Annotated in this window: 182 protein-coding genes and 2 tRNA genes (2 of these 184 only partly in view); 127 read left to right on the top strand and 57 right to left on the bottom strand. The window is 39.6% G+C overall.

Annotated elements, in window-relative coordinates; translation table 11 throughout:
• The 7 genes from BUB08_RS03220 to BUB08_RS03185 all read right to left on the bottom strand — a co-directional run.
• Positions 1-220, bottom strand: partial view of a glycoside hydrolase 5 family protein gene (locus BUB08_RS03220; protein ID WP_217651539.1) — the beginning only. It extends 878 nt beyond the left edge of the window; the window shows 220 of its 1,098 coding nt (coding positions 1-220); its start codon is at positions 218-220; its stop codon lies beyond the left edge, outside the window.
• Positions 221-278: 58 nt separating this feature from the next.
• On the bottom strand, positions 279-1,256 hold the full coding sequence (locus tag BUB08_RS03215) for a glycoside hydrolase family 43 protein (protein WP_072998794.1): 978 nt from the start codon (positions 1,254-1,256) through the stop codon (positions 279-281).
• A 20-nt stretch (positions 1,257-1,276) separates the two neighbouring features.
• Positions 1,277-2,434, bottom strand: a complete 1,158-nt coding sequence (locus BUB08_RS03210; protein WP_217651538.1) for a sialidase family protein — start codon at positions 2,432-2,434, stop codon at positions 1,277-1,279.
• Between the two features lie 39 nt (positions 2,435-2,473).
• Positions 2,474-4,216 carry an arylsulfatase gene (locus tag BUB08_RS03205; RefSeq protein WP_262493936.1) on the bottom strand — a complete coding sequence of 581 codons (1,743 nt, stop codon included), beginning with the start codon at positions 4,214-4,216 and terminating at the stop codon, positions 2,474-2,476.
• A gap of 447 nt (positions 4,217-4,663) precedes the next feature.
• Positions 4,664-6,322 carry a RagB/SusD family nutrient uptake outer membrane protein gene (locus tag BUB08_RS03195; RefSeq protein ID WP_083570545.1) on the bottom strand — a complete coding sequence of 553 codons (1,659 nt, stop codon included), beginning with the start codon at positions 6,320-6,322 and terminating at the stop codon, positions 4,664-4,666.
• 11 nt (positions 6,323-6,333) lie between these two features.
• Positions 6,334-9,435, bottom strand: a complete 3,102-nt coding sequence (locus tag BUB08_RS03190) for a SusC/RagA family TonB-linked outer membrane protein (RefSeq protein ID WP_083570544.1) — start codon at positions 9,433-9,435, stop codon at positions 6,334-6,336.
• 829 nt (positions 9,436-10,264) lie between these two features.
• On the bottom strand, positions 10,265-14,326 hold the full coding sequence (locus BUB08_RS03185) for a hybrid sensor histidine kinase/response regulator transcription factor (RefSeq protein ID WP_072998782.1): 4,062 nt from the start codon (positions 14,324-14,326) through the stop codon (positions 10,265-10,267).
• Positions 14,327-14,615: 289 nt separating this feature from the next.
• On the opposite strand from BUB08_RS03185, the gene BUB08_RS03180 reads away from it, so the two are divergent.
• The 32 genes from BUB08_RS03180 to BUB08_RS03025 all read left to right on the top strand — a co-directional run bounded on the left by BUB08_RS03180 (position 14,616) and on the right by BUB08_RS03025 (position 59,638).
• A complete protein-coding gene (locus BUB08_RS03180; protein ID WP_072998780.1) occupies positions 14,616-16,253 on the top strand; it encodes an ISL3 family transposase in 1,638 nt (545 codons plus the stop codon).
• 10 nt (positions 16,254-16,263) lie between these two features.
• Entirely contained in the window at positions 16,264-17,163 is a 900-nt protein-coding gene (locus BUB08_RS03175) for a relaxase/mobilization nuclease domain-containing protein (protein ID WP_072998778.1), read from the top strand.
• Positions 17,164-17,301: 138 nt separating this feature from the next.
• Entirely contained in the window at positions 17,302-17,886 is a 585-nt protein-coding gene (locus BUB08_RS03170; RefSeq protein WP_083570541.1) for an RNA polymerase sigma factor, read from the top strand.
• 139 nt (positions 17,887-18,025) lie between these two features.
• Complete coding sequence (locus BUB08_RS03165; protein ID WP_072998777.1) at positions 18,026-19,084, top strand: FecR family protein; 1,059 nt, start codon at positions 18,026-18,028, stop codon at positions 19,082-19,084.
• Between the two features lie 156 nt (positions 19,085-19,240).
• Positions 19,241-22,588, top strand: a complete 3,348-nt coding sequence (locus BUB08_RS03160; RefSeq protein ID WP_072998775.1) for a TonB-dependent receptor — start codon at positions 19,241-19,243, stop codon at positions 22,586-22,588.
• A 5-nt stretch (positions 22,589-22,593) separates the two neighbouring features.
• On the top strand, positions 22,594-24,132 hold the full coding sequence (locus BUB08_RS03155) for a RagB/SusD family nutrient uptake outer membrane protein (protein ID WP_083570540.1): 1,539 nt from the start codon (positions 22,594-22,596) through the stop codon (positions 24,130-24,132).
• Positions 24,133-24,436: 304 nt separating this feature from the next.
• Positions 24,437-24,634 (top strand): uroporphyrinogen decarboxylase family protein, encoded by a 198-nt coding sequence (locus BUB08_RS20755; RefSeq protein WP_072998773.1) that lies wholly within the window; start codon positions 24,437-24,439, stop codon positions 24,632-24,634.
• Between the two features lie 110 nt (positions 24,635-24,744).
• Positions 24,745-25,899, top strand: coding sequence for a sialidase family protein (locus BUB08_RS03145; RefSeq protein ID WP_217651536.1), 1,155 nt, complete (start codon positions 24,745-24,747; stop codon positions 25,897-25,899).
• 7 nt (positions 25,900-25,906) lie between these two features.
• A complete protein-coding gene (locus BUB08_RS20490; protein WP_217651535.1) occupies positions 25,907-26,278 on the top strand; it encodes a dihydrodipicolinate synthase family protein in 372 nt (123 codons plus the stop codon).
• Positions 26,227-26,847 (top strand): beta/alpha barrel domain-containing protein, encoded by a 621-nt coding sequence (locus tag BUB08_RS03140; protein WP_217651534.1) that lies wholly within the window; start codon positions 26,227-26,229, stop codon positions 26,845-26,847. The genes BUB08_RS20490 and BUB08_RS03140 overlap by 52 nt, the downstream gene beginning before the upstream one ends.
• 213 nt (positions 26,848-27,060) lie before the next feature.
• Positions 27,061-30,525, top strand: coding sequence for a family 78 glycoside hydrolase catalytic domain (locus BUB08_RS03135; RefSeq protein ID WP_175549932.1), 3,465 nt, complete (start codon positions 27,061-27,063; stop codon positions 30,523-30,525).
• A 36-nt stretch (positions 30,526-30,561) separates the two neighbouring features.
• The gene (locus BUB08_RS03130) at positions 30,562-31,323 is read left to right on the top strand and encodes a 3-keto-disaccharide hydrolase (RefSeq protein WP_072998769.1); all 762 of its coding nucleotides are present in this window, start codon (positions 30,562-30,564) and stop codon (positions 31,321-31,323) included.
• A gap of 52 nt (positions 31,324-31,375) precedes the next feature.
• Positions 31,376-31,723: a hypothetical protein gene (locus BUB08_RS03125; protein ID WP_072998767.1), complete on the top strand. Its 348-nt coding sequence runs from the start codon at positions 31,376-31,378 to the stop codon at positions 31,721-31,723.
• Positions 31,720-32,118 carry a hypothetical protein gene (locus tag BUB08_RS03120; protein WP_072998765.1) on the top strand — a complete coding sequence of 133 codons (399 nt, stop codon included), beginning with the start codon at positions 31,720-31,722 and terminating at the stop codon, positions 32,116-32,118. Before BUB08_RS03125 ends, BUB08_RS03120 begins: the two co-directional genes overlap by 4 nt.
• A gap of 11 nt (positions 32,119-32,129) precedes the next feature.
• On the top strand, positions 32,130-32,834 hold the full coding sequence (locus BUB08_RS03115; protein ID WP_072998763.1) for a 3-keto-disaccharide hydrolase: 705 nt from the start codon (positions 32,130-32,132) through the stop codon (positions 32,832-32,834).
• A 166-nt stretch (positions 32,835-33,000) separates the two neighbouring features.
• Positions 33,001-34,791, top strand: coding sequence for an MGH1-like glycoside hydrolase domain-containing protein (locus BUB08_RS03110; protein WP_175549931.1), 1,791 nt, complete (start codon positions 33,001-33,003; stop codon positions 34,789-34,791).
• A 13-nt stretch (positions 34,792-34,804) separates the two neighbouring features.
• Positions 34,805-36,403 carry a glycoside hydrolase gene (locus BUB08_RS03105; protein WP_072998759.1) on the top strand — a complete coding sequence of 533 codons (1,599 nt, stop codon included), beginning with the start codon at positions 34,805-34,807 and terminating at the stop codon, positions 36,401-36,403.
• Positions 36,404-36,851: 448 nt separating this feature from the next.
• On the top strand, positions 36,852-38,336 hold the full coding sequence (locus BUB08_RS03100; RefSeq protein WP_072998758.1) for a Gfo/Idh/MocA family oxidoreductase: 1,485 nt from the start codon (positions 36,852-36,854) through the stop codon (positions 38,334-38,336).
• A 186-nt stretch (positions 38,337-38,522) separates the two neighbouring features.
• A complete protein-coding gene (locus BUB08_RS03095) occupies positions 38,523-39,254 on the top strand; it encodes a 3-keto-disaccharide hydrolase (protein WP_072998756.1) in 732 nt (243 codons plus the stop codon).
• A 100-nt stretch (positions 39,255-39,354) separates the two neighbouring features.
• Positions 39,355-40,827 (top strand): Gfo/Idh/MocA family protein, encoded by a 1,473-nt coding sequence (locus BUB08_RS03090; RefSeq protein ID WP_072998755.1) that lies wholly within the window; start codon positions 39,355-39,357, stop codon positions 40,825-40,827.
• Positions 40,828-40,931: 104 nt separating this feature from the next.
• Entirely contained in the window at positions 40,932-44,198 is a 3,267-nt protein-coding gene (locus BUB08_RS03085) for a beta-galactosidase, LacZ type (RefSeq protein WP_072998753.1), read from the top strand.
• 255 nt (positions 44,199-44,453) lie between these two features.
• Positions 44,454-45,833, top strand: coding sequence for a Gfo/Idh/MocA family protein (locus BUB08_RS03075; protein ID WP_072998750.1), 1,380 nt, complete (start codon positions 44,454-44,456; stop codon positions 45,831-45,833).
• Complete coding sequence (locus tag BUB08_RS03070; protein ID WP_139249595.1) at positions 45,823-46,101, top strand: hypothetical protein; 279 nt, start codon at positions 45,823-45,825, stop codon at positions 46,099-46,101. Before BUB08_RS03075 ends, BUB08_RS03070 begins: the two co-directional genes overlap by 11 nt.
• Before the next feature lie 451 nt (positions 46,102-46,552).
• Positions 46,553-46,909, top strand: coding sequence for a Gfo/Idh/MocA family oxidoreductase (locus BUB08_RS03065; protein ID WP_072998745.1), 357 nt, complete (start codon positions 46,553-46,555; stop codon positions 46,907-46,909).
• Between the two features lie 20 nt (positions 46,910-46,929).
• Positions 46,930-48,177 (top strand): glucuronyl esterase domain-containing protein, encoded by a 1,248-nt coding sequence (locus BUB08_RS03060; RefSeq protein ID WP_072998744.1) that lies wholly within the window; start codon positions 46,930-46,932, stop codon positions 48,175-48,177.
• A 3-nt stretch (positions 48,178-48,180) separates the two neighbouring features.
• Entirely contained in the window at positions 48,181-49,527 is a 1,347-nt protein-coding gene (locus tag BUB08_RS03055) for a glucuronyl esterase domain-containing protein (protein ID WP_072998742.1), read from the top strand.
• 60 nt (positions 49,528-49,587) lie between these two features.
• The gene (locus BUB08_RS03050; protein ID WP_083570538.1) at positions 49,588-51,411 is read left to right on the top strand and encodes a hypothetical protein; all 1,824 of its coding nucleotides are present in this window, start codon (positions 49,588-49,590) and stop codon (positions 51,409-51,411) included.
• A gap of 17 nt (positions 51,412-51,428) precedes the next feature.
• Positions 51,429-52,673 (top strand): glucuronyl esterase domain-containing protein, encoded by a 1,245-nt coding sequence (locus tag BUB08_RS03045; RefSeq protein ID WP_072998740.1) that lies wholly within the window; start codon positions 51,429-51,431, stop codon positions 52,671-52,673.
• 6 nt (positions 52,674-52,679) lie between these two features.
• The gene (locus BUB08_RS03040) at positions 52,680-54,017 is read left to right on the top strand and encodes a glucuronyl esterase domain-containing protein (RefSeq protein ID WP_072998738.1); all 1,338 of its coding nucleotides are present in this window, start codon (positions 52,680-52,682) and stop codon (positions 54,015-54,017) included.
• Between the two features lie 148 nt (positions 54,018-54,165).
• A complete protein-coding gene (locus tag BUB08_RS03035) occupies positions 54,166-56,505 on the top strand; it encodes a GH92 family glycosyl hydrolase (RefSeq protein WP_072998737.1) in 2,340 nt (779 codons plus the stop codon).
• A gap of 237 nt (positions 56,506-56,742) precedes the next feature.
• Positions 56,743-59,187, top strand: coding sequence for a TonB-dependent receptor (locus BUB08_RS03030; RefSeq protein WP_072998735.1), 2,445 nt, complete (start codon positions 56,743-56,745; stop codon positions 59,185-59,187).
• Positions 59,188-59,308: 121 nt separating this feature from the next.
• Positions 59,309-59,638, top strand: a complete 330-nt coding sequence (locus BUB08_RS03025; RefSeq protein ID WP_072998733.1) for a hypothetical protein — start codon at positions 59,309-59,311, stop codon at positions 59,636-59,638.
• Here BUB08_RS03025 and BUB08_RS03020 read toward each other — a convergent pair.
• Both BUB08_RS03020 and BUB08_RS03015 read right to left on the bottom strand, forming a co-directional pair.
• On the bottom strand, positions 59,630-60,727 hold the full coding sequence (locus tag BUB08_RS03020; RefSeq protein WP_072998731.1) for a transposase: 1,098 nt from the start codon (positions 60,725-60,727) through the stop codon (positions 59,630-59,632). The genes BUB08_RS03025 and BUB08_RS03020 overlap by 9 nt on opposite strands.
• The gene (locus BUB08_RS03015) at positions 60,697-61,266 is read right to left on the bottom strand and encodes a transposase family protein (RefSeq protein ID WP_072998730.1); all 570 of its coding nucleotides are present in this window, start codon (positions 61,264-61,266) and stop codon (positions 60,697-60,699) included. The genes BUB08_RS03020 and BUB08_RS03015 overlap by 31 nt, the downstream gene beginning before the upstream one ends.
• A gap of 436 nt (positions 61,267-61,702) precedes the next feature.
• Here BUB08_RS03015 and BUB08_RS03010 point away from each other — a divergent pair, with 436 nt between their 5' ends.
• The 7 genes from BUB08_RS03010 to BUB08_RS02980 all read left to right on the top strand — a co-directional run bounded on the left by BUB08_RS03010 (position 61,703) and on the right by BUB08_RS02980 (position 71,409).
• Positions 61,703-62,410, top strand: a complete 708-nt coding sequence (locus BUB08_RS03010) for a FadR/GntR family transcriptional regulator (protein ID WP_072998728.1) — start codon at positions 61,703-61,705, stop codon at positions 62,408-62,410.
• Between the two features lie 10 nt (positions 62,411-62,420).
• Complete coding sequence (locus tag BUB08_RS03005) at positions 62,421-63,335, top strand: dihydrodipicolinate synthase family protein (RefSeq protein ID WP_072998726.1); 915 nt, start codon at positions 62,421-62,423, stop codon at positions 63,333-63,335.
• A gap of 104 nt (positions 63,336-63,439) precedes the next feature.
• The gene (locus BUB08_RS03000; protein ID WP_083570537.1) at positions 63,440-66,757 is read left to right on the top strand and encodes a SusC/RagA family TonB-linked outer membrane protein; all 3,318 of its coding nucleotides are present in this window, start codon (positions 63,440-63,442) and stop codon (positions 66,755-66,757) included.
• 12 nt (positions 66,758-66,769) lie between these two features.
• Positions 66,770-68,020, top strand: a complete 1,251-nt coding sequence (locus tag BUB08_RS02995; protein WP_072998724.1) for a RagB/SusD family nutrient uptake outer membrane protein — start codon at positions 66,770-66,772, stop codon at positions 68,018-68,020.
• Between the two features lie 441 nt (positions 68,021-68,461).
• A complete protein-coding gene (locus BUB08_RS02990; RefSeq protein ID WP_175549930.1) occupies positions 68,462-69,688 on the top strand; it encodes a site-specific integrase in 1,227 nt (408 codons plus the stop codon).
• Positions 69,689-69,843: 155 nt separating this feature from the next.
• Positions 69,844-69,917: transfer RNA gene (locus tag BUB08_RS02985), tRNA-Asn, on the top strand.
• Between the two features lie 268 nt (positions 69,918-70,185).
• A complete protein-coding gene (locus BUB08_RS02980; protein WP_175549929.1) occupies positions 70,186-71,409 on the top strand; it encodes a site-specific integrase in 1,224 nt (407 codons plus the stop codon).
• A gap of 461 nt (positions 71,410-71,870) precedes the next feature.
• On the opposite strand, the gene BUB08_RS02975 is transcribed toward BUB08_RS02980, so the two are convergent.
• A complete protein-coding gene (locus BUB08_RS02975; protein WP_083570536.1) occupies positions 71,871-74,831 on the bottom strand; it encodes a triple tyrosine motif-containing protein in 2,961 nt (986 codons plus the stop codon).
• Positions 74,832-75,099: 268 nt separating this feature from the next.
• Between BUB08_RS02975 and BUB08_RS02970 the strand changes: the two genes are divergently transcribed.
• The 24 genes from BUB08_RS02970 (at position 75,100) to BUB08_RS02835 (ending at position 113,806) form a co-directional block, all read left to right on the top strand.
• The gene (locus BUB08_RS02970; RefSeq protein WP_083570535.1) at positions 75,100-78,168 is read left to right on the top strand and encodes a SusC/RagA family TonB-linked outer membrane protein; all 3,069 of its coding nucleotides are present in this window, start codon (positions 75,100-75,102) and stop codon (positions 78,166-78,168) included.
• A 27-nt stretch (positions 78,169-78,195) separates the two neighbouring features.
• Complete coding sequence (locus BUB08_RS02965; RefSeq protein ID WP_083570534.1) at positions 78,196-79,719, top strand: RagB/SusD family nutrient uptake outer membrane protein; 1,524 nt, start codon at positions 78,196-78,198, stop codon at positions 79,717-79,719.
• 31 nt (positions 79,720-79,750) lie between these two features.
• On the top strand, positions 79,751-81,130 hold the full coding sequence (locus BUB08_RS02960) for a hypothetical protein (protein ID WP_072998713.1): 1,380 nt from the start codon (positions 79,751-79,753) through the stop codon (positions 81,128-81,130).
• A 217-nt stretch (positions 81,131-81,347) separates the two neighbouring features.
• Positions 81,348-83,210 carry a right-handed parallel beta-helix repeat-containing protein gene (locus tag BUB08_RS02955; RefSeq protein ID WP_083570533.1) on the top strand — a complete coding sequence of 621 codons (1,863 nt, stop codon included), beginning with the start codon at positions 81,348-81,350 and terminating at the stop codon, positions 83,208-83,210.
• A gap of 14 nt (positions 83,211-83,224) precedes the next feature.
• A complete protein-coding gene (locus BUB08_RS02950; protein WP_217651533.1) occupies positions 83,225-84,322 on the top strand; it encodes a glycoside hydrolase family 26 protein in 1,098 nt (365 codons plus the stop codon).
• A 162-nt stretch (positions 84,323-84,484) separates the two neighbouring features.
• Positions 84,485-86,074 carry an MFS transporter gene (locus BUB08_RS02945; RefSeq protein WP_072998708.1) on the top strand — a complete coding sequence of 530 codons (1,590 nt, stop codon included), beginning with the start codon at positions 84,485-84,487 and terminating at the stop codon, positions 86,072-86,074.
• Between the two features lie 186 nt (positions 86,075-86,260).
• Positions 86,261-87,853 (top strand): glycoside hydrolase family 43 protein, encoded by a 1,593-nt coding sequence (locus tag BUB08_RS02940; RefSeq protein WP_072998706.1) that lies wholly within the window; start codon positions 86,261-86,263, stop codon positions 87,851-87,853.
• Positions 87,850-88,716: an SDR family oxidoreductase gene (locus tag BUB08_RS02935; RefSeq protein WP_072998704.1), complete on the top strand. Its 867-nt coding sequence runs from the start codon at positions 87,850-87,852 to the stop codon at positions 88,714-88,716. The genes BUB08_RS02940 and BUB08_RS02935 overlap by 4 nt, the downstream gene beginning before the upstream one ends.
• A gap of 18 nt (positions 88,717-88,734) precedes the next feature.
• A complete protein-coding gene (locus BUB08_RS02930) occupies positions 88,735-89,820 on the top strand; it encodes a glycoside hydrolase family 26 protein (protein WP_072998702.1) in 1,086 nt (361 codons plus the stop codon).
• A 391-nt stretch (positions 89,821-90,211) separates the two neighbouring features.
• Entirely contained in the window at positions 90,212-91,225 is a 1,014-nt protein-coding gene (locus tag BUB08_RS02925; RefSeq protein ID WP_072998701.1) for a LacI family DNA-binding transcriptional regulator, read from the top strand.
• Between the two features lie 177 nt (positions 91,226-91,402).
• Positions 91,403-93,073, top strand: coding sequence for a sodium:solute symporter family protein (locus tag BUB08_RS02920; protein WP_072998699.1), 1,671 nt, complete (start codon positions 91,403-91,405; stop codon positions 93,071-93,073).
• A gap of 20 nt (positions 93,074-93,093) precedes the next feature.
• Positions 93,094-95,364, top strand: a complete 2,271-nt coding sequence (locus BUB08_RS02915) for an FAD-dependent oxidoreductase (protein ID WP_217651532.1) — start codon at positions 93,094-93,096, stop codon at positions 95,362-95,364.
• 13 nt (positions 95,365-95,377) lie between these two features.
• Positions 95,378-98,419, top strand: coding sequence for a SusC/RagA family TonB-linked outer membrane protein (locus tag BUB08_RS02910; RefSeq protein WP_072998696.1), 3,042 nt, complete (start codon positions 95,378-95,380; stop codon positions 98,417-98,419).
• A gap of 18 nt (positions 98,420-98,437) precedes the next feature.
• Positions 98,438-100,168, top strand: coding sequence for a RagB/SusD family nutrient uptake outer membrane protein (locus BUB08_RS02905; protein WP_083570532.1), 1,731 nt, complete (start codon positions 98,438-98,440; stop codon positions 100,166-100,168).
• A gap of 81 nt (positions 100,169-100,249) precedes the next feature.
• Complete coding sequence (locus tag BUB08_RS02900) at positions 100,250-102,364, top strand: early set domain-containing protein (protein WP_072998692.1); 2,115 nt, start codon at positions 100,250-100,252, stop codon at positions 102,362-102,364.
• A gap of 693 nt (positions 102,365-103,057) precedes the next feature.
• Positions 103,058-103,642 carry a DUF4372 domain-containing protein gene (locus BUB08_RS02885; protein ID WP_072998687.1) on the top strand — a complete coding sequence of 195 codons (585 nt, stop codon included), beginning with the start codon at positions 103,058-103,060 and terminating at the stop codon, positions 103,640-103,642.
• A 239-nt stretch (positions 103,643-103,881) separates the two neighbouring features.
• Positions 103,882-104,562: an NUDIX hydrolase gene (locus BUB08_RS02880; protein ID WP_072998685.1), complete on the top strand. Its 681-nt coding sequence runs from the start codon at positions 103,882-103,884 to the stop codon at positions 104,560-104,562.
• Positions 104,563-104,619: 57 nt separating this feature from the next.
• Complete coding sequence (gene araA / locus BUB08_RS02875; RefSeq protein WP_072998918.1) at positions 104,620-106,128, top strand: L-arabinose isomerase; 1,509 nt, start codon at positions 104,620-104,622, stop codon at positions 106,126-106,128.
• 25 nt (positions 106,129-106,153) lie between these two features.
• On the top strand, positions 106,154-107,833 hold the full coding sequence (locus BUB08_RS02870; protein ID WP_072998684.1) for a sodium:solute symporter: 1,680 nt from the start codon (positions 106,154-106,156) through the stop codon (positions 107,831-107,833).
• 12 nt (positions 107,834-107,845) lie between these two features.
• Complete coding sequence (araD, locus tag BUB08_RS02865; RefSeq protein WP_072998682.1) at positions 107,846-108,532, top strand: L-ribulose-5-phosphate 4-epimerase; 687 nt, start codon at positions 107,846-107,848, stop codon at positions 108,530-108,532.
• Positions 108,533-108,562: 30 nt separating this feature from the next.
• Positions 108,563-110,230 carry a ribulokinase gene (locus BUB08_RS02860; RefSeq protein WP_072998680.1) on the top strand — a complete coding sequence of 556 codons (1,668 nt, stop codon included), beginning with the start codon at positions 108,563-108,565 and terminating at the stop codon, positions 110,228-110,230.
• Between the two features lie 78 nt (positions 110,231-110,308).
• On the top strand, positions 110,309-111,427 hold the full coding sequence (locus BUB08_RS02855; protein WP_072998679.1) for an aldose epimerase family protein: 1,119 nt from the start codon (positions 110,309-110,311) through the stop codon (positions 111,425-111,427).
• Positions 111,428-113,196: 1,769 nt separating this feature from the next.
• On the top strand, positions 113,197-113,598 hold the full coding sequence (locus tag BUB08_RS02840; protein ID WP_139249593.1) for a hypothetical protein: 402 nt from the start codon (positions 113,197-113,199) through the stop codon (positions 113,596-113,598).
• The gene (locus BUB08_RS02835) at positions 113,582-113,806 is read left to right on the top strand and encodes a hypothetical protein (RefSeq protein ID WP_072998673.1); all 225 of its coding nucleotides are present in this window, start codon (positions 113,582-113,584) and stop codon (positions 113,804-113,806) included. The genes BUB08_RS02840 and BUB08_RS02835 overlap by 17 nt, the downstream gene beginning before the upstream one ends.
• A 79-nt stretch (positions 113,807-113,885) precedes the next feature.
• On the opposite strand, the gene traN (BUB08_RS02830) is transcribed toward BUB08_RS02835, so the two are convergent.
• From traN (BUB08_RS02830) to BUB08_RS02780, 11 genes are all read right to left on the bottom strand, one after another.
• Positions 113,886-114,767 carry a conjugative transposon protein TraN gene (traN, locus tag BUB08_RS02830; RefSeq protein ID WP_072998671.1) on the bottom strand — a complete coding sequence of 294 codons (882 nt, stop codon included), beginning with the start codon at positions 114,765-114,767 and terminating at the stop codon, positions 113,886-113,888.
• 30 nt (positions 114,768-114,797) lie between these two features.
• On the bottom strand, positions 114,798-116,081 hold the full coding sequence (gene traM, locus BUB08_RS02825) for a conjugative transposon protein TraM (protein WP_072998669.1): 1,284 nt from the start codon (positions 116,079-116,081) through the stop codon (positions 114,798-114,800).
• Positions 116,065-116,331: a TraL conjugative transposon family protein gene (locus tag BUB08_RS02820; RefSeq protein WP_072998668.1), complete on the bottom strand. Its 267-nt coding sequence runs from the start codon at positions 116,329-116,331 to the stop codon at positions 116,065-116,067. Before BUB08_RS02820 ends, traM (BUB08_RS02825) begins: the two co-directional genes overlap by 17 nt.
• Positions 116,332-116,334: 3 nt before the next feature.
• On the bottom strand, positions 116,335-116,958 hold the full coding sequence (traK, locus tag BUB08_RS02815) for a conjugative transposon protein TraK (protein ID WP_072998667.1): 624 nt from the start codon (positions 116,956-116,958) through the stop codon (positions 116,335-116,337).
• An 11-nt stretch (positions 116,959-116,969) separates the two neighbouring features.
• On the bottom strand, positions 116,970-117,968 hold the full coding sequence (traJ, locus tag BUB08_RS02810) for a conjugative transposon protein TraJ (RefSeq protein ID WP_072998666.1): 999 nt from the start codon (positions 117,966-117,968) through the stop codon (positions 116,970-116,972).
• Positions 117,968-118,504, bottom strand: a complete 537-nt coding sequence (locus BUB08_RS02805) for a conjugal transfer protein TraI (protein ID WP_072998665.1) — start codon at positions 118,502-118,504, stop codon at positions 117,968-117,970. The genes traJ (BUB08_RS02810) and BUB08_RS02805 overlap by 1 nt, the downstream gene beginning before the upstream one ends.
• Entirely contained in the window at positions 118,497-120,302 is a 1,806-nt protein-coding gene (locus BUB08_RS02800) for a reverse transcriptase/maturase family protein (protein WP_072998916.1), read from the bottom strand. Before BUB08_RS02800 ends, BUB08_RS02805 begins: the two co-directional genes overlap by 8 nt.
• Before the next feature lie 555 nt (positions 120,303-120,857).
• The gene (locus tag BUB08_RS02795) at positions 120,858-121,085 is read right to left on the bottom strand and encodes a DUF4141 domain-containing protein (RefSeq protein WP_072998664.1); all 228 of its coding nucleotides are present in this window, start codon (positions 121,083-121,085) and stop codon (positions 120,858-120,860) included.
• A 21-nt stretch (positions 121,086-121,106) separates the two neighbouring features.
• Positions 121,107-123,605 carry a TraG family conjugative transposon ATPase gene (locus tag BUB08_RS02790; protein WP_072998663.1) on the bottom strand — a complete coding sequence of 833 codons (2,499 nt, stop codon included), beginning with the start codon at positions 123,603-123,605 and terminating at the stop codon, positions 121,107-121,109.
• A complete protein-coding gene (locus BUB08_RS02785; RefSeq protein ID WP_072998662.1) occupies positions 123,602-123,934 on the bottom strand; it encodes a DUF4133 domain-containing protein in 333 nt (110 codons plus the stop codon). Before BUB08_RS02785 ends, BUB08_RS02790 begins: the two co-directional genes overlap by 4 nt.
• 3 nt (positions 123,935-123,937) lie before the next feature.
• Positions 123,938-124,246 carry a DUF4134 domain-containing protein gene (locus BUB08_RS02780; protein ID WP_072998661.1) on the bottom strand — a complete coding sequence of 103 codons (309 nt, stop codon included), beginning with the start codon at positions 124,244-124,246 and terminating at the stop codon, positions 123,938-123,940.
• Between the two features lie 437 nt (positions 124,247-124,683).
• On the opposite strand from BUB08_RS02780, the gene BUB08_RS02775 reads away from it, so the two are divergent.
• From BUB08_RS02775 to BUB08_RS02755, 5 genes are read left to right on the top strand one after another with little or no spacing between them, the layout of a single operon-like run.
• On the top strand, positions 124,684-125,652 hold the full coding sequence (locus tag BUB08_RS02775) for an ABC-three component system protein (protein ID WP_072998659.1): 969 nt from the start codon (positions 124,684-124,686) through the stop codon (positions 125,650-125,652).
• Positions 125,649-125,891, top strand: a complete 243-nt coding sequence (locus BUB08_RS02770; RefSeq protein WP_072998657.1) for an ABC-three component system middle component 8 — start codon at positions 125,649-125,651, stop codon at positions 125,889-125,891. Before BUB08_RS02775 ends, BUB08_RS02770 begins: the two co-directional genes overlap by 4 nt.
• Entirely contained in the window at positions 125,878-127,440 is a 1,563-nt protein-coding gene (locus tag BUB08_RS02765) for a hypothetical protein (protein ID WP_072998656.1), read from the top strand. The genes BUB08_RS02770 and BUB08_RS02765 overlap by 14 nt, the downstream gene beginning before the upstream one ends.
• A 60-nt stretch (positions 127,441-127,500) precedes the next feature.
• A complete protein-coding gene (locus BUB08_RS02760; RefSeq protein ID WP_072998654.1) occupies positions 127,501-128,697 on the top strand; it encodes an IS256 family transposase in 1,197 nt (398 codons plus the stop codon).
• Between the two features lie 47 nt (positions 128,698-128,744).
• Positions 128,745-129,035: a DUF2326 domain-containing protein gene (locus BUB08_RS02755; protein ID WP_072998652.1), complete on the top strand. Its 291-nt coding sequence runs from the start codon at positions 128,745-128,747 to the stop codon at positions 129,033-129,035.
• Positions 129,036-129,246: 211 nt separating this feature from the next.
• Here the strand turns inward: BUB08_RS02755 and BUB08_RS02750 are convergent, their stop codons facing one another.
• The 3 genes from BUB08_RS02750 to BUB08_RS02740 are packed head-to-tail and all read right to left on the bottom strand — an operon-like array spanning position 129,247 to position 130,949.
• On the bottom strand, positions 129,247-129,792 hold the full coding sequence (locus BUB08_RS02750) for a hypothetical protein (protein WP_139249592.1): 546 nt from the start codon (positions 129,790-129,792) through the stop codon (positions 129,247-129,249).
• Positions 129,793-129,808: 16 nt separating this feature from the next.
• Complete coding sequence (locus tag BUB08_RS02745; protein WP_072998648.1) at positions 129,809-130,183, bottom strand: DUF3408 domain-containing protein; 375 nt, start codon at positions 130,181-130,183, stop codon at positions 129,809-129,811.
• 1 nt (position 130,184) lies between these two features.
• Positions 130,185-130,949: a ParA family protein gene (locus tag BUB08_RS02740; RefSeq protein ID WP_072998915.1), complete on the bottom strand. Its 765-nt coding sequence runs from the start codon at positions 130,947-130,949 to the stop codon at positions 130,185-130,187.
• Positions 130,950-131,595: 646 nt separating this feature from the next.
• On the opposite strand from BUB08_RS02740, the gene mobA (BUB08_RS02735) reads away from it, so the two are divergent.
• The 4 genes from mobA (BUB08_RS02735) to mobC (BUB08_RS02720) are packed head-to-tail and all read left to right on the top strand — an operon-like array spanning position 131,596 to position 136,118.
• On the top strand, positions 131,596-132,027 hold the full coding sequence (gene mobA / locus BUB08_RS02735; RefSeq protein WP_072998646.1) for a conjugal transfer protein MobA: 432 nt from the start codon (positions 131,596-131,598) through the stop codon (positions 132,025-132,027).
• A complete protein-coding gene (gene mobB / locus BUB08_RS02730; RefSeq protein ID WP_072998645.1) occupies positions 132,012-133,232 on the top strand; it encodes a conjugal transfer protein MobB in 1,221 nt (406 codons plus the stop codon). Before mobA (BUB08_RS02735) ends, mobB (BUB08_RS02730) begins: the two co-directional genes overlap by 16 nt.
• A gap of 6 nt (positions 133,233-133,238) precedes the next feature.
• Entirely contained in the window at positions 133,239-134,105 is an 867-nt protein-coding gene (locus tag BUB08_RS02725; protein ID WP_072998643.1) for a DNA adenine methylase, read from the top strand.
• Between the two features lie 3 nt (positions 134,106-134,108).
• Entirely contained in the window at positions 134,109-136,118 is a 2,010-nt protein-coding gene (gene mobC, locus BUB08_RS02720; protein ID WP_072998641.1) for a conjugal transfer protein MobC, read from the top strand.
• Between the two features lie 34 nt (positions 136,119-136,152).
• On the opposite strand, the gene BUB08_RS02715 is transcribed toward mobC (BUB08_RS02720), so the two are convergent.
• Positions 136,153-136,758, bottom strand: a complete 606-nt coding sequence (locus BUB08_RS02715) for an RteC domain-containing protein (RefSeq protein WP_083570530.1) — start codon at positions 136,756-136,758, stop codon at positions 136,153-136,155.
• Between the two features lie 413 nt (positions 136,759-137,171).
• Between BUB08_RS02715 and BUB08_RS02710 the strand changes: the two genes are divergently transcribed.
• The 3 genes from BUB08_RS02710 to BUB08_RS02700 all read left to right on the top strand — a co-directional run bounded on the left by BUB08_RS02710 (position 137,172) and on the right by BUB08_RS02700 (position 144,291).
• Positions 137,172-138,548: a DUF3945 domain-containing protein gene (locus tag BUB08_RS02710; protein ID WP_072998639.1), complete on the top strand. Its 1,377-nt coding sequence runs from the start codon at positions 137,172-137,174 to the stop codon at positions 138,546-138,548.
• Positions 138,549-138,644: 96 nt separating this feature from the next.
• A complete protein-coding gene (locus BUB08_RS02705) occupies positions 138,645-139,079 on the top strand; it encodes a DUF1896 family protein (protein ID WP_072998638.1) in 435 nt (144 codons plus the stop codon).
• Positions 139,069-144,291 (top strand): Eco57I restriction-modification methylase domain-containing protein, encoded by a 5,223-nt coding sequence (locus BUB08_RS02700; RefSeq protein ID WP_072998636.1) that lies wholly within the window; start codon positions 139,069-139,071, stop codon positions 144,289-144,291. The genes BUB08_RS02705 and BUB08_RS02700 overlap by 11 nt, the downstream gene beginning before the upstream one ends.
• A gap of 12 nt (positions 144,292-144,303) precedes the next feature.
• Here BUB08_RS02700 and BUB08_RS02695 read toward each other — a convergent pair whose 3' ends face one another.
• Positions 144,304-144,606: a helix-turn-helix domain-containing protein gene (locus BUB08_RS02695; RefSeq protein ID WP_245820161.1), complete on the bottom strand. Its 303-nt coding sequence runs from the start codon at positions 144,604-144,606 to the stop codon at positions 144,304-144,306.
• Positions 144,607-144,617: 11 nt separating this feature from the next.
• Positions 144,618-144,956 carry a helix-turn-helix domain-containing protein gene (locus BUB08_RS02690; RefSeq protein WP_072998634.1) on the bottom strand — a complete coding sequence of 113 codons (339 nt, stop codon included), beginning with the start codon at positions 144,954-144,956 and terminating at the stop codon, positions 144,618-144,620.
• A 391-nt stretch (positions 144,957-145,347) separates the two neighbouring features.
• Between BUB08_RS02690 and BUB08_RS20200 the strand changes: the two genes are divergently transcribed.
• From BUB08_RS20200 to BUB08_RS02630, 11 genes are all read left to right on the top strand, one after another.
• Positions 145,348-145,602 carry a RagB/SusD family nutrient uptake outer membrane protein gene (locus tag BUB08_RS20200; RefSeq protein WP_139249591.1) on the top strand — a complete coding sequence of 85 codons (255 nt, stop codon included), beginning with the start codon at positions 145,348-145,350 and terminating at the stop codon, positions 145,600-145,602.
• 53 nt (positions 145,603-145,655) lie between these two features.
• On the top strand, positions 145,656-146,789 hold the full coding sequence (locus tag BUB08_RS02675) for a sialidase family protein (RefSeq protein ID WP_175549928.1): 1,134 nt from the start codon (positions 145,656-145,658) through the stop codon (positions 146,787-146,789).
• 24 nt (positions 146,790-146,813) lie between these two features.
• The gene (locus BUB08_RS02670) at positions 146,814-148,325 is read left to right on the top strand and encodes a PKD domain-containing protein (protein ID WP_072998631.1); all 1,512 of its coding nucleotides are present in this window, start codon (positions 146,814-146,816) and stop codon (positions 148,323-148,325) included.
• 72 nt (positions 148,326-148,397) lie between these two features.
• A complete protein-coding gene (locus BUB08_RS02665; protein WP_072998630.1) occupies positions 148,398-150,041 on the top strand; it encodes a sialidase family protein in 1,644 nt (547 codons plus the stop codon).
• A 62-nt stretch (positions 150,042-150,103) separates the two neighbouring features.
• Positions 150,104-150,796, top strand: a complete 693-nt coding sequence (locus BUB08_RS02660) for a GDSL-type esterase/lipase family protein (RefSeq protein ID WP_139249590.1) — start codon at positions 150,104-150,106, stop codon at positions 150,794-150,796.
• Between the two features lie 26 nt (positions 150,797-150,822).
• Positions 150,823-151,725, top strand: a complete 903-nt coding sequence (locus tag BUB08_RS02655; protein WP_072998629.1) for an alpha/beta hydrolase — start codon at positions 150,823-150,825, stop codon at positions 151,723-151,725.
• A 99-nt stretch (positions 151,726-151,824) separates the two neighbouring features.
• Entirely contained in the window at positions 151,825-153,015 is a 1,191-nt protein-coding gene (locus tag BUB08_RS02650) for a sialidase family protein (protein ID WP_072998906.1), read from the top strand.
• Positions 153,012-153,953: a dihydrodipicolinate synthase family protein gene (locus tag BUB08_RS02645; protein WP_072998628.1), complete on the top strand. Its 942-nt coding sequence runs from the start codon at positions 153,012-153,014 to the stop codon at positions 153,951-153,953. Before BUB08_RS02650 ends, BUB08_RS02645 begins: the two co-directional genes overlap by 4 nt.
• Before the next feature lie 17 nt (positions 153,954-153,970).
• On the top strand, positions 153,971-156,601 hold the full coding sequence (locus BUB08_RS02640) for a sodium:solute symporter family protein (RefSeq protein WP_072998627.1): 2,631 nt from the start codon (positions 153,971-153,973) through the stop codon (positions 156,599-156,601).
• A gap of 108 nt (positions 156,602-156,709) precedes the next feature.
• A complete protein-coding gene (locus tag BUB08_RS02635) occupies positions 156,710-157,543 on the top strand; it encodes an RteC domain-containing protein (protein WP_072998626.1) in 834 nt (277 codons plus the stop codon).
• A 167-nt stretch (positions 157,544-157,710) separates the two neighbouring features.
• Positions 157,711-158,025 (top strand): helix-turn-helix domain-containing protein, encoded by a 315-nt coding sequence (locus tag BUB08_RS02630; protein WP_072998625.1) that lies wholly within the window; start codon positions 157,711-157,713, stop codon positions 158,023-158,025.
• A 105-nt stretch (positions 158,026-158,130) separates the two neighbouring features.
• On the opposite strand, the gene BUB08_RS02625 is transcribed toward BUB08_RS02630, so the two are convergent.
• From BUB08_RS02625 to mobC (BUB08_RS02605), 6 genes are all read right to left on the bottom strand, one after another.
• Positions 158,131-163,602 (bottom strand): helicase-related protein, encoded by a 5,472-nt coding sequence (locus tag BUB08_RS02625; protein WP_072998624.1) that lies wholly within the window; start codon positions 163,600-163,602, stop codon positions 158,131-158,133.
• A complete protein-coding gene (locus BUB08_RS02620; protein WP_072998623.1) occupies positions 163,589-164,035 on the bottom strand; it encodes a DUF1896 family protein in 447 nt (148 codons plus the stop codon). The genes BUB08_RS02625 and BUB08_RS02620 overlap by 14 nt, the downstream gene beginning before the upstream one ends.
• Positions 164,036-164,073: 38 nt before the next feature.
• A complete protein-coding gene (locus tag BUB08_RS20315; protein WP_175549927.1) occupies positions 164,074-164,235 on the bottom strand; it encodes a hypothetical protein in 162 nt (53 codons plus the stop codon).
• A 22-nt stretch (positions 164,236-164,257) separates the two neighbouring features.
• A complete protein-coding gene (locus tag BUB08_RS02615; RefSeq protein WP_072998622.1) occupies positions 164,258-165,718 on the bottom strand; it encodes a DUF3945 domain-containing protein in 1,461 nt (486 codons plus the stop codon).
• Between the two features lie 175 nt (positions 165,719-165,893).
• Complete coding sequence (locus tag BUB08_RS02610) at positions 165,894-166,175, bottom strand: hypothetical protein (RefSeq protein ID WP_072998621.1); 282 nt, start codon at positions 166,173-166,175, stop codon at positions 165,894-165,896.
• A 94-nt stretch (positions 166,176-166,269) separates the two neighbouring features.
• Positions 166,270-168,282, bottom strand: a complete 2,013-nt coding sequence (mobC, locus tag BUB08_RS02605) for a conjugal transfer protein MobC (RefSeq protein WP_072998619.1) — start codon at positions 168,280-168,282, stop codon at positions 166,270-166,272.
• Positions 168,283-168,503: 221 nt separating this feature from the next.
• Between mobC (BUB08_RS02605) and BUB08_RS02600 the strand changes: the two genes are divergently transcribed.
• Positions 168,504-169,799, top strand: coding sequence for an ATP-binding protein (locus BUB08_RS02600; protein ID WP_072998618.1), 1,296 nt, complete (start codon positions 168,504-168,506; stop codon positions 169,797-169,799).
• Positions 169,800-169,921: 122 nt separating this feature from the next.
• On the opposite strand, the gene mobB (BUB08_RS02595) is transcribed toward BUB08_RS02600, so the two are convergent.
• On the bottom strand, positions 169,922-171,184 hold the full coding sequence (mobB, locus tag BUB08_RS02595; protein WP_072998616.1) for a conjugal transfer protein MobB: 1,263 nt from the start codon (positions 171,182-171,184) through the stop codon (positions 169,922-169,924).
• A 5-nt stretch (positions 171,185-171,189) separates the two neighbouring features.
• Entirely contained in the window at positions 171,190-171,624 is a 435-nt protein-coding gene (gene mobA, locus BUB08_RS02590) for a conjugal transfer protein MobA (protein WP_072998614.1), read from the bottom strand.
• Positions 171,625-172,349: 725 nt separating this feature from the next.
• On the opposite strand from mobA (BUB08_RS02590), the gene BUB08_RS02585 reads away from it, so the two are divergent.
• The 17 genes from BUB08_RS02585 to BUB08_RS02505 all read left to right on the top strand — a co-directional run bounded on the left by BUB08_RS02585 (position 172,350) and on the right by BUB08_RS02505 (position 185,560).
• A complete protein-coding gene (locus tag BUB08_RS02585; protein WP_072998612.1) occupies positions 172,350-173,102 on the top strand; it encodes a ParA family protein in 753 nt (250 codons plus the stop codon).
• 8 nt (positions 173,103-173,110) lie between these two features.
• A complete protein-coding gene (locus BUB08_RS02580) occupies positions 173,111-173,548 on the top strand; it encodes a DUF3408 domain-containing protein (protein ID WP_072998610.1) in 438 nt (145 codons plus the stop codon).
• Positions 173,549-173,581: 33 nt separating this feature from the next.
• Positions 173,582-174,328, top strand: a complete 747-nt coding sequence (locus BUB08_RS02575) for a hypothetical protein (RefSeq protein WP_217651531.1) — start codon at positions 173,582-173,584, stop codon at positions 174,326-174,328.
• Between the two features lie 136 nt (positions 174,329-174,464).
• Positions 174,465-174,767, top strand: a complete 303-nt coding sequence (locus BUB08_RS02570) for a DUF4134 domain-containing protein (protein ID WP_139249589.1) — start codon at positions 174,465-174,467, stop codon at positions 174,765-174,767.
• A 20-nt stretch (positions 174,768-174,787) separates the two neighbouring features.
• Complete coding sequence (locus tag BUB08_RS02565; RefSeq protein WP_072998606.1) at positions 174,788-175,117, top strand: DUF4133 domain-containing protein; 330 nt, start codon at positions 174,788-174,790, stop codon at positions 175,115-175,117.
• On the top strand, positions 175,114-177,609 hold the full coding sequence (locus BUB08_RS02560; RefSeq protein ID WP_072998604.1) for a TraG family conjugative transposon ATPase: 2,496 nt from the start codon (positions 175,114-175,116) through the stop codon (positions 177,607-177,609). Before BUB08_RS02565 ends, BUB08_RS02560 begins: the two co-directional genes overlap by 4 nt.
• Before the next feature lie 13 nt (positions 177,610-177,622).
• Positions 177,623-177,934: a DUF3876 domain-containing protein gene (locus BUB08_RS02555; protein WP_072998902.1), complete on the top strand. Its 312-nt coding sequence runs from the start codon at positions 177,623-177,625 to the stop codon at positions 177,932-177,934.
• Positions 177,935-177,996: 62 nt separating this feature from the next.
• Positions 177,997-178,617 carry a DUF4141 domain-containing protein gene (locus tag BUB08_RS02550; RefSeq protein WP_072998901.1) on the top strand — a complete coding sequence of 207 codons (621 nt, stop codon included), beginning with the start codon at positions 177,997-177,999 and terminating at the stop codon, positions 178,615-178,617.
• A gap of 19 nt (positions 178,618-178,636) precedes the next feature.
• Positions 178,637-179,623, top strand: a complete 987-nt coding sequence (gene traJ, locus BUB08_RS02545; protein ID WP_072998602.1) for a conjugative transposon protein TraJ — start codon at positions 178,637-178,639, stop codon at positions 179,621-179,623.
• Positions 179,624-179,650: 27 nt separating this feature from the next.
• A complete protein-coding gene (gene traK, locus BUB08_RS02540) occupies positions 179,651-180,274 on the top strand; it encodes a conjugative transposon protein TraK (protein WP_072998600.1) in 624 nt (207 codons plus the stop codon).
• Between the two features lie 6 nt (positions 180,275-180,280).
• Positions 180,281-180,583: a TraL conjugative transposon family protein gene (locus tag BUB08_RS02535; RefSeq protein WP_072998598.1), complete on the top strand. Its 303-nt coding sequence runs from the start codon at positions 180,281-180,283 to the stop codon at positions 180,581-180,583.
• Positions 180,564-181,910: a conjugative transposon protein TraM gene (gene traM, locus BUB08_RS02530; RefSeq protein ID WP_072998596.1), complete on the top strand. Its 1,347-nt coding sequence runs from the start codon at positions 180,564-180,566 to the stop codon at positions 181,908-181,910. Before BUB08_RS02535 ends, traM (BUB08_RS02530) begins: the two co-directional genes overlap by 20 nt.
• 60 nt (positions 181,911-181,970) lie before the next feature.
• Positions 181,971-182,891 (top strand): conjugative transposon protein TraN, encoded by a 921-nt coding sequence (traN, locus tag BUB08_RS02525; protein WP_072998594.1) that lies wholly within the window; start codon positions 181,971-181,973, stop codon positions 182,889-182,891.
• Positions 182,891-183,475: a conjugal transfer protein TraO gene (locus BUB08_RS02520; protein WP_072998592.1), complete on the top strand. Its 585-nt coding sequence runs from the start codon at positions 182,891-182,893 to the stop codon at positions 183,473-183,475. Before traN (BUB08_RS02525) ends, BUB08_RS02520 begins: the two co-directional genes overlap by 1 nt.
• Before the next feature lie 4 nt (positions 183,476-183,479).
• Complete coding sequence (locus tag BUB08_RS02515) at positions 183,480-183,941, top strand: DNA N-6-adenine-methyltransferase (RefSeq protein WP_072998590.1); 462 nt, start codon at positions 183,480-183,482, stop codon at positions 183,939-183,941.
• Positions 183,942-183,951: 10 nt separating this feature from the next.
• Entirely contained in the window at positions 183,952-184,395 is a 444-nt protein-coding gene (locus BUB08_RS02510; protein WP_072998588.1) for a DUF3872 domain-containing protein, read from the top strand.
• Between the two features lie 220 nt (positions 184,396-184,615).
• On the top strand, positions 184,616-185,560 hold the full coding sequence (locus tag BUB08_RS02505; RefSeq protein WP_072998586.1) for a PstS family phosphate ABC transporter substrate-binding protein: 945 nt from the start codon (positions 184,616-184,618) through the stop codon (positions 185,558-185,560).
• Positions 185,561-185,739: 179 nt separating this feature from the next.
• Here the strand turns inward: BUB08_RS02505 and BUB08_RS20750 are convergent, their stop codons facing one another.
• Positions 185,740-185,850 (bottom strand): JAB domain-containing protein, encoded by a 111-nt coding sequence (locus BUB08_RS20750; protein WP_394332726.1) that lies wholly within the window; start codon positions 185,848-185,850, stop codon positions 185,740-185,742.
• A 430-nt stretch (positions 185,851-186,280) separates the two neighbouring features.
• Here BUB08_RS20750 and BUB08_RS20195 point away from each other — a divergent pair, with 430 nt between their 5' ends.
• Together BUB08_RS20195 and BUB08_RS02495 are read left to right on the top strand one after the other, a co-directional pair.
• Positions 186,281-186,535: a patatin-like phospholipase domain-containing protein gene (locus BUB08_RS20195; RefSeq protein WP_139249588.1), complete on the top strand. Its 255-nt coding sequence runs from the start codon at positions 186,281-186,283 to the stop codon at positions 186,533-186,535.
• Between the two features lie 374 nt (positions 186,536-186,909).
• On the top strand, positions 186,910-190,188 hold the full coding sequence (locus BUB08_RS02495) for a PAS domain S-box protein (RefSeq protein ID WP_072998585.1): 3,279 nt from the start codon (positions 186,910-186,912) through the stop codon (positions 190,186-190,188).
• 404 nt (positions 190,189-190,592) lie between these two features.
• Here the strand turns inward: BUB08_RS02495 and BUB08_RS02490 are convergent, their stop codons facing one another.
• On the bottom strand, positions 190,593-191,045 hold the full coding sequence (locus tag BUB08_RS02490) for a JAB domain-containing protein (protein ID WP_072998583.1): 453 nt from the start codon (positions 191,043-191,045) through the stop codon (positions 190,593-190,595).
• Between the two features lie 417 nt (positions 191,046-191,462).
• Here BUB08_RS02490 and BUB08_RS02485 point away from each other — a divergent pair, with 417 nt between their 5' ends.
• Complete coding sequence (locus tag BUB08_RS02485) at positions 191,463-193,211, top strand: hypothetical protein (protein ID WP_175549925.1); 1,749 nt, start codon at positions 191,463-191,465, stop codon at positions 193,209-193,211.
• A 200-nt stretch (positions 193,212-193,411) separates the two neighbouring features.
• Here the strand turns inward: BUB08_RS02485 and BUB08_RS02480 are convergent, their stop codons facing one another.
• Genes BUB08_RS02480 through BUB08_RS02460 form a run of 5 tightly spaced genes read right to left on the bottom strand, consistent with a single transcriptional unit; the run spans position 193,412 to position 195,742 of the window.
• Positions 193,412-193,582, bottom strand: a complete 171-nt coding sequence (locus tag BUB08_RS02480; protein ID WP_072998898.1) for an NADH-quinone oxidoreductase subunit F — start codon at positions 193,580-193,582, stop codon at positions 193,412-193,414.
• Between the two features lie 4 nt (positions 193,583-193,586).
• Positions 193,587-193,952 (bottom strand): DUF3873 family protein, encoded by a 366-nt coding sequence (locus tag BUB08_RS20745; RefSeq protein ID WP_083570527.1) that lies wholly within the window; start codon positions 193,950-193,952, stop codon positions 193,587-193,589.
• A 13-nt stretch (positions 193,953-193,965) separates the two neighbouring features.
• Positions 193,966-194,442 carry a DUF7258 domain-containing protein gene (locus BUB08_RS02470; RefSeq protein ID WP_072998579.1) on the bottom strand — a complete coding sequence of 159 codons (477 nt, stop codon included), beginning with the start codon at positions 194,440-194,442 and terminating at the stop codon, positions 193,966-193,968.
• A 50-nt stretch (positions 194,443-194,492) separates the two neighbouring features.
• A complete protein-coding gene (locus BUB08_RS02465) occupies positions 194,493-195,494 on the bottom strand; it encodes a fusion protein (RefSeq protein WP_072998577.1) in 1,002 nt (333 codons plus the stop codon).
• Positions 195,495-195,505: 11 nt separating this feature from the next.
• Positions 195,506-195,742 carry a hypothetical protein gene (locus BUB08_RS02460; protein ID WP_072998576.1) on the bottom strand — a complete coding sequence of 79 codons (237 nt, stop codon included), beginning with the start codon at positions 195,740-195,742 and terminating at the stop codon, positions 195,506-195,508.
• 478 nt (positions 195,743-196,220) lie between these two features.
• Here BUB08_RS02460 and BUB08_RS20310 point away from each other — a divergent pair, with 478 nt between their 5' ends.
• Both BUB08_RS20310 and BUB08_RS02450 read left to right on the top strand, forming a co-directional pair.
• A complete protein-coding gene (locus BUB08_RS20310; protein WP_175549881.1) occupies positions 196,221-196,385 on the top strand; it encodes a hypothetical protein in 165 nt (54 codons plus the stop codon).
• A 36-nt stretch (positions 196,386-196,421) separates the two neighbouring features.
• A complete protein-coding gene (locus tag BUB08_RS02450) occupies positions 196,422-197,969 on the top strand; it encodes a recombinase family protein (protein ID WP_072998896.1) in 1,548 nt (515 codons plus the stop codon).
• Here the strand turns inward: BUB08_RS02450 and BUB08_RS02445 are convergent.
• The 3 genes from BUB08_RS02445 to BUB08_RS02435 all read right to left on the bottom strand — a co-directional run bounded on the left by BUB08_RS02445 (position 197,935) and on the right by BUB08_RS02435 (position 199,118).
• Positions 197,935-198,007: transfer RNA gene (locus BUB08_RS02445), tRNA-Arg, on the bottom strand. The two genes, BUB08_RS02450 and BUB08_RS02445, sit on opposite strands and share 35 nt — an antisense overlap.
• Before the next feature lie 72 nt (positions 198,008-198,079).
• The gene (locus BUB08_RS02440) at positions 198,080-198,382 is read right to left on the bottom strand and encodes a thiamine-binding protein (protein WP_072998572.1); all 303 of its coding nucleotides are present in this window, start codon (positions 198,380-198,382) and stop codon (positions 198,080-198,082) included.
• Positions 198,363-199,118, bottom strand: a complete 756-nt coding sequence (locus BUB08_RS02435) for a hypothetical protein (RefSeq protein ID WP_072998570.1) — start codon at positions 199,116-199,118, stop codon at positions 198,363-198,365. The genes BUB08_RS02440 and BUB08_RS02435 overlap by 20 nt, the downstream gene beginning before the upstream one ends.
• Positions 199,119-199,265: 147 nt before the next feature.
• Here BUB08_RS02435 and feoB point away from each other — a divergent pair, with 147 nt between their 5' ends.
• Positions 199,266-201,731: a ferrous iron transport protein B gene (gene feoB / locus BUB08_RS02430; protein ID WP_072998569.1), complete on the top strand. Its 2,466-nt coding sequence runs from the start codon at positions 199,266-199,268 to the stop codon at positions 201,729-201,731.
• 4 nt (positions 201,732-201,735) lie between these two features.
• Positions 201,736-201,984, top strand: a complete 249-nt coding sequence (locus BUB08_RS02425; protein WP_072998567.1) for a hypothetical protein — start codon at positions 201,736-201,738, stop codon at positions 201,982-201,984.
• On the opposite strand, the gene rpe is transcribed toward BUB08_RS02425, so the two are convergent.
• The 9 genes from rpe to BUB08_RS02380 all read right to left on the bottom strand — a co-directional run bounded on the left by rpe (position 201,971) and on the right by BUB08_RS02380 (position 211,017).
• Positions 201,971-202,624, bottom strand: a complete 654-nt coding sequence (gene rpe, locus BUB08_RS02420) for a ribulose-phosphate 3-epimerase (RefSeq protein WP_072998566.1) — start codon at positions 202,622-202,624, stop codon at positions 201,971-201,973. The genes BUB08_RS02425 and rpe overlap by 14 nt on opposite strands.
• Positions 202,625-202,636: 12 nt before the next feature.
• On the bottom strand, positions 202,637-203,503 hold the full coding sequence (locus BUB08_RS02415; RefSeq protein WP_072998564.1) for a sigma-70 family RNA polymerase sigma factor: 867 nt from the start codon (positions 203,501-203,503) through the stop codon (positions 202,637-202,639).
• 158 nt (positions 203,504-203,661) lie between these two features.
• Positions 203,662-204,972 (bottom strand): threonine synthase, encoded by a 1,311-nt coding sequence (gene thrC / locus BUB08_RS02410; protein WP_072998562.1) that lies wholly within the window; start codon positions 204,970-204,972, stop codon positions 203,662-203,664.
• 236 nt (positions 204,973-205,208) lie between these two features.
• A complete protein-coding gene (locus tag BUB08_RS02405; protein WP_245820159.1) occupies positions 205,209-206,858 on the bottom strand; it encodes a sodium ion-translocating decarboxylase subunit beta in 1,650 nt (549 codons plus the stop codon).
• Between the two features lie 18 nt (positions 206,859-206,876).
• Positions 206,877-207,302, bottom strand: a complete 426-nt coding sequence (locus tag BUB08_RS02400; RefSeq protein WP_072998561.1) for a biotin/lipoyl-containing protein — start codon at positions 207,300-207,302, stop codon at positions 206,877-206,879.
• Between the two features lie 12 nt (positions 207,303-207,314).
• Positions 207,315-207,680 carry an OadG family protein gene (locus BUB08_RS02395; protein WP_083570526.1) on the bottom strand — a complete coding sequence of 122 codons (366 nt, stop codon included), beginning with the start codon at positions 207,678-207,680 and terminating at the stop codon, positions 207,315-207,317.
• Between the two features lie 12 nt (positions 207,681-207,692).
• Positions 207,693-209,252: an acyl-CoA carboxylase subunit beta gene (locus tag BUB08_RS02390; protein ID WP_072998558.1), complete on the bottom strand. Its 1,560-nt coding sequence runs from the start codon at positions 209,250-209,252 to the stop codon at positions 207,693-207,695.
• A gap of 34 nt (positions 209,253-209,286) precedes the next feature.
• Complete coding sequence (gene mce, locus BUB08_RS02385; RefSeq protein ID WP_072998556.1) at positions 209,287-209,688, bottom strand: methylmalonyl-CoA epimerase; 402 nt, start codon at positions 209,686-209,688, stop codon at positions 209,287-209,289.
• Between the two features lie 12 nt (positions 209,689-209,700).
• The gene (locus BUB08_RS02380) at positions 209,701-211,017 is read right to left on the bottom strand and encodes an acetyl-CoA hydrolase/transferase family protein (protein WP_072998554.1); all 1,317 of its coding nucleotides are present in this window, start codon (positions 211,015-211,017) and stop codon (positions 209,701-209,703) included.
• Between the two features lie 543 nt (positions 211,018-211,560).
• On the opposite strand from BUB08_RS02380, the gene BUB08_RS02375 reads away from it, so the two are divergent.
• The 6 genes from BUB08_RS02375 to BUB08_RS02345 all read left to right on the top strand — a co-directional run bounded on the left by BUB08_RS02375 (position 211,561) and on the right by BUB08_RS02345 (position 219,224).
• A complete protein-coding gene (locus BUB08_RS02375; RefSeq protein WP_072998553.1) occupies positions 211,561-212,082 on the top strand; it encodes a ferritin in 522 nt (173 codons plus the stop codon).
• 60 nt (positions 212,083-212,142) lie between these two features.
• Positions 212,143-214,335 carry a RelA/SpoT family protein gene (locus BUB08_RS02370; RefSeq protein ID WP_072998551.1) on the top strand — a complete coding sequence of 731 codons (2,193 nt, stop codon included), beginning with the start codon at positions 212,143-212,145 and terminating at the stop codon, positions 214,333-214,335.
• A complete protein-coding gene (locus BUB08_RS02365) occupies positions 214,332-215,456 on the top strand; it encodes a glycerate kinase (protein ID WP_083570525.1) in 1,125 nt (374 codons plus the stop codon). The genes BUB08_RS02370 and BUB08_RS02365 overlap by 4 nt, the downstream gene beginning before the upstream one ends.
• Positions 215,457-215,705: 249 nt before the next feature.
• Complete coding sequence (locus BUB08_RS02360; protein WP_072998549.1) at positions 215,706-216,560, top strand: tetratricopeptide repeat protein; 855 nt, start codon at positions 215,706-215,708, stop codon at positions 216,558-216,560.
• A gap of 260 nt (positions 216,561-216,820) precedes the next feature.
• Complete coding sequence (locus BUB08_RS02355) at positions 216,821-217,276, top strand: Hsp20/alpha crystallin family protein (protein ID WP_072998890.1); 456 nt, start codon at positions 216,821-216,823, stop codon at positions 217,274-217,276.
• 280 nt (positions 217,277-217,556) lie between these two features.
• The gene (locus tag BUB08_RS02345; RefSeq protein ID WP_072998545.1) at positions 217,557-219,224 is read left to right on the top strand and encodes a ribulokinase; all 1,668 of its coding nucleotides are present in this window, start codon (positions 217,557-217,559) and stop codon (positions 219,222-219,224) included.
• A gap of 285 nt (positions 219,225-219,509) precedes the next feature.
• Here the strand turns inward: BUB08_RS02345 and BUB08_RS02340 are convergent, their stop codons facing one another.
• Both BUB08_RS02340 and BUB08_RS02335 read right to left on the bottom strand, forming a co-directional pair.
• Positions 219,510-220,709 (bottom strand): SpoIIE family protein phosphatase, encoded by a 1,200-nt coding sequence (locus BUB08_RS02340; protein ID WP_072998542.1) that lies wholly within the window; start codon positions 220,707-220,709, stop codon positions 219,510-219,512.
• Entirely contained in the window at positions 220,693-221,619 is a 927-nt protein-coding gene (locus BUB08_RS02335; protein WP_072998540.1) for a PAS domain-containing protein, read from the bottom strand. The genes BUB08_RS02340 and BUB08_RS02335 overlap by 17 nt, the downstream gene beginning before the upstream one ends.
• Before the next feature lie 173 nt (positions 221,620-221,792).
• Here BUB08_RS02335 and BUB08_RS02330 point away from each other — a divergent pair, with 173 nt between their 5' ends.
• The 10 genes from BUB08_RS02330 (at position 221,793) to BUB08_RS02285 (ending at position 230,134) form a co-directional block, all read left to right on the top strand.
• Positions 221,793-222,137: a hypothetical protein gene (locus tag BUB08_RS02330; protein WP_072998537.1), complete on the top strand. Its 345-nt coding sequence runs from the start codon at positions 221,793-221,795 to the stop codon at positions 222,135-222,137.
• The gene (locus BUB08_RS02325; RefSeq protein WP_072998535.1) at positions 222,137-222,553 is read left to right on the top strand and encodes an ATP-binding protein; all 417 of its coding nucleotides are present in this window, start codon (positions 222,137-222,139) and stop codon (positions 222,551-222,553) included. Before BUB08_RS02330 ends, BUB08_RS02325 begins: the two co-directional genes overlap by 1 nt.
• A gap of 32 nt (positions 222,554-222,585) precedes the next feature.
• The gene (locus BUB08_RS02320; protein WP_175549924.1) at positions 222,586-223,920 is read left to right on the top strand and encodes a [Fe-Fe] hydrogenase large subunit C-terminal domain-containing protein; all 1,335 of its coding nucleotides are present in this window, start codon (positions 222,586-222,588) and stop codon (positions 223,918-223,920) included.
• On the top strand, positions 223,907-224,245 hold the full coding sequence (locus BUB08_RS02315; protein ID WP_072998532.1) for a DRTGG domain-containing protein: 339 nt from the start codon (positions 223,907-223,909) through the stop codon (positions 224,243-224,245). Before BUB08_RS02320 ends, BUB08_RS02315 begins: the two co-directional genes overlap by 14 nt.
• A gap of 74 nt (positions 224,246-224,319) precedes the next feature.
• Entirely contained in the window at positions 224,320-225,060 is a 741-nt protein-coding gene (locus tag BUB08_RS02310) for a PHP domain-containing protein (protein WP_072998531.1), read from the top strand.
• Positions 225,057-225,605: an ATP-binding protein gene (locus BUB08_RS02305; protein WP_083570523.1), complete on the top strand. Its 549-nt coding sequence runs from the start codon at positions 225,057-225,059 to the stop codon at positions 225,603-225,605. The genes BUB08_RS02310 and BUB08_RS02305 overlap by 4 nt, the downstream gene beginning before the upstream one ends.
• 24 nt (positions 225,606-225,629) lie before the next feature.
• Complete coding sequence (locus tag BUB08_RS02300) at positions 225,630-226,025, top strand: (2Fe-2S) ferredoxin domain-containing protein (protein ID WP_072998527.1); 396 nt, start codon at positions 225,630-225,632, stop codon at positions 226,023-226,025.
• A gap of 21 nt (positions 226,026-226,046) precedes the next feature.
• A complete protein-coding gene (locus BUB08_RS02295; protein ID WP_072998526.1) occupies positions 226,047-227,840 on the top strand; it encodes an NADH-quinone oxidoreductase subunit NuoF in 1,794 nt (597 codons plus the stop codon).
• A gap of 18 nt (positions 227,841-227,858) precedes the next feature.
• Positions 227,859-229,610, top strand: coding sequence for an NADH-dependent [FeFe] hydrogenase, group A6 (locus BUB08_RS02290; RefSeq protein WP_072998524.1), 1,752 nt, complete (start codon positions 227,859-227,861; stop codon positions 229,608-229,610).
• A gap of 11 nt (positions 229,611-229,621) precedes the next feature.
• Positions 229,622-230,134 (top strand): NADH-quinone oxidoreductase subunit NuoE family protein, encoded by a 513-nt coding sequence (locus BUB08_RS02285; protein ID WP_072998522.1) that lies wholly within the window; start codon positions 229,622-229,624, stop codon positions 230,132-230,134.
• A 136-nt stretch (positions 230,135-230,270) separates the two neighbouring features.
• Here the strand turns inward: BUB08_RS02285 and msrA are convergent, their stop codons facing one another.
• Positions 230,271-230,686, bottom strand: the 3' portion of a protein-coding gene (gene msrA, locus BUB08_RS02280) for a peptide-methionine (S)-S-oxide reductase MsrA (protein ID WP_072998521.1). 184 nt of this gene lie beyond the right edge of the window; only the last 416 of its 600 coding nucleotides appear in the window; its start codon lies beyond the right edge, outside the window; its stop codon occupies positions 230,271-230,273.

The raw sequence follows: 230,686 nt of genomic DNA, 5'->3' as shown, positions 1-230,686 counted from the left end.
CAGCTTGCCATGTTTCTAATTGATTAATGGCTGTACTTGGATTAAAATTAGCTCCTCTTAGCCATGGTTGCTTTTCGCCCCATTGCTGAGCCTTTTCCACACTCCATCGTTCCTGAAGCGATTCCTTCTTTTCTTTTTCTTGTGTTGGCTTTGAATTTGAACATGCGAATACAGATAGTGTTAGTATCAATAATGCTAAAAAGTATATTCTTCTGGTCATGTTATTTTCTTTTTATGGTTTTTTAATTTCAGCATGTAGGCTCTTAATCATTATGGTATTATTGCGCTGGTTTTATTATCTTTTTTGCATCAACTGTAATATCATAAAGATTACTTTCTTCATTCCATTGTAAAATAAGCGGTACAATACGAGTTCGTCGGGGTACTACCTTATTTTCTGAATAGTGCACATGATAGACGTAATACCATTGACCGTCTTTCCCTTCAAATACATCACCGTGCCCTGAACCGTTTTCACCTACAATTGAGCGATGAATAATTGGACTATTCTGGTGTTTTATCCATGGACCGTAAGGAGAATCTGCTGTAGCGTATCCCATAGCATAATCAATATTCTTGAAATGATTGGCGGAATAAAACAAATAGTATTTACTTTTCATTTTCACTACAGTCGGACCTTCTAAAATAGGATTAGATGGGTAATTTGGAGTTGCTTCCCAATCCTCTGTCTGATCGAAACATTTTTTAAGTGTTTCTTCTTTTATTTTCCCTTTCTCGATATCAAATTCAGCCACCCATAGATAATTTCCTTTATTAAACCGAACATGATAGAGGTAATATTTCTCATCCTCATCTTGAAAAATGTAGGAGTCAATATTTTTTTCCGATCCATCAATGGGCTCAATTTTATCTTGGCGATATGGTCCCAGAATTGACTTAGATTTGGCCAGTACTGTTTGCTCATTAGCTGTATAAGTATATAAGTAATCGTTATCAATCTTTAAAATCTGAGGTGCCCAAAAACCTTTTGAACCATAAGTCCCATCATGTTTGCTTAGTATCATTGTTCGCGGCTTACCTTTTGGAGATTTCCAATCTTGAAGATTGTCAGATTCTAAAATGGCAAAACCAAAAGGTTCTCGATTTCTCGTTCCAGTCAGGTAGTATTTATCATTTTCAACGTAAATGGTTGGATCTGCAAAGAAAATCTCTTCCCTGGTTTCACTTTTTTCTTTTACTGCACAAGAGGTAAGTACAGTACAAACAAATAATGTAAGAATATGAATTGTCTTCATTTTTATAAAAATTAATTAATCTATTTAGAATTATTAACTACCTCACCTATTACCATATAAATTCCTTTGCCGTATGCATTCGTACTGGTAACTGCAATGACTTCACCGCTACTGAGCACGCAAAGCGAATTCCATTTGGCACTATTCGATTTTGAAATCGCAAATGGCTCACTTTCATGATCGAATGGTTCAATTACACTTTCACCAACAAGTACTTTCATCGTTTCAAAATTCTTTTCTCGCTCATTTCTATCCTGAAAAGAAAGAATCAGTTCACCGCTATTAAGTTTTGCAAGGTAAGGGGCTCCTGCATAGCGAGTCCTTGAAAAATCAGGAACAGCATGAAACCTTCTGCTGTCATTAGAACCAACCAAACCATTTTTCCAATTGCTTGAAACCGGTTCTTTTATTATTGTTGGTTGCAGCACGTGATTGTTGCTGTTATCTTCAATTGCAAGCAAGATGTTATCACCATCCAATATTGGAACAGGCATTCCGTCTCTTGCACCTTGGGCAAAAGTTGCTGTTTCAATTTCAGCAGTCCAGCTCTCTCCATTATCAAAAGACCTCAATAACGAAATTTCCTGCTCGTTTGTATTTGGGTATGGATATTCGTTGGCAAAATAGCATTGGAGTTCACCATCCGGCAACTGTAAAAATGCCGGTTCCCAACAGCCAATATCACCAGAGTTCCCTGCATTGTAAATAAGTTGTGGTTCTGACCATGTTTGCCCATAATCATCACTTGAAACAATCATTATTCCGTAGGTATAATCACTTCCCCATCTTTCATCTTTTACCCTTCGGTTCAAACCAACAACGATAGATTTGTTGGCAAGTTGAATAGCTTCAGCATTAGTCATGATGTAATTTGCATCACCTTCAGCCAACAACTGTTCATTCTCCCATGTACTCCCCTGATCATCACTGTATTTAATGTAAATGTGATTGCTTCGAGAGTAAACGGCAATCAATTGCTGATTATCCAATTCCCGAATCCGGGCATAATTCCCATCGGTAATTTTTCTCAGAGAAGACGAATCCCAAATAATATGAGTGCCTTCTACTACAACTTCATTAGGTTTCTCTTCAACAACAGGTTCATCTTCCGTTCCACAAGCTGTATTAAAAATCATAGATAGAATTAAAAATCCCGCCAACAGCCATCCAATCATCATGTTTTTTAAAAAAGTCATCCTTATTTAATATTATTTCTATTAATTTTCTTTTTTAGATTCGGTCCAAGGATTTGGGAAAACATTGATTCTTTCAGCATATTCATCCCATATCGTTGCCAGTTCTTTCAACTTTTCAGGATGAGTATCTGCTAAATCATTAAGTTCGCTTCTGTCTTCAGCAATATTGTACAATTCCCATTCACCTAATTTGGAGTTAGTCCAACGAGCGTATGGTCCATCAAGCAGTTCGCCTTTTGAAACTAGTTTCCAATCGCCTAAACGCACTGCACGGTTCATTTCATGCTCCCAGCAAATAGCTCCATCGCGACTAATCTCTTCACCTTTAAATAAAGGCACCAAACTAATCCCTTCCATTGGGTGAATTTTATTGCCGTCCTTCTCTTCAGGATAATTTGCTCCCATGAGTTCGGTCAGGGTAGGCATGATATCAATAATATGGCTTGGGAAAGAATTAAGGCTATTTGCTTCCTTAATCAAATTCGGATAGTGTGCAATTAGCGGAGTAGATATACCTCCTTCGTGAATCCAGTGTTTATACTCCTTAAAAGGTGTATTGGAGACGTTAGCCCAAGGCTGCCCATAAGCTACGTAAGTTGTATCCGGACCACCGGCTACTCCTTCACCTTTCAAAATCGCCTTCCCTTCTCTTGTAACCCTTGGGATAACATCATACTCAATTTCATCTATCTTTAATGGAACAAGTTCCTCGGCTGTTGTTGCCCATGACCCGGTTTCACCTTTTGTGCCAATCTCCTCAGCACAACCACCATTATCTTGTAAAAACAAAATCAGGGTATTTTCATAAATTCCTTCACCTTTTAGGGTTTCAATAACTCTCCCAATTCCCTGATCCATAACATCAATCATTGCTGCATAAATTTCCATTCTTTCTGCCTGTACGTCTTTGTTCTTTGCTTCAGTCCATGGGTATGTGTCAAGTGGTGATAATTCTGTATCAGATGAAATCAAACCCAATTCTTTCATTTTAACTATCCGATTTTTGCGTATTTCTTCCCATCCGGCATCGTAAACCCCATCGTACTTTTTAATATCTTCTGGCTTGGCATGCATAGGCCAGTGTGCCGCAGTGTATGGCATATACAAAAAGAAAGGAGATTCTTTGTCTCGCTCTTTTATAAACCTTGCTGCTTCATCTGAAATGGCATCGGTATAGTAATAATCTTCTGAAGGATATTCTTCATCGATAAAAGGATTGATAAGCGTGTTGTCACGACAAAGCGTAGCCGGGTCGTAAAAATTACCAGCTCCGTTAATGGTTCCATAAAAGCGGTCGAATCCGCGTTGCAAAGGCCAGTTATGTTTAGGACCATCTTCATTGCAATTTTTGCTGACATGCCATTTCCCAGTCATAAAAGTTGAATAACCTGCGGTTTTGGCAACCTCAGCCAATGTTACACAATTCGAATTCAGGTCTCCCTGGTACGCCGGATTTTCAGCTTCAATACCGGTCATCCATCCCATACCTGCCTGGTGTGGATATAAACCAGTCAATAATGTGGCTCTGGTTGGACAACAACGAGCACCATTGTAAAACTGGGTGAAACGAATTCCGTTTTGAGCCAAGTTGTCAAGGTTTGGAGTTTGAATCTCTCCACCGTAACAACCAATATCAGAAAAACCCATATCATCTGACATGATTAAAATGATATTTGGACGAGATTCTGAATTCTGTGCCTCTTGTTTTATCTTTGCCTGACAACCTGAAAATTGGATTGTTATTACGATTATCAGATTTAACATTTTATGTTTCATGATATATTTATTTATTTTAACGACTATATACCAGTAAATGCTGCACATATCTCAAGCAATATTAACAGTACCGGAAATTGGTTCAACATACCACATTTATCAAATTCAAACAATTAGGCTTTGAGCGGCATAACTAATTATTCAAAATTCTGAGTTGATTGTTATTCTCTATATGAGTTGAATTGGGATTTACATAAGAAACCCCAAATTGGTTTTTTTGTAATGAAAATCCGTCAATAGTTGAATAGTCTGCCGAAATATTATACGTTTGCGACAAACTTTGCTGAATAATAAATAAGACGATTAATAATAAAGCCGGATACTTCATTTTTGATACAGAAAAAGTTCTAAAAGCTTAATCTTAAATTGAATAGTTTTATTATATACTTTAAGCCGACAGGGGAAATTCCCTGTCAGCTTAATAAACTTATCTTACTACCAACCTGGATTTTGAACCAAATTTGGGTTGATTGCTATTTCGGTGGAAGGAATTGGAATTAACTCATATTTAATATTATATGGAGCAATATTAGTGGCTTCTGTTAAACCCGTTGTCCAAGCCCCATCTACCCATTTAGGCAAACCTTGCGGTAACCCTGGTAAATACTCGTCGAACTGATATTCCAACATGGTACGTGTATTATCTTTGTAGCGCATTCGTCTTAAGTCAAAATACCTGCTGTATTCCCCTATAAATTCCAAACCTCGTTCATCAAAAATTTTCATACGAAAGTCTTCTTTTGAAAGGCCTGGAGTCAAATCTGCCGGTGTAGCCCTGGAAGTACCATCAGCCAAACGTGCACGTTCCCTTACTTTATTAAATGCAGTATAAGCTGCAGCTGTTGGGCCATTCAGTTCATTTTCAGCTTCTGCCTTCATCAGATAAATGTCTGACAGACGTATGAGATAAAAATCATTCTCATTTGAGAAAGTAGCAAGTCCACCAGCATCCACGTACTTCTTAATATAGGGTTGTGATTCCCATTCTTCAGTTGGAGTATTCGGCCAGGTGGTCCTGTTCTTTCCTGTTCTCCAATTTGTCCATGAAAAACGAAAGGTCTTTTCAACCCGGTAGTCGCCAACATATTCACCCTGAAGGTATCTATCTATAAACCATGGTTGTACTTTATAATGGCTGGTACCTCCACCATCTGGTCTTCCTGAAACACCTGTAATTGTATTTGGGTTAAAAAACTGAACCATAAAACCACCTTCTCCCTGATTTCCAGGATTAGCGGCATCACGTGTATTGATTACGGCAAACAGAATCTCCCGGGCACTTACAGTTTCCTGATTAACATCCCACAATGTAGCATAATCAGACACAAGTTGATATTCTCCGGAATTGAGAATTTCATCGGCATATTGAATTGCTTTTTGATAATACTGGCCGGATTCACTACTTCTTCCGTTTAAATCGAGGTAATTTGCGTAGTGCAAACAGGCTTTAACCATGTACGCCTGAGCACTTTGTTTAGTAGCTCTTCCTTTTTCGCCACTGGGTTGAGCCGAACGGCTTGGAAGATAAGCAATGGCATCCTCTAAATCTAAAAATATCTGGGTGTAAACCTCGTCAACACTGTTTCTTGAAACATTAAATTCCTGACTGGCATCTACGCTTTTGAGTATTAAAGGAACACCGCCATATAGATTTACCAGATTAAAGTAAAAAAATCCCCTTAGAAATTTGGCTTCACTTACAGCCTTATTTTCAAAAGACTCTGGAAGATCTAATTGTTCAACATAATCAAGCACACCATTACTATTACTAATCCCTTCATAAATTTCCCACCATAGATGAATGTAATGATAATGTGAGGAATTAAGTGTAATTCTTCTTGCAAGAACCCCCGGTTCATTTCCTGCCGTCGAAGACAGATCATCTGCACTACTATGTGTTACCCACATGGCAGAGCGTCCAAAAAAATCAATTGCATTTATTGACGCATAAGCACCAATTATTGCATTATCAACATCTGAAACACTTTTAATTGCACTTTCAGGAGTAGCTAAATCATAAATCGTTTCCTCAAGGGAACATGAAAAACCCAAGAGTGTTATTAATAATACTATACAAAATTTTATATTCTTCATGTCGTTAAATGTTAGAATTTGATATTTAAACCTGTTGAAACAGTGATTGATTGAGGATAAGTCCCATTATCAACCCCAGGAGTTAACCCTGTACCATAGTTTGCACTTACTTCCGGATCGTAACCTTTATATTTTGATATTGTTAACAGGTTGGAAGCGCTTGCAAAAACAGTAATTGATTTTATCCAGTTTGCCTTTACATCTATATTATACGACAGATTAACATTTTTTAATCGTATATAAGAACCATCCTCAACAATAAAATCGGTGAAACGCTGATCGAAATAATTATAATATGAACTTGCTCTTGGATAATAATTACTGGTTCCTTCACCTGTCCACCTGTTATCATAAGCTTCCTGTCGTACGTTACTAATGGCACCCGTTAGCGGATCCATCCTGTATCGGTTTAAGTTAGCAATATCATTCCCTACTACTCCAAGAATTAAAAAGGACAGGTTAAAGTTTTTATATTCGAAATTATTTGTTAACCCGAAAGTGAAGTCCGGGTGCGGGTTTCCTATAATGATCCGGTCGTCCCCATTTATTTTATCATCATCATTCTGATCAACTATTCTGATATCTCCCGGTTTCGCAGAAGTAGCTTGAGGACCTTCTGCAACTTCCTGTGCATTTTGATAAATACCATCGGTTCTATATCCATAAAATGAACCAACCGGGCTGCCAACAATTGCAACATGAATTGGCTGACCCAGTAAATTTCCAGCATTTAAAAAATTAGGGCCAAAAATAATTCCATCATCACCCAATTCTCCAAGGCTCAACATTTTATTACGGTTGAATGAAATATTACCTCCGGCACTCCACCTAAAAGGACTTTCGATAATTTGTGCTCTTAGGTCAATGTCCAATCCTTTGTTTTCAACAGAACCCGCATTTGAAGGAAGCCTTCTGAAACCCGTAGTTGTTGGAATTGGCAAATTTATTAACAGGTCTTCCGTTTTCTTTTTGTATAAATTAACCTCCAATTGTATCCTCTCATTCCACAATCCAAGGTCCATCCCAACATTGTACTGAGCAGTTGTTTCCCAACCTAAAGTAGTATTGGCCATATTATTTTTAATCAATCCTTTAACAATGCCTCCATTCACCACATAGGCATCGCTACCTAATAACACTTTAGTAGAACCAACACCGATACTCTGGTTACCCGAGGTTCCATAACTTGCCCTTAATTTCAAGGTATTAATTATCTCGGCATCTGCCATAAATGATTCATTATGTAATTTCCAGGCAGCAGCAACAGAAGGGAACAAAGCCCATTTGTTTCCTTCAGCTAATCTGGTTGAACCATCATAACGAGCAGTAGCAGTTAAAAGATATCGATTCATATAGGAATAATTAATCCTTCCAAGGAAAGAAGATAAAGCCCATTCACGATGTTGAGTATAGGCGGTCCCTGGTGCATTCCCCGACTGAAAACTCTCATAAGTCAGATTATCATTAGAGAAATCGGTGGCAGAAACCCCTATTGATCTTCTGTTCCATTGTTGCCAACTATAACCAGCGACAGCATTAATAGAATGGTCACCAAAATCTTTCACAAAATTTAGGGTGTTTTCAGACAAAAAGTTAAAAACGGTGGATTGATTCCGGTACGCATATCCTTTATAATTATCTCCTGTGAAAGTTCCACGCGGGTAATAAGATTGTCTGATTCCATCGTTGTTGTTAACACCAATATTCGAAACTAATGTTAGGTCATTGGTAAGTTTTAGGTCAATCTGAGTATTGGCAATTATTAAGGTGTTCTCCTGTAGGTCTTTTGTTAATTCGAGCAATGTAAGGGGATTTTCTGTAGTAGTTTGGTCTATTTCACCAGAATCATTGTACCCTTTTTGAAAAGGCAGTGCTAAAAGGGCACTGGTTACCAGATTTGCAGATGATAATCCTTCTGTTCCTGAATTTAAGCTGATATTGGACTTTGATTTAGAGGTAAATACATTCAGTTTTATATTCAAATTATCAAACACTTTCCTGTCGTAATTAAAACGCAATCCTCCTCTTGTAAAGTCTGAATTTTTTATTGTTCCCTGCTGATCCAAATAACTTCCTATAATCGAGTAATTGCTTCGGTCATCTCCTCCCGAGAATCTCAATTGATAATCGTGTGTAATTGCTGTTCTATAAATCTCATCCTGCCAGTTATAATTGACAGAAGATATGGTATCAATTGCTGCCTGATCATAAATTGGGTCAACCCCGTCATTTAAAGCACCCTCGTTTGCATAGTTTATAAAATCCGGAGTGTTCAGAACATCTATTTTATTGCTCATTTGAGCTACATCCATTCTGTAATTGAATTCAACCTGATCGCGTCCTTTTTTACCTCTTTTGGTGGTAATTAAAACAACACCATTTGCACCCCGGGAACCATATATAGCTGTTGATGAGGCATCTTTTAATATTTCAATTGTCTCAATTTCATTCGGGTTAATATTTGCTAAAGGATTATTTTGCGGCTGTTGGTTAACTGAATAATCGCCACCCAAAGAATTACCCCCAGAATTAGCATCAATTGGGTAACCGTCTAAAACTATTAATGGTTGGTTTGATCCCAGTGAATTACCCCCACGAATTTGAAACCCCATTCCTGCACCCGGAGCACCTGAACTTTGAATAACCTGAACTCCCGACACTTTACCCTGTAATAGTTGGTCGGCCGATGTTATGGGTTTCGTGTTCTGATCTGTGAAAGTAACCTGAGCGACAGATCCGGTAAGGTCACTTTTTCTAACCACACCATATCCAATGGCAACTACTTCCTCGATTCCAATAGCATCAGCTACCAATGTTACATTAATTGTAGTTTCATTGCCAACCTGAATTTCCTGCGTTGTCATCCCCACAAAAGAAAATTGCAGCGTGCCACCTTCGGGGATATTTGAAATACTGTACGTACCATCCATGCCAGTAACTGTTCCCTGTGTAGTTCCTTTTATTACTATGGTTACTCCGGGGAGTGGTTCACTACTCGCGTCGGTAACCTTTCCGGAAATGGATTTTTGCTGAGCCCAACTGAATGAAACCATTAGAATGGCTATTAGTAAAAGGCTCAACTTACGAAATAGAATTTGATTCTTTCTTTTCATGAAATTTAGTTTTGATTATTAAAAAAAATAAAATTTTTCATTTATAAGCTCGATTTAAACTATTGGATAACTAAAGAATTGATTGGAAAAAGAATCCTGCATCAATCATTGTATGATGCAAACATCGTTTATATTCTCTTCTTCAAACTGGAATTTGAACTAAAGTAAGGGTAATGTCAGCCAAAGTGCTTATCTGTTTTGCTCGAAACACAAGTCTGCGAATAGTGACACTCAGCTTTAAAAATTCATTTACTATTTCTCTTGAGGAATTCTTTTGGGAAAAAAGTTGGAGAATAACTGTGTCAAGATTCAGAACCAAGACTTACGAATAAAACAGAACAATTATTGAATTTAAATTGAAACAATAAGTAAAGTAATAATTAGTAAAAAAAGAACTGCAAATAGTACATACAATCCTACAAGCATAATAATATTTTTTGATTTGTTTTTCATTTGGTTCTTTAATGAGCTTTGATACATGTATGGGCTGTCTTTTAAAAGATCAGCCCAATACATTTATTAACTAACTAAACTATTTAACTATACTACTCAAACTATTTTATATAGAAACGTACAAGTCTATGATTAAGGGATTATACCTTTTTTGCTAAATTCTTTTCCATTACTTACAAACTTGATTTTAATAAGCCAATTGCTTAATAATGTATTGAATACAGATTCCATTCTTGTACAATAATTGATACAAGTATCGGTTTTATTCTGTTTTTAAAACTGGAATTTGAAGTAAATTAAGGGTAATAATAGCTAATGTACTTATGTGACCAACCGAAATATAAGAACCCGCTGAATGACACCAGATTCTTTAAGTTTATTTACTAATCCGATTGAGTAGTTCTTTACGGAAATCAGAAGGTGTTTTTTTATGGGCCTTTTTGAAAGCTTTACTGAAATAATTGGGATCGGAGAAACCAACTTCATAGGAAATGTCGGCAATGTTTAAATTGGAATCGGCCATTAATTCAATGGCCTTTTTAAAACGCAAGGATTGAATATAATCGGAACCCGACATGTTAAGTAACTTTTTAAGTTTTAAGTACACCAAAGACTTACTCATTCCCAGAAGTTTTGCGAGTTCTTCATTATTCAAGGATTCATTTTCAATGTTTTCGTTAATGATTGTTGAAACCTTTTCGATAAATTCTTTGTCTTTATCCTGGAATTTTAGATTTTCTAGATTAAGGCTCCTTCCTGTTATTATCCTCTCTTTCAGCTTTTTACGCACTTCTATAAAATTTCGCACGTGCAAATCCAATTCATTCAAATCGAATGGTTTATAAACATAGGCTTCGGCTCCGGCTTGTAGCCCGGCAATTTTATCTTCGTGTGTTGTTTTTGCAGTAAGAAGAATAATGGCAATATGACTGGTAGCTTCGTCCTGTTTAATCCTTTTACAGAACTCAATGCCATCCATTTCAGGCATCATCACATCGCTAATAATAATGTCTGGTTCTTCGTCTTTTACAATATTAAGCGCTTCAATGCCATTTTGTGCAAACTTAACACTGAAACTTTTTGAATAATGTGCAATCAGAACTTCAGCAAGGTCGAGTGTATCTTCTGCAATCAAAAGTTTAAATTCTTTATCTTCTTTTGTGGGTAAGTATTCATTTAAGGATTGTTTCGAAAAACCTGCCAGACTATCCAAATCTATATTACGGCTAATGGTTTCGTTGGTGTTTTCGAGCTTAATATTCGAAATTCCTTTGTAGTCGAGCGGCAACTGAATTTTGAATTTTGTTCCTTCATTCGGGCTGCTAATTACATCAATTGTACCATGAAGGTATTCCACCAAACTTTTCACCAAAGTTAACCCAATACCAGAACCGCTTTTCTGCTCGTTACTTTGATACATTATGTAAAAAGGGGTAAACAAGTTTTTTTGTTCTTCTTTCGAAATCCCTTTTCCATTGTCCGAAATACAAATATTTATCCGCTTCTGTTCCTCGCCTACTATTTCATCGTTAATTTCTATTTCGCAAACGATAAGTCCATGAATTGGTGAATGTTTTAGTGCATTGGAAAGAAGATTGGCAATTATTTTCTCAATTTTATCCGGATCAAACCAGTGCTCATAGGTTTCACGATTGGTTTTAAACTCAAAGTTGACACGTTGCTGGTCAAACAATGGAGAAAACACAATACATGTTTCCCTTAAAAAGTCAATCATATCGCCTTTCTGCAACACCAATTTAGCATGTTTACTTTGAATTTTGCGGAAATCCATCAGTTGTGTAAATAAGAACGATAGCCTTTTAGAACTTCTTTTTATTCGTTGAAGACTATTTTTCGAGTCGTTTGAGACTTTACTATCAGAAAAAAACTGGTCGATGCTTGAAATAATAATCGAAAGAGGTGTTTTAAACTCATGTGAGATATAGGTGTAAAAATTTAGTCGTTGAAGGTTCGCCTCTTTTATCTTTTCTTTTTCCATTCTTTCCAATTTCAATGCTGTTTTTTCCTTTTCTTTATCAATGGTTATTTTCCGGTACAAAAAGAATATAAAAGCCAATACTGCGAAATAGATAATATATGCCCAGACAGTTAAATAAAAAGGTGGACGAATACGTATTTGAAGTGTTTTTGTATTGGCACTTTCAACTCCATCGTTGTTCACAGCTTTTAAATGAAATGTATATTTACCGGGCAATAAATTTGAATAGCTTGCACTGGTTTTATTGCCTGCCTCAATCCAATCCTCTTCAAAACCATCCAGATAAAAATAAAATTTATTGTTCCCTACCGAAATATAGTTTATAGCCACGAAATTGATGGTAAAAGATCTTTGGGAATAGCTTAAAGTTATATTTTGTGTTTGATTAATAGGTTGCGTAAGAATCCCTTTATTTTTAACCGGAATACTTTCATTTGCCAATTTGAAATCTGTAAAAAAAAGCTGTGGCTTTATAGTATTATCTCTAATTTCATCTGGCTTAAAGTAGGTTAATCCATTTACGTGCCCAAAATAAAGCATACCATCGGAATCTTTAAAACAGGAGCCATAATTAAACTGCATTTGCGCCAACCCGTCGTTCCGGTTATAATTTCTGAATATTCGGGTTTTCGTATTATACATCGATATTCCTTGATTAGTACTTAACCAGATGTTACCACTATCATCTTCCAAAATGCCATAGATGGTATTATTGGGCAAGCCGTCTTCCATACCCAAATGCTCAAATGAATCTGTTTCCGGAGTATATATATTAACACCGCCATCAATGCTGCCAAACAAGATTTTACCGGCACTGTCTTCCATAGCTGCGATTATTCTATTTGTTGATAAGCCATTTCCAATGTTATATCGCCGGATTTCATCGGTAACAGGATTGTAGGATGCTATTCCATCAGCATATAAACAGAACCATATTTTCCCATTTCTATCTTCAATAATATTATAGATAAAAATAGTACCAAACTCCTCTTCTTTAAAAGGAACAACTTTTTCTTTCTCCCAATCATAACGGTATATACCATTTAACGATCCAATCCAGATTTGTCCTTTCGAATCTTTGAAATTGCAGAAAACGGAATTCTCGTTTATACTATATTTCACGTTGGGGCGTAAGGATATATTCTTAAACACACCGGAAGTTGGGCTATAAACATCAATCCCCGTCATAAAACAACCAAACCAAATATTCCTGCTATTATCTTCACAAATTGCATGTATATTGTTTGAACTAATGCTGTTGCTACTACCGTGCTGGAAATAATCAATTATTTGTTTCGTTTTTGTATTGAAAGAGCATACCCCCCCATCTTCGGTTGCAATCCATAAAGTACCTCTCGTATCTTTAAATAGTTTGCTCACCGCTTTCCCACGAAGATTATTCTTACTATCGCCCGGATGGATATTATAAAACCCTTTGGAATCGCCCAGGTTGGTGTAGTTTACTCCACCAAAATAGGTTCCAATCCACATAATATTCTCTTTGCTCCGAAACAAACAGTAAATTGCTTTATCGTTTAAATGATATTCCGATGGTTCGAGTGAATGCTGAATATTTATTGTTTTTCGGGATTTAACGTCAAAAATAAATATTCCCTGCTCGCCACCAATCCAGATATTTCCATCCAAATCTTCTTCAATAACACGTACCACTTTGGTTTCTGGCTGCTCTATACCGGAGATCGTAACTTTTTTAAATGTTTTTTCCTCCTTATTAAAAATGAACAATCCGTTGTTGTTTGTTCCAATCCAGCAAGTACCTGTACGATCAATGTATGAACATTGAAAAAAACTTGAAGGGATGTCAGGGGTATTGGTTTTGTTATAGTAGTCTAGCAATACCCCATCGGGATTAAGAAAATATATACCTGAAAAAGTGGTAACCAATATAACATCGGATTCATATTCATTGATTGAAGTAATAGCTTCGTTGCGCAAAGAAACAAAATGTACCATTGTTTCTTCCGTAGGATTGTAGGCATATATTCCGTTAAAAGTTCCAATCAAGACAGTTCCATTGCTCCGTTCAAACAATGTTCTTACGTGGGGAAGTTTCGTATTACTATACAATACTGAATTAAACTTGTCAAACCGTCTGTCATATACAATCAGTCCCTCCTGAGTTCCAACAAAAAGACGGTTATCCTTATTTATCAATAAGGAAGTGATATTATTCGACGGGATACCAACATTATCTTCTTTGTAATAGCGTTTAATATTGTAACTGTCATATTTGTTCAGGCCCTGATAGGTGGCAAACCACATTATTCCGGATTCTTCCTGAACAATGCTGTGCACCGAATTAAAAGACAAACCATTGTCATTATTCAGTTTTTTGAATAAATAACGAGAATTTATCCCTTTTGCAGAAATTGCAAAAATAATAAACAACAGAAACAAATATGCAGTGGTTTTCCTCATCTTAAGGTTCAAAATTACAATTATAATAATATATGTTGTCGAATTGTACAATTCTTTTCTTTACTTAATTTCAGCAGCCTCAATCACAATTAACTTCGTAAAGTTCACTCAAAATCTATTTATCCAATAAAACAGGAGTTAAATAATCGGTTCTTCGTCAATTTTGGGGAACGAAATTTCATCGTCAAGCCCATTGTTAATCAACTGATAATCAATAAGTAAGGGTTTTGTTTTTATCATTTTCCAGATGTCGTTTTTGTGTCTTTATGTAGTTGATAATCAATTATATATGAATATTAAACGCCGTATTGACATCCCAAAAATTATAGTGTCAAATATTGAATTTAAACCACCAATAATACACATTTATGCCTCGTTGTCCGGGAAGCGGGCAAAATGCCCTGAATGTAAAAAATACAGCCATTCTGTACATGACCGTTATGAAAGAAGAATAACAGACTTGCCTGTATTTCAATATCATTCCAGAATAATTCTTACGATCCGTAAATTTAAGTGCCGCAATGATAGGTGCAAGAGGAAAGTATTTACTGAGCAAAATGACAATATACTTCCTTATGCCAGAAGAACAGAGCGGGTTACACGATTATTATCAGATATTGCAATTGATATGCCAACCGGCTCAGGGCATGTATTATCGGAAAAACTGCAGATAAAAGTTAGCCGCTCCACTCTTACACGGCTTGCTCATCAGCAACCACTCCCGGATATAAATACACTAAAAGTTGTAGGAGTTGATGATTGGGCTTTCCGAAAAGGTGTTAACTACGGAACGATCTTAGTGGATATGGAAACATCAAAGCCAATCGACATGTTGCCTACCCGAGATAGCGAGGATTTAAAGGCGTGGTTACGAGACCATCCGGGAATTGAAATAATCACAAGGGACAGGGCTAGTTCATATTCAACAGCAATAGATTCCATTAGCCCTAATACAGTCCAGGTTGCAGACCGGTTCCATCTGTTAATGAACTTGTCTGATGCTTTAGATACTTTTTTTAAAAGCATATCTCCGAAGATAAGTAAACTCATTAAAGCTAAAACCTGCGAGATGCTTCGCGATGCAGAAGCTGAGTCCAAGCAGGATTCCGTTACTAAAAAGGAGTTTGTAGAGATACCTGCCCCCGTTCAAAAACCAGATTCCAGGCAGGAGGTTTTCGATATGGTAAAGAAACTACAAGCCAAAGGCTTACCAAGGAAGAAAATTGGGAGAGAGCTTGGCATTAGCAAAAACACAGTAAAGCGATATTTTCAGCAAGACATTTTAGTACCCAGATCACATCCCAAACGAGCAAATATTGAGATATTCACAAATTATATTTTATCCAAAATGGAAATAAATGGTTATACCAATATGGAAATCATAAATGATATTCGAAAAATGGGATATACTGGCGGGAACACCCAAGCCAACCAATATATTTCTTTCCTTAAACAAACAAATGAGGTAACATCATTAAATTATAATGAGTTGCAAAGCCAACCAATTCCCTACATCAAACGATTGAGCTCCAGAAAGCTTGCAAAATACGTAGGGCAATCTCTCAATCATATTGAGAATATTGATCACAGAAGTTATATGCAATTACTTTTTGAGAACATGCCCATATTAATACGGGTTCGCAGGCTTGTTAAGCGATTCAAGAAGATGCTAAAAACAGGTGAAGGACAGATTCACGAATGGATCAAATCAATCCAGGAATCCAAAGATAAACTACCAGGATTAAAGACTTTTGCGAAAGGACTAAAACGTGATATTAAAGCAGTTCAGAACGCAATACAATTGAGATGGAGCAATGGCCCCGTTGAAGGCCATGTTAACAGAATTAAAAGCATTAAACGACAAATGTACGGGAGGGCAAGCTTTGAACTACTTCGCCGGAAGGTCTTATTGTCCCAGTCAGGATGATTCCCCAAAATTGACGAAGAACCCACTTTGGCCGGTTTTTCCAGTAGAGCAGAAAAAGGCACATTTCTATAAAAGTGACAATACGCCAACCATTAATCCATTTGCAGGGACAAAATACGACCGGCTGAATATTCTGAAAGAGATTGAGGAAAGGAATACCCGGGTGAAAAAGAAAGGCTTACATATTTCTGTGAATCCAACGGTAACGGATTTGGTAAAACTGGGAGACAAGGGAATCCGAACTGAAATAGGAAACCTTATGGAACATATGGGTTATGGAAATCAGCCTTACTTTGTGTATAAGCACTCAGATCTTGATCGGACACACTTTCATATTGTTTCTACCCGGATTGATAACCAAACAGGTAAAAAGATTAAAGACAATTACGAGAAAGAAAAAGTACAACGCTTCATCAAATCGCTGGAGCAAAAGTATGATTTCACCAAAGAACAAAGCCAGGTACAATCCAATTTGAAATTTTCTGCAGGTAGCAGAAACCTGAAACAGAACCTGGAGAGTTTATTTTATCAGCTAAATCATATTGAATCCATATCGACAAAACAACTTTACGATAAATCGTTGGAGCTATTTAATGTTGAGGTGCGGAGATCGGGAAGAGGGCACGTAGTTTTTATCACGGATGAAATCGGAAATCCGATTCGGTATCCGATCAGGGGTTCAGCGTTTCAGGAAAGACCTAGGTTTAATTTAACGGCCAAAGCTGAACAGGAAATCCAAATTCCGACACAGGTGATTGATCAATTTCAGTTAGCACAATGGGCGAGGGATATTAATCGGATGATTGAAAGAAGTAACAGGCGTAGGAAAGAACCAAGTATGAAATATAAAGTAAAAAACAGAGGTCGGGGAATGTGTCGCCAATATCTTTTTTTTTGCAATTTGAATTAAATTGATTTTTGGGTGTTTACGATTTGGGGTGATGACCGCTATTTGGCAAAATCGGTCATTTTATGGAACCTACTCAGACCATTCATTTTAGTTCTATTATTTTTTTTACATTTGTCCCGCTAACAATTTAACTACTTCTTGAATATTAACAAATCAAATACTGAATTATTAAAGCTCCTGAAAGACGGCGATATGTCGGCGTTTGATATTATCTATAAAAAATATTCCAGGAGACTATATGGCTTTGTTTTTCGGTATACCAAGCAGGAAGCAGATACCGAAGAAATAGTACAGGAAGTGTTTATAAAAATTTGGCAAAGCCGCGATAAAATTAATATTTACTCATCTTTCGAATCTTTTCTGTTCACCATCGCCCACAATGCAACTGTAAACCTGCTTAAAAAACGGGCAACCGAACATAAATATGTAGAACATGTAAAATCGCTTCAACATATTGATGAGACCTACGAACTTACCGATGAAATTCATTATAAAGAATTAAAGCAGAAGTTTCAGGGGTTGTTGAATGAATTATCGCCCCGCCAGAAAGAGATTTTTCAACTAAGCCGCGAAGAGGGATTAAGTCATAAAGAAATAGCAGAAAAATTAGGTATTTCCGCGAATACAGTAAAAAACCATCTGGTAACTACACTTTCTTTTTTAAAAAGCAAGCTTGATAATGGCTTGTTAATTAGTGGATTATTCATTAGTTTATTCCTTTAGTCAAAAAAAAATCATTTTTTATTAGTCCTTGTTGTTTCCCGAATTGTATAACTTGTAAAACTTATCGTTTCGCGATAGTTTAGTTTGGTTAGTTAGTCGGGGCCTCATTAATTTTGAGGCTCCGTTTAGAAAAAGGGAAATGACAAAAGAATTACTTGAAAAATATTTAAACAACCGTTGTACTTCACAGGAAGTTGAGGAAGTTATTCAATGGATGAAGCAACAATTCTTCTTCTCTGAAAGCCAAAAACTTGGAAAGGTTGACTGGCAGCAATTTAAAGAAGAAGACAGTATTGTTTCAGACGAAAAACTGGATACCCTCCTTGATAAAATCCACCATAAATTAAATATTGAAGAGCCCCGTACGATTCAACTAAGGAATAACAGATTAATTAGCTTGTTATCGAAAGCTGCTGCTATCATTTTAATTCCGGTTTTGGCCTTTATGTTTTATACAATTTCTGAAAATAACTGGTTAACAAATCAAATTACAACTGTATCTGTCGATTCTTTGGAAGTGATAGCACCAGTTGGTTCGCGAACTGTTGTTGAACTGTCGGACGGGACAGTGGTTCATCTTAATTATGGTAGCCGGATAAAATATCCACAGAATTTTTGGGGAGAGACCCGCGGTATAGCTCTAACCGGTGAAGGTTATTTTGAGGTTGCTCACAATCCGGATAAACCTTTTGTGGTTAATGCAGGTCGAATTGACGTTAAAGCGTTGGGTACGGTATTTAACGTTAATGCATACCCTGAAAATAATAGCATTGCTACTACACTTGTAGAAGGGAAAGTGTTAATAGAGAAAATGAAAAACAACGGAAATGTTGAAACCATAAAAGAACTGATACCCGGTCAGCATGTAATATACGAAAAGAATACAGGCCTTGTAAAGTCAAGCCTGGAGCGGGTTGAGAAATACATCGCCTGGAAAGATGATGGAAAACTTATTTTGGACAATGAACCGATAGACCAGGTTGCCCAAAGGTTAAGCCGAATGTTTAATGTTGAAATACAGGTTGACAAGGAGATGGAGAAATACCGATATACAGTAACCTTTGTTGATGAACCGCTTTTCCAAATACTTGATTTATTATCGGCTGCAACACCAATTAATTACAGGGCATTACCACGCACTAAGAATCCTGATGGAACATTCTCGAAGCAGAGAATAATCATTGAGAAAAAAGAATAAAGTCTAATTAAATTGAATTAAAATTAAATTGCCTATGTAAAAGCTAACTGATTATAAAACAACAGGGAAATGCTACCAACATTTCCCCGAAGATTGTAAAAATTACCCTGTACGCTTCACTTTACAGGGCATTTCTAAATTTAACAATACAAAAGTATGAAAAAAAAATTCTGTTTTGACCGGGAGAAGAAATTTTCCGGGCTAATTAAACTATTAAAAGTAATGAAACTAACGGTTTTTATATTATTGGTTTCGGTCGCGAGTGTTTTTGCAAATAAAAGCTATTCGCAAAGCAAAATGCTTAACTTAAATATGCGTGAAGCTACTGTTAAGGAGGTTTTAAACAGTATTGAAAAACAAAGTGAGTTTTGTTTTTTGTATAGCCAAAATCTTATCGATGTAGAACGAAAAGTTAATGTAACCATTGAAAACAAAAAAATTGAACAAGTCCTGAATTTGGTTTTTAAAGGTACTGACGTTGATTATTCTATACGCGACCGCTTTATCGTGTTAACAACACCAGAAGTACCAGCAGGAGAAATAGGAGTATTACAACAACAAAATTCCATCTCCGGGAAAGTTACTGACGAAGCCGGCGATCCACTTCCGGGTGTAACAGTGCTTATTAAAGGAACAACAAACGGTACCGTTACAAATGTTGACGGAGAATATTCTTTGAAAGGTATTACTGCTGAAACAACACTTCACTTTTCTTTTATAGGAATGAAATCGCAAGAGGTTGTGGTCGGCTCGCAAAATAGTATCGATATTGTTATGGCAACAGATGCTGTAGGAATTGAAGAAGTAATTGCAATTGGTTATGGTACACAAATTAAGGAAGCCATAACTGGATCCATTCAACAGGTTGACTTTTCAGAATTGAGTGAGGTACAGGGGGCGCAATTTACCCAAAAACTTCAGGGGAAGTTGGCTGGTGTACAGATTTCGCAAACAACCGGAAAACCGGGACAAGGAATGGTGATGCGTATCCGTGGGCAGGCATCAGTTTCTGCTGGTTTTAGCCCACTATATGTAGTTGATGGTCTTCCAATTACCGGAGATTTGAACTCCATTAACCCAAATGAGATTGAAAGTATTTCGGTATTAAAAGATGCTTCATCTACTTCGTTATACGGATCGCGTGCTGCAAACGGTGTTGTATTAATTACAACGAAAAAAGGAAAAGTAGGGGAAACATCTGTAAATGTTAGTTCTTATCTTGGTGTTCAGAGTGTTCCGGAAAAAGGACGTCCTGATATGATGAATGCTAGGGAGTTTGCACAGTTCAAAAAAGAGTATGCCTTTGAAAACGGACAATCGGTTGATCCTGTCTACCAGAATCCTGAACAATATGGAGAAGGAACTGACTGGTATGATGTTTTGCTGAGAGATGCACGTATACAGGATCACAATATTACACTTACATCGCGTAACGAACGAATGGGAGTTACAGCTGTTGCCGGATTTTTCGAGCAGGAAGGTGTTATGCTTAACACAAAATTTAACAGGTATTCGTTAAGGATAAATACCGATTTTACCATTAATGAATATGCGAAAATAGGATTAAATGTTGCTCCTAATTACGTGAGTGACAATGATGTAAATACGGATGGCTCGCTTTGGGGACGAGGAATCTTACAGAATGCCCTTTTAACAACTCCATTGGCTCCACACATTAATGAAGACGGAACAATTCCTTTAACTGCTACCGGTCCTGGCTTATTCCCAAACCCAAACTGGTACAATGTGTTGAAGCAATTGGATGCTAAAAGAAACCGCTTATCGGTTCTGACAAATGCCTATGTTGAGTTATATCCGGTAAAAGGTTTAACCTGGAAATCGACAATTAATGCTGATTTGGGACGAGAAACGAAAAACAGCTTTAGTAATTCACAAATGGGAGGACTTTCTGCTCCTCCACCTAATACACCTTTTGCAAGCCAAAGCCACGATAATAATACCTCGTGGCTAACAGAACATACTGCCACTTACAAAAAATCGTTTGAAAGACACAATTTAGAAGCTTTGCTTGGATTTTCTGCCCAGGAATGGCAAGGACGAGGATTACGCTCAAAGGCGAATAATTACCCTGATGACTTAATTGAAGATTTTTCAGCAGCTCCTGCCGATAAAAGGGAAACAGATAATTACTTTAACGAGTGGTCCTTGATTTCATATATAGGTCGTGTGAATTATAACTATGCAAACAAGTATTTCTTATCAGCAGCTATTCGTCACGACGGTTCATCTCGTTTTGGAGAGGATAATCGATGGGGTAATTTTCCATCAGCATCGCTAGGATGGATTGTAACAAAAGAAAAGTTTATGCCGGAAAGCGACGTGCTTAACTTTTTGAAATTAAGAGCGAGTTATGGTGTTACAGGGAATAACAACATTGGAAATTACTCACATCGCGGACTCGTTGGAACTTATAATGCGGTTTTTAACGAAAATGTAGAAAGTGGAAGAACCGTGTCAAGTATTGGAAACATAAACCTTGGCTGGGAAAAAACCAAACAGTTGGATTTAGGTGTTGATATGGGATTCCTAAATAACCGGATTAGTTTCTCGTACGATTATTACAAGAAGAATACAACAGATATGTTGTTTAATGTTCCAATTCCTCAAGCATCAGGTTATAACAATATACTAACCAATCTTGGAGAATTTGAGTTTTGGGGACATGAATTTGTTCTTTCTTCAAGAGTATTGGAAGGTACCTTTAAGCTTGATGTTGATTTGAATTACAGTTATGGCGATAATAAAGTTATTGCGTTGGATACTCCGGATGGAGAGTTGAAATCTCGTACACATATATCGAGGATTGGAGAGCGCATTGGCCAGTTTTACTTATTGGAACAAGAAGGAGTTTATGTAAATCAGGCAGATTTTGATGCTTCTCCTAAATATGATGGTGCGATGGTAGGAACAATAAAGTTTAAAGATGTTGACGGCGATGGAAAGATTGACCGGAATAAAGACCGGACTGTTGTGGGAAATTCTGTACCCACAAGTTTGTTTGGAATTACAGTAAATGCTCAATATAAGCGTTTTGACTTGAATATTATTGGTTCCGGTGCAGCAGGGTATTACGTGTTAAATGCGTTTAGAGAAGCTACCGGTAACCTTGACGGTGTATTTAATGTGAATAAAGATGTTATGAATCGTTGGAAATCAGAAAATGATCCGGGTGATGGCCTTTACGGGCGTACATTGTCCGGGACTACAAACAAGGAGCGTGAATGGTGGCATACTGGTTTTATGTCGAAGGCGAATAATCTGATTATCAGAAATATAACATTAGGTTATTCTTTGCCTCTCGGTGGTCGATTTATAAATAGTGCCCGAGTATACGGTTCTGTACAGAATCCGTTCGTTTTCACTTCTTATGATGGGGCAAACCCTGAAGTAAGTGAAAAAGGCAGTCCCCTTGAACAAGGGATTGATAATACAGCGTATCCCGTTCCAAGAACATTTTCAATGGGTATTAACTTAAACTTCTAAATCTTATGAAATACAATATAATGCAAACAAATAAAAAATCAGGAATAAAACTTATCGTTTTACTATTCTGTGTCATGGCATTTTTTAGTTCGTGTAATGATGACTTTCTTGAGAAACTTCCAACTGACGCAATTGCTACGGATGCTTTCTTTAAAACGCAATCCGACTTTGAACAAGGCGTAACGGCTATTTATTCGTCTTTAAGAGATGTTTACGGTGATGCTTGGATAGTAGGCGAAATGCGATCTGATAATACTCATTTTGTTTTTGATCCTTCAGATAGGGGGGCAGAGAATTATGAGAGATATGCAGATTTCATTGATATTAGTACAGATGGGGCTACCCGTAACAAATATAAGAGTAATTATCAGGTTATAAATCGGGCAAATCAGGTTTTATATCGAATTGAAGATGTAGAATTTGATAGTAGTGTGAAAAATTCACTTATAGGGCAGGCATTGTTTCTAAGGGCGTTTGCCTACTTCGATCTTGTTAAGAATTACGGTGGAGTACCTATGTTCTTAGCACCTGTTCAAACTTATGTTGATGCTTTTTTAACAAGGGCATCAGCTGAAGAAGTTTATAGTAGGATTATTTCGGATACTCAAGAGGCAATAAACTTATTACCCGCTAAGAGTAATGAAAACATGGGTAGAGTTTCAAAAGGGGCTGCACAAACATTGCTTGGTGATGTATATATGAACCTGAAGCGTTATGCTGACGCTGAAACAGTTTTAAAACAAATAAGCGGGTATCAGCTATTGAATAATTATGCCGATGTTTTTAGCATTACCAATAAGAATAATGCAGAGTCTATTTTTGAGATTCAATATAAACAAGGAGCATCGGAAGGTTTTTCGAACAGCTTTTTTTACACCTTTTTACCACGTATTAAGAATACTGCTGTGATAACAGGAGTTGATGGACAACCTAATGGAGGATGGAAAGGTAATGCAGCAACACCGGATTTAATTAATTGTTTCGAGGAAAACGATCCAAGATTGGAAGTTAATATTGGATATGTTAGTACAACAGAGCTTTATTTTCCTTTTTCTTATGAAGTTGACTCTTTACCATATTGTAATAAGTATAATGCGCCTCACACTACTTTTAAAGATGTGGGGACAAACTGGCCAGTTTACCGTTATGCCGAAGTGCTTTTGTTTTTAGCTGAAATTTCAAATGAATTGAATAAGCCGGCTGAAGCTTTACAATATTTAAACCAGGTTAGAACTAGGGTTGGGCTTTCTAATGTTACTGAAACAGAGCAGGGGGCACTTCGTGAAATAATAGCTAAGGAACGCAGAACAGAACTTGCGTTTGAAAATAAGAGATGGGACGACTTGGTTAGAACAGGAAAAGCCATAGAAACAATGAATGCTTATGGTCAACGAATAAAAGATAATCCCGGAGTATATTATTATCCTGAAGGAGTTGCTCCGTTAGAAACTGCATACAACGTAACAGAACATCGCCTGTTATTGCCTATTCCTCAGTCGGAAATAGACATTAATTCAGAGTTGGTACAGAATCCGGGATATTAATTAAAAATCAAGTATAAGAATAATCTATAGTATAATGTTAACTGCCACTAAAAATTATAGTGGCAGTTTCATTTCTTTTTGTTTAATAATTCAGATTAAAGATTAAAGCAGATAATCTGGTTTTTTAAGAAAGAGCCAGGCATTAAAAGTTTTGGTCAAACCAAAAACCTTAAATTTTTCGGGTCACAATAACTTTCTTATTTATAGAATAGGAATGTGCCCAAAATGACGATTATGTCTTAATCTTGAATGAATTCTCCTAATAAACTTAAATCTTCAGATATACTTTTGTATAAGAGTTTGTTTGCACGGTGGAATAGATACCCAACAATTTTTACCTAATGCTACTTCGGAAGAAGTAAAACTTAAAATTCGTGAAACCATTGATTATTTCAAAGATAAATCAGGGTACATATTATCAACCTCACATGTGCTTGAGGGCGATGTCTCGGTTGAAAATATTCTGGCAATGTTCAGTGAGGCACATCTGTATCAAAATTAATGATCATCTCAAGAGGCAAATAAAATACATAATAACTGGACTATCCTGCTCCTTTTTTAACCGCATTTATTCAAAAAAAATTGTTGGATAGTTCTTTTAACAAACAAAAGATGAGTATAAATAAAATATTAGGAATTTTTCTGCTGACTACCTTATTGTCTTGTATGCAAGACGAAAATCCATATTGGAGCAAAGGTCAGTCTCTTTTTGAAGTACAAGAAATATTTAATAACGAACGTTTACCAAATATTGTAACCGCAAAAGACGGAACGTTAATCGCAGTTTGGGGTTGGAATAATGTTAGGGTGCGCCGAAGCGAAGATGGTGGTAAAACCTGGGGCTCTGAAATCCCAATCGGCCCTGGATTAAACACTGGCGGGGCTATTGTTGATGAAGCATCAGGCGATATCCTCATTTTTACAGAAGACACACATCCTCCAGCACCTCTGCACATGTTCCGCAGTAAGGACAACGGGAAAACCTGGATGGAGGAAGAGATAACCATTCACAGCGACAGCAAGGGCAACATCCCTTCTATGTGTATGAATGAACATGGAATAACTTTACAACACGGTGATTTCAAAGGTCGTTTAATCCGGCCCAGCAGGGTATATGCAGGTGGAAACGGAACTGAATTCTGGCATCTTCACTATACTAATGCCATTTACAGCGACGATGGTGGTAAAACCTGGCAGCCCAGCGAACCTTTTCCTATTTACGGAACAGGAGAAGCTGCTATTGAAGAACTTTCAGATGGTACATTGTATTATAATTCGCGCAGGCATAAATCAACTGACGGTCAAAGTCCGCTTTGGAGATACACTGCAATGAGTAAGGATGGTGGGCATACTTGGGAAAATCCAAAAATTAGCGATGTATTGCCTGATGGAAACCAGCACAGCTTTTATGGCTTAATGGGGGGCTTGGTAAGATTGTCCGTTGAAGGACATGACATACTTCTTTTTAGTAATATAGATATGCCTAAAAAAGAAGGAGTAGCGGATTTCGAGTTTCAAAAAAGATGGTCGGAGAGAAAGCGTGGCACAATCTGGGTCAGTTTTGATGGTGGAAAAACCTGGCCTTTAAAAAAACTGGTTGATGAGGGTAGTTTTGCCTATTCATCGCTGGCAGCAGGTCGCAAAGGTACTCCTTCTGAAGGAATGATTTACCTTCTTTATGAGTGTGATGGTGGAGGTAAAATTGCCTGCTTTAACCTTAATTGGTTAACTGAAGGAAAACATTGGAAAGAATTTCTCAGAGATTAGCTTTTATATGAAAACATTGAAAAACAAAGAAATTTATGGCAATTGGGCAACCCTGCTTCTTGCTACCAATAATGATGGTTCTGTTGATTATAAAAGATTAAATGATGAAATAGATATTTTGATTGCTTCCAGTCCTAACGGTATTTATTCCAATGGGACAGCAGGTGAGTTTTATTCGCAATCGGAACAAGAGTTTCTTAAAGTGAATGAATTATTAGCACTGAAGTGTGAAAAAGCGGGTGTCCCTTTTCAGGTTGGGGTAAGCCACATGAGTCCTCAAATTTCGTTAGAAAGGTTAAAGTTGATTAGACATTTAAGGCCGGGGCAGTGCAAGTTATTTTACCCGACTGGTTTCCGGTTACACTGGAAGAAAGTTTAATTTTTCTGCAAACAATGGAAGAGGAAGCATTTGGAATTCCCTTGGTTTTATACAATCCTCCTCATGCAAAAAAACAACTCTTTCCGAAAGACTGGGCGTATATAAAAAAATACGTTCCGTCACTTGTAGGGCTTAAAGTTTTTGATGCCAACGGGGATGATAAATGGTATTCGGAAATGAGAATATACGGCGAAGGACTTTCGGTTTTTATCCCGGGGCATAGGCTGGTAACAGGCATAAAAAACGGTGCCAACGGGGCATATTCAAACGTAGCATGTCTCAATCCCTTTGCCGCACAAAAATGGTTCAACCTGATAAATGAAGATTTAGTGGCTGCTTTGGAACTTGAGAAAAGAATAAACATATTTATGAAAGAGCTTATCGAACCGTTTATTCTGAAACATGATTATCCGAACCATTCCTGCGACAGGTTTATGGCTATTGTAGGCGGTTGGGCTGATGTGGGATCGAAATTACGCTGGCCTTATAAATCAATTCCTGAAGATTTGGCTGAACCTATCCGGGTAAAGGCAAAAAATATTATCCCTGAATTTTTTATTAATAATTAGTTACAAAAGTTTATTCAATGAGACTTCTATTATCCTTCATTTTGCTGATCGTTTTTAGCCATAACGGACTCGCAAATAATGATTATTTTCAGTTTTCATCACTCCCGGATTTGCTACCTAATTCAGGCTATAGTGTTCAACCAGGATTGGCAGGACCATAGATACTCGCTAAAAAAAGATGAACGTATAACGTTTCAAAATATCAATTTTAACATGAAAATACTAAATCTACTAATTGGCTGCATTATACTTTTTGCAGTCAATACTCAATCAGGAAAACAGGGGATTACCCCTAAGTTCCTTCGTTGTGAGCTTAGAGTCAATCCTTTTGGTATAGATAACCAGAATCCTCGTTTGAGTTGGTATTCCGAATCGGAGCAAAGGGAGCAGGTACAGACCGCCTACCAGATAATTGTATCCAGTTCTTTGTCGAACCTGGAGGCAGACAAGGCTGACTTATGGAATTCAGGTAAAGTAATGTCTGAAAATTCCAGCAACATCCCCTATGAAGGAATTACCTTAACTTCCGGTGCGCAGGCTTTCTGGAAGATAAAATTATGGGACAGAGACGGCAAAGAGTCGGGGTGGAGCGAACCGGCAAGCTGGACAATGGGGATAACAAGTAAAGAAGACTGGAAAGCTCAATGGATAAAATATCCATCTACAAAAAACGGGTTTGGAAAAACAGGACTACCTATTTTCCGCAAAAGTTTTCCGCTCAATAAACCGGTAAAACGTGCATTAATCCACGTTACTGGTTTGGGACAATACGAGTTGTTTGTGAATGGCACAAAAACCGGTGACCATTTTCTTGACCCGGCCTGGTCGACCTACGAAAAAAAAGTTTACTACAATACTTTCGATGTAACTTCTACTTTAGAACAAGGAGAAAATGTATTGGGAATGATGCTTGGGAAAGGCTTTTATAATACCCATGGCGACCGCCGTATACATGGTGTGGATGTTAACGCGCCCCTGAAATTAATTCTACAGGCAGAGATTGAATATTCGGATGGTTCTTCTGAAACAATTATTTCTGACGAATCGTGGAAAGTTACCGACGGCCCTATAACGCATTGTGCAATTTTAGGTGGAAGCGATTACGATGCACGTAAACTCCCCGAAGGTTGGGCAAAAAAGGCTTATAGAGATTCTGGCTGGTTGAATGCTGCTCAAACAAAAGGCCCGGGAGGGAAACTAAGGGCAAGTATGTCTCCTCCAATAAAGGTTATGGAAGTATTTGAACAGGTAAAGATTGATGAGCCCGAGCCGGGCGTGTTTGTATACGACTTCGGACAAAATGCTTCGAGCATTCCAAAGTTGAGAATAAGCGGAAAATCCGGCAAAGTGGTAAAACTGAAACCGGCGGAACAACGTTTTGGCAACAGCCCGCAGACCAATGATGGTGATGGCAGGGTAAACCAGGCAGGTGTGGGAAGCCCAAATTATTGGGAGTACACTTTAAAAGGTGGTGAGACTGAGGAATGGATGCCCCAGTTTACCTATACCGGTTTTCATTACATGGAGGTAAGCGGTGCAGTCCCGCAAGGATACCCAAACCCTAAAGGTCTGCCCGTTGTGGAATCCTTAGTTTCATGCCATGTGCGTAGCAATGTTGAAACTGTGGGGACTTTTAGCTGTTCCGACCCATCAATCAATGCCATTGAAAAAATAATCGATTGGTCGGTAAAAAGCAATATGGGACATGTACTGACCGATTGCCCACATCGTGAAAAACTGGGGTGGCTTGAACAGACTTACCTCATGGAACCCGCCATTGGTTTTAAATACGATATACTCAGTTTTTACAATAAGGTTACCGATGATATAAATGATGCCCGGGATGAAAATGGGGCAATATATACGGTTGCACCCAACTTTGCCAACTGGAAAGAAGTCGGTTTTGGTTATACCCCTGAGTGGGGAGCCGCAGGAGTTATTGTTCCATGGCAGGTTTACATGCGATATGGAGATGATGGCATCTTAAAGGATAATTATAACATGATGAGAAGTTTTGTTGATTATATGCATGAGACTTCTAATGACTTGATTCCTATCGCAGGATTGGGAGATTGGTGTGATTATGGACACGGGCATAAAGGATGGTATTCCCGCTATACCCCTTTTGAACTGTCGGCAATGGCCACATTTTACATCTGTACCGATATTGTGTCAAAAACTGCAAGAGTAATTAAAAACCAAGATGACAAAGCAAAATATGAAAAGCTTGCTGAGAAGATTAAACTGAAATTCAATGAAACTTACTTTAACGGTACAGATTGTTATACGAATTATGGAAGCCCGCAAACTGCCAATTCAATGGCCTTGGTTAGCGGTATGGTTCCTGAAGGTAAGGAACAAAATGTATTAGAGATAATTATTAAGGATATTAAGGAAAGGGGCAATCAGCAAACTGCCGGTGATGTAGGGTTTACTTACCTGGTACAAGCTCTTTCGGGCATGGGGCGCCATGATGTTTTGAATGATATTATCAAAAGAAAAGATTTGGGAAGTTATGGGTTTTTTGTGGAACGTGGTTGGACTTCACTTCCCGAAAATTGGGATGCACATCAAAGGGTATCCATGAACCACTTGATGCTTGGACACATTCAACAATGGTTGTACAATGATTTGGCCGGTATTCGCCCTGAACCCGGAACAACAGGATATAAGAAAATAATATTAAATCCAAAACTGGTAGAAGGGCTTAATTCAGCAAAAGGTACTTACAAATCGATGTATGGCACTATTGTTAGTGATTGGAAAATAAATGGAGATAAGTTTAGCTGGAACTTTTCAGTTCCGGTAAATACTACGGCCCGGGTTTATATTCCGGCAGCAAGCAAGCGTGCTATTACCGAAAGTGGAGTTCGTGCCACAAAGGCAGCAGGGATGAAGTTTGTACGAATGACTACAGAAGGGGCATTGTTTGAAGTTGGTTCGGGAGATTACCATATCGAGGCAACAGCTTGTAAAGACCATGTAATAAAAAGCCAAATAATACCGGTTACAAAAATTACTCCTTTAAATACAAATGTTGAATGTAACTCAAAAGTAAGTATAGAGTCGCCTAATGAAGGTGCCAAAATTTACTATACACTAGATGGAACAGAACCAGATGAAAATTTAACACCATATACCGGACCATTCCAGGTAGAGGAATCGTGTGTAGTAAAAGCACGGTCGTATGTGGAAGGAGAAAAGCCCGGGTATTTAGCCAGCAGTAAACTCAATGTATATAAATCCGAAACAAACCACTTTAATTACGAATATTACCACGGTAACTGGAAACTATTGCCCGATTTTGATGCGCTAACACCCGTAAAAATAGGCAAAATAACCGTGCCTGATATTGAAAAAATAGCAAGCCGTGAGCACAACTTTGCCATTCGTTTTAAGGGCTTGCTGGATATTACACAATTCGGAGAATATACTTTCTTTCTGAAAGTAGATGACGGTGGTAAATTGTACTTGGATGGTAAACTGCTGGTGAATAATGATGGACTACATGGATCTGTGGAAAAACATGGAAAAATCAAGTTAGAGCCCGGAAAGCATTCAATTATTATCGAATATATGCAGGCAGGTGCTGGAAAAGAGTTTGAATTAAGATGGGAAGGTCCGGGGTTCGGTAAAGAGCTAATCGATTTGTCCAGGATTTACCCTGATATAAAATAGAGTTAAACACTAAATAAAATACAAACAATTTAACATATGAAACGAGTATGCACATTATTATTGGCAGCTACATCTGTTTTTGCCATTTCGTGTAAAAGTATAAAAATAGGTGGAGGTTCAGCAGAACCAAATACTTTAACAAAAGCAGAAAAGGAAGAAGGTTGGGTGTTGTTGTTTGACGGAAAATCCAGCAATGGCTGGAAAGGAAACAACAAAGACCACTTCCCGGAGAGATGGCAAATCGTTGATGGAACACTTCATTTTACCGGTTCAGGACAGGGGGAAGCTGTGTCGAAAGATGGAGGAGACATTATTACAACCAGAGAATTTTCAAATTTCCGTTTAAAACTGGAATGGAAAATCTCTAAAGGGGGAAACTCGGGTATTTTTTATTTGGGAAAAGAAACCCCGGGCTGGCCAATATATAAAACCGCCCCTGAAATGCAGGTATTGGATAATGTAAAGCATCCTGATGCACGTGCCGGAAAGGACGGAAACCGCCAGGCTGGTTCCTTGTACGATTTGGTACCGGCAGTACCTCAAAATGCGCGACCTGTGGGTGAATGGAACCAAGTTGAAATAGAGGTTTATAAAGGCAGCGTTTGGCATCGACAAAATGGTAAAACAGTTGTTGAATACCACTTATGGACTGACGATTGGAAAGACATGGTGACGGATTCAAAATTTCCGGGTTTAAATCCCGATTGGGTGAATGTACCGAAAAAAGGTGTTATCGGATTGCAGGATCATGGCGACGATGTTTGGTTTCGCAATATTAAAATTCTGGAACATAATTAAGTTGTGAGGAAAAGATTTTTCCCGAGAAAAATGAATAAACAAAAAAAGACAGATGAAAAAAGTTTTAAAAACGGTAATGCTTCTTGCAGTTACATTACTTTGGAGTTTAATCTCTGTTGCCAATACAGAAAAAGCAGAATCTTCAAAAGTTAACGGTGTTCAGTTGGGGACAATTACCTATAGTTTTCGTGATATGCCTGCTCAAAGCCTGGAAAGTATATTGGATTATGTGGTTGCCAGTGGTGTTAGTTCTGTTGAACTAATGGGATATACCATAGAGGAATATTTTGGGGCGCCAACGAGTGAGAAGGACCGTGCCGAAGGGAGATTAAGAGCCTGGCGTGCTAACTTTTCAATCAATATCATATTGAAGCAGAATTTGCAGAAGGCTTTAAAATGATTGTTTCTTCTAATGTGGATCATAACGGCGTTCGCTTTGAAGGAGAAGACGGCTGTTGGGCCCAGGTGAATCGTGGAACCCTAAAACTCTCTGATAAACTGAAGGGTGTGAAGCTGGATGATAGTGATATCCGTTTGTATAAAAGTGATAATCACTATCGTAATTTCATTGATTGTGTTATATCCGGTAAAGAACCTATTGCTCCTGCTGAGGTAGGGCATCGTTCCATTACTATTGCCCACCTTGGTAATATTTCCATGATACTTAACAAGGAACTGAAGTGGGATCCCAAGACAGAACGTATTATTAATGACACTTTGGCAAATACCATGCTTGATAGGCCTAAGCGTGAACCATGGGATAAAATATACAAGGATTTGATAGCAGAATTATAAATTAAAATGTAATGATATATAAGATATTTATTTCAGCAATATTGCTGATGGGATTATTTGTAAATAGTGGTTATTCGCAGAATAACCCAAAGGGGTTTGATGATTTTAAAAATCCAAAGGGAGATTGGTTTGAGGCAGGTGATGCAAAATTAAATCCGGATAACGAAAGAGAACTTCTTGCTGTTGAGGGAGAAGGTGTTTTTGTTAATGGGACGAAAGGTGTGACAAAGCATTTGTTTACCAAACAACCTCATGGTGACATAATTCTGGAGTTGGAGTTTATGCTGTCTAAAGGCTCCAATTCAGGTGTGTATTTGCAGGGAAGGTATGAGGTACAAGTGTTCGATAGCTCGGGCAAAGAAAAGGTTGGTTCCGGAGATTGCGGAGGTATTTATGAAAGATGGGATGAAAAGAGGGAAGGAAAAAAAGGTTATGACGGTATACCTCCGTTGATTAATGCCTGCAAGAATCCAGGTGAATGGCAAACTTATTATATTCATTTTAAGGCTCCCCGATTTAATAAAAAAGGAGAAAAGAAACGAAATGCCAGGTTTAAAAAGGTTGTTTTAAACGGTGAGGTAGTGCATAAAAATGTTGAAGCTACCGGACCAACACGTTCTTCACTGGATAACCTGGAAGAGCCAACCGGATTATTGATGCTGCAGGGTGATCATGGTCCTGTGGCTTACCGGAATATCAGGATTAGGAAGCGATAAAAAATAGTAACAGCTCCTCTAAAAAAGTGGCTTAAAAACTTGTAATTTATTAGAGTTTATGAAACGAATAACTTTATTTTTTGTGATATATAGTATATGTCTTACCGGTTTCTCGCAAGGTAACAATTTTAAGGCTTCTGAAAATTACCGGAACTTACAGCATACTATGGCTAAAGGGTGGAATACCTGGAATGTACACAATGTTTTGTCTCATGTACATTTGCCCGATGGCCTTGCTATCAATCTGGTACTAAAGGATGAGAATTCTGGTGAATACCTCAAAAAGGCTTTGTTGGAACGAGGTTCAGATTTAAAGATTGAGTTATTATCTCATTCCTATGATGGTTCATATACCGAATTGAATATTCAATGGAAGGGGGTAAACATTAAAGTTCAGAGTGCTACGGTGGAGGACGACCAGCTAATTATGGTTGCACCACTTGATGAGCAAACAAAGTATAGTAAACTCATTGTAGATCCGGAAATTTTGTGGGGAAAGAATGGAATGTTGAACCGCAATTATGGCTTTTATGCAGGTAAATTGCCCCAGCGTAAATTATATGCCTATTTCTCTGATAAAAGGATAACCATAAACACACGGGGAAAAATGCAGCTTGATAGCTATTCCAGGAATAATGAGGACTGTATGGTTTACGCCCTTGAATCACCGGTTTACGTTTCCACCGGTAAAGATCGTGAGGAAGCAGAGATTCAATCAATCATTGAAAATGCGAAACAGAAATCTCTTGCCTCCATCAAAGGTAATCCTGAATTGAAAGAGGTAAAGAGCGCACTTCAGGCAGTAATTAACTGGAATTTGATATACGACCCCGCCAACGATCGCTTAATTTCACCGGTAAGCCGTATCTGGAGTTCTAAAGACAGGGGAGGCTACGTATTGTTTTGTTGGGATAACTACTTTGCTGCCCACATGTATTCAGTAGGTTCAAAAGAACTGGCGTATATAAATATAATAGAGAACACCAAAGCCATTGCCGAGCTTGGTTTTGTTCCCAACCATTATGCAGGGAACGATGTAAGTCGCGACCGTTCGCAACCACCGGTTGGCTCCATTATTACAATGGAAGTGTATAATAAATACCAAGAGAAATGGTTGTTGGAAGAAACATTTGATTTGTTGCTGCAGTGGAACCGCTGGTGGGAACAAAAAAGGGACAAGGACGGATACTTGTGCTGGGGCTCCAACAAATATCCGGGCATGGAACGTACGATTTACGCCACCAACGGCCACCAACAGGCCATGTGGGAATCGGGTCTTGATAATTCACCCATGTATGATGGTATTCCCTACGATGAGAATACAGAACTGATTAATCTGGCTGATGTGGGGCTAATGAGTCTTTATGTTGCAGATTGCAAGGCATTGGTTAAAATGGCTGACATTTTAGGAAGGAAGAAAGAGAAAAGAGAATTAGAGAAGCGAACAGAAAAGTATGCCGAAAGCCTGAAAACCCTATGGAACGAAGAAGAGGGAATTTTTATGAATAAAAGAACCGATACCAAAGAGTTCAGTAAACGCTTGAGCCCTACAAATTTTTATCCCCTGCTTGCAGGTGTTGCAACACAGGAACAGGCCGAAAGAATGATTAAAGACCATTTTTATAATCCGGATGAGTTTTGGGGAGAATGGATTATCCCATCCATTGCAAGGAACGACCCTGCATTTCCTGATAATACTTACTGGCGCGGACGCATATGGGCTCCAATGAATTACTTGCTGTACTGGGGCGTACGAAATTATGATCTCCCAGATGCCAAAAGGGATATTATTGAAAAATCGGAAGCCCTTTTGTTAAAAAGCTGGACCAAAGACAAGCATATTTTTGAGAACTATAATTCTACAACCGGGGTAGGTGATGATGTTGGCGACAGTGATAACTTCTATCATTGGGGAGCTCTACTCGGCATGATAAAGATTATGGAATTAGATAAATAAAAAAATAAAATAAATGAAACAGATAAATTATACCCAATATCTAGTGTTTCTTTTGATGTTTATATCAGGAAACCTTACTTATGGTCAAGACGAAATAAGAATTAACATCACAACAAATCCTAAAGTGGAATACCAGGAAATTGATGGATTTGGGGCTTCAGATGCCTGGCGTGCTCAGTTTGTAGGAAAGAACTGGCCAATTGAAAAGCGAAATTATATAGCGGATTTGCTGTTCAGCCAGGAGTTTGATGAGCGGGGAAACCCCAAAGGAATAGGCTTGTCTCTCTGGCGTTTTTACCTTTCTGCTGGTTCTGCGGAACAAGGTGATTCAAGCCTTATCGGGAGTAAAGAAAATCCATGGCGCAGGGGAGAATGCTTTTTGAGCGAAGATGGATCGTATGATTGGAGCAAGCACGAGGGGCAGCGTTGGTTTTTGAATGCGGCGAAAGCCCGTGGGGTTGAGAAACTGCTTGCTTTTACCAACTCGCCACCTGTATTCTATACTAAAAACGGACAGGGATTTGCACCCAAAGGAGAGATTCATTTGAACCTGAAGCCAGGGCGAATGGATGATTACGTAAAGTATATGGCCGATGTAATGGATCATTTTAATAGCAAAGGGATATTTTTTGATTACCTGAGTCCAATTAACGAACCTCAATGGAATTGGGATGGCAACAGCCAGGAAGGTACACCGGCTTTAAACGAGGAGATGCATGCCTTGGTATTGTACCTATCAAAAGAATTGTCTTCGCGAAATTTAGAAACACAAATCGTTATTGGAGAGGCAGGAACCATTGGACATGCAAGCATTGATATGGAGACCCTGGGTATGCCTTTGCATGGTCGCGACAATCAGGCGGCGTTTTTCTTTGGGAAAGAATCACCCTTTTACATTGGCAACTTACCCAATGTAGAAAAAACGATTTCTGCACACAGTTACCAATCTGTTTGGCCTATCGATTATCAGGTGGAAAGCAGAAGCCTTGTTAATAGTGCATTGAAACAAGCCAATCCTGATTTGGGCTACTGGATGAGTGAATATTGCATTCTACAGAAGAATGATGAAATTACAAGTGGTGGTAAACGTGACCTGACTATGGAGACAGCCTTATATGTGGCAAGGATTATGCATCACGATATGGTACTAACCAATGCCAAATCATGGCAGTGGTGGACCGCAATAACCCAAGTGGATTTTAAAGATGGGCTGGTTTACCTGGATGACGGTTCGGAAGGCGAAACCGGCAAAATGGGAGGCCATGTAGAAAGCCTTCGATATGATGGAGTAGTACGTGAAAGCAAATTGCTGTGGGCGATAGGAAATTATTCACGATTTATACGCCCGGGTATGGTTCGGGTAAAATGCGAATTGTCGGAAGAACAGTCAGCGGTTAACGGATTGCTTGCATCGGCATATAAAAATTCGGGAAATGGCGACTTGGTATACGTCCTCACAAATTTGTCAGAAAAAGAAATAACATTGGATTTTGGCGAGAATAGAAAGGCACATACTTATACTACAGATAAACAGCAAAATATGGGATTCACTTCGCAAAAGCTCAATAAGCTGCGACTACCTGCACGTTCGGTAGTTACTGTCTTGAAGTAAGAGAATGCCAATTCAGAGTGATTATAAAATAATAATCTATAGTAATGTTAACTGCCACTAAAACTATTAGTGGCAGTTTCATTTCCAACAGATAATGTAGCTTTTACAAAAGAGTTAAGCATTAAAAGTTTTGGAGAAACCAAACCAACATTATTTTTTTAGGGTCACAACAACTTTCTTATTTATTGAATACGAGTGTACCCGAAGCACGATTATGTTTTAATCTTAAAAGAACTTTTCTAACAAATCTTAAGAACTCTGTTGGCCTGAATTTAGAAAAAGTATTGTTAGTCAATGACGACTTTATAAGCTTCAAAACAAACATTTTTAATTAGTCCTATCAGCTTCCTTAATTGTATACCTTTTAAAGTGATTAAATTCTGCTTTATGAAGATATATTGACTAAAATATACATACGAAATTTTATAGCATAAATAATTTTAATACAATGAAAGTTAAAAACAATAAAAGCAACGGGATTGATAATTCCCGTAGAAAATTTATTAAAGAAAGTGCTTTAACCATAGGGGCAATTACCATTGTTCCCAGTCATTTTCTTTTTGCAAAAAAAGAAATAAAAGATAATAAAGGACAACTTATTCAAAAAGCAGTAGTTGCTCCCAGCGATAAGGTAAATGTGGCTTGTGTTGGAATCGGACACCGTGGTGGCGAACTAATGGGGGATATTTACAAAACCGGCCATGCAAATTTTGTTGCCCTATGCGATGTTGACATGGGGGGACCTCAAACTCTTAAAAAGCTGAAAGAATTCCCTAAACTTCCACGATTTAAGGATTTCAGGGAGATGTTTGACAAGATGGATAAGGAGATTGATGCGGTTACCGTTGGAACTCCTGATTTTTCGCATTTCCCGATTACCATATTAGCCATGTCGATGGGAAAACATGTATATGTTGAAAAACCATTGACAAGAACTTTCCATGAATCGGAATTACTGATAAAGGCAGCTAAGAAGTTTAAGGTGGCTACACAGATGGGTAACCAGGGGCACTGCAAGGATAACTACTACCAGTTTAAAGCCTGGGTAGAAGCTGGTATTATAAAAGATGTAACCAGGATTACAGCTAATATGAATGGTAAACGCCGCTGGCACGGCTGGGATACGAGCATAACTAAATTTCCGAAAGGGCAGCCCATACCTGAAACAATGGATTGGGATACCTGGCTGATGACAGCAGAGCATCATGACTACCACAAAGATTTAGTGAACGGGCAGTGGCGTTGTTGGTACGACTTTGGTAATGGCGCGTTAGGCGACTGGGGTGCACATATCTGGGATGGTTTTCATCAATTCCTTGAGCTGGGATTACCCTATGAAGTTGACCCAGTTAAAATAGTTGGGCATAACCCATTGTTCTATCCACAGGCTTCTACCATTGATTTTAAATTTCCGAAACGTGGCAAAAAACCGCCGGTAACTGTAACTTGGTACGATGGTCAGGATAATTATCCTCCGGTTCCGGAAGGTTATGGCGATGGTGTACAGGCCAGCTCGAACATACCTACCATAAATGGACAGAAAGCGCAGGTAAGCAAAATAGGTGCAGGAAAGATTATTTATGGAAAAGACCTGACCTTTAAAGGGGCAACGCACGATAGTACATTATCGATTATTCCTGAGGATAAAGCCCGTGATATGGCTTCGAAGTTGCCTGAATACCATAAGAGTACAACCAACCATGCCACTAACTTTTTATTGGCTTGTAAAGGTGAAGAGGAGTGCCTTTCTCCATTTGAGGTCGCAGGGCCACTTAGTCAGGTTTTCACCCTTGGAACAATGGCACAAAGGCTTAATACGAAATTGATTTTTGATAGGAAGAAGAAAAAAATAACCAACAACAAGCTGGCCAATGAGCTACTTATGGGAACTCCTCCAAGAAAAGGATGGGAGGAGTTCTATAAGTTGGCATAGATAGTTATTCAATCAATCGGTAATAAATTATACAATATTGAAACAGCTATGATTCAAGAATTTTAGTAAGAATGGATTTTTAGATACTGAGATATTTGGATTTTCAGACATTCCCAAAGTCTGAATAACCAGTAATCCGAAAATCTTGTGTCTTGATTCTTGAATCTTGGTTCTAATTTTAAAAAGATGAAAAGAAATTATTTGAAAAAGCTAATCAACACCTTGTTAGTAGTTTTAATCTGTGCTTCGGCAGCACATGCAAAAAAAGAGCCTAATACACTTACAAAGAAAGAAAAGAAACAAGGATGGGTGCTGCTATTCGATGGGAAAACAACCAAGGGATGGCGTGCTGCTGTTACCAATAAGACTGGTTTCCCCGATAATAAAGATGGATGGGCTGTTGAAGACGGAAAGTTTATCATCCTTGCAGGTGGAAAAGGTGGAGATATTGTAACCTTAAATAAGTACAGCGATTTTGAATTGCGCGTTGAATTTATGGTGAAAGAGCACAAGTCGAACAGTGGGATTAAATATTATGTTTCGGAAACTAAATATAGAAAAGGCGAGGCTCTTGGAATTGAATTTCAAACAGAAAATTCAGATCAGGGAGATAGAATAAAGGTTGCACTGGCTGCTGCTTATGATATTTTTCCTGCAGACCAAAGCAAGGTTCGTGCTGCTGAGCCAGGTAGCTGGAACAAAGTAAGGATTGTATCGAAAAACAAGGTTGTACAGCACTGGTTAAATGGAAAAAAAGTGCTGGAATATGAGAGAGGAAGCAAGGCATTTAAAGATGCTGTTGCAAACAGTAAATTCCATAATATCTCAAATTTTGGAGAGTTGAAAGAAGGACGCTTTTTACTTCAGGACCACGGCAATGAAGTTGCTTTCAGAAATATAAAAGTACTGGAACTATAAATTATAGAATTTAAATCATGAAACGGGCATGTAAGTTTGCTCTCTGCACAAGAGAATAACCTTTGTGAAAATTACATGAGTCACCCAAAAAAATAGAAGTATGAAAGATAATTCAAACGAAAAAAGGTTTTCAAGAAGGAAGTTCCTAGGAGCCACTGCAGTAACTGCTGCAGGCGTGACAATTCTTCCCAGTAATGTTATAGCTGGTTTGGGGCACAAAGCCCCAAGTGATAAACTAAACATTGCATGTGTTGGTATTGGTGGAATGGGACGTCAGGATATCAATAAGATGACGACGGAAAACCTTGTTGCCATGTGCGATGTTGACTGGTCTTATGCAGCAAAAACACTTAACGATTTTCCCAAAGCCAGGCGCTTTAAAGACTGGCGCAAAATGTATGATGAAATGGGAAAAGATTTTGATGCTGTATTAGTAGCCACGGCTGACCATACACACGCCATTATTGCAGCTAATGCGATTACAATGGGGAAGCATGTTTATGTGCAAAAGCCCTTAACACATTCGGTTTACGAATCGCGATTACTTACCAAACTGGCAGAAAAATACCAGGTGGCAACACAAATGGGTAACCAGGGAGCGTCTGTACTTGGAACGAACCTGACAGTGGATTGGTTATGGAATAACGAGATTGGTGAAGTAACAAGGGTGGATGCCTCTTCTGACCGTCCAATCTGGCCACAAGGTTTAAATAGCCCTGTACAGGAAAATCTGGTTCCTAAAACTTTGGATTGGGACTTGTTTACCGGTCCTGCGGCAATGCGTCCGTTTAACGAAGTGTATCATCCCTGGAATTGGCGTGGCTGGTGGGATTATGGTACAGGCGCACTTGGCGATATGGCTTGCCATATTTTACATACCGTATTTGAAGGATTACAATTAGAATACCCTACAAAAGTACAGGGAACTTCAACAACTGTAATGGCCGATGCCTGCCCAACAGCTGAGAAAGTAATTTATACCTTCCCTGAGAGGGGTAAGAAAGATAAATTAAAATTACCTGAAGTTAAGGTAAACTGGTACGACGGAGGACTTACACCTCCCCGCCCTGAAGGATTTGACGGCAAAGACCTTTCTAACTGTACCATTTTTTATGGAACAAAAGATATAATGGTTCACGGAAGTCATGGAGGGGAGCCTGTTTTAGCTTCGGGAAGAGTGCCTAAAGCTCCGGCAAAGCTTCGTCGCGTAGAGGTGTCGCATCAACAGGACTGGATTAGGGCCTGTAAAGAATCACCTGAAAACAGGGTAAAACCAATATCAGACTTCAGTGCAGCCGGGCCTTTTAATGAAATGGTGGTAATGGGTGTGTTGGCAGTACGACTACAGGGACTTAAGAAAGAACTTAATTGGGATGGTAAAAATATGAGGTTTACAAACATTGGTGCCAACGAAGAATTAAAATTCAGGCTTAAGGATGACTTCAGTATCCATAATGGCCATCCAACCTGGAACAACAAGGATACCGATCCTGTAAATGCTCAGAAGTTTGCAGAAGAGTTAATAAAACATACATATCGCAACGGTTGGAAATTGCCGGATATGCCGGTTTAAGTTCATTTATAATAAAATAGCCTTCGGGCTATTTTATTGTTGTTGTGTGCAACGAGCACAAGGACGAAAAATAATCCGGTAATCTACCTGTCAAAATAAACAAAATGAAAACTTATACCCTATTACTAGCCCTAATTGCAATCATTGCACTATCGTCGTGTAAACAGTACAAGAAGTACAAAGATGTCCCTTTCACTGAACCCAATCCGAAACCGTGGGAAGATCCTACGGTATTTGCAATAAACAAAGAAGCTCCTCATGCACATTTTATCCCTTTTACATCAGCAGAGCAAGCTCGTGCCGGGAATAAGTGGCAGTCACCTTTGTTAAAGTCCTTAAACGGAACCTGGCAATTTCATCTGTCACAAAACCCGTCGGAACGCCCGTTCTGGTTTTTTCAGGACGATTTTGACACACGCGACTGGGACGAAATTGCTGTGCCTGCCAACTGGGAAGTTGTTGGGTTCGATTACCCAATTTATACCAATGTAAAATATCCCCATGCCAAAACCCCTCCCTTAATCCAGGAACACTACAACCCTGTAGGCTCTTACAAACGCACTTTCGAAGTGCCGCAAGAGTGGAATGGTAGTGATGTGATTCTTCATTTTGGTGCCGTAAGCTCGAGCATGAACCTTTGGGTAAACGAGCAGTTTGTGGGTTACAGCGAAGACAGCAAAACGCCTGCTGAATTTAATATCACAAAATATTTGGTTGAAGGTTCAAATACTTTGGCCGTAGAGGTTTTCCGCTGGAGCGATGCTTCTTATCTTGAAGACCAGGACTTTTGGCGCTTAAGTGGTATTACCCGCGATGTGTACCTGCAAGCCCGGGGCAAACAAGCTTTAAAAGATTTCCAGGTAGGCTCAAACCTCGATGAATCATACAAAAACGGACTTTTCTCTTTGGATGTGGAAGTAGTAAACCAAGGCAGTTTAACTGTTGAAGCAGTGCTTTCAGACAATGGAAAAGTTACTAAGAAATATTCTAAAACAAGCAACGACAAAACACTTAGTTTCGACGCTGAAATTCCAAACGTAAAACAATGGTCGGCAGAAGTACCAAACCTGTACGAACTAATCATCACACTGAAAAATGGTAACGAAATTCTGGAGGTAATTAAGCAGGATGTTGGTTTCCGTCGCATTGAAATTATTGATGCCACGCTGCGTGTGAATGGCAAATATGTGTATGTAAAAGGTGTTAATTTACACGAACACCACGATGTTAACGGGCATGTGATGGACAGGGAAACCATGATGAAGGATATAAAAACCATGAAAGAGCATAATATTAATGCCGTTCGTACATCGCATTACCCGCAACCTGCCGAGTGGTACGAACTGTGTAACAAGTATGGTTTATACCTTGTTGATGAAGCGAATATTGAATCGCATGGTTTTGGGGCAGTACACCAAGGCGACTTTGATAAAAGCAAACATGTGGCTTATTTGCCTGAATGGGCCGATGCGCACCTGTACCGTATCAATAACGTATTGCAACGCGATAAAAACCAGCCAAGTATTATAGCATGGTCAATGGGAAATGAGTGTGGAAACGGTAAGGTGTTTTTTGACGGGTACAAGATGCTGAAAGAAAAAGACCCTTCGCGTTTAGTTCAGTTCGAACAGGCAGAATCTGCTGAAAATTCAGATATCAAATGCCCGATGTACTGGCGAATTCCCCAAATGATAAAATTTGCAGAAGAAACCCCGGTTCAACCACTTATTCAGTGCGAGTATGCACATGCCATGGGAAATAGTGTTGGAAATTTCCAAGACTATTGGGATGTGATTGAAAAGTATGATATCATGCAAGGTGGATTTATCTGGGACTGGGTTGACCAGGGCTTGCTAACAACCAACGAGGCAGGAGAAGAATTTTGGGCTTATGGTGGCGATTTTGGTCCGGATACCGTTCCTTCGGATGGTAATTTCTGTAACAACGGTTTGGTAAACCCTGATCGTGCGGTAAAACCACATTTGCTGGAAGTTAAAAAAGTATACCAGCACATAGGTTTCAAGGCTGTGGATTTAAGCAAAGGGCTTATTTCAATCAAAAATAAGTACGCGTTTTTAAATACCTCTGTCTTTAACTTTATCTGGGAAGTCACAGGTGATGGAAAAACTATCGACAAAGGTCAACTTAAGAAAACCGACCTTGCTCCGGGTGAAACGAAGAATTTTGACATTGATTTTAGCTATCAACCAGAGGCTGGTGTAGAGTATTTCTTAACCCTAAAAGCTGTATTGAAAGAAGACCTAAACCTTGTAGAAGCCGGATGGACGTTGGCCGAAGAACAATTCCGTTTACCATTTAAAGCAGCGAAAACAAAACGTTCAAAAGCAAACTTACCTGAAATTAAACTTTCAGAAAATGATAAAACGATAGCTATTTTAGGTGAAGGTTTTTCTTTGGCATTTAATAAAAAAAGTGGCGAGATGTCCAGCTTTAAAAAAGGAGAAACAGAAATGCTAATCAGTGGTCCTGTACCAAATTTCTGGCGTGCCCCAATCGATAACGACTTTGGAAACGATTTGCATAATCGAAGCCGAGTGTGGCGCAAAGCAGGCGAAAACCGTAAAGTTTCAACGGTTTCAGTACAAAAAATTAATAAGGGGACAGCGAAAATCACCTTGCTATTCGACTTAGTTGATGCGGAAGGAACAAAAATCGCCGATTATAAATCAACCTATACCATATATGGTTCTGGGGATGTATTGGTTGAAAACGGTTTTAAAATGACCGGGGACAAACTTCCTGAAATAGTGCGCATGGGTATGAACCTGGTTATGCCACGTAAGTTCGACCAAATGACATGGTTTGGCCGGGGGCCACACGAATCGTACAACGACAGGAAAACCAGTGCATTTGTTGGCCTGTACAGTGGTAGTGTTGCCGGGCAGTATTGGGCATATCTCCGTCCGCAAGAGAATGGGAACAAAACCGATGTAAGATGGCTAACAATAACCGATAAAGAAGGAAACGGGCTGTTTTTTAGCGGAATGCCTTTGTCGGAGGTGAGTGCGCACCATAATATCATGGAAGATTTTGAGAGTTTGGAACGTACCGATGGTAGACAGGTTCCCGGAATTGATGTGATAAACCGGCATACAACCGATGTTAAGCCACGCGAGCTTACTACTGTAAATATCGACTATATGCAAATGGGTGTAGGTGGCGACGATAGCTGGGGAGGTGTAACCCACGATAAATACCGCTTAACAGAAAAAGAATACAAATATTCTTACCGTATAAAAGCAATTAGCAGTGCTGATGATGTGCTGGATATTTATAAAAACGGTCATCTCTTTCTGCAAGACCACGATAGCGAAGTGCATATTAAAAACCTTAAAATAAAAGAGCTTTAGATAGGTATGAAACAATTAAATCAAAGTCGTTCCCTAAGTTACATCCTTCTAATAGTGATAATTCTACAGGGAAATTTTTTAAGAGCACAAGACCTGGCAGAGAAAAAAGTTCTGAATATCACTTCAAAAGTAGAACTGAAATTAGGGAGCATTACAATACCAGGAAGCGTTGCAAGAGAAATATGTAAACCCTTTAATGAGTATGATGCATCTGAACCCGGAATGGTAATTTAATTTAATATATAACGATGAAGTATGAAAAATATAGATAGAAGAAATTTTGTTAAAAATTGTATTGTTGCAACATCGGGGATTATCGCTATACCAACTATTATACCTGCCTGTGTAAGAGGAGGGAATGGTAAAGTTGCACCTTCTGACAAAGTACGTTTTGCCTTGATAGGTTGCGGAAATCAGGGAGGTGGTGACATCATGAATTTTGTAAAAGACGAAAGGATTCAGGTTGTGGCTTTATGTGATGTAAACAAGAGAAGTAAAGGCTATTGGGCCGGAAGTGTTGGCGGACGCGATCTTGTTGAAGCCAGAATAAAAAAGTTCTACTCAGAAAAAAATAATAAACCTTTTAAAGGTTTACGGTTGAAGGAAGATTTCAGGGATGTTATTGAGATGGAGGATGTTGATGCTGTTGAAATTGCGCTTCCCGATCATTGGCACGCTATACCTTCGCTTATGGCAGCCAAGTCAGGAAAGGCAATTTATTGTCAGAAACCTTTGGCTTTAACTATTTCGGAAGGAAGGGCAATAAGCAATGCCGTAAAAAAATACAATACAGTTTTTCAAACGGGTAGTCAGCAACGTTCTGATAAGAATTTCCGGATTGTTGGAGATCTTGTGCGAAATGGTAAACTAGGGAAAATCCATACTGTTTCATGCGCCCTCCCCGGAGGTGTTCCTGATTATGGAAAAAACAAAAAAATGACCAATCCTGTACCTATCCCGAAGGGATTCAATTACGATCTTTGGTTGGGGCCCGCACCGGAAGCTCCTTATGTTCCATGTAGAACAGGAGTGAACTTCAGGTGGACACTGGATTATTCCGGTGGCCAACTTACCGACTGGGGAGGTCATCATCCTGATATTGGTATGTGGATTATGGGAACTGATAAAACTGGTCCGGTTAAAGTTAAGGCGAGTAATTATAAGTGGGCAGATCATCCGGTATGGAATACAGCCATAGAGTACCACGTTGAAGCAGAGTTTGCGGAAGGTTTTAAAATGATACTCTCCACCAATGCTGGCCATGGGGGTATTCTCTTTAAAGGAGAGGATAATTCCTGGGCACAGGCAGACCGTGGTTCACATAAGCTGTCAGACAATTTGAAAGACATTAAATTAAACGATAATGATTCTCATTTGTATAAAAGTGATGATCATTTTAGGAATTTTATTGATTGTGTGATTTCTGGAAAAGAACCAGTAGCACCTGCTGAAGGAGGGCATCGTTCAATAACAATTGCACATTTGGGCAATATGGCCATGCAGCTTCAACAGGATTTGGAATGGGATCCAAAAACTGAACGCGTGGTAAATAATGAACTGGCCAATACATTGCTGGACAGACCTAAGCGTGAGCCCTGGGATAAGATATACAAAGAATTAGTAGATGAATTGTAAGAAGGTAGAAATGGTACTTGATTCAAAGTGTTTTTGCGGTGATAAGTTTATTATTAACCCCGACGTTGAAATTCAGGTAGATTTAACAGAATTAACAGCACTGGTTGGGCTATTCACACATTTCAAAAAGCTTACTCTAAATGAAAACAATATAGGGAAGGATACTGAAGTGTGGGCACAAGGCCTGGCAGAGAAAACAGTTGTGAATATCACTTCAAAAGTAGAACTGAAATTAGAGAGCATTACAATACCGGGAAGCGTTGCATGAGAAGTATGTAAACCCTTTAATGAGTATGATGTATCTGAACCCGGAATGGTTATTAAATTATATATAGCAATGATAATTGAAAGAATTGTGAGCAAATTAAAAACAATAGTATTAAAATAATTTCTCTTCGACCAGGATTCATTCTGTTATCATTAAACTGTCCAGTCAGGAGCTGCAATTAATTAAGAATAAACTTACTCTTTTATGAAAAACTTAAAATCAATGATAATTTTAATGGGATTGCTACTAAGTTTTAGCTTTTTTTCTTGCACGAGCTACACGGATTATTCCAATATTCCTTTCGAGGAAGCCAAGTCTCCGGCCTGGCAAGTTTTGTAATTACAAGCGTAAATCTTGGAGAAAAAGTTACTGTTACGACTGAGAGACTTTAAATAAAAAAAAACGCAAAAGAGATAGATTAAAATCTGATTCATATTTGAATGGATATAAAATGAATACAAGTAGAAGAAAATTTATAAAACACATTGGTGGGGCTTCCCTCGGAACAGTTCTTTTACCAACAATTGTAAGTGCTTCGGCATTGGGTAAAGACGGTTTTGTTGCTCCAAGCGACAGGTTAAATATGGTACTTGTTGGCTGTGGCGAACAAGGAAGGTCAGACTTACACTGGTTCTTTCATCATAAAACACCCATACAATTCATTGCTGCCTGCGATGTGGATGTAAACAATGCCCAAAAGGTTAAAAAAATGGCAGATGATAAACAGGAGAATAACGATTGCAGAATATACAATGATTACCGGGAGCTGCTGGAAAAAGAGAAACCGGATTATTCCTTTAACGAGTAAACTTTATAAAAACAATATAAATGCAAATAATTAGACAAATATTTATTCTCAGTATAATTTCTATTCTGGCTCAATCCAATAGTGTAGCACAGGATAAGGAATGGGAAAACAATGTAATTTATAACGAAAAGCAGGTTCCATTTTATGAATTACCAGACCCATTGGTAACCGTTGAAGGGAAAAGAGTAGCAACCGTAGATGACTGGGAGCAAATACGCCGACCACAGATAATGGGAATGTTTGCAAGCACCATTTACGGGAAGGTGCCGCAACCCGAAAAGGAAATTGAACAAGAATTTGAACTTTTGGATACCGACGAAAAATTTCTTGATGGTAAATGCACCAGAAAACGATTGCTTTTTAATTTTAGTAATCACCGCGGAAGCGTTGGAATGCACATGGTTGTGTATTTACCTAACCATGTAAATGGACCGGTTCCTGTATTGCTGCAAATTTCTTTTTCTGGTGCAGATAGAGGAAGCATCGAAACCGATAATATTCAGAGTTATGGTAGGCTGCGCAATGGAATTCCGCTAATTCATTTTTTAAATCAAGGCTTTGGAGTTGCTTATATAAATGGCGGAGAAGCTGTTCGCGATGGTAATAGTTTTGGTGGCAACACTATCCATAAGCTTTTTTATAAAGGAAACCAAAGCCTGCCAAGAGCAGACGAATGGGGTGTAATTGGAGGTATTGCCTGGCAAGCCTCACGGGCAATGGATTATTTAGAAACAGATAATGATGTCGACCATTCAAAAGTAGCCCTTCTGGGATTTTCAAAATTAGGTAAATGCGCTTTATGGGCTGCCGCACAAGATACCCGTTTTGCAATGGCTCTTTCACAAAACTCAGGTTGTGCCGGTGCAGCACTTTGGCGCAGGTCGTTTGGCGAAAACCTGAAATATATGTTTCGCTTTCCACATTGGTTGTGCGGTAATGCACGAAAATATATTGGTAACGAAGGCGATTTACCGGTTGACCAACACATGCTATTGGCTTGTATAGCCCCACGTCCTGTGTATGTAACAAGCGGACTAAGCGATAATTGGGCAGACCCAATGGGAGAATATCTTTCAAGCCATCATGCTACACCTGTGTATGAATTGTATGGATTAAAAGGTCAGCCAACCAAAGAGCGCCCTCGGATTAACGAACCTGCCGAAGACAGAGCACTATCGTATGTTATCCGTTCAGGAGGGCATGGCTATTTTTATAAAGACTGGGACAGATATATTAAATTCATGAAGTTTCATTTTAATAAAAAGTAAAGTATGAATAATCGAATATTATTACTATTGGTAGTATGTGGAATTGCATTTTCTACCCAGCTTTTTTCTCAGGATGAAAAAAAATATATTGGAGCTATTCAAAACGAAAGCGATGTTCCGGAATACACATTACCCGATTTACTAACTACCTTTAGTGGAAAGAAAATAAAAACGGTAAAAACGTGGGAAAACCGCCGAAGACCTGAGCTTATAAAGTTCTTTGAGGAGAATATTTATGGAAAAATTCCCACACCTGCAGAGCCAATAAAAAAGACCTTTCGGGTGCTTAATGTCGATACAACTTTTCTTGAAGGCTTGTGTACCAAGAAAAGAGTTATGGTTACGCTTTCGAATAGCAAAGGTGCGGTAAGAATGAATATGGTGGTTTTTACACCAAACCATCTCAAAGGACCATTTCCGGCAATATATATGGGACATACCAATGTGGATGGCAACGGTCCTGAGCTTACTAATCCTCAAAGGTATGGACAATTAAACATGGGGGCACCAATAAGGCAGATGATGCTTAGGGGGATAGCCTTAGTTGCTTCAGATACCGGAGGACTGGTAGATGGAAACAAAAAGGATGCAGAAGTACTTGATGGCAAAATTGTTGACCTTTTCTTTCAGCCCGGGCAAACCAATACCAAAAACGACGAATGGGGAATTATGTCGATATGGGCTTATTCCTTAAGTTGTGGTATGGATTATCTCGAAACCGATGATGATATTAATTCTAAGCAGGTAGCGGTTTTGGGCTGCTCCGTAATTGGGAAAACCAGTCTGTGGGCTGCTGCACTCGACCAACGTTTTGGCATGGTTTTATCAGCTACATCAGGGCACGGTGGAGATGCACTCTGGCGTCGTCAGTTTGGCGAAACGCTTGACAATATGTGCGAATGGTTGCCCCGATGGATTGCCCGCAATGCACAAAAATATAAGGGGAAAATTAATGAAATGCCGGTTGACCAGCACATGCTATTGGCTTGTATTGCTCCACGACCTGTATTTATTAGCAGTGGTCAATACGATTTATGGGCTGATGGAAGAGGAGCCTACCTGGGCGCATATCACGCAATGCCGGTTTATAAAATGTACGGACAAAATGTTGCCTTTAAATCTGAAGAACAACCTAAGGTAAATAAAACAATTCTGAAAAGTGCAATTGGATATGAAATGAGAACTGCTTTCCATGGTTTACAATGGGAAGACTGGGAAAACTATATGAAATTTATGGAATACCATTTTATGAAAATTGAACCACGTAGTACCCACGAAATTTATTACCCCGATAACAAACTGCTTGACCATTATCCGTATAAATTGTCAGATAAACATATCGTAAAATAATGAAGACAAAGTGATGGTAAGTTCCATCGAATATCGTTAAAAACTAAAAATAGTAATAACATGAAATTTAAATTATCCATAGCCATAATAATCCTGATTCAACTTACCGCATGTGGGCAAGTAATGAATAAAAACAAGAACACAGCTGATAAAAAGGTAAATATGGCAGAGAATTATATTCGAGGATGGAATATCCTTAGTAATAATATAGGAATGGCATCAAGAGCTATTGACGCTTGTCCCGATTATGAGATAAACCATTTGCAGCTCTCGCACGATTTAATGATGGACCTTAAAGACGTTAGGGAGAACCCCAGAAAACTGATGAATACCAGAAAGCTGATTAAGGATGCCCATGAATTGGGAATCAATAATGTTTTTATATGGGACCACGCTTTGTATAGCCTCGATTATTATCCAGATAAGTTCAAGAATAAAGATGGTTTAATAAATCTCGACAATCCCGGGTTTTGGAAATGGATTAAAGATGACTATCGCTCAATGCTCGATTCTGTGCCGGGTATTAGCGGCATTGTACTAACCTTCGTAGAAACCGGTGCACAAGTGGAGGAACAGTTTTCGGAAGTACTGAAAACAGAATCGGAGAAACTGGCAAGCCTGGTAGATTCGGTGGCAAGTGTAATTATTGATGAAAGAGGATTGGAATTATACATCAGAACATTTACTCATGCACCAAAAGCTTTGGGATTTATGATTGGCTGTGTAAACCTTGTTAAGCACCCTGATGTAAAGGTGATGACAAAAGAAGTACCACACGATTTTTTTCTTCCTCACCCGGTATCCGATTTCATATATAAATTTGATAAAGAAATGCTGATTGAGTTCGACTTGGGACATGAATATAATGGACAAGGAGTGGTAGCCAGTATTCTGCCCGAAACAACCATCGAACGCTGGAAATATTTTGCCCGCCACCCCAATGTTATGGGATACGTTGCACGTACCGACCGATTTGGTTCTACGCAAAATGTAGGCAGGGCAACCGAAGTTAATATGTACGCTCTAAAGCGAATAGCCGAAGACACCACACTTACTGCCGATGTTATTGTAGAGGAGTTTATTGAAAAGAGATATGGGCAAAAAGCTGTTCCCTTGTTGAAGGACGTTTTTCTTGAATCGGATGAGATTATCGCTTCGATGTTTTATACGCTTGGGATTCAAATTGGCAAACATAGCTGTATGCAACTGGAAAATCAAAACTCATATTCGGGGCATGTAAGCGGTGTTTGGATTGACCCGCCAACAATTAAAATCGGGCATAATGTGAATAAAACATTCCATTTTTGGAGCGATGTAATTGAGCATTTAACTCCACCAAGATTTAAGGTCGGGCAATTCATTGATGAGAATGGAAATACACATTGGTCACAAATTGAGCAAAGATTAAACTATGTGATTGAAAACGGATGGGTTACGCCGGGAGAGAAAATAAACACAGAATACCTGGAGTACATCGTAACTGAAAAACGTTTTTGCGAGTCGAAAGCTGCGTGGGCGCTGGAAAAAGTAAGGGAAGCTGGCAAAGTAATTGATTCAACTGAAAACTATAACGAGTTATTGTACCTCTACGAACGAACCTTGCTTACGGCTAAATTATACGAATGTACTTTCGCTGCTTATTTTGGGTTTCGTTACTACCTTACCAATCCGCACAACGACGATGTTAATAAGCTGATTCAGTCCTCGTTAGAGAAAATGGAAAAAACCTGCGAGGAAATCCTTGCCTATCAGCATAACGACATAAACGGGCATTTTAAATGGAAAAAGGATGTTAAATATGTACAGGAACAAATATTCAAACCAATTACAGAAGGGTATCAATATGCTGATTTTAAGAAATTTCCTTATAAAAAAGTTGAATAAGACATCAAATAATTAACATGAAGACAATTAGTAATATTTTCCTTTTAACAGGCATTTTGTTTGTTCAGATAACCCAGCTCTGTGGGCAGAATTTGAAGTGGGACAATAACGTTATTTACAACGAAGCGCAGGTGCCCTTTTACGAGCTCCCTGACCCAATGATAAGCATCGATGGAAAAGCAGTAAACTCGGTTGAAGAGTGGGAGAAAGTTCGGAGACCACAGATTATGGCAATGTTTGCCGGTACTTTATATGGTGGAACTCCAATACCCGAGCAAGAGGTAGAAGTAGAGTATGAAGAGTTGAGTGTTGAGCCCGAATTTATTCAGGGCAGATGTACACGAAAACACTTACTTATTAAGTTTCGTAACAACCGGGGCACGGCGAAAATGCACATGGTAGTTTATGTTCCCAATAACGTAAATGGACCCGTACCTGCCATGCTTCGGGTAGCAGCAATCAGCGCCGAAGGAAATCTGAATGCTAATAATATTCAAGGATTAGGACAATTAAGGAATGGAATGCCATTAACACATTTCCTCGACCGTGGTTTTGCACTGGCATTTATTCAGGGCGGCGAAATAATAAAAGACGAAATCAGGTTTGGTGGTGAAACAATACACAAGCTTTTTTATAAAGGCAAGCAGAGCATGCCCCGTGCCGACGAATGGGGTGTATTGGGAGCTATTGCCTGGCAGGCTTCAAGGGCATTGGATTATTTGGAAACTGACAAAGATATAGACTCAAAAAAAGTTGCCTTGCTTGGTTCTGCCAAATTCGGACAGAGCGTTTTGTGGGCAGCAGCCCAGGACCAACGTTTTGCCATGGCACTATCGCAATGTTCAGGAGCTGCAGGCGCAGCACTCTGGCGCAGAAATTATGGCGAAAACCTAAAATATATGACCCAGGGTTCTCCACGCTGGTTATGCGAAAACGCACAAAAATATGTAGGTAACGAAGCTGATTTACCTATCGACCAGCACATGCTTTTGGCATGTATTGCCCCGCGCCCTTTATACGTTACCAGTAGTATAACCAATAATTGGAGCGACCCTATGGGAGAGTACCTTTCAACTTATCATGCTACCCCGGTATATGAGTTATATGGGCTAAAAGGACAATCAGCCAAACAACGTCCGAGAATAAACGAACCAGTTGAGGGGATTCACCTCTCTTATGCAATTCGTTCAGCCGGACCTGGAATTATTCAGGAAGACTGGGACAGGTATCTCAATTTTATGGAATTTCATTTTAAAAAGTAAAAGACAATGAAGAACACGATATTTGCCATAATTACCATATGTGGAGTACTTTTTTCAACAACAGTATTTACACAAGACAGGAAATTTTTTGGAGCTATTCAGAACGAAAGTGACGTACCTGAATATACCTTGCCCGATTTATTAACCACCTTTAACGGAAAAAAAATTACATCACTAAAACAATGGGAAAAATTTCGCAGACCCGAAATAGTAAAATTCTTTGAGGAGAATATTTATGGGAAAGTTCCTGTTCCTCCCGACCCTGTAAAAACTACATATACCATTGTGAGTGAAGATCCCAGCTATATGGATGGGCTTTGTACACGCCGACAGATTAACATCACATTCTCAAACAGTGTGGGCTCGTGGGATATGCATATTGTAACTTTTGTACCAAATCATATTAAAAAACCAGTACCTTCTATTATGTATACACTTAGCGGAGGTGCAGTAGAAGAGGGAAACTTTGTTGTTTCGCACCCTCATTCTCATTCGCTTAAGGTTTGGGGCAACCCGCCAATAAAACAGATGATGTTACGCGGCATAGGACTAGTGGGTACAGATGTAGGAGCGCTTTTCGAGTGGGATACAAAACAGGACAAGGTGCTTCATGGTGCTTTGGCAGACCTTTTTTATCATCCGGGACAAACGAATATTAATGACGATGAGTGGGGAATGATGTCGATATGGGCTTATGGTTTTAGCACTGTTTTAGATTACCTGGAGACCGATAAAAGTTTTCATCCCCGGCAGGTAGCACTTTTGGGTGCATCGGTGGTTGGGAAAGCTGGTATGTGGGCCGCTGCAAAAGACCAACGAGTGGGTATGGTTCTCTCTTGTACTGCCGGTCATGCAGGCGATGCTTTGTGGAAACGGGAGTTTGGCGAAACCCTTGAAAACATGTGTGAATGGCTGCCCAGGTGGCTTGCTCCTAACGCACAAAAGTATAAAGGACGTGTAGATGAACTTCCGGTTGACCAGCATATGATGATGGCTTGCGTTGCACCACGCCCCATTTTTATTACAAGCGGGCAATACGATTTATGGGCAGATACAAAAGGAGCCTGGCTGGCTGCTTATCATTCAATACCAGTTTATGAAATGTACGGTAAAAAGGTTGCTTTTGAATCGGACACACAACCTGCTGTGAGTGAAGTAATAATGGAAAGTTCGATAGGGTATAACTTAAGAACCGATTACCATGGAATTAGCGCTATGGACTGGGAGAAATACATGAAGTTTATAGAGTACCATTTCTTAAAAATAAAACCCCGTTCGACCCACGAAATATTTTATCCCGATGGTAAACTAATTGAGTTCTCCACAAAAAAAACTCGTTTATGATTATTGTGTTGGGCATGTAGCCGGTAAAATTGAAAAACTGGGGCAGATATTGAATATCATATTTATGCATAACTTTTTTATTTATAGATATAAATGAGATTAATAATAAATCAAACCGCACAACGCGTTACTTAAACCAACTTTTCAAATGAAAAAATCATTTCTTAATAAACTTACAATTGTACTTTTAGTTGCAATTAGTACCTTGTCTGGTTTTAAAGTACAGGCACAGGAAAAACCGGTGGACTTAGTTTATCCACACTTAGATGCAGCCAACTCGCGCTGGTTCTTTTTCTCATCGGCTTGTCGTCCGTTTGGAATGGTAAACCTTAGTCCTGATAACGAAATAGGAGGTGCCTGGGGAAGTGGCTACCGCTATGACACGCACGAAGTAAAAGGTATTAGTCATGTGCATGCCTGGCAGCTTTCAGCATTATCAGTAATGCCGGTAAACGGGGAGGCCAAAGATTTAAAAGACGATTATTATTCGCCTTTTTCGCACGAAACAGAAGTGGTGGCACCCGGCTATCATAAATTTATACTCGACCGTTTTGGAATTACTGCCGAGTTAACTTCTACAACCAGGGTGGGCTTTCATAAATACTCTTTTAGCAAAGCTGAGCAAAAGTCAATTCTTGTCAAGTTAAATGGCCCAAATGGCCCGTGTAAGATTGTGGATGGCAAAATTGAAAAAGTAAATTCGCGTGAATTTACTGGTTATGTAACCAATGCGCCAACTCGTCGCCGCCCAAAAGAAACACCGGTTTTCTTTTACATCGAATTAAGTGAACCAACACAAGAATTGGTTACCTGGCAAGAAAATGAAATTTCAGAAAAAAGTAAAGGTGTAGAAGGAATGGATGCAGGCGCAATGCTTGTTTTTAAAGATAAGCAGGAAAAGCCGCTGTTAATGAAAGTAGGTATTTCGTACTGCAGTGCGGAGGAGGCTAAAAACAACATAAAAGTAGAATTAAATCACTGGGATTTTGATAAAGTGGCTGCCGATTCTAAGGAAGACTGGAACAACTGGTTAAGCAAAATTCAGGTAAAAGGGGCTTCAAAAAACGATCGTGTTCGTTTTTACACAGATCTTTGGCATGGACTTCAGGGCCGCAGAATTATTAGTGATGCAAGCGGAACCTATTGCGATATGACCGGTGATGGGCGTAAAGTCAAACAAATTCCATTGGATAAAAATGGAAAACCTAAATTCAACCATCATAACTTTGATGCAATGTGGGGAGCGCAATGGACTATTGCAACACTTTGGCCACTGGCCTATCCGCAAGTAGCATCCGATTTCTGTAACTCAATGCTGAATTATTACAACGATGGCGGATTAATTCCTCGTGGCCCATCTGGTGGAAACTACACATACGTTATGGTTGGAGCATCTTCAACACCATTTGTTGTAAGTACGTGGATGAAAGGAATTCAGGATTTCGATATTGATTTAGCTTACGAAGGCTTAAAGAAAAACCACATGGTTGGTGGAATTATGGGAAAAGCAGGATATGAACACCGGACTTCAGAAGGTGGTGGAATTGATAAATATATTGAACTGGGTTATGTGCCGCATCCTCACGCTCCAAGAGCAGAAGCTTATCACAAAGATGGTGCTGGTATGACCATGGAATATTCTTTCCAAGACTGGACCTTGGCCCAATTGGCCAAAAGCCTTGGCAAAACCGATGATTACAATTATTTTCTAAAACGTTCTTCCAATTGGAAAAACTTATTTGATACCAGTTATGGTTTTATCCGGCCAAAAGATAATGAAGGAAACTGGCGTACACCTTATGATCCTTATGAATACCAAAACGATGGATTTGTAGAATCTAATGCAGCGCAAATGACCTGGTATATTCCACAAGACTATGCAGGTTTGGCAGAATTAATGGGAAGTAAAGCTGCAATGGCCAGCAAACTTAATAACGAATTTGCGCAAGCTCAAAAACTGGGCTTTACAGCTGGTAAAAAACACTCTGACGAAAACAGAAAACGCGCACGAAATATATCTATCAACTACGGAAATCAACCATCTATGCAATGTGCATATATCTTTAACGATATTGGTGCAGCCTGGTTAACTCAAAAATGGAGTCGTGCTGTAATCGACTCGGTTTATACCGGCGTTTCTCCTTATGTTGGTTTTAATGGAGACGAAGATCAGGGCTTAATGGGGTCGCTTTCGGTTCTTATGAAAATCGGTCTTTTCCAATTGGATGCAGGAGCAAGTGAAAACCCTAAGTACCAAATTGGAAGCCCAATTTTTAATGAAATTACTATTTCTTTAAGCGATAATTATTATTCAGGAAAGACTTTTAAGATTACAGCCAATAACAACAGTAAAGAGAACATTTATGTACAGTCGGTAAAACTAAACGGAAAGTCGCTGGGCAGAATGTACCTGCTTCACGATGAAATTATTTCAGGTGGAGAGATGGTATTGGAAATGGGACCAGAACCCAATAAAGAATTAAAATAGAATTTTATTGTTAAAATTGAAAGAACTTGCTCCATTGCTTGGGGCAAACTCTTTTTGTATGCATTTAGCATTAATAAATCTGTATTAATCATTACATAATCAGAATGAGAAGTTACTTAAGGTTTTTCTTTCACAATTAATTGTATTTTCGTTTGTCGATTTTTTCAACCTAAATCAAGCAATTAAACCTGTGCCATATTCTGGCCTGTCTTATGTTGCTGTACAACTATTTCCAAAATGAGAAAACAGATAACTTCACTTGTAATAGTAGTATTTGCTCTTATAATTCCTGTATTTGTCCTGGCCGATGAATCGGATGATAAAAAAGGAAAAATCCTTGGTAAGATAATAGATGCCAATGAAAAAACGGCTATTGCTTTTGCCAACGTTGGACTCTATGCCGCAGAAGAGAAAAAGTTGGTTTGTGGAGCAATCTCTGAAGAAGACGGTTCCTTTACAATTGATAAAATTGTAGAAGGGAAGTACTATGTTGAAGTTAAGTTTATTGGTTACATTGCATATACCTCTGAAAATTATGAAATAACAAGTACTAACTCCAGAATAAAAGTTGCTCCCATTGAATTAGATATTGCTTCGGAAATTATTGATGAGGTTGAGGTTGTGGCCCAACAACGTGCGATGGTTTACAAAATGGACAAAAAAATTATCGATGCCGATAGCTATAGCAGTGCTGCCGGAGGAACAGCTGTAAATATCCTGGAGAATGTGCCATCGGTAGCAGTTGATGTTGAAGGAAATGTTACATTGCGTGGAAGTGCCAGCTTTACTGTTTTTATCGACGGAAGACCAAGTTTATTTGAAGGTGGTTTGGCCCTGGAACAAATACCGGCCGGACAGGTTAAAAACATTGAAATTATTACCAATCCATCGGCTCGTTACGATGCGGAAGGAACGGCAGGGATAATAAATGTAGTTACTAAAAAGAGCAGCAATAAAGGTTGGAACGGAATTATCAATATTAGTGGAAACACGGCTGAATCAAATGCAGCCGATTTTGTTATGACCAACCGTCTTGAGAAATTCTATTGGAAAGCAGGTGCCCGATACTTCAGAAATTACAGAAAAGGAGATTTCGATCAGTTTAAACAAACCATTATTAACGATACTATAAGTGGTTTCGAATCCAGTGGAGATCGTACAGGAAAAACTTACAATGCATCAGGCATTGCAGGATTTGGATTTTTTAATGACAAATCGACTTTTGATTTTGAATTGGAAGGCGGAGATCAGGGAAGCGGCTACCGCGGTGATTTGATTTACAAAGAAGCCTATAAAACAATAGGTAATGAAATTCCTTTTGAAGAAGGAATTTATGAAAGCTATGACTTTAAAGACCTGAATGAAGATTATATTTCAGGTAACATGAACTATAAGCGCACATTCTCCGGTGAAGGGCATACCTTAACAGCCAATTTGTATGGGAAGTATGGCGAAAGTTTAGAGTATTTCGAAAATGAACTAACTCGCTTTTCCGGATTACAAAAAGATGGTCAGCGATCATGGGAAGAAGAATTCAGAGTAACCATTCGAGGTGGTGCAGATTACATCAGACCAATAAATGGGGGGCGTGGTAAATTGGAAACCGGATATCTTTTTAATCTCTACATAGAAGATGGCGATTATGGAATGGAAGATTATGATGAGGAGGAAGGAGATTTCATTTTCCGTGATGAATTTTACAGTGTTTATCGTTTTAAAAGAGATATTCACGCTTTGTATGGAATTTTATCCGATCAGGTAAATGATTTTTCGTACCAACTTGGATTAAGAGGGGAGTACACTTATCGTTACCTGGGAAGCTCAGAAGAATGGGCCAGCCAGACAGAGAATCGTTTTGACCTTTTCCCATCAGGACATATTGCTTACCAATTGCCGAAAGAGCATCAGATTTCAGCAAGCTATTCAAGAAGAACGGTACGTCCGCGACTTCACTTTTTGGAGCCTTACGTTACTTTTGCAGATTCGTATACAGCACGTACCGGTAACCCTGATGTTCGCCCGGAATATGTAAATTCATTTGAATTGGGCTGGCAAAAGAATTTCGATCAGGACTTTATTTCTTTTGAGGTTTTTCACCGCAGAAAACAAGATAAGATAGAGCGAATCAGAACGGTTTATCGACCAAATGTGACGCTGGATTCAATCTCAAACGTAGGAAATGATTACTCGAGTGGGGCAGAAGCCATGGCCTTGCTTAATTTATCAGATTGGTGGTTACTGAATACCTCGGCTAACTTGTTTTATTACCGTATCGAGAGTGAATATAAAGTACCGGGCATAGACGACGAAAGCTTAAACTGGCAGGCGCGCTTTTCAAATACTTTTACTTTGGGGAGTACAAGTCGTTTACAGTTTGATGGTAATTATGTTGGACCATCAGTAAGTACACAGGGACGCCGTGATGCCTTTTTCTATACCAATCTTTCATTTCGTCAACAATTTTTAAAAAGAAGGCTGTCGGCTACATTAACTATGCGTGATGTTATGAAAACGGCAAAGTTTAAAAGTACACAAACAGGGCAAGGGCTGTACTCTGAAACAGCAGTTACACCCTTTTACCCGAACATTAAACTTACCCTGTCTTACAGAATTAACCAGTTAAATCCAAAAGCTAAAAAACAATCGACTAACGACGATTTGTTTGAAGGAAGTTCGCACTAAGATAAATGATTCTATTACTACTGATATCTTCTTTACAACACAAAGAGATTTTGAATAAGGTGTAACAGCAATTTATCAGAGTCTAAATGAATGGAATAAAGAGCGCTGGGTAATTGGTGAAATGCGTTCTGATAATACCAATTTTGTTTATAATAATTCAGACCGTGGGGCCATCGGTTGGGAAATGTATGCAGAGTTTCTTGATATTATTAATAATATGAATAATGCTGAGTCGATTTTTGAAATTCAATATAAAGAGGGAAAATCTGACGGGTTCTCAAATGAATTTTTCTATATCTTTTTACCACGTGTTAATGATGTGTCAGTGGTAGCTCCCTGGGTGTCTGCAAACACTAACGGTGGATGGAAAGGAATGAACTCGGCGGCACCAGATTTGATTAATTGTTTCGAGGAAAGTGGGTTCTTCGTCAATTTTGGGGAATCATCCTGACTGGGACAATAAGACCTTCCGGCGAAGTAGTTCAAAGCTTGCCCTCCCGTACATCTGTCGTTTAATACTTTTAATCCTGTTAACATGACCTTCAACGGGACCATTGCTCCATTTCAGCTGTATTCCATTCTGAACTGCTTTAATATCACGTTTCAGGCCTCTTGCAAAAGTCTTTAAACCAGGCAGTTTGTCTTTGGATTCCTCGATTGATTTGATCCATTCCTGAACCTGTCCTTCACCCATTTTTAACATTGCTTTGAACCGCTTAACGAGCCTGCGAACTCGTTTTAGTATGGGCATATTCTCAAAAAGTATTTGCATATAACTTCTGTCGTCAACATCCTCAATATGATTGAGAGAATACCCAATATATTTTGCAAGTTTCCTGGAGCTCAACCGTTTGACATAGGGAATTGGTTGTCGTCGCTGCTCAACATAATTTAATGCCGTTGCTTCATTTGTTTCTTTAAGGAAGGAAATATATTGGTTGGCCTGGGTGTTCCCGCCAGAATATCCCATTTTTCGAATATCATTTATGATTTCCATATTTGTATAACCATTTGTTTTCATTTTAGATAGGATGTAATTTGAGAATATCTCAATATTTGTTCGCTTTGAATGTGATTTAGGAATTAAGGTATCTTGCTGAAAATATAGCTTTACAGTATTTCTGCTAATACCAAGCTCTCTCCCAATTTTCCTTCTTGATAGGCCCTGGGCTTGTAGCTTCTTTACCATATTGAAAACCTCCTGTGTGGAATCTGGTTTTGGAGGAGGGGCAGGTATCTCTACAACCTCCTTTTTAATAGCGGAATTCGGCATGGATAAAGCTTTTGCTTCGCGAAGCATTTCGCAGGTTTTATCTTTAATGAGCTTACTTATCTTCGGAGATAGGCTTTTAAAGAAAGTATCTAAAGCATCAGACAGGTTCATTAACAAATGGAACCGGTCTGTTACCTGGACTGCATTGGGGCAAATAGAATCTATTGCGGTAGAATATGAACTAGCCCTGTCTCTTGTAATTATTTCAATGCCCGGGTGTTTTCTTAACCAGGCTTTTAAATCCTCACTATCTCTGGTAGGTAACATATCATTGGCTTTGATGTTTCCATATCCACCAAGATCGTTCCGTAGTTAACACCTTTTCGGAAAGCCCAATCATCAACACCCACAATTTTTAGTGTATTTATATCCGGGAGTGCTTGCTGATGAGCAAGGCGCGTAAGAGTGGAGCGACTAACTTTTATTTGCAATTTTTCTGATAGTAAATGCCCTGAACCTGTCGGCATATCAATTGCAATATCTGACAGTAATCTTGTAACCCTTTCTGTTCTTCTGGCATAAGGAAGTATATTGTCATTTTGCTCAGTAAATACTTTCCTTGGGCAACTATCACTACGACATTTAAATTTACGGACCGTAAAAATTATTACAGAGTGATATTGGAATACAGGTAAGTCTGTTATTCTCCTTTGGTAGCGATCATGCACAGAAGAACTGTATTTTTTACATTCCGGACACTTTGCCCTACTACCGGACAACGAAGCATAAATGTGTATTGCAGGTGGCTCAAATTCAATTTTTGAGACTTTGATTTTTGGAATATCAAAAAGGTGCTTAATGTTCATATGCAACTGACTGTCAATTACATATAGATACAAAAACGATATCCGAAAGAAGAAAGAAATAGTAGCCTTACTTGTAGATTATCAATTAATTAACAATGATTTCACTAATAGGATTTCGTTCCCCAAAAGTGACGAAGAACCACTTTAAGCGGATTTTCCACTTTATACCGGAGGAGCGTCTCCGGTATTTTTATTATGGTTATGGATATACTGGTGATACAAATCTTTCATGTATAAAGGATATTGTCAACTGTTAGTTCAGAATAAAGAAGAGACAGTGAGGAGGAATCAGTAGAAAGTATTATTTAAAACCATTATATACAGTGATGTATCAGACTCTTACTTAACTTTTTCGTCTAATATTTTTGATTTTGAAAAACAATTGTTATAATTGTCCTACAAATAGTATATGACCAATAAGAAATAATTAACCAATATGAAAACGGGCTTTACTGCAATTACATTAGCTGATCAGGTTGAGGAAAAAATTATCAATTTCATTAAAGAAAATAATTTAGTCCCAGGCGATTCGCTACCCAACGAAATGGAATTTGTCGAAATGATGGGGATTAGCCGGAATGTTGTTCGTGAGGCAATGAGTCGGCTAAGGATGCTGGGATTAATTCAAACCCGTCCCAAAAGAGGGATTGTTGTAACAGAACCTCCTCTTTTAAATGGATTGAAAAAGGTACTCGACCCCAATCTTTTAAGTATTGGGACAATAAAGGATATGATGGGCATGAGAATTGCTCTGGAAACAGGAATAACTGACTTTGTTTTTAATAATGTAACAGGGGCTGATATAATGGAACTCGAACAAATTGTATCTCGTCAGGAAGCTATTGGTATCAATAACCTGTCTGTTGAAGATGAGATGCTGTTTCATACCAAGATCTATAAAATCGCAGGGAACAGTTTTATCCTCCAGTTTAATGAAATTATGCACCCGATTTTTGTTTTTGCAAAGCAAAACTACGAAAGTCATTTCCAGCCAATCAACATAAAATTAAAAGAACAGGATAGAATTGTTGAGCATGCTGATTTGTTGCAATTGATTAAAATAGGTAAGAAAGATGAATACCGAAATGCAATAAAAGCACACTTACAACCTTATTGGGAATTCTTGTACAACTACAATAAATAAAAATAATTAAATGCAAAATAAGATTACAGGTCTGATTGCCGCACCATTTACACCCATGAATCGGGATGGTTCAGTGAATTTGAACATGATTCCGCCATATGCGAACAAGTTAAAGAATGATGGATTAAAAGGTGTTTTTATTTGCGGAACCACGGGAGAGGGGATGCTGATGACCGGGGAAGAGCGAAAAAATGTTGCTGAAAGGTGGATTGCAGAACAAAGCGATGATTTTAATGTCATTGTACATGTGGGCACCACATCGGCAAAACAATCCAATGAGTTGGCACAACATGCCCAAAGTGCGGGCGCATACGCTGTTGGTTGTATGGGACCGGCATTTTTACAGCCTGCCCGTGTTGAAGAACTGGTGGGTTTTAGTGCCGAAGTCGCCGCAGGTTCTCCTCAATTACCATTCTACTATTACCACATTCCCAATGTGTCTGGGATCAGGCTTTCAATGAGTGAGTTTATAAAACAGGCACCACGGAAGATACCTAATTTTGCAGGGATAAAATTTACCGATAACAATTTTATGGAAATGCAGCAATGTATAAACCAGGATGGTGGTAAATGGGATATTCTGCATGGTTATGATGAGTTACTGCTTGCAGGCCTTGCCTTTGGTGCAAAAGGAGCAGTAGGCAGTACTTACAATTTTATGGCTCCACTGTATAGTGATATAATTAGCGATTTTATAAAAGGGAATATAGAAGCTGCAAGGCAAAAACAACTGAAGTCGGTAAAAATTATTACCATACTGAATCAATACGGAGGAGCCATTGTGGTGGGCAAGCGTTTAATGAAAACACTTGGAATTGATTGTGGTAATTTCCGTTTACCAGTATCAGAGTTTAATGAAGATAGTTATGAGCAACTTATAAATGATCTGAATAGTGAAGAGTTTTTCGAAATCAGGAATACCTGATTAATAGCTTTAGTTTGGTTAGACAAAGGTCCTGCGATACCAGCGCAGGACCTTAAAAAAAACTAATCCAAATAATTGAATTAATCTTAAAAGTTTACAAATTTATGAAAAAAACAGACGGAAAAAAGGAAAGAAGCTTTTGGCAATTGTATTTGCGAAAAGCTAAACTTTCGATGGTGGGTGCAATATTCTTAATTGTGCCTGCAATTGTATTTGGCCAGCAAACTATTACTGTTACAGGTTCAGTTACCGAGAGCACCGGAGAGGTTCTGCCGGGAGTTAATATTGTTGTCAAGGGGACAACAAACGGGACTGTTTCCGATGTAGATGGAAATTATACCATGAGTGTTAGTCCTGACGCAGTTCTTGTGTTTTCGTTCATTGGTTACGAAAATCAGGAAATAAGTGTTGATGGAAGAACTAAGCTAGATGTTTTTTTGAAGTTATCTTCAGTTGGTATTGAAGAAGTGGTGGCTATTGGATATGGAACACAATCAAGGGCATTGGTTACCAGTTCCGTATCAAAAATTGAAGCCGATGAAATCAGAATGTCCAATCAGGTAAATCCCATTAATGCATTACAAGGAAAAGCTGCCGGGGTAGATGTTCGGGTTACCAATGGAATGCCAGGAGCATCAGCAAAGGTTGTTATTAGGGGAGGGACTTCCACTTCTCCCGATTCAGATGGTCCATTGTATATCGTTGACGGAGTGATAAGACCCATTAACGACCTTAATGCAGAGGATATTGAAACCCTTCAGGTTTTAAAAGATGCAGCTTCTACTGCCATTTATGGAGCAAGGGGAGCAAATGGTATTGTAATTATAACAACAAAATCAGGGAAATCAGGGAAAGGTCAGATTAACTTCAAGTATTCTACTCAGGTTGAAACAATTGCAAAATCCTATCCTTTTTCAAGTGCCGAAGATTATATCTGGGCAAGCAGAAAGGCAGCTGCACTTGGGTTGGATGATGTCAACTCCGCGAAACGTTTGTCTGACGGTGCTTATCCTTATTCAACCAATAATATTAGCAATAATCAGCACGGTGGCGGATTTATGAATGCTAAACATACGCTCGAGTTTATCGATGATTTGATTAACGCAGAAGGGCCTGGGCTCGTTAGTGATTTACTGGATAATCAAGGGTATCAAACCATGATTGATCCCGTTACCGGAAAAAAAATGTTGTTTAAAGACAATAATTATGATGAAGTAATGTTTCAAACCGGTATCAGTAATAATTACGACATTAATTTTTCAGCAGGAAACGAAAAGGCAAGTATTTACACGGGGCTTGGTTATGCAGATCAGGAAGGTATCGTAAAAGGTACTTTTTACGAACGTTTGAGTTTTTTGATTAATACCACCTACAACGTAAAAGACAATGTTCAGGTGGAAGCTGGTGTTAACTACCAATATGCCAACTATAATGATCCTGCCAGCTATAATGGAACTCTTAACAGGTCTTCCCGTTTGCCACATTCAGTTAGAATGTATTATCCTGATGGTACTCCGGCCATTGGTGAAGGAGGCGGCTCTCCCAGAAACATTTTACATGAATTGTATTATGAGGATTATGAACAAAAAAGATATCGTTCAACTTTTAGGATAGGTTTAGATTGGGAAATCACCAAAGGACTTCATTTCAAACCCTCTGGTTCGTTGTTTAACGATGAGCAGGTTTATAACTATTTCGAAAGTTATCATGAATTTGATAAGAACAGGAATATGAGTTCCAGTCATTCTTTAGGCAGGAGATATATGGGTGATGCTATTCTGACACTTGATAAAACATTCAACAAAAACCATTCTATCAATGCTATGGGAGGAGCAAATCTTACAGACTATCATTATTTCATTTTGAGTGGATCAGGGAAAAATGCGCCAACTGACTATATACCAACCCTAAATGCTTCAAGTACAGAAGACGAGAGAGTTTCATCTACGATTAGTGATGACCGTTTGGTTTCTTTCTTCGGAAGGGTAAATTATGACTACAAGAAAAAATATTTGCTGGGAATAAGTGGTAGAATTGATGGATCATCCAAATTCTCTGAAACCAATAAATGGGGATTTTTTCCGGCCATAACAACAGGATGGAATGTGCACAGTGAGGATTTTTGGAATGTTGCCTCTATAAACAAGTTAAAGTTACGCGCAAGTTGGGGCCAGTCAGGAAATAATGTTCTTTCAATCTCTGATACACAGGGAGCCTACTCGTCAGGATATAATTATACCTGGATCCCGGGTATTTTGAATACTACTCTCGCCAACAATTCATTGGTATGGGAAACCACCAGCTCAACTGATATTGGTTTTGATGCCAGTTTTTTAAACGATCGGATTTCTTTATACGGAGACTTCTATAACAAGATTACAAAAGACCGACTTGTCTCTATTCCTTTACCACGTGAATCAGGTTTTAATACGATTCGGGCAAATTACGGTTCTGTTAGGAACAGGGGTGTTGAATTTGAGTTAGGCGTTCAGGCCATAAAAACAAAAGAATTAACCTGGGATATTGCTGCAAATTTTAGTTTTAACAGATTAGTTGTCGTTGACCTGCCGGATAATGGAAACGAGAAGAACAGGATTAACGGAGGTTTGATCTACGATAAAGAATTGGGCGACTACAAAATGGTTGGTGGTCTAGCTGAAGGTGAGCGCCTCGGAGGCATATGGGCTTTTAACATGATTGGAGTTTACGCTACTGACGAAGATGCCGCTCAGGCTCCTTATGATACAAAAGTATCTGGTTACTGGTTGAATAAACCCGCAGGTGAACAGAAAGTTGGAGGTGATGCTATCTGGGAAGATGTAGATGGAAATGATATTATTGATGACAGGGACATGGTTTTTATGGGCTGGGGAGCTCCCGATAAAATTGGTGGAATTACGAATACTGTAAACTGGAAAGGATTTTCCTTCCGTTTTGTGATGGACTATGCTTTAGGGCATGTAATATCAAATGGATGGCGAGCACGGGCAAATGGTAATGCCAGAAACCGGGTAATGACCCTTACCGATGTTATAAGCGACGATATGTGGTGGGAACAAGGCGATCAGGCAACAATACCCAGATATAGTGCTGCCTCCGACTGGGATAATGGTAAACGAAACCATGTAAGAAGCACTATTTATTCGGGAGTTGGCCCGGCGGCATCTTATTCTTATCCAAATTCATTATATATTTCAAAAGGCGACTATCTTGCTTTTAGGGAGCTTTCATTTTCGTATAGCATACCTTCACAAATAGCAAAAAAGATGAAGATGAGTAATATTCTTCTAACAGCTGGGGCTTATAATATTGGATATCTAACTGCCTACGATGGCCTGACACCAGAAAACTATGATGGAGGTGAGCGAGGAGATTATCCTCGTCCCCGACAGTTTAAATTTGGAGTAAGTCTAACTTTCTAAAACTAACAAACAATGAAAAAATATATTTTATATAGTTTATTTTCGGCCTTAATGTTTTTAAATTTTGGCTGCGACGAATATTTAGATGTTAAACCAATATCGAGTATCACCTCCTCAAGTTTCTGGAATGAACCCGGTGATTGTGAGGCATACCTTGTAGGAATCTACAGCGCGATAAGAACAAGGACCAATACAATTTTGTATGGTGAAGATCGTGGTGACTCTTTTGAACCCGGTCAGATTGGTCCCGTATCTGAGGCTTGGGCACAATCGTTAAGTGCGGCTAACGCGCCTTCCTGGAGTGGCTTTTATAATACTATCTATCATATAAACAGGTTAATTTATGAGATTGATAATATTGAATTCTCAAACGAAGCTGATAGAAACAGGATATTGGCAGAATCCCACGCTTTACGAGCCATGGTCTATTTCCAAATGGCAAAAATTTGGGGCGATGTTCCGCTGGTAACAGAACCAACACAAAATGCCGATGTTGAACTTGTTGCCAGGGCAGATGTAAATGAAGTGTTTAATTTTATAAATGGCGAAATCACGACAGCTCTATCTTTCTTCCCGGAAGAAGGATATGTGGACAAAAACAGGATGTCGAAACCGGCAGCATATGCTTTACAAGCCGATGTAAAAATGTGGACAGGTAAAGTTCTTGGTGGTGGGCAATCCGACTTTGATGCAGCACTTTCTGCAATTGCAATAGTAGAACAATCGGGCCTTAGTTTATTACCTGACTTTGGTGATATTTTTAGTGCGGATAATAAGAAAAATGATGAAATTATCTTTTCACTATTCTTTGAATACCAGGAGAAGGATAACTTATATGCAGACAGGCTTAGTTCCTGGGGCATAAATGTAACTGGTGCCGCAAATTATGAAGACTTACCTGTTACAGTGCGAAATTCAGCAAGACACGTTTATGGCCCTAGCCCTGAATTGAAAAATGCTTTTAATGAATACGCTTCAGATGTTAGAAAAAATGTTTCAATGATTGATGCGGTAATGGCTAACGGAGAAGTATTACTTACTAGTCAAAACAAGTTTAGGGGTACGGTTTACGATGACAGGTATTTTGATAATGATTTAATTGTTTACCGGTATGCTGATATTATTTTGTTGAAAGCAGAAGCATTGGCAGCGACAAATATGGTGAACGAGGCCATCAATGAATTGAATAAAGTAAAACAACGTGCCGGAGTTCCTGTCTATTCAGGTTCACCCAAAAACGGTAAAAGAGTTGTCATTTTATGACAACTCTTTTTTTATTCTTTCCATTCCTTGATATTCAGTAGATTGCGGACAATTCGTAGAAAGTTTGTGACAATCGAATATCAGACATCCTTTGTAAACTTAATGTTGTACTTGTAAGTGTCAGTAAATCAGTTTTTAATGTGTTGGTGTCGCAATAGGTAAATAATTATGAATTAGCATGACAATTGAAGGCTATAGTGATGATTGGCTCTGTTCAACAGGGAGTTACGTTGTCGTTCCGTCATTTTTTATTGTCTTTTGATAAGGTCATGTTAATGACATTATTACGACATTATCAGACAAAGAAGCGTTACTAAATCGTTACTAAAATATTTGAAGGAGATTAGTAACGATTTGTGCCATAAGTCTCTGAACTGTCGTCTTTTGACTTTACTTAGGTAGCTTGATTGAATTAGTTTTATAACCAATTAATTAAGTATTATGAAGAGTACATTTAAGATTTTATTTTATGCAAGAAAAAACCAGGTAAACAAGAACGGAGAAGTTGGAATTATGGTTCGAATTACCGTAAATGGTGAATATGCACAATTTAGTTCCAAGTTTAATGTTGACCCTAGTATCTGGGATACTAAAGCAAACAGAGTTATAGGTAAATCCGCTCGGGTTTATCAACTTAATACAGCTCTTGATAATATTCGGGCAACTCTATTTCTTCATTACCAGGAAATAGAAAGGCATGAATCGTCTGTCTCTGCAGAAAAGATTAAGAATGCTTTCCTTGGCATATCAACAAAACAACAAATGCTTTTGGTTGTTTTTAAGAGACATAATGAGGATTTGCAGAAAAGGATAGGAAAGGGGATTTCGGAATCTGCGGTAGGTCGGTATGAGCTTACAAGAAAACGGCTTGCAGATTTTATGAGGAACCAGTACAATCTTAGTGACATTGCTTTAAAGGAAATCAATTATAGTTTCATTACAGGATTTGATACTTATTTACGGGTTACTTGCAATTGTAATATAAACACAACTGCAAAGTTTATGCAGCAATTTAAACGGATAATTATCCTTGCTAAAAACAATGGATGGATTAGTGCAGATCCTTTTGTAAATTATAAAATACGTTTACAGAAAGTTGACAGGGGGTACCTTACTCAGGAAGAACTCAACATGATTATGCAAAAAAGATTTGCCATTAAAAGAATCGAACAGGTCCGAGATGTTTTTCTATTTTCCTGTTATACAGGACTTGCTTATGTTGATGTCAAGAATTTGAAAGAAAATGATATCAGATGCTCCTTTGATGGTAAGCTTTGGATTATGAAAAAGCGGCAAAAAACAAATATTCAATCCAATATCCTTTTATTAAATATCCCTAAATTGATTTTGGAAAAGTATAAGGGGAAACTCCTGAATGGAAAAGTTTTGCCAGTTTTGAGTAATCAAAAAATGAACTCCTATTTGAAGGAGATTGCGGATTTATGTGGAATTAGGCAAAATCTGACTTTTCATTTGGCTCGTCATACTTTTGCAACAACTGTAACATTGTCTAAAGGAGTACCAATAGAAACAGTTAGTAAAATGCTTGGGCATTCAAACATCAAGACTACACAGATTTATGCAAGAATAACGAATAGCAAGATTAGTCATGATATGGAGGAGCTTTCTGAAAAATTGGAGGGGGCAAATAAGATGTTAAACATATAGGTGAAAAGCATGGGATTTGGATTATTTAAATTGATATTTTGGGGATTGATGTGCTACGATGGAAGGTTCTTCTCCAACCTGGGGAGCCCAATGGCGTTATATGAACAATCATGTAGCGCTTTGTTTTTTTGTTTTACACAAAGGAAGTATAATCTTCCCCAGTAGCTCAGTTGGTTAGAGCGGCGGACTGTTAATCCGTAGGTCGTTGGTTCAAGTCCAACCTGGGGAGCATTAAAGATAAGACAAAAAATTGCCAAAAGAAGAAATGAACAGCAAATCAGCTTCTTAGGCAATTTTTTTTGCCCCAAATTATCCAAATCACGACAAAATAATTCCAAATTCAGACAAAGTATCGTTACCAAAACGTTACAGTATTTGGTAATTGAAAAACTGTAACGATTAATCGAGTAAGTCTCTGAACTGTCGCATATTGTCTTTTTGTAAATAGCTTGATTTTGAGTTGTTAAAATTAATTTTGTAACGAAATTTTAGGTATTATGAAAAGCACATTTCAGATTTTATTTTATGTGAGAATAAATTACGTTAATAAGAAAGGGGAGACAACTATTATGGTTCGTATTACCCTTGATGGACAAATTTCTCAATTTAGTTCTAAACTAAAAATAAAACCAGAATCCTGGGATACGAAAAGCGGGAAAGCGGTTGGGAATTCTGCAAGTGCGAGACTATTGAATTCAAGCATTGAAAATATTAGGGCTTCAATAATCAGGCATTATCGCGAAATAGAATGGCAGGATACCCATGTGACTGTAGAAAAAATCCGTAATGCATTTTTAGGGGTAACCGTAAAATCGCAAATGTTGCTTGTGGTTTTTAAGAACCATAACGATGACTTGGAAAAACGAATAGGGAAGGATATAACCGAAGCTGGAGTTGAGAAATACAAACGGACTAGGCAGCGTTTGGCTGATTTTATGATGCACCAATATAAAATCAAAGATATTGCACTAAAAGAAATCAATTATAATTTTATACGTTATTTCGAAACCTATCTTCGTTCTATTCATAATTGTGGGATAAATACAACGGCAAAATACTTACAACAGTTTAAACACATTATTACTCTTGCTAAAAATAACGGATGGTTACAGGCGGACCCTTTCGTCAATTTTAAAATACGCTTTGAAAAAGCAGATAGAGGTTTTCTTTTAGAAGAGGAGTTGGAATTGTTAATGAGAAAGAAATTTGCCATTAAACGACTGGAGTTGGTGCGAGATATTTTTGTCTTTTCGTGTTTTACAGGTTTGGCATATGTTGATGTTCGAAACTTGAGGAAAGAAGATATTAGGAATTCTTTTGATGGAAAGCTTTGGATTGATAAAAAGCGTCAGAAAACAAATGTTCAATCGAAAATATTGCTCCTTGATATTCCTCGAATGATACTAGAAAAGTATGATTCTGTACGTAAGGATGAAAGGCTATTGCCTGTTAATTGTAATCAACGGATAAACTCATACTTGAAAGAAATTGCCGATTTGTGCGGAATTAAAAAGAACCTGACTTTTCATCTGGCACGCCATACCTTTGCAACAACTATAACTTTAGCTAAAGGAGTGCCAATTGAAACCGTTAGTAAAATGTTGGGGCATACCAGTATTCGAACAACCCAGATTTATGCACGCATTACCGATAGCAAAATTTCAAACGATATGCAGATGCTTTCTAAAAAGTTGCAAAATTTGGATGGCGTGTTGATTTAAGGGGAAAGGTTGGTGTTAATACTTTCTAAACCTGAAGAGGGATATTTTTCCAATTTGGGTTTGGTTCTTATGAATAGTTTATAGAGCTGTTTTGTTTTTTAAAATTAATACAGAAGGTGGTGTAGTTCACTAAAACGGTCGTTTTATGGTACTTGTATTTTGTTTATTTTTCATGCTACAAATACACGTATTTAGCTTGCCTTTTTATAGTTTCAGTATTTTATGAGTTTTGTGAACTACAATACATTGTACTATATAGTGAAATTAGGTAGATCAAGATTCATGAAGTCTTTGACTTTCTTTTTGTTTACACTTAGGTGGCGGTATGTTCGGACAATCATGGTTTAAACCTTATAAAACACGATTGTTTTTGGTTAGTTAAATAGAAATACTGAAATGCCTATGAATTGTTTAATTTTTCAGGGTGTTATTCATTATATCTATACCATAAAAATTGAAATCTACCTCACTCCCAACAAAAAATCAGTCAAATTAGCTTCCCTATCTAAGCCCATTTTTTTTCGCAAACGATAACGACTTGTTTCCACTCCACGGGTGGAAAGATTGAATAGTTGTGCTATTTCTTTAGTCGACATGTTCATGCGTAAATAGGCAGCCATTTTTAAATCTTTGGGAGTGAGTTCGGTGTATTGCTCCCGCAAATGTTGAATAAAATTCTCATGTACCTGGTCAAAATGAACTTCAAATTGTTTCCAATCATCGTCTTGGTTTAATTCCTTTTCCAGGCTATTCACAAGTCGTTGAACTTGTTGTTTCGATTCAGTATGAACCATTTTGTTTACAACCTTCATTAGTTGTTCCCGGGTTCGGTTTAAGAGGTCATTGGAGTAGGAAATGCGCATAACAATGGATGCCAGTTCCTTTGATTTATTCTCTAGTTCGGCGCGGTTACGTTCGTTCTCAATATTTAGTTTCTCATTTCGTAAACGTATTATTTCCTGTTCTTGTATTAACTTTTCATGGTTGTGTTCCTTTTGTTGTTCCTTTAATTCCTTTTCTTGCTTTTTCTGTAAAATATCTGTTTCCTTTTCAATTTTTCGTCGCATTAAGAATACGACCAGGTAGATTAATCCTGCAAAGACAACTATATATAATACAATAAAAGCCGGTTTTAAATAGTAAGGCTTTAGAATAGTGAATGTGTAGGTAAATTGCTCCGATTCGGCATTTGCACCGTTTCTTGACTTTGCCAGAAGTGTAAATTTTCCGGGAGAAAGCTTTCGAAACTCAATGGTACTATTCTCACTCCATTCACTCCAGTTCTTGTCTTTTCCTTCCAGTTTGTATGAGTATTCTATTTTATCCTGATTAGAATAGGAGTTGGCACTGAATTCAAAACGTAGGCTGTTATCCTTATTCGGGATTTCTATTAATTGATCAAAGGGTTGATGAGTTTGTAGTTGTTGCTCCGAGTTTACAAAGTTTCCTCCAAAAAGAACTTCGTTACTGGCAGTTGATAATTTACGAAGCAAAATATCCGATTTATTTTCATCTAAACTTGAATAGGACTTGTCGAAATGTACAAAACCATCTTGAGTGCTAATTATGTAATGCTGATTATTTAAGGGCAACACATGCTCATAATTTGTCACAAAGTTACCTTTCAGTTCTTTGTGAGGTAATATCTCAGCATAAAACTCTCCCTGGAAGTTGGTTCGCAATACACCAAGTTTATCCTGTGTGAAATACCAAATATTATCGTAATTGTCTTCGTAGAACTTATCAATCTTCTCAGGCCCTACAGCAGCCGATAATTTTTCATCCTTCTCAAAAGCCTGTCGGCGGGCATTAAAACGGTAAATCCCATCAACCGTTGAAATTAAAACCGCTCCTTTTATTTTAAATACAGAATTATTGAAATCGGATGGTAATCCATTTTTGCGGTTATAAAAATTTATGGTTTGAATGCCATCCATTGTAGGTTTTAAGCCTATGCGATAAACACCTTTTTGTACATGGCTTACCCACAGGTATCCTTTGTTATCTACTTCCATTTCGCGGCACGAAAAATCGAAACCTTCAATTTCTTTTATAAATTCGAAATGTGGTATTTGACTCGGGGTATGTTTAATCAGAATTAATCCCGTATACGTGCCTCCAATCAGGTAATCGTTGTTACCTGATGTTGGTAGGAATTTCCAACCACCCAATACGTTGCTTACAGGATAGGCATCTTTTCCAATTAATTCGTAAGTCCCATTATGTGCACCACACAGAATATGTCCATTAAATTCTTGAATATTCCATATTTGCCCATCAATACCATTTACTTTATTCGGATTTAGTGATGCTTCAATGTTCTCTTCTTCCCAGTTATAGTGATATAGTGCCTGGTTGGAACCAAAATAGATATGTTCATCCTTTTTTAGTGAAACATAACCCGTTCCGATATTATTAACCGGGAAAATATTGGTTACCGCAGAGTTTATGTTTAGATAGTCGATACCATTATCTAAACCCACCCATAGGTTTTCAGAATTGTCGACAAATATGCTTATGGCTGAATTATTTTGTAGACCATAATCTCTGTTTAAATGTAGTTTTATGTTACCGTTATGATCAAAAAAGTAAATCCCATCTTTAATGGTGGTGAAAGCAAAATATCCGTTTCGTAATGATATACCTCTGTATATTTGGTTTTTTCTGCCCAACTCAGAAATGGGTGTTTCCCATTGCCTGAAGCTAGTTCCGTCATATAAATAGCAACCGTTAAACGATGTACATATTAAGAGTTTGCCTTCTGTTAACTCCAGTATGGAAGAGATAGATTTACTTTTAAACAATTCACCTCCGGGCACTAAAGAAAGACCACGGGGGGTAATTTCCATTAAGCCCTGTTTGTTATGCCCAATAAAGAGTCGATCATTGGCTTTGTGTGCAAAGTTTAACGATTGGTTGGTTACCAAAGGTTTTAGTTCTCCGTAGTAAGTAAATACCGAGGAGAAAGAGTGAAAAACAATTCCCCAGGGCATTTCAAAAATTCCCCATGTTTCTCCAAAGTCACTATATGCTGAAGGCAAATTATCCGATACTGATTGAAAAATTGTATTTCCTTTTTCGTCAGCACTAATAAAACCAAATTGATTGTAAGCTCCTGCGTAAATTTTCCCATCACTACTTTTAAAAACTGAGCGTACATAAGAATCGTTAGGCATTGGAATTAGATTCCATGATTCTCCATCGTATTCCATCAAACCACTATTATTCCCAAAATACATAACACCTCTTTCATCCTGGGCAATTGACCAGGTTTGAGCACCTGCTTTATAATCGTGACGAGTATAGTGTGTGATAAATGGTAAACCTGTATTCTTTATGTCGATTTGTGCGGTAGCAGAAATAAAGAATGATAAGCAGAATAAAGAGGAGATTAATGAATAGATAAATGTACCTTTTTTCATAAATAACTGTACTTCTTACAATATCTATTGTTGTTATTTTTGTCAATTGTGAAAACCAATGTAAAAGTAGTTAAAATATTGATGTGAAGTAGTGTTGGATGGTGTTGTGAGGTTTTAAGTGGTTGAAAGACAAAGAATCAATAAATTTTGAAGTATTTGAAGTGAAGTAGTGGCGTAATTGTGACGTAGTGTTTTTTTGTGATAAAATTTGTGCGTCACATAGTTTTGTGTCAGTAATTCAAGATAATTAATCAAATCAAAAATTGTTATGAGAAAAGTTCTAACTATTCTAATCTTCCTTTTTTGTGGAATATTGGCTCATGCGCAGAATTCTGTAAGCGGTAAAGTTACCGATTCTTCAGGAGAAGGAATTCCAGGCGCCAATATTGTAATTAAAGGAACAACTAACGGAACAGTTTCCGACATCGATGGTAATTATACTTTAAATGGTATACCATCCGACGCTATTCTTCAGGTAAGTTTTATTGGTTACACAACTCAAGATGTGCAATACAGTGGTCAGGCCACATTAGATGTTGTGTTGGAAAGCGATGCTTTGTCCTTAGAAGAAGTTGTAGTAACAGGTTATGGTCAGTCGCAAAACAAAAGGGCTATTTCTACTGCTATTTCTACCGTGTCATCCAAACAAATTGAAACGGTTAAACAATACCGTCCGGAAAGTGCTTTACAAGGTGCGGCTCCCGGTATTGTTGTTGTGCAAACATCTGGTTCTCCCGGTGCACCTTTAACTGTTCGTATGCGTGGTATTGGTACTCCTAACCAATCTGAACCTCTTTATTTGGTAAATGGAATTCAGGTTCCCAACCTGGAGTATTTAAATGCATCAGATATTAAAAACATTTCTATTCTAAAAGATGCTGCATCAGCTGCTATTTATGGTTCGCGTGGTGGTAATGGTGTTGTTTTGGTTCAAACAAAATCGGGACGTAGAAACATGCCAAAACCAAATGTAAGCGTAAGCGGATATTATGGTTTTCAAAACCTTGCTTATAAACCCGACCTAATGGATAAAGATCAATACATTGATTATTACAATCAATCTATTGATGATGTTTTAGCAGGTGGAGGTACGGTTAACGGAAGAGGAAAATTTACTGATTCCGAACGTGCCGCGTTGCCAAATACTGATTGGTATGATGAAGTATTCGAGAAAAATTCTCCAATGCAAAACTATCATTTCTCTGTTTCAGATGGAGGTGACAAATACTCGTATGAATTAGCGGCTGGATATTTTGGACAAGATGGTATGGTAGGTGGTGAAGATGATAAATCGAACTACAACCGTAAAAATGTACGATTTAGCTTCGATACCGACATTACTTCGAACCTCATTTTGAAACTAGGAGGTGACTTCACACGCGTTGAACGTAATTTCCTTGTGGAAAACAGTGGCGGAACAGGAACAGCATTAATGAACTACATAACAGCAATTCCTTCTATTTATCCAACACGTGCCGAAAATGATGAATTGTTTAATATGGGGCGTCAGAACCCTAGTCCTGTATATAACGGTGTTCCGTTGAATGTTTTAGGTGCTGTAACTCATCCACTTTGGAGTATTGAAATAACAAACCGCCAAGCAGTTCAGGATGTAAAACTGCTTTCCGGTAGTTTAAATTGGAATCCTGTATCAGGTTTAGATATGAATGCTTCGTATTCTTATTACCAGCTAGATGGTTTATTGCGTAGTTTTACGCCAAAAGCTTCTTATCCTGAGCAAACATTTACTACTGAGGGAAATGTTAATTACCAGGAATCTCCTTATTCAACCAAAAGAAACCAGTTTGAAGCCACTGCTGAATATACCTTCCAAAATACTTCAGATCATAACTTGAAAATACTAGGAGGTTTCTCTTATATCGATTCTTATATTGAGAATCCTTATGTATCGGGCGGATACCAGAACTACACTGATTATTTGACCAACGATTTTGACGATGTTAATTTCCAGTTGGCAACAGATCATTCTTCTTTCATTTATAATCCTTACCCAATTTTCGAAGATGTTTTAACCTCATTCTTTGGAAGGGCAACTTACGATTACCAACAAAAATACTTATTAACCGCATCCTTGCGCGTTGATGGTTCTTCTAAGTTTGGTGCGAACGAACGTTATGGCATTTTCCCAGCAGTATCTGCCGGATGGGTGATTTCTGAAGAAAATTTCCTGCAGTCATCTGATAACATTAACTTATTAAAACTGCGTGCCAGCTGGGGTGTAAATGGTAGCGATAACCTGGAACCTTACCGCGCCCTAAGTACTGTTGATGCAAATACATCTTACGGACCGAATACAGGTTTAGCCTTAACAGGTTTGGCAAATCCTAATTTGAAATGGGAAGAAATAATGCAAACCAACTTTGGTTTAGACTTAAATGCATTTAACAACACCTTAGGTATTACAGTTGACTATTATATTAAAGAAACAAGCGACATTTTATTGGCTGTTGGTTCACCAACGTACATTGGTTTAAATCCTGCTGTTGATAATGTGGGGAGTGTGAAGAACTCAGGTTTTGAGTTTATGACAACTTACAATAAACGTTACAACAACGGTTTTGCCTGGAATGCATCGTTTAATATTGGTATAAACGAAAATGAGGTAACAAGTTTAGGTGACAATGGGCAACCATTAGATGGTGGTTTTACTGGTCAATTGTATGCCGACCCAATTACGCGTACTGATGTTGGACATTCAATTTCAAGTTTCTACGGTTACGAAGTTGAAGGTATTGACGCAGTAGGAAACCTATTGTTCAAAGACAACGATAACAGTGGAAACGACAAAACACGTCCGAACGAAGGTGATAAAACATACATTGGAAATCCATTTCCTGATTTCACATATGGAATTAATCTGGGAGCAAGTGTAGCCGGTTTCGATTTTAGCGCTTTCTTCTACGGCTCTCAAGGAAACGACATCTTCGATGCAACCATTCGTTACGATGCCATTGGTTCAAACCGTCCAAGCTATTATGCTAAAGAAGGTGCTCCGCGCTCGTTGGTAGTTAGCGCAGCAGGCGATACAAATGGTGAAAACCTGGTGTCAGACTTCCATGTGAAAGATGGTTCTTTCTTCCGTTTGAAAAATGCAACCATTGGATATACTCTACCTGAAAATGTTTCGAAAAAGGTTTACAGCGAAAAAATTCGTCTGTACGTATCAGGTCAGAACTTATTTACCATAACCGGTTACGATGGTGTTGAACCAGAAATTGGTGAGGTAGCAAAAGGAAGCTCTCTTGACATCGGTATTGACCGTGGATTTTACCCACAGCCAATAACAGTAATATTTGGTTTTCAACTTAACTTTTAATCCATGATCAGTAAATAAAATATAAAGATGAAGACAAATAGAATATACAAAATACTAGCGGTTTTAGCTTTACCAATGCTATTGCTAACCGTATCATGCGAAGATGTTTTGGAAAAAGAACCAATTACATCCATTGCAGTAGAGAATACATATAAAACTGAGGCTGATATGATTTCGGCGGTAAACTCAGTGTACGATGTTTTACAATGGCAATCGTTAAACGGCTCTCATTGTTTCCCATTAATATTTCAGGGAATTCGTTCAGACGATTTGCATTCGCAGCAAGCCAATTTCTGGGCTCTCGGTGCGGATTTTGATAACTTTTCTACCATTTTACCACACAACGCAAGTGTTTTGCAAGTATGGAACAAATGGTATCAAGGAGTTTCAAGAGCCAATACAGCTTTACACATTTACGAAACATTCGAGTTTACTACACCTGGTTTGCGCGAACGTTTAGAAGGAGAAGCCAAATTCTTAAGAGCACTATGTTACTTCGAGTTGGTACGTTTATTTGGTGGTGTGCCCTTATTAACTGAAGCAATTACCAGTACCGATCAGGAGCTGTTTTTGCCTCGTGCTTCAACTTCAGCTATATACGATCAAATACTTCAGGACTGCAGCCAGGCTTCTTCTTTATTGCCGAAAATGGGCAGCGAAGAACAGGGGCGTGCAACTGCCGGTGCAGCATTGGCATTAGAAGCTAAAGCTAATTTATACAATGGAAATTGGAGTGAAGTAGTAAGACTTTGCGAAGAGATTATGGGACATGGTTACGATTTGGAAACCAATTTTGCCGATAACTTCGAGTTAGACAATGAGTTTGGAATTGAGTCAATTTTTGAAATCAATTACGTTGATGGATTGGTAGCTGGTGGTTTTGAAACTGGCGGTGTAAACCAACAAGAAGGATCTGGTGCATGGCAAATGATGTTTATGTGGTTGTCAGGAAAGTATACTTCCTGGGGTAACTTTATTCCTCGTCAGTCATTAATTGCAATTTACGATGAAGCTGACACACGTTTGGATGCGACTTTTATCGTTCCTGGTACAGTGTTGAATTCACCAGGGCTTGCGGCAGTAGGTTGGGATCCTGCTCCTGATTTTACTTTAGCTGTTGGTTCAAGTGCATATTGTCGTAAATATTTCCTCGATTGGGAAGAAGTGGATGCTTTGTTAAGTGTTCAACAATCTCCTAAAAATGAAAAAATTATTCGTTATGCCGATGTATTGCTAATGCACGCAGAAGCATCAGCTATGGGTGGCGGCGGTAACGGACAAGCTTCGTTAGATGCCATTCGCGAACGTGCCGGTTTAGGTTCAATTCCTTTAACATTGGAAAACGTAAAGTCAGAACGTCGCAAGGAATTGGCAACAGAAGGATGGAACCGTTTTACTGATTTGGTTCGCTGGGGAGATGCAGCTTCTAACCCTGTTCTTATTGAGAAAGGTTTCAAAGCAGGTAGAGATGAATTGTTGCCAATTCCTCAGACTGAGATTAATATTGTAGGTAGCGACTTGTTGCCTCAGAATCCGGGTTACAACCAATAGAAAATCCTTAAAAACTTAAAAGAATTGTAAAATGAAAAACAAAATATTTAAATCATATCTTTTAGCAGCAATGTTTTTGCTGGGAGGATTGGCTTTTGTGAATGTGTCGTGTGACGACAAAAACAAAACCTGGGATTATATGGAAATGCCTAGTCACCACGATGGTATTCAAAATGGTGATGAGGAAGGAATCGATTGTGGTGGTTCTGCTCCAAATCCTTGTCCTTCGTGTACTGATGGTATCCAAAACCAGGGAGAAGAAGGTGTTGACTGTGGAGGACCTTGTCCTGAGTGCCCAACTGCAACACCACGTTTTGATGCGATGACAGGAACCGGAATACCTTATTTCCATACTTTCGAACAAGATTTCTCAGGAGATAACTTATTCCCAATAGTAAACAACAGTGTTTCGATGTTCTTCGGAGCATTCGATCCTGCTGGAAGTGAAGAAATTGTTGGACAGTACGATCGCCCTGAAGGTAATGTGGCAGATGGTTATTCTGACTTTAAATTCGAACCTTTTGCTTCGGCAATTGACTTTTCAGAATACGATAAATTCCAAATGGATGTTTACGTTCCTTCAAGCAATGATTTTTCTGGAAATTTAACTCCACTTGTAGAAGTTATATTCTATGATACAGAGGATCCAACTTTCTGGAATACATGGACCGTACTTCAGGTACAGTTGGCCGATGAGGATGTAGACAAATGGATTAGCGTAAAATGGGACGGAAGCGAACTGTTGGCAAATCGCCCGGTTGATTATACGGGTATTGCGATACGAATTGGTGGTTTTGGACACCAGGAAGCAGGTACTTTCTTTGTAAAAGACTTTATGCCTATTAAAGCCTTTACAGCTGAAGGAACACCTCGTGCTGATGCATTAAAAGGAACAGGCTTGTCGTTCTTCCATACTTTTGAAGCGGAAGATGCAGGCGAAACGGTTATGCACGATGCAAATCAAACCGTAGGAATGAGCTTTGGAGTTGCTGACCCAGCAGGAAGTTCAAAAGCTGTTGGTATGTACACACGTTACGAAAACGATGCTGCAGGAGGTTATTCGGATTATAAATTTAAAGCACTTGAAAATCCTGTGGACTTTTCGAAGTACACCAAGTTCAATCTGGATGTTTACATGCCAAGTATGAATGATTATGCCGGTACAACAATTTCTCCTATGGTTGAAATAATATTCCTTGATTCAAGTAATGGTGAATTTTGGAACACCTGGACGGTAATGCCATTTACAGTACCCGAAGCCGACTTTGATAAGTGGGTTACTGTAACCTTCGATGGTTCTGCTTTATTGCCCGCATCAGTAGATTATGATGTAGTTGCAATCCGCATGGGAGGTTCAAATCATATGGCACACGGTATTTTTTACCTGAAGGATTTAATCCCAATTGAATAAGTATTTAATTGAATTTCGTATAGAGATGAAGTCTCTAATTAATAATAGGTTTAGTTTGATTAGTAAGTAAAAAGAAGTGAAAAGCGGTAAAAGCTTTGGTAGGCAGGAGCCGCTTTTCATACTTCTTTTAAAATTGGACTAACAAGCAGTTCACTAACAAATTGATAAAAAAGTAACAGTGTTACTATTCCACTTATAGAGGAAAAGGAGGAACATTATGAACTTAATTTTTATAAGATATCGTTTTCTGATAGTTTGTCTCATGGTACTTGCTTCAAACATTATTTCGGCTCAAGAACAAATTGACTGGAACAATTACCATGAATGGAAAAACACCACAAAGTACTCCAAAACTTATGTGGTTAATCAAAGACATACTAATGCTTCTGACAATAATCCCGGAACAGAAGAGTTACCCTTGTTAACAATTAACGAGGCAGCGCAACGTGTTAAAGCAGGTGAACGGGTTTTGATCTATGCCGGAGTTTATCGCGAGTTTATTCAGCCAAATAATAGTGGAGAGGCTGAGGATAGAATGATTTCATTTGAAGCTGCTTCAGGGGAAAGAGTCATAGTAAAAGGTTCACGAATTCTTAATGTGGGTTGGGAAAGGAATATGGTACTTACAGATGAAGAGCCAGAAGTTGGGAAGGTTGTGCAATGGTCCAAAAAGTTGTGGTCGGCAGAGTTGCCAAATAGCCTGTTTGAAAATGATTATTTCCCATTTAAGCTAAAAAATATTGAAGACCACGAATATGAAATGATGCCCTGGGCGGTAAATTGTATTGGGAAAAGCCCATGGACCTTAAGAAGAGGTTTGCTTTTTCAAAATGGAAGACGTTTGCAGCAGTTGGAGAGTTATGGTGATTTGACTCGTCTCCCAGGTTCTTTTTGGATTAGTAACGACAATAAAACCCTTTATGTTCATCCCTACGATAGACAAAATCCAAATAGTGCCAGCTGGGAAATAACCACTCAGAGTCATCTTCTTAAGCCCAAAACAATTGGGATAGGTTATATACAAGTGCGGGGGATTTCCTTTAAACATTGTGGGAATAGCTTTCTTCGAACCAGTACTGGGGCTATATGTATTAATGGAGGACATCATTGGATTATTGAAGATTGTAAAATCAGTAGTATAAATTCATCAGGAATTGAAATGGGGTATTATGCTTACGAGTTTGAGGATAAACGCCCAGAAAATATACAACCGAGGGAGGATGAGGATCTTGGGGGAGTAATTATACGTAATAATGAGATATTTGATTGCGGTACTGCTGGGATAAGAAGTTATACGGTTACTAATGGATTGCTTGAAGGCAACCATATTTATAATTGTGGCTGGCAGGATGCTGAAAATTACTGGGAATGCGGAGGCATAAAACTTCTCCGTGCCAAACGAACATTAGTGTGCAATAACTATATTCATCATATTCAGGGAGGTAATGCCATTTGGCTCGATTGGGATAACCGTTATTCTCGAGCTACCGGAAACCTAATTCATGATATTCAAACTATACAAGGAGGGATTTTTGTAGAAGCTTCCCAGTACCCTAATCTGGTGGATAACAATTTTATATGGAATGTTGATGGGAATGGAATTTATCTAAATGATTCAGATGAGACGTTGGTTGCCCATAATTTAGTTGCAAAAACTACAGGGCCAATTGTAAGAGCAGTAGTGGCAACAAGTCGTACCTTAAATGGCCGCAAACTAAGCGCGGAACGAAATCGAATTGTGAACAATATATTTATTGATGGAGGTCAATCAATAATGTTTAGTTCGGAAAGTAACTATTCTGACTTCAATTTATACATATCAACAAATCAACCCGAGAATATTTGTTTAAAGACATGGCAAAAAATGGGTTATGACATAAATAGCATAAAAAAATATGCTGCCGCGGAATTTGTTCCTCAAAACAAATTTTTCTATTTGCTTATGAATGACGTGTTTCCAAGAGTAGCATCGCTACAGGAAGTAACTACCGATTTTTATGGAAATATAAGGAAAGGGAAAGAAACAGTTCCTGGTCCGTTCGCAAAATATGAACAATTTCAAAAAATATTATTAAACTAATAAGTATAACAAAAATGAGTAGAATCTATTTTAGAATAATTGAAGCTTCTATCTTTCTTACACTTGCTTTTACTTTGTTCTCATGTTCATCATGTAGTAAGGAGGAGGGAATGGGAGAAAAAAAAGATGAGCTAATTGCCAAATTTGAACCTCCAGAAGGGAAATGTTTGGTGTTTATTGGGCAGGATATGGGAGCAATTGGAGGTATGGAGGGTTATAACAATGGTTATGTTGATTATTTTCCTCAGCCCGCAGGCATCACTGTTTACACCACATTTTCAAAAGGGACCAACAGTTTTGGATGGGATATGACTGGCAATGATGGTATTTTTTCATTAGCCAACTGGGGTGCTGGAGATTGTTATGCAAATAAGCAAATTAGAGCACTTGGATTTGAAGAAGCAATGGTTACAATCGGTTTAGCCATGGTCGATGCAGAACAAGAGATTGTGAATGGGGAGCGTGATAGTTTGATTATTGAATTGGGAGAATGGATGAAAAGCCTGGCTCCACGTCCAATTTTTCTGCGCATTGGCTATGAATTTGATGGTCATGACTGGAACCATTACAATCAAGTATTGTATTTACGGGCTTGGCGACGTATTGTGGAAAAATACCGTTCAATGGGAATCACTAATGTTGCATATGTTTGGCAATCAAAAGGGGTTGGAACAACCAAGGAAGAAATGGCGGCTTGGTACCCAGGTGATGATATTGTAGATTGGTGTGCATATACGTATTTTGGCAATCCCGATACGGAAATGATAGAATTTGCAAGAGAACATAATAAACCTGTTATTATAGCAGAGGCTACGCCTGTTTTTCAAAAAGGCGACACTTATTTTGATGCAGATATCAAAAAGGCTGATGTTGCTCGAAAGATTTGGGATGAGTGGTTTGTAACTTTTTTCAATACAATTGAAAATAACGAGGATGTTATTAAGGCTTTTTCTTATATCAATGTCGATTGGCCTTCTCAGGCAATGTGGGAAAATAATCCAACCTTTCAAAAGGTAGATTCTCGTATTCAAATGAATGAGTATGTAAGTGAAAACTGGAAAAAAAAGATGTCAGAAGAGAGGTACTTGGAGGCAGAAGATAATAATTGGTAATTGTAGTCTATACTTTTTGTAGCAATAAGCAAGGAGTTCCCTGGTTGATTTAAATAGTTTGACACGTTTAGTTAGTATTATAGAATCAATAGTATAGGTTCTGTTCAGGTTACAACGAAGGGCTGCCAGGCCCTTCGGGTAACCGTACAAAAATTTAATAGTATGCAAAGTAAGTTTTACGTTTATAAATTGGCTTTTATTGTATCCATTGGTGGACTGCTTTTGGGAATATCAGCAAATGTGTCGGGGGCAAGTGAGTTTTATCGTTCATATTTCGATTTAAAAGTTGGTTCTTTTCTGGAAGGGCTAGGTGTTAGTATTGCCATGCTTGCCACTTTTATAGGAAATTTTAATGCAGGAACCATCAGCGACAAGTTGGGACGGAAAAGGGCATTGTTGCTGGCGGCTTTCCTGTTTAGTTTTTGCACGCTGGGTAGTGGTTTGGCAACCAATTACACCTTCTTTTTAATCTCGCGTTTTATTGGTGGGCTTGGTATTGGAATTTCACTTTTGGTGGTTCCCATGTTCATTGCCGAGTTTTCGCCACAGGAGAAACGGGGCTTTTTGGTTTCGTTTAACCAATTGAACGTGGGGATTGGATTTTTGCTGGCCTACCTGTTAAACTCGATAGTTGTAAAAAATGTTAGCGACCCCGACCTTACATGGCGTTGGATGTTGGGTGTTGGCTTTGTTTTTCCTGCCATTTATATGGTGCTTATGCTTTTTGTTCCTGAAAGCCCACGTTGGTTAATTACCAAAGGCAAGATGGATGAAGCCCGAAAAATAATGAGCAAAATGGGAGGTGAAGCTTATGCAGAGAAAGAACTAGCGGAGATTCAGAAAGCTGCCGGTTCCGGAAATCATGAGAAGGTTTCGTACGGAAAACTTTGGTCGGTTTTATTCAGCAAACCCATGCGTTTGGTTTTGTTGGTGGGATTAAGTGTTGCTTTCTTTCAAATGGCTTCAGGTTTTAATTCGGTAATGTTTTTTGTCCCTCGTATTTTCCGTATGGCTGGTTTCGGAGGTTCCGGTTCATTCTTTATGTCGAACCTTGTAGGAATTACCATGGTAGTAATGACGGTAGCTTCGATGTTTGCAATCGACCGTTTAGGGAGAAAGCCTTTGTTGCTTATAGGTGTTGCAATTATGGCGATTTCCGTTTTGGTGTCTGCCTGGGGCTTTAACACATCTAGTTATAAAATTGAGGCGAACGATCTAGAGACAATAGCTGCTTCAATTGAAAATACACAGGAAAAACAAATTGTAACTACGGTTTTAACTAAAATGCAAGAAAGCGAAGCAACGAAAGAGTTGGCATTCTTCAATACATTTAAAAATGAAATTTTGGTGGCTGCAGGTGATACAGAGTTGGCCGATAAAATTTATTCCGAACAAAGAGGATCACTCCTCGATGCTACTATCTCAATCAATTCGGTTCTTGTAATGATCGCAATTCTTGGGTTTGTGATTGGTTTCTCCATTTCCTTAGGACCAATCACCTGGGCACTGCTTTCCGAGATTTTTCCCGGTCAGGTTCGAGGTCTGGGAATGTCAATTGCAGGAACTTTAAATGCCTTAACCAGTTTTATAGTAACCACCATATTCCCAATTGAACTTGAAATGATAGGTTCGGCAGCCACATTCTTTATTTATGGTGCATTGCTGGTAATCTTCATTTTTATGGTTATTCGTTGGTTCCCAGAAACCAAAGGAAAAAGTTTAGAGGAAATTGAAAAGATGATGGTAAAATGAGACTGACAACTTTTAGGTACAAGATTTTTAGACAAGAAGAAATCTCATGTTTAGGATTCTGTCTAAAAATCTAACGGTCTAGAATCTAAAAAAGATGAAACGAGCCATAGGAAATTATTCTAATACACGAGTAACATAGTAGGCGAGTTACATCGAATACCGTTGAAAATTAAAGATTATAATGAGATGAAAATAACAAATCCAATATTAAAAGGCTTTAATCCCGACCCAGCAATCATTCGGGTTGAGGACGACTATTACATTGCGACATCAACCTTTGAGTGGTTCCCAGGATTTCAAATCCACCATTCAAAAGACTTAAAGAACTGGAAGTTGATAAACCATGTTTTAACTCGTTCTTCACAGTTAGATATGAAAGGGGCACCTGATTCATGCGGAGTTTGGGCACCTTGCCTAACCTTTGATAATGGTACTTTCTATGCCATCTTCACCAATGTGAAATCGTTTGATGGCGTTTGGAAAGACACCCCGAACTTTATGGTTACTACTGATGATATTCAAAAAGGCGAATGGTCGGAGCCTATTTATTTAAATAGTAGTGGTTTCGATGCCTCTCTTTTTCACGACGATGACGGTAGAAAGTGGTTCCTGAATATGATTGTTGACCATCGGGGAGGTAAATTTTTTGGTGGTGTTTATTTACAGGAATACGATTCGGAACAAAATAAGTTAGTTGGACCCATTAAAAATATTTTTCCCGGAACCGAACTGGGTTGCACAGAGGCTCCTCATATTTATAAACGAAACGGGTGGTATTATTTGATGACTGCAGAGGGCGGAACAGAATACGGTCATGCGGTAACTTTGTGTCGTTCAAAAAACATTTGGGGACCTTACGAACTCCATCCAACCAATCCGGTAATTACAGCACGTAATAATCCTGACTTGCCCCTACAGAAATCGGGGCATGCCAGTATTGTTAAAACACAAACAGGCGATTGGTATGCTGCCTTCCTTGTGGGACGTCCACTAAAAAAGCACGGACGTTGCACTTTGGGACGTGAAACTGCAATTGCACCGGTTGAGTGGCGTGAAGATGGTTGGTTGTATCACAAAGGAGATAACAATGAGCCACAATTGGAAGTGGAAGTAGAGGGATTACCAGAAAGTCCGTGGCAACCAGAACCCGTTCGTGATGATTTTGATTCAGAAAAACTGAATGTGAATTTCAGTTCTCTGCGCGTTCCTGTAAATGAAAATTGGGCCACTTTAAAAGAACGCCCCGGCTTTTTACGTTTGTATGGACGCGAGTCATTGCAATCTATTCATGAGCAAAGTCTTGTAGCAAGAAGGATTCAGGCATTTAATGTTGAAGCAGCAACTTGTTTTGAGTTTAGTCCTGATACTTTCCAGCAAATGGCAGGTTTGGTTTTTTACTACAATACCATGCACATGCACTATGCGCATGTTAGCTACAACGAAGAGACGGATACAAAATATCTACAAATTATTTCTGCAGACAACGGTGCATTTTCAGAACCTTTGGAAAGTATTGTTGAGATTATTGGCGATAGAGTTTACCTGAAAGGAAATATGAATCGTGAAGATTTGCAGTTTTACTATTCCTTGGATGATGAAAACTGGGAAAAATTAGGTCCGGTTCTGGATGCAAGTATCCTTTCTGATGATTATGTACGCGACAATGGTTTGCATTACCGTGCTGCATTTACAGGAAGTTTTGTGGGAATCTGTTGTCAGGACCTTTCCGGCAGAAAAAAACACGCCGATTTCGATTGGTTTGAGTACAAAGAATTATGAAGAACATTCTAATAACAGGATGTAGCAGTGGTTTTGGACGCTTAACAGCTGAAACTTTGATAAAGCGCGGTTATACGGTTCTTGCAACCATGATTGGTTTAGATACTTTTTCAGCAAAAGCAGCTTCTCAACTGGAAGATTTTGCTGGAAAGCAAAGTGGAACACTACATATTCTTGAATTGGATGTTACTTGTTGTAATTCGATAAAAAGTGCATTAAAAAGGGGGATAGAATTGGTTGACGAAATAGATGTTGTGATAAACAATGCCGGGATTGGCGACACAGGTTGGACCGAAGCATTTAGCGAAGAACAAACTCAAAAAATGTTCGATGTAAATGTTTTTGGTGTGCAGCGAATGATGCGAGCTGTTTTACCTGAAATGCGAAAAAGGAATGAAGGGCTTATCATTAATTTTTCAAGTATTCAAGGGCGGGTGGTTTTTCCTTACTCAGGAATTTATTCAGCAACAAAATTTGCTATTGAAGGCTTAAGCGAAAGTTACCATTATGAACTAAAGCCTTTGGGAGTTGATGTGGTAATGCTTCAGCCCGGAGGATTTAAAACCAATTTTGAAGCCATACAGAATGGCCCATCTGATAAAGCCCGTTTAGATTCGTATGGAGAACTAAAAGATGAGCCTTACAAAGTTTGGGGTAATCCAGATGACACCAAGGACTTTTTGCCGCATCCGCAACCCATCGCTGATGCCATTATAAAATTAATTGAAACCGAGCCCGGTAAACGACCACTCAGAACGCTTGTAGACCCACTGTTGGATGGTACAGGAACAAAAACAATAAATGAAGCAACCCAAAAAGCTCAACGAGAATTGTCCGATAAATTGGGTTGGGATATTATTTAATGAGTTAAAATTTATGTTATGAAGATATTGAGTATTCTAATTGTTGCTATTCTTTTTATGGCGTGCCAAAGCACCACAAAACAAAAAGTTGAAAATGAGGAGCGTGAAAAGTTTGAACCTGCATATGGCGAGTGTATCTTGTTTGCAGGCCAGGATTTGGGCGCTGTTGGAGGTGTTGATGGTTATACTGATGGCTATATGAATTATTTTGATACGCCGGGCGGTTTTACCATGTACACTAATTTGCGTACAGGCGATGTTTCTTATGGCAACATTTACAGAGGATTGGATGGCATTTGGGATACCGATAATTGGGGCTCGGGTGATTGCAATATGAGCATGCAAATAAACGACTTGGATTTTAAACACATGGCTTTAGCAATTGGTTTCGAACTGGTAAATCACGAAAAAGCTGTGGCCCGTGGTGAATTTGATAACATGATTGACAGCCTCGGTAATTGGTTTATCGATTTAGGTGAACGACCAGTGTTTTTGCGCATTGGCTATGAGTTTGACGGGCATGAGTGGAATCATTACGACCGGGAGAGTTACATTGCAGCCTTTAAGCACATTAGAGTCAGGTTAGATAGCCTGGGTGTTGAAAATGTGGCTTATGTTTGGCAATCGAAAGGTTGGGGAAGCGATTATGATGAACTTGAAAATTGGTATCCGGGTGATGAATATGTTGATTGGTGTGGTTACTCGTTTTTCTCTCGTGGAGAAGAAGCACAACCCATGCTCGACTTTGCCCGCGACCGTAAAAAACCGGTTTTTATTGCCGAAGCGACACCCATGTTCGATGATGAGAATGGCAATACCTTAGAATGCGACCTTGATAATCCGGATCAGGCTAAAAAGGCCTGGGATGAATGGTTTACTTCACTTTTTAAAACCATCGATAAAAACCCTGACATTATAAAAGCTGTTTCGTACATAAATGTAAACTGGCGAGTGCAGGACATGTGGCAAAATCCGCCATTCAGCATGTGTGACTCGCGTATGCAGGCCAGCGATTATGTTAGTCGTTACTGGCAAAAGGAAACTTCAAAAGAGAAATACTTAAAAGCTTCACCCATGCTTTGGAAAAATCTGAGAGATAATTGAACATGTGCTGTTATAGAAGTTTGGAGCATGCTTTGAAGCTGTTGCAATTATTGTTAAAAAATAATTTGTGTTAGTATTTTGCTGTATGCTCCATGATAGAGAGGATTAATAACAATGACTATGCTCTTTTTATCAAATTTTATAAAAGCTAGATTCTACCGATAATAGTTCTAACTAAAATATTGCTGAACGAAATGTTATTTTGTTTATGATAAAAATCAATACAAATACTTAAATATATGCTTTTGGAGTATATTTGGAAAATATAGTAGTGAGTATATAATTTTTTGTATGTACGAAGGTCCTGTTTGGTATGCCACCTAAGTTCTTGTTTTATTTCTTTGTATCTGTGTAATTATGAATTCCAATTGAAAAACAAACTAAAAGCCCTATGAAACATATAACTATTAAAGAAGTCGCAGAAGCTCTCAATTGTTCAATATCAACCGTCTCGCGTGCTTTTAATAATAAAAGTGAAATCCATCCTGATACTAGAGAAAGAGTATTACAGGTTGCAGCAAAAATGGGATACCATCCAAACCCCATTGCTCGAAAACTAACACAACAACGTTCTTACAACGTAGGCGTTGTGGTTCCCGAGTTCTTGAATCCTTTTTTTCCCGAGGTTATTATGGGTATTCAAGATGTTTTACTAGAGAAAGGATATCAGGTTTTAATTATGCAATCCAATGAAAATGATGAAACAGAACAAAAAAATTTGAAAACACTTGAGGATAATTTCGTGGATGGGATAATTTTATCATTAACTCAAGAATCAAAAAACATTAATTATTTGCAACATCTTATTAATAAAAATTATCCGTTGGTCTTGTTTAACCGGACAAATGAATCATTGACAGTTTCTAAAGTATTGTTCGATGATTATAAATGGGCTTTGTTTGCAACAGAGCATCTAATACAACAAGGTTTAAAAGAGCTTGTTCATATTGCCGGTAAAAGTCATCTGACTCTATCTAAAAAAAGAAAACAAGGCTTTATTGATGCACATCGCAAACATAAACTTCCCGTAGATAGTTCCAAGATTATTGAAACTGGTTTTTTGGTTGAAGACGGAATTAGAACGGTAATGGAGTTAATAGATAATGATACATTACCTGAAGGATTTTTTTGTGTTAATGATGCTACCGCTATGGGAGCTATAAAGGCACTTAAAAAGAATGGATATAAAGTTCCACAAGACATCGCTATTATGGGATTTACGGATACACCTGTGAGTTCAATGATTGAACCTCCTTTATCTTCAGTGGTTCAGCCATCTCGTCAGATGGGTGAAGTTGCAGCAGAACTTCTTCTTAGACAAATTGAATCTAAGAGCATTGTAATTCCAGAAACAGTAGTTCTGAGTGGAAGCCTAAAAGTTCGAGAATCATCCGTGAAACTATAACTAACGATTAACGGTACATAAATCTATGGTTATGTATGGCCCGGAAACGTTTCCGGGCCTTGGAAACGTTTCCGGTAGCGTTTCCGGGGTGTAAATTTCGCCTATAAGCTAAATTCTTCTCTTTGTTTCAATAGTTTAGCATGCAGAAACTAAAAAAACTATTTGAACTAAAACAGCATGCAGTTACTCGACTATATTGTAATTATCGTTTTTTCGCTAGGTATCCTGGCAGCCGGACTTTCATTCTCAGGCTCGGGGAAGAATATGAAAAGCTTTTTTGCCGCGGGAGGTGCCGTTCCTTATTGGATTAGCGGCCTTTCCTTGTTTATGAGCTTTTTCTCTGCCGGAACTTTTGTGGTTTGGGGCTCAATTGCCTATACGCATGGCTGGGTTTCGGTTACCATTCAATGGACAATGGCAATCGCCGGTTTTATTATTGGTTTTGTATTGGCACCGAAATGGCATGGTACCAGGGCTCTAACAGCTGCAGAATACATCACACAGCGATTAGGTTTAAAGGTACAGAAACTTTATTCCTATTTGTTTTTAGCTATATCCTTGTTTACTACCGGAGGTTTCCTGTATCCGGTTGCTAAAATTGTAGAGGTCTCAACAGGTTTTTCACTTCAATGGTGCATCATAGGTTTAGGTTTGGTTATTATATTATACACAACAGTGGGCGGTTTGTGGGCTGTAATAGTTACAGATGTTCTCCAGTTCATAATACTTACTGCCGGCGTTGTTGTTGTTGTTCCTCTTGCTTTTAAAGAGGTGGATGGAGTTGCCGGATTTGTTCAAAATGCACCTGATGATTTTTTTCAACTACTAAACGGAGAATATACCCTTGGTTTTATAATCGCATTTGCCTTGTATAACCTCTTTTTTATTAGTGGAAATTGGGCTTATGTACAGCGCTATACAAGTGTGCCGTCGAAAAAGGATGCCAAACGAGTGGGCTACATTTTTGGATCACTTTATTTGATAAGCCCTGTTGTTTGGATGCTTCCACCCATGATTTATAAAGTATTGAATCCTGAATTGTCGGGCTTTGGTGATGAAGGAGCTTATTTAATGATGTGCAAAGAAGTGCTACCCGTTGGAATGCTTGGTTTAATGTTGGGAGCCATGATATTTGCAACTTCAAGTTCGGTTAATACGACATTAAATATTGCTGCAGGTGTATTTACCAATGACCTCTACAAAAATGTTCGGCCCAACTCAAGCATAAAACATTTAATGACTGTTGCTCGAGGGGCAACCATTGTATTTGGTATTTTAACCATTCTCGTAGCCTTGTTGGTGCCGATGATGGGTGGAATTGTTGAGGTGGTGTTAAGTGTTGGAGCAATAACGGGTGGAGCTTTGTACCTGCCACCCTTATGGTCTCTTTTCTCAAAACGCCAAACAGGGCGCAGTATTTTGGTCGCAACTATATTCAGCTTAATCATAAACCTGTTTTTCAAATTTGCGTCTCCTGCTTTGTTGGATTTAAAACTAACTCGTGGACAGGAAATGATTCTTGGCGTAATTGCTCCACTGCTCATTTTAGTTATTTACGAAATAAAATATAGCCTGGTAAAAAGAACAAACCCATATTATGAAAACTATATCCGTATAAAATCAGCCATGAAGGAAAAGGAGTTGGATGAAGTTGATGTAGAAACTGATTCTGGCGCTCAGAACTATCATGGAAGAAAAGTTATTTCATTGGGTGTTTTGGGAACAGGAATGTTAATCACTGCAATTGGAACCTTTGCCGAAAACGGAACTTTGCTGGTTATAGGTACAGGAATAGGCGTAGTACTGGTTGCTCTTTTTATAAGACCTAAAAAGAATAAGGAATCATGATAATAGAAACTAAACAAAGTATGACAAGAAAAAATTACAAGGTTGAAATGAAAACCGACATTGTAATTGTTGGTGGAGGTTTGGCAGGTACATGCGCCGCCATCACCGCAGCACGCGCTGGTTCAAAAGTTGTTTTGGTACAAGACCGTCCGGTTCTTGGTGGAAATTCATCGAGTGAAGTACGTTTATGGATACTTGGTGCCACCTCGCACATGGGAAATAACAATCGATGGGCACGGGAAGGTGGTGTGGTAGATGAAATATTGGTTGAAAATCTTTTCCGTAATCGTGAAGGTAATGCCGTAATATTTGATACTATTTTGCTTGAAAAAGTAAGCAACGAAGCAAACATTACACTTTTGCTAAATACAGCAGTTCATGAACTTTCGAAAAAAGATGAAAGTACAATTGAATCTGTTAAAGCTTTCTGTAGTCAGACCTCAACTGATTATTGCTTAAAAGCACCAGCTTTTATCGACTCCTCAGGCGATGGAGTAGTAGGTTTTTTGGCCGGAGCACCATTTCGTATGGGAGCAGAATCAAAAGAAGAGTTTGGCGAATTATTTGCTCCCGATGAGGCATATGGTAAAATGCTTGGTCATACCATATATTTCTACACTAAAGATACTGGAAAACCGGTAAAATACCTTGCCCCGAGTTATGCGCTGAAAGATATAAGGCAAATTCCACGGTACAAGAACATAAACAGCAATATGAATGGCTGTAATTTTTGGTGGTTTGAATATGGTGGAAGGGAAGAGGATACCATTAAAACTACTGAGGAAATAAAATGGGAGTTATGGAAGGTTGTTTACGGTGCATGGGATTACATCAAAAACTCAGGAAAATTCCCGGATGCTGAAAACATGACCCTGGAATGGGTGGGTATGATTCCTGGTAAGCGCGAAAGCCGCCGCTTTGAAGGTGAATACATGTTAAAGCAGCAGGATATAATTGAGCAAAAGCAGTTTGATGATGCAGTTGCTTATGGAGGCTGGGCAATCGACTTACACCCTGGCGATGGGGTTTACAGTAAACTTCCTGGTTGTAGTCAATGGCACTCCAAGGGGATTTACCAAATCCCATTTAGAGCTTTAACCAGTACATCAATTAAGAATTTACTTTTTGCAGGACGTATCATCAGTGCAACACATGTTGCTTTTGGTTCAACCCGGGTTATGGCTACCAGTGCCCATGTAGCTCAGGCCAGTGCTTTAGCAGCAAAAATGTGCGCGGACAAGAGCATTGCTGTTAAGGAAGTACTGAAAAAAGCTAACATGAATCATTTACAGCAGAAGCTGAGCATAAATGGACAAAGTATTCCGCATTTACCCATCGATTATGCAGAACTTTCAGTAGAAAAACCAACAGTTAGAACCAGTAGTACATACGAACTAAAGAAACTTCCTTTTGATGGCGATTTTGTAAGCCTGGTAGAAGGGATAACCCAGTTACTCCCATTGGAAGGAGGGAAAAAATACGGGTTTAGAATTTTGGTTAAATCCGAAAATGAAAGTCTACTGAAAATTCAACTTCGAAAGTCGTTAAAAACAGGCAACTATACACCCGATGAGATATTGGAAGAAATGGAGCTTTCTGTGGCAAAAGGCAAACAATACCTCAGTTTTACTTTTGATGCCGTTCTTGAAAGTGATCAATATGCCTTTTTAACCATTCTTCCCAATAAACATGTTAATGTAATGAGCAGCGAGCAACGTCTTAGCGGAACTTTATCGCTGTTTCAGAAAATGAATAAAGCAGTTTCAAATCATGGAGCGCAGATGCCACCTGAGGGTATCGGTGTTGAAAGTTTCGAATTTTGGACACCCAAACGTCGTCCTGATGGTAAAAACCTGGCTTTTGAAGTTTCGGAACCCATTCAGCTATTTAGCAACGATAATATTAGTAACGGATATGTTCGCCCCTACTTAAAAACCAACGCCTGGGCAGCCAGTTTAAGCGATAAAAATCCAGAAGTAAAATTGAGCTGGAAAAAACCTCAAAAGATCGATGAAATCAGGTTGTTTTTCGATACTGATTACGACCATCCAATGGAAAGCGTATTGATGGGACACCCGGAAGATGTTATTCCATTTTGTGTGAGGAATTATTCCATTTTGGATCAGGATAACAATGAATTATTTATTAAAAAAGATAATTACCAAACAATAAACACCATCAAACTCGAACAACCACTTAAGTGTACCGAATTAAAATTCAGGTTTGAACACCCGTCTTCTTCGGTGCCAGCTACTGTTTTCGAAATTTTATGTTTAAATAACTCTAATTAAATTCATTTAACTTATGCAAATTAAAAAGCTATTAGTACTCTCGCTTGGTTTGCTGTTGACCATTGGTTTATGGGCTCAACAACGAACAGTAACGGGAACGGTTTCCGATGAATCGGGACCACTGCCCGGAGTAAATGTTGTGGTAAAAGGTACCACAATAGGAACTATTACAACGCCTGATGGAAACTTTTCACTTGAAGTTCCTGAGGATGAATCTACACTTATTGTTTCATTTATTGGTTTTGTTTCGCAAGAAGTAGATATTGCCGGAAAAAGCAATGTGGCGGTTACTCTTCAAGCCGATGTAATTGGTTTGGAAGAAGTTGTTGCAGTGGGGTATGGTGTGCAGAAAAAAGTTAACCTAACCGGTTCGGTTGGAATGGTTGAAGGTGGCGAAATGGCCAAGCAACCTGTTACTTTGGCATCTGAAGCCTTACAAGGTTTAACTCCTGGTGTTACCGTTTCTAAAAACTCGGGAGCTCCTGGATCTGGTGCCACAATTCGTATTCGTGGTTTAACCACCTTCGGACAAAAAGATCCGCTTGTTTTAATTGATGGTGTAGAAGGAAATCTAAACTCGGTAGACCCTAACGATATTGAAACAATGTCGGTTTTAAAAGATGCGGCTTCGGCTTCTATTTATGGTTCACGTGGTGCAAATGGTGTAATCTTAATTACAACCAAACGTGCTCAAAAGAACCAGTTTACCATCAATTATAAAGGATGGGTAGGTGTTGATGACTTTACAACTTTACCTGATTTTGTTGGTGCCATTGATTATATGAATGCATACAACCGTGCTTATTATAACGACGATCCGGATGTAGATGCTCCATATTCAGAGGCATACATACAGGAGTATCAACAGAACATGGGAAGCGACCCGGATAACTATCCAAATACCAATTGGCAAAATGTGGCTTTAACAGGCTCGGGCTTTAAGCATAATCACTATGTTGGTATAACCGGAGGTACTGAAAAACTTAGCTCACGAGCCTCGTTTTCATTCCTTGATCAGGATGGTTTGATCGAAAACAATAACTATAAAAGTTATACGGTACGTTTAAATAACGATTACAAAGTAAAAAAATGGATAAGTATTGGTTTGGATATTAATGGTCGCTATTCATCAAAAGATAGTCCAACGGCTGGTTTAGGAAATATCTTTGATCAGGCAAACCGTATTCCTTCCATTTATGCAGCTCAATTTTCAAACGGTAAATACGGTCCAGGCTGGGCTTTAACTCAAAATCCATTGGCATATGTCGAGGCAAGCGGAAATACCAATGACAAGTGGTATCGTTTTAACGGAAAACTCTCTGCAACGATTAATCCAATTACGGGTTTAACCGGTAAGGTTATTTATGCTCCAACATACACAAGCAACAATAATAAGGCATTTAGCAGACAATACGAATTGTATGAAACACCTGAAAGTGAAAATCCTGCTGTTCAGCCATCTCAAAGTAAGCTTGTACAAAAACATTCGAATAGTTGGACAAATAGTTTCAATGCCATCGTGACGTACGATAAATCAATAGAAGATCATAACTTCTCAGTTATGGTTGGTCATGAAAATATTGACTACTATGGCGAAAATATGAATGGAACCCGACTTGATTATTTATTCCCCGATTACCAGGTACTAAATGCTGGTGCTGAAGAGGGACAGACAAACGGTGGTTCAGCCTCTGAATGGGCTTTAAGTTCTCAGTTTGGACGTTTAACGTATAATTACAAAGGAAAATACCTTGTTGAAGCCAATGCTCGTCGTGACGGTTCGTCACGTTTTACAAACGAACGCTGGGAGGTATTCCCATCATTCTCTGCAGCATGGCGAGTGTCGGAAGAAAGCTTTGCACAGGACTTAGAGTGGTTAGATAACTTAAAAGTACGTGCTTCATGGGGGCGGTTGGGTAATCAAAATGTAGGTGATAACTATCCATTTATGACTCAGGTAGAGTTGGATAATCAGTACTACATTTTCGGGCAGACACCTGCAGTAAATCCAGGTGGGGCTGTAACAACACTTCCTAATCCTAATTTGACCTGGGAGTACACCGAAACTTCAAACTTTGGCGTTGACGTTTCCGTACTAAAAGGACTTTTATCCTTAACAGCTGAATATTACATACGTGATACAGATCGTATCATTGATCGCGAAGATGTTGCTGAAATCGTTGGTTTAAAAGGACCAAAAATCAATGCCTATGCTGTGCAGAACAAGGGTTTTGAGTTGAGTTTACGTCACCGCAATTCAATCGGCGATTTTAACTACGAAGTTGGTGTTAATTACGACGATGTTAAAAACGAAGTTACCGACTTGTATAATAAAGAAGAATGGATTAGTGGAAGCACTATCTCTCTTGTGGGCGAACCAATGTGGTCGTATTATTTATATGATACCGATGGCTTATTGCAAGAAGGCGAGACGCATGATATATCGTACAAAGGGCATTCTCCGGTTCCTGGTGATATTAAATACATCGATCAATTATCAGTAGATACCGACGGCGATGGAATTCCAGATGCTGGTGATGGTGTAATCCTTGCTGAAGATGACCGTGTAATTAAGGGGAGCAGCATTTCTCGTCACAATTATAGCTTCGATATTAATATGAGCTATAAAATTTTCGACCTGTCGTTGTTTTTCCAGGGTGTTGGTAAAAAAGATGTATTGTTTACCGGAAAACAAGCTTTTGTTTTCGATAATAGTTCGGGTAATGTACAAACATGGCAAATGGATTACTGGACACCGGAAAACACGGGTGCCAGCTATCCGAACTTCTATTTTACCAATCGCCACAATTATACTTCATCAGCGTATTGGTTGAGAAGTGGTGCTTATTTACGTCTGAAGAATATTCAGTTTGGAGTAAATGTCCCAAAACAAGTCTTACAGAAACTCGACATCGAAAAGTGTCGTTTCTTTTTCTCAGGTCAAAACCTGCTAACCTTTGATGATATGCCTGATGGTTGGGACCCTGAAACAAGAGGAGCTTCTAACTATCCGATTGTAAAAACCTTATCGTTTGGTGTTGATGTAACATTCTAAATTTAAAATTGAAGAAAAATGAAACTTATAAAATATATATCAATCTTATTCGTCTTCACACTGTTTTCTTGTGGTGATGATTACCTTGAGAAATACCCTTTGGATGCTCCATCAGACCAAACCTTTCTACTTACAGCTGAAGAAATGGAAGTTGGGGTTAACAATGTTTACCGTGGATTAATATGGCTCTGGAACTGGGAGAATGTTCATACTGTTCCTGCCCTTGATTATGGAACTGATTTGGGAATGCGTCGTCCAAGTGGTTCGTACCCATTTCCATGGACATATGGTGCACACGATGCTACAACCGGCTTCTTTAAAGATGCCTGGACAAAATTTTACAGAAGTATAGAACGTGCTAACTATATTATTGAAAAACTGCCTTTGGGAAAAGAGAATGTTACCGAAGAATTCTATAATAGAATTATGGCAGAAGCACTTTGGCACAGAGCTTTTCATTATATGTATTTAACCGAATTATTTGGTGATGTACCTTGGGTAGAAACTGTGATGTGGGACTATGAAGAAGCCTATTCTTTGGTTCGCGAATCGAAATCAACGATCGTAAATAACATTCTAACGGACCTTGATTTTTGTATTGCCAATCTTCCTGCGTCGTGGGGAGGTGAAGATTATGGTCGTATTAGCAGTGTTGCAGCTGCTGGTTTAAAAGCACGTATTGCACTTTACAATGGCATGTACGATGTAGCTGCTCAAGCTGCACAAACTGCCATGCAGTCGGATATCCAATTAAGCAGTAATTACGAAGGATTGTTTTCGTACGATACCTATCAGGTTCCTGAGAATCTTGTGGTTGTGCAGTATTTGGAAGAGTTTGTTACTCATGGTTTTCCACTAATTGCAGGTAGTCGTAACCTAAAAGGATGGGGTGTTTTCCAACCATCTGTTTCTTTAGCCGATTCGTATGTTTGTACCGATGGCCTATCAATTGCCGAATCTCCTTTGTTTGATCCAAGAAATCCATACGAAAATCGCGACTCAAGAATGAAGGCTACTTTGTTGACGCATGGACAGTGGTTTGCCAATTTATTGTTTGATGTTTACGATGAAGACGGTGATGGTAAAGACAAAACTTTGCAGATTAATGCCAGTGGAGATACCGTTTCTATTAAAAATCAGGATTTTCATAAACCGGGTGTCATTAAAACTGCATCGGGGTATTACCAGAAAAAAGGTGTTGCAGAAGTTGATATCTTAGATAACCTGGTAGCAAAATCACGTACCCCAACAATTTTAATGCGTTATGCCGAAGTTCTTTTAACTTATGCCGAAGCCAAGTTTGAATTGGGACAATTCGACCAGTCGGTGGCCGATGCAACGATTAATGTAATTCGCGACCGTGTTGGTTTACCGGGAATTAATGTAGGTGAACATTCAAGTAACGAACTTCAGGCTTTAATTCGTAACGAGCGTAAAGTTGAATTGGCACTTGAGGGCTTCCGTTATTTCGATATCAAGCGCTGGAAAACAGCAGAGCATATAATGAACAACAATTACGTTATTGGTCGTATTCAAAAGGATGTTGTGGTTGACATTTACCAGAATGGTTTTGAAATGCCTCGTCCAACATTCGATGAGTATGGAATATCACATTATCCAAATGAACAGGATTTATTCGAAAAAATACCGCTGGAATATGTATTCGATCCGGCTCGCGATTATTTGTGGCCTATTCCTCAAACCGAACGCGAGGTTGTTCCTACTTTGACTCAGAATCCGGGATATTAATCCGGATTTATATAGATTAGTTTGGTTAGTTAGTAACTAAAACCTGCCCCAATTGGGGCAGGTTTTTAATACCTTATAAGAATGAAGACAATAGCCATTTGTATTATTACCTTGTTAAGTCTGGGAACACTTAAAGCGCAAAGCTATATTAATTATGCCGAGGGAAAACCGGTAACCACAAGCTGGGAAAGTAAAAACAAAGTTCGTTTAACCGATGGAAGTCTGGTTTCTGGTTCGTTTCGCAAGAATCCTAAAGGAAAATCAGTTACTATTGATATAGACCTGACAGCAGAGTTTAAACTAGGCGGTCTTCACATGCATATCGACAAAAAGGGAATTTTACCCTTGCGTGAATTCAATTTTCAGTATAAAAATGGAGGAATGTGGATTGATATTCCCGGTGCGTCAAGAAGAGACAATTTCTCATCTGACATTGATATCAGATTTCCAAAACTAATTTCAGCAACACATGTACGTTTGGTGGCTACAAATATTACAACTTTTGGTATTCTTGAAATCCAACTGTGGGGTAGAGATGTTCCGTCTTTGCCACACGCAGTTGAATTTGAAGAACCAAAGCCCTTTGAAACCGACAAACATTGGGTGTGTGTTAACCAGGTTGCCTACAATTTGGGTGCACCTAAAGGATTTACCGTTCCAACGGCTAAAACTGATTTGCCTTTTGTAATTCAGGAATCGGCTCGTGGTGACGTTGTTTATAAAGGAAAATTGAAAGATGGAAATGGCGATTTCACGGATTTAAATCCAAAGGATTCCAAATCGGAATACAATATTATTGTGGAAGGCGATGACTTGAAAAAAGGAGTTTCCTATCCTTTTACCATCGGCTTGCATGCCATTCAGGAAATAGCGTATCAGCCTTCAGTTTGGTTTTTTAACGATGCGCGTAGTATTATGGGCTCCCATCCATCAGCCTATGGAGGAACAGCATGGCGCGACGGGACCTATTATACTTATGAGTTACCATCAATGGTTTTAGTTTACCTTTCAAATCCTGAAAAGTTTGACAATATGCCAATTGAATTGAGTTGGCAAAAAGATAAGGATAGAGCATTACATCCTGATTTCAATTATATCAAAGCATATGGCGACGATAATCCTTTACCTGTTGTAAAAAAGATATATAAAGAAACACCTGTTCCCGCTGAAAATACACCGGACATCATTCAAAATATCTTGTTTGGAACAGCCTGGAACTTTGTCGATCCTGTTTCAAAAGATCCGTCGGGCGATACGCTGGGACATTTAATGCATGGACAAACCATTGAGCAACTGGCTTATTTCCTTTATGGTTATCCTGCTTACGAAAAATATATTTCAAAAGGCTTTTACACAGTAGTTCTGGATTCAACTTTGCTTTGGTGGAAAGAGTCTGGATTGTTCGAAGTGCAAACAACGGTTGGCAATCCAAAAGGGCGCCATTGCCCGGGGCATTCAATTATGCCAAACTTGTTAATGTACGAGGTGGCCAAACGCGAGAAAAAAGATGCTCAAAAATTTATGGATGCAGCCATTGCTCAAACCTCTTGGATTATTGAAACTGCCGATTGGAACAATCCCGCATTTACCAAAGGACAACGCATGAGCGAACACAAACTTCCAACTGGATTAGCACATTTTCAATATAATTATCCTGAATTTGCACCAAAAGGTCTGAAGCAAAAGATTACAGAGTGGGCAGAAAAAGCCGTTTCGCTTTCTAATAATATGTGGGTTTTCAGAAAGTTTGCCGAAGATGAATGGACGCTTCCAGGGTATAACGAAGCCGGAAATGTTATTGCTTTCCCAGGAGCTGCACTATCGATTGCTTTGGTTTTGGAAGATGGAGCAACTAAAGATCGTTTGGTGGAATTAGCTTATTCACATTTCGACAATTTCAATGGTAGAAATCCACAAAATGCGCATTGCGCCAATCATCCTGAGTTAGGATTCGAAGGAGTAGAACGTGGTTGGCCGCATGGAGATCCTCGTCGCGATATTTGCGCACGTTTGGAACATGTTCGAGGTTCGTTAAGTTCGCTGCCTGGCTCTGAAATGTACCCGTTTAATCCAGATGGGCGTCCTCGACATGGAGAAGGATGGACTGCCTATAATGCCGACTGGAATGTGGGTATTGCTTTCCTTAACTTTTTTGAGGGTGTTTCTTCAATCTCAGTTTTGAAAACATTAAAATAGTACTTATTCGAATTTGTATATTAGTTATTGACTTTACAAGTAATACAATGGATCTATTTACAGTTTTTTTTGGTACTCTATTTAAATACTTTTTTAAAGCCCCACTTGAGAATTGTCCGATATTAAAACAAGAATGTCATTCTTTTGAAGAAAGGTTAAGTTGGTTCAATTACTTTAGCTTCGAAGAGAAACGCCATATTAAACAACGTCATATTGGGTGTTTAAATAGAAGGGATATTAAAACAATTCATATCAAGAGAAAGCCATAAGGGTAATTATCCAGGTTACGTTGCATGTAATGATTTAGTTTGAATTACCTCCTAAAAATGAAGATAAAACGGTTTATATAGTTTGAAATATTCAATATTATAATTCACTAGTGTCCGATTAATTTATAAGAGCTATAATTTGAAGTATTATCTATGATCGAAACAACAGACCTATATTGTATTGCTTATGGATGTCCTAAAAATAACCGGAATAATGATTGTCCATTATTAGAAATAGAACATCTTTCATTTACCGAAAAAAAGGACTGGATAGATAAACTGGACAAGGAGTCAGAAGAATTCATCTTAAAGCATCATTCCTTTTGTACAAAAAGGAAAATAACAAAACAAGGGAAAAAATAGGGGCTACTCCCGAAAGGTTTCGCCCCATGTTGTAGATTTGTTTTGCACACAAAATCACAACATGAGTAAAAATAAAGAAATAAAGTATGTCGGACAGCCGATTTTTAAACAGATAATAGATTTGGTAGAAAAAGTCAACATATCATCCATTATAAAGACACACGAAAGTGACCGCTATTATAAGGCATTTAAGTCTAAGACCCATCTAATTACCATGTTGTTTGGGATATTAAGCCGGTGTGATTCGATGACGGAAACCTGTGAAGGGCTGCGTGCTATGGGAGGAAAGCTAAACCATCTTGGTTTGGAGAAGGCACCTGCAAAAAGCACAGCCAGCGACGCATTGAGAAACCGGGACAACCGTTTTTTTGAAGATTTGTATTTTGCCTTGGTAAATAAGTATAAATCATTTTTATCGGACAGCTGTACTTATGGGTTGACATTTAAAGAGGTACTTTTAATCGATTCAACCACAATCCGGTTATTTAGCGACATCCTCAAAGGGGTTGGGCGTATTCCCAAAGGAGATGGCAAAAAGAAAGGTGGGCTAAAAGTCCACACGCTTATCGATGTAGTGCAATCTGTAGGTCGGTTAATAGTGATTATAATTCTTAAAGTCAATGAAACTTATAACAATACTTTATAGTTTGGCATATGAATGTCCCCGAAAGAATCGAATGAAAGATTGTCAATTACAGCAATTTGAACATCTTTCATTTTATATGAAAGTTAAAGCTATTGACGATCTTGCCGCTGAAAAAAGAGAGAGCCTTTATCTTTTTCATAATTCTTGCTCTGGCAGGAATTGTTGAATTAAATAATAATTACACGCGGAATTATAGTTAAAAGTACTTTTATTATATTTATATTCGAAAATTGATTTTAATGGAACGATATAATAAACATCCAAAACATTTTGTAGCAGTCGACTGTGTTATTCTCGGTTACGACGAAGGAGAGCTGTGTCTGTTATTGTATCCTCGTGGATTTCAGCCATCGAAAGGAGCGTGGTCGCTAATGGGTGGTTTTGTGCAAAACAACGAATCATCGGATGATGCAGCCAAACGTGTTTTAAAGCAAACCATTGGTTTGGAGGATATTTTCATGAAGCAGGTAGGTACCTTTGCAGAACCTGATCGCGACACAGAAGATCGTGTGATAAGTATAGCATATTATGCTTTGGTGCGAATAGAAGAGCACGATAAAGCTTGTGTTCGCGAGCATGGAGCACATTGGTGGCCGATTTCGGAATTGCCGGCAATGATATTTGACCATCGAAAAATGGTAGATAAAGCCTTGCTGAAACTGCAGCAAGAAGCTGGTTATCGAATTATTGGGCAGGAGCTGTTAGCTGAGAAATTTACGATGTTGCAATTGCGTCAGTTGTATCAAGCTATATTCCAACGTGAGTTTGATCCCGGTAATTTCAGAAAGAAAATATTATCGCTAGATGTCTTAGAACGTCTTAACGAAAAGAATATGTTGGAATCAAAAAAAGGGGCTTTCTATTACAAGTGTAAAGAAGAGAACAACGAAAGAGGTTTAGACCGTATAGTGAAGGTCTAAATTTTTTTGTCAAACATTATAAAAGTAGTAAGTACATTTAAAACTAATTTAAACGATATGAGCAGTACATTAAATGCTAAGGAAGTGTGGTTTGTAACAGGTAGTCAACACCTTTATGGACCAAAAACATTACAACAAGTAGATGAAGATTCAGCAAACATTGTTGAAGGTTTTAATGCATCAGGAAAAATACCTGTGACTATTGTATTTAAACCTGTGGTAAAAACACCTGATGAGATTCTAGACATCTGTATTCAGGCGAGTTCGGATAAGAACTGTATTGGTTTAATTACCTGGATGCATACTTTTTCGCCTGCCAAAATGTGGATTGCCGGATTAAAAGCTTTAAGCAAACCCTACATGCATTTGCACACACAATTTAACAGGGATTTACCCTGGGGTGAAATTGATATGGATTACATGAACTTGCACCAGAGTGCACACGGTGGCCGCGAGTATGGTTTTATAAATGCACGCATGCGTAAAAACCGTAAAGTAGTTGTTGGGCATTGGCAAGATGAAAATGTACAAAACGATGTGGCCAAATGGTGTCGCACTGCCATTGGATGGGCCGAATCGCAAGGTTTAAAAGTCGCTCGTTTTGGCGATAATATGCGTGAAGTTGCCGTTACCGAAGGCGACAAAGTTGAGGCTCAAATTAAATTGGGATGGCAGATTGCCGCCTATGGAGTAGGCGATTTGGTGGCTTATGTCGAAAAAGTTACGAATGAAGAAGTTGATGCACTTTACAAAGAATATGAAGCAAGCTATCAAGTGGCAGATAATTGCAAACCGGGTGCTGAGTTTCATGAAAATGTTAGAGTACAAGCTCGTTACGAAATTGCGATGAAACGTTTTATGGAAGAAGGAGGTTTTGGCGCTTTCACAACAAACTTTGAAAACCTTACCGGATTAGCACAACTTCCCGGATTGGCTTCGCAACGTTTAATGGCTGCCGGTTACGGATTTGGCGCTGAAGGCGATTGGAAACAAGCTGCACTTCTTCGTATTGTTAAAGCTATGTCAGTAGGATTAAAAGGTGGTAGCTCGTTTATGGAAGATTACACCTATCATCTAGAACCGGGCAACGAAGCTGTGTTGGGAGCGCACATGTTGGAAATTTGTCCAAGTATTGCAGCTAAAAAACCAAGACTTGAAGTTCAGCCTTTAGGAATTGGAGGGAAAGATGCTCCTGCACGCTTAATATTTGATAGCGAAACTGGGGATGCTATGAATGTTACCATTATTGATATGGGAAGCCGTTTCCGTATAATCGTAAATACGCTCGATGTAATTGAACCACTTGCCGAAATGCCAAAACTTCCGGTGGCTTCTGCTTATTGGAAAACACATCCGAACCTTGCCGATGGCGCAGCATCATGGATTTATGCCGGTGGAACACACCATTCAGCATTTACTTTGGCTTTATCACCCGATTATATTGAAACATTTGCCGAATTAGCCGATGTGGAATATATTCTGATAGATAAGGATACTAAAGTTCCTGAATTGAAAAAGGAATTGCGCTGGAACGATTTGTATTATCATCTGGCCAAAGGCTTGTAATCACTAATAGCTTAAACTAAATTTTATGGTTTTATTAGATTGGATTGTAATAGGAGTATTTTTTGTGGTTTTAATTGGCATAATTGTATGGGTTATCAGTCAAAAAAACAAAAACTCCGAAGATTATTTCCTTGGTGGCCGTGATGCTTCCTGGATTGCAATTGGAGCCTCCATCTTTGCTTCGAATATTGGTTCGGAGCACTTAATTGGATTAGCCGGAGCAGGTGCCTCAAGCGGTATGGCAATGGCGCACTGGGAAATACAAGGTTGGATGATTCTGATTTTGGGTTGGGTATTTGTACCCTTTTATTCCAGAAGTATGGTATTAACCATGCCCGAGTTTTTAGAACGCAGATACAACAAAGAATCACGAACCGTTTTATCGTTGATATCGCTAATTAGTTATGTGCTTACAAAAGTGGCCGTAACTGTTTATGCAGGGGGATTGGTATTTCAACAGGTATTTGGCATCGAGCAAATGTGGGGGATTGATTTCTTCTGGATTTCTGCCATTGGGCTGGTATTAATTACTGCTTTATACACCATTTTTGGTGGAATGAAATCGGTGCTCTATACTTCGGTGCTTCAAACACCTATATTACTTGGTGGCTCTTTGATTATATTAGTTCTTGGGCTAAAAGCCGTTGGAGGCTGGGAGCAAGTGCTTGAAATTGCAGGTGCTACTAAAGTGAATGAACATGGCGATAGTATGGTAAACTTAATTCGGGATAATCGTGATGCCGATTTCCCATGGTTAGGCGCTCTAATTGGTTCTGCTATAATTGGTTTTTGGTATTGGTGTACCGACCAATTTATTGTACAACGCGTATTGTCTGGTAAAAATGAAACAGAAGCTCGTAGGGGAACAATTTTTGGAGCTTATTTGAAATTACTACCGGTATTTCTTTTCCTTATCCCTGGTATGATTGCTTATGCTATGAGTGCGAAGGGAAATGTAATGTTAAATGGCGAATTATATGTATTGCCAAGTGCCGATGCGGCTTTCCCATCGTTGGTGGCTCAACTGTTGCCTGCCGGTGTTAAAGGATTGGTAGTATGTGGGATTTTAGCGGCATTAATGAGTTCCTTGGCATCGCTGTTTAACTCTTCAGCAATGTTATTTACCATCGACTTTTACAAACGCTACAAGCCAGATACTCCTGAAAAGAAATTAGTTCGTATTGGTCAGATTGCGACAGTTGTTATTGTTACCCTAGGTATTTTGTGGATTCCAATTATGCGAAGTATTGGCGATGTGCTTTACGAATATTTGCAAGATGTTCAATCGGTGCTGGCACCGGGAATTGCTGCAGCATTTTTAATGGGAATTGCCTGGAAACGTGCTTCGGCGCAAGGTGGATTCTGGGGGCTAATGTCTGGGTTTATAATTGGCGTTACGCGTTTGGGAGCAAAAGTATATTATAACATTGTAGAAAATGCGCCCGATACGCTATTTAAAAGTGTCTTTTTCGATACAAACTGGTTGTTTTTCTGTGGGTGGATGTTGCTAACTTGTATTGTTATTCTGGTAGTTGTAAGCTTACTTACCAAAGCACCAAGTGCTGAAAAAATACAAGGATTGGTATTTGGAACATCTACAGCAGAACAAAAAGCTGCTACACGTGCCAGCTGGAATGGCTGGGATGTTTTTCATACGGTAGTGATTCTTTCTCTTACCGTTGCGTTTTATATTTATTTCTGGTAAAATAGTTGAGAGATGTTAGAAGAATTAAAGGAAAAAGTATTTGAAGCCAACCTTGACCTAGTGAAGCTTGACCTTGTAGTTTTTACCTGGGGAAACGTAAGTGCCATCGACCGTGATAAAGGACTGGTAGTAATTAAACCCAGCGGCGTTTCATACGACGATATGAAAGCCAGCGATATGGTGGTTGTTGACTTGAATGGAAATGTTGTTGAGGGCGACTTGAACCCATCGAGCGATACACCGACACACTTGGTTTTATACAAGGCTTTCGAAAATATTGGGGGAGTGGTACACACGCATTCTACGTGGGCAACAAGTTGGGCTCAGGCAGGTAAAAGTATTCCTGCTTTGGGCACAACACATGCCGACTATTTTTATGGAAATATTCCTTGTACGCGAAAATTAACTTCGAAAGAAGTAAAAAACAATTACGAGGTTGAAACCGGAAATGTAATTGTTGAAACTTTTGCTGAATTAGATGCTAATGCTGTACCGGGGGTAATAATTAATAACCACGGACCTTTTTCCTGGGGAACCGATGCTAACAACGCGGTTCATAATGCCAAAGTTTTGGAAGAGGTGGCTAAAATGGCTTCGGCTTCCTTACAGTTAAATCCGCAAGCTGAAATCGACCAGTATTTGTTGGATAAGCACTATAACCGAAAGCATGGAAAAGATGCTTATTATGGACAGAAATAATCAATAATAATTAATCAATAGAATATTAAAATGTCAAAATATACAATAGGATTAGATTATGGTTCGGACTCAGTTCGTTCTTTAATTGTAAATACCGAAAATGGAGAAGAAATTGCCAGCGTTGTTTTTGAGTATCCACGCTGGAAAGAAGGTAAATATTGCGATGCTCCAAATAATCAATTCCGTCAACACCCCTTAGATTATTTAGAAGGCTTGGAATACACAATTGTAGAAGCACTAAAGCAAGCACCAGCAGGAGTAGCTGAAAATGTAGTGGGAATCTCTGTAGATACTACGGGCTCAACTCCGGTTGCAGTTGATGAAAAAGGTACACCACTTTCCTTAACTCCGGGATTTGAAGAAAATCCAAATGCCATGTTTGTACTTTGGAAAGACCATACTGCGGTTAAGGAAGCTGAAGAGATTAATGTGCTGTCAAAAAAATGGGACGTTGACTTTACTCAATACGAGGGTGGAGTTTATTCATCGGAATGGTTTTGGGCAAAGCTTTTACATGTTACCCGCGAAGATGCCGGTGTTTATCGTGCTGCCTACTCATGGGTAGAACATTGCGATTGGATTTCAGCTATTCTTACCGGAAATACCAATCCTAAAACATTAAAACGAAGTCGTTGTGCAGCCGGGCATAAAGCCATGTGGCATGAAGCTTTTGGTGGTTTGCCAGCAGAAGAATTTTTAATTGAATTAGACCCATTGTTATCAGGCTTAAAGGACCGTTTATTTAAGGAAACTTATACTTGTGATGTTTCAGCAGGAACTTTAACTGAGGAATGGGCAGCTAAACTTGGCCTTTCTGCCGATGTGGTAATTGGTGTTGGAGCTTTCGATGCTCACCTTGGTGCCGTTGGTGCGCAAATTGAACCTTACCATTTGTCGAAAGTAATGGGAACCTCAACTTGCGATATGTTAATTGCTCCGCTTGAAGAAGTTGGCGATAAATTAGTTAAGGGTATTTGTGGTCAGGTGGATGGCTCAATTGTTCCGGGAATGATGGGATTGGAAGCCGGACAATCGGCATTTGGCGATATTTATGCATGGTTTCGTAGAGTGTTGGAATTCCCGTTAAAGAGTATTCTGGCTGAGAGCGAATTATTAGATGCTAACACCAAACAAAAATTGATAAAAGAGACTTCTGGGAAAATAATTGCGAAACTAAGCGAAGAGGCAGCAAAACTTCCGATTGGAGAAAGTGGAATTGTTGCTCTAGATTGGATGAACGGACGTCGCACTCCCGATGCCAACCAAGCATTAAAAGGTGCTATCATGGGATTGAATTTGGGGTCGGATGCTCCACGTATTTTCCGTGCACTGGTAGAGGCAACAGCTTTTGGAGCAAGAGCAATTAACGACCGCTTTATTTCGGAAGGTATTCGTATTGATGGAGTAATAGCACTAGGTGGCGTGGCAAAAAAGTCGAAATTAGTTATGCAAATCGTTGCTGATGTTTTAGGAATGCCGGTTAAAGTTGCACGTTCGGAACAGGCGTGCGCCTTAGGAACAGCAATGGCTGCTGCTGTAGCTGCCAGTGTTTATGATAATATAGGACAGGCTCAGGAAAAAATGGGTGGTGGTTTCGAAATGGAATACCATCCAATTCCTGAGAATGTAGAAAAATACAAAGAAATTTACGATAAATATAAGAGGTTTGGGGGCCTTGTTGAGGGGCAACATACATAGTTTGATAATTTTAATGGTGGAATACTCGTTATACAGGCAGGGATTCCGGTTGTAAGTAAAAACTAAAAACATCATAAAATGAAGAACTTAATATATCTAGCAGTGATTGTTGTTTTTGCAGCGTGTTCATCAAAGAATGATTTGACTGTAATTTCTGCTGACGATTTTAAATTTTCCTATCTTGGAAATAAAATCGAGATTTTTAATCTCGAGAACGAAAATGGATTAGTGTGTCAATTAACAAACTTCGGAGCAAGGGTGGTTAGCCTTTATACTCCTGATAGAAATGGGAAGTTTGCTGATGTTGTTGCTGGTTATGGCACTGGGAAAGATTTTGTAGAGAAGAAAGAGAATTATTTTGGAGCTACCATAGGTCGATATGGTAATCGGATTGGAAACGCAACTTTTGAAATTGATGGCATAGATTATAAACTGGAAAAGAATAATGGGGAGAATCATTTACACGGTGGTGGTAATGGTTTTCATCGACAAATTTGGAATGTGGAAAGTTCTAGCAAAACGGAAATCACCTTTAGTTATGTTTCGGCGGATATGGAATGCGGCTATCCAGGAACCATTAACGTCAAAATAAAGTATCAATTGACTCCGGAAAACGAACTTAAGATAGAATATTTTGCTACTTCTGATAAAAAGACGGTACTAAACTTGACCAATCATACCTACTTCAATTTGAAAGATGCTGGAGCTTCCACAATCAATAATCATGTCATGCAGATAAATGCGGACTATTATACCCCTGTTGATGCTGGATTAATTCCGACAGGTAGATTGAACCTGGTTGAAGATACTCCGTTCGATTTTAGGAAAGCTACAAGAATTGCTCAGCGAGTGGATGATCCTCACGAACAATTACGGTTTGGAAATGGTTACGATCACAACTGGGTGCTAAATACGTCTAATAATGTTACGATTCTAGCAGCCAAGGTAATTGATCCTGAATCAGGTAGGGTAATGGAAGTATTTACAAACGAACCAGGTGTACAATTTTACGGTGGAAATTTCTTGAATGGAAACGATATTGGTAAGAACAGTATTGGTATTGGACACAGGAATGCATTTTGTTTGGAAACACAACATTTTCCTGATAGCCCAAATAAACCCGATTTCCCTTGCGTTATTCTTGATCAGGGTGAACAATATTACTCAGTATGCATTTACAAGTTCTCAAGCAGTTGAAATTAGTGTGTTGTTTAAAAAATGTGTAGTTTTTTGATTTTAGTAAGTTTAAGTTAAGAGCCCAGTCGAAGGATTGGGCTTTCATATTATTTTGTGGATAAGATTCTTTTTGAATTCACTGAGAATATACGCAGTATGTAATAGTAGTGCATGTATCCTATAATTAAGATTAATGTGTTAGGTAGGTTGATTTTTTTTAGAATACTTATTCTTAGGTTAGGATGAGTATATGTGGTTCTCTATAAGTTCAGCCACAGCAGTTCTCAAATCGCATTTTTAATCACACCGCTGCTCATGATTCCCAGTTCTCCGGTGGATTAAAAATACTCAATCGAAAAGCCTTTGGCATCGCACGGCAAAAGAATCCCTTACATTTTATTTCAGGGACACATTTGCCTTTTGCCAGCGTACGTAAAATTCCGGTTAATATTCCTATGCTTGCGGTAACTTCATTCCACGATTTCTTCCGACCGTATTCGGAATTCTCCCTACATTCAGTAACCTCCGGCACCGCGCACTAGAGCGGGCTTTCATTCCCTTTTGAGCTTCGCCATAGTACATTCAATTCCACACTTGTTTTTGTCAATGCAGTTAATTTTTTTGATAAAAGTTCCCATGCCCCGGCATTTTTCAAGTTGCATTTCCGATCACACCGCTGCTCATTATTCGCAGTTTTTCCATGGATTGAAAATACTCAATTGAAAAGCCTTTGGCATCGCCCGGCAAAAAAACCTCTTACATTTTATTCCAGTGATACATTTGCCTTTTGCCGGCTCTCTACAGTTCATATTAATGTTCCAGTGCCTACGGTAACTTCATTCCACGAGTTCTTTCGACCACATTCGGAACACTCCCTGCATTCAGTAACCTACAGCACCGCACACAAGAGTAGACTTTCATTTCCTTGTGAGCTATCGCCACCGTACATTCAAGTCAACACTTGTTTTTTCCACCTCACGAAATATTTTTTGTTTACAGTTCCCATGCCCCGGCATTTCTCAAATCGCAGTCGCAAACACTGCTCTTGCTTCGCAGTTCCGTTACCTTTGAAACTGCTCATTTGAAAAGCCTTTGGCATCGTGCGGCAAACGAATCCCGTGCAATTTATTTCAGGGATACATTTGCCTTTTGCCTGCGCGGTAAAATTCAGGTTAATGTTCCTGTGCCTACAGTAACTTCATTACACGAGTTCTTCCGACCTTGTTCGGAGCACTCCCTACATTCAGTAACCTTTGGCACCACACACAAGAGTCAGGCTGTCTTTCTATTTTGCTCACCCTGCTTTCTCAGACCTCGCTACATTCCAATTCAGCCTTATACTTGTTTTTGCTTGCGCTACTTTTAACGATTTATGGGATAATGACTTTTTGGGAAAAAGTGTTTTTATCAATTGACTTCATTTTATCGATTCTTCTTTCCCTCATTTCCAATTTAAGAATGTGCTTTCCGGTCGGGCATTGTTGTTGGTTGGCAAAGGAAATTTCGTGTTTTTGGAGCCTGCAAGTTCAAGCCTGCGGTTTTGCAGGAAATCTCCAACCTCGCATGCTCGGATGGTATTTCCTGCAAAAAACGTGCACGTCCAACACTGTTTTAAACACGCCACCAAACAACAACGACCGACCCGATGGAAAGACGCATAATCTTAAATGAAACGAATATGGAAAAGAAGAATACAAATAAAATCTTTAATAAAGTGACTAACGAAAAACAAAACTCACTCTCCTCCGGAATCCGCATAAGTGAGTTGAAAAACAATCAAATTTATAGCCATGAAACTACGACAATTAGATACAAATTGGAGAAAAAACCACACGTTTCTTTACAAACATGATTTGATAGAATACCATTGTAAGGTGAAATATTTACCTTTTGGTATCGAAAATAAAGAAAAGTACAACGACCTTGACCTTTCAAAGATTTATACCCCTGTTTATCATTTTGAGTTTAAGGCGTTGAATACCAAAGAAAGCATCTATCGGTCGCATTGGATTATGCCTTATTCTTTGGCTTGGTTTTTGGGGAATTACCCCGAATCGACCATTGAAGATATGGCTGTTTATGCAGCTAGGGAAAACGGTTATTTGCAACGAATTGAAGAAGCTAACCGTATACTGCAAAGAGGAACGCAATTATCAATTTTTTTAAACTACCCCAATGAAAGAAAAAGTTAACAAATTACCCTGGAGATGGATTTTTAGATTAACCATAATTGCTCTGGCATCGTATATTACCGGATTAAGCTTTTGGTGGTGTTTGCTGGCTTATTTGGGAATTATGTTCCTGATTGAATTTGCAAAAAATATGATTGTTGTAATCCTTGGAATTGTTATAGTGATTGCCGTAACGCTTGCTATGTTTTTTGGTTTGATGTCATTGTAAACCACTGACCATATAAAAACAAAGAAAGGCAATTTATGAGCTGCCTTTCTTTGTTTTTTATCATCTTAATAATAGGTATTTATAAATCCTTTACAGGCTTCGCCTTTATCAAATCCCCATTTCTAACCACAAACCGCTGATGCCTCCCTCCGTTCTTCTCAAACAGTTCCATCACCAACTGTTTTTTATCAGGGATGGTAAACGATTCAAATGCAAAAACGCTTGATTCAACAGAGTTGCCATCAATTGAAGTCAGGTAATTAAAAGCCCAAACGGGTTTAATTATTGTCTCCTGAATGGCTGTTCTTTTAGCTACTTTCTTATCTACAATTTTAAAGGTTAGGAAGTCAATTTCAAAAGGAATATCGGAGGTGTTTTCCAACTCAACTTGAAAATATAAAAGTCCATCTTGACTGTAAATTCCGTTTAACGAAAACTCAATACCAAACTGCTTGCTGTTTATGTTTTTAATTTGTTTTCGTTTGGTTTTGTAAATTTTTCCCATGGCTAATTCAATGATTTGTGGCGTTGCATTTCCCAAATCAGACAGGAAAATCTCCATAGAGTTTTCAGGCTGATTGCCCAGCTTGTGCTCATGCAGGAAATCTTTCATTTCAATGTTTAGCTTTGTTGGCTTATCCGAGTAGTTTACAATAAACGAATAAAAACTGCCCTCATCGGTAATCACCGAAAAATTGGTTTCATCTTTAAAATCCCTGACCGATGCTTTTACCCGAACAACATTCTCTGCACCATCAGCTTTCCCTGCAATAATATTGGACGAGCCAAGGTCGATGTAGGTAATAGCAGAAGGGAAAAGGATATGTACAGTTTTATCGTAGGTTACTTCAATGTGGTATGATGAGATTACTCGGTCTTTGGAAATTACCCTGGTGTATTGGTTTTGTGCAATAAGAACAAAGGAGTTTAACACTAATATTATTGATAATAATTGTTTCATGACAATTGATTTTAAATGAATGTATTGATTTTAATTTGCAGGCATCAATAAAATCCGATGCCCGGCTTTGAGGGTAACTTTTGAGGTTCGCAGCTTCTTGGAAACATACTGAGATGTTCCCTGAATAAAACTCCGGCCAACATCAGCAGCCAATTGCTCGGCAGCAGTTGTGCCCTGGTTAATGCTTATGCTTGTTCCGGCATCACGCCCCATCGTAGCGGTTATTTCTTTTAGGGCATTTACCTCAACTGAGCCGGGAATAAACAAGCCCAATTGACCGTCGGTATCATAAGCGGTTAGCTGTACCGGAATTATGCTTCCATTTTGTTCCAATGAATTGATGAAAATACGTAAACGTTCACCCTGAATCTGAGCTATACCTGTAATCAACGAGTTTTCTGGAAAATGCATTCCATTTGTTTCAACTGACTCTAGTAAACGTAGTTGCACATTTTGTCCGTTAATCAACTTCTGGGTTGTATTAACACAAGCCTCAATTGTGTTTCGGTCTTTGGTCACGTTCTGTCCATTTGGCGAAATAAATGAGTAATTACGTGGTTGTGAAACCTGCTTTAAAAAGGCAGAATCACTAATGGTCTGGTGTAAAGCCGATGTATTTCTTTCCGAAGTAGCCACAACGGTTTGAGCAATCGTTTTCTGTTGCTTTTTCTCAGTATCTGGAACCTTTTTTACTTCAACTGGTGAAGTGTTGGATTGATTGGATTTAGGCATATACTTAGCCGCCATCTGGTACGATTTTTCCATTAGCATTAATTGCTCATCAATGCTGTTGCCCTCTTGCTTTTCTGCCAATTGCTGTTTTAGTGCTTTCAACTCAGCTTTTAACTTTTCATTTTCAGGATTAGCTTTTGGATTATCATAAAAATTACCCAAAGTGTTATTGATATTGTTGTAAGCCGAAGCGGAACTTTGGATTGCCCGACTTGGCTGTTTACTGGCGGAGTACTTTTTTGAAATCGTTTCCTCCGCCATAGCCGAGGGAAGTAAATCAACTTTTGTTTCTTCTTCCTTTTCAATCAACGATGAAAATTCTTCCAACGAACGAACCGGCTTTTCTTGGAAAAGTGTAGCCTGTTCAAAAGCACTAATTTTATCCTTTAGCAATCCCTCTTCCTGTGGTAAGGGCAATTCCGTATTTAAGCCATTAACAGCTTTTATTTTTTCTTTGCCATCGGGCTTAAAAATAAGCCAAAGGCTTCCTCCAAAAACCAGGAACATCAGTACAAAAACTGCATACTTTTTCAGTTGTTGTTTTTGTTCCGGTTTCAGGAGTGTTTTATTGTTTGTGTCCATCTAATAAATCTTTTAAGTGGTTTCTTAATGTGTCCTGTGGCAAGTCAAGCGGGGTGATGTGTTCAATCTGAAACAGTTCTTGTATCTCCTGTTTTCGGAACGAATCCCAAAGCATAGAAGCAAATACAAGGGTAAACAACAAACACATTCCCATAACCACAGTCTTTCTTTTTTTCAAAGGGATTCTTTCACAAACCCCTTTGATTTTTTCATTGAGTTGCAGACCAACTTTTGATAACTGTTTTTTCATAGCCTACCTTGTTACCGTTTGAATGTCGTTGTTCTGCAAAACCTCAAAATTCTCGACGGTAAATCCATGCGGGTTATTATCGCTGCGGACCGAGTTAATCAGTTGGCATTTGGTAACCAGGTTTCGCTCGGTAATATTGCTTTCACGAATAATCACCTGGCGGGCAAAAGTGGAAGCCATATAAGGGTAATTCTTAAAATCAACCACCACACTGTCCACCTGAAGCGTCTGGTTTACATTTCCCGAGATAATCCGGTTGAAGTAGCCTTTCTCCACCAAATCCTTGTAGTAGGTGTACACGCTTTTATCTGCCAAAAACATGGCCCGGTTGATATTGGATTCAATGGCATTTTTATCAGGCGAAAGCGTAAAAAACAGTTCGTGAAAACGACGGATATGTTCACGCGCCTCTACAGGTCGGTTTTGAGAAAGGTCCTGAGACAAAGCCAGAATCAATGACTTGCCTTTATCAAGTATATAAATCTTTTGTCGTTGTTTTTCAGCAAAACTGTATGCACTAAATACCGAATACCCGGTAATGCCCGTACAGAGGATGATAAACACAATCCCGAAAAAACGGATTTGCCGAAAACTTATTTCAATATTTTTTAATGATTTAAATTCCATAATTTTTGTTTTTACTTTTTAAGAAGTTGTCCTGCCATATTACCCGCTGTGGCTCCTGCCATACCTGCAGCTGCCGATGCTGTTTTTCCAGCTGATGAAGTCACGTTCTTTCCATAGTTCCCCATGCCGCCAGCCATAATTATCCATCCGGCTACGGTTGGGATAGTGAAATAGCCAATAATGCCGATAATCATAAACACAATGTACACTCCGTTGGAAGCCTCAATCGAATAGGTCGAATCAGCCTGAAGTTTATCAATATCGGCTTGTAGCATCAGCACCTGAATACGGGCAAGAATGGAGCTAAACAAATCGGAAACGGGCAGCCAGAGGTACACTGAAATGTAGCGAGAGAACCACTGTGTCATGGTGGATTGAAAACCATCGTAAATACTAATGGCAAAAGCAATGGGACCAAGTATGGAAAGCACAATCAGAAAAAAGGTGCGTATGGTATCAATTACCAATGCAGCAGCCTGAAACAACAGTTCCAGAATTTCCCGAAAGAAATCGCGGATATTCTTTTTCATATTGTACAAACTTCGCTCGATGTACATCCCCGACATGGTTGCCAAATCCGATGTACTCCATCCCAGTTCATCAAGTTGTTTGTCAAATTCTTCGTTGCTAACCAAAAAGGCAGTTTCGGGATTTCGTTTCATGGCTTCAACTTCCAGTTCCTCTTTTAACTCCCGGTACTTTTCCATATCGAAAACCTGGGTTTCCAGCATCTGGTTTGTTCCTACTACAATGGGGCTTAGTACCACATTAATTGTCCCCAAAACAAAGCTTGGGAAAAACATAATGCACAGCCCAATGGCAAAGGGGCGCAGCAGCGGGTACACATCAATGGGCTCGGTGCGTGCCAGCGATTGCCATACACGCGAAGCCACATAAAACAATGCCCCTAAACCGGCTATGCCCTTTGCCACACCTGCCATGTTGCTGCACAGCGGTGTCATTTCAAGGTAGAGGCTGCGTAAAATCTGATGTAGGTTGTCAAAATCCATTACCAGTACCTTTCGCTTGAATCACCATACAAGGCGAGCATCCGCTCGGTATCGCCTTTCTTTTGCGCCCTTAAATACGAAATCGAAATGTTCTTATTGGTGTAATAGTTGACCAAATTACGGTAATGCTTGATGGAATTATAAACACCATCAACCACATCCATACGCTCCTTGTCGCTTAGCGAAAGCGTACTGGCATTAACAATCCCTTTCAGGTCTTCCAGTAATCCGGCACTTTCTTTCAGGAGTTTTGAATAGCCAAAGGCAATTGCCCCCAACTCTTCCAGAGTGTAATTTTCGTCCTGCAGCATGCGTTGGTAGGCATCCATATAAATGTCGGTAATTTCGCCTACCATTAAAATAGTTTGTTGCACCTTTCGGGCATCCTTAACCAAGTCGTTTACAGCTTTTAAAGGTAGGCTAAGCATCCAACGCCCTGCCGTATTACTACGGTGGGTTTTCGGGTGCTCGCCCCCGAACCGTACGTACACGTCTCCGCGTATACGGCTCTCTACTAATAATATCAGTCTAATCATTGTTGCTGAGTTTTTTGTTACACTTACTGCAGATGGCAATAGTCTTTCGTTTGCGAGCTATCATCTGTTTTTCACTGGGAGTTTTTCCCTGTAGATTTTTTAGTTTTCTTACATGATGCATCACTAACTTATCTACTGCTCCGCACAATTCACATTTTTCTGCTTTTAACCTGTCTGTGAGGCTTGTTTTTGTTGCATAATATGTGAATCTTGGCAAGCTGTCTAAATCCGTAATTTTCATTGGATTTTTCTTTTTGAACCCACCATGGTAAAAGGTCAAATCTTTGGCTGTACCATTTTTCAAGTAGTATCTGACCGAAAAAAATCCATTCTTGGTGTACTTCTTTCGGATTTGCGACATCGTTGTCCGATATTTCTGTGCAAAGGTTTTGTACATACTATACTTCATGATATAACCGAATTTTGACAGGCTGCTGCAATTGTTAGCCAGGCAGTAATAATTATACATACCCTTTATTTCCTTGTTATACCTGTCAAGAATCTCAAAGTCAGTGTTGTTTGAAAGTTTGGGACGGGATTTTGCTTTCCAATACTCCTTGCCGTTATGGAGTTTTATTTCTAAAACACGGTATTCAAGTAGCTTTTTCTTATATAAATCCTTTCCAAGAGTTAATTGTACCCTCTTATTGTGGACACGTCTTAATACTCCGTTTTTATTTCTTTTGGTATCATTGGACTTGCTTACACTGATTTCATATCCGAGAAATTTTGCAGCATCTTCCGCATGGGTAATGAGAGTTTTCTCATCTGACAGTTCAAGTGCCAGCTTCTCATTGAGGAAGTTTTTAATATCCTCTTTAATTGTAATAGCATCTTGTTTACTGCCAATAATCCCAATTAGAAAATCATCTGCATATCTCACGTATTTGAGTCTTCTGTAGTTTATATCCATATCATCACCATAAGAATACAACAGACCTTCCTGTTGATAAGCCTTGTATTGCTTTATCAACACAGACCTTTCATTTTCATCTTCTACCAATTTCAATTGTTTCAGAATACGGTGTCGTTTGCCTTCAAGCGATACTGCCTGTTTGGTTCTATTCCGTACTTTCCCCTTATCAAACTTTCCGGTGTATTCTTTCATGAATTTATCTAACCTATCAAGGTATATGTTTGCCAGGATAGGGCTGATAATTCCCCCTTGCGGTGTTCCGCTGTAGGAGTTATGAAAGTTCCAGTTTTCGATATATCCTGCATTCAGAAATTTCCTAATCAGGCGAATGAATCTTTCGTCAGCGATACGTTCTTTCAGAACACCTATCAGTATTTCATGATTGATGTTATCGAAAAAACCTTTTATATCGCCTTCTACAAACCACCTTATACCTGAAAATGTCTTCTGAACATCGGTCAAAGCAGTGTGGCCACTTCGTTGAGGTCGAAAGCCGTGGGACGTTTTTTCAAACTGTCTTTCATAAATGGCTTCCAATATCATTCTGACCACTTCCTGCAAAAGTTTATCATTGAAAGCTGGTACACCTAACGGACGCATTTTCCCATTTTTCTTTGGGATGTATGCCCGTTTTGAGGGTTGTGGCTGATAACCTTCATCTTTCAATGAGTTTATCAATTTTTCGATTCGACTCAGGCTCATTTGGTCAACAGTTTTTCCATCTGCTCCTGCTGTCATATTACCCGGTTTCGCATAAATGCGTTGATAGGCAACATAATACATTCCCTCGTTAAATAAGATACGGTACAGGCGTTCAAACTTGTAGTTCAAATTTTCACTGTGTTCCGTTAGACTGTTTAATACATTCTCTGGATTTCTCATAATGTCTCTCACATTTTCCTTTATTTGTATTAAAATCATTAGCTGCTTCCCTTCGCCATGTACAAGGCTTTCCCTTGCTCGGACTACTACGGAAGCTCCGTTGCCTTGCCAGATATTCAGAGGTCGGTACCTCATAGCCTTACAACTGGCTTTCTGGTTTAGGCAATCCCCGTTTATGATATAATAACATGGCTGTGATAGATTGTCGGATATGACTTCCGCCCGTTTCTGCTTATTGCAGTTGTGCCGTAACAAGTTCCTGCCTCTGTTACACGACGCTCGCATCAGAGGTGTTACGATATAGCGAGTTAAGTTATCTTTCACTATAGACCGTACTATGACCACTTGGACTATCATTTAATCAGTTTGGATTTTATCCTCATATCTATCTGTTTCATCTCCCCATTCAGTTGCAATTTGATAACTAATTGACTTATGGCTTTCCGGCGTGCTATACTCCCTGCCGTCCTTTCGTGGGCAGATAAGCCGGTGATGATAGGTAAATTACTGGAACACATACCTAATAGCTTGCCGATGCTACATTTATTAAATCACCTATACGGGCGCACCATCGTAATATTCCTTGCCCTGGTCATACACTTTTTTCACTTCCTTGAAGTTTTTAATCACATTTGAAACCGTGCTGGAAGTCTGAATAATTTCCTGTGCAGTGTTGATAATACTGGTTGCCGTATTGATGGGGTCGCTTACAACCCACTGTGCTTTTGTACTAAAAGTGCCGAGCATAAGAAATAGCCCGACTATCAATAATTTTGTTTTCATGTTTTTGAAATTTTGAATGAATTATGAATTGCGTTTGCTTGCTGCCAGTTGTTTTATGGCAAGCTCAATATTCCCATCCAACTCATCTGTTAAACGGGTAAGTTCAAGTTTCTCCGTTTCCTCGGTGGTATAGGTGTAATATTCCTCCAAAGAAACTTCGGTAGCATAAACCGCAGATTGTACACCTCCCAAACCAATCCATACCTCCTTGTATTTTCGTTGGGGATGGTTGGCAAGGTTGATGGAAAGAATCTGTGATTTTTCCTTTTCGGTAAGCCCAAGCAGTTCCTGGATGGAGCCAAACTTGTTCATGTACTTGCGCTGGTCGAGCAGGATTTTGCAGTCGGAGTTATTAATGATACTTTCCTTTACGATTTCTGAAGCGATAATATCATCTACCTCCTGCGTAACTACAATTGCCTCACCAAAGAACTTGCGCACGGTTTTAAATAAATACTTTATGTACTCGGCCATTCCCTCTTTGGCAATGGCCTTCCAGGCTTCCTCAATTAGTATCATCTTTCGGATGCCCTTTAATCGCCGCATTTTATTAATAAAGGCTTCCATTATAATGATGGTTACAATTGGGAAAAGTACCTTGTGGTCTTTGATATTATCCAGCTCGAAAACGATAAAACGCTTGTTCAGCAAGTCCATTTGTTTATCCGAATTCAGCAAATAATCGTACTCCCCACCCTTGTAATACGGTTCAAGTACATTCAGGAAATTTGCCACATCAAAGTCCTTTTCGCGCACCTTTTTTTGCTCCAATAGTTGCACATACTCATCGCGCACAAAGGCATAAAAGGTATTAAAAGACGGAGCTATCGTACCATCCTGTTTCAGGCGCTCGATATACTGCTTAACCGCGTTTGACAATGCTACCTCTTCGGAACGGGTGGGTGCCTCATCCTCACTTTTCCAGAGAGTAAGGATAAGCGTTTTAATGCTTTCCCTTTTCTCAATGTCGAACACACCATCGTCGGTGTAGAACGGGTTAAATGCAATCGGGTTCTGCTCGGTATAGGTAAAATAAACCCCGTCTTCGCCCCTTGTTTTATGGTTAATTAAATCGCATAAGCCTTTGTAGCTATTTCCTGTATCGACCAGAAGCACGTGTGCCCCCTGCTCATAATACTGTCGCACCATGTGGTTGGTAAAAAAGGATTTTCCGCTGCCCGATGGACCAAGAATAAACTTGTTACGGTTGGTGATAATCCCTTTTTTCATGGGCAAATCGGAAATGTCGAGATGCAGCGGTTTACCCGTTAAGCGGTCGACCATTTTTATGCCCACCGGCGAGAGCGAACTTTGATAATTGGTTTCGCCCGTAAAAAAGCACAAAGCCTGCTCGGTAAAAGTGTAAAATGATTCTTCGGCAGGAAAATCAGCTGCATTACCGGGGATGCCTGCCCAATACAGAGTAGGAATATCAACTGTATTGTAACGCGGCTTACACTCCATAAGCGCAATTTGCGAGCCCACATCGTTTTTAATCTGCCGCAGTTCTTCGGGTTTATCGCTCCATGCCAACACATTGCAATGCGCACGCACCGAAACCAGCCCCTTGCTATGCGCTTCGTTTAGGTATTCGTCCAGCCATTGCTTGTTTATTTGGTTGGCACGGCTGTAACGAGAAAGCGAGAGCATGTTGCGCGCCATTTTCTCGAAACGTGCAAGGTTGGCGGTGTGGTCGTCGATAAAAATATACTGGTTAAAAATGTGGTTGCAGGGCAACAACAATCCCACCGGGGCAGCATAAGAAAGCAAACACGAGCTTCTATCGGTCGATAACTTTTCGTAGCGGCTTTCGGTGGCTACCTTTGTTGGCAGGTCGTCTAAATCGGAAAGCGTATGAAGCACCAGGGATTTATCCCCGATTTTCATTTCGTTTGAATTTAGGCTAATATCCTGTAAACAGGCTGCCTGCCCCCGGGAAAGTGAAAAATATTTTTCCACTATTCCCGGTTGGGCATTGGTTCCGATTATTTGTTCGGCTGTTAAACGCTTGAGTTTTATAAAATCACTGTCGTTAACGATTTGCTCAAACTGGTTAACTGCCTCAACAAAACGCAATACTGCTTCCTTATTTTTCATCTCTTTGGGCAGGATAAAACCCCTGCCCAGCGTATTAAAGGTACTTTGCTGTTTGCTACGCTCCTTTGTGGTTTTGGTAAGGAACAAATAACAGGTGTGGTTTAAATAGGGACGCTCGTTAAAATGCCGTTCGAAAGAAGAACTTAGAAAACTTAGTTCGTGCTGTGGCACGTCGGTTTTGTAGTTTTCTTTGATATACCAGTCTTGCTTATGAGCAATAGAATAATCGGGCAAAACCTTTATGGCTTTGTTCCAAACCGAGTGCATGGCTTCGTATTCTTCGGTGGTTACCGTAAACAGCTCGGGCAGGCTTAGCTTAAAGGCAATGGTAATGTCGGCATCTTTGCTGATAATACATCCCTGCTCAACAGACAATAATGGAAATTTGCTTTCCAGCGTAGCAGCTTTTAATGTGTTTCTCATGCCACCGCCTCCTTTCTTGTTCTACTGAACAAACGGGGAATGCTTCTGCGGTTGATAATCCGGCGTGGAAAGTTCCGTGTTGCCTGAACTTTCATTAAGCCGTAGCGACCGTATTTTCGGTTGAGCGAAAAGGTTAGCCACACAACAGCTAAAGCCAACGCGAGTCCCGAGAAAATACAAACCCACTGGTTAATGCCTGCCAGGTACAAAATGATAAATACTACAAATGCCCCTAATAGCCCACCTGCAAAAATGAACAGGTACTGGCTTTGCAAACCTTTGAACTCAGCAGGTTTGTTTACCCCTTTGTTGATGGAATATACAGCCATAGTTTACAGGAAGAATGAGCGTAAAATGGTTGCAGCAACAATCAGGAAAATACAGGCACCAAACCAGGCGGCTGCGGTTTTCCCGGTGTCGGGGTCGCCACTTGAAAATTTACTGTACACCTTAACACCACCAATTAAGCCAACAACAGCGCCAATAGCATAAATCAAACGTGTTGCCGGGTCGAAATATGAGGTTACCATGGTGGTGGCTTCGGTGATTCCTGCAGTGCCGTCGCCCTGTGCAAACAAGATGGTTACAAAAAATGAAAAGAGTAGAGTAAGAGATATTTTTAATGAATTGATTTGTTTCATAATTACGTGTTTTTGCTTCCCAGTTACCTGAAATGGGAAGACAGTTTTTACTTCGATTTTTTTGAATAAAATGTGGTGTTTACCACTTAAGGAAAGGTTGGGTTTTACCCGTAGTCTTTTTCTTTCATAGCCTTTACTGTTTCGTTAATACTGGGCAGACTTATCGCTGCTTTTAACCAAATGTAAAGGCTAGGATTAGGAAAAGAATATTATGGAATTAAGAGGAAGCTTGTGGCTGGGGTTGGCGTAGAGGGAATAGAGAAAAATGAAAATAGTGTAATAAAAAGACTTGTTGTTGATTACTTTGAAATAGAGGATAAAGGTCAAAGAGCAATATCCTGTATTTAAAGGATTTTTGAACAAAATGTTTGAGAAAACTTTACGTACATTTTCAAAAAATTATAAACTAAAGAAATAAAAATAATTACTTTTGAATAATGGACTTTACCACAAACATAGCTTATAATATTTCCGACGATGAATTTGAAGATTTATCCAATCTTCTGGCTTCGCGATTAAACGGGAATGAAATTATATCTTTTGCCAGAGGTACTGATGGAGGGAAAGACGGTCGAAGAATTGGCTTTTCCAGGGATATTAAAAAGTGGAAAACAGCAGGAAGTAAGTTCATCATACAAGCTAAACATACGGAGAATCCAATCGCATCTTGTTCTGATAACAAATTTCATGGAAATAAAACAAGTATTATTTCTGGAGAGATTGAGAAGATAAAGCAACTAAAGGCTAAAAATGAATTAGAATATTACGTTCTGTTTACAAATAGGAAATATACTGGTAATGCCGATTCGACTATAAGAAAAGACATAAGCTCCAATGCAAAGGTTGATATTGATAATGTTGAAATAATTGGCATTGAAACAATTAACCAGTTATTGAGTTTAGACAGTAATAAAGACTTGGTTGTACGTTTTAATTTAAACAATCAGCATATTCCATTTGAGTTTTCTGATGAAGAAATAAAAGAAGTTATTGTTGCGTTTAAAACTCAACTGCCTAAAATATCTAAAGATATTGAAAAGGAAGTAAACAGCTTGAAATATGATTACACGCATATCGACAAAGACAAGAAAAACGAAAAAAATGAATTAAGTAAAGAATATTATCAGAATGAAATACTGGGTAGGTCTTTGGTCGAGTTTGATAAAATTGAGCAGTTTCTAAATAATCCAGTAAATGAGGCGTTAAAGGATAGTTATTTTGATACAGCCCATGAATTAAATCAAATTATATCAATTAAAAGAGATAATTTTAATGCGTTTGAAGAATTATTCATCCACATATACAAGTTAGTTTGTAATGGTTCGGCTGTTTTAAAAGGCTCAAAAAGACATGTAACAACTTTTCTTCATTATATGTACATTGAATGCTTAATAGGTAAAAAATGATTAAACCTGATAGACATACAAACCCTGACAACTCTGTCATAAATATTAGTGCCTATATTTTAAAGCAATTAAATTCATTTTACGATATTAGCTATGATAAATTATTAAAAAAAGTTACCGATGACTTAGGAGTTAGCGCTAAAGAAAATTACCCGTACGCTCTTAATTTTTTATACCTATTGGGAAAACTCGAATATATAGAAGAAACAGACTCTTTTAAATACAATGCAGCTAAGTAAATTATATTGTAATAAAGCAAATTTTAAAAATATTAAGTTCAACCTTAATGGCCTTAATGTAATTTATGCTGAGGTAAAATCTTCAGCTGATGAAAAAAACAACTCTCATGATTTAGGTAAAACTAAATTTGCGGAGATGATAGATTTCATGCTGCTTAAACAAATTGATAAAAACCACTTTCTTCTAAAAATTAAGAAAGATGATTATTCAATTTTTCATGAATATGTATTCTATCTGGAACTGTACTTGAACTCAGGAGAATATCTTACAATAAGAAGAAATATCGAAGCCAATACTAAAATTTCTTTTGCATTAAACAGTCAAACATCTGATGAGTTTATACCTCCTAAGAATTGGGATGTCGAAAACTATGCTCTAAAAAGGGCACGCGGTGTTTTGTCGGAATATCTTGCTATAGATTTTTTCCAAAACAAGGTTTATGATTATAGAAAATCAATTAGCTATTCATTAAGGAAGCAGGATGATTTTAAAGATGTTTATAAACTAAACAAGTTTGCAGCGGGTAAGGACATTGACTGGAAACCATTCATGTTTGATTTATTAGGTTTTAATGGAGAACTATTAACGCTTAAATATGCTAACGACACAAAAATTGAAAATATTAATTCGGTTATTGACAGTTGGAAAAGTGATTTTTCTGTTCGGGTTGAGGACAGGGATGAAATAGTTGCAGAAAAATCAATTGTAGAGACAGAATTTAAGGAAATAGAAGACCAAATTGATAGATTCAATTTCTATCAACAGGATAAAACTTTAATTGAAAAAGGGATTAATGATATTGAGAATAAAATTGGTTTGCTAAATAGCAAATCGTATCGATTAAATTATGAAATTGATAAACTTAAAACTTCAATAAGAAATAACTTTTCTTTTGATATTGAGAAAGTTAAAAAGGTATTTGAAGAAACTGCAATTTATTTTCCTGAACATCTGGAATCTGATTATAAAGGTCTTGTTTCGTTTAATAAGAAACTAACTTTAGAAAGGAACAGGCTTTTAAAAGAAACTTTAAAAAATAAAGACAAACAGTTAAAAGAAACAAATGAGCAACTAGTCCTTTCTAACAAGGAAAGGGAAAAGTTAATGCAGCACCTTGTAGATAGTGATACCTTTTCGAAATTTAAGCGTTGTCAAAAAGAACTTGTAAAAGTTGAGGGAAATCTTTTAAAGTTTGAGGAAAAACTTAAAATTATTGATAAGATTATTGAGAAAGAAAAAGATATCGAAGTTTTACGAAAAGAGATAAAATCGACCATTGAAGAGCTTAAAAGAATTCATCAAACCACAGACAAGAATAAAAAGTATAATTCCATTAGGAATAGTTTTACGAAATGCTACAAGGCAATAATGAATGAAAATGCTGTTCTTTCGTGGAAGATAAATACTAATAACAATGTAGAGTTCCTTTCTCCTAAAGTAAAATCGAAAATTAATGATAAGCTGGATACGGCTAAAGACGAGGGCAATACATACATGAAACTATTATGTGTTGCTTTTGAGCACTATCTCATAAACTGTGTAAGTTGAAAATACCGAGGGTTGCAACCCTCGGTATTTTTTTGTTTAATTTTAAAACTTTACACAGAAATGAAAAAAGAAGATTTATTAAATGATGATTTCCTTGAGCAGTTTAATTCAGGGGAAGAGCTCAACGATTTTTTGAAGCAACTCCAGAAGCGTGGTATTGAAAAGATGCTAGAAGGAGAACTTAATGACCATTTGGGGTACGATAAAAACCAGAAGTCGGATAACACCAATGCCCGTAACGGCTATTCTGAAAAGAGAGTCCGTACAACTTTGGGAGAGTCAAACATCCACGTTCCCCGAGACCGTGATGCCTCTTTTAATCCCATGATTGTTCCCAAGCGGGGGAATATGGTCGATGGGTTGGAGAACATCATCGTTTCGTTTTACGCCAAAGGAATGAGCAATAGCGATATTGAAGAACAAATCCGTGAATTGTACGGCTTTGACGTTTCCACATCAACCATCTCAAGGATTACCGATGCCGTTACCAACGATATTGTTGCCTGGCAGAATCGTCCCTTAGAAACGGTTTATTTAATTGTTTGGATGGATGGCATTGTTTTCAAGGTACGTGAGAACTCCAAGGTCATCAACAAAACCGTGTACATTGCCGTAGGGCTTCGCAGGGATGGTAAAAAAGAGGTTCTTGGCCTTTGGCTGGGCAAGAATGAGTCGGCGGCATTTTGGATGAGTGTACTTACCGACATGAAAGCCCGTGGTGTTAATGACATTTTGATTACAGCAACAGATAACCTGAATGGTTTTACCGACACCATCCGAACTGTTTTTCCCGAATCAAAAACTCAAATTTGTGTTGTACACCAAATCCGTAATGCAAGCAAGTACGTGGTTTGGAAAGACAAAAAGGCATTTACCCGTGATATGAAGCAAATCTATAATGCTCCGACAAAAGAGGCGGCCAAAGCTGCCCTAAATGATTTTGCATCGCAATGGGAGGATAAATATTCTTACGCAATTAAAAGCTGGCAGGACAATTGGGAAGACTTGACAGCTTTTTTTGAGTTTCCCCTGGAAATCAGAAAAATAATCTACACAACCAACCTGATTGAGAACCTAAACGGAAAAATCAGGAAGTACACTAAAAACAAACTTTCATTCCCTTCCGACCAAGCTGTAATGAAATCTGTATATTTGGCAACAAGAGAAGCAACTAAAAAGTGGTCGATGCCAATACGAAATTGGGGTATTGTCCTAAATCAGTTCTTAGTCATATTTGAAAAAAGGGTCCAGCTATAATAGAGCTAAACCCTCGGTATATTTTAGTTTACACACTTTATGAAACAGTGTCTGCTTTTGATTTATCAATTCTGTCAACTTACAATCCAGAATCTTATTATCGTTTTGTATATCACGACGATGTGCTCTCACAACAGGATAATGGCATTAAGACTCGTTTATTGAAATTAGTTGACGAACTGACAAAGCAACTGAATCTTCAATATATATTATCAGCAATAAAATCGGATTTACCTGTGGGTAATGATGATATGCCAATAAAATTTGATGAAAAGGATATTGTTTTGAAGATGCATGATAAAGATTCTACTGGAACACTATTTGGCTTTGAATTTTAACACATCCTAAGCTGTTCTTCTCTCGTATGGTTTATCACTAAAAACGATGAAGTCAATTTCTCATTACAATTTCAATTTCATAAATTCCAGCGATGAATATTTTTGTACATTTGCAGTACATAGACTTGATAAAGCCTCTTTCAATTTGTTGAAACGTAATCAAGTAACAGAAATGTAAAAAGGGATTCAATTTTTGAGTCCCTTTTTATCTTTATACAAACGCGCCAATGTCAAAACTCTCCAAACTATCATCTATCTTTATATCTGAATTTTGTTGCTCCAATTTAGCCAAATGCAAGTCAATTAACGAGGAAACTCTATGGCCGTTTTCATCAGAAGAAGCTGCCAGTTGCTCTACCCAGTCAGCATCCTGGTTTTCATAAAATAGCTTTCCTGATTGCATTGGTTTTTGTGGTTGTTCCGTTTCAACATCTTTTACCGCGTCCATCATCGCATCAAATGTAATGTCATTACCCAGCTGGTTCAAAACACCAAGCTCTTCCAATTCCTCCTGTAACTCATTTTCTTCCTCGTAATCCAAAGGTACTTCAATATCAAGTTTCCCATCGGGGGCGGTTTGTGGGATTGTTTTTTTCTCGCTCAATACAAACCGGCTTTCCCCAACGATATTATTTCCACGCTGAGTTATTGAATTGTTTCTTTTTTCAATAGCGGGGCAGCTTCGCTTTTGCTTATCAAATTTGACAAAGTAACGGAATAGCAAAAGCAAGACTATAATGGATAGCATTTCAAACATGACCATACTTTTTTAGTTAAAAAATATCTGTGTTCTTAGCTCTGTAGTTTTTGGTGATTTCCTCTTGAAATTCATCAAAATGGTAGCGTAATACATTATCGATATAGTTGAAAATGGTAATGTCGTCATTGCCAATTACCCGAACAATTTTTAAAATCCTTTCATGAAATTCCGGGCGGATTGCTACCAGTTTCCCTGAGCGGGCTTTACTGTCTGACTGGCGAATAAAAAGCTCGGTGTATTCAACCTCTTTTTGTTTACGTTTTCGCGGTGCCTGTTTTGGTGTTTGTGTTGTTTCCTTTTTTTGTTCAGCCACCGGTTTTTCGTTGTTAATTGTCGAAATCAAATATTCTTCGTCAATTTCATCAGAGTTGTATTTCTTTCGTACCATTCTATTGAAGTTTAATTGTTTCTAAAATTTCTTTTGCCAATACATCTATGTTGCTGCCTTTTAATAAACTCTTATGAGCAGGGAAAAGAGTTGAACGGAACACGGGCTTATGTTTTGTAGTAAGTTCGCGCCTGAAGCGTTTTGTATCGGGCACAAAGGTTTTCAGGATATTAAGCCCGAGTTCACCAATTATATCTTCATATACCTGGTACAATTCATTTTTTTCGCGACCATCCACCATATTCCAAATAAGGTGCAGACCTTTAATATTGCCTTTACCAACGCTAACAAGGTTTTCGTTAAGCAACGAAGCAAATTTTAGTGTACTTTCCAGTACAACACGGTCAGCACTTACCGGTGCAAAAATATAATCCATGCCGCCCAGGGTTTTTACCACGCCTTTACTGTTTAATGTGCCAGGTAGGTCGAAAAAAATAATATTGGGTTGTATTTGTGCTTGTTCAATAATTTCTTCTGCTTTACTAATGGCATTTTCAGGTCGGCTACTTACTACACTGTAGGCTTTACGTTTTAAAGAGGTAAATTGTTGGTAAGCCATTTGTTTGTAATAATTGTCTTTCATTACCTGTTCCATGTCCCGTTGCCGCATTTCGAAAATACTGTGCTGCGGATAATCGCAATCAATAATGGCAACTTTCAAGCCTTGCACATAATGCAGATAGCTTGACATTAAAACCGTAAAAGCAGTTTTTCCTACACCTCCTTTTTGGGTGCTAAATGCAATAAATAGTGTTTCCTTTTCCATGTCTTTAATTTTTTTGATTGTTTTATTAATTGTTCGATTGAGCGTTTTAATCTCCAATCTATTATTCTGGCAATTGCTCGTGTGTATGTGCTTTTGTTAAAATGATAAAGCGTTAAAACACTTTGTCGTTTTAATGCTTGCTTGCACAAGTGTTTTATTGTTTATTTTCTCGCGTATTTGCCTAATTGTTTTTATTAATACTCACACACTTTTTAAATTGTTTGGTTATTCAATAATTTGAATTTGCAATTATTTGTTTTCTTGATTAACCGAAAGCTTGAACAAGCAAATTCTAAAACAAAAAAACGACCTATTTACTTGTTTGGAAATCATGTGGAAGTGCTTGACTTTTAGTGACCGTCCTTGTCTGGGGAGGCAATGATTATTATTCAAAACCCGCATTATACCTTTGTTCCCAAGAAGAAATTAAAACAAAAAACATGAGTGTTAAAACGACTCTGCCCAATAGTATTTTGGTAACGCTAACAAGGTGTGCATTGGCACACGGCAAGTTGTGTTTTGAGTTACTCAAAACGTTCCGAGTAACTCGGAACCACTTGCCCCGTTGGGGAAAATCAGCACTCCGGAGTCGTGTGATTTTTAGTAGAGTTTTTGACAAAGTTTAAAGCGGTGAATACTGAGTGAAATGAGATTAGGAAAGAGAAAAAACAAACATAAAGGTGGACGAAAACCAAAGCAAGACCCGTGCAAACATCGTTATGCAATTAGCCTAAACGATAAAGACAATGCACGTTTCCTTTCGCTTTTTGAGGCATCGGGAATGGAGGTTAAGGCACATTTTATTACCGCCTGCATATTCGATAAGCCCGTTAAAGTGGTGAAAATTGATAAAGGAACAACGGATTATTACATGCGTTTAACCTCCTTTTATTCGCAGTTCCGTGCCATTGGGGTGAATTATAACCAGGTTACCAAGGCACTAAAAAACACTTTTACCGAGAAAAAGGCACTGGCATTTCTTGCCCAACTGCAAAAAGCAACCTTTCAGTTGGTTGCCATAAACCAAAAAGTAATGGACTTAACCAAAGAATTTGAAACGAAATGGTTGCAAAAATAAGCTCGGGAAGTTCCATTTATAGTGCATTGGCTTACAACCACGACAAGCTAAAAAAAGATGCAGCAAAGGTTTTATTGGTGAATAAAATGATTGAACCCGTTGATGGGAAGTATTCAATTGGCTTATGCTCCACATCGTTTGAACCGTATTTAAGCGCAAATAAACGAACTGAAAATCCTGTTATTCATATTTCGTTAAACCCCGATCCAAAGGATAAATTAAGCGACGAACAGTTTACACAATTGGCAGAGCTGTACATGAATATACTGGGCTACGGAAACCAGCCTTACATTGTTTACAAACACGAAGACATTGACCGCCATCATTTGCATATTGTTTCAGTAAAAGTTGATGAAACGGGAAAGATGATTCGTGATAATTTTCAGCACCGTTTGTCGATGCGGATTTGCCGAGAACTGGAACAAAAGTTTGGCTTAACACCTGCTAATGAAAAACAGAAAGATGGGGTGTACAACTTAAAACCTGTTGACTACAAAAAGGGAGACCTAAAACACCAAATTGCAAATGTGGTTCGCCCTGTTGCCGGTTCGTGGTATTTTCAATCGTTTAAGGAATACAAAGCATTGCATTCGTTATACAATGTTCATGTTGCTGAAGTACGTGGCGAAAAAGGCGGCAAACTGTTTCATGGAATTGTTTATGCTGCATTGGATGAAAAAGGGGAAGTTTTTGGAAATCCGATAAAGTCTTCGAAGTTTGGGAAAACTACAGGGTATGAGGTCTTACAGGTTCGCATCGAAAAATCGAAAGAACACATAAAAAACATAAAGCTAAAGGAACGCCCAAAACAAGTTATATCAGACACTTTTCAGAAAAGCAGAAACAGGAAAGACTTTGAAACAAAATTACTCAAACAAGGTATTTCAGTTCTGTTTTGGGAGAATGATGCAGGGCGTATTTACGGGGCAACTTTTATCGACCACAAGCAAAAGTTTGTGTTTAATGGCTCACGATTGGGCAAAGACTTTTCTGCTAATGTTTTTAATGAACGGTTTGGTACGCAAAAACAGCAGCAAGAAGAAACCCAGTCGCCACAATCCGATACTACAAAACATCCCGAACAAGCTAATTCAAGTTTTGAAAACCTTAGCGGATTATTGGAGATTCAGCCGCTTGGAGAAAACTACGAAGAGGAAGCCTTTATAAGAAGAATGAAACGAAAGAAAAGACGAATACAAAAATAATAAGCTATGAAAACAAACATTAAACCTTTAGTAAAATGGGCAGGAGGAAAAACAAAATTGCTGCCTCAATTAAGCGGATTATTTCCGCCTGACATTGAAGATTACGACACATTTATTGAACCATTTGTAGGCGGCGGTGCAGTTCTTTTCTATATGTTAAGAACCTATCCTAAGATTAAGAATGTGGTAATTAACGACATCAACCAAAAGCTGATGAACGTTTATTTCACGGTAAAAGAAAATCCGCTCGAAATAATTGCCGAATTACAAAAACTCCAAAACCAATATTGGGAGCTGAATGAATTAGAACAAAAAGAATTCTATCTAAAGAAACGTGATAGATTTAATTTTTGTACCAGCTCACCTTTAGAAAATGCGGTCTTATTTATATTTCTGAACAAGACTTGTTTTAACGGACTTTACCGCGAAAATAAAAAAGGACATTTTAATGTACCATTTGGCAAATACGTGAAGCCTGTAATATGTAATCGTGATACTATTATTAATCTAAGTGCTCTGTTGCAAAAAATAACTATTCTCAATAATGATTATGCAAACATAATTGGAAACCTGAAAGGAAAAACATTTATCTATTTCGACCCTCCTTATCGCCCGCTTTCAAAGACATCTGCTTTTACATCATATACTTCAGATGGGTTTGATGATACGCAACAAAAAAGACTGGCATCGTTTTGTCATTTTCTCGATTTTGACAGCAAGTGGATGTTGAGTAATTCAAGTGGAATTGGAGATAATTTTTTCCAAACACAATACAACGGTTTTAAATTTCGCCAATTAAAAGCCAGACGCTCCATTAGCGCAAATGCAAAAAGCCGAGGACAAGTTCAGGAATTACTAATCACTAATTATTAAGCTATGCAAAACGAAGACGATGTAAGGGCACTTGCCAAAATAATTGAATTAATAAGAGCCGTTAGTATCTTAATGTTATTGGTTCACTACTATTGGTTCTGTTACGAAGCCCTGGTGCAATTAAACTCAACAGTTGGCATTATCGACAAGGTACTTTTGAACTTTCAAAAATACACGGGCATATTTTCAGCACCGCTCTGGACAAAACTAATTGCTTTTGTATTGCTGGCAATTTCATGTTTAGGAATAAGGGGAGTAAAAACAGAGAAAGTTACTTGGATTAAAATCTTTGTATTTCTGATTCTAGGTCTGGCTTTGTTTTTCCTGAATGGCTTTTTGCTGAAACTTGAAAGCTCATTGCTGGTAAAAAATGTGGTTTATGTTTTGACTCTTGCAACAGGGTATGTTTTTCTGTTAAAAGCAGGATTATGGATGAGCCGTTTGCTAAATAATAATCTGATGGAAGATGTTTTTAACGACGAAAATGAGTCGTTTATGCAGGAAAACTGTTTGATGGAAAATGAATATTCGGTAAACCTGCCCACAAGGTATAAGCACAAAGGAAAAGAATATGAGGGGTGGATAAATGTCGTGAATCCGTTTCGGGCAAGTATAGTTTTGGGTACGCCTGGTAGCGGAAAATCGTATGCCATTGTAAATAACTACATCAAGCAACAAATCCATAAAGGCTTTAGCATGTATATCTACGATTTTAAGTTCGATGATTTAAGTGTAATTGCATACAACACCTTATTGAAAAACATTCACCGATACGAAGTCGCTCCCAAATTTTATGTGATAAACTTCGACGATCCCGAACGAAGCCATCGTTGCAATCCGATTGCACCGGAGTTTATGACCGATATTGCCGATGCCTATGAATCGGCATATACCATCATGCTTAACTTGAACAAAACATGGATTCAAAAGCAGGGCGACTTTTTTGTTGAATCACCAATTATCCTTTTGGCAGCTATAATCTGGTACCTCAAAATTTACCAAGGTGGGAAATATTGTACTTTTCCTCATGCCGTTGAATTTTTGAATAAAAAGTATGCTGATATTTTTACCATCCTCACTTCCTATCCTGAACTGGAAAACTATTTATCGCCTTTTATGGATGCCTGGGAGGGTGGAGCACAAGACCAGTTACAGGGCCAAATTGCCAGTGCAAAAATCCCATTGTCGCGAATGATTTCCCCACAACTTTACTGGGTAATGTCAGGCAACGATTTTTCTTTGGATATTAATAATCCGAAAGAACCAAAAATACTTTGTGTAGGTAATAATCCCGACCGTCAGAATATTTATTCAGCTGCATTGGGCTTGTATAATTCGCGAATTGTAAAACTGATAAATAAGAAAGGACAGCTAAAAAGTTCGGTAATTATAGATGAGCTTCCAACCATTTATTTTCGTGGTTTGGATAACCTTATTGCCACAGCCCGAAGTAACAAAGTGGCTGTATGCTTAGGATTTCAGGATTTCTCGCAGCTAAACCGCGATTATGGAGATAAGGAAGCCAAAGTGGTGATGAATACTGTTGGTAATATTTTTAGCGGTCAGGTGGTTGGAGAAACAGCAAAAAACCTATCGGAACGCTTTGGAAAGGTTTTGCAAAAACGCCAGTCAATGACCATAAACCGTCAGGATAAATCCACCTCAATAAATACACAAATGGATACACTAATTCCTGCTTCAAAAATAAGCAATCTAACACAGGGAACTTTTGTTGGTGCCGTCTCCGACAATTTTGATGAACGCATCGACCAGAAGATTTTCCATGCAGAGATCGTAGTGGATAACGAAAAAGTTGCTCGTGAAACAAAAAAGTACAAACCCGTTCCTGTAATTACCAATTTTACTGATGAAGATGGCAACAATAAACTTCAGGAAGAAATAGATTTTAATTACTCTCGAATAAAGACAGAAACTTCGCAGATTGTAGTGGATGAATTGGTGCGAATAAAGAATAATCCTGAGTTGGCTCATTTGATTAAAATTGATTCTTAAGTTAACAATATTCGGGAGGAGTAATGAACCAATTTCACTTTAAGTCATCATTGATTTTATCCATAAGTTTTTCTTTCATTTTGTCCAAAAAATTGGTTTGATCTCCGGCACGATATTTCATCTTGTGATACACATGGTAGTAGTCCTTAATTTCAGTATTAAATGTATTGCTCAGCCATTCCATTATTACCTTAATTCCAATATCCCCATTATTTATTCTTTTGGAGGCATATAACGCGTAACCTAATTCGATTAATTCTGCAGTGTAGCCAGTCCAATCAAAATCAATCGGAGTGGTTGGTTTTGGCGAAACAGTCCGTGAACGTTTTTCGATACTATGTTCTAATCTTTTTTCTGTTAAGTTTAATTGCAAGTCAAGCAATTCAAGGACTTTTTGTATACACTTATATTTTGGTAGTTGTTGGTCAATATAGTCTGTTTCTTTTATTAACGATTTTAACTCAACACGAATGTAACATTGTTCATTGTAGAAGTCGAATATATTATCAGGGTCTTTACTTTCGAGAAATAGGGCTTTTACAAAGTCATCATAATATTCCTCTATTTTTTTCATATCGGCCTCCGATTCTGAAGAGTGCTTCAGAACCTGAAAAAATCTCATGTCGGAGAGTTTTCTCATGCAGCCGTCGGGTTTTAGTTTTATTTATATAATTATAAATCACTTATAAAAAGGGATTTCGTTTAAAATATAGATGCTTGACTGTTTTGATAATTGGGTTAAGAATCGGAATCACAACCATTAATCGACAGCAGAATCACAAATTAAGAAACCGAAAGTCGCACAATATTTATACCACTCTTTGTGATTATTGTCCCAAATGGAAACTTTCTAAAAGAAAAATACAGTTTTAAACTTTCGTTTTTATTAACCAACAAATTACTGAATATCTTGGACAATACACATTAAAAACCAGATCAATTTTTTATGCTTTAAGACAAATACTACAGTCATAAAGTCAAACACTTCCACTTTCATAGAAAATAGTTTCATCGCTAATACATTCGCTTTTAAATCATTAAAAGAAATGTATCATGAAACAAGACACCAAAGAACAGGATGTATTACTGGTTAAAGAGAAAAACGAAGCAAAACTAAAAGCCGTAACAGGTTTTGATGAAAACGGTAAACTAAAAACCGAAGCACCTAAACAAGCCAATTCTGCCAGTTTCTTAAAAATCAACAGGCATGGAAATCCCTTGGAAAACTTCTTTACCAATTTCAACCGTCAGTATAAAAATCCAACCGACTTTCAATTTTTTCGAGTGCCTGCAACTCTGGTTGCAAAAACAGCTGCGGTACTGGATAGAATGCTAAAAGAACCTGATACTCCTTCGAACAAAGAGATGCTGGGAAAGCATGAGGTAAAACCTGAGGACTTTGCCAAAACACAATCACAAACCTCAAAAGAAAAACCAAACCTAATTGATGAAAGCAAAGTAGATTGGAAGCAACTGGAAATGTTGGGTGTGTCAAAAGGCTTTCTGAAAAACACCAAGAACCTGGAGCCCATGCTTAACTTCCAGAAGTCGCCGGGCTTAATTCCAATTACCATTAAAACCGATAATCTGAATATCCGTACCGATGCACGTTTGGCTTTTCGTCAGGATGCCGATGGTAATTTTAAGCTGGCAGTTCATGCTGTACGTAATAAACCCGAAATCGACCGTCCTTACTTTGGCGTTACTTTAAGTGATGAGGATAAACAAAACCTCTTAAAAACAGGAACTGTTGGTCGTGTTATCCAACCGCAGTACAAAGAGGGTGAAATCACCCCTGTTTTCCTTTCAATAGATAAGCTAACCAATGAACTGGTGGCTGCACGGGCAGATAAAATAAAAATACCTGATGAAATAAAAGGTGTTAAGCTTAACGAAAATCAAAAGCAGGAACTGGCTGATGGACGTTCCATTTATGTGGAGGGAATGACTGCCCGAAGTGGAAAAAAATTTAATGCCCATTTGCAGGTTGATGCCGATAAACGTGGAATTGGTTTCCGTTTCGATAATCAACAGCAGCAAAACCAAAACGAACAAAAACAGGTTCGTATTCCCAATTCTCTACTTGGTAAGGAACTTACCGAAGAGCAACAACAAAAGCTGGAAAAACGGGAAACCATTTACGTTACTGGAATGAAAGACAAAAAAGGTGAAGAGTTTAATGCCTACATAAAAATCAACGACGAAAAAGGCAAGCTCGACTTTTACAAGTGGAATCCCGACAAAGCCCAAACAAAAGGTGCTGAAGTTACTCCCGACAACAACAGCAAAACTCAGGTTGCCGTGAACTCGGAGGGAAAATCCAATGAAGCCACCAAAGATGTAAAAGAGCCTTTGAAAAAGGGACAGGAACAGCCATCCGAAAAACAACAAGCTACAAAACGAATCCGGGCAAAAACACATTCAATGTAATTCGTTACAATATGTCCGGTTTTGTACCAGCGTTCGGGAACTGCCCCGAACGCTTCTTTCCTTAACACCCAAAAATCATTTTAAAAACTCAAAGTCATGAATAGACAACACAAAGAACTCTCGTGGTTCAAACTTTCGCTTTTGCATTTTTTATACGAAAGCCATCCCGAATTAAGCGATGAAAACGACTTACTTAATACACGTGGCGACCAGGCTGCGCAAATTTATTCCGAAGCGATTCGTAACGGTCACAACCATCAGGGGGCTGAAGAACTCGCACACAAAGAACTTTACAAAGGATTGCATTTTTCAAAACACGATACACTTGTATCAATTATCTGGAATGAATTTTCGGGACTAATTCCCATGGGTGATGCAAAAGCATTTGCTATTCGGTTTCGAGGCAAGGCCGAAGCCATTTTTGATAAATACCGTTTGAACGATGAATTTGCATACAGTTCGGAATTTAAGGATTTGTATACTGAGCTTACTGGTGCAATAGCAATTTGGCTGGAAGAAAATGAGCTTTAATAAAGAACAGCACCTACGGGCAAATATTAAAGCCATTCAGCTTTCTTTTCAGCTGGATAAGGAAAACCGGAAGCCAAACGAAGAGGAAATAGAAGCCCTGAAACAGTTTTTGGGTTTCGGGGCTTTAAAATGTGTATTGAATCCTGCCAACGATTTATCGGATATTGTTCATTGGCCGGAATCGGAAGTTGAACTTTTCCCATTAGTTGCTGAATTGCATGAAACATTAAAGAGTAACACAAACTCCAAGCAGGAATACAAGCAGTATGTCAACAGCCTGAAAAATTCCATACTTACCGCGTTTTACACCCCGCCCGAAATTGTAAATACCATTGCAGGAAACCTAAACATAAGCGGAGCCAATCCAAAATCTTTTCTCGACCCATCAGCAGGAATGGGGGAGTTTATTTCAGCCTTTAAAAAGCAGAATCAGACACCGAACATTACTGCTTTTGAGAAAGACATATTAACAGGCAAACTTCTTTCTCATATTTTCCCCAATGATAGTATCAGGCGGCAAGGTTTTGAGGAATTGGAAAGCCGTTTCAATAATTCTTTCGATGTAGTTTCATCGAATATTCCTTTTGGCGATGTGGCAGCTTTTGATATTTCGTTTATTAAAAGCAGCGACAAAGTAAGGCAACAAGCCACTCGAAACATTCATAACTATTTTTTCCTAAAAGGAGTTGATAGCCTAAGCGAGGGCGGTTTGCTGGCATTTATTACATCGCAAGGGGTAATGAACTCGCCTCAAAACGAGCCCATCCGAAACTGGTTGATGCAGAACACGCATTTGGTTTCTGCTGTGCGTTTGCCGAATAATCTCTTTAAAGAATATGCCGGAACAGAAGTTGGTAGCGACTTGATTATTCTTCAAAAAGATTCCACAAAGAATAAGCTTTCGGATGAGGAGCAAGACTTTGTAAAAAGCGAAAAACTATCAAGCGGCATTGACAATAATGCTTATTACAACAACTTTCAAAGGGTCGTTCACACTGAGGGCTTTATTGATACAAATCCTTATGGAAAACCTGCTCAAATTTTCGTTCACAATGGTGGAATTCAAGGCATGGCTGCCGACCTGAATAAAATGCTTGAAGCTGATTTAAGTAAAATTCTGAATGTAGAGTTATTCCAGGGAAAAGAAGCTAAATCGAAAATAGTTTCCATCTCCAATTCAAAAAAAGAACAAGGAAATAAACATGAACCATCTCAAAATCTTTACGATTTGTTTGGATTAAGCCAGGCAGAACGGATACAGACCAAATCAACCAAAAGGCGAAAATCAAAAAAAAGAAACGGTAAACAATTAAACCTGTTTACAGCACCACCAAAAGTTAATGGAAGAAAAGCCAAGCCCAATCCTGATAATTTTAGAATCCCCGATGAAAGGCCATTTAGAGGTGAAATTCTTGAACATTATGCAAAAGGTTCGTTTGTGGAAGATAACGGCCAACTGGGGTATTTAAAGGAGCTATCTGACGGGAAAACTATATTTAAACGGCTTGACCAAAATCCTTTACAAGAAGCAAAAGCATTAACCTTTATTCAAATTCGGGATGCTTACCATAAGCTATACAATAACGAGGCAACCCGGCAAAAAGAAGATACCACCAACCGTTTTTTATTGAACAGCTATTACGATGATTTTATACGAAGATATGGGAACCTGAATAATCTGAAAAACCTTGGCTTGCTGAAAATGGATTCGGGTGCCAACGAGGTATTGGCATTGGAGCGAGGAGAAAATGGAGAGTTGGTAAAAGCCGATATTTTTACCCAGCCGGTTTCTTTTCAGAACGAAAAACTGGAACACGTTGAAACAGCGGAAGAAGCACTGACAGCATCATTAAACAAATTTGGAGAAGTGCGAACTGATTATATGCTTTCACTTTTGGATGGAAAAAGCAGTGAAGAATTGGTTGATGAGCTTCATGGCAGGGTGTATTATAATCCGCTGATTCAAAACTATGAGGTAAGCGATAAGTTTATTACCGGGAATGTGATTGAGAAAGCCCAGAATATTGAAACCTATCTGCAAAATCATCCCAACGATACGCAATCGCAGGAAGCCTTAAAAGCTTTGCAAAATGCCATTCCACAACCTATCACATTTGATGAGCTTGATTTTAACTTTGGAGAGCGCTGGATTCCTGCACGTATTTATGGAGAATATGCAAGCGATTTGTTTAAAACCGATGTTAACATCCATTACTCGCCATCAATGGATGAATTCTCGGTAAAAGCTCAATTTACCAATGCCAATATTTACGAAAAGCATGCAGTAAAATCGCAAAGCAGAAACTACGATGGTATTGCGCTAATGAAACATGCTTTGGTAAATTCCACACCAAACATTACTAAACGTATTATGGTTGGCGATAAAGAGGTAAAGGTGCGTGACAGCGAAGCCATACAGTTAGCCAACAGCAAGATTGATGAGATACGAAATGGCTTTACCGATTGGCTGAATGAGCAGAAGCCAGAGTTTAAACAAAAGCTAAGGGATTTATACAACAACACCTTTAATTGTTATGTTCGTCCGAAGTACGACGGTTCGCACCAGAGTTTTCCCAAACTTGATTTAAAAGCACTTGGAATTAAAAATCTCTATGATAGCCAGAAAGATGCTATTTGGATGTTGAAACAAAACGGCGGAGGTATCTGCGACCATGAAGTAGGGGCCGGCAAAACGCTGATTATGTGTTGTGCCGCTTATGAAATGAAACGCTTGAAATTGGCCAACAAACCCATGATTGTTGGTTTAAAAGCCAATATCCATGAAATTGCCCAAACCTTTCGAACGGCTTACCCTTATGCCAAAATCCTTTATCCGGGCAAGCAGGATTTTACGCCAGCCAAACGAATGAAAATTTTTCAGGATATTAAAAACAACTCGTGGGATGCCATAATACTTACCCACGACCAATTTGGGATGATACCACAATCTCCGTTGGTGCAGCAACAAATTTTGCAGTCTGAACTCGAAAGTGTAGAAGAAAACCTTGATATGGTAAAACGGCAAGGAGGCGATGTTTCAAGAGCCATGCTAAAAGGCTTATTAAAAAGGCAACAGAACCTTGAAGTAAAATTGAAAACCATAACCCACGATATTGAAAATAAAAAAGATAATGTGGTTGACTTTAAAATGATGGGCATTGACCATTTGTTTGTGGATGAAAGTCACCGTTTTAAAAACCTGATGTTTAATACGCGTCACGACCGTGTTGCAGGAATGGGAAACCCACAGGGAAGCCAACGAGCTTTGAATATGTTGTTTGCTATTCGAACCATTCAGGAACGAAACGGCAAAGATTTGGGGGCAACTTTTTTATCGGGTACAACCATCTCAAATTCGCTAACCGAATTATTCCTCTTGTTTAAATACCTGCGGCCAAAAGAACTGGAACGCCAACAAATTAAAACCTTTGATGCCTGGGCTGCCGTATATGCAAAAAAGACTACCGATTATGAATTCTCGGTAACGAATGAGATAGTGCAAAAAGAGCGCTTTCGTTATTTTATAAAGGTTCCAGAGTTGGCAGCTTTTTACAACGAAATTACCGATTACCGCACAGCAAAAGATATTGGAATTGACCGCCCTGAGAAAAACGAAATTTTGCATAATATTCCACTAACACCGCAACAGGAAGTATTTATCCAAAAACTGGTAGCCTTTGCAAAAAATGGCGATGCTACTGTTTTGGGCAGACCTCCACTTTCAGAGCGGGAAGAAAAAGCCAAGATGCTAATTGCAACTAACTACGCCCGAAAAATGTCGCTGGATATGCGCATGATTAGCCCACACTATTCCGACCATGTGGATAACAAAGCATCGCACTGTGCGGCTCAAATTCATTCGTACTACAAAAAGCACAACGTAGAAAAAGGAACCCAGTTTGTATTTTCTGATTTGGGAACTTACAAGCCGGGTGAATGGTCGCCATACTCAGAAATAAAACGAAAACTGGTAAGCGACCATAACATCCCCGCCCATGAAATCCGTTTTATACAGGAAGCCAAAACAGAGAAAGCCCGAAAAACAATTATTGAAGCCATGAACGAGGGACGCATCCGCGTACTATTTGGCTCGACCGATATGTTGGGAACAGGTGTAAATGCACAAAAACGGGCGGTGGCCATTCATCATTTAGATTCTCCATGGCGACCGTCAGATTTGGAACAACGAGAGGGTAGGGCAATCCGCAAAGGAAATGAAATAGCCAAACTTTGTGCCGATAACAAAGTAGATGTGATAATTTATGCTGTTGAAAAAAGCCTGGATTCTTACAAATTCAACTTACTGCATAACAAACAACTTTTTATCCAGCAGTTAAAAATCAATAACCTTGGAAAACGCACCATTGATGAGGGAAGCCTGGATGAAAAATCGGGGATGAATTTTTCCGAGTATGTGGCCATTCTGTCGGGGAACACCGATTTGTTGGAGAAAGCCAAACTGGAAAAACAAATTACTGCTTTGGAAAGCGAACGACAAGCTTTTAACCGAAGTAAATCTTCGGCCCATTACCGATTAGAGGATATTAAGGAAACTATTGGTTCTCATAACCAAATGGCTGAACGAATGGAAAAGGATTGGGCCGTTCTTCAAAAGAGACTTCAAAAAGACGAGGCTGGTTTGCCTTTAAATCCAGTTCAGTTAAATGGAGTTACAGGCGCAAATACCAAAGTTATTGGCGCAAAATTGAATGAGATAAACGAAAAAGCCAATACCAAAGGTGAATACTTAAAAGTAGGCAGTCTTTACAATTTAAATATTCTTGTAAAAACTGAAGCCAGTATGAAACATGGTTTTGATTTTAAAGAAAACCGCTTTTTTATTGAGGGCGAAAGTGGTATAAAATACACCTACAACAACGGACATATTGCCAAAGACCCAAAACTTGCCGCCACAAATTTTATGAAAGCCCTGGAACGGATTCCGTTTTTAATTGACAACCATAAGAAGTATGCTGAAAAGGCAAGTAAGGATATTCCTGTTTATGATGAGGTGGTTAATAGCAAATGGAGAAAAGAATTAGAATTACGAAAATTGAAAGGGGAGCTTAAATCGCTGGACAGAAATATTCAGCAGTCGTTAAAGGATAGTGTTCATGTTGATAACGGAAATGTAATTGAATCCACCAATAATCTAAATGCTGTAAATTTAGTTGCAGAAAATATTGAAGTTAGGCAAGTTAAAGTAGGATAGGCATAAGTAATATCATTTTCCTTTTTTATTTCTGCTTACAAATTTCTGACAAATAAATTTATGGACATCTGATTCCAGGTAAAAAGTTTTTTGCTGAATACGTCGGTAAGGGAGAAGACCTGAGCTTCTATAGCGTTGAAGAGTACGGGTGCTAACTTTTAGTAGCATACATAAGTCCTGATTGTCCAACAGATTTTCCCCATTAAGTTGGTTTTTAGAGTTGTTGAGTTTTTCCATCTTTCGGTCAAGTACTTCTATCCTTTCCAATAGACGCTCCATCCATGCCTCAAATAATTCTTTGTCTATGTACAACATTGGTCAGAGGTTTAAAATTGTTTTGTGTGGAGCATGTATCTTTTACGGAAAGCTTCAAGTGTTTTTGGGTCGCTTGGGATTAACCTTTCACGCAATGATTCTTCAACATCAGATAAACGGTAAAGACATTTTCCCCGTAAGATGGAGTAACTTATAAGATTATCTTTTCGAAGGCGTTGCAATGTCCTTGTGCTTATCTTCAATAAATCCGCAAGTTCATTACTATCCAGCCAAATATCCTTGGCTTCTGTTGAAGTCGGATTTTCGCACTTGGAAATGTAAGCTGCAATTTTATCAATTTTGTTAACCAGTTCTTTGAATGTTTGGCTTTCAAATGTTATCAGTTCCATATTCTACTTTTTTTGTTTTTGTAAAATTGGAGCGAATAAAGATTCTTCTTTGCCAAGTTGTTACCAAGTTGGGTGTGATTTTTTTTTTTGAGTTTTGTAATCGAAAGATTGAGAGAAAGTTGGCTTCTGTCTATTAGAGTAATATATAGATAGCTCCTTTTCAAAATAATTTTAGATTGATCTATCATAACTAAAGCCTTCTTTAATTACTTTGTGTTTTTATCTTTTAAATGCTTCATGAAAGGTTCATTTTTTGTATCTTTGAAACTATAAGTTACTACAGAAAGTTCTATGACAAGTTGAGACAATTGAAGACTTTTTTATCGTTACTAATTCGTTACTGTTAGAATCTAGTAGGATATAAGATATTGAATATCTGAGGATTTGAAAAATAGTTCGAGTCCCTTCAGGAACCCAGGATAAGGTTTCAGTTGAAAAAGAAATTCTTAATGAACGCTGGAAAGAGCTTTTCCTGGAGTTGAAAAGGTATCCTGACCTTGTTCGCTTTCATTACGGAGGAACCATCGATATTTACGATCAGGTACCCAATTTAAATGGAAAAGATGGTTATCCGCTATATTTTCCGGTTGAACAGTCTGTACTGGACAATAATAACCTGATTGAACAAACTGAAGGATATCAATAATTTTATTTAGGTAATCAATGATCTTTAATTTTTCTATTCGTAATATCGGTTTATTGTGTTTTCTTTTAGTTGGCGTTATATCCTGTGCTAAGAATGAAGAAGAGCCCGAACAGATTGAGAAAGAACCAGAACAGGAATATATTGCTCTTTTCGAAAAGGGACAAGAAGGTTATAGTTGCTACCGTATTCCTGCAATAATAAGGTCTAAATCAGGCACCTTGCTTGCTTTTGCCGAAGGGAGGAAATATGGTTGTGCCGATGAAGGTGATATTGATCTGGTAGTAAAACGTTCCACCGACAATGGTAAAAGTTGGAGTAATTTGAGCATTGTTTGGGACGATGGTTCAAATACCTGTGGAAACCCGGCTCCTGTGGTAGATGAAGTTACAGGTAAGATTATTCTACTGATGACATGGAATAATGGAGAGGATCATATAGGCGAAATTAATGATGGAAGTAGCAAGGATACCAGAAGGGTGTTTGTAACTACTTCTGATGATGACGGAGTGAGTTGGACAGAGCCTTACGAAATTACTTCTGCTGTAAAAGAATCAACATGGGGATGGTATGCAACAGGACCTTGCCATGGGATACAAATTAAGAAAGGAAATTATGCAGGTCGGTTGGTAATTCCATGCGACAATATTTCCTTAAAATCAGAAGGAGGTAAAGGTCACTCACATGTAATCTACTCAGACGATGGTGGAGAAAGCTGGCAGCTTGGGAATAATGTTCCTGAAAATGAATACAATCCGAACGAGAGTACAGTTGCTGAACTTTCCAATGGAGATTTAATGTTAAACATGCGATGTGGTAATTCTAATAATTTTAGGCTGGTATCAACAAGTTCTGATGGAGGTGTAACCTGGACAGAACCTATGCCTGATTTTGAATTATTGGATCCTGTTTGCCAGGGTAGTTTGTTGGCAATGGAACGAAATGGTCAACATACTTTATTTTTTTCAAATGCAGCCAGTACCAAAAGAGAAAACATGACCATAAAAATGAGTACCAACGATGGAGAAGTATGGTCAAGATCTTATGCTGTTCATTCTGGACCGTCAGCTTATTCTGACATTGTAAATGTCTCCGAAGATGAGATCGCAATTCTGTTTGAACATGGCATATCAGCCCGGTATGAGAGAATTGTTTACCAGTTAATTTCAATTGAAGATTTTAGATTTTAATTACAATTATCAAAAAAGTATACAATGAAAACTAAGTTTAACATTACAATATTATTAACCATTCTGGTTTTGGGGTTAATTATTTCCTGCCAGGATGAACTTGAGGAGCTACCTCTTCGGGTAGAATTTAATTCTGAAAGTCAAAATGTAGTAGCTGGTCAATCAGTTGTTTTTACGGATATTTCTGAGGGTGATCCCTCAAGATGGAGTTGGAAGTTTGAAGGAGGAACACCTTCCACCTCGGCTTTAAGTTCTCCTGAGATTATGTATAGTACTCCTGGCACTTACCCTGTTCAATTAACTATTGGTAAGCGTAACGATTCTGTTTCAATAGTGAAAGACGCATTTATTACTGTCGAGTACGGCCCGGTATCAGCTGATTTTACCGAAAGTGCTACGTCAATCACCCAGGGAGAAAGTGTATCATTTACGGACTTATCGCAAGGTCTTCCGACTTCATGGCTCTGGGAGTTTATCCCCGTCGAAGGAGGCAATACGCTTACTTCAAACGAACAAAATCCAACAATTACTTTTAACGATTTCGGCATTTACACGGTAAGGCTGACAGTAAGTAATCCAAAGGGAGACGACGTTACGGAAAAAGAAGAGTTATTAAATGTTATAGATATAACATCCATTGAAGCTGATTTTACTACCGAATTTAAAAGTACATACGGAGGTGGGTCAATTCAGTTTAATGATGCGACGCTTGGAACAGTTAATTCCTGGACGTGGACATTTGAAGGAGGTACTCCAGCATCATCAACTGAAAAAAATCCTGTGGTCAGTTATTCTTCTCCGGGAAGGTATAAAGTAAAACTTGAAGCATCCAATGACTTTAAATCATCTGAAAAAGAAGTTGTTGACTATGTGCTTGTTGTCCCGGGCAATGGTCTGGTCGCGCTTTATCCATTTGATGGCAATTGGAATGATGCAGGACCAAATAACGTTGATCCAACAAATGAAGAATCGGGATCGATTAGTTTCGACAACATGGATCGTAAGGAATTAAATGGAGCAGCACTATTTGATGGAGAAAGTGCTCTGGTTGTTCCCGATCATCCAGCTTTCAATTTTGGAACAGAAGATTTTTCAATTTCGTGTTGGATCAAAACCGACATTACCTCTAAAATGATGATTTGGCAGGAAAGTGGTGCTAATGGCGGAGGAGATAACCAGACATGGCTTCGCATAGGGGATAATACTACTTCCAGAAAAATGAGATTTGCGGTTGAAGATGATACCGGTGGTGCGATAATCAATTCCGACCATGGAGTGTCCGATAATGAATGGCATCACGTTGTATGCACACGAAGCGGAACAATAACAAATATTTTTGTTGATGGAGAGGTAATTGCTACAAAAGATACAGGGGTTATTAAAAACGTATCTAATAACCAAAACTTCAAGATAGGTGCACAAGAAACCGGAGGAGGAGGCTCTTACTCCAACAAATATACTGGCTTAATAGATGAATTTATTTTATACGACAGGGTTTTACCAGTTGATGAAATAAAAGCACTTTATGGCCTTTAAAATAGTTGTTAGAGGGACGTAGCCGTCCCTCTAACTTTTTCAGTCGATTTGTTCATAATATAAAAGGGATTAATGAAACTAAGAAAATCACTTTACCAGCCAATCTTATTATTGTTCATATGCATATCTTGCTCTACGAAGAAAGATTTTAGTGAACTGGTTTCAATAAGAGAATTTAATTATCCTGTACTTAAAGGGAAAAAAGACAATCCTTTGGTTCGTATCGATATTGTTAATGATTCTACCTTGCAATATTTTCAGGGACTTCAGATAAATTGGGGAGAAACAAATACGGATTACCTGAAGTCAGTCCATATTTATTCTTCCGGAAAAGATTCTTTGTTTAGCACAAAAGAGGAACTTGGGATGATTGAATCGATTTCCACTTGTTCTGTTTTGAATGGTGAAAAACAACTTTCCAAAGGAAATAATTATTTCTGGATTTCATGTGAATTGGCTGACCATATTGATATAAAGGATTTTATTGATATCTCGATTGATTATGTTCTCCTTGATGGAGAAAAAATTAACGTAGCTAAAAAGACTAGTCCTGATAAGTTGAGAATGGGTGTAGCAGTTCGTCAGCATATGCAAGATAATGTTCATACCTATCGAATTCCCGGACTCGCAACAAGCAATAACGGAACGCTTTTGGCGATTTATGATGTTCGCCGGGAAAGTGGACGCGATTTGCAAGGCCACATGGATATTGGTGTCAGTCGCTCAACCGATGGAGGAAATACCTGGGAACCCATGCGCATTGCCCTCGATATGGGTGAATGGGGAGATTTGCCCGAAAAGTTTAATGGTGTGAGCGATGCAAATATTTTGGTCGACAGAAATACCGGAGACATATATATTGCAGGACTTTGGATGCACGGAGTAATAAACTCCGACGGTACTTGGGTAAATAACTTAACTGAAGAGAGTAAAGAGTGGAACCACCAGTGGCGCAACAAAGGATCTCAACCGGGTTTTGGAGTAAAGCAAACGAGCCAGTTCCTGTTAACCAAAAGTACCGATGATGGACAATCATGGAGTGAGCCCATTAATCTGACCCGAATGTGTAAAAAGGAAGAATGGTGGCTTTGGGCACCTGCACCGGGTCATGGTATTACCCTGGAAGATGGGACATTGGTTTTTCCAACTCAGGGTAGAGATGAAAAGGGACAAGCATTTTCAAATATTACATATAGTAAAGATGGTGGAATTACATGGACTACCAGCGAAATAGCGTATCACAATACCACCGAATGTATGGTGGTTGAGTTGTCAGACGGACGATTAATGTTAAACATGCGCGATAACAGGAATCGTAAGAATAAAGGCGAGACAAATGGCAGGGCAATTGCCACCACTTCCGACTTAGGCAAAACATGGACTGAGCACGAGACTTCACATGGTGCCTTAATCGAACCTGTTTGCATGGCAAGTATTCACAAACATACTTATACCGCACAGAACGGACAGGCAAAGAGTATATTGTTATTTTCAAATCCCAACTCTAAATTCAATCGTCATAAGCAAACCATTAAAGTAAGCTTTGATGAAGGACAAACATGGCCTGAAGAATACTGGATTGAATTGGATGAAGGCAAAGGTGCCGGTTATTCTTGTCTGACTTCCATTGATGAAAATACCATTGGAATTTTATATGAAGGAAGTCAGGCACAAATGACATTCCAGGCCATTGATATTAAGAATATCCTACAATAAGAAAGAACTGATGAATCCGATAATGGAATTTGGTCTTTAATATGTTTAAATGCTTTATAATAATGAAAACTAAACAGCATAATTTAAATATTAAACGCAAGTTACTGGCCCTTTTAATGGTGGCTTTGGGGATATCAAACTCATGGGCTCAGAAAGACAATTATTCCACTTTTTATTATCAACGAGCTTCGATGTTTGAAAAGCTTTCTGTTGATTCAACCGACATTGTTTTTATAGGCAACAGCATTACAAACTTTGGAGAGTGGAGCGAGTTGTTGAATAATAGCCACGTTAAAAACAGGGGAATTAGCGGTGATCGCACTACCGGCTTGTACAACCGGTTGCATACCATTCTACCGGGCAATCCTATGAAAATATTTCTAATGATCGGGATTAATGACCTGGAGCATGGTGCTTCTGTTGATTCTGTAGTTCAGGGTATTATTCACATTGCAGAAAGAATCCGGAATGAATCTTCTCAAACAGAATTGTATGTACAAAGTATTTTGCCAGTGAATGATAAACTGGGGAAGTTTCCTAAGCACACAAGCAAGGGAATCGAAATTATAGAAATAAATAAAAGAATTAAGAGCTATTGCCAAAAAAATAGAATAATGTACATCGATTTGTATTCCCGTTTCAAAAATGAGGATGATGAGCGAATGAACCAAAAGTATACGAACGATGGTTTACATTTAAAAGGCAGTGGTTATTTACTTTGGTCCAGCATTATCAGGGAATTTATTGAGGATTAATAACACATTTAAGTCGGGAGTTTAGTATGAAGACCTATCTGATTTTATTATTTGGAATATTTGTGCCTGGAATGCTAATAGCTCAAACACTCGTCTTAAAAGTATGGCCTGACGGAAGTCCAAATGATAACGGTATATTTCTGCCGGAAGAAGCATACAGAAAAGAAAGTATCCGTAACATCTCAGAAGCCGAAATCTATGTCTATTTGCCAGAAAAAGAGAAAAATACAGGCGCAGCATTGATTATATGTCCGGGCGGAGGTTACTCTTTTGAAGCGATAGGCCGTGAAGGGCATAATATTGCAAAGTTTTTCCAGGGAAAGGGAATAGCAGGAATAGTACTAAAATATAGATTGCCGAATGGAAATCATAACATTCCATCAGATGACGCACGCAGAGCTATGCGGATTGTTCGAAAGAATGCGGAAAAATGGGGAATTCGCAGAAACAAAATTGGTATTATGGGTTCTTCAGCCGGGGGACATTTGGCTTCTACAGTTGGAACCATTTTTGATGAAGGAGATCTTCAAAATGCAGATTTGTTGGAAAGAGAAAGTTGTCGCCCCGATTTTTTGGCATTACTGTACCCTGTTATTACATTAAATGAGGAATTCGGGCACATGGGAACGCGGGATAATTTAATTGGTCAGACACATAACCTAAAATTAATTAGGCAATATTCAAATGAGTTAAATGTTAGTCCCCTCATGCCTCCTACTTTTATTATCTTGGCTGATAACGATAAAACAGTACAACCGCGAAATTCAATTGAATTCTATTCTGCATTAAGGAGATATGATGTTCCTTGCGAACTCCATATCTTTCAAAAAGGCGGACATGGTTTTGGTATTAGAAACTCCACGCCACCAGCCAATAACTGGCCTGATTTATTTATATCCTGGCTGAAAATCATAAATATTATCGAATAGTTATAGTATCTGAATAAATATCCCTGATATTTAAGTACTTATAAATGATCCATGGGTATCAAGCGGGTGAAAAAAATAAAATTATTAAAAAAACAAACAATGAACATAAAAATAGCAAGCTTCCGGAGTGTTACTCTGGTATTCATTCTGAGCTGTTTAACTACGTTAGGCTTTGAGAAAAAAGGTAATGTTGGAAAAACTGTTCTATGGGAGCAGGGATCGGGTAAATACAATAATTACCGGATTCCGTCCGTCGTTGTTACCCCCAAAGGAACAATTCTCGCCTTTTGTGAAGCTCGTGAGGCTGGTGATACCGGCGATATAGACATTCTTTTAAAACGATCATCAGATAATGGAAAAACATGGAGTGACGAAATTGTTGTTTGGAGCGATAGCACAAATACCTGTGGTAATCCATGCCCGGTTGTAGACAAAGAAACCGGAAGAATATGGTTGTTTACCTCGCGGAATGATGGAGAGGATGATGAAACGGAAATAATACATAAAACTGGCAAATCGGCCCGACTCCCTTATTCATGTTATTCAGATGATGATGGATTAACATGGTCTGTTCATGTTGATATGTCTGAAACCTGCCGTGATACTTCATGGGGATGGTACGCAACAGGACCGGGGATTGGGATTCAGGTGCAGAATGGGCCATACGAGGGGAGATTAATTATACCGGCCAATCACAGTTACGATGATCCGAACGGGAATATTCGCAAAGGCCCCTTCGGGTATGGAGCACACGTATTATTTTCCGACGACCATGGTAAAACATGGCAAATGAGCGAACCAATAAAACCAGGTTGTAATGAAAGTCAGGTTGTTGAACTGGCTGACGGAAGCCTGTTGATGAACATGCGGTCCTACAACGGTCAGCATGCTCGGGCAATTAGCTTCAGTATAGATGGCGGAGAAACATGGTCGGAAATTGAGCATGATTATCAGCTGGTGGAATCGAAATGTCAGGCCAGTATCCTGAATTTCGGGCAGAATAATGGAAAAACAATCCACCTGTTTTCTAATCCAGCCGTTTCGGTTGGGCGCACTGCCATGACTGTTAAAACTAGTTTTGACGATTGTGAATCATGGAGTAACAGTAAAATGATCTATGCGGGCCCTTCTGCATACTCTTGCTTAGTGAAATTACCCAACGAAAAAGTCGGATTATTTTTTGAAGCAGGCGAAAAAAGACCTTACGAAAAATTGGTATTTGTCGCTTTCAATCCCAAAGAATTGTTTAACGAAGGAACTTTATTAGAGAACAACAGCTTAAAAAAATGAGACCTTTATCTTCAGATGAAATATTCGGGAATTGGGCAACCCTTTTGTTGGCAACCGATAAAAAAGGGGACATCGATTATTCAAAATTGAATGAGGAAATTGATGTTTTAATTTCATCCAATCCCAACGGTATCTATTCTAACGGAACAGCAGGTGAGTTTTATACACAAACGGATGAAGAATTTTTGAAGGTAAGCGAAATGCTGACAGTTAAATGCGAAAAAGCAGGGATCCCTTTTCAGATTGGTGTAAGCCACATGAGTCCTCAAATTTCGTTAGAAAGGTTAAAGTTGATTAGACATTTAAAGCCAGGGGCAGTGCAAGTTATTTTACCCGACTGGATTCCGGTTACACTGAAAGAAAGTTTAATTTTTCTGCAAACACTGGAAGAGGAAGCATTTGGAATTCCCTTGGTTTTATACAATCCTCCTCATGCAAAAAAACAACTCTTTCCTAAAGACTGGGCGTATATAAAAAAATACGTTCCGTCACTTGTAGGGCTTAAAGTTTTTGATGCCAACGGGGATGATAATTGGTATTCGGAAATGAGAACATACGGCGAAGGACTTTCGGTTTTTATCCCGGGGCATAGGCTGGTAACAGGCATAAAAAACGGCGCCAACGGGGCATATTCAAACTTAGCATGTCTCAATCCCTTTGCCGCACAAAAATGGTTCAACCTGATAAATGAAGATGCAGAGGCTGCTTTGGAACTTGAGAAAAGAATAAACAAATTTATGAAAGAGCTTATCGAGCCGTTTATTGTCAAATACAATTATCCGAACCATGCCTGCGACAGGTTTATAGCTATGGTTGGTGGTTGGGCTGATGTAGGTGCAAAATTACGCTGGCCTCATAAATCAATTCCTGAAGATTTGGCTGAACCTATCCGGGTAAAGGCAAAAAATATTATCCCTGAATTTTTTATTAATAATTAGTTACAAAAGTTTATTCAATGAGACTTCTATTATCCTTCATTTTGCTGGGCGTTTTTAGCCTTAACGGACTCGCAAATAATGATTATTTTCAGTTTTCATCACTCCCGGATTTGCTACCTAATTCAGGCTATAGTGTTCAACCAGGATTGGCAGGACCATACACGGGAGTTAATAATGACGTTTTGATTTTAGCCGGAGGGGCAAATTTCCCGGATAAGTTGCCGTGGGAAGGAGGAACAAAGGTGTATTACAATGATATTTTCGTACTGCAAAAAACAGAAGATAAAGAGTATTCCTGGGAATTGATGAAGGAGAAAATCCCATTCCATTCAGGCTATGGAGGTGCTGTCTCAACTTCTGCCGGATTACTTTGTTTTGGTGGTAACACAAAAGATAAGGTAATATCTGATAGTTGGCTGTTAAGATATATTCCCGAGCAGAAAAATGTTGCAGTTATTCCTGGTCCCCAACTGCCTGTTCCTTTAACAAATTTTGCTTATGCAGAAGTGGATAACAAGATTTATGTGGCTGGTGGAATCTCTGAAGTTGAAGGTAGTTCAACAAATTACTTTTATTGTTTGGATATTTCCAGTGAAAATCCGTTGGACTGGAAATGGGAACAATTGCCTGCATGGGATGGAGAATCAAGGGCATTTGCAGTTGGATCCGGGCAAAGTAACGGGGAAACCAACTGTTTTTATCTTTTTTCCGGACGTAAAGTACAACCAGATAAAAATCCTGAGGCACTTTATGATGCACATGTGTATAATCCTAATTTGAATAAATGGAGCATTATCTCTGAGGGAGATAAGCAGGATTTTCCGATAATGGCTGGAACAGCTTTCCCTATTGGAGCTGCGACCATTGTATTTGCTTCTGGGGCCGATGGGGAAATGATGAGAAAGCAGCTGGTAATAGAAAACCAAATAGCAGAACTTGAAATGGCCGGAAATAAACGGGAAAATGAAATCACTCAAATGAAAAGTAACTTGTTGGACCATTTGAATAATCATCCCGGTTTTGGCAATCGTTTAATCGCTTTCAATACAATTACCCAAAAAACCTACCAGGTGGGCGAACTGCCGGGAACAGGGCAGGTTACTACTAAGGCTGTACAATGGCAAGGGGATGTAATTATTCCTTCAGGTGAGGTACGGCCTGGTGTAAGAACTTCTGACATCTTAAAAATAAATATAAATACAGATGCAAAACATCTGGGATTTTTGGATGTATTGGTCATTGCTCTCTATTTTTTGGTTTTGTCGTGGATGGGATACTTTTTTTCAAAGAGGCAGAAAGATACTAACGACTATTTTAAAGGTGGTGGGCGTGTCCCCTGGTGGGCTGCCGGATTGAGTATTTTTGGGACAGCTTTAAGTGCAATTACTTTTATGGCTATACCAGCAAAAACATTTTCTGCCGACTGGTCTTATTTTATGCTTAATATGACCGTTATACTGGTGGCACCTCTGATCGTTTTTCTTTTTATTCCATTCTACCGGAAGCTGAATATTACAACTGCGTATGAATATCTGGAAATTCGTTTTAATATTATTGTACGATTAATTGGTAGTCTTTCGTTTATCCTGTTTCAGGTAGGTCGTATGGGTGTTGTAATGTTTCTTCCTTCCATTGCACTTAATGTCGTGACAGGTATTGATATATTTGTGTGTATTGCACTGATGGGAGTTATTAGTCTGATATATACCATGATGGGAGGTATTGAAGCGGTTATCTGGACCGATGTAATGCAGGTTTTTGTTCTTCTCGGTGGGGCTATATTATCACTCGTATTAATTATGCTTGCGGTGGATGGCGGATTTTCATCTATTGTTGAAGTGGCAGCAGAAAATCACAAGTTTAATGTAGTTGACTTAAACTGGTCGCTAAAGCAGCCAACAGTCTGGGTGATGATATTGGGCGGGATTTTTGCAAATATAACCACCTATGGTACCGACCAAACTATGGTGCAGCGTTATCTTACCACCAAAACAGAAAAAGAAGCGGGTAAGAGCGTCTGGACAAATGCTATCCTGGTTATTCCTGCAACATTTATTTTCTTCTTCGTTGGAACAGCTTTGTTTGCTTTTTACAATTTCTTTCCTGGTGAATTAAATCCAACCTTTCAAAACAACGATGCCATTTTCCCCTGGTATATTGCTTCCCAATTACCAGCTGGTATTTCCGGATTACTAATCGCGGGTATTTTTGCGGCAGCCATGAGTAGTTTGAGCAGTAGTATGAATTCTGCTGCAACAGCCTATGCAACAGATATCCATTTTCGCTTTGGATTAAATAAGAAAGTTAGTGAATTGAACTTGGCCCGCCGAGCTACTCTGGTAATTGGCATTGTTGGAACACTCTTTGCCTTTTTTATGGCAACAATGGATGTAAAATCGCTTTGGGATGAATTTCAGAAAATCCTCGGTTTGGTTATTGGAAGTCTTGGAGGTGTTTTTCTTCTGGGAGTATTGACCAAAAGAGTGAATTCAATAAGTGCATTGATTGGTATTGCAGGCAGTATTATAGTCCAGATAATCGTTGCTATTTACGAACCAGTTCACTTAATTGTTTACTCGGCAACCGGGGTTATTTCATGTTTTGTTTTGGGATATGTAGTTAGTTTGTTCTCTCAGAGCGAAAGTTGAATAATTCTTTGTACAATGTTTAAAACCAAATACGATACAAATATTTTATGCATTTCTGCGAATAGTAACCCGCAACTTTCGAAAAAATATACTAAATAAAGTTATTAAATGAACGAATACATCACCAAACTACGCAAAGAAACAGATGAATTAATTGATCAAATAGAATCATCAGATAGTAATATCCTGAAAAAATCGTTAGAGGCCTCTCATGTTCTTGCAGAAGCATTTGAACAGTTAAAAAAGTTTATCATTCCCTATGAGTTTAAAAATGATGATGAAGAAATATTTTTTTTCAAAGAAATTAAACCCAAATTCTGCTACCGGCTTATTTATTACAGGAAGCTTTACAATATTGAAATGAATCGTCCGGCAGGAATAGAAGAACAAAAGGAGTATTTACATGAAGAATTAAATGAAATAAATAAGTATAACGCAAAACGATTGGACTTTATCCGTTATTATCGTTCCGGTGCGACACATCTAGATTCCTTATATTTTCTGAGGGGGAAAATGGATACAGAACAATACCTGGAAACGTTTTATTATGAGCTCGACCCAAATTTCTCCACCAACTACGATTTCAAATTAGCAAAAATATTGTCAAACGATATGCTATTGGCATACCTGATGCAGGAAATAGACCAATTGAATAGTAACGGGATATACCTTCCTTCGGGGTTCCCGTCGATAAAACTAACCTGGCGCGGAACAAAGACCGAACTGATGGAACAACTTTATGCATGGGATAGTGACAACATCTTTGGAGACATTCCACTCACCCAACTATCTGATTATGTTCAGAATGTTTTTAATATCAGGCTAGATAAAAACCTCTCACGTGCATTCAGCGATTTGAAAATAAGAAATAGCCCTACCCCATTTTTAGATAAACTAAAAAATGTACTGCTTAAACGTATGGGCAGAGAAAAAAACAGCTAATACCGAGTATCGTCTCACTATTCGCGTACATGTCTTACGAATGAATAGATATGTAACAATCTGTTTATCTGTCGATTGTGAAATCATTAAAAAAAAAAACGATACCGACTTCCATATCAGCAGTACGAATAGTCCATAATTTCGCAGTAATTCAATGAGTTACTGTAATGTTGATAGATAAAGAATATTTTGAGGGCTGGATGCAACGTTTAAATTCAAAGTTGGATGACGTTGTAAATAAATTGGACGATCCGGGAGAAGAAGTTCCTTTATTTAATGGCGAAAAACTGCTGGATAACCACGATGTATGTCAGATGCTTAATGTCAGTAAACGAACTTTACAGCGTTACCGCTCGTCGGGCGAACTGCCTTTTCAGATGATATACCACAAAACGTTTTACAAAGAAACTGATGTTATGAAATTTATTGATACTCATTTCAGCCGTTTCCATACAAGGCGTAACCGAAAGCAAAAAAAATAAGTTGGTTATTCTTGTCTCTCCCGCTTCGTTGAAAGACGGTGCGGGTTGTACGTGAAAAGGAAAGTGCCGGTATCAATTTAAATTACCGGCTCTTTTCGTTGTATGCTATACTTTTAAACTTTTTGAAACAATCTGATTATCTGTTTTTACCATATGACCGAAATCAGCGACAATAATTGATTCATTTGGAGTTGCTGTTGTTTTCTGTTGATATTCCGGTATTTTGGGTGGAATCTCCGAATTTTGTTTTATTGTTGTATATTTTGTTTTACCCAAAGTTACATTGTCTGGTTCTGAATTTTGTACTTCTGTTTCACCATCTGATTTCAGTGATTGCTGAATTTTCCTTTCCAGCCTCACCTGTTCCGATTTTAAATCAATCAGTTCCGGCACCCTCCGCCAGGTACTTTCCACCACATCTTTGAGCACAGGAATATCTTTTGACAGTTTTTCGTTATCCGCTTTATATCGTTGTAACAAACGCGGCATATTTTCTGCCAGGGCATGTAAAAAGTTTTGCGAGGCCAGCTTAGGGTCAATGGCCATCTGACCATTGTTGTATTGATAAAATATTTCACCTTCGCCACGGACAGAGAAGCGGTTTTGTATGAAATCAATACCGTCTTTATTGGTGGTTTCACTTTTTACATAAAGCGTGAAGCCGTACAAACTTCCAATCGGCTCATGTTCTCCATGTGTTTTGGCTGTCCTGGCAATTTCATTCAGTTTTTTACCGATTACCCTGAAATCGCTGCCGGTAACACCGTCCAATTGTACCGGGTTACGGTAGGAACCGTCTTCGTTGGTCTGGACTCGGGATTTGAAGTTCTCCACGTCTTTGGAGATACGCTCAATAAGCCCTTTATTCCGTTCGACCGTTTGCGTAATATTTTCCAGCTTGTACCGGCTCGATGACTTTCCCCGAACAAATGCCTGGCGTTCGCTTTCCAATGCGGTTATTTTCTTTTCCAATCTTGCTTTTTCAAGCAATTCCGTATTACCTGATAAAATAGCCACATACTCAGAAAAGTTCATGCCGCTTTTTTCGTCCATAGCTCCTTCGTCAATGGTACGGCATCCCAGGTTGTTGTTTTTTAACTGGCGGATAAAAAGTTGTTTGTTGTGCAGCAAACCAAATTTGTAGGCATCCAGCGATTTTTCCACGGCATAAAGAATAACATCCACCTGGTTACCGGCGATTGTTTTGGCTATTTCATTGCCCCTCCTTACCGCCCTTCCATCGCGCTGTTCCAAATCCGACGGACGCCACGGGCAGTCCAGATGATGAACGGCTACTGCACGTTTCTGCGCGTTTACACCGGTTCCCAGCATTTCAGTAGAGCCAAACATAACCCGGATTCTCCCGGTGTTCATATCAGCTATCATCATTTTCCGGGCTTTTTCTGTTTTTGCTTCCTGTATGAAACGGATTTCGTGTGCCGGAATGTTGTGGTTTTCCACCAGTTTGCGCTTAATTTCGCTGTAAGCATTCCATTCCCCTGGTTTATAGGTTCCCAGGTCACTAAATACAAACTGGGTCCCTTTATAATTGTTGTATTTCCTGTAATAGCCGTTAATCATACGGGCACAGTGGCTTGCTTTGTTGTCAATATGGTCTTCAAAACGGGAATCGACCATACGCATATCCAGCGACATTTTTCGTGCGTAGTCTGTTGCAATCAGCATTTTTGCCTTTTCTTCCCGCTCATTCAGGGGGGCGCGATACAACAACGTTGCATCACCGGTTTTTGCAAACTGCACCAGGCGGTCTATAAAATCAGACTGGTCTGGTGTCGGCGGGATGTTATGCAGGATTTCATTTTTCTTAGGACGGTCGATACCAATATCAACAGCGGTCCGATAGTCTGTAATCTCGGAGTAAAATTGTGCCAGTTCAGGCACTTTGATAAAATAACGGAAACGTTCTTTTTGTACGATTTCATTGGTTACCGAAAATTCATAATCAATACTTTTTTTTGCAAAAATAGCGGCCCATGCGTCGAATGTTTTAATGTTCTGCCGCTCCAACTCTTTTGGTCGCAAATATTTGAACAACAGGTATAACTCAGTTAGGGAGTTCGAAATGGTAGTTCCTGAAAGAAAGGTTGCGCCCAAATCCCTTCCATTGCGTTCCTGTATTGTGCGAAGAGCAAAAAGCATGTTTAATGCCCGTTGACTGCCACCGGGATTGCCAAGACCTGCTACACGGTCATGTCGGGTGTTAAAGGTTAAATTCTTGAATTTGTGCGATTCGTCCACATACAAATGGTCTATCCCCATCATACGAAAATCTACAGCATCGTCTTTCCTGTTCTCAATATTATAAGTAACCTGTTTCAGTTTGGCTTCCAAATTCATTTTTCTTTTTACACAGCCTTTTAGCATAGCACGCGAAACTTCTTTACCCTGACATTTAAGGACTTCAAGGTTTTCCTCCACACTGTCGAGTTCTGCCTGTAAAATATCGCGCTGTACTTCCGGCGACTGCGGAATCATCCCAAACTGTTCATGTGTCAGGATTACAGCATCCCAGTCGTTGTTTTTTATCTCGTTGAAAATCCGTTGCCGGTTTTTGGGTGTAAAATCCTCTTTGCCCGGATACAATACGCGGGCATTAGGATAAGCAGTGCAGAATGTTTTGGCAATCTCATGTATATTGGCTTTCAAACCTGTAATCATCGGTTTATTTACTAACCCGAGACGTTTCTTTTCATAGGCACCGCAGCACATAATGAGAGTTTTGCCACCACCAACTTCGTGATCGCAAATACCTCCGCCGTTGAGTTTGTCCATCCAGATGGCATCCTTCTGGCTTTGGTAAAGGCTGTCAATGCCCAGCCCTTTCAGGTCAAGTCCCGGAAAACTCTGTTGCGAGCCGTCATAGGCAGGGCGGACAAAACAGTTAAAGGTACGGTTATACAAGTCGGCCAGCCGGTCTTTGAATTCGGGCGACTGTTCACCAAGCCAAATGGAAAAACTATTACGTATTTCATCGATACGGGTATTGGCAAGTTGGATGGACTCTCCGTCACGAACCTTAACTTCTTTATCATCCACCATAATTGTTTTGGTGATGTTTGGCGAAGTATTTTGCAATGCATGCTTCATCAATGTAAGACCATTAAAAGTTCGGCTTTGCGATTTTACAGCATACTGGTCGGTAATCTTTACATTCGGATAACCGGATTGAACACTGAACTCATCACGGCTGGAGGCGTAATGAATGTTAACCTCTATATCAAAAAGATGCGAAGCGTATTTGTTATAGATACCTGTCGGAATCCAGCGTTCACCAAAATTAAAATCCAGGTCGTCAAAAGCAATTGGCTTTGGAGTGGCCTCCTGCAATGCACGTAACGATTCTTTCGCCTCCACGTGTCCGGGATTACTTTCCAGAAAATGTTCTGCTTCCTGTGCTTTGGAAATAACATTGCCTGATATAAATTTATCAGCCACTTCATACCCGTTACTCATTGGATTGAAATAAATTGCTCCTTTTAATTCTTCCTTCAGGTTATCTACAGTGCTGCTGGTTAATGATGACATATAATCCAGATTTACACCCGCATATTTATTTAGCGAAGCTGCCAAAGCCTCGTGCGGTGTATCAACCGAAGTAAGCTCGTTTGGATTGAACGCAACAGGATGATTGAAGATATCGGCTTTTTTCGCTTTGCCGTTAATGTAACGCTCCAATGATAAAATTTCCGTTCCCCGCGCATCCATTTTAATAAGGTCGAGGTTCTTCTTATCGTTAAGTAGCCCAAAGCGACGAGTAAAATCATCATATAGGCGATTCAACATTTTTCTTAGAGCAGGATTAGCTTCCAACCGGTCTGCTTCGTTACGGTACAGGTGATGATAAGTGTCCCGTATTTCGATGTATAAAGATATTTTCTGTTTTTGTACAGTGTTTATCTCCAATGGCTGAAACATGGGCTGTAAACCGTCAATATTTTGTAAATGCCCAATACGGTTATCATTGTCGGATACCAGGGAACCTTCACGATAGTGAGGTAACAGCTCGTGTTTGAATGGTACCGGTTTTATCACATCTTCCTTTTCATGTAGCTCCAAATCCCTTTTTAAAACCTCAAACTGTACTTCTTTCCCGTAACCGTTTGTTAAACGTGCGTTTTTATTTTTCGAGGATCCTTTTTCCTGTTGCGTTCTCTTTTTCATTGCCTTGTAATGCAACCGCTCCCGCCATTCCATATGAGGGATTTCCTCTTGAGCTTGAGTTTGTGGTTTTTGTATTCTTCTCCGGGTTGAACGCTTCAGCCCATTTCGTTCTTTTTCTGAAAGACCGAAAAGGTCATAGAGGGAAAGTAGTGGTTCCTGTTGTAAGTTTTCCTGTGGGGTAGTTTTTGTCCCCTGTTGTTTTTCCCCGGCTGAAATAGTATTCTTATTACTTTTTGAAAGAATTGGTTCAGGCAGTTTAAAAGCAAAGGAGCGATACAAATTTATGTTGAGATTTTGCAAAAAATCGTCAGCAAGCATTTGTTGAAGGTCTTTGGCAATCCCCTTAATCCCTCCTTTATGGGTGAATACCATTGCCGGCTTGCCGTAAGGGTCGGTATCAACTTTGGCATCGGTGTGTACCACCCTGTCAAAGGTTTTAAAACTGTTGCTAACCGAAATTCCATTGGACAGTATCCTTGATTCAATAAATGCTTGTTTTTCCTGTCTTGAAACAGACAGGTCCTCATATTCCCTTTTTTGCAGAACAATAAGGTCACTGCCAACCTTTGTTCCCGCATATTCGCTGAACAGGTTGTTTGGGAGCCGGATAACTGAAACGGGCTCGCAATTGGACATCAGGAATTCCCGCACTGGACGGTTTGCAGGAGAATTCAGTACGCCCTGCGAGGTAATGAAAGCCACCAGGCCTCCCGGTCGTACAATATCCACCGATTTCAGGAAAAAATAATTATGGATGGTGCGTGAGGCAATCTTTTTTGCCGGGTTGCTATCGGAATATAAGGCCGGGTCAAATACTGCCACATCCCCGAAAGGAATGTTGCTAGTTGTTATATCATAATAACCGGCATATTTCTTTTCAATATTTTCAAAACCCTCTGTTCTTACTTTGTCTTCAGGATGAAGGTGTTTGAGTACAATCCTGGTTATCGGATCTTTCTCAAAGCAGGTTACTTCCATATCGGGAGAAAGCTGTTTAAAAGCCTGTGCAAATACACCTGTTCCGGCACTTGGGTCAAGCAGACGGTATGGGTTGATATCGCTGTCACAAAATGCACTGGCCAAAGTATTTACTATTTCTGGCGGTGTATAAAATGCTGTCAAAATAGAGTTTTTCAAGCCGTCGAAAAAGCGTTTATATTCTTTATCATTGCGGGTATTTTCCCTTAAAACACCAAGCAATTCATTTATCAGGGGATTGGCCGAGCCGTTAGCCGGAGGAGGTTCGAGGATTTCTTTGATTGCTCCGAAACCCGAATAACTGACGAGTATTTCCCTTTCCTCTGCTGTTGCCATCCTGTTCTCCTTTTCAAGGGTAAATGCAGTCTTTATTGCATCAATATTTGCCCGAAGGTGCGTCTTTTTATTGTAAGCCATCTTCGAGCAGAATTTCGAGGGTTCCCGTCAGTTCGGTATATAATTCATCATATTGTGAAGTGCCGACAAAATCATCCGTAAGGGAGTATTTGTCCAGCACTTCACCGCAAAGTGGTAAGATTTTAAAGGCAATTTCTTTTGCCCTTTTTTCAGGTATTTCATCTGAAAATTCATTCCAGAGAATATGAACAAGAGTGTTGTAAGCGGAAAAATGCAGGCCCTGGAAAAGTGCATTTGAGGCCAGTTCTTCTGCCTCAATATGTGTCTGCCCGTATTTAACAGCATTGCTATACGCTTCAGCCGCAGCATCGGCACGTTCTTCTATAAAAGCTGCGTTGTTGGTACGGTTTGGCTGGTTTTCTTTAAGGTAAGAAAGAAGGGTGAACCCGTAATAGGATAATTCCTGTCCGGTTTTATTTTTTGCGTTTTTCATGATTACGGATATTTAGTGGTTGAAAACGGGAAGGCATATCAGGCAAAAGCGCCCCGGGTTCCCACCCGGAGCGCACCACTAAAATATCCGTCACCGACAAACAATAAACAAAGAAATGATATGCTTATCGCAGAAAGCAGCGGTATATTCAGTGGTAAATATAACCATTCCCGGTTGAATTTGTCTTGTGTTGTTTTCATCCGGAACTGTTTAAAACAGGACTCAGATTTTGATACCACTTTTCTTTGCAGCTGGCCTTCGAGCTTCTTGCTTAAACTGGTTTTCCGTAGGTTTTTGTTGTCCCTGTTTTAATGGCTCCTTAACGTTTTTGGTTAATTCGTTGGTATTGCCTTTGTTGTTAACAGCAACCTGCGTTTTGCTTTCTTCTGCAGGTTTCACTTTCGCGCCCTGCTTTTGGGCTTTATCCGGATTCCACCTGAAAAAATCAAATTTCATTTTTTCGGGATTCGGTTTTACCCATGCGTTGAATGGTTCCCCTTTGTCGTCTTTCTGCATTCCCTTGATGTAAGTGGCCTGGCCTGCTTTGAGAAATTCCTGCTGTTTTTCCGTCAGTTCAATGCCAAGCAATTTTTGCGGAATAAAGAGTTGTTTTTGTTTTTCTGATTCCCCTCCCGGTGCATTTTCTTTCTGCTGGCGACGGACTTCCTTGTTCTCTTTTGCATACCGGTTACGGTCGAGCCCTTCATAGCTAAAATCAAACTTTTTGTCAGAAGCATTGATTTGAATATATCCGTCAAAGAATCGGCCTGTGCGTGAAACCATTTTTTCTACCAGTACTTTTTCGCCTGCACCAAGTCTGAGCCTTTGATCTTCGGAAAGGTCGGCTCGTTTGATTTTGTTGGGAATGGAGATGTTTTCTACAGGCAAAGCTTCCAGCTTGTTGGTAAGCCGGTCGAGTGAAACAAAAGCCGGAATTTTCTGTCCGGGCGAAGGTTCCAGTTCAATCACCCTGCCTGCATTCAATGACTGGCGCAGGTTTTCTTTGTCCTGGTCATTAAGAAGTACACCGTGAAAAGGGACATCCAGGTTGGGTTTTTCCTGCCAGTAATGCGGGATGATTTTGAGAGAACCATCGGCTTGCTCTTCCAATGATACACGCCCTTTGGTAGGAACTCGGATACCTGTTTCCAGTTCAGGATTTAAAGGAATCATGTGCGGTGATTTGTGGCCGTAGGACATGGCTTTGAGGTGAGGTTCCAAATCAGAGGCATTGATACCGTACTTTTGGAGTTCCTGCTGATCAATTTTACTGACATCCATCGGCTGAAAGGTACTTTGGGATGTTTCTTTTCCTCCGCTTTGTGCCTGCTTTGGATTTTGTTTTTCTACCTCTTTAAGGTATTCTGCCGGGGTGATACGGTGTAGTTCCAGTTCATGCGGATCGAGGTCAATTTTCACAAGTTTATCCAACACTTTTTCTGTCATTAGAAAAAATCCGGTATGCGAAGGTTGCTGCACTTGTTCCGCCATTTTTTTGAAGAATGTCTCCAACATGGCTTCATTTGTGTTCACGGCAAAAAGACTGTTCTGGTTATTCGCTGTTGGTTCCTCTGTTCGAATGTTGCCTTTTTCATCCATGCCGGTAACGGCTTTAACTTTGCCGTCATTTGCGTCTTTGACGAGTAATACTTTTTTGTCGTCGTTACTGATTTTTTCGTCCATCTTACGAATGTTTTAGTTACTGCACCACTATTGATGCATGGACGAAATTATGCGTAACTGTTTGTCAAATAAAGGAATATGCCAATAGTGGCAGTTTGAGGAACGGTATTGGCTGTTTTTGGCTTTTTAAAGTGTTTGACAACTAAATATTTAAAAACTATGAATGTATTTGGGATTAGTTTAATCCATCAATTACTTTCATCATTTTTACAATCCAACCTTTAGGAGAAATATTGCCTTCAGCATAACTGAGTAATTCATCACTGATTGTATCAGGGGTATAAACTGTTTTTATTGCCCCATTGAAAGAAAATTCATCATGGCCTTTTTGATTGAACATATTTGTCAATGTTTCAACAAAAATATCGGCAGTTTCCTTATCGTCAAATATGAGACTTGTTAAACGCTGACGCTTATAAAAAATAGTTAATTCAGCTACGGTTTCTTTTGTTAGCATAATTGTGAAATGATTGATAACATTTCAAAGGTATGAAAAACGTAGCATTTAATGTCTGTTGCAAATATTTGATTTAGAATAATTTTAAGTCATCTCATGATTCCTTTTTGGGCAACAAGTGGCAAAGTGCCGGGTCATTTTTTATCCTGCTCAGTTCATCTTCAACGATTTGTTTTGTTTCTTCTTTAATTCGGTTGTAATTGTCCTGAATCATCTCTTTCATGCAGTTAACTCCGTTTTCGTCAACGAAATTTGTAATAACCGGAATCTCCTTATATCTCTTTGTTTCTGCAGTAACTTTTTTATTATCTACAACAATCTCTGCATGGAATATCTTTTGCTCAATGCGTTCTTCAAAGTTATCGGCAACCGCCCCGACAAACATCCCCTGGGTAAGCGTGGAAATTTTACTGGCAGGAATAAGACTATCTAACTGGGTACTGATGGAAGTTGATTTATCATTTCGGTTTATAGTCATCGACTGGCGTTTTTGCAAAACTTTCCCGAAACGTTCCGACAGGTTTTTAGCCGTGTCTCCCACAACCTGCCCGGAGAAAATATTACCGACTGTATTCATTACCACCGCTGCTTCCTTATCTCCGTAATCGCGTTTTAACTGCGAGAAATCCTGAAAGCCGAGCAATACCGCAACCTTGTTACTCCTTGCTGTGGCAATAAGGTTATCCAGCCCTTTAAAATAAATGGTTGGTAACTCGTCGATGATAACAGAACTTTTTAGTTGTCCTTTTTTATTAATTAACTTCACGATACGACTGTTATAGAGTCCCAATGCTGCGCCATAAATATTTTGACGGTCGGGATTGTTACCCACAACCAACACTTTCGGGTCGTCGGGATTATTAATGTCTAGTGTAAACTCATTTCCCGACATAACCCAATACAATTGCGGTGAAATCATCCTCGAAAGCGGGATTTTTGCCGAGGCGATTTGCCCCTGTAACTGGTCCTGCGCCCCCGACATCCAGGCATCCATAAAAGGAGAAAGATAGTTCTCCAGTTCAGGATAGCTCGTCAGAATCGGGAAAATATCTTCATATCGCTTGTTCAGGAACTCAATGGCATGAGGGAATGTACAATACCGGCCTTCTTTGTATATGCGCAAATACCAAATAATGGCTGCGAACAAAATAATTGGTGATTCTACAAAAAAGTCGCCCTGCTTTTGAACCCATGTACGGTTCAAATTCAGCATTATGGTGTATGCACTTTCATAAGCGTCGGAAATATCGCTCATAAAAGATGGATTAATCGGATTACACCGGTGTGAACGTGCCGGGTCGTCAAAATTGATTACATAAAAAGTCGGAACTTTTTTATATCCGCGTTGGTTTTTCAACAGGTGGTTATAAGCAATTGTTGAGAGGTCGGGAAACTTGAAATCATAGATGTACTGCGAATACCCTTTTTTTATCTGCTGTTTTATGAATTGATTGATTACTGCATAGCTTTTACCGGAGCCGGGAGTTCCCAATACAATACCTGCACGGAAAGGATTTACAACATTAATCCAGCCATTATTCCATTTCTTTCTGTAATAGAAACGCGATGGAAGATTTACAGAATATTCATTTTCAACCAGGCGTGTTTCCTGCATAAACGACTCGTTTTCGGTATTGAAAACATCTTCCATCAGGTTACTTTTCAAAAGGCGGCTCACCCAAACGCCACCTGCCAACAGGCAAAGATAACCTACGCCTAATGTAAGAACGTAGAATGTTGTTTTGGCAACCAATGGTATTTGTAGCTCCAATAACCACCAGTTAAAAAAGAAAAATATGAAGCCGACAAAAAGAAAACCAATAATCTTGCTCCAGGTAATTTTTTCCTCTTTTACTCCTTTGGTTCCAAGACAGGATAAGGCAAGGAATGCAACTGCAAAAAGTTTTGTATAAAGAATATTACCAAACAGGTTGGCACTGCTGTTGAAATTTAGCAGTATTTTATCCACCACTCCTATATTGATATTCCATTCGATCATAGATTCGTAACAGAACCAGTAAATATTTATGATTACAAATAAAATACTCAGAGCACGCATAAAATCCATGATTTTTGCCAGTGCCCTCAAATCATCTTCTTGTTGCATAGTAATTTGCTTTTTGATGTTTGGAAGGCGAAAGTAGGAAGGCTTTTATGGGAAAATACTGAATAGTAGAACGCTGGCAGTTTATGGCATAGAAATGGTCGCATTTGGCTAGAGGTATAGGTTCAAAAATGCATTTAAATTTTATCCTGATAAAAATGTAGTGAATATTCAATTATATCTCGATAAAAATGTATTATTATATCAAATTTTAATGGATATATATGTACAGGGAATTGATTATCAACTTAAAAAATTGGAAGGAAGATAAATTTCGTAAGCCGCTTATTGTCAGGGGAGCGCGTCAAGTGGGTAAAACCTGGCTTTTGCAGGAGTTTGGCCGTACTTCTTATGCAAAATTTGTTTACGTGAATTTTGAAGAAACCCCGGCATTGCAGAATATTTTCTCAGCAGACTTTGATATTGAGCGAATCATCACTGTCCTCCAAATACATGCGCAAACAACAATAACTGCAGAAGATACGCTGATTGTTTTTGATGAGATACAGTCGGCAGAACGCGGGGTGACCTCCCTGAAATATTTTTGTGAAAATGCCCCGCAATATCATGTAATTGCCGCCGGTTCTCTTCTTGGGATGGGATTACACAGCCAGGTTTCATTCCCGGTTGGCAAAGTTGATTTCCTGGATTTGCGCCCCCTTTCTTTTTATGAATTCCTGCTTTCATTAAATGAATCGGCACTGGTTGATGCTTTAAAAGGGAAAAATTGGAGCGTTATTTCCATTTTTACCGAAAAACTGAAGGAGTATTTACGTTATTACTTCTATGTAGGTGGGATGCCCGAAGTCGTGTCTGCTTTTGTTCAGGCCCGTGATTGGCAATTAGTCCGCCGGATTCAGAACAGGATACTTAACTCGTATGAAGGTGATTTTTCCAAATATGGGCCCAATGAGATCGTTCCCCGGATCCGGATGGTTTGGCAAAGCATCCCTTCGCAACTGGCCAAAGAGAATAAAAAATTTGTGTATGGAGTAATAAGAGAAGGTGCCCGTGCTAAAGATTTTGAGTTGGCTATTCAGTGGTTGGTGGATTGCGGTTTACTTTTGAAAAGCCACCGGGTATCAAAGCCCGGAATCCCGCTGGCAGCATATCAGGAAATTTCTGTATTTAAATTATTCCTGCACGATGTTGGGCTACTTGGTGCCATGGCCGGACTGGATGTAAGGACAATTATTGAAGGTGATGAAATCTTTACCGAGTTCAAAGGCGCGCTCACCGAACAATATGTGATGCAGCAACTGCGGTTGAGCAGTTTGCGGTATATAGGCTACTGGACAAACGAAAGGAGTACTTCCGAAGTTGATTTCGTTATACAGGAAGAAGGGAAAGTTATTCCTGTTGAAGTAAAGTCGGGCGAAAACCTAAGAGCAAAAAGCTTTCGCTTGTTTTGTGAAAAATACAAGCCTGCAAAGGCCATACGGACATCATTAACCGATTTTAAAAAAGAAGAGTGGATGACAAATGTTCCGTTATATGCCATTGGGGAAGATAATTTGTGACCATCTCATAAAAAAAGAAGTTTTTGAGATATTGAGTTTATTTTTTCATATAGGAATGTATTTGCAGTACAGATATACTTAAAAATATAAACTGTTGAAAATATACGGTTGAAATGTATCATTTATGTCTGCCTTCCAAATCTTCGTTTTTTCTTTTTCCGTTTTTTGCGGAGTTGTTGCTGATTATCCCAATATGGTTCCGGTTGCGGCGAGAAAATTGAAAACAGGCTGCTAATGGCGGATTCAATATGCCCGGCCTGACTGCTGGGTGGTGAGGACTGTTCAGCCAAAGGCGTGAACGGTTCTTTTTCGCCCACCTGTTTTGTGTGTCCCTCAATTATCGGGGACTCTCTAAACAGGTCATTGAATACATTGGCAGAAAACTCTTTGCCCAAGCGGGAGCCGTTCAACACACAACGGCTTTGATGGTCGATAAAAGTTACCCCGGTAATCCGTCCTGTGTCGTTTCGCCGGAGGTAAAGGTCAATATTTTTTTTCTGTAACTTTTGGTGCAGTTCCGATTCACTGCGGGCTTCGCCTATTGCCCTGGCAACCAACGGGCGCAGGCCTTCGCGATATCCATTTTCTTTTATCAGTATGGCAGATTTTTTCATCCTTTCTTCGAGGGCAGTGATCCCGACTGTTTTCCCGAAAGCCGATGATTTGATTGGCGTTCCGGCTTTATTGCCTTCGCTGTCCAATGCGGAATAGAGCAATCCCCGGTAAGGCTTTCCACTTCTCGTTCCCTTTACTTCTTCCACACCGATGTTGTAGAGGGATAACAAGGCCCGGTATTCTCCCGGTGTCTGGAACCGGTACATAATGGCTGCCGGTTTAATGACCGAAGCGATTTGTTTTTTCAAATCGCCTTTTTCCGCATCCACGGGCTTAAACTGCCATTGTTCCAACTGTTTCTGTTCTTTGGCGCGGTGCAAACCATATTTCTTTTCCAGTTTTTCAGTCGCAGCTACACTCCGTAAATTGCGGTTGCTGTCTTTGATTTTTTTGCCCTCACTGTCCACCTGTACCGATACTATATGAATATGTTCCCGCCCGATATCCGAGTGTTTGAAAATAAGGTATGGTTGAGCGCCGTACCCCATTTGTTGCAGATACTCACTCCCGATGTCTGACAATTGTTCATCGGTAAGCTTGTCATCAGGGTGCGGGTTGAGCGAAATATGAATGACCGGTTTTTCTGTGCGGTAATGCGAGGGCAACCAACGATTAAAGGCTTCGGTACACGTTGCCACACTAAAGCGGCCATCCTCAGGTTCGGGAACGATATTCGAAGCAAGTACCTTTCCCAACCCTTCGTTTACCTTCTCCTGGTTGTAGGCAAGTGCACCGTAGATGTCTTTTCCGGTGGTTATTTTGGCAATCATAACGCCTATCCTTGTAAATATTTTTCTTCAAACTCTTTTGTTAGGGAGATAATTTGTTGTCCGGTTGCGGCCAGTTCTTTGGTCAGATCTTCCAGTTTAAAGAGCAACGCAAGTGCTTTTTTATGTGAAAAGTTGCTGTGCAGTTCTTTCACAACCTGGTTGTAATTAACGCCAATGGCACGGAACTGGGCATAAAAAGTAGTCAGCTTTGCCACATATTCGAGCGCAGCCCGGTCAGTTTTCACCACGTGGAACGGCTGACCGAATACCCTTGCTTTGATAAAAACAGCTTTTGCTTTTACACCCGATTGTTCAAATAATGTCAGAAAACGGGCATATTCACGGGCGTTAAAGCGTACCATAACGCACTCTGTTACGGGGTCATTTTTTGCCGGGCGTCCCCCTTTTCGCCTTTGGCCTTTTGTATTTTCCTGTTTCATCTGCCGGATATTTTAGTATTTCAAATGTCCGTTACCATAATGCAGTCAGGCTTACTGCCCTTATCAAAAAGCAGCGACTTCGGAGCCTGCTTTTCTCCCCTTGCGGGCAAGCGGTTTTGGGTTACGTGAAATGAAATGAGTAACTCAAAACACAGCTTGCTATTTGCCACATTGCAAATAAATCTGCCCGCCATCCGGACAGATAAATTGACGGGCTGCAAAAATGATAGATAGCAGTCTGACCTGTTACCGGTATCGTACCAGAGGCAAAGTTACCGGTCTTTTTAATTGTTTGAATAGCATGTGATTGTGCCAGAATTTACCACTTTGAAGCCAGATGCTGCCACTTACTTTAAAACCACCAGAAACGATTTTTTAATGGCTTTTATTTGCACAGAAAATAAGGTGAGCAGGCACTTAGGTAAAGTTGCAAATAAACTCAAATGTGTGTTCCTGCAACCAGAAACAAACAGTTGAATAGATAGAGACATAATCAGTCAGAAAAACAGGAATTTACAATCGTAAGACAAAACGCAAAAATGCAAAAGCGCAAATGTTTATGCACACTTTTAAACTTTTATGATTTTACTCATTTAAGCCTGTCCGCGAGTGTTTGCGCGGAAATACAAACAGGCGAACAAAAATGCTGGATAAGTTGCATATAAACAAGAGAACAAATTCATTCAGGAATAAATAAACAAATGTTTCACTAAAAGTACAGACAAATGAAAAAGAAACCGATTTATGTGGCTTTCTCCACCCAAAAAGGCGGGGCAGGCAAAACAACACTGACCGTACTGGTTGCCAGTTATCTCCATTATATCAGGGATTACAACATCGTTGTGATAGACTGTGATTACCCGCAGCATTCCATTGTGGAGATGCGGGAAAGGGATTTAAAACTGGCCCTGGAAGACAGGCATTACGAAAGGATGGCTTACGAGCAATTTACCCGGATAAACAAAAAAGCTTATCCGGTGATAGAGAGTAACACGCAGGAAGCAATAGCAGATGCCGAGTACCTGTTTCCGCAGGGCGATTATGATTTTATCTTCTTTGATCTTCCGGGAACAATGAATAACGAACACCTGATACATGCATTGGCAGAAATGGACTATCTGATTGCCCCCATCAGCGCCGACCGTGTGGTATTGGAAAGCACCCTCAATTACCTACTGGTGGTAAAAGAACACATCATGCAGCCGGACAAATCAAATATAAAAAACCTTTACCTGCTCTGGAATATGGTGGATGGACGTGAAAAGTCGGATCTGTATGAAGTTTATGAAACAGTGATTAGTGAATTGGGCTTTCAAATGTTCAGCACCTTCTTACCTGATACGAAACGGTTTCGGCATGAGCAGTCCTTTAATCATAAAGCCCTGTTCCGTTCCACGCTGTTCCCACCGGATAAAACGCTTCTGAAAGGAAGTAACCTTGATACGCTGGCGGATGAATTTCTTAACCTGGTTAAATAGAGAAAAGCATGGACAAAAAAGATAAACATGAAAAACTGGATGCCACTTTTATCATCAGCCAGGCTAAAAGCCGGAACAGACCACTTAGCCCATATTCAACACCTTCTGGAGAAGAACGGAAAAAAGATGAAGCAGAAAAGTCGGAACATACAAAGGTTAAGTCCGGTTTGAGTGAAATGCCGCTGGATGAACCGCGTAGACGTAAATCCAAAGGAATGGATTATGAAACGCTCTTTTTTAAGGAAGCGGAAGTCAAAACCCGCAGCGGTAAAGTGGTCTATATTCGCAAAGAGTTTCATGACCGCATCCTGAAAATCGTCAGGGTGATAGGAGAAAACGAACTGTCCCTGTTCAGCTACCTGGACAATGTACTGGAACACCACTTTGCCATGTTTCAGGATGATATTACCAAACTGTATAAGAAAAAGAATACAGATATTTTTTGATACCAGGAGGAACGATTCAAATTCCAGTAGCAGATGATAACGATTACACTGAATACAATATTGGCACTAATTGTTGCTTTTGCCATACTCTACGCGCTCTGGACGATGCACTTTTTCATTTCGGAGAACCAACGTTTTCGGAAAGAAAACAGGGAGGCAATGCTTAAAGATCAGGACAGGAAAAATAACAAAGGTGATATTATCGGTAAAAGCCGGTTTGTCCTCAGGGAACGCATTCCTGTGCCACAAGCGGCCAAAGAACCAGATAATGAAAAAGATAACGGAAAAGGAAATATATTTGTCCCGTCAGATGTACCAAAAGAACATTCCCGGATAATTCCAGCCAACGAACTGGACGAAGTTTTCGGCGATGTTCCTCCCGGCGAAGCCAACCCGCCATTAGACATTGACTGCCCGATGCCGGAAGAACCGGAACCGGCGGATGAAGAGGAAGAATACGAAGCCTTGCAGGTTTCAGGCCGTTCACTGGCCGAGGGAATCAGTTTTGAACAAATGGGCGAAGCCTACCGCACCGTGGTACACAATCCGGTTATTACGGAGGAGAAAAAAGAAGAAACAGGACGGGTTCTTCTGCACCTGAAACATACCGATATGTTTGAAGCAATGGTTTCAGGTGAACCCGAAAGGGAAAACAGGGTCGGCGGATTAATTGATTCGTACCTGAAAGCATTTCATCAGCGGAAAGCCGGAGAGTCAGGAGAAAATAAGCCTTCTGCGACCTCTGTTCCCAAAGGGTTTGATGTCAGAAATTATGTCTAACAATTAAAAAATCAAAGATGAAAAAATACGATTACGGATAGGGTCGGCAACAACCACTAAAATATCCGAAACAACAAACAATTATTTAACCGGTGCGGGGCTAAAAACGCCTTGCACCATAAACAAAGAAATCAATATGACAAAAAAGAAAATTCTGATGCAGGCAGCTTTCTTAGTGGCTGCTGTTTCAACCGCATTTGCGCAGGGCGATGGCACCGCCGGAATCACAGAAGCCACCAACATGGTTACCTCGTATTTTGACCCCGGGACCAAACTGATTTATGCCATTGGCGCTGTAGTAGGGCTTATCGGCGGAATCAAAGTTTACAACAAGTTTTCGAGCGGTGACCCGGATACCAGCAAAACCGCTGCGAGCTGGTTCGGGGCGTGTATATTCCTTATCGTTGCCGCTACTATCCTGCGTTCGTTCTTCCTTTAATAAACTCCACCAAAATCACTATGGAATACAATATCAACAAAGGAATTGGCAAAAGCGTCGAATTTAAGGGGTTAAAATCTCAGTACCTGTTTATTTTCGCCGCCGGGCTGCTTGCCGTGTTCGTGGTGTTTGTCATCCTTTACATGGCTGGTGTCAGCCAATGGATCTGTATCGTTTTCGGTGTAATTGCAGCTTCGGTGCTGGTATGGCTGACTTTCAACCTGAACACCCGTTACGGGGAATCAGGACTGATGAAACTCATGGCCAAAAAACAGCATCCCCGCTACCTGATTAACCGAAAAGTTCCCCGCAGCCTTTTCCAAAAAGTAAGAAAGGAGAATGCAGCATGAGGAACACAATGAAAGCAACGACTATTGAAAGCAAGTTCCCGCTGCTAAGTGTGGAGCATGACTGTATTGTCAGCAAGGATGCTGATGTAACAGTAGCTTTCCGTGTAAACCTGCCGGAACTGTTTACCGTAACCTCGCCCGAATACGAAGCCATTCATTCTGCCTGGGCCAAAGCAGTTAAAGTGCTTCCCGATTACAGTGTGGTACATAAACAGGATTGGTTTGTCCGTGAAACTTACCACCCCAAAACTGATGACGGAGAAATGAGTTTCCTCTCACGCAGTTACGAACGCCATTTTAATGAACGGCCCTACCTGAACCATGAGTGTTTTCTCTACCTGACCAAAACGACCAAAGAGCGTATGCGGATGCAAAGCAATTTTTCATCCCTTTGCCGGGGCAATATCATCCCCAAAGATGTCAATAAAGAAAGTACAGTCAGGTTCCTGGAAGCCGTCGGACAGTTTGAGCGGATTATCAACGACAGTGGATTTATTCGTCTTATCCGGCTTACGACCGATGAAATTGTCGGCACACCGGAAAATACAGGATTAATCGAAAAGTATTTTTCCCTTTCACTCGAAAACACCACCTGTCTGGAAGATATGAAGCTGGGAGCAGACAGCCTCCGGATTGGCGATAAACACGTTTGTCTGCATACCTTATCCGATGTGGAAGATTTGCCCGGAAAGGTAGGGACGGACATGCGTTATGAAAAACTGTCCACCGACCGGAGCGACTGCCTTTTGTCGTTTGCCGCTCCTGTTGGGCTATTGCTGGCCTGTGACCATGTATATAACCAATATTTGTTTCTGGATGATAGTGCGGAAAACCTGCGAAAGTTTGAAAAAAGCGCCAGGAATATGCAGTCGTTATCGCGTTACAGCCGGGGCAATGCCATTAACAAGGAATGGATTGACCTCTACCTGAACGAAGCCCACTCACACGGGCTGATTTCTATCCGGGCGCATTTTAACGTGATGGCATGGAGTGAGGATGAACAGGAATTAAAGCATATCCGTAACGAAGTTGGTTCGCAACTGGCACTGATGGAGTGCAAGCCGCATCACAATACCGTGGATGCAGCCACCCTATACTGGGCAGGAATACCGGGCAATGCGGGTGACTTTCCTTCAGAGGAAAGCTTTTACACCTTCATTGAACAGGCGCTTTGCTTCTTTACTGAAGAAACCAATTACCGCTCGTCGCCTTCGCCTTTCGGCATCCGAATGTGTGACCGTGTGAGCGGAAAACCCATTCACCTGGATATTTCTGATTTGCCTATGAAAAAAGGGATTATCACCAACCGGAATAAATTCGTGCTCGGGCCTAGCGGAAGCGGAAAGTCGTTCTTTATGAACCACCTTGTGAGGCAGTACTACGAACAAGGCACCCACGTCGTCCTTGTAGATACTGGTAACAGCTACCAGGGACTGTGCGAAATGATCCACCGGAAAACCAAAGGGGAAGACGGGGTTTATTTCACCTATACGGAAGAAAACCCGATTTCATTCAATCCGTTCTACACCGACGATTATGTGTTTGATGTGGAAAAGAAAGACAGCATCAAAACGCTATTGCTGACACTGTGGAAGAGTGAAGACGACAAAGTGTCCAAAACCGAAAGCGGTGAACTGGGCAGTGCGGTATCGGCGTATATCCACCGGATTCAGGAAAACAGGAATCTCACACCCTGCTTCAATACTTTCTACGAGTACATGCGCGATGACTACCGCCGTGAGCTGGAAGAAAGAGAAATCAAGGTAGGCAGGGATGATTTTAACATCGACAATATGCTGACCACATTGAGGCAGTATTACCGGGGCGGACGTTTTGATTTCCTGCTGAATTCGGATAAAAATATCGACCTGCTTTCCAAACGCTTTATCGTATTCGAGATAGATGCCATTAAGGAAAACCGCGAGCTTTTTCCAGTGGTGACCATCATCATCATGGAGGCATTCATCAACAAAATGCGCCGTTTGAAAGGGGTCAGAAAACAACTGATAGTGGAAGAAGCATGGAAGGCGATTGCTTCTGCTAATATGGCTGAATACCTGCGCTATATGTACAAAACCGTCCGTAAATATTTTGGCGAAGCCATCGTAGTAACGCAGGAAGTGGACGACATTATTTCCAGCCCGGTGGTCAAGGAAAGTATCATCAATAATTCGGATTGCAAGATACTGCTCGACCAGCGCAAATACATGAACAAGTTCGACCAGATACAGGCTTTGCTGGGACTGACAGAAAAGGAAAAATCGCAGATACTCTCCATTAACATGGGTAATGCACCCAGCCGTCGGTATAAAGAGGTCTGGATAGGATTGGGCGGTGTTCAAAGTGCAGTCTATGCCACAGAAGTTTCAGCTCAGGAATATCTGGCTTACACCACCGAAGAATCGGAAAAGATGGAAGTGATACAGCTTGGGGGAAAACTGAACGGCGACATTGAACTGGCCATTAAACAACTTGCTGAAAACAAACAGTAATAACGTGCAGCTCATGTATTCAGAAACTACCGGGACCAATCCATTGGGAGCAAAAACTGAATTTGCGATGGATGATATAACTGGTCGATGGAAAAGCCGGGAAGGTGCGCCGGATATCCGGGTTTATAAAAACAGCGAAAGGAAAAACGGCTGCTTCTTTATGGAGTTTGCCTTTAAAACCGGAGAAATGTTTCGGTGTCCTGTCAAAAAGCACCAGAGTATCCGGTATGTCAACCTTTACGGAGTGATGAGCCTGTCCTACAATACGGACAGCGATGTATTGCAACTTTCCGCTTACGGAAAATATTTCAGGGCTGAGGATTAATGCCTCTCAGGGAACTAATCCCGCCCTTCAACCCAAAGTATCAATCAATAAAAAGAAAAAATATGAAACAAATAGTTTTAATCGTGTTCGTAGCCCTGATTGGTTTGTCTTTTCAGGCTAAAGCGCAGTGGGCGGTGATTGACCCGTCCAATCTGGTACAAAATATTCAGCAGGTGGTCAAATCCTCGTCCACCCTGACGAATATGGTTAAAAATGTACAGGAAACAGTAAAGATTTACGAACAAGGTAAAGAATACTATGATGCCTTAAAGTCAGTAAATAACCTGATTAAGGATACCCGCAAGGTAAAACGGACTATTGAAATGGTCAGCGAAATCAGCGATATGTATGTCACCGGGTTTAACAAGATGGTGGCCGACCCCAATTTTACGGTGGACGAGCTGGCTGCTATCTCGGCTGGCTATGCCCGGTTAATGGAAGAAGGAGGCGCGTTGATTACGGAACTGAAAAACATCGTAACCAGTAGTAACGGGCTTTCCATGTCCGATAAAGAGCGCATGGACGTGATTGACCGGATTTATAACCGGATGTTGGACTACCGTAACCTGACCAGGTATTTCACACAGAAAAGTATCTCTGTTTCGTTCATCCGCGCAAAGGCAAAAGCAGATACGGACAGGGTGCTGGCGCTTTATGGCAGCCCTTCGGAAAGATACTGGTAACAGGTAAAACTTATTAGTTATGGAATTTGATAACCTGCACCAGGTTCTGAGGAACCTCTACGAAGATATGATTCCCCTTTGCAGCGACATGATTGGCGTGGCAAAAGGATTGGCCGGGCTGGGCGCTTTGTTTTATGTGGCCTACCGGGTATGGCAGGCACTGGCACGGGCTGAACCCATCGATGTGTTCCCGTTACTCCGTCCGTTTGCCATCGGCTTGTGTATCCTCTTTTTCCCAACCATTGTATTGGGGACTATTAATGCTGTGATGAGCCCGATTGTCAGGGGGACGCATTCCATTTTGGAAACCCAGACCTTCGATATGGAAGCCTACCAGTTACAAAAAGAAGAACTGGAATACGAAGCGCGTGTGCGGGAAGGGAAAGCATGGCTCGTGGACGACGAAGCCTACGACCAGAAACTGAAAGACCTCGGAATCTGGGACACCCCTGAAATCATCGGGATGTGGAGTGAAAGGTTCTGGTACGACATTAAAATGTGGTTCAGACAGGTCGTCCGGGATTTAGTGGAACTGTTGTTTAATGCTGCTGCATTGATAATTGACACGATACGGACTTTCTTTCTTGTGGTGTTGTCCATTCTGGGGCCGATTGCTTTTGCCTTTTCCGTTTATGACGGGTTTCAGGCAACGCTCACCCAATGGCTTTCCCGCTACATCAGTGTTTACCTGTGGTTGCCGGTTTCCGACCTTTTTTCGGCGGTGTTGGCACGTATTCAGGTACTGATGCTGGAGGCAGACATCAAGCTGCTGGAAGACCCTAATTACATCCCTGACGACTCAAATGGAATTTACATTGTATTTATGCTCATTGGTATCATCGGGTATTTTACGGTTCCAACCGTGGCCAACTGGATTATCCAGTCAGGCGGTATGGGAAGTGCCAACCACGCTATTAACAAAACTGCCGGAAAAGCCGGAAGCTATGCTGCAGGTATGGCCGGGGGCGCCACCGGAAATATAGGTGGGCGTCTCGTTGGGCGATAATCATAACAATAAAAAAACAAATGATTTATGGAGTTTAAAAGTTTGAAAAACATAGAAACATCATTCAGGCAAATCCGGCTCTTTGCCATTGTGTTTATCTGCCTTTGTGCCGGGATAACCATTTATTCGGTATGGAATGCTTTCAGTTATGCTGAAGCGCAACGACAGAAAATATATGTGCTTGATCAGGGAAAATCGCTTATGCTGGCGCTCTCACAGGATATGGACCAGAACCGGCCGGTGGAAGCACGTGACCATGTGACCCGCTTTCATGAATTATTCTTTACCCTTTCACCCGACCGGGAAGCCATTGAAACCAATATCACACGCGCCTTGTTTCTTGCCGACCGAAGTGCTTATAACTATTATCAGGACATGCAGGAAAAGGGATATTTCAACCGGATTGTTTCGGGGAATATCCAGCAAGTGGTCCAGGTGGACAGCGTGGCATGCAGCTTCGCCAGTTATCCGTACACGGCGGTTACTTATGCCCGGCAGCGGATTATCCGGTCGAGCAATGTAACCGAACGCTCGCTTGTTACCCGTTGCAATCTGATTAACTCGGTCAGGAGTGATAACAATCCTCACGGGTTTACCATCGAGAAATTCGAAATCATAGAAAATAAAGACCTCCGGGTTTTGGACCGGTAAAGTATTATGGCAAAAAACCAAAAGAGATTCACTGCCCTCGGTGAACGAATGGAAAACCTTCTCAGGAAGTGGTGCGGGAGGATTCCTCCCGGTAAAAGGATTACCGTAATACTAACCCTTCTTTTCCTTTTTGCAGGGCTATCGCTATACATCACTTTTTCTTCCCTGTTCAGTTTCGGGAAAGATAAAAGGGAAATGCTGAACTTCAAACATATCGAAGGTCTGCAACTGGAATTGAAGGACAAACGGATCGAAACGGATAGTTTACAACCAATAAATAAATTTCAATATGAAAGAAAAAGAGAATAACAGTGGAGAAAAACCGACGGTGAAAGAAAAAATGCCGCTCTCGCCCCAACAGTTACAAAAACGGAAGAAAATGGTGATTTTCCCGCTCTTCTTCCTGCTGTTTGCTTTAAGTATGTGGTTTATTTTTGTGCCTTCAGGCGAAAAAAACGAAGAAACCGGAGATGTTTTTAATACCAACCTCCCCACACCAAAAAAAAGCGGGATTATAAGTGATAAGCGGGATGCTTACAGGCAGCAAGCCATGAGAGAAAAGGAAGAGGAAAAGATGCGCTCCCTGCAGGATTTTGCTTTTATGCTGGGTGATGATAAATCGGAAGAAAAAGGAGTAAGCCCAAAAGCAGAATTTCATGAGGCCCCGGAATCTTCAGTGAATAGTGTCAAAACTTCACACCTGAAAAAAAGTTCATCGGGAAACAGCCGGAACAATGCGTTCCGCTCGTCTGCCGGTCAGTACCAAAATATCAACCGGCAACTGGGAAGTTTTTATAAAGAAACTGAACCTGAAGCAAATGGTCTGGAACAAGCAGCGTTGGAAGAAAGAATAGGAAAACTGGAACAGCAACTTCAGGAAAAAAGCGAAGCGGAACAGCAACTCGCCCTTGTAGAAAAATCCTATGAGATTGCTGCCAAGTACATGCCTGCGGATAAAGCTAAGTCGGAAACAGTAGCTGCATCTGTATTAAATGTTTCGGAAACAGAAAAGGAAGCCGTTTCTCTTCCGGTATCGCAGGTGTCCGGCAAAGTGGTTTCGCTTCTGGCAGCTCCCGTACCTGATTCTGTATTTATGAGAGAATATGCAAAACCCCGTAACCTGGGTTTTCATACGGTTGCCGGGGAGGAGACAGAATCGACAAAGAACACTATTAGTGCCTGCGTTGATAAAACGATAACTATTACCAACGGTCAGGAAGTTCAGGTGCGCATCCTGGAGCCAATACATGCCGGGAATATTCTAATTCCGGAAAATACGGTTGTGTCCGGTCCTGCCCGGATTTCAGGAGAACGGATGAACATCTCGATAAGCAATATCCAGTTTGCCGGGAACATCATTCCGGTTAAAATGGAGGTTTTCGATATGGATGGTAATCCGGGAATTTCTGTGCCGGGTTCGGAAGAACTCAATGCAGTAAAGGAAGTAGCTGCCAATATGGGCACATCAATGGGAAGCAGTATTACCATTACCGACGATGCCGGTTCACAACTGCTGGCGGATTTGGGACGGAGCATCGTTCAGGGGGCTTCGCAATACGCAGGTAAAAAGATGCGGGCAGTAAGGGTTACGCTCAAAGCCGGGCACCGGGTATTATTGCTCCCTTCCATACAGTAAACAAGATTTTTCACCACTAAAATATTCAAAACAAACAAGTTCAATTAAAACAATCAGAGTATGAAGAAAATTATTTTGATGCTTGCTTTTGCAGCAATGCTATTTGCGGTTACCGCACAGGAAAAACCAACGACAGGAGATTATTTTAACGGGCTGACACGTCCGCTGACTTTCGACCGGATGATTCCGCCCTATGCACTTGAAATAACTTTTAACAAAACGGTTCACATTATTTTCCCATCGGTAATTCGTTATGTGGATTTAGGCTCATCCGACCTTTTGGCTGCTAAAGCAGACGGTGCAGAAAACGTACTGCGGGTGAAAGCTGCAGTCCGGGACTTTTCAAGAGAAAGCAACCTTGCTGTGATTACCGAAGACGGGGCATATTACACTTTCAATGTAAAATATGCGCATGAGCCGGGAAAGCTGTCCATAGAAATGGCCGATTTTATTCACGACGGGGAAGCAGTGAACCGGCCCAATAACTCACTGGATATTTACCTGAAGGAACTGGGGCAGGAATCTCCTTTACTGGTCAGGCTGATTATGAAATCGGTTTACAAAAACGATAAACGGGAAATCAAACATATCGGTTCCAAACGTTTCGGGATACAATATACGCTCAAAGGGCTGTATGTGCACAACGGGCTTTTATACTTCCATACGCAACTGAAGAACGCTTCACACGTGCCTTTTTCGGTGGATTACATCACTTTTAAAATTGTGGATAAAAAAGTTGCTAAACGCACTGCTATTCAGGAACAGGTGATATATCCTCTCCGCGCTTACAACAATGTTCAGGAAATAGGGGGTAGAACTACCGAACGCACGGTTTTTACCCTTCCTAAATTTACCATCCCAGACGATAAACATTTGTTGGTGGGGTTGCACGAAAAGCAGGGCGGTCGACACCAGTCGTTTTTTGTGGAAAATGCTGATTTGGTTCGTGCCAAAGTGATTAACGAATTGAAAGTGAAATAATGAGAGCGGCAGTAATTATAATAGCAGTGGCGGTGTGCTTTGTCCTGAGCGACGAGGCACACGCCCAGCGTGCCCTGCCTGGGATGCAGGGTTTGCAAATAACCGGAGGAATGGTTGACGGAATCTGGTCAAAAGATAACCGCAATGAATCGGGGTATTACTTTGGTGTAGCGATGGCGACTTATGGTAAAAACGCCAACAAATGGGTATTTGGTACGGAATACTTGAGAAGAAATTACCCCTATGAATACGGACGAATCCCGGTAGAACAGATTACCGGCGAAGGCGGATTTTTTTACAATTTTCTGTCAAGTCCCGGCAAAGCAGTTTGCTTTTCAATTGGTATTTCAGCACTGGCAGGATTTGAAACCGTAAACCGGGGAGATAAACTGCTCGATGACGGGGCCACACTACGTAATGAGAACGGATTCTTGTATGGCGGGGCACTTACGCTGGAAATGGAAAGCTATATAACTGATCGGGTTGTATTGCTGTTGACAGGCCGGGAACGGATGCTCCAGGGAACAACAATGGGGCATTTTCATGCGCAATTCGGAATTGGATTGAAATTCATTATCAATTAGCCCTATGAAAGAGAACGATGAATGGTACACACCAGCGGAGATTATTCGCTCGTTAGGCGATTTTGATTTGGACCCGGCTACCTCTGTGGAGGCCTACCGATTAAATCAATCGGCAAAGCATATTTATACTTTAGAAGAAGACGGACTGAAACAACCCTGGAATGGCAGGGTATGGTTGAACCCTCCGTACTCCAATCCACTGGCAAAAAGGTTCCTTGAAAAAATGGCAGAGCATAACAACGGTATTGCCCTTGTCTTTTCCAAAATTGAGGCCAAATGGTTTCACGATGTGGTGCTTGGACATGCAACAGCTGTAAAATTCCTGTATGCAAGAATCCGGTTTTTCCGGCCTGACGGGACAAAAGGCATGCAGCCCCGAAACGGGTCGATGCTTGTGGCCTACGGTACAGAGAATGCTGTCATACTAATGAACAACACTCTGAAAGGCAAATTTGTATTCCTTTAAAAATATTCAAATGAGAAAATTAAAAAGATCACTTACAATAATAACAGTGCTGGCAGCATTAGCACTACTGGTCAGTGCCTGTGATAATACGCTGGATGTATTTCAGGCGTATAGTTTTGATTTAGTTACCTTGCCGGTGCAGGAAAGCCTTAAAGAAGGCGAAACCGCTGAAATACGCTGTACTTTAGTCCGGGAAGGCGAGTATAAAGATGCCAAGTTTTTTATCCGTATGTTTCAATCTGACGGAGAAGGTGAATTGAAAATGGACGATGGTACGGCATTCCTGCCGAATGACTTGTATCCGCTCGAAAAAACAGAATTTCGGTTGTATTATACCTCACACTGTTCCGACCAGCAAATGATCGATGTTTATATTCAGGATAATTTCGGACAGGTAGTGCAGAAAACATTCAGCTTTCAGAATAAAAATACAGATAATAAATCATCAGAATAGCAGAAAGGGTAAAGACAGAAAAGCGTTCATAAATTGGACGCTTTTCTGTCTTCAGAATTAGGAATTAAGACGCAGTTGAGCTTGGAAAATAACAGTATATTTGAAATTCTGCCAACGTTCCATAAGATGTTCCGTAATCTGTTTATTTTATCTGCAAAATAGATTAGGGCGAACGCAACCAACTACGTGAAAAACTCATCCATTTATAAAAACATCTGCCATGAAAAATTTTAAAATCACTTTAACCTTTGGATTAATATTTGGTCTTCTGTTTCCTTCCTGTGAAAAATCAGACGAAGATATGGGTGTTGTGATAAATGGGTTAACAGCCGAAAATTACCCGAATGTTGATTGCTCCACCTCTGCAGGGCCATTACAGGCTATTATTTATTGTAAATTGTTGGGGTTGAATTATAGTTGGGAAAGAAACCTTGCGCTTGATAACGTCTATTTTGTATCCCCCGACATAGATGATTATACTGCCTTTTACGAAAAGGCAGACGTATCCGGCACTCACGGAGCCTATGTGAGCCTTATAAATAAAGAATCTGATTTAATTCTTGTCGCCCGCGAGCCGTCCAATGACGAACTGGATGCAGCAAGTTCAGAAAAGGTGGAATTGAATGTTACACCGATAGCCCTCGATGCTTTTATTTTTATCACAAATATGAATAATTCGGTAAAATCATTAACCACCAGCCAGATTAAGGATATTTACAAAAACAATATAACCAACTGGAAAGATGTTGGCGGCAACGACAGCCCGATACATCCTTATGTCAGGAACGCCAATTCCGGCAGCCAGGAACTTATGGAAAAGTTAGTTATGAAAGGCGAATCAATGACCGATTGGTCGGAAGCGATATTATCAGGAATGGCAGGCCCGTTTTCGACTATACGTGTTGATGAAAATGGCTTATGTTATACCGTTTATTACTACAAGGAACGAATGGTAAGAGACCAGGTTGTTAAACATATTTCGGTTGACAATGTATACCCTGAAAAGAAAACAATAAAAAACCAGTCATATCCCTATACTACGTTTGTTTATGCTGTTGTCCGGCAGGATTTGGACAGGGATTCCATGGCTTATAAAATTTATGAAGCGCTTCAGACCAACGGCGGAAAACGTATTATTGAAGAAAGCGGCTATATAGCTAATTAAATGGAAAAACCCGAGATTCCTGTTTTAAACCGATTTGAAAATAGATGCATTTTTTTCATTTTTCGGGGATCTTTAAAAAAATAGAAAAATAAAGGAAAAAGCACCAGCTAATTTTTTCGTATAAAATGGGAGATGCAAGAACTGACTGTTTAGCAAATAGTATACGACCAAAAAAAGGGCTATAAAAGCCCTTCATCTGCGAGGCTCATGTAACCTTCATCAGTTATAATCAGATGGTCTAAAAGCAACAGACCAACGGCTTTGCAGCCTTCTTTCAGTTTTTGGGTAATTGCAATATCTGCCTATCTGGGTTTCCGGCTGCCACTCGGATGATTGTGAGAAAGCATTACGGAGGCACAGCACAGTTCGTTTTCAGTGCAGTCTGCAGGATAATCCGTATATCAACCACAGTACCGTCCAGCCCGCCTTTTATTCACTAGTTTGCTTTGTATTCAAGTCTGGCAACTCAAAGGGATTGAAAGTGCTCCCGAAAGTCTTTTTGAACAGTTTATATTTGTCGAAGCTGAATACAGACAACCCCACTGGGTTCTTGGTTTTCGAGGTACGACATGAAAAGAGTTATAAAAAACTCTTGGGTCGTCCAAATTCAAATTACTAAAAATATACGTCTCTGCCTTTTAGTGTAGTTAATGAATAATAAACACACGAAAAAATTCACCTTACACTTTATACACAAATCATAGAAACCGTATAAAAGGGATGATCAACTCAAAAATAGCATCGGTGCCTTTCAACGGTGGCGCATGGGAAATAACCCACATTGAGTCGATTGAAGAATTAGAGCGGCAAGGATATAAGATTTCATCAATAGCAGGCTTTTCGATGTGGGCAATGATTGGGGCTTTTTATGCAACGGGGCCCCTGTCAAATGGCAGAGAATTTTTATGCAGCAAACGAAGACGGGCTGAAACAACCGTGGAATGGCAGGGTGTGGCAGAACCTGCCTTATTCTAACCCTTGGGCGGAAAGGTTCCTTGAAAAGATGCGAAGCAGAACAATCAGGTTCCTGGCTATTGAAATCCAGAAAAATTAAATGACAAACTTCTCTACTCCCAGGCATTTCTCCTGTCGCAGCTTCATCAGCACAACTGCTCATGATTCGCAGTATCCCGGCACAGATTCAGCTGTTCAATCGAAAAGCCTTGTGCATCCCACGACAAACGAATCCCTTTCATTGCATTTCAGGGATACATTTGCCTTTTTCCGGCGCCGTTAAAATTGTTAAGTAAAGTTCCAATGTCTCCAGTAATCTGAATCCCTGAAAAAAAACTTATCCTAATTACTGAATTGGAAACACAATGTAAAATTTTATAAATTGCAGGAAAAAAATGGCCGAAACTTTTATCAACAATGCCTCATTATTAATTGCATTATCTTTTTTTTATGCCATAATACGATGGTATAAGCCCAAAAGTGAATTTTATTTTCAGATAATTAGTGGAATCTGGTTTGGCTTGGTGGCTGTTGCAGCCATGATAATGCCCTACGAATACGGTCCTGGGACAATTTATGACGGACGTTCAGTAGTATTAACCCTGGCAGGTTTATGGGGAGGAGGTTATACAGCAATTCTTTCAATACTAATTGCAGGTATTTACAGAATTTATATCGGGGGAGTAGGACTCTGGGCAGGGCTGGCAACCATTATTTTCTGCAGTGCTGTTGGGCTATTGTTTCGGTTAAAATTTAAAGATAAGCTTAGTGAAGTAAAATTTTCTGTTTTCTGGATTATAGGTGTTGTGGCACACATTGTTATGCTTGCCTCTCAAATGCTTGTACCAGGCCGGCATTTTCTTATCCTGAAGGAGATTTGGCTTCCTGTAATATTATTTTTCCCTTTTGCATTTGCTTTGATATCCAGATTCTTTCAATTTATTGACAGATACATGAACAGCAATCAAAAAATTTGGGAAGCGAAGGAATTATACCGCACCACCTTGTTAAGCATTGGGGATGCAGTAATTTCTACTGACCGGAATGGTAACATAAGCCAAATGAACAATGTGGCAGAAGAACTCACCGGTTGGAGATTCCGGGACGCAAAAGGGAAAGACCTGAAAAAAATATTTAAAATAATTAATGAAGAAAGCCGACAGGAAGTCGAAAGCCCCTTTGATAAAGTGGTAAAAAAGGGAGCCGTAGTTGGGCTGTCCAACCATACATTACTGATTTCCAAAGATGGCAGAGAGATTCCTATTGCAGATAGCGGCGCTCCCATAAAAAACAGCAATGATGATATTATTGGGGTTGTTTTGGTTTTTCGCGATCAAACTGAAGAGAGGGAGCAACAGAAAAAACTGAAGGAAAGTGAAGCTAAATATCGTGAACGTGAATTCTGGCTACGGGAATCGCAAAGAGTTGGAAAAATCGGCTCGTATGATTTGGATATAAAGAATGACCACTGGTCTGCTTCAGAAGTGCTGGATGAAATCTTTGGAATATCAAAAGACATTCCACACAATCTTGAAAGTTGGCTTAAAATTGTACATCCTGAAAATAAAAATGAATTGCTTGATTATTTCATGAATTCGGTATTAAAAGAAAAAAGGTCATTTGAGAAAGAATACAGAATTATACGTCAAAATGACGGAGCAGAGTGTTGGGTTATGGGACATGGGGAACTCATTTTTAATGAAGCAGGTGAACCTGTTCGTATGTTTGGCACCATCCAGGATATTACAAAACGAAAACAATTTGAACAAAAGCTGAAAGAAAGTGAAGAACGGTTCAGAAAAGCTATACTCAGCGCTCCTATACCTGTTATGGTGCATGATGAAGCAGGGAATGTTATAACGCTAAGTGAAGGTTGGAACCATTTTTCCGGTTATCATATTGAAGATATTCCCACGCTAAAAGAATGGACCAGGAAAGCTTACGGAGAAAAGGCGGAAGAAATAGAAAATTACGTTAATAATATTTTTAAAGAAGACAAGACCGTTTTCAGTGGAGAATTTGAGATTACAACAAAAAACGGAGAAAAAAGAATCTGGAATTTTTATACAACCCCACTTGGGTTGAGCGGAAACAGGAATATCATGCTTAGCATGGCGCCCGATGTAACACAACGTATAAAAATGAAGGAGCAGCTGGAAGAAAGTGAACGTTCATACAGGTTATTATTTGAAGAACATACAGCAGCCAAATTTCTGATTGATCCGGAGACCACAGAAATAGTAAAAGCAAACAAAGCTGCTTCCGTTTTTTATGGATGGAGTATCAAGGAGTTGGAATCTATGAGCATCAACGATATAAATGTACTTTCAAATGAAGATGTAAATATTGCTATTGGGCAGGCCCGCAACAACGAGCGGATTTATTTCGAATTTAAACACCGTCTTTCCAACGGAGAGATTAAGGATGTGGAAGTATTTTCAAGCCAGACAGAATACAAAGGAAAAGTTTTGTTGCACAGTATTGTTCATGATGTGACAGAAAAAAAACGCCTGATGAATGAACTGATTGATGCCAAAGAAAGGGCGGAAGAAAGCGATCGCTTAAAATCTGCATTTTTGGCCAACATGAGTCACGAAATAAGGACACCTTTAAACGGAATTGTTGGTTTTACCAATTTGCTGACCAATGAAAAAAATCTTTCGGAGTTGGACAAACAGAGTTATTTCCGGATTATCAATAAGAGCACCGAAGGATTGCTGAAAATTATTAATGATATTCTCGATATTTCGAGACTGGAAACCGGGAAAACTGTTATTGAACAAAAAGTATTCGATGTTGGAAAAACACTTTCGTCTTTATATTTGATTTTTAATAAAAAGCTGAAAGAAGCTGGAAAAGAAAATGTTAAACTGATTCTAAATGAATTTCCGCAAAAAGTCCATCTAAATACTGATGAAAACCGGCTGATTCAGGTTTTTTCAAACCTTCTTGATAATGCACTTCGTTTTACACACAACGGAAACATCAAATTTGGTATTTCTGAAATGAAAAACGGGCATGTTGAATTTTTTACATCAGATACAGGAATCGGAATATCGAAAGAAAAACAACAAATGGTTTTTGAAAGTTTCACTCAGGCTGATTCTGGAATGACAAGAAGCTATGGTGGAACGGGGTTGGGACTGACCATTGTTAAAAAGTTGGTTGATTTACTGGGTGGAAAAATAGTCCTGGAATCAGAACTGGGGAAGGGAAGTCGTTTCTCTTTTAGCTTGCCCTATTTGTCATTGGATGATGAGCAAAAAGAAGATGAACAAAATGATGAGAAGGCACAAATAGCAATATATACCAAAATAGATACAAAAACAAAGATCCTTATTGTTGAGGACGATGAAGTAAGCCGTTTTTATTTTAAACAGATTCTGTCAAGACATTATAAAAAATTATTTTTTGCTGAAACAGGGGAACAAGCACTAAAGCTATACAGCGCTGAATCTCCCGATATTGTTTTAATGGATATTGGTCTTCCTGATATTAATGGATTGGAAATAGTAAAAAGAATCAGGGAAAAGGACCAGGAAGTAAAAATAATTGCTCAATCCGCTTATGCTATGACAGGTGATAGAGAAAAAGCTTTCCAGGCAGGATGTAGCGATTTTATTACAAAACCGGTGGAAGTAGGTTTACTTTTAAGTAAATTATTTAAAAATTGAAGGTTTGAAGTTACAAAAAAATGGACCATGCCAGTCCGTGACTGGGGCATTGTCCTAAATCAATTTTTAATTATTTTTGATGAACGATTAGATTTATATTAACAAACCGTGTTTACACACTTAGCGGGAGACTGTCTTTCAGTTCTTAATTTTGTTAGATAATTCTATAAAGTGAAGGTATCTTCTTTTGCTAATTTAAGTCCTTGTACCTTTGGTAACTTCATTACAGTCATTTTTCAAACCCGTCCGTAACATTTGTGTTTCATTCAGTATATTATCAGTACGGATGCAACAGAATATACATCGTTTCGTTTAATCTTCTCAGCCTTAGAAGAAACAACTCTGCTTACCTTCAGCAATAACAACTATAAATACAAGATACAGCAAAGTGACCAAAAAAAGGGCTATAAAAGCCCTTCATCCGCGAAGCTCATGTATCCTTCGCCGGTTATAATCAGGTGGTCTAAAAGTAACAGACCAACGGCTTTGCAGCCTTCTTTTAGTTTTTGAGTAATCGTTATATCCGCCTGGCTGGGTTTCCGGCTGCCACTCGGATGATTGTGAGAAAGCATTACGGAGGCACAGTTCGCTTTCAAGGCTGTTTGCAGAATAATCCGTATATCAACTACAGTCCCGTCCAGCCCGCCCTTGCTGATACAGCTTATTCCAAGTACGCAGTTGGCACGGTTTAGGAACAATACGTTCACTTCCTCGTGGTGTTCCATACAATCTTTATGCGCCTCGACAAATATCTGCGAGGCATCTTCTGAACATTTAACAACAAAACGTTCTGAAGCTTTTACATTGTATTTATATGACACTGTAATTTCCGGAATGGAGAAATAATTAACTTTCATAATGCAAAAATTTTAATGGTTCAACACTAATTTTTTGCTTTCACCGACACAGGTAATCAGTGACTTCGCGCAAGGTTTTTACAAAGAATACTACCCGAAGGTGTGGAGATTGTTTGTAAAACCCGCAGGGCTTGACCTTGCAGCTTGGCAGTGTTTTATCTGTAGCTTTGCCGGAAAATTAGAGGGGAGAAACTAATTTTAAACGTAAATATTACAGTACTAATAATATTATGGTTGATTCGAAGAATTGAAAAACATGTCCTACGGGGTTAGACACTTTAATTACCGTTATTATAAAATAGAAAATCATCCTATTTTTATACTCAATATCATATCATGCTACTAATAATGAGAAAAAAATACAATAACAAGCAAATAGAAGATTGGGCGACGATAGCAGTCAAAGACTGTTTGTCGATGACAGATACCCTTAGTCAATTTATAAAGGAGAATGATAAAACTCCTTCATGGGATGGTGATGTTTTAATCTATAAAAGCAATAATACTGATAAAAAAGATATTATCGGTAAAGTTACAGTTCAGGTTAAAGGAGAAATGGCTGATAATATTAACAGAAAAGCATGCTCTTTCTCTGTTGATATGGCTGACCTGGTAAATTATAAAAACAATGGGGGTACTATCTATTTCGTTGTGCTGATAAACAAAAATAACCCTAGCAAAAGAAGAGTCTTTTATGACACATTAACACCTATAAAAATTGAAAATTACATAAAAGGCCATAAAAATCAGAATTCGCGGGTCATAAAATTAAAAAGGCTTCCTGCGGATAAAGATGAAATTCAAACTATTTTTTACAATTTTAACAAAGACAGTAAAAAACAACATAGCTTTAGTAGTATACCTCCAATTAAATTGAGGACATTGTCATCAAGTAATGACATTGTAGAAATCACATCAAGTCTGACTATTTTTTCACCCAATAAAAAGCTTCCATCCACGATACAGGCATTCTTAAATCATGAGGTGTATTGGTACGCAAAAATTGCAAATAGTCCTATTCCTCACCCTATTGAATTGTTTTCTGTTATGGAAGTGATTTCAAAGGATGGGTTTCCTTCAATTATTGTTAATGGGGACAAATACGATAACTATGTAATTGAAAAAATAACGAAAGATGATATAACCATCCAGTTTGGAGAAAGTACAACATTGGTTTTTACAAAAAATAGAAAGGGAGCGAGAATGGATTTTAAGCCATCTGGCTTACTAAGAAGTAGAATAAAGGATCTTAATTTTATAATAAGCATAGTAGAAACTGGGGTGATCGTTTTTGGAGAAAATAAAAAGGTGGATTTGGGTCAAATGGTTGCTGAGACCCCATTTGACATCGTTTTGGCTAAAAAAGAATTAGAATCATATAAGCGTATTGAGCAATTTTGGAAATCATTGCATGTATCGGCGGATTTTGATATTGGAAATATTGATTCGAACTCAAGTTTAGAGGAGTTGTATCTATTAATGAAATCAATTAACGGAAAGCACCCCATTCACATTAATGTAGATGGAGAACATAGTGGTTATTTGTTTCGCAAAAGCATCTCAAACTATAAAATTTTATTCTTTTTAGATGCTGTTGACAAAGAAAAGTCCTTATACAGAATATACAATTTTTTTGATTATAAGGGGATTTTTAAAATAGCGAGAGGTAATACAGAACATATCTCATCACATTATTCAGTATTATCCCCAGATGATTATATAGAATTGTCGAATATTGATCTTTCAAAAATGCTTCAATCATATAAAGACTTGATTAGTTTAGGTGATGATATATTTGAATCTGCAAATTTTGATTTGTTAAATTTATTATTGGCCTACGATAAACATAATGACCATCCTATTGAGATACTTAATACTGCTAAAGAGATAGCGTACTGGCTTTTAAATGAAAGTGCTGAAAATTTACATGTTGAAATTAAGATTCTAAATTATCTGCAAACATTAAAACGAGAAAGAGTGCTCACAGCTGAAGAAAATAGAAAGCTTTATGAGATTGCTGAAAACGAGAATAGTAGTTTATTGGTCAAGTTGGGAGCTAATGTATTGCTTGAAAATTACATTGTAGCAAGAATCCAATTTGAACAACTTTCCCTGCAAGACCAAGAAATATTTCGATCTTTTCCTATTTATAAGTTTTGGAAATAATCGACTTTGCTCTTGGTAAATTAGGGAGGTTACCTCTATTAAAGGGGTGCGTTTCTATTACCTCTTTCATTTTGAGACTATTTGCCCGAAAATATAAAAGCAAATTGCGTTTAGGGCTTTTTGTTACTTTTTCTCCGCTCAGGTTACCGGCTCATGGAAAAAGTAACGGGCGGTTTGACCCGCCCGTCTGTTTATTTTAGTTATTTTATTGTCTCAAGTTGGTATAACATATACCTGTGGTTTTCCCCAACCGTTTGTCCCGAAGGCATTTTGTACGGACTGTTCTTGCAAAGTTCACATTGCTCTATAGCTTTGTCCAAATCCGTTACTTCAATGCTTGCTCCTGTAATATCTGTTATTGTCGTTTTCATTGTCTTACACTTTTTTCGTTGCATACCAGCTATCGGAGTAATTCTCACCCCGAAGGGAAAATACACCGGTTAAGCCACTGTTGTCTGCAAATTTTTTGGCTTCCAGTACGGAATCAAATTCGCCCAACTTCCGGAACCCGATAAAGAGTTTGTACATTTTACTTCTTTTCTCCAGCCATTTATCACGACGGCTCCGGCACTCTACTAAAGTTGGGGCCACTGTTAAAAACAGTTCCCCGTCAGTGTGCCGGTAATCGTACTGGTAAAATGTTTGATTTGGGCGGTGTGCCGGACGAAATGTTGTATAATTTTCATTCCCCTGTTCACATGTTGAACATCCATTATCATTGATTGAATTATCAGTATTCATTGTTTCTGATTTTTTAGGTTAATTTTTCAATTGTTTTTACCGGACTATTTTTTTTGAGCCATTCTTTCAGATTGTCAATATCTTCGGAAGTAATAATCGCACTGCATCCGCTTATTTGTGTAAAGCGTGAAGATTTATAGTTGTCAATCCATTCTTTCAGGTTGACCCTTTGCCATTTGGCGTAGTCCCGGACAAAGTCCCGGTTTATTTCCTGAATGGTTTTAATAAAAGTTATCCGGACAGCCTGGTATGTGTCGTCAATGATTTCCAGATGTCGGAGTGAGCCAAATCCATCGGAAAGGCGGGCAAAAGACCAGTTGTATTCATAGAATTCATTACCCCATCGGTGGGATTCATCAAAACGTACTTTCACTTGTACTGCGTGTTGGTCTTTTGTAATTTCTTCAATCACTCCGGTAACCATCATGCCAGTGAAAATACACTTGCAACGTTTTCCTATTATGGTATTATTTATTTCTGTCGGTTTCATTTTTGTATGCTTTGATTATTTGAAGTGAATTTTTCCAATTACAGCGCATCTTAATCCAGCCCGAAATAGCAGGCTAAGCGCTGTTCTTTTGACTTGGGAAATATCCAGCCTGCGATTTTCTCCCCGTTAAAGGTCAGTCGGCTGTTAAACCGCCCGCCCATCGCTTTGAGTTCGTCTTTGATTGGTTTGGTATTTCCGAAAACAGCGACCGCTTTGGCTGAATATTCCACCATTGTACAATTTGCTTTGTCTTCCAACTTGGGATTAACAGGAAGTGTTCCGCTTGGCTTATTAATACGTATGTTATCTTCGTTACCTGCGATATATGAGAATTCCTCAATGGTTCGGGTACGGTCACACACTGGCACTTTTTCAATTATCCACCCGTGATATTTGCTTTCTCCCAAATAGTAGCCTGCACCCATGCTGTATTTTTCCCGATGTTCGTAATCCTTATTGTATTCTGAGAGGTAAGCAGTTTCCTCGAAATTGGAGGCGTGTTTACGCATCTCCGAAAAGATGTCCCTTTTGTGTATGGAAAAACCTAAAATGACGGTGCGCTGTGTGCTGCTTGCAAAGTAGTCGGTTTGTATGTCGCTTTCGTCCTGCTTCAACCTTCCCACAATAACTGCCTGTGCATCTTCCGGGAATATCTCTGCAAAACGTTTGCGGCCGACCTGTTTTACTTCGCTAATTCTTATCCGCTCTTTTTCGGCTTTGTCCTCCTCCGCTTTGGCTTTCGCCTGTGCTTCCTGAAGGAGTATGGCAAGCTCAAAAGCATCCATAAATTCAGGTTTTACATCATCGTAATACCTGCCAATGCCGAATTTTTTGGACAAGGGGTTTATTATGTCGGTACTGTCCATTTCTTTGGTGTCGGTATTGATAAGGTGGTACATATACCCCCGGTTATTGATGTGTTCCACTTTGTAAACCACATACCGGGATTCATTCATAGCATAACCATAACCGATAACAATTTGATTTTCTTTCACCACCTGTACTTCGGTATCGGTGGTAGTTTTTCCGAATAGTGAATAATACTTTGCCATTGCTTTAACTTTTAAAAGATTAATAAAATCAGCAAAGCCAGAATGATTATAAGAACGACAAGAGAGACAAGACAGGAAAGCAGTTGTTTGATAACAGCCCAACCGAGGTATAAACCCAACAGCACCCAGATAAAATCTGTTCTCCAAACGTAGAAACCTAAAGCTAACAGAGCGATTTTCACAACCAGTTTTATGTTGGTTGGAAGGTAGGTAGATCGTTGTTTCCTGTTTTTTACTGTGCTTCTCATAATTTCTGACCTTTTTTTTATGCCGTATCGGAGCCGGTGAGGAGTGACCGTGTTTCAGGGGCATGAGAAAGTAGTGTTTAGCCGCTGTCAAATTTTTTGCGAAAAATACGCTCGCCCGAAGGGAAAGAGGAAGATTTTTCGCAATACCGCAGGCCTGAATTTGCGGAGGCGTAAAGAACACGGAAATACTTTCGCACCTGAATGCGGTTGCTCCGGGACGCCAGATACACTGCTAAAGGGGAAGAAATTACAGGAGAGAAGCATAGTAAAAACTAAACTGTAAACAACGGGCGATTTTGTAATGTAATCGCAATTAGAAGAATCGTTTATGTGCCAAAAGCTGCCATTATCAAGACATAAAATGTCAACACAGTATTGACTTGCAAATAGTTAATCTCTGTAGCTTATTTTTATGGGAAAGGCTAATAAACCATGAAAAACAATGGACAGGAATTAATTACCGGATACCAGGGGAAATATGATGGTAAATGAAGGAGGACATAAGATTTCACCTGAACGGGCAGTTAAACTTTTGAAAGAAGATGGAATTGATGTTACCATAGAACAGGCAAAAGTTATACTTGATTTCATGTACGAAATGGCGGAAATTGTTGTTGAACAATTTCTGGATACACCGGAATAATTTTTTAAATTTACAGGAACAAGTATAATTTATATCATGAGAATTGCAGATTTATATATTCGTGTCAGCACCGATGAACAAGCTGATAAAGGCTACTCCCAACGTGATCAGGAAGAACGGCTGACCAAGTATTGCAAAATAAACAATATCGAAGTCCGCAAAGTCGTTTTTGAGGACCATTCAGCTAAAACATTCAAGCGTCCGGCCTGGACAAAACTATTGGGAGAATTGCGCAAACACCGGGGCCAATCAGATTTAATTCTTTTTACCAAGTGGGATAGGTTTAGCCGAAATGCGGGCGATGCCTACCAAATGATAAGTAATCTTCGTAAACTGGGCGTAGAACCGCAGGCAGTAGAACAGCCGTTGGACTTATCTATCCCTGAAAATAAAATGATGCTTGCTTTTTATTTGGCTGCTCCCGAAGTGGAGAATGACCGCAGGGCGCTGAATGTATTTCACGGGATGCGCCGTGCAAAAAAAGAAGGAAGGTGGATGGGGAGTGCACCAATCGGGTACACGAATAAAGTTTCGGAAACTGGGAAAAAGTATATAGCCCCGAAAGAGATTAGCGGAAAAATCATGAAATGGGTATTTGAAGAACTTGCCCGAGGCCAGTTTAATACAGAACAAGTATGGAAAATGGCCAAAGCTAAAGGACTAAAATGCAGTAAAAACGCATTTTGGCTGGCCATCAGGAACCCACTTTATTGCGGAAAGATATTTATTCCGAGATACAAGGATGAAGAAAGTTATTTTGTTACCGGTCAGCACGAGCCGTTAATTACTGAAACTTTGTTTTACAAGGTGCAGGATATATTAGACGGACGCAAAAAGGTTCAGCGGACAAAAATACTTGTCGATGATAATTTGCCGTTAAGGGGGTTTCTTATCTGTCCACAGTGCGGAAGGTTGTTGTCGGGGAGCGCATCAAAAGGACGGACGAAATATTATCACTACTATCATTGTACCGGAAATTGTAATTTCAGACACAGTGCAATTGATTTAAACAAAAAGATTGTTGATAAAATAGGCGAATATGTACGCCCAATCCCTAAGTTGAAATTGTATAAAGAAGTTATTATGAACCGCTATAATGAAAAGACCAAAGCACAAAAGGGAGATATCCAGCAAATAAAGCTACAGTTGCAGGAAGAAAATAAACGACTTTCCAAAGCAAGGGAATTGCTTTTATGTGGAGATATTGAGGCCGAGGACTACCGCATAATGAAATCTGAAATTGAAACGCGAATTAACCGACTTGAAGCGAAATTAACAGGTTGCATAAGTGATTCTCATAACATAGACCCCTTATGGGACAAGGCTATCAGTAATATTTACCAACTGGATTTTCTGTATGAAACGGGCAATATTACCCAGAAAAGAAAAATCATTGGTTCGGTCTTCCCCGAAAAATTGACTTTTGACGGATTTCAATTTCGAACCACAAGAATAAACGAGGCATTGGAGTATATTATGCTGATGGACAATAAAATAGGAGGCAAAAAAAACGGAACAAACTCATCAATTTTGAATTTGTCCCGTAAGGTGACCCTGGAGAGACTCGAACCCCCAACCTTCTGATCCGTAGTCAGATGCTCTATCCATTAAGCTACAGGGCCATTTTTTATTCTTAGAACGTTTGTGCTAAAAGCGGTGCAAATATAATATTTTTTGCAGAACGATACCACACTTTATCTGTACTTTTCCATTTTATCGTCGATTGTTACATTTTTATGAAAATTGACCTGTATTTTCAGGTTGGTAATCATGCTCTCTGTCCCGGCTTTGTAGCAGGCTTCGTGTACTTTTTCGAGCAGTGTGGAAAGCTCTTCATACGTGCATTCTACAACCGTCTCAAAAGGGCAAACCTGATGTTCGAAACCTGTTGATTTAATGGCTGCTATTGCTTTGTCCACTAACTCATATTTTACCCTCCCGTCTGCTTCGGGCAGAACCTGAATTGCTACGTTAATTTTACTCTTCTTCCATTCCATCTCGTAGTTCCGATTTATCTTGTTTGTTAATTATATCCAAAATTTCGTTGCGCGATAAAATTTTTACGTTTGTAATAATCATATCTTCTTCCAGAAAATTACCGTACTGGTTGCACTCCTCAATAATGCTGCTGAAAACCTGTTTTATGTTTGCGGTAACCGGCAGCAAAACTAACGAAGTAGAAAATCCGTCTGAAAAATCGATGGATTCAAACTCCCCGTCTTCCGGCTTGAGTCCGAAAATCAACTCATCTTTAAGCAATTTCTGTTGCGATTTGGTCAGCATTTCGTTGCCGTGTCGGTTAATGAAAACCACATAATAGCGTAATTTTTTTCCCTTGCCGCCAAGCCCGGTCGAAATAAAAAACTGTTGCTCGTCAAGCAACGAGGTTTGAAGCAACATTCGGTTTTCCTGCAAGGCCAGCACAGCCCAGCTTCTAATGTCAGAATCAGCTTGCTCTTCAAATCTCTCAAGAGTTCTGTATGCTTTTACATCATCCATTCCGGCAAGCCCAATCAGGATTTGTTTTTTTCGCTCCAAATCGGTTTCGGGAAGAAACAGTTCGTTTGCGCACTCCAGAAAATTTTCGTCGCTTTTTTCCTCTTTTATTTTCTTCGAAAACTCAAAATATTCCATCTGAACTTCCATGTCAATCTGTTCTTCCAGAATATTGAAATTATCGGGGAGGTCTTCAAAAATTTTTTGAATGTCGTTATAGTATTCTTTGCCTTTCATTCAATTCAGTTGAGCCGCAAAAGTAACCAGAACTTCTCATATTAAGAAACAGGCCGTTCATAAACCTGTTTAAGTTCCACAGAATTTAAATATCTTTGCAGGCCTGTTTTTAATTGATTTAAATAAAAAGAGAGGAGCTGGCCAATTGTGAGGCTGAGTGAAGTAAAATATCAGGAAACAGTAATCATTACAAAAATTCTTGGTCACGGATCATTTCGCAGAAGAATATCGGAAATGGGATTTGTGAAGGGCAACGAAGTAAAGGTGATAAAAAGTGCGCCTTTCAGAGATCCTATTGAATTTAAAATTCTGGGGTACAATATTTCGTTGCGAAAATCGGAAGCAGAGTTGATTGAGGTTGTTCCCATAACCGAATTCGATACATCAAAAAACGGAAGTTACGAGGGGGTAATTACCCGTAAAATCCAGTTCGAAAATCATCCGGAGCGCTCAAAGACCATCAACATTGCCCTGGTTGGCAACCCGAACTGTGGCAAAACCACGTTGTTTAATTACATCTCAAATTCAAAAGAAAAGGTTGGGAACTACAGCGGAGTAACCGTGGACATAAAAAAGGCCGTGCTAAAAGCCAAAGGTTATACTTTTAACTTTTTCGATTTGCCCGGAACCTACAGTTTAACGGCCTATTCGAACGAAGAGATTTTTGTGAGGGAGTTTATTTACGAACAAACCCCGGATATTGTAATTAATGTAATTGACTCCACGAACATTGAACGGAGTCTTTTTCTTACAACACAACTTATTGACATGGACCTGCGCCTGGTTTGCGCTTTAAACATGTACGATGAACTGGAGCGTAAAAAGATTCAATTCAATTATAAAGAAATCTCGAAATTACTGGGAATTCCCTTTATGCCCACCATCAGCTCGAAAGGGATTGGGCTTGACAGTCTGGTGGAAAAGGCCATAGACGTTTTTGAGGGCAGGGAAGAGACGATGCGCCACGTACATATCAATTACGGGAAAAACCTTGAAGATTCAATTCGAAAGATTAGGGAGAAGGTGAAGGAAAACAAACCTGTAACCGATAAAATTTCTTCTCGTTTTATCGCGTTAAAACTGCTTGAAAAAGATCCTCACATCCAGGAACTACTTGAAAGTTATTCCAATTTTTCAGAAATAAATAGCACAACACAACGGGAAATAAAAAGAATTGAGTCGTTCTACAGCGAGCAAAGCGAAACGGTAGTTACTGATGCAAAGTATGCGTTTATAAACGGTGCACTTAAAGAAACTTTCAAAAATCCGCAGCAGCAACAAAAATCGGGGTCAGAAAAAATTGACGATGTTTTAACGCACCGGATATGGGGACTTCCCATTTTTGCCGGCATTTTATTCGTAATGTTTTTTGTTACGTTTAATCTGGGCGCTTACCCGATGGAGTGGATTGACATGGGAGTTTCTGCTCTGGGAAATTTCATTTCCGGCATAATGCCCGAAGGCATGCTGAAAGATCTGATTACAGACGGAATAATTAGCGGTGCCGGCAGCGTTTTGGTTTTCCTGCCCAACATTCTTATTCTGTTCTTTTTTATATCGCTGCTTGAAGAATCGGGATACATGGCACGGGCAGCTTTTATTATGGATAAAATAATGCATCGTTTCGGGTTGCACGGGCGCTCGTTTATTCCGTTGGTTATGGCTTTCGGGTGCAATGTGCCGGCTATTCTGGCAACGCGTTCTATGCGAAACCGAGGTAATCGTTTGCTGACGATGTTAATTGTGCCGTTTATGTCGTGCAGTGCCCGCCTGCCGGTTTATATTCTTATCATCTCTGCTTTTTTTAGTAAATACCAGGCGCTGATTTTGGTAGGAATTTATGCCGTGGGAGTTGCATTTGCATTTTTAACTGCCCAAATTCTGAATAAAACGGTTTTCAAAAACAAAGAAACTCCCTTTGTTATGGAATTGCCGTCGTATCACCTTCCCACATTCAGAAATATTGTTTACCACATGTGGGATAAAACGAAGCATTACCTGAAAAAAATCGGAACCGTAATTTTGCTGGGAGTTATTATTATCTGGGCTTTGGGGTATTTTCCCAGGGAAACAGGCCAAACAGAACAGTTCAAAACCCAGTTGAACACTATCGAAAACAATTCCGGTTTAAATGACGCACAAAAGGAGCAATTAATTTACAACGCTGAACGCGAAATGGAAGCCGACCGGCTGGTCAATTCCTATCTAGGACGAATAGGGCAGTGGATTGAACCGGTCATGCGCCCGTTGGGTTTCGATTGGAAAATGAGTATCAGCCTGGTAGCCGGACTTCCGGCGAAAGAAATTGTGGTGAGCACAATGGGTGTTTTATACCAGAGCAATGCCGATGAGTCAACCGTTAATCTTCAACATAAATTGCAGGATGAAGTCCATTCGTCGGGCAGGTTAAAAGGAGAAAAAGTTTTTACCACGTCTGCGGCGCTGTCATTTTTAGTTTTCATTTTGCTTTATTTTCCGTGCATTGGGGTGGTGGCAACCATAAAAAACGAAGCCGGCTCCTGGAAATGGGCAGCCTTTGTAATTTTCTACACTACTGTGCTTGCCTGGATAACCGCATTTTTTGTTTACAATATCGCAAACCTTTTTCTGTAATGTTATGGTACAGGAAGTAATAACATACATTATTGTGGCGTTTGCTGTTGGTTTGGCCTTTTATAAAGGCTACCTGCGCCTTAAGCGAAAAAGGCTTATTAAATCGGCAAAGGGCGAGAGCAGAACGTCAACCGGACAGGCAGATTGTTCCGACTGCGCTGCTGATTGTAGCCTTCGTGATGCTTCGTCACAAACAAAGGAAGGTGATTCCCGGCCGTGCAAAAAGAATTTCGATAACTCTAACTGTTCCTGAGGTTGTGAATTGTTTCTTGCGGATTTTCTGAACCGAACACAAAACTTCCTGCCACCAGAACGTCAGCTCCTGCTTCAATCAATTCTTTCCCGGTTTGATAGTTTACCCCGCCGTCTACTTCAATTAAACAATTGGGATTGTTTTCCTGAATCAGTTTTTTTAGTTGTTTAACTTTTTTGTAGGTGTTTGGAATGAATTTCTGCCCGCCAAATCCGGGATTTACAGACATCAGCAGAACCATGTCCAGTTCAGAAATAATTTCTTCTAAAAGAAAAACAGGCGTGTGCGGGTTTAAACAAACGCTGGCTTTCATGCCGTTCTTTTTAATTTCTGAAACTGTTCGGTGCAGGTGCTGGCAGGTTTCGTAATGAACGGTTAACCATGCGGCGCCGGCTTTTGCAAATGCTTCAATATATTTATCGGGATTTACAATCATCAGATGTACATCCAGTGGCTTTTTTGCTACCTTATTTACGTGTTCAACAATTGGCATCCCAAATGAGATGTTCGGCACAAACACTCCGTCCATTACATCGCAGTGAATAAAATCAGCTTCACTTTCGTTTAACATTTGAATTTCGTTCCCCAGATTATTAAAGTCTGCGGATAGAATGGAGGGTGCGATTTTTGGTTTTGTCATAAAACAGAAAGGTTATTGCCCAAGATAGGCTTTCAGTAAACGGTTCCGGTATTGGTTCCTTAATTTTTTGATGGATTTTTCTTTAATCTGGCGGACTCTTTCGCGGGTAAGTCCAAACTCATCTCCAATTTCTTCGAGTGTATGTGGAGAGCATCCGTTCAATCCAAAATAATAGCGGAGTATTTCTGCTTCCCGGTCTCCCAGTGTAGAAAGCGAGCGCTCAATTTCTTTACGCAACGAGGTGTTAATAAGCCCGGAGTCGGGGCTGGGAGAGTCTTCGTTCAACATCACGTCGTACATGTTGTTTACCTCTTCGTCGCGTAAGGGGGCATCCATAGAAACGTGTATGTTGGAAAAATTCATGGCATCTTCAACCAGCTCAGCACTCGATTCCATCATTTCGGCTACTTCGTCAACCGTGGGGTCGCGCTGATATTGTTGCTCCAGTTTGTTGAACGTTTTATTGATCTTGTTAATGGAGCCGATTTTGTTTAGAGGAAGGCGTACAATTCGTGATTGTTCGGCTAATGCCTGCAAAATAGATTGGCGAATCCACCAAACCGCGTAAGAGATAAATTTGAATCCTCGCGTTTCGTCAAATCGTTCAGCAGCCTTTATCAGCCCCAGATTTCCTTCATTAATTAAATCTGGTAAACTTAGTCCCTGGTTCTGATACTGTTTTGAAACGGATACAACAAAGCGTAAATTGGCTTTTATTAATTGTTCGAGGGCTTGTCTATCTCCTTTTTTAATTCGTTTGGCCAGTTCAACTTCTTTTTCAGCAGACAACAACTCAACCTTCCCAATTTCGTGCAAGTACTTATCAAGCGACAATGTGTCACGATTTGTAACCTGCTTGGTAATTTTTAGTTGTCTCATACAGTTGGTTTTATCACAATGGGTCTAAAAACTAAGTAAAATCAAATTGAAATAACAGGCTCAAAAATAATACAGTTTTTAAAATAATTATACGAAATATCAATCATTTTGTTTTCTAAAACATACATATTGTATGAAAGTTCAGCCTCGCTGGTAATCTATTTCAAATCTGAAAGATATGTTTTGAATGATTTGAAATCTTTGCTCATCGCGATTGATTGTTTTGTTCCTTTCATAAACGCTGCCAGTTTCTGTGGCAGGGGCACGTTTCCTTTTCCAACAACTGCCTCAACAGTTTCTGTAAACTTTGCCGGATGGGCTGTTTCCAAGAAAATGCCAACCTGGTCCGGAGCTAAAAACTCCTGCAATGCCATGTATCCGCACGCTCCATGAGGATCGCACAGGTAACCGGTTTGGGTGAAAACGTTTTTTATTGTTTGTCTGATCTGCTCATCGGTGTATCGGTAGCCTTTTATTACCGATGAAATTTTTTCGTGCGAATGATTGTACAAATCCAGAATCCGTGCAAAGTTGCTGGGCGCACCAACATCCATGGCATTGGCAATTGTTTCAACTGATGGGCGAGGGGTATAGTTGCCGGTTTTTAGGTAGTTGTAAACCACGTCATTTTCGTTATTTGCCGCAAGAAACTGCTCCACCGGAAGTCCCATTTCTTTGGCAAATAGTCCTGCTGTGAGGTTGCCAAAATTACCGCTCGGTACCGAAACCACCAGCTTTTTGTTCTGAAGGATTCCTTTCTCTTTTAGCCTGGCGTAAGCATTGAAATAGTAAAACGCCTGCGGCAGAAACCGTGCAACATTAATTGAGTTGGCGGAAGTCAGCAGTAGTTTTTTATTCAGTTCAGCGTCCAGAAAAGCTGTTTTTACCAGATGCTGGCAATCGTCAAACGTGCCATCGACCTCGAGCGCAGTAATATTTTGCCCCAGCGTTGTAAATTGCGATTCCTGAATTTTACTAACTTTCCCTTTTGGGTATAGCACATGAACATGAATTCCTTCAACGCCGAGAAATCCGTTGGCCACAGCGCTGCCAGTGTCACCGGATGTGGCTACAAGCACATGTACCTGCTTTTTGTTTCCGGCAAGAAAATAGTTCAGCAAGCGAGCCATAAAACGGCCGCCAACATCTTTGAAAGCGAGCGTTGGCCCATGAAACAGCTCCAGCGAATAGGTATTGTTGGCGACTTGTTTCACCGGGCAATCGAACTGTAAAGTGCTGTTAACAATTTCCTTCAGATTGCTTTCCTCCACATCTTCACCGAAAAACTTCCTGGCTACTTCAAATGCAATTTCGTTGAAGGAAAGTTTGTGGATATTTTCAAAAAAAGAAGGGCTGAATTTTTCAATTCTTTCGGGCATGAACAGTCCGTTGTCGGAAGCCAGTCCCTTTACCACTGCTTCTTTTAGTGTTACGTCCGGGGTATTTTTGTTGGTGCTGTAATATTTCATTTTAATTCATTTAAAAACTCGCAGAATACCTTTAGCGGCAAAAGTAAGAAAAGTGTTACAATAATTGACTTTTATCATTGTTAAAGGGATAATACAAATTCAGGAGGGGATAGATTTTTTGGAAAAGATGCTTTTGGAGGCGGGCACATACAAAAAGAAATGTGAGTAACCGATAGCGGCTACTCACATTTTAAATAAAATATTCTAATGGTGACGAGGATTGAAAATCCAGTCGTTTACATTAAAAAGCTTAACAAAATACCTGCTGCAACAGCTGAGCCAATTACACCTGAAACGTTTGGCGCCATGGCGTGCATTAGCAAGTGGTTGGTCGGGTCTTCTTTTAATCCCATGTGCTGTACCACCCGGGCGCTGTCTGGAACGGCAGAAACTCCGGATGCACCAATCATTGGATTGATTTTGTTTCCTTTTTTCATGAAAACATTCATCAGTTTAGCTCCGGCAACACCACCTGCTGTGGCAATCACGAACGAAGCTGCTCCTAGTGCAAATATTTTAATTGATGATGGCGTAAGAAAAACGTCGGCCTGAGTAGAGGCTCCAACAGTAATCCCCAGTAAAATAGTAATGGTATCGATTAACGCATTGCTGGCAGTGTTTGCCAAACGTTTGGTCACACCCGATTCTTTTAAAAGATTACCGAAGAACAACATTCCCAGCAGAGGCAGTGCAGATGGCGCAATATACGCTGTCAGCAACAATCCAACCAGCGGGAAGAGGATTTTTTCAAGTCTGGAAACCGCACGTGGAGGTTTCATTTTAATCCTGCGTTCTTTTTTTGTGGTAAGTAATTTAATAACAGGAGGTTGAATTACCGGAACCAGCGCCATATATGAATATGCCGCGATGGCAATAGGACCAATCAGGTTTTTTACCACTTCGCCGTTGGCCATCACATTCATTCCGTTGGCCAGTTTCGACGAAATGAAAATTGCTGTCGGGCCATCTGCTCCGCCAATAATTCCAATTGCACCTGCTTCCTGTGGTGAGAATCCTAACCAAAGTGCCCCAAGGAAAGTAAGGAAAATACCAACCTGTGCCGCTGCTCCCAAAAGCATCAGTTTTGGGTTTGAAATGAGTGACGAGAAGTCCGTCATTGCACCAATGCCCAAAAATATTAGTGGCGGGTACCAGCCCTGAACAACTCCCTGGTAAAGGATATTCATAACAGAACCCGGTTCGTAGATTCCCAGTTTCAGGTTGAAATCAACTACCTGGAACATGGGAATGTTCCCGATTAGAATACCAAATCCGATGGGAACCAGCAAAAGCGGCTCAAATTCGTAACGAATTCCCAGGTAAATGAAAATCAGTCCGATTATCAACATGATCATGTGTTTCCATGTCACGTTCGAGAAGCCTGAAAATTCATAAAAATTTAGTAGCCCGGAAACGGCTCCGCTATAGTTTTTGTATTCGAATCCGTCGCCTGCTAATTTTCCGTCGGGCGCTACCTGAAGTATTCGCTGCGGAAGTTTTATCGTTTCCTTTTCGGTTTTATAATCGGTAGACGAAGTATTTGGATCCATGTTTTTACGCAGGTGCGTAACCACTACAGGATTAAAATCGAGGATGATTTCATCTCCTGAAATGCGGTAACGTCCGGTAAAACGCTGTTTTGCCGAATCAAGCGTAAACGTGTTGTTCTTTTCGAATCCGATTGTTTTGTATCGTTTAACTGTTGCCGGGGTTTCTTCGGGTACCGCTTCTTTAGGGTTGAAGGTGGGCACGGGTATGTACCCGTCGCTGTAATTTACCCATTTTCCGCTTGTAACTACAGACGAAAGGTTTTTGTCCTTTCCCTGAGCAAGAAAAGCAGAAAATAACACCGTACATACTAAAAGTAGTCGAAGTATTTTTCTCATTTTTTGAATTCTTTGCGGTTAACCAATTTCAATGAGAACGTCATCTTGTTGAACGGCATCACCTTCTTTTACTTTTATGGCTATTACTTCGCCGCCTTTTGCTGTCTGAACCTGGTTTTCCATTTTCATGGCTTCCATAACCAACAGGCTTTGTCCTTCGGTAACAGAATCGCCAACCGAAACATTCAGTTTTAAAATAGTTCCCGGCAGCGGCGCGGTAACTTCGTATTTGCCGGCAGATTCTTTCTTTTTAATCTGACCTTCGCCCGGTTGTTTTTGTACGGGTTTACGAACCAGACGAGGCGTTTTAGATGTTTTTACATCTTTGTGTAGGAGCACTTCGTAGTGGGTGCCGTTTACATCAACTTCGGCAACGTTATCTTCAATGTCGTTGATTCGAACATCGTACTCACTGCCGCTAATGGTGAATTTATATCTTTTCATTTTTTTTCGATTTTAATTTTTTGGCCAGTTTTGGGTTACGCTGTAAATTTTTGAGCTCCATGGGGAGTATGCTTTCCTTACCTGTTTTATGGTAACGACATTACTTTCTTCGTCGTGCATTTCATCAAGGTAAAGATGCAGAGCCATACCAATTGCAGCTGTTACGTTTCCTTCAATATGACCATCATCTGTTGTTGCTGATTCCGGCTTGTTAGTATTCCCGGATTTCTTTTTGAATTTCATATTGATGATTTTGGGAAGTCTCGAAAAGACAACCGACAGCATTGTCAGCGCAAAAACAACAATTCCAAAACCAACGATAGAAACCGTAATCCCGAAATCAAAAGGGTTTACCAGCAACATAAAAAGAGTATTCATTGTTTTTCTGTTTTAGAGTGGAATATTGGAATGCTTTTTAGGCGGATTTACCAATTTTTTTGTTGCTAAACTTTGTAACCCCCTGATAATACGGAAACGGGTGTTTCTTGGCTCAATAATATCATCGATATATCCCAAAGCAGCTGCCTGGTAGGGGTTGGCAAATTTTTCGTTGTACTCGTCTTCGTGATCTTTGATGAATTTTGCTCTCTCTTCCTGGTCTTCTATTTCAGCCAGTTTCCGTCCGTGAAGAACTTCTACAGCACCGGAAGCTCCCATAACTGCAATTTCTGCGGTAGGCCAGGCGTAGTTCAGATCGCCGCGAAGCTGTTTACAAGACATAACGTCGTGTGCTCCTCCGTACGATTTACGCAGTGTTACCGTAATTTTCGGTACAGTAGCTTCGCCGTAGGCAAACATTAGTTTTGCACCGTGGGTGATAATTCCGCCGTATTCCTGTCTGCTTCCCGGAAGGAATCCCGGAACATCAACCAAAGTGAGGATTGGAATATTGAAACTGTCGCAGAAGCGCACAAAACGTGCGGCTTTTCTCGAAGCTTCAATATCAAGCACGCCTGCAAGGTAATTGGGCTGGTTGGCCACAATTCCAACCGGATGACCGTCGAATTTGGCAAAACCAACAACAATGTTTTTTGCGTAATTCCGGTGTATTTCAAGAAATTCGGAATAGTCAACAATTGAAGTAATTACGTCAGTTACATCGTAAGGCTGGTTCGGATTTTCAGGAATGATTTCATTCAGGGCATCTTCCATCCTGTCGATAGGGTCGGTGTTTTCCGTAACAATCGGGTCTTCCAGGTTGTTTTGCGGAAGGAAGGTGAGCAGCTTACGAATCAGCATCAGTCCTTCTTGCTCGTCTTCAACAAGGAAATGAGAAACGCCTGATTTGGATGCGTGAACTTTTCCTCCTCCCAAATCTTCAACTGAAATATCTTCGCCCGTAACTGTTTTAACTACTTTCGGACCGGTAACAAACATGTAGGAATTTTGCTCGGTCATCATAATAAAGTCGGTAAGGGCAGGAGAGTAAACTGCTCCTCCGGCACACGGACCAAAAATGGCCGAAATTTGAGGGATTACTCCCGATGCAAGAATATTCCTTTCGAATATTTCGGCATAGCCGGCCAGCGAATTAACGCCTTCCTGGATGCGGGCGCCGCCTGAATCGTTAATGCCAATTAACGGGGCACCGGCTTTCATGGCCATGTCCATTACCTTACATATTTTCTGTGCAAAAGTTTCGGAAAGTGAACCTCCAAACACGGTGAAATCTTGTGAAAAAACATATACCACACGGCCGTCGATGGTTCCGTGACCTGTAACAACTCCGTCACCAAGGAATTTTTTCTTTTCCATGCCGAAGTTGGTGCAACGGTGTGTTACAAACATGTCAAACTCTTCAAAACTGCCTTCGTCGAGCAACAATTCAATGCGTTCGCGAGCGGTTAGTTTTCCTTTTGCGTGCTGGGAATCAATTCTTTTGACTCCGCCTCCAAGCTTTGCTTCAGCCCGCAATTCAATTAACTTTTTTACTTTATCCTGGGTACTCATTGTAGTCGAATAATTATGAATTTTGGTTTTTTATCTATTTACTGCAGATTTCTGTTAGCACACCCAGTGTTGTTTTGGGGTGAAGAAATCCAATGTTTAGCCCTTCTGCGCCTTTCCGGCCTTTTTGGTCGATAAGGCGAACACCTTTTTCTCCCAGTTCTTCTAGCGATTCGTCAACATTGTCTACTGCGTAAGCAATGTGGTGAATTCCCTGGCCTTTTTTCTCAATAAATTTTCCGATGGGGCCTTCCGGATCGGTTGATTCCAGAAGTTCGATTTTTGTTTGCCCCACCATAAAAAAGGCGGTTTTTACTTTTTGATCTTTAACTTCTTCAACAGCATAACATTTCAGCCCCAGCATATTCTCGTAAAAAGGAATGGCTGTTTCGATGCTTTCAACTGCAATGCCGATGTGTTCGATATGTGAAATATTCATGGCTATTATAATTTAATTGTTGTTTTCATCCCAAACAAAGTGAAAGTGTGATCCGAACCGTTCAAAAGCAGCTTTGTCGAGTTCTGCCTGGTGGTCGGGATGCGAAATAGAGATAATAAGTTTTGCGCGATCCTGAAGTGTTTTTCCGTAAAGGTTAACAGCGCCGTATTCGGTAACAAGCCAGTGGATGTTGGCGCGTGTGCTAACAACTCCGGCTCCGGGAGTTAAAATTGGTGCAATTTTACTAATCCCTTTGTTGGTGGTAGACGGCATAGCAATAATTGGTTTTCCGCCTTTACTAAGCGAAGCACCGCGTAAAAAGTCGATTTGTCCTCCAACGCCTGAGTAAAATTTTGTGCCGATTGAGTCTGCACAAACCTGTCCGGTAATATCTATTTGCAGTGCCGAGTTAATCGCTGTTACTTTTGGGTTTTGTGCAATAACGTTTACACTGTTTGTGTATTCAACATCCTGCATGGCAACCCCGGGGTTGTCGTGTATAAATTGGTATAGCTTTTTTGAACCCATTAAAAAGGTTGCAACCATTTTGCCTTTGTCAATAGCTTTGTTTTTGCCGTTTACAACACCTTTGTCAACCAGCGGGAGAATTCCGTCGGCAAACATTTCGGAGTGAACTCCAAGGTCTTTGTGATTGGAGAGCATTGATAAAACGGCATTAGGAATAGCGCCGATTCCCATTTGCAATGTGGCACCATCCTCAACCAGTTCTGCAACGTAGCGTCCTATTTGGCGGTCGGTATCGCTAATCGGTCCCGGCAAAGCAAGAACCAGTTCGCTGTCGTCTTCAACAAAAACATCAATGTCGTTTATGTGGATCATTGCATCGCCGAATGCACGCGGTACATTTGGGTTTACAATGGCTATAACTGTATCTGCGTTTTCAACTGCTGCAAGAGTTGCATCTACTGATGTTCCCAGTGAAGCGTATCCGAATTTGTCGGGTACAGAAACCTGGATCATGGCCACATTTACTTTTAGATACCCTTGACGGATTAAACGCTGGGTTTCCTGCAAAAAAACCGGAATGTAGTCGGCATAACCGGCTTGTGTTTGTTTTCTGACATTGGCTCCTACAAAGAAAGATTCCAATTGAAAAATTCCTTCAAATTCCGGATTGGCGTAGGGGGCATCTCCTTCTGTGTGGATGTGTTGAATACGTACGTTTCTGAATTCTTTGTTCCGCCCGCGTTCACACATTGCCTGGATAAGCGGATGAGGGGTTACAGCAACACTGTGCAAATGAACTCGATCATTCGATTTAATAACTCCAACTGCTTCTTTTGCACTGACAAACTTAATGTTCTTCATCTTTTAATAATTTAGTTTTATTGGGATTTTTATGAAAAGGCATAGAAATGAAAAAAAACTATGTCTAATATAAATAACTATATATCAATGCACTCTCACAATTTCCCAGTCAACAACAGGTAATCGATTTAAGGTCGCAAATATATAAAAACTATAAGCCATAAAAACTTTCGAATAACATATTCGGTCCTTCGTAAAGGTTTTGTAAATTTTTTGTTAAAAAAGGTATTATTCGGGGCTGTTCGCTGGGTAAAAGTCATGTTTACAACGTTGTTTGAACTGAATTTTGCATGTTTTTATGCGTGTCGTTATTAGTTTTCTTGCTGATTGATTAGTGATTGTGTTGTACAACATGTCTGCGGAATGTAATAAAGTTTTCAGGATTTATCGAAAAAATGCGGAAATCTTTTGCAGGCGCGGCCTGGAACTGATATTTTTTTGCGGAATTACCCGGAGTGTTAAGAATGGTTCAATTTTGAATTTTTATTTTATGTTTATCTTCATATTTTTGTAATTTTAAACCACAATTAAAACAGAAACGTCATGTTAAAAGAAAGAGTACTAGAAGCTTTAAACGAACAGATAAATGCTGAGCAATATTCCGCTTTTCTTTATCTGTCAATGTCGGCCTGGCTGGAAGACAAAGGGATGCCCGGGTTTGCTAATTGGATGTATGTTCAATATCAGGAGGAAATGACGCACGCGAACAAATTTTATAAATATGTGGCTGGCCGTAATGGAAAAGTTGAATTGAAGGCAATTGCTCAAATGCCGACAGAATTTGACAGTATTTTAGATGTAGTAGAAAAAACGTTGGAACATGAACAGCATGTTACCGAACTCATCAATAATTTGGTTGATGTTGCGAAAGAAGAACGCGACCACGCTACTCAGAGCTTTTTGCAGTGGTTTGTTGACGAACAGGTAGAAGAAGAATCGAATGTAACAGAAATTCTCGATAGCCTGAAGTTGATTGAAGGCGAAGCGAAAGGGAATGGATTGTTTATGCTCGATCGTGAGTTGCGTCAGCGCGTTTTTGTAGATACTACGCAAGTGGCCGGATAATTATGATTTTATTAAAAAAAATGATAGAGGCTGCCGTGAGCAGCCTTTTTTTGTTTAAATATGGACTATACTGAAGCGATAAATACACGATATGAGAATCTAAAAGGATTTTGCAACCAGGGGTGGGATGAACCGTCTATTCAACGGCTCGAAGAAGCTTTTGGTTTTGCGCGGGATGTTATTAGCGACAAGCAATTTAAAACGGGAGAGTATATTTTGCATCATTCGCTTGAAGTTGCCGAAATAATAGCAAAAGAAATCGGCCTTGAGCCCGATTCTGTTATTACAGGGTTGTTGCATAATATAATGTACGCCGGTCTGGATCGTCAGGTCACTCGCGAAGAATTTGAAGCCAAATTCGGGTCTTCGGTTTATTCTATTCTTGATGGAATGGCCAAAATAAATGCTTTGGGAACCGACACGGTTGAGCTTCATCCGGAGAACTACCGTAAGCTGCTTATGGCGCTGGCCGGCGATGTGCGGGTGATTCTTGTAAAGACAGCAGATCGTCTCCAGGTAATGCGTAATCTCGAAATATATGACGAAGATGCCCGTCATCGTCTGGTAAACGAAACATCGCATCTTTATGCTCCACTTGCACACCGTCTGGGTCTGTATTCAATCAATTCAGAGCTGCTCGATTTGTGCCTGAAATACCAGAATCCGGCGGGGTATCAGTATGTGGTAACCCGGCTGAGCGAAACCCGAACCGAACGTGAAAACTTTGTGGCAGAATTTGTTAAGCCCGTTGAGAAAACATTGAGAGACAGGGGCTTTTCTTTTTCGATGAAGGCAAGAACCAAATCGGTGAATTCCATCTGGAATAAAATGCAGAAAAAGAAAGTTTCCTTCGATGAGGTAATGGATTTGTTTGCTATTCGTGTTATTCTCGATTCGAAACCTGAAAATGAAAAATCTGATTGCTGGACTGTTTATTCGGTGGTTACCGAGCAGTATCAGGCAAATCCGGAGCGCATGCGCGACTGGATAACCATACCAAAATCTAATGGTTATGAATCGTTGCATGCCACTGTTTTGGGGCCTCAGGGGCGTTGGGTAGAAGTTCAGATTCGTACTAAACGAATGGATGAGGTGGCTGAAAAAGGCCTGGCAGCACACTGGAGATATAAAGGAGGAAAAGCAAGTTCTGGCTTTGATGAGTGGCTGGCCGGAATTCGTGAGATTCTTGAAAATCCGGATTTGAGCGTAGTTGACTTTATCGATCATTTCAGTCTGGATATTTATAACGACGAAACTTTTGTTTTTACTCCAAAGGGCGATTTGAAAAAGATGCCCGCCGGCTCCACATTGCTCGACTTTGCCTATGAAATTCATTCGCATCTCGGAGATACTTGTGTTGGCGGAAAGGTGAACGGGAAAAAAGTAACTTTAAAATACAAGTTGAGGAATGGAGACCAGGTTACGATAGAAACGTCGAACAATCAGAAGCCCAAAATGGACTGGCTCGATTTTTTGATAACGTCTAAAGCAGTTAGTCGGGTTAAAGCCAGTTTGAATGAGGAAAAAAGGAATTTGGCCGCTCAGGGGCGCGAAATTCTGGCGCGTAAATTTAAAAACTGGAAAATTGATTTAAACGATGATGCCATCCGCAAAATGCTTAAGAGGTATGAATTTAAGCTGGCAATGGATTTTTATTGCGAATTGGCATCCGGAAAAATAGATCCGCTGGAGGTTAAATCCTTGTTTACCGAGAAGCCGGAAGAAGAGAGCGTTCGGAATAAAGTGGAAGAATTGCTCGCTACAAAAGCAAATAAGGATTTTTCGTTTGAGGGAGGGGATGATTATCTGATTATTGATAATAACCTGAAAGACGTAAATTATAAATTGTCCCGGTGTTGTAACCCGGTGTTTGGCGATTCCATTTTTGGTTTTGTAACCATAAACGAAGGAATTAAAATACACCGTTCCAGTTGCCCGAATGCTCCCCAAATGAAGGAGCGATTTCCTTATCGGATAATAAAAGCAAAATGGAAGGAAACGGTAAGCCCGGGAGCTTTCTTAACAACGTTGTACGTTTTCGGAACGGATGAGGCCGGAATCGTTTCTGAAATATCTTATATTATTACCAAGGATACCGGAGCCAGGTTGCGTTCGATAAACATCAATACCAACCGGGGAAAATTTGAAGGTGTTTTGAAATTATCGGTTTATAATTTGGATCACCTCGAATTTCTGATTCATAAAATGAAAAAAGTAAAAGGAGTTGTATCAGTAACACGTGGAGAAACATGAACAAAACAAAAATGAAAGTGTTGGTAGCCCCCAATTCCATGAAAGGAAGTCTGAATGCTTTTGAGTTTGCTGATGTGGTGGAAAAAGCATTTTTTGATGTTTCTTCGGATTTTATTGTGCGCAAAGTTCCTGTTGCCGACGGCGGCGATTTTACCGGCGAGGTGCTGTGCCGGGCATTGAATGCTGTGCCGGTTGAGGTAGAGGTGAAAGATCCTCTTGGGCGGCTTGTGCAAAGTAAATATGCTAAAATCGGGCAAAAAGCTATAATCGAAATGGCCGATGCATCTGGTATAAAACTTCTCCGTTCAAATGAATTGAACCCGATGGAAACATCTTCTTTCGGTACTGGGCAGTTGATTCGTGCAGCCCTGAAAGACGGGTGTACTGAAATTTTGCTGGGAGTGGGAGGTAGTGCTACGGTTGACGGCGGATTGGGAATGCTCGCAGCGCTTGGCTATAAATTAATAGATGAACAGGGAAGAATGCTGGAGGGGAAAGGCGGTAGTCTGAGGTTTGTTAAAAAGATTGAACCACCTGCTTTGGTTGAAAATTTTACGGTAAATATAATTTGTGATGTGCATAATCCTTTGCTTGGAAAAAATGGAGCTGCTGCAGTGTTTGGGCCTCAAAAAGGCGCAACGCCAGAAATGGTTGGTGAATTAGAAGCCGGGCTTGCAAACTGGGCCGGAGTCTTGGAGAACCAGTGTGGTAAAGATTTTTCAGGTGTTGAGGGGGCTGGTGCTGCCGGGGGAATTGTTCTTCCGCTTTTGGCGTGTTGTAATGCCAAAATTGTTCCGGGAGCCGCATTTGTTTTAAATCAACTGAACTTTCAGGAGCATGTCAACTGGGCTGACGTTGTAATAACAGGTGAAGGAAAGTTAGATGGGCAGACATTGTGTGACAAAGCTCCGAAAGCAGTGGCTGATGTTGCACGCGAACAGAAAAAGCCGGTATTTGCAATTGGAGGAACAGTAACAGGAGAGGCGACTGATGCATTTGATGGGATTTTTAGCATGATTCCCGGGCCGATCAGTCTCGAAGAAGCGATGAGTAGGTCTGGGGAAATGCTTTATCAATTTTCTTTTGAGTTTGCAAAGCTGATTCGGGCAATGCGATTTTAGTTTGCACTAAAAATGTTTTTGCTTTTGAAGTGTTTTGTAGCGAGTGTTTTGCGTGGTGTTTTCGTTGTTGTTCGGCAGAACCTTCGCGCACGCTGGCAGGATGTTTGATCTTTTATTTTGTAATCGGGTGTTGAGAATGAGTCACAATTTAATTGTAGGATTTTTAATCAATATTATTATTTTTGAAACTTCTCTTGAAAACCAGATAGAAATTAGAATATTTAATAGAATTTTTAAAAATAACAAAAAATGAAAAGAGTATTTATAGTAATGGCGGCCCTCCTTTTGTCGGTTTTTTCTTTTGCTCAGGATGCAGCTGAAAAAATCAATCAGGCCAATGAAGCATTAAAAGCAGAGGATTACGCCAAGGCATTCACGCTTTACGATGAGGCAATGAAGAATATTGGTGACGTGCAGGTTGAACCGGCAATTAATTTTAATATCGGTTTTGCTGCCTATAAGTCTGATAATTTGCAGGGAACTATCGAATATTTAGATAAAGCAATTGAAGCCGGGGTTAATGTTTCAAAAAGTTACGAGTACAAGGCTTTGGCTTACGGCGATAAAAAAGATTTTAAAAGTGCCGTTGAAAATTATGAAAAAGCCATTGCGGCTGACGAAGAAAAAGACCCGTCTTTGGTTTTCAATGCTGCAATTGCGGCTTACCGTGGCGAATTGCTCGATAAAGCAGTTGAGCTTTTCAGCAAAAGTGTAGAAAGCGGATACCGTGGCGAAACAGCATTGTTCTACAAAGCAATGACGCTGCGCAAGCAAAATAAAGACGACGAATACAAAGCAACACTGGAAAAAGGTGTAGCAAAATTCCCCGGAGACGATAAAATTTCATCGGCTTTGGCCAATATTTATGTTTCCGAAGGAAATGATATTTATAAAAAAGGTGTTGCCATTTTAACTGCAGCAAACGGAAAAGTAAGCAGCGGTGCAATAACTACTGCCGACGATGCTTATACTGCCGAAGTTGAAAAAGCTAAAACTGAATTCAAGTCTGCCGTTGAAGTTCTTGAAAAAGCAAAAGCAATTGATGCAGGCAACAAAAATGCACAGAAACTAATTGATGCATGTAATGCTGTTCTCGAAAGCTAATTGAAAAATATATTAACGAAAGAGCCGTGTGTTAAATTGCACGGCTCTTTTTTTGTCCTTAATTTAAATGTGTATTAGTATAGATGTTTAAATATCATGACAATATTTCTTAGTAATTGTGTTGTTTTATGACTAATTGTCTTGATTGTGCCGCTTTTTTGCTCTGAAAAGTAAGTTTTGCTGGTTGGAACAGGTTTTGATTTGTTTTTTTCGTGAACATGAAAACAAAGAATATAAATAAAAATTTAGGAGGAAAAAACATGAACTTAGTAAGATTTCACCATCCGTACAGCAGCAGCGTTAACCAGAATTTGGTAAATGATTTATTCAATAATTTGCTGCAAAACGATTACGACGAAAATTACGTGAACGATTGTAACTGCAAGCCTGCTACCAACATTTTGGAGACTGAAAAAGATTTCAGATTGGAGTTACAACTTGCCGGTTTTAAGAAAGAAGATGTACAAATGAGTTACCACGAAAATGTTCTTACCGTAAAAGTTGAGCTTCCAGAAGAAAAAGAAAACAACAACGATAAATTCAAATACGAGCAACGTGAATTTGGTGTGTACAGCTTTGAAAGGAAATTTAAAGTTCCAAAATTTGTTGATGCTGAAAAAATTGAAGCTCATTTCGAAAACGGCATTTTGGAATTAGTTCTTCCGAAAAAAGAAGAAGCCCGCGTAAAACCGCCGGTCGAAATAAAAATTGGGTAATTGCACATAACAAATAAAAGAAGGATAGGTAAAAGGTTCGGCATTGCGTCGAGCCTTTTTTTTGTGTCCCCGGCCAGTTTTTTTCTTTTTCAAAAGGAATTAAGTGTTATTTTTACTCTTTTAAAAACTACTGAAACAAAAGCCAATATCATGTTTGAACTTTTCAACGAGCGTCTTTTTCTAGCGGCCCTTATTTGGGAGAAATATCCTCTTTTTGAATTTTTTCGGCATAAATAATGGCGGCGAATAAACATAATGCAGACACAATAAAATCAATAAAATGAGCGAAAAATACACTATTGGACTGGACTATGGCACTGATTCGGTGCGATCTTTAATTGTTAATGTGGAAACAGGCGAGGAAGTGGCAAGCGCAGTTTACGGTTATCCGCGCTGGAAGCAGGGATTGTACTGTAACGCGCCGGAAAACCAATTTCGGCAGCATCCCAAAGATTATCTGGAAGGTTTGGAATTTACAGTAAAAGAAGCGCTGAAACAAGTTGGTGAAAACGTGGTTGAAAATGTAGTTGGAATTTCTGTGGATACAACAGGTTCTACTCCGGTTGCCGTTGATGAAAAAGGAATGCCGCTTTCGTTGACGCCCGGTTTTGAGGAAAACCCGAATGCCATGTTCGTTTTGTGGAAAGACCACACCGCAATGCAGGAAGCGGAAGAAATAAACAAATTGGCGCGTCAGTGGAAAATTGATTTTACGAAATACGAAGGAGGAATTTATTCGTCGGAGTGGTTTTGGGCGAAGCTTTTGCATGTGATTCGCAACGATGCGGGAGTTTTTCGTGCTGCCTACTCGTGGGTGGAGCATTGCGATTGGATTCCTGCGCTGTTAACCGGGAATACTCATCCGAAAACATTGAAGCGCAGCCGTTGTGCAGCAGGTCATAAAGCAATGTGGCACGAGGCTTTTGAAGGACTGCCGTCTGAGGAGTTTTTAACTGCACTTGACCCAATGCTGGCCGGATTGAGGCAACGACTTTACAAAGAAACGTTTACCTGCGATGTTGCCGCCGGTACACTATCTGCTGAATGGGCACAAAAACTGGGTTTGCCGCGAGGCGTTGTGGTTGGAGTTGGCGCTTTCGATGCGCATTTGGGAGCAGTTGGTGCAGAGATTGAACCTTATTATGTTTCGAAAGTGATGGGAACTTCTACCTGCGATATGTTGATTGCACCGATGGAGGAGGTAGGCGATAAACTGGTAAATGGCATTTGTGGTCAGGTTGACGGTTCAATCGTTCCGGGGATGCTTGGTCTGGAAGCCGGACAATCGGCTTTTGGTGATATTTATGCTTGGTTTAAACGGTTGCTGGAATGGCCGCTGAAAAATGTTTTGGCGGAGTCTGATTTGTTGGATGAACAAACGCGGGAAAAGCTTATTGAAGAAACTTCGGATAAAATAATTGCCAAATTGAGTGCCGAAGCAGAAAAAATACCACTGGAGGAAAGCGGAATTGTGGCGCTGGATTGGATGAATGGTCGCCGCACGCCCGATGCCAATCAAAGCTTGAAAGGTGCCATTGCCGGACTTAATCTAGGGTCAGATGCTCCACGCATTTTCCGTGCGCTTGTTGAAGCAACCGCTTTTGGTTCAAAAGCAATTAACGATCGTTTTGTGGAAGAGGGTGTTCGGATTGACGGCGTGATTGCCCTTGGGGGTGTTGCGAAAAAATCGTCGCTTGTAATGCAAATAGTGGCAGATGTGTTGAATATGCCCATAAAGGTTGCCCGCTCTGAACAGGCGTGTGCGCTGGGTTCTGCCATGGCTGCGGCAGTAGCTGCCGGTGTTTATGCAACTACCTCGGAGGCTCAGAAGAAAATGGGTGGTGGCATTGAAAAAGAGTACTTGCCAATTCCCGAAAATGTTGAAAAATATAAAGTTCTCTACGAGAAATATAAAAAGTTTGGGAAGTTCATCGAGTTTGATTATTAAAAAAGTGAACTCCTTTTAACCTGTTATCGGGGAAAAACTCCTTTCCGGTAGGCTGTTTTGAACCGTTTTATCAGCATATTTTTCGTTCTGTTTCAGTAGTTAAATTTGTTCATTTATAATGATTTATGCTTTAATTTGTGATGTAGAAAAGATAGAAGTAGAAGTTCTAAGAATATGATGAAGGAAGTTTTTTCCATTACAAATCCGAGATAGAGAGAGAAAAGGTGATTAGACGTTTGAAAAACTACTGCAGTTGTGCGGTAGTTTTTTTTTGTTGCAAGGTTTTCAGAGGTATTCGATTTCTACATGCTTGAAAAATTTGTTGGTTAGTATTTTCATGATGCGTTTTACCACGAATTTTCGCAGTTCCAGTTCAATGGGTTGTTCCGGATCCTGGTGAGCCCAGTTAATGCGCGTTCCCAAAATTATTTCAATACTGTCGTGTTGCAGCAGCAGCCTAACTACTTTCTCTGCAGGGTTGTCCTGCAGCCGGGTTTCGCTGTTGTAGCTTTCCAAAATTTCTTCCACTTTCCCGAGGGTCAGAATACCTTCGGTAACCATTTCAAACCCTTCCATATTTGAAACCTGAGGCAGCGTTTCCGGGTTTTTTGCAATATGTTCTATTTCTACCGGGATATCCAGCTCCCGGGCAATTATTTCGGCAGTGGTTCCACCGCAAATAATTTTTTTTCCGTCGAAGCTCTTTATTCTGTCGGCAAAATCGTAGTCTTTTATTTTGTAAAACGGAGGCCCGGTAATAAGCATAAATTTCCGGGGTTCTCTGAAATAAATCACTCCGCAGGTGGTGTCGTCTTTCACTTCAAAATCGTCGTTCATGCTGGCCTGATTGGAGATTTTTCGGGCAAGTTTTGCTGCTGAAATATTGGGCATGCGGTTTGCCTGTGTCAATGCAAAATTGTAAACATTTTCAATCCCCCATCCCATGGGATAACGGCTTCCTCCCAGTCCGGACTGCACAATGCCATCACTCAAAAAAATGATACGGTCTTCTTTTCGGGCGATAAATTCGCGACAACGCAACAGCTTTCCTATGTTTTCGCGGCCGCGCACTTCCAGCTCATATTCTTTGGGTTCGAACAACTTTCCATTGCGGATTATTAAAACCGGAGGGTTGTCGTAATTGATAATTCGAACTTGTCCGTCGGTTTCTACCTCAATAATGGTAAAGGTTGCATAACTTTCTTTTCCGTCGCTGCTTTTGGGCAGTGCTTCCATAATTATGCGTGCTGATATTTCGGGCTTGGTATGAAACCGCGTGTATTTTAAAGCCATGGTAGCGGTGAGCGTTGCAAGTACACTGGCTTTTATTCCGTGCCCTATTCCGTCGCTTAAAACCAAAATGGTGCGGCCCTCTTCTTTAAAAATATCAGACATAAACGCGTCGCCACAGGCAATTTCGCCTTTTGGCCGCTTTTGCTGAACGTCTATTTCTACGTGGTAGTTGAGGTTATTGGTCGTCACCATATCTGTACGATTGAATGATTGAGTTAAGCAATTCTTCTGTTTCTGCCGCATTTTCGCCCAGCAGGTGAGCAATTTTTTGTACTGTGTCGATGTTTTGTTCTTTAATCCGGTGGGCCCGGTTAATTATTTCATCCCGCACCAGCAGTGGTGCAGACATGTCGCGGATGACGGCACCAACCACTTTTTGTTTGTATAACGTTACTACCGAAATGTGCAAAAGCTTGTTACTGAATTTGATGTCGCGTTCCAGCATTTCTTCGCCCGATGCCATGATGCTGGAAAGCATTTTGAAAATTACTTCGGGCACGAGTACTTCCACATCGGCACCTTTTAATCCGGGGATGGTTTCGTAGAGTTCAGAGGTTTCTTCGCCCATGAGTTTTGCAAAACTTTCGTTTGAATCTACCACTTTGTGTTCTTCGTTCATCATAAGAATTCCCACGTTGATCTTGTGCAACATGTGCGAAGAAATCTCCATCGATTCCTGTGCTTTTTCCAGGCGCATTTCTGTTTTTTTCAGCGTGGTCACGTCGTTTATGGAACCCACAATTCCCATTACTTCTCCGTCGTTGCTTCTTATTACAGCTTTGTTTATAACCACATCCATTCGCGCTCCGTCTTTGTTGCGAACCTGGGTTTCGTATATCTGAACATCAGGATTGGCAAGTAGTTCCTGGTCTTTGTGGTAATAGATTTCAGCCATGTGTTTGGTGTGAATTTCGAAAACCGATTTGCCGATAATTTGCGAACGCGGCGTTCTGGAAAATTCTTCGTGCGCTTTGTTGCACATCTGATAAACTCCTTTTAAATCTCTGTAAAAAATCGGGATGGGCAGGGCATCAAACACTTTTTGGTAAATTTCAGGATCTTCGATGTTGCCGGGAAGAAAGGATTTCTTGTCGTAGATCATTTTTTAGTTCTTTTCGGGTTCAAATTCAATCCGAAAATTAGCGAATAAAAACCTTATTTACATTCATTTTAAATCTATTTAAAAACAGGAATTTTTGATATTTGGCATAATTTGGACTGATTCTTCAGCTATCTTTGTAAAAAGAGTTTATAACCAAAAAATTACTTCTAACCGTGAAAATCAGTGAAATAATCAAATATGCTGACGCGCGTATTGTATCCGGTTCGTTGGCAACTGATAAAGACCTGGAGAAAGCGTTCAGTTCAGATTTAATGAGCGATGTGCTCACCCTCGACGAAGAGAGTATTCTTTTGATAACCGGACTTGCCAACCTTCAACTGGTAAGAACCGCTGAAATGGCAGATATTCAGGCTGTGCTGCTCGCCCGCGGAAAACCGGCTTCTGCCGAAATGATTGAACTGGCCAAAGAAAATGGCCTCGTGTTGCTGGAAACTCCGTTTTCCATTTACAAAGCCAGTGGAATTTTATATGCAAAAGGATTAAAAGCGGTGTATTAATGGCGCTCGAACTGGCATTTAAAATATCAGGTGGTGATTTTTCCAATGCAGGAAAAGCCTCGAGCCGAATAAAAAAGGTTTTGAAGCAGCTGAATATTGATGCTAAGAGCATAAAAAAAATTGTGGTAGCTATTTACGAAGCCGAAGTAAATGTGGCTGCCCATGCCTGGAAAGGCGAGGTGAAAGCAACTGTGGGGGAAGAAAATATTTTGGTAGTGGTGTCAGATTGCGGGCCCGGAATTGAAAATATCAGTCTTGCAATGAAACCGGGGTTTTCAACGGCTTCAAAAGAAGTGCGGGAAATGGGTTTTGGCGCAGGGATGGGATTATCAAACATAAAAAAGAATACCGACGAACTGAATATTGAAAGCCGGAAAGGCGAGGGCACAACCTTAACATTCAGGTGCTATTATTAATGGACAGAAACACAAAATATCATGCCTTAAAAGTGGATACAGAAAAATGTTTTGGCTGTACCCACTGCATGAAAAGTTGCCCTACCGAAGCAATTCGGATTGTCGACGGCATTGCTGTTATTGATGCAGGCCGCTGCGTGGATTGCGGCAACTGTTTGCGGGCTTGTCCGGTTGATGCAATTTACGTGGTACACGACGGGCTCAGCCAGATAGAGTCGTACAAGTATCGCGTGGTGTTATTCCCCTCGGTTTTTATTGGTCAGTTTGCCGAAGTTTATTCTGAAGGGCAAATTTACGAAGCCCTGCTGAAATTAGGATTTACACATATTTTTGAGGTGGAGCAGCCCGTTGAGTGGCTGATGGAATCAATAAAAGAAAGTCGTGATGAGGTGACAGACGGACCGCTGATTTCTTCATTTTGTCCGGCCATTGTTCGGCTAATTCAATGCAAATACCCTTCGCTGGTAAACAATATTTCGCACCGGAAAGCGCCCCACGATTTGGCCGCTCACTTTGCCATCCAGCAATTGAAGGCGCAGGGGGCTTCTGAAACCGAAATCGGGATTTTTTATATTACGCCCTGTTCTGCAAAAATGGCCGCGGTAAAACAACCGGTTGCCGAAAAGAAATCGATTGTTACCGGTATTATTAATATGAAGGATTTGTACAACCGGATTATGAAACTGATACCGAAACATGAACATATCGATACCACTGAGTTCAGGAAATACCTGAGTAAAGAAGGCATTTTATGGTGTTTGCCGCGCGGAGAAACCTCGTGGTACCGAAAAAAAACCATGGCCATCGACGGTATTCATAATGTGGTGAAGTTTCTTGAGCGACTGGAAAATAACGATGTTCCTCAATTTGATTTTTTGGAATTGAAATCGTGCAACCAGGGATGTGCCGGCGGAATTTTGCTTACCGGAAACCGGTTTCTTACGGTGGAGCGTTTGCAAAAAAGAGCCGCGCGTTATCCGCGTGCCAACCAGATCACAACAGCCGAATGGAATAAGGAAGATGTAAAAGAAAAGCTGATTTCAGAGAAGATTGAGCCGAGGCCGGTGTTTGTTCTGGATGAAAATCGGGTTCGTGCGCTGGACAAAATCCAGAAGATGAATAAAATTTTGTGTCAGCTTCCGGGAATTGACTGCGGGGGATGCGGCGCTCCCAACTGCCACGCCCTTGCCGAAGATATTATTTTGGGAAAAGCACGGATGTCGAGTTGTGTTTTCCTTCAAAAGAAATATGTAAAAGAACAAAAAATAAAACCAGAGAAGGCTTATCAAAACCTGGAGAAAATCTGGGGCGAAAAGCGCTTTGATGCCGACTGTAATAAAAAAGGAGGAAGAAATGAAGGTTTCTGAATTGGTAAAAAAGTACGAGCTGAAAGTTTTTGCCGGAGAGCAGGGACTGGAAAATGAAATTTCAGGCGGATATGTTTCCGACCTGCTGAGCGATGTTATGGGAACGGCTGCGGAGAACGAGGTTTGGATTACTTTGCAGACGCACCAGAATGTAATGGCCATCGCATCGCTGAAAGATTTGGCTGCGGTTATTCTGGTGAAAGGGCTGGAGCCAAACGAAGATACACTGGAGCGGAGCAGGGAAGAAGGAATTCCGCTGCTGGGAACAACTATGGGAACTTTTGAAATGGCCGGAAAACTGTATGCAGATTTGGCCGGAAGCTAAATTATCAGATCGAGAGAATTCAGATCCCATTGGAATTTCTTCTGTTGCCATAAAAAACTTAAAATTTTAAACAGATGAACAAATACAGGGCAGATTTACATATTCACACGCTGCTGTCGCCCTGTGCCGAATTGGAAATGACACCGCAGGCCATTGTTGAAAAGGCAAAATCGTCTGGTCTGGAAATAATCGGAATAACTGACCATAACTCGACCAAACATGCTCTTTTGGTAAAAGAATTAGCCGAGAAAGAAGGTATTTTTACGTTAACCGGGGCAGAAGTTACCACCCGCGAAGAAGTGCATTGCCTCGTGTTTTTTGAACATCCGGAGCAATTAAAACTGTTTCAGCAATTTATCGATGATAATATTACGCCAGTTCCCAATCCTGACGGATATTTTGGGTACCAGCCGGTAATTGATAAAGAAGAAAACATTATGGAGATGGTGGACTATTTTCTGCCGGCAGCATTAAAAGCAGGAATTGATGAAGTTGCCAACCGTGTTTACGCGCTGAACGGCATTTTTATTCCGGCGCATATCGACCGGCCTGTAAACGGATTATTGAACCAACTGGGGTTTATTCCACCATCGTTAAAGTACGATGCTTTGGGGCTGTCAAGGCACGGTTCCGAAAAACATGTTAAAGAACATTATGTTATACAAAACAAAACCACCTTCATTCGCAATTCAGACGCTCATTTTCCCGAACAAATTGGCGAAATTTACACCGTCTTTAATCTGGAGAGAGTTAGTTTTTGTGAGATAAAGAAAGCATTGAATCAGCAAGATAACCGCTTTTGTGAATTATTATGAAGACCATTTCAGAACACGTGCTCGATATCGTTCAGAACTCGGTGAGAGCAGAAGCAACATTGATTGAAATCATTGTTCGGGAACAGCGTAAAAATAATCTTTATACTCTCGAAATTATCGACAATGGTTGCGGAATGACCCGGGAAGTTTTGGAGCAGGCAACCAATCCGTTCTTTACATCGCGAAGTACCCGAAAAGTAGGGCTGGGGTTGTCGCTCCTGAAACAGAATGCAGAAGCTGCCGGAGGCTCGTTTATCATTTTTTCGGAACCGGGAAAAGGCACAAAAGTAGAAGCTGTTTTTCTGCTTAACCATTTAGACCGGCCTCCTTTGGGAGACATTTGGGACACGTGGTATTTAACGTTGCTGAGCAATCCGGAAATCCGGCTGGTATATACACATCAAACCAATGAAGGTTCTTTTTCAATAGACTCGCAGGAGGTTCTGAAAATGACAGATGGCATTCCGCTTCAGCAAAAAGAGATGAGGGAGGCAATTTTAGAAATGATTAAAAATAACCTGGAAGAGATAAACACAAGTAAGTAGAATTAAAAAATAACCGTTTCAACTATGACTAAAATAAAAACACTGGCAGATCTTCGGAAAATCAAAGAAGAAGTTCAGTCCAAAATCAAGTTAAGGGAGAACAGCGACCATCCGGAACAGGTGGTACAGGTGAAAGTAGGCATGGCAACCTGCGGAATTGCTTCGGGTGCAAAAGAAACCATGAAGTATTTTGTGGATGAGCTGGAGCAGCAGGCCATCGATGCAGTGGTTACCCAAACCGGTTGCATGGGGTACTGTTATGCCGAGCCCACCGTGGAAATTACCCTCCCGGGAAAAGAACCGGTGGTTTTTGGCTATGTAAACAAAGATAAAGCCGAAGAAATTATTGACGTTTATATTAAACGCGGTGCACTTATCGACGGTATTATCCCATTGGCATTCAGAACTATTGACGATTAAAAAAACTTCAACTAATCAGTTATGACCGATTATAAAATGCATCTGCTGGTTTGCGGTGGAACCGGGTGTAAAGCTGCAGATAGTGATGAAATCAGGAATTCATTAAAGTACTGGATTGAACAGACTGGCATGGAAGACGATGCGCAGGTGGTGTTTACCGGCTGCTTCGGATTCTGTGAAAAAGGGCCTATTGTTAAGGTGTTGCCCGGAAATACTTTTTACGTGGGGGTTCAGCCCGGAGATGCCGAGGAAATTGTAAAAGAGCATCTGGTGAAAGGACGGCCGGTTCAGCGCTTGCTTTATACCGATCCGGTAACAAAAGAGGAAATAAGCGACTCCAAAGGAATGGAGTTTTACAAAAAACAAATGCGCATTGCTTTGCGAAATTGTGGGTTTATCAATCCTGAAAATATTGAAGAATACATTTCCCGCGACGGGTACATGGCGCTTGGAAAGTGCCTGACAGAACTGTCGCCGCAAGAAGTTATCAGCGAAATAAAAGAATCCGGGCTGCGCGGGCGCGGAGGTGGCGGTTTTCCTACCGGTTTAAAATGGGAAATCACCAACAAATCGGAAGCCGACCAGAAATACGTTGTGTGCAATGCCGATGAGGGCGACCCCGGTGCTTTTATGGATCGTTCCATTTTAGAAGGCGACCCGCATTCAATTATCGAAGCCATGGCAATTTGTGGCTATTGTATTGGTGCCGACAAAGGATTGGTGTACATCAGGGCTGAATATCCGCTGGCAATTGAGCGCCTGAAGATCGCATTAAATCAGGCACGCGAGTACGGGTTGCTCGGAGAAGATATTTTGGGAACCGGGTTCAATTTCGACATCAGTATCCGGTTGGGAGCCGGTGCTTTTGTTTGTGGCGAAGAAACTGCACTGATTCATTCCATGGAAGGGCTGCGTGGCGAACCTACTTTTAAGCCGCCATTCCCTTCTGTGTCAGGTTATCTGGGGAAACCAACCAATGTGAATAATGTAGAGACGTTTGCCAACGTTCCGGTTATTATTAATAAAGGTGCCAACTGGTTCAATAAAATAGGTACTGAAAAATCTAAAGGAACTAAAGTATTTGCGCTGGCCGGAAAAATCAATAACATCGGGTTGATTGAAGTTCCCATGGGAACCACCTTACGCGAAGTAATTTACGATATTGGCGGCGGAATAAAAGACGGCAAAGAGTTCAAATCTGTTCAAACCGGAGGGCCTTCGGGAGGATGTTTGACCAAAGATTTTTTGGATACGCCTATCGATTACGACAACCTGATTGCTGCCGGCTCGATGATGGGATCCGGTGGGATGATTGTGATGGACGAAGATGACTGCATGGTTTCCATTGCAAAATTTTACCTGGAGTTTACCCTCGAAGAATCCTGTGGAAAGTGCTCACCGTGCCGCATTGGGAACAAGCGCCTGCACGAAATGTTGGATAAAATTACCAAGGGAGAAGGGGAGGAGAAAGATATCGAAAGGCTGAAAATGTTGAGTCATGTGATTAAAGACACTTCTCTTTGCGGCCTGGGACAATCGTCGCCCAACCCGGTATTGTCTACCATTGCAAATTTCGAAGATGAATATTTGGCGCATGTCAACGAGAAAAAATGCCCGTCGGGGCAGTGCAAAGACCTGCTGAAATATGAAGTTGTTGAAGATTTGTGTACCGGATGTACATTGTGTTTCCGCAATTGTCCGGTGGGAGCGATTACCGGCGAGCGCAGGCAACCGCATTATATCGACCAGTCGATTTGTATTAAATGCGGAGTGTGTTACTGGAAATGTAAATTTAATGCGATTAAACTTTCATAGAACTGAAAACCAGATACAATGGATACAATACAATTAACCATAGATAATAAGCCGGTAGTCGTTAAAAAAGGAATTACCATTCTCGATGCGGCGTCCAGCGTGGGCATCCATATTCCTACGCTTTGCCACATGAAACTGGATGATTTGAACATTGAGAACCGACCCGGCGGATGTCGGATTTGCGTTGTTGAAGTAGAAGGCCGGAGAAACCTGGCGCCTGCCTGCTGCACTGAAGTGGCCGACGGCATGGTCATCAATTCGCATTCGATTCGGGTAATAAACGCCCGGCAAACTGTGCTGGAACTCATTCTTTCTGACCACCCGGCTGATTGCCTGATTTGCGCGAAGTCGGGTAAGTGCGAGTTGCAGGATATGGCTCATCACCTGGGAATTCGGGAAATTCATTACAAAGGCGAGCAGTCAACTTATAGAGAAGATACTTCGCCGGCCATTATTCGCGATGTGGACAAGTGCATTATGTGCCGCCGTTGCGAAATGATGTGCAACGAGGTGCAGACAGTTGGTGTGCTTTCTGCCATTAATCGCGGATTCAATGCAGTTGTATCGCCGGCATTCGAGATGAATCTCGACCATTCGGTGTGCACCTATTGCGGACAATGTGTGGCTGTTTGCCCTACAGGTGCTCTAACAGAGGTGGATCAAACCGCACAGGTGGTGAGGGCGCTTTCTGATCCTACAAAAACAGTGGTTGTGCAAACTGCACCTGCGGTTCGCGCGGCGTTGGGAGAGGAATTCGATATGGAGCCCGGAACGCTGGTTACCGGGAAACTGGCAGCTTCTCTTCGCCGATTGGGCTTCAACTATGTTTTTGATACCGATTTTGCTGCCGACCTTACCATTATGGAAGAGGGAACCGAAATGCTGAACAGGCTTTCCCGATTTCTGGAAGGCGATAAAAATGTGAAACTGCCTATTTTGACTTCCTGCTGCCCGGCCTGGGTGAAGTTTTTTGAGCACCAGTTTCCGCAATTAAATGACATTCCGTCTACTGCACGGTCGCCCCAGCAGATGTTTGGCAGCATTGCAAAAACTTATTTTGCCGAAAAAATGGGAATCGACAGGGAAGATTTAGTGGTAGTTTCAATTATGCCCTGCGTTGCAAAAAAATACGAGTGCGGTCGCGACGAATTTAAAGTGAATGAAAATCCGGATGTGGATTATGCCATTACGACCCGTGAATTGGCCGGATTGATTAAACTGGCTAACATCGACTTTAATAAATTGCCCAACGAAGATTTCGATTTGCCTTTGGGTGAATCAACCGGTGCCGGAGTGATTTTTGGAACAACCGGTGGTGTAATTGAAGCAGCGGTGAGGACTGCTTACGAATTGTACACCAAAAAGCCACTTCAGAAGCTCGATTTCCACGAATTGCGAGGGATGGAAGGAATTCGCCATGCAACCATTGATTTTGCAGGTTTCCCGCTAAAAATTGGTATTGCCCATGGTTTGGGTAACGCCCGAAAGTTGCTTGAAAAAATAGAGTCGGGAGAAAGCGAATTTCATGCCATTGAAATAATGAGTTGTCCGGGCGGTTGTATTGGTGGCGGCGGCCAGCCCTACCATCACGGCAATGCCGAAATTTTGAAGAAACGCCAAATGGCTCTTTACCAGGAAGACAGCAATAAAACCATACGCAAGTCGCACGAGAACCCGTACATTATTCAGTTGTACGAAGAATTTCTGGGAAAACCAATGAGCGAAAAAGCTCACCATTTATTGCATACCGAGTATTTTGACCGAACATAAAAATTTACGCCATGCCAAAAATAAAATTAGCAGATAATACAATCAAGGTAATAAAAGATGTTTGTGCCGAGTATAATAACAGCGAAGGTGAGCTGATAAATGTTCTGCACAAAGTTCAGCATAAATTGGGGTATCTTCCGGCCGAAGTGCAGGAAGTAATTGCCAAAGAGCTGAAAACATCTGTAGCCAAAGTTTACGGAGTAGTTACTTTTTACAGCTTTTTCTCGATGGTTCCGAAAGGAGAATTTCCGATTTCAATTTGTATGGGAACTGCCTGTTATGTGCGTGGTGCCGAGCAGGTACTGAATGAATTTAAACGACAGTTGAAAGTGGAGGTTGGTGAATCAACCGGCGATGGTATGTTTTCGCTAAATTGCCTGCGCTGCCTTGGGGCATGCGGCCTTTCTCCGGTGGTAATGGTTGGCGAAAAAGTTTACGGCAGGGTTGCGCCTACCCAGGTAAAGCAGATTATTACCGACTACCGCGACGGTTGTGGCTCTTCCGATTCGTCGAAGACTGCATGATTCATAATATTGAAAAAGGAAACCGGAACTGTGAAATTCCGGTTTTCTTTTTTTTGAGTTTATGGATGTAAAATTTGTTAACTCCTACAGAACTGAAAACGCTCTTAAATATTGAATGTTGGAAAAAATTCGATGGCTATTTTTCCTTTAGTTTTTCCTTGAAAACTTTCCTGAATTTTTCCACCTTGGGAGCTACTACAAACTGGCAATAGGGCTGGTTTTTGTTATTATTAAAATAATTGACGTGGTAGTCTTCAGCTTTGTAAAATGCTTCAAAAGGCGTTACTTCTGTTACAATCGGGTCATCGTAAACTTTCTCTTTTTCAAACAGCTCAATTACCTTTTTTGCCGTTTTCTTTTGCTCTTCGTTGTGATAAAAAATTGCAGAACGGTATTGCGTTCCAATATCGTTTCCCTGCCTGTTTAAAGTGGTAGGGTCATGCGTCATAAAAAACACCTCCAGAATTTCGGAAAAACTTACCACTCTGGGGTCGAATGTAATCTGAATTACTTCCGCATGGCCGGTTCGTCCGGTTGTAACTTCACGATATC

Origin of the sequence: Mariniphaga anaerophila, from assembly GCF_900129025.1 — a bacterium.
GTDB classification, from domain to species: Bacteria; Bacteroidota; Bacteroidia; order Bacteroidales; family Prolixibacteraceae; genus Mariniphaga; species Mariniphaga anaerophila.
This window is presented reverse-complemented; position numbering and strand designations above follow the sequence as displayed.

What these genes read in the sequence shown, in the direction of transcription:
- BUB08_RS03215 (WP_072998794.1), bottom strand. Translation starts at nt 1,256, where the DNA reads ATGAAGACAATTCATATTCTTACATTATTTGTTTGTACTGTACTTACC.
- BUB08_RS03210 (WP_217651538.1), bottom strand. Translation starts at nt 2,434, where the DNA reads ATGATGATTGGATGGCTGTTGGCGGGATTTTTAATTCTATCTATGATT.
- BUB08_RS03205 (WP_262493936.1), bottom strand. Translation starts at nt 4,216, where the DNA reads ATGTTAAATCTGATAATCGTAATAACAATCCAATTTTCAGGTTGTCAG.
- BUB08_RS03195 (WP_083570545.1), bottom strand. Translation starts at nt 6,322, where the DNA reads ATGAAGAATATAAAATTTTGTATAGTATTATTAATAACACTCTTGGGT.
- BUB08_RS03190 (WP_083570544.1), bottom strand. Translation starts at nt 9,435, where the DNA reads ATGAAAAGAAAGAATCAAATTCTATTTCGTAAGTTGAGCCTTTTACTA.
- BUB08_RS03185 (WP_072998782.1), bottom strand. Translation starts at nt 14,326, where the DNA reads ATGAGGAAAACCACTGCATATTTGTTTCTGTTGTTTATTATTTTTGCA.
- BUB08_RS03180 (WP_072998780.1), top strand. Translation starts at nt 14,616, where the DNA reads ATGAATATTAAACGCCGTATTGACATCCCAAAAATTATAGTGTCAAAT.
- BUB08_RS03165 (WP_072998777.1), top strand. Translation starts at nt 18,026, where the DNA reads ATGACAAAAGAATTACTTGAAAAATATTTAAACAACCGTTGTACTTCA.
- BUB08_RS03160 (WP_072998775.1), top strand. Translation starts at nt 19,241, where the DNA reads ATGAAAAAAAAATTCTGTTTTGACCGGGAGAAGAAATTTTCCGGGCTA.
- BUB08_RS03155 (WP_083570540.1), top strand. Translation starts at nt 22,594, where the DNA reads ATGAAATACAATATAATGCAAACAAATAAAAAATCAGGAATAAAACTT.
- BUB08_RS03145 (WP_217651536.1), top strand. Translation starts at nt 24,745, where the DNA reads ATGAGTATAAATAAAATATTAGGAATTTTTCTGCTGACTACCTTATTG.
- BUB08_RS20490 (WP_217651535.1), top strand. Translation starts at nt 25,907, where the DNA reads ATGAAAACATTGAAAAACAAAGAAATTTATGGCAATTGGGCAACCCTG.
- BUB08_RS03135 (WP_175549932.1), top strand. Translation starts at nt 27,061, where the DNA reads ATGAAAATACTAAATCTACTAATTGGCTGCATTATACTTTTTGCAGTC.
- BUB08_RS03130 (WP_072998769.1), top strand. Translation starts at nt 30,562, where the DNA reads ATGAAACGAGTATGCACATTATTATTGGCAGCTACATCTGTTTTTGCC.
- BUB08_RS03125 (WP_072998767.1), top strand. Translation starts at nt 31,376, where the DNA reads ATGAAAAAAGTTTTAAAAACGGTAATGCTTCTTGCAGTTACATTACTT.
- BUB08_RS03120 (WP_072998765.1), top strand. Translation starts at nt 31,720, where the DNA reads ATGATTGTTTCTTCTAATGTGGATCATAACGGCGTTCGCTTTGAAGGA.
- BUB08_RS03115 (WP_072998763.1), top strand. Translation starts at nt 32,130, where the DNA reads ATGATATATAAGATATTTATTTCAGCAATATTGCTGATGGGATTATTT.
- BUB08_RS03110 (WP_175549931.1), top strand. Translation starts at nt 33,001, where the DNA reads ATGGCTAAAGGGTGGAATACCTGGAATGTACACAATGTTTTGTCTCAT.
- BUB08_RS03105 (WP_072998759.1), top strand. Translation starts at nt 34,805, where the DNA reads ATGAAACAGATAAATTATACCCAATATCTAGTGTTTCTTTTGATGTTT.
- BUB08_RS03100 (WP_072998758.1), top strand. Translation starts at nt 36,852, where the DNA reads ATGAAAGTTAAAAACAATAAAAGCAACGGGATTGATAATTCCCGTAGA.
- BUB08_RS03095 (WP_072998756.1), top strand. Translation starts at nt 38,523, where the DNA reads ATGAAAAGAAATTATTTGAAAAAGCTAATCAACACCTTGTTAGTAGTT.
- BUB08_RS03090 (WP_072998755.1), top strand. Translation starts at nt 39,355, where the DNA reads ATGAAAGATAATTCAAACGAAAAAAGGTTTTCAAGAAGGAAGTTCCTA.
- BUB08_RS03085 (WP_072998753.1), top strand. Translation starts at nt 40,932, where the DNA reads ATGAAAACTTATACCCTATTACTAGCCCTAATTGCAATCATTGCACTA.
- BUB08_RS03075 (WP_072998750.1), top strand. Translation starts at nt 44,454, where the DNA reads ATGAAAAATATAGATAGAAGAAATTTTGTTAAAAATTGTATTGTTGCA.
- BUB08_RS03070 (WP_139249595.1), top strand. Translation starts at nt 45,823, where the DNA reads ATGAATTGTAAGAAGGTAGAAATGGTACTTGATTCAAAGTGTTTTTGC.
- BUB08_RS03065 (WP_072998745.1), top strand. Translation starts at nt 46,553, where the DNA reads ATGAATACAAGTAGAAGAAAATTTATAAAACACATTGGTGGGGCTTCC.
- BUB08_RS03060 (WP_072998744.1), top strand. Translation starts at nt 46,930, where the DNA reads ATGCAAATAATTAGACAAATATTTATTCTCAGTATAATTTCTATTCTG.
- BUB08_RS03055 (WP_072998742.1), top strand. Translation starts at nt 48,181, where the DNA reads ATGAATAATCGAATATTATTACTATTGGTAGTATGTGGAATTGCATTT.
- BUB08_RS03050 (WP_083570538.1), top strand. Translation starts at nt 49,588, where the DNA reads ATGAAATTTAAATTATCCATAGCCATAATAATCCTGATTCAACTTACC.
- BUB08_RS03045 (WP_072998740.1), top strand. Translation starts at nt 51,429, where the DNA reads ATGAAGACAATTAGTAATATTTTCCTTTTAACAGGCATTTTGTTTGTT.
- BUB08_RS03040 (WP_072998738.1), top strand. Translation starts at nt 52,680, where the DNA reads ATGAAGAACACGATATTTGCCATAATTACCATATGTGGAGTACTTTTT.
- BUB08_RS03035 (WP_072998737.1), top strand. Translation starts at nt 54,166, where the DNA reads ATGAAAAAATCATTTCTTAATAAACTTACAATTGTACTTTTAGTTGCA.
- BUB08_RS03030 (WP_072998735.1), top strand. Translation starts at nt 56,743, where the DNA reads ATGAGAAAACAGATAACTTCACTTGTAATAGTAGTATTTGCTCTTATA.
- BUB08_RS03025 (WP_072998733.1), top strand. Translation starts at nt 59,309, where the DNA reads ATGCGTTCTGATAATACCAATTTTGTTTATAATAATTCAGACCGTGGG.
- BUB08_RS03020 (WP_072998731.1), bottom strand. Translation starts at nt 60,727, where the DNA reads ATGTTACCTACCAGAGATAGTGAGGATTTAAAAGCCTGGTTAAGAAAA.
- BUB08_RS03015 (WP_072998730.1), bottom strand. Translation starts at nt 61,266, where the DNA reads ATGAACATTAAGCACCTTTTTGATATTCCAAAAATCAAAGTCTCAAAA.
- BUB08_RS03010 (WP_072998728.1), top strand. Translation starts at nt 61,703, where the DNA reads ATGAAAACGGGCTTTACTGCAATTACATTAGCTGATCAGGTTGAGGAA.
- BUB08_RS03005 (WP_072998726.1), top strand. Translation starts at nt 62,421, where the DNA reads ATGCAAAATAAGATTACAGGTCTGATTGCCGCACCATTTACACCCATG.
- BUB08_RS03000 (WP_083570537.1), top strand. Translation starts at nt 63,440, where the DNA reads ATGAAAAAAACAGACGGAAAAAAGGAAAGAAGCTTTTGGCAATTGTAT.
- BUB08_RS02995 (WP_072998724.1), top strand. Translation starts at nt 66,770, where the DNA reads ATGAAAAAATATATTTTATATAGTTTATTTTCGGCCTTAATGTTTTTA.
- BUB08_RS02990 (WP_175549930.1), top strand. Translation starts at nt 68,462, where the DNA reads ATGAAGAGTACATTTAAGATTTTATTTTATGCAAGAAAAAACCAGGTA.
- BUB08_RS02980 (WP_175549929.1), top strand. Translation starts at nt 70,186, where the DNA reads ATGAAAAGCACATTTCAGATTTTATTTTATGTGAGAATAAATTACGTT.
- BUB08_RS02975 (WP_083570536.1), bottom strand. Translation starts at nt 74,831, where the DNA reads ATGAAAAAAGGTACATTTATCTATTCATTAATCTCCTCTTTATTCTGC.
- BUB08_RS02970 (WP_083570535.1), top strand. Translation starts at nt 75,100, where the DNA reads ATGAGAAAAGTTCTAACTATTCTAATCTTCCTTTTTTGTGGAATATTG.
- BUB08_RS02965 (WP_083570534.1), top strand. Translation starts at nt 78,196, where the DNA reads ATGAAGACAAATAGAATATACAAAATACTAGCGGTTTTAGCTTTACCA.
- BUB08_RS02960 (WP_072998713.1), top strand. Translation starts at nt 79,751, where the DNA reads ATGAAAAACAAAATATTTAAATCATATCTTTTAGCAGCAATGTTTTTG.
- BUB08_RS02955 (WP_083570533.1), top strand. Translation starts at nt 81,348, where the DNA reads ATGAACTTAATTTTTATAAGATATCGTTTTCTGATAGTTTGTCTCATG.
- BUB08_RS02950 (WP_217651533.1), top strand. Translation starts at nt 83,225, where the DNA reads ATGAGTAGAATCTATTTTAGAATAATTGAAGCTTCTATCTTTCTTACA.
- BUB08_RS02945 (WP_072998708.1), top strand. Translation starts at nt 84,485, where the DNA reads ATGCAAAGTAAGTTTTACGTTTATAAATTGGCTTTTATTGTATCCATT.
- BUB08_RS02940 (WP_072998706.1), top strand. Translation starts at nt 86,261, where the DNA reads ATGAAAATAACAAATCCAATATTAAAAGGCTTTAATCCCGACCCAGCA.
- BUB08_RS02935 (WP_072998704.1), top strand. Translation starts at nt 87,850, where the DNA reads ATGAAGAACATTCTAATAACAGGATGTAGCAGTGGTTTTGGACGCTTA.
- BUB08_RS02930 (WP_072998702.1), top strand. Translation starts at nt 88,735, where the DNA reads ATGAAGATATTGAGTATTCTAATTGTTGCTATTCTTTTTATGGCGTGC.
- BUB08_RS02925 (WP_072998701.1), top strand. Translation starts at nt 90,212, where the DNA reads ATGAAACATATAACTATTAAAGAAGTCGCAGAAGCTCTCAATTGTTCA.
- BUB08_RS02920 (WP_072998699.1), top strand. Translation starts at nt 91,403, where the DNA reads ATGCAGTTACTCGACTATATTGTAATTATCGTTTTTTCGCTAGGTATC.
- BUB08_RS02915 (WP_217651532.1), top strand. Translation starts at nt 93,094, where the DNA reads ATGACAAGAAAAAATTACAAGGTTGAAATGAAAACCGACATTGTAATT.
- BUB08_RS02910 (WP_072998696.1), top strand. Translation starts at nt 95,378, where the DNA reads ATGCAAATTAAAAAGCTATTAGTACTCTCGCTTGGTTTGCTGTTGACC.
- BUB08_RS02905 (WP_083570532.1), top strand. Translation starts at nt 98,438, where the DNA reads ATGAAACTTATAAAATATATATCAATCTTATTCGTCTTCACACTGTTT.
- BUB08_RS02900 (WP_072998692.1), top strand. Translation starts at nt 100,250, where the DNA reads ATGAAGACAATAGCCATTTGTATTATTACCTTGTTAAGTCTGGGAACA.
- BUB08_RS02885 (WP_072998687.1), top strand. Translation starts at nt 103,058, where the DNA reads ATGAGTAAAAATAAAGAAATAAAGTATGTCGGACAGCCGATTTTTAAA.
- BUB08_RS02880 (WP_072998685.1), top strand. Translation starts at nt 103,882, where the DNA reads ATGGAACGATATAATAAACATCCAAAACATTTTGTAGCAGTCGACTGT.
- araA (WP_072998918.1), top strand. Translation starts at nt 104,620, where the DNA reads ATGAGCAGTACATTAAATGCTAAGGAAGTGTGGTTTGTAACAGGTAGT.
- BUB08_RS02870 (WP_072998684.1), top strand. Translation starts at nt 106,154, where the DNA reads ATGGTTTTATTAGATTGGATTGTAATAGGAGTATTTTTTGTGGTTTTA.
- araD (WP_072998682.1), top strand. Translation starts at nt 107,846, where the DNA reads ATGTTAGAAGAATTAAAGGAAAAAGTATTTGAAGCCAACCTTGACCTA.
- BUB08_RS02860 (WP_072998680.1), top strand. Translation starts at nt 108,563, where the DNA reads ATGTCAAAATATACAATAGGATTAGATTATGGTTCGGACTCAGTTCGT.
- BUB08_RS02855 (WP_072998679.1), top strand. Translation starts at nt 110,309, where the DNA reads ATGAAGAACTTAATATATCTAGCAGTGATTGTTGTTTTTGCAGCGTGT.
- BUB08_RS02840 (WP_139249593.1), top strand. Translation starts at nt 113,197, where the DNA reads ATGAAACTACGACAATTAGATACAAATTGGAGAAAAAACCACACGTTT.
- BUB08_RS02835 (WP_072998673.1), top strand. Translation starts at nt 113,582, where the DNA reads ATGAAAGAAAAAGTTAACAAATTACCCTGGAGATGGATTTTTAGATTA.
- traN (WP_072998671.1), bottom strand. Translation starts at nt 114,767, where the DNA reads ATGAAACAATTATTATCAATAATATTAGTGTTAAACTCCTTTGTTCTT.
- traM (WP_072998669.1), bottom strand. Translation starts at nt 116,081, where the DNA reads ATGGACACAAACAATAAAACACTCCTGAAACCGGAACAAAAACAACAA.
- BUB08_RS02820 (WP_072998668.1), bottom strand. Translation starts at nt 116,331, where the DNA reads ATGAAAAAACAGTTATCAAAAGTTGGTCTGCAACTCAATGAAAAAATC.
- traK (WP_072998667.1), bottom strand. Translation starts at nt 116,958, where the DNA reads ATGGAATTTAAATCATTAAAAAATATTGAAATAAGTTTTCGGCAAATC.
- traJ (WP_072998666.1), bottom strand. Translation starts at nt 117,968, where the DNA reads ATGGATTTTGACAACCTACATCAGATTTTACGCAGCCTCTACCTTGAA.
- BUB08_RS02805 (WP_072998665.1), bottom strand. Translation starts at nt 118,504, where the DNA reads ATGATTAGACTGATATTATTAGTAGAGAGCCGTATACGCGGAGACGTG.
- BUB08_RS02800 (WP_072998916.1), bottom strand. Translation starts at nt 120,302, where the DNA reads ATGAGAAATCCAGAGAATGTATTAAACAGTCTAACGGAACACAGTGAA.
- BUB08_RS02795 (WP_072998664.1), bottom strand. Translation starts at nt 121,085, where the DNA reads ATGAAAACAAAATTATTGATAGTCGGGCTATTTCTTATGCTCGGCACT.
- BUB08_RS02790 (WP_072998663.1), bottom strand. Translation starts at nt 123,605, where the DNA reads ATGAGAAACACATTAAAAGCTGCTACGCTGGAAAGCAAATTTCCATTA.
- BUB08_RS02785 (WP_072998662.1), bottom strand. Translation starts at nt 123,934, where the DNA reads ATGGCTGTATATTCCATCAACAAAGGGGTAAACAAACCTGCTGAGTTC.
- BUB08_RS02780 (WP_072998661.1), bottom strand. Translation starts at nt 124,246, where the DNA reads ATGAAACAAATCAATTCATTAAAAATATCTCTTACTCTACTCTTTTCA.
- BUB08_RS02775 (WP_072998659.1), top strand. Translation starts at nt 124,684, where the DNA reads ATGGACTTTACCACAAACATAGCTTATAATATTTCCGACGATGAATTT.
- BUB08_RS02770 (WP_072998657.1), top strand. Translation starts at nt 125,649, where the DNA reads ATGATTAAACCTGATAGACATACAAACCCTGACAACTCTGTCATAAAT.
- BUB08_RS02765 (WP_072998656.1), top strand. Translation starts at nt 125,878, where the DNA reads ATGCAGCTAAGTAAATTATATTGTAATAAAGCAAATTTTAAAAATATT.
- BUB08_RS02760 (WP_072998654.1), top strand. Translation starts at nt 127,501, where the DNA reads ATGAAAAAAGAAGATTTATTAAATGATGATTTCCTTGAGCAGTTTAAT.
- BUB08_RS02750 (WP_139249592.1), bottom strand. Translation starts at nt 129,792, where the DNA reads ATGTTTGAAATGCTATCCATTATAGTCTTGCTTTTGCTATTCCGTTAC.
- BUB08_RS02745 (WP_072998648.1), bottom strand. Translation starts at nt 130,183, where the DNA reads ATGGTACGAAAGAAATACAACTCTGATGAAATTGACGAAGAATATTTG.
- BUB08_RS02740 (WP_072998915.1), bottom strand. Translation starts at nt 130,949, where the DNA reads ATGGAAAAGGAAACACTATTTATTGCATTTAGCACCCAAAAAGGAGGT.
- mobA (WP_072998646.1), top strand. Translation starts at nt 131,596, where the DNA reads ATGAGATTAGGAAAGAGAAAAAACAAACATAAAGGTGGACGAAAACCA.
- mobB (WP_072998645.1), top strand. Translation starts at nt 132,012, where the DNA reads ATGGTTGCAAAAATAAGCTCGGGAAGTTCCATTTATAGTGCATTGGCT.
- BUB08_RS02725 (WP_072998643.1), top strand. Translation starts at nt 133,239, where the DNA reads ATGAAAACAAACATTAAACCTTTAGTAAAATGGGCAGGAGGAAAAACA.
- mobC (WP_072998641.1), top strand. Translation starts at nt 134,109, where the DNA reads ATGCAAAACGAAGACGATGTAAGGGCACTTGCCAAAATAATTGAATTA.
- BUB08_RS02715 (WP_083570530.1), bottom strand. Translation starts at nt 136,758, where the DNA reads ATGAGAAAACTCTCCGACATGAGATTTTTTCAGGTTCTGAAGCACTCT.
- BUB08_RS02710 (WP_072998639.1), top strand. Translation starts at nt 137,172, where the DNA reads ATGAAACAAGACACCAAAGAACAGGATGTATTACTGGTTAAAGAGAAA.
- BUB08_RS02705 (WP_072998638.1), top strand. Translation starts at nt 138,645, where the DNA reads ATGAATAGACAACACAAAGAACTCTCGTGGTTCAAACTTTCGCTTTTG.
- BUB08_RS02700 (WP_072998636.1), top strand. Translation starts at nt 139,069, where the DNA reads ATGAGCTTTAATAAAGAACAGCACCTACGGGCAAATATTAAAGCCATT.
- BUB08_RS02695 (WP_245820161.1), bottom strand. Translation starts at nt 144,606, where the DNA reads ATGTTGTACATAGACAAAGAATTATTTGAGGCATGGATGGAGCGTCTA.
- BUB08_RS02690 (WP_072998634.1), bottom strand. Translation starts at nt 144,956, where the DNA reads ATGGAACTGATAACATTTGAAAGCCAAACATTCAAAGAACTGGTTAAC.
- BUB08_RS02670 (WP_072998631.1), top strand. Translation starts at nt 146,814, where the DNA reads ATGAAAACTAAGTTTAACATTACAATATTATTAACCATTCTGGTTTTG.
- BUB08_RS02665 (WP_072998630.1), top strand. Translation starts at nt 148,398, where the DNA reads ATGAAACTAAGAAAATCACTTTACCAGCCAATCTTATTATTGTTCATA.
- BUB08_RS02660 (WP_139249590.1), top strand. Translation starts at nt 150,104, where the DNA reads ATGAAAACTAAACAGCATAATTTAAATATTAAACGCAAGTTACTGGCC.
- BUB08_RS02655 (WP_072998629.1), top strand. Translation starts at nt 150,823, where the DNA reads ATGAAGACCTATCTGATTTTATTATTTGGAATATTTGTGCCTGGAATG.
- BUB08_RS02650 (WP_072998906.1), top strand. Translation starts at nt 151,825, where the DNA reads ATGAACATAAAAATAGCAAGCTTCCGGAGTGTTACTCTGGTATTCATT.
- BUB08_RS02645 (WP_072998628.1), top strand. Translation starts at nt 153,012, where the DNA reads ATGAGACCTTTATCTTCAGATGAAATATTCGGGAATTGGGCAACCCTT.
- BUB08_RS02640 (WP_072998627.1), top strand. Translation starts at nt 153,971, where the DNA reads ATGAGACTTCTATTATCCTTCATTTTGCTGGGCGTTTTTAGCCTTAAC.
- BUB08_RS02635 (WP_072998626.1), top strand. Translation starts at nt 156,710, where the DNA reads ATGAACGAATACATCACCAAACTACGCAAAGAAACAGATGAATTAATT.
- BUB08_RS02630 (WP_072998625.1), top strand. Translation starts at nt 157,711, where the DNA reads ATGTTGATAGATAAAGAATATTTTGAGGGCTGGATGCAACGTTTAAAT.
- BUB08_RS02625 (WP_072998624.1), bottom strand. Translation starts at nt 163,602, where the DNA reads ATGGCTTACAATAAAAAGACGCACCTTCGGGCAAATATTGATGCAATA.
- BUB08_RS02620 (WP_072998623.1), bottom strand. Translation starts at nt 164,035, where the DNA reads ATGAAAAACGCAAAAAATAAAACCGGACAGGAATTATCCTATTACGGG.
- BUB08_RS20315 (WP_175549927.1), bottom strand. Translation starts at nt 164,235, where the DNA reads ATGAAAACAACACAAGACAAATTCAACCGGGAATGGTTATATTTACCA.
- BUB08_RS02615 (WP_072998622.1), bottom strand. Translation starts at nt 165,718, where the DNA reads ATGGACGAAAAAATCAGTAACGACGACAAAAAAGTATTACTCGTCAAA.
- BUB08_RS02610 (WP_072998621.1), bottom strand. Translation starts at nt 166,175, where the DNA reads ATGCTAACAAAAGAAACCGTAGCTGAATTAACTATTTTTTATAAGCGT.
- mobC (WP_072998619.1), bottom strand. Translation starts at nt 168,282, where the DNA reads ATGCAACAAGAAGATGATTTGAGGGCACTGGCAAAAATCATGGATTTT.
- BUB08_RS02600 (WP_072998618.1), top strand. Translation starts at nt 168,504, where the DNA reads ATGTACAGGGAATTGATTATCAACTTAAAAAATTGGAAGGAAGATAAA.
- mobB (WP_072998616.1), bottom strand. Translation starts at nt 171,184, where the DNA reads ATGATTGCCAAAATAACCACCGGAAAAGACATCTACGGTGCACTTGCC.
- mobA (WP_072998614.1), bottom strand. Translation starts at nt 171,624, where the DNA reads ATGAAACAGGAAAATACAAAAGGCCAAAGGCGAAAAGGGGGACGCCCG.
- BUB08_RS02585 (WP_072998612.1), top strand. Translation starts at nt 172,350, where the DNA reads ATGAAAAAGAAACCGATTTATGTGGCTTTCTCCACCCAAAAAGGCGGG.
- BUB08_RS02580 (WP_072998610.1), top strand. Translation starts at nt 173,111, where the DNA reads ATGGACAAAAAAGATAAACATGAAAAACTGGATGCCACTTTTATCATC.
- BUB08_RS02575 (WP_217651531.1), top strand. Translation starts at nt 173,582, where the DNA reads ATGATAACGATTACACTGAATACAATATTGGCACTAATTGTTGCTTTT.
- BUB08_RS02570 (WP_139249589.1), top strand. Translation starts at nt 174,465, where the DNA reads ATGACAAAAAAGAAAATTCTGATGCAGGCAGCTTTCTTAGTGGCTGCT.
- BUB08_RS02565 (WP_072998606.1), top strand. Translation starts at nt 174,788, where the DNA reads ATGGAATACAATATCAACAAAGGAATTGGCAAAAGCGTCGAATTTAAG.
- BUB08_RS02560 (WP_072998604.1), top strand. Translation starts at nt 175,114, where the DNA reads ATGAGGAACACAATGAAAGCAACGACTATTGAAAGCAAGTTCCCGCTG.
- BUB08_RS02555 (WP_072998902.1), top strand. Translation starts at nt 177,623, where the DNA reads ATGTATTCAGAAACTACCGGGACCAATCCATTGGGAGCAAAAACTGAA.
- BUB08_RS02550 (WP_072998901.1), top strand. Translation starts at nt 177,997, where the DNA reads ATGAAACAAATAGTTTTAATCGTGTTCGTAGCCCTGATTGGTTTGTCT.
- traJ (WP_072998602.1), top strand. Translation starts at nt 178,637, where the DNA reads ATGGAATTTGATAACCTGCACCAGGTTCTGAGGAACCTCTACGAAGAT.
- traK (WP_072998600.1), top strand. Translation starts at nt 179,651, where the DNA reads ATGGAGTTTAAAAGTTTGAAAAACATAGAAACATCATTCAGGCAAATC.
- BUB08_RS02535 (WP_072998598.1), top strand. Translation starts at nt 180,281, where the DNA reads ATGGCAAAAAACCAAAAGAGATTCACTGCCCTCGGTGAACGAATGGAA.
- traM (WP_072998596.1), top strand. Translation starts at nt 180,564, where the DNA reads ATGAAAGAAAAAGAGAATAACAGTGGAGAAAAACCGACGGTGAAAGAA.
- traN (WP_072998594.1), top strand. Translation starts at nt 181,971, where the DNA reads ATGAAGAAAATTATTTTGATGCTTGCTTTTGCAGCAATGCTATTTGCG.
- BUB08_RS02520 (WP_072998592.1), top strand. Translation starts at nt 182,891, where the DNA reads ATGAGAGCGGCAGTAATTATAATAGCAGTGGCGGTGTGCTTTGTCCTG.
- BUB08_RS02515 (WP_072998590.1), top strand. Translation starts at nt 183,480, where the DNA reads ATGAAAGAGAACGATGAATGGTACACACCAGCGGAGATTATTCGCTCG.
- BUB08_RS02510 (WP_072998588.1), top strand. Translation starts at nt 183,952, where the DNA reads ATGAGAAAATTAAAAAGATCACTTACAATAATAACAGTGCTGGCAGCA.
- BUB08_RS02505 (WP_072998586.1), top strand. Translation starts at nt 184,616, where the DNA reads ATGAAAAATTTTAAAATCACTTTAACCTTTGGATTAATATTTGGTCTT.
- BUB08_RS20195 (WP_139249588.1), top strand. Translation starts at nt 186,281, where the DNA reads ATGATCAACTCAAAAATAGCATCGGTGCCTTTCAACGGTGGCGCATGG.
- BUB08_RS02495 (WP_072998585.1), top strand. Translation starts at nt 186,910, where the DNA reads ATGGCCGAAACTTTTATCAACAATGCCTCATTATTAATTGCATTATCT.
- BUB08_RS02490 (WP_072998583.1), bottom strand. Translation starts at nt 191,045, where the DNA reads ATGAAAGTTAATTATTTCTCCATTCCGGAAATTACAGTGTCATATAAA.
- BUB08_RS02485 (WP_175549925.1), top strand. Translation starts at nt 191,463, where the DNA reads ATGACAGATACCCTTAGTCAATTTATAAAGGAGAATGATAAAACTCCT.
- BUB08_RS02480 (WP_072998898.1), bottom strand. Translation starts at nt 193,582, where the DNA reads ATGAAAACGACAATAACAGATATTACAGGAGCAAGCATTGAAGTAACG.
- BUB08_RS20745 (WP_083570527.1), bottom strand. Translation starts at nt 193,952, where the DNA reads ATGAATACTGATAATTCAATCAATGATAATGGATGTTCAACATGTGAA.
- BUB08_RS02470 (WP_072998579.1), bottom strand. Translation starts at nt 194,442, where the DNA reads ATGAAACCGACAGAAATAAATAATACCATAATAGGAAAACGTTGCAAG.
- BUB08_RS02465 (WP_072998577.1), bottom strand. Translation starts at nt 195,494, where the DNA reads ATGGCAAAGTATTATTCACTATTCGGAAAAACTACCACCGATACCGAA.
- BUB08_RS02460 (WP_072998576.1), bottom strand. Translation starts at nt 195,742, where the DNA reads ATGAGAAGCACAGTAAAAAACAGGAAACAACGATCTACCTACCTTCCA.
- BUB08_RS20310 (WP_175549881.1), top strand. Translation starts at nt 196,221, where the DNA reads ATGATGGTAAATGAAGGAGGACATAAGATTTCACCTGAACGGGCAGTT.
- BUB08_RS02450 (WP_072998896.1), top strand. Translation starts at nt 196,422, where the DNA reads ATGAGAATTGCAGATTTATATATTCGTGTCAGCACCGATGAACAAGCT.
- BUB08_RS02440 (WP_072998572.1), bottom strand. Translation starts at nt 198,382, where the DNA reads ATGGAATGGAAGAAGAGTAAAATTAACGTAGCAATTCAGGTTCTGCCC.
- BUB08_RS02435 (WP_072998570.1), bottom strand. Translation starts at nt 199,118, where the DNA reads ATGAAAGGCAAAGAATACTATAACGACATTCAAAAAATTTTTGAAGAC.
- BUB08_RS02425 (WP_072998567.1), top strand. Translation starts at nt 201,736, where the DNA reads ATGGTACAGGAAGTAATAACATACATTATTGTGGCGTTTGCTGTTGGT.
- rpe (WP_072998566.1), bottom strand. Translation starts at nt 202,624, where the DNA reads ATGACAAAACCAAAAATCGCACCCTCCATTCTATCCGCAGACTTTAAT.
- BUB08_RS02415 (WP_072998564.1), bottom strand. Translation starts at nt 203,503, where the DNA reads ATGAGACAACTAAAAATTACCAAGCAGGTTACAAATCGTGACACATTG.
- thrC (WP_072998562.1), bottom strand. Translation starts at nt 204,972, where the DNA reads ATGAAATATTACAGCACCAACAAAAATACCCCGGACGTAACACTAAAA.
- BUB08_RS02405 (WP_245820159.1), bottom strand. Translation starts at nt 206,858, where the DNA reads ATGAGAAAAATACTTCGACTACTTTTAGTATGTACGGTGTTATTTTCT.
- BUB08_RS02400 (WP_072998561.1), bottom strand. Translation starts at nt 207,302, where the DNA reads ATGAAAAGATATAAATTCACCATTAGCGGCAGTGAGTACGATGTTCGA.
- BUB08_RS02395 (WP_083570526.1), bottom strand. Translation starts at nt 207,680, where the DNA reads ATGAATACTCTTTTTATGTTGCTGGTAAACCCTTTTGATTTCGGGATT.
- BUB08_RS02390 (WP_072998558.1), bottom strand. Translation starts at nt 209,252, where the DNA reads ATGAGTACCCAGGATAAAGTAAAAAAGTTAATTGAATTGCGGGCTGAA.
- mce (WP_072998556.1), bottom strand. Translation starts at nt 209,688, where the DNA reads ATGAATATTTCACATATCGAACACATCGGCATTGCAGTTGAAAGCATC.
- BUB08_RS02380 (WP_072998554.1), bottom strand. Translation starts at nt 211,017, where the DNA reads ATGAAGAACATTAAGTTTGTCAGTGCAAAAGAAGCAGTTGGAGTTATT.
- BUB08_RS02375 (WP_072998553.1), top strand. Translation starts at nt 211,561, where the DNA reads ATGTTAAAAGAAAGAGTACTAGAAGCTTTAAACGAACAGATAAATGCT.
- BUB08_RS02370 (WP_072998551.1), top strand. Translation starts at nt 212,143, where the DNA reads ATGGACTATACTGAAGCGATAAATACACGATATGAGAATCTAAAAGGA.
- BUB08_RS02365 (WP_083570525.1), top strand. Translation starts at nt 214,332, where the DNA reads ATGAACAAAACAAAAATGAAAGTGTTGGTAGCCCCCAATTCCATGAAA.
- BUB08_RS02360 (WP_072998549.1), top strand. Translation starts at nt 215,706, where the DNA reads ATGAAAAGAGTATTTATAGTAATGGCGGCCCTCCTTTTGTCGGTTTTT.
- BUB08_RS02355 (WP_072998890.1), top strand. Translation starts at nt 216,821, where the DNA reads ATGAACTTAGTAAGATTTCACCATCCGTACAGCAGCAGCGTTAACCAG.
- BUB08_RS02345 (WP_072998545.1), top strand. Translation starts at nt 217,557, where the DNA reads ATGAGCGAAAAATACACTATTGGACTGGACTATGGCACTGATTCGGTG.
- BUB08_RS02340 (WP_072998542.1), bottom strand. Translation starts at nt 220,709, where the DNA reads ATGGTGACGACCAATAACCTCAACTACCACGTAGAAATAGACGTTCAG.
- BUB08_RS02335 (WP_072998540.1), bottom strand. Translation starts at nt 221,619, where the DNA reads ATGATCTACGACAAGAAATCCTTTCTTCCCGGCAACATCGAAGATCCT.
- BUB08_RS02325 (WP_072998535.1), top strand. Translation starts at nt 222,137, where the DNA reads ATGGCGCTCGAACTGGCATTTAAAATATCAGGTGGTGATTTTTCCAAT.
- BUB08_RS02315 (WP_072998532.1), top strand. Translation starts at nt 223,907, where the DNA reads ATGAAGGTTTCTGAATTGGTAAAAAAGTACGAGCTGAAAGTTTTTGCC.
- BUB08_RS02310 (WP_072998531.1), top strand. Translation starts at nt 224,320, where the DNA reads ATGAACAAATACAGGGCAGATTTACATATTCACACGCTGCTGTCGCCC.
- BUB08_RS02305 (WP_083570523.1), top strand. Translation starts at nt 225,057, where the DNA reads ATGAAGACCATTTCAGAACACGTGCTCGATATCGTTCAGAACTCGGTG.
- BUB08_RS02300 (WP_072998527.1), top strand. Translation starts at nt 225,630, where the DNA reads ATGACTAAAATAAAAACACTGGCAGATCTTCGGAAAATCAAAGAAGAA.
- BUB08_RS02295 (WP_072998526.1), top strand. Translation starts at nt 226,047, where the DNA reads ATGACCGATTATAAAATGCATCTGCTGGTTTGCGGTGGAACCGGGTGT.
- BUB08_RS02290 (WP_072998524.1), top strand. Translation starts at nt 227,859, where the DNA reads ATGGATACAATACAATTAACCATAGATAATAAGCCGGTAGTCGTTAAA.
- BUB08_RS02285 (WP_072998522.1), top strand. Translation starts at nt 229,622, where the DNA reads ATGCCAAAAATAAAATTAGCAGATAATACAATCAAGGTAATAAAAGAT.